The sequence below is a fragment of the Sphingomonas spermidinifaciens genome, from assembly GCF_002351485.1.
GTDB lineage: Bacteria > Pseudomonadota > Alphaproteobacteria > Sphingomonadales > Sphingomonadaceae > Sphingomonas > Sphingomonas spermidinifaciens.
The window spans coordinates 393,752-617,219 of record NZ_NWMW01000001.1 but is presented as its reverse complement, the minus strand read 5'-3'; the positions used below and the strand labels follow the sequence as shown (position 1 = coordinate 617,219).

General features: G+C 67.9%; 218 protein-coding genes, 4 tRNA genes and 1 riboswitch (1 of these 223 only partly in view). Of the genes, 128 read left to right on the top strand and 94 right to left on the bottom strand.

The features are described 5' to 3' along the window. The 8 genes in view from dpdE to dpdD are tightly spaced (at most 5 nt apart) and all read left to right on the top strand, a layout consistent with a single transcriptional unit that may run on beyond the window. Window positions 1-2,134, top strand: the 3' portion of a protein-coding gene (dpdE, locus tag COC42_RS18055) for a protein DpdE (RefSeq protein ID WP_096341772.1). The gene continues 1,112 nt to the left of window position 1, outside the view; only the last 2,134 of its 3,246 coding nucleotides appear in the window; its start codon lies beyond the left edge, outside the window; its stop codon occupies window positions 2,132-2,134. 5 nt (window positions 2,135-2,139) lie between these two features. Further along, the gene (gene dpdF / locus COC42_RS02965; protein ID WP_176484543.1) at window positions 2,140-4,719 is read left to right on the top strand and encodes a protein DpdF; all 2,580 of its coding nucleotides are present in this window, start codon (window positions 2,140-2,142) and stop codon (window positions 4,717-4,719) included. Continuing rightward, entirely contained in the window at window positions 4,716-5,618 is a 903-nt protein-coding gene (dpdG, locus tag COC42_RS02960) for a protein DpdG (RefSeq protein ID WP_096341770.1), read from the top strand. Before dpdF ends, dpdG begins: the two co-directional genes overlap by 4 nt. Beyond that, entirely contained in the window at window positions 5,618-8,734 is a 3,117-nt protein-coding gene (gene dpdH / locus COC42_RS02955; RefSeq protein ID WP_096341769.1) for a protein DpdH, read from the top strand. The genes dpdG and dpdH overlap by 1 nt, the downstream gene beginning before the upstream one ends. Next, complete coding sequence (locus COC42_RS02950) at window positions 8,731-9,465, top strand: hypothetical protein (RefSeq protein ID WP_096341768.1); 735 nt, start codon at window positions 8,731-8,733, stop codon at window positions 9,463-9,465. Before dpdH ends, COC42_RS02950 begins: the two co-directional genes overlap by 4 nt. Next, the gene (gene dpdJ, locus COC42_RS02945; RefSeq protein ID WP_176484542.1) at window positions 9,452-14,005 is read left to right on the top strand and encodes a protein DpdJ; all 4,554 of its coding nucleotides are present in this window, start codon (window positions 9,452-9,454) and stop codon (window positions 14,003-14,005) included. The genes COC42_RS02950 and dpdJ overlap by 14 nt, the downstream gene beginning before the upstream one ends. Continuing rightward, a complete protein-coding gene (gene dpdK, locus COC42_RS02940; protein ID WP_096341766.1) occupies window positions 14,002-14,541 on the top strand; it encodes a phospholipase D-like domain-containing protein DpdK in 540 nt (179 codons plus the stop codon). Before dpdJ ends, dpdK begins: the two co-directional genes overlap by 4 nt. Further along, complete coding sequence (gene dpdD / locus COC42_RS02935) at window positions 14,538-16,811, top strand: protein DpdD (RefSeq protein ID WP_096341765.1); 2,274 nt, start codon at window positions 14,538-14,540, stop codon at window positions 16,809-16,811. The genes dpdK and dpdD overlap by 4 nt, the downstream gene beginning before the upstream one ends. A 140-nt stretch (window positions 16,812-16,951) precedes the next feature. Here dpdD and COC42_RS02930 read toward each other — a convergent pair whose 3' ends face one another. After that, a complete protein-coding gene (locus COC42_RS02930; protein WP_096341764.1) occupies window positions 16,952-17,278 on the bottom strand; it encodes a helix-turn-helix domain-containing protein in 327 nt (108 codons plus the stop codon). Beyond that, window positions 17,253-17,642, bottom strand: a complete 390-nt coding sequence (locus COC42_RS02925) for a type II toxin-antitoxin system RelE/ParE family toxin (protein WP_096341763.1) — start codon at window positions 17,640-17,642, stop codon at window positions 17,253-17,255. The genes COC42_RS02930 and COC42_RS02925 overlap by 26 nt, the downstream gene beginning before the upstream one ends. A gap of 247 nt (window positions 17,643-17,889) precedes the next feature. Between COC42_RS02925 and COC42_RS02920 the strand changes: the two genes are divergently transcribed. Further along, window positions 17,890-18,087: a hypothetical protein gene (locus COC42_RS02920; protein ID WP_096341762.1), complete on the top strand. Its 198-nt coding sequence runs from the start codon at window positions 17,890-17,892 to the stop codon at window positions 18,085-18,087. A gap of 5 nt (window positions 18,088-18,092) precedes the next feature. On the opposite strand, the gene rlxS is transcribed toward COC42_RS02920, so the two are convergent. Next, entirely contained in the window at window positions 18,093-20,066 is a 1,974-nt protein-coding gene (rlxS, locus tag COC42_RS02915) for a relaxase/mobilization nuclease RlxS (protein WP_096341761.1), read from the bottom strand. Window positions 20,067-20,410: 344 nt separating this feature from the next. Next, window positions 20,411-20,770, bottom strand: coding sequence for a hypothetical protein (locus COC42_RS02910; RefSeq protein WP_096341760.1), 360 nt, complete (start codon window positions 20,768-20,770; stop codon window positions 20,411-20,413). Between the two features lie 358 nt (window positions 20,771-21,128). Between COC42_RS02910 and COC42_RS02905 the strand changes: the two genes are divergently transcribed. After that, window positions 21,129-21,443: a hypothetical protein gene (locus tag COC42_RS02905; RefSeq protein ID WP_342747279.1), complete on the top strand. Its 315-nt coding sequence runs from the start codon at window positions 21,129-21,131 to the stop codon at window positions 21,441-21,443. Window positions 21,444-21,456: 13 nt separating this feature from the next. Here the strand turns inward: COC42_RS02905 and COC42_RS02900 are convergent, their stop codons facing one another. The 4 genes from COC42_RS02900 to COC42_RS02885 all read right to left on the bottom strand — a co-directional run bounded on the left by COC42_RS02900 (window position 21,457) and on the right by COC42_RS02885 (window position 23,437). Next, entirely contained in the window at window positions 21,457-22,140 is a 684-nt protein-coding gene (locus COC42_RS02900) for a lytic transglycosylase domain-containing protein (RefSeq protein ID WP_096341759.1), read from the bottom strand. Then, window positions 22,137-22,730: a S26 family signal peptidase gene (locus COC42_RS02895; RefSeq protein ID WP_096341758.1), complete on the bottom strand. Its 594-nt coding sequence runs from the start codon at window positions 22,728-22,730 to the stop codon at window positions 22,137-22,139. Before COC42_RS02895 ends, COC42_RS02900 begins: the two co-directional genes overlap by 4 nt. Beyond that, entirely contained in the window at window positions 22,723-23,049 is a 327-nt protein-coding gene (locus tag COC42_RS02890) for a helix-turn-helix transcriptional regulator (protein WP_342747278.1), read from the bottom strand. Before COC42_RS02890 ends, COC42_RS02895 begins: the two co-directional genes overlap by 8 nt. A gap of 67 nt (window positions 23,050-23,116) precedes the next feature. Then, window positions 23,117-23,437 carry a DUF736 domain-containing protein gene (locus tag COC42_RS02885; RefSeq protein WP_096341756.1) on the bottom strand — a complete coding sequence of 107 codons (321 nt, stop codon included), beginning with the start codon at window positions 23,435-23,437 and terminating at the stop codon, window positions 23,117-23,119. A gap of 462 nt (window positions 23,438-23,899) precedes the next feature. Here COC42_RS02885 and COC42_RS02880 point away from each other — a divergent pair, with 462 nt between their 5' ends. Both COC42_RS02880 and COC42_RS02875 read left to right on the top strand, forming a co-directional pair. Then, window positions 23,900-24,280, top strand: coding sequence for a thermonuclease family protein (locus tag COC42_RS02880; protein WP_096343055.1), 381 nt, complete (start codon window positions 23,900-23,902; stop codon window positions 24,278-24,280). Between the two features lie 21 nt (window positions 24,281-24,301). Beyond that, window positions 24,302-25,654 (top strand): AlbA family DNA-binding domain-containing protein, encoded by a 1,353-nt coding sequence (locus COC42_RS02875; RefSeq protein WP_096341755.1) that lies wholly within the window; start codon window positions 24,302-24,304, stop codon window positions 25,652-25,654. Between the two features lie 105 nt (window positions 25,655-25,759). Here COC42_RS02875 and COC42_RS02870 read toward each other — a convergent pair whose 3' ends face one another. The 3 genes from COC42_RS02870 to COC42_RS02860 form a co-directional block, all read right to left on the bottom strand. Beyond that, entirely contained in the window at window positions 25,760-27,613 is a 1,854-nt protein-coding gene (locus COC42_RS02870; protein ID WP_096343054.1) for a ParB/RepB/Spo0J family partition protein, read from the bottom strand. Window positions 27,614-27,699: 86 nt separating this feature from the next. Beyond that, complete coding sequence (locus tag COC42_RS02865; protein ID WP_096341754.1) at window positions 27,700-28,134, bottom strand: DUF2958 domain-containing protein; 435 nt, start codon at window positions 28,132-28,134, stop codon at window positions 27,700-27,702. Then, window positions 28,131-29,123: an ArdC family protein gene (locus COC42_RS02860; RefSeq protein ID WP_096341753.1), complete on the bottom strand. Its 993-nt coding sequence runs from the start codon at window positions 29,121-29,123 to the stop codon at window positions 28,131-28,133. Before COC42_RS02860 ends, COC42_RS02865 begins: the two co-directional genes overlap by 4 nt. Before the next feature lie 611 nt (window positions 29,124-29,734). Between COC42_RS02860 and COC42_RS02855 the strand changes: the two genes are divergently transcribed. The 3 genes from COC42_RS02855 to COC42_RS02845 are packed head-to-tail and all read left to right on the top strand — an operon-like array spanning window position 29,735 to window position 33,332. Further along, a complete protein-coding gene (locus tag COC42_RS02855) occupies window positions 29,735-30,895 on the top strand; it encodes an ABC-three component system protein (RefSeq protein ID WP_096341752.1) in 1,161 nt (386 codons plus the stop codon). Then, the gene (locus tag COC42_RS02850; protein WP_096341751.1) at window positions 30,892-31,398 is read left to right on the top strand and encodes a three component ABC system middle component; all 507 of its coding nucleotides are present in this window, start codon (window positions 30,892-30,894) and stop codon (window positions 31,396-31,398) included. Before COC42_RS02855 ends, COC42_RS02850 begins: the two co-directional genes overlap by 4 nt. Before the next feature lie 2 nt (window positions 31,399-31,400). After that, window positions 31,401-33,332 (top strand): DUF3732 domain-containing protein, encoded by a 1,932-nt coding sequence (locus COC42_RS02845; protein ID WP_096341750.1) that lies wholly within the window; start codon window positions 31,401-31,403, stop codon window positions 33,330-33,332. A 76-nt stretch (window positions 33,333-33,408) separates the two neighbouring features. Here COC42_RS02845 and COC42_RS18180 read toward each other — a convergent pair whose 3' ends face one another. Next, complete coding sequence (locus COC42_RS18180) at window positions 33,409-33,873, bottom strand: DNA -binding domain-containing protein (RefSeq protein WP_380911238.1); 465 nt, start codon at window positions 33,871-33,873, stop codon at window positions 33,409-33,411. A gap of 19 nt (window positions 33,874-33,892) precedes the next feature. Beyond that, window positions 33,893-34,171, bottom strand: coding sequence for a transcriptional regulator domain-containing protein (locus tag COC42_RS18175; RefSeq protein ID WP_380911236.1), 279 nt, complete (start codon window positions 34,169-34,171; stop codon window positions 33,893-33,895). A 365-nt stretch (window positions 34,172-34,536) separates the two neighbouring features. On the opposite strand from COC42_RS18175, the gene COC42_RS02835 reads away from it, so the two are divergent. The 8 genes from COC42_RS02835 to COC42_RS02805 all read left to right on the top strand — a co-directional run bounded on the left by COC42_RS02835 (window position 34,537) and on the right by COC42_RS02805 (window position 40,295). Next, window positions 34,537-35,274 carry a LuxR family transcriptional regulator gene (locus tag COC42_RS02835; RefSeq protein WP_096343053.1) on the top strand — a complete coding sequence of 246 codons (738 nt, stop codon included), beginning with the start codon at window positions 34,537-34,539 and terminating at the stop codon, window positions 35,272-35,274. 77 nt (window positions 35,275-35,351) lie between these two features. After that, window positions 35,352-35,969, top strand: coding sequence for an acyl-homoserine-lactone synthase (locus COC42_RS02830; RefSeq protein ID WP_096341748.1), 618 nt, complete (start codon window positions 35,352-35,354; stop codon window positions 35,967-35,969). A gap of 13 nt (window positions 35,970-35,982) precedes the next feature. Continuing rightward, window positions 35,983-36,852 carry a phytanoyl-CoA dioxygenase family protein gene (locus tag COC42_RS02825; RefSeq protein ID WP_096341747.1) on the top strand — a complete coding sequence of 290 codons (870 nt, stop codon included), beginning with the start codon at window positions 35,983-35,985 and terminating at the stop codon, window positions 36,850-36,852. Continuing rightward, window positions 36,849-37,469 carry a GntR family transcriptional regulator gene (locus tag COC42_RS02820; protein WP_096341746.1) on the top strand — a complete coding sequence of 207 codons (621 nt, stop codon included), beginning with the start codon at window positions 36,849-36,851 and terminating at the stop codon, window positions 37,467-37,469. Before COC42_RS02825 ends, COC42_RS02820 begins: the two co-directional genes overlap by 4 nt. Before the next feature lie 94 nt (window positions 37,470-37,563). Continuing rightward, window positions 37,564-37,683: a benenodin family lasso peptide gene (locus tag COC42_RS17350; RefSeq protein ID WP_141395767.1), complete on the top strand. Its 120-nt coding sequence runs from the start codon at window positions 37,564-37,566 to the stop codon at window positions 37,681-37,683. 70 nt (window positions 37,684-37,753) lie between these two features. Further along, a complete protein-coding gene (locus COC42_RS17575; RefSeq protein WP_176484541.1) occupies window positions 37,754-37,873 on the top strand; it encodes a benenodin family lasso peptide in 120 nt (39 codons plus the stop codon). A gap of 74 nt (window positions 37,874-37,947) precedes the next feature. After that, complete coding sequence (locus tag COC42_RS02810; RefSeq protein WP_217991251.1) at window positions 37,948-38,586, top strand: lasso peptide biosynthesis B2 protein; 639 nt, start codon at window positions 37,948-37,950, stop codon at window positions 38,584-38,586. Further along, entirely contained in the window at window positions 38,586-40,295 is a 1,710-nt protein-coding gene (locus tag COC42_RS02805) for an asparagine synthase-related protein (RefSeq protein ID WP_096341743.1), read from the top strand. Before COC42_RS02810 ends, COC42_RS02805 begins: the two co-directional genes overlap by 1 nt. Here the strand turns inward: COC42_RS02805 and COC42_RS02800 are convergent. From COC42_RS02800 to COC42_RS02785, 4 genes are all read right to left on the bottom strand, one after another. Further along, window positions 40,207-42,363 carry an Atxe2 family lasso peptide isopeptidase gene (locus COC42_RS02800; protein WP_176484539.1) on the bottom strand — a complete coding sequence of 719 codons (2,157 nt, stop codon included), beginning with the start codon at window positions 42,361-42,363 and terminating at the stop codon, window positions 40,207-40,209. The two genes, COC42_RS02805 and COC42_RS02800, sit on opposite strands and share 89 nt — an antisense overlap. Window positions 42,364-42,368: 5 nt before the next feature. Continuing rightward, entirely contained in the window at window positions 42,369-45,311 is a 2,943-nt protein-coding gene (locus tag COC42_RS02795) for a TonB-dependent receptor (protein ID WP_096341741.1), read from the bottom strand. A gap of 82 nt (window positions 45,312-45,393) precedes the next feature. Beyond that, window positions 45,394-46,362, bottom strand: coding sequence for a FecR family protein (locus tag COC42_RS02790; RefSeq protein ID WP_176484538.1), 969 nt, complete (start codon window positions 46,360-46,362; stop codon window positions 45,394-45,396). Window positions 46,363-46,376: 14 nt separating this feature from the next. Then, complete coding sequence (locus tag COC42_RS02785) at window positions 46,377-46,952, bottom strand: RNA polymerase sigma factor (RefSeq protein ID WP_096341739.1); 576 nt, start codon at window positions 46,950-46,952, stop codon at window positions 46,377-46,379. A 596-nt stretch (window positions 46,953-47,548) separates the two neighbouring features. On the opposite strand from COC42_RS02785, the gene COC42_RS02780 reads away from it, so the two are divergent. Beyond that, on the top strand, window positions 47,549-47,785 hold the full coding sequence (locus COC42_RS02780; RefSeq protein ID WP_096341738.1) for a hypothetical protein: 237 nt from the start codon (window positions 47,549-47,551) through the stop codon (window positions 47,783-47,785). A 79-nt stretch (window positions 47,786-47,864) separates the two neighbouring features. Then, entirely contained in the window at window positions 47,865-48,224 is a 360-nt protein-coding gene (locus COC42_RS02775) for a hypothetical protein (protein ID WP_096341737.1), read from the top strand. 33 nt (window positions 48,225-48,257) lie between these two features. Here the strand turns inward: COC42_RS02775 and COC42_RS02770 are convergent, their stop codons facing one another. From COC42_RS02770 to COC42_RS02755, 4 genes are all read right to left on the bottom strand, one after another. Next, the gene (locus tag COC42_RS02770) at window positions 48,258-48,911 is read right to left on the bottom strand and encodes a MarC family protein (RefSeq protein ID WP_245843777.1); all 654 of its coding nucleotides are present in this window, start codon (window positions 48,909-48,911) and stop codon (window positions 48,258-48,260) included. Window positions 48,912-48,989: 78 nt separating this feature from the next. Further along, window positions 48,990-49,400, bottom strand: coding sequence for an NADH dehydrogenase ubiquinone Fe-S protein 4 (locus COC42_RS02765; RefSeq protein WP_245843776.1), 411 nt, complete (start codon window positions 49,398-49,400; stop codon window positions 48,990-48,992). Between the two features lie 118 nt (window positions 49,401-49,518). Further along, window positions 49,519-50,040 (bottom strand): Hsp20/alpha crystallin family protein, encoded by a 522-nt coding sequence (locus tag COC42_RS02760; protein ID WP_096341734.1) that lies wholly within the window; start codon window positions 50,038-50,040, stop codon window positions 49,519-49,521. Between the two features lie 97 nt (window positions 50,041-50,137). Beyond that, entirely contained in the window at window positions 50,138-50,611 is a 474-nt protein-coding gene (locus COC42_RS02755) for an Hsp20 family protein (RefSeq protein ID WP_096343052.1), read from the bottom strand. Between the two features lie 370 nt (window positions 50,612-50,981). Between COC42_RS02755 and COC42_RS02750 the strand changes: the two genes are divergently transcribed. From COC42_RS02750 to COC42_RS17345, 4 genes are all read left to right on the top strand, one after another. Continuing rightward, window positions 50,982-51,713 (top strand): Bax inhibitor-1/YccA family protein, encoded by a 732-nt coding sequence (locus COC42_RS02750; protein ID WP_380911194.1) that lies wholly within the window; start codon window positions 50,982-50,984, stop codon window positions 51,711-51,713. A gap of 14 nt (window positions 51,714-51,727) precedes the next feature. Then, the gene (locus COC42_RS02745; RefSeq protein WP_096341733.1) at window positions 51,728-52,378 is read left to right on the top strand and encodes an HdeD family acid-resistance protein; all 651 of its coding nucleotides are present in this window, start codon (window positions 51,728-51,730) and stop codon (window positions 52,376-52,378) included. Beyond that, window positions 52,375-53,223, top strand: coding sequence for a S1C family serine protease (locus COC42_RS02740; protein ID WP_176484537.1), 849 nt, complete (start codon window positions 52,375-52,377; stop codon window positions 53,221-53,223). Before COC42_RS02745 ends, COC42_RS02740 begins: the two co-directional genes overlap by 4 nt. Window positions 53,224-53,344: 121 nt before the next feature. After that, window positions 53,345-54,493 (top strand): hypothetical protein, encoded by a 1,149-nt coding sequence (locus COC42_RS17345; protein WP_141395766.1) that lies wholly within the window; start codon window positions 53,345-53,347, stop codon window positions 54,491-54,493. Between the two features lie 9 nt (window positions 54,494-54,502). Here COC42_RS17345 and COC42_RS02725 read toward each other — a convergent pair whose 3' ends face one another. Together COC42_RS02725 and COC42_RS02720 are read right to left on the bottom strand one after the other, a co-directional pair. Beyond that, window positions 54,503-55,732: a tyrosine-type recombinase/integrase gene (locus COC42_RS02725; protein ID WP_096343049.1), complete on the bottom strand. Its 1,230-nt coding sequence runs from the start codon at window positions 55,730-55,732 to the stop codon at window positions 54,503-54,505. 166 nt (window positions 55,733-55,898) lie between these two features. Further along, window positions 55,899-55,985, bottom strand: a tRNA-Leu gene (locus COC42_RS02720). A 155-nt stretch (window positions 55,986-56,140) separates the two neighbouring features. Here COC42_RS02720 and COC42_RS02715 point away from each other — a divergent pair. The 5 genes from COC42_RS02715 (at window position 56,141) to gltB (ending at window position 64,835) form a co-directional block, all read left to right on the top strand. Next, on the top strand, window positions 56,141-57,079 hold the full coding sequence (locus COC42_RS02715) for a complex I NDUFA9 subunit family protein (protein WP_096343048.1): 939 nt from the start codon (window positions 56,141-56,143) through the stop codon (window positions 57,077-57,079). Window positions 57,080-57,116: 37 nt separating this feature from the next. Next, window positions 57,117-57,917 (top strand): undecaprenyl-diphosphate phosphatase, encoded by an 801-nt coding sequence (locus COC42_RS02710; RefSeq protein ID WP_096341730.1) that lies wholly within the window; start codon window positions 57,117-57,119, stop codon window positions 57,915-57,917. 161 nt (window positions 57,918-58,078) lie between these two features. Continuing rightward, entirely contained in the window at window positions 58,079-59,521 is a 1,443-nt protein-coding gene (locus tag COC42_RS02705) for an NAD(P)-dependent oxidoreductase (protein ID WP_096341729.1), read from the top strand. After that, on the top strand, window positions 59,518-60,264 hold the full coding sequence (locus COC42_RS02700) for a DUF2059 domain-containing protein (protein ID WP_141395765.1): 747 nt from the start codon (window positions 59,518-59,520) through the stop codon (window positions 60,262-60,264). Before COC42_RS02705 ends, COC42_RS02700 begins: the two co-directional genes overlap by 4 nt. A gap of 50 nt (window positions 60,265-60,314) precedes the next feature. After that, complete coding sequence (gltB, locus tag COC42_RS02695) at window positions 60,315-64,835, top strand: glutamate synthase large subunit (RefSeq protein WP_096341727.1); 4,521 nt, start codon at window positions 60,315-60,317, stop codon at window positions 64,833-64,835. Window positions 64,836-64,838: 3 nt separating this feature from the next. Here gltB and COC42_RS02690 read toward each other — a convergent pair whose 3' ends face one another. Further along, on the bottom strand, window positions 64,839-65,396 hold the full coding sequence (locus COC42_RS02690; protein ID WP_096341726.1) for a hypothetical protein: 558 nt from the start codon (window positions 65,394-65,396) through the stop codon (window positions 64,839-64,841). A 44-nt stretch (window positions 65,397-65,440) separates the two neighbouring features. Here COC42_RS02690 and COC42_RS02685 point away from each other — a divergent pair, with 44 nt between their 5' ends. The 6 genes from COC42_RS02685 to COC42_RS18050 all read left to right on the top strand — a co-directional run bounded on the left by COC42_RS02685 (window position 65,441) and on the right by COC42_RS18050 (window position 70,012). After that, window positions 65,441-66,115 (top strand): glutathione S-transferase family protein, encoded by a 675-nt coding sequence (locus COC42_RS02685; protein ID WP_096341725.1) that lies wholly within the window; start codon window positions 65,441-65,443, stop codon window positions 66,113-66,115. Window position 66,116: 1 nt separating this feature from the next. After that, entirely contained in the window at window positions 66,117-66,737 is a 621-nt protein-coding gene (locus tag COC42_RS02680; protein ID WP_096341724.1) for a YbhB/YbcL family Raf kinase inhibitor-like protein, read from the top strand. Between the two features lie 42 nt (window positions 66,738-66,779). Further along, entirely contained in the window at window positions 66,780-67,850 is a 1,071-nt protein-coding gene (locus tag COC42_RS02675; protein ID WP_096341723.1) for a phospholipase A, read from the top strand. A gap of 54 nt (window positions 67,851-67,904) precedes the next feature. Beyond that, the gene (locus COC42_RS02670; protein WP_096341722.1) at window positions 67,905-68,444 is read left to right on the top strand and encodes a peroxiredoxin; all 540 of its coding nucleotides are present in this window, start codon (window positions 67,905-67,907) and stop codon (window positions 68,442-68,444) included. A gap of 97 nt (window positions 68,445-68,541) precedes the next feature. Beyond that, a complete protein-coding gene (locus COC42_RS02665; RefSeq protein WP_245843775.1) occupies window positions 68,542-69,609 on the top strand; it encodes a GGDEF domain-containing protein in 1,068 nt (355 codons plus the stop codon). A 271-nt stretch (window positions 69,610-69,880) separates the two neighbouring features. Then, on the top strand, window positions 69,881-70,012 hold the full coding sequence (locus tag COC42_RS18050; protein ID WP_281253069.1) for a hypothetical protein: 132 nt from the start codon (window positions 69,881-69,883) through the stop codon (window positions 70,010-70,012). A 12-nt stretch (window positions 70,013-70,024) separates the two neighbouring features. Here COC42_RS18050 and COC42_RS02660 read toward each other — a convergent pair whose 3' ends face one another. Together COC42_RS02660 and COC42_RS02655 are read right to left on the bottom strand one after the other, a co-directional pair. Continuing rightward, a complete protein-coding gene (locus COC42_RS02660) occupies window positions 70,025-70,456 on the bottom strand; it encodes a CoA-binding protein (RefSeq protein WP_096341720.1) in 432 nt (143 codons plus the stop codon). A 4-nt stretch (window positions 70,457-70,460) separates the two neighbouring features. Next, window positions 70,461-71,405 carry an Mrp/NBP35 family ATP-binding protein gene (locus COC42_RS02655; RefSeq protein WP_096341719.1) on the bottom strand — a complete coding sequence of 315 codons (945 nt, stop codon included), beginning with the start codon at window positions 71,403-71,405 and terminating at the stop codon, window positions 70,461-70,463. Window positions 71,406-71,476: 71 nt separating this feature from the next. Here COC42_RS02655 and hflK point away from each other — a divergent pair, with 71 nt between their 5' ends. The 4 genes from hflK to COC42_RS02635 all read left to right on the top strand — a co-directional run bounded on the left by hflK (window position 71,477) and on the right by COC42_RS02635 (window position 76,871). Then, window positions 71,477-72,619 (top strand): protease modulator HflK, encoded by a 1,143-nt coding sequence (gene hflK / locus COC42_RS02650; protein ID WP_245843774.1) that lies wholly within the window; start codon window positions 71,477-71,479, stop codon window positions 72,617-72,619. Next, complete coding sequence (gene hflC / locus COC42_RS02645; RefSeq protein WP_096341718.1) at window positions 72,619-73,500, top strand: protease modulator HflC; 882 nt, start codon at window positions 72,619-72,621, stop codon at window positions 73,498-73,500. The genes hflK and hflC overlap by 1 nt, the downstream gene beginning before the upstream one ends. Window positions 73,501-73,622: 122 nt before the next feature. Next, window positions 73,623-75,146 carry a trypsin-like peptidase domain-containing protein gene (locus tag COC42_RS02640; RefSeq protein WP_096341717.1) on the top strand — a complete coding sequence of 508 codons (1,524 nt, stop codon included), beginning with the start codon at window positions 73,623-73,625 and terminating at the stop codon, window positions 75,144-75,146. Between the two features lie 63 nt (window positions 75,147-75,209). Next, window positions 75,210-76,871 carry a helicase HerA-like domain-containing protein gene (locus COC42_RS02635; protein WP_096341716.1) on the top strand — a complete coding sequence of 554 codons (1,662 nt, stop codon included), beginning with the start codon at window positions 75,210-75,212 and terminating at the stop codon, window positions 76,869-76,871. Window positions 76,872-77,110: 239 nt separating this feature from the next. Here COC42_RS02635 and COC42_RS02630 read toward each other — a convergent pair whose 3' ends face one another. The 8 genes from COC42_RS02630 to COC42_RS02595 form a co-directional block, all read right to left on the bottom strand. Beyond that, entirely contained in the window at window positions 77,111-77,653 is a 543-nt protein-coding gene (locus COC42_RS02630; RefSeq protein ID WP_096341715.1) for a hypothetical protein, read from the bottom strand. A gap of 52 nt (window positions 77,654-77,705) precedes the next feature. Next, the gene (locus COC42_RS02625; protein WP_096341714.1) at window positions 77,706-78,701 is read right to left on the bottom strand and encodes a type II secretion system F family protein; all 996 of its coding nucleotides are present in this window, start codon (window positions 78,699-78,701) and stop codon (window positions 77,706-77,708) included. Between the two features lies 1 nt (window position 78,702). After that, window positions 78,703-79,668: a type II secretion system F family protein gene (locus COC42_RS02620; RefSeq protein ID WP_096341713.1), complete on the bottom strand. Its 966-nt coding sequence runs from the start codon at window positions 79,666-79,668 to the stop codon at window positions 78,703-78,705. Window positions 79,669-79,733: 65 nt separating this feature from the next. After that, a complete protein-coding gene (locus COC42_RS02615; RefSeq protein ID WP_096341712.1) occupies window positions 79,734-81,005 on the bottom strand; it encodes a CpaE/TadZ family protein in 1,272 nt (423 codons plus the stop codon). A gap of 1 nt (window position 81,006) precedes the next feature. Next, complete coding sequence (locus COC42_RS02610; protein ID WP_245843773.1) at window positions 81,007-81,642, bottom strand: CpaD family pilus assembly protein; 636 nt, start codon at window positions 81,640-81,642, stop codon at window positions 81,007-81,009. A gap of 12 nt (window positions 81,643-81,654) precedes the next feature. Next, complete coding sequence (locus COC42_RS02605; RefSeq protein ID WP_096341710.1) at window positions 81,655-83,208, bottom strand: type II and III secretion system protein family protein; 1,554 nt, start codon at window positions 83,206-83,208, stop codon at window positions 81,655-81,657. A gap of 1 nt (window position 83,209) precedes the next feature. Continuing rightward, on the bottom strand, window positions 83,210-84,253 hold the full coding sequence (gene cpaB, locus COC42_RS02600) for a Flp pilus assembly protein CpaB (protein WP_096341709.1): 1,044 nt from the start codon (window positions 84,251-84,253) through the stop codon (window positions 83,210-83,212). A 50-nt stretch (window positions 84,254-84,303) separates the two neighbouring features. Continuing rightward, window positions 84,304-84,744 carry an A24 family peptidase gene (locus COC42_RS02595; RefSeq protein ID WP_342747277.1) on the bottom strand — a complete coding sequence of 147 codons (441 nt, stop codon included), beginning with the start codon at window positions 84,742-84,744 and terminating at the stop codon, window positions 84,304-84,306. Between the two features lie 95 nt (window positions 84,745-84,839). Here COC42_RS02595 and COC42_RS02590 point away from each other — a divergent pair, with 95 nt between their 5' ends. The 5 genes from COC42_RS02590 to COC42_RS02570 are packed head-to-tail and all read left to right on the top strand — an operon-like array spanning window position 84,840 to window position 88,752. Next, window positions 84,840-85,763 (top strand): alpha/beta fold hydrolase, encoded by a 924-nt coding sequence (locus tag COC42_RS02590; RefSeq protein ID WP_342747276.1) that lies wholly within the window; start codon window positions 84,840-84,842, stop codon window positions 85,761-85,763. Next, entirely contained in the window at window positions 85,760-86,869 is a 1,110-nt protein-coding gene (locus COC42_RS02585) for an NAD(P)/FAD-dependent oxidoreductase (protein ID WP_096341706.1), read from the top strand. Before COC42_RS02590 ends, COC42_RS02585 begins: the two co-directional genes overlap by 4 nt. A 50-nt stretch (window positions 86,870-86,919) precedes the next feature. Continuing rightward, complete coding sequence (locus COC42_RS02580; RefSeq protein WP_096343046.1) at window positions 86,920-87,096, top strand: YegP family protein; 177 nt, start codon at window positions 86,920-86,922, stop codon at window positions 87,094-87,096. 40 nt (window positions 87,097-87,136) lie between these two features. Then, window positions 87,137-87,385: a DUF6356 family protein gene (locus COC42_RS02575; protein ID WP_096341705.1), complete on the top strand. Its 249-nt coding sequence runs from the start codon at window positions 87,137-87,139 to the stop codon at window positions 87,383-87,385. Between the two features lie 14 nt (window positions 87,386-87,399). Beyond that, on the top strand, window positions 87,400-88,752 hold the full coding sequence (locus COC42_RS02570; protein ID WP_096343045.1) for an FAD/NAD(P)-binding protein: 1,353 nt from the start codon (window positions 87,400-87,402) through the stop codon (window positions 88,750-88,752). A 140-nt stretch (window positions 88,753-88,892) separates the two neighbouring features. Here COC42_RS02570 and COC42_RS02565 read toward each other — a convergent pair whose 3' ends face one another. The 5 genes from COC42_RS02565 to ispH form a co-directional block, all read right to left on the bottom strand. Then, the gene (locus COC42_RS02565; protein ID WP_096341704.1) at window positions 88,893-89,888 is read right to left on the bottom strand and encodes a phytase; all 996 of its coding nucleotides are present in this window, start codon (window positions 89,886-89,888) and stop codon (window positions 88,893-88,895) included. After that, a complete protein-coding gene (locus COC42_RS02560; RefSeq protein ID WP_096341703.1) occupies window positions 89,888-92,698 on the bottom strand; it encodes a TonB-dependent receptor in 2,811 nt (936 codons plus the stop codon). The genes COC42_RS02565 and COC42_RS02560 overlap by 1 nt, the downstream gene beginning before the upstream one ends. A gap of 109 nt (window positions 92,699-92,807) precedes the next feature. Continuing rightward, entirely contained in the window at window positions 92,808-93,254 is a 447-nt protein-coding gene (gene rnhA, locus COC42_RS02555; protein ID WP_096341702.1) for a ribonuclease HI, read from the bottom strand. After that, window positions 93,251-94,216 (bottom strand): homoserine kinase, encoded by a 966-nt coding sequence (thrB, locus tag COC42_RS02550; protein WP_096341701.1) that lies wholly within the window; start codon window positions 94,214-94,216, stop codon window positions 93,251-93,253. The genes rnhA and thrB overlap by 4 nt, the downstream gene beginning before the upstream one ends. 214 nt (window positions 94,217-94,430) lie before the next feature. Then, entirely contained in the window at window positions 94,431-95,384 is a 954-nt protein-coding gene (gene ispH, locus COC42_RS02545) for a 4-hydroxy-3-methylbut-2-enyl diphosphate reductase (protein WP_096341700.1), read from the bottom strand. Window positions 95,385-95,500: 116 nt separating this feature from the next. On the opposite strand from ispH, the gene COC42_RS02540 reads away from it, so the two are divergent. Continuing rightward, window positions 95,501-96,148, top strand: coding sequence for a hypothetical protein (locus COC42_RS02540; protein WP_096341699.1), 648 nt, complete (start codon window positions 95,501-95,503; stop codon window positions 96,146-96,148). A gap of 120 nt (window positions 96,149-96,268) precedes the next feature. Here COC42_RS02540 and COC42_RS02535 read toward each other — a convergent pair whose 3' ends face one another. From COC42_RS02535 to sdhC, 5 genes are all read right to left on the bottom strand, one after another. Next, window positions 96,269-96,871: an ATP-dependent Clp protease proteolytic subunit gene (locus COC42_RS02535; RefSeq protein ID WP_096343044.1), complete on the bottom strand. Its 603-nt coding sequence runs from the start codon at window positions 96,869-96,871 to the stop codon at window positions 96,269-96,271. 214 nt (window positions 96,872-97,085) lie between these two features. Then, entirely contained in the window at window positions 97,086-99,395 is a 2,310-nt protein-coding gene (locus COC42_RS02530) for a TonB-dependent receptor (protein ID WP_096343043.1), read from the bottom strand. A gap of 289 nt (window positions 99,396-99,684) precedes the next feature. After that, complete coding sequence (sdhA, locus tag COC42_RS02525) at window positions 99,685-101,487, bottom strand: succinate dehydrogenase flavoprotein subunit (protein WP_096341698.1); 1,803 nt, start codon at window positions 101,485-101,487, stop codon at window positions 99,685-99,687. Beyond that, window positions 101,487-101,876, bottom strand: coding sequence for a succinate dehydrogenase, hydrophobic membrane anchor protein (gene sdhD / locus COC42_RS02520; protein WP_096341697.1), 390 nt, complete (start codon window positions 101,874-101,876; stop codon window positions 101,487-101,489). The genes sdhA and sdhD overlap by 1 nt, the downstream gene beginning before the upstream one ends. A gap of 1 nt (window position 101,877) precedes the next feature. Then, window positions 101,878-102,225 carry a succinate dehydrogenase, cytochrome b556 subunit gene (sdhC, locus tag COC42_RS02515; RefSeq protein ID WP_245843772.1) on the bottom strand — a complete coding sequence of 116 codons (348 nt, stop codon included), beginning with the start codon at window positions 102,223-102,225 and terminating at the stop codon, window positions 101,878-101,880. A gap of 254 nt (window positions 102,226-102,479) precedes the next feature. Here sdhC and COC42_RS02510 point away from each other — a divergent pair, with 254 nt between their 5' ends. Beyond that, complete coding sequence (locus COC42_RS02510; RefSeq protein WP_176484536.1) at window positions 102,480-103,838, top strand: methyl-accepting chemotaxis protein; 1,359 nt, start codon at window positions 102,480-102,482, stop codon at window positions 103,836-103,838. Window positions 103,839-103,850: 12 nt separating this feature from the next. Here COC42_RS02510 and COC42_RS02505 read toward each other — a convergent pair whose 3' ends face one another. Next, window positions 103,851-104,915, bottom strand: coding sequence for a DUF3667 domain-containing protein (locus tag COC42_RS02505; protein WP_096341695.1), 1,065 nt, complete (start codon window positions 104,913-104,915; stop codon window positions 103,851-103,853). An 82-nt stretch (window positions 104,916-104,997) separates the two neighbouring features. On the opposite strand from COC42_RS02505, the gene COC42_RS02500 reads away from it, so the two are divergent. The 11 genes from COC42_RS02500 to COC42_RS02455 all read left to right on the top strand — a co-directional run bounded on the left by COC42_RS02500 (window position 104,998) and on the right by COC42_RS02455 (window position 112,187). Beyond that, window positions 104,998-106,257 (top strand): glutamate-5-semialdehyde dehydrogenase, encoded by a 1,260-nt coding sequence (locus COC42_RS02500; protein ID WP_096341694.1) that lies wholly within the window; start codon window positions 104,998-105,000, stop codon window positions 106,255-106,257. 31 nt (window positions 106,258-106,288) lie between these two features. Further along, entirely contained in the window at window positions 106,289-106,411 is a 123-nt protein-coding gene (locus COC42_RS18045) for a hypothetical protein (protein WP_281253068.1), read from the top strand. Next, window positions 106,399-106,686 carry a type II toxin-antitoxin system RelE/ParE family toxin gene (locus COC42_RS02495; RefSeq protein ID WP_096341693.1) on the top strand — a complete coding sequence of 96 codons (288 nt, stop codon included), beginning with the start codon at window positions 106,399-106,401 and terminating at the stop codon, window positions 106,684-106,686. Before COC42_RS18045 ends, COC42_RS02495 begins: the two co-directional genes overlap by 13 nt. Beyond that, window positions 106,683-107,315: a nicotinate-nucleotide adenylyltransferase gene (locus COC42_RS02490; RefSeq protein WP_096341692.1), complete on the top strand. Its 633-nt coding sequence runs from the start codon at window positions 106,683-106,685 to the stop codon at window positions 107,313-107,315. Before COC42_RS02495 ends, COC42_RS02490 begins: the two co-directional genes overlap by 4 nt. 8 nt (window positions 107,316-107,323) lie before the next feature. Beyond that, window positions 107,324-107,719 carry a ribosome silencing factor gene (rsfS, locus tag COC42_RS02485; protein ID WP_096341691.1) on the top strand — a complete coding sequence of 132 codons (396 nt, stop codon included), beginning with the start codon at window positions 107,324-107,326 and terminating at the stop codon, window positions 107,717-107,719. A 7-nt stretch (window positions 107,720-107,726) separates the two neighbouring features. Continuing rightward, window positions 107,727-108,149 carry a 23S rRNA (pseudouridine(1915)-N(3))-methyltransferase RlmH gene (locus COC42_RS02480; protein WP_096341690.1) on the top strand — a complete coding sequence of 141 codons (423 nt, stop codon included), beginning with the start codon at window positions 107,727-107,729 and terminating at the stop codon, window positions 108,147-108,149. Continuing rightward, window positions 108,146-109,291, top strand: coding sequence for a murein hydrolase activator EnvC family protein (locus COC42_RS02475; protein ID WP_245843771.1), 1,146 nt, complete (start codon window positions 108,146-108,148; stop codon window positions 109,289-109,291). Before COC42_RS02480 ends, COC42_RS02475 begins: the two co-directional genes overlap by 4 nt. Before the next feature lie 76 nt (window positions 109,292-109,367). Next, the gene (locus COC42_RS02470; protein ID WP_096341689.1) at window positions 109,368-110,711 is read left to right on the top strand and encodes a S41 family peptidase; all 1,344 of its coding nucleotides are present in this window, start codon (window positions 109,368-109,370) and stop codon (window positions 110,709-110,711) included. A gap of 4 nt (window positions 110,712-110,715) precedes the next feature. Beyond that, entirely contained in the window at window positions 110,716-111,192 is a 477-nt protein-coding gene (locus tag COC42_RS02465; protein WP_096341688.1) for a disulfide bond formation protein B, read from the top strand. After that, window positions 111,189-111,731: a demethoxyubiquinone hydroxylase family protein gene (locus tag COC42_RS02460; RefSeq protein ID WP_245843770.1), complete on the top strand. Its 543-nt coding sequence runs from the start codon at window positions 111,189-111,191 to the stop codon at window positions 111,729-111,731. Before COC42_RS02465 ends, COC42_RS02460 begins: the two co-directional genes overlap by 4 nt. Window positions 111,732-111,788: 57 nt before the next feature. Next, a complete protein-coding gene (locus COC42_RS02455) occupies window positions 111,789-112,187 on the top strand; it encodes a hypothetical protein (RefSeq protein ID WP_096341687.1) in 399 nt (132 codons plus the stop codon). A gap of 3 nt (window positions 112,188-112,190) precedes the next feature. On the opposite strand, the gene COC42_RS02450 is transcribed toward COC42_RS02455, so the two are convergent. Further along, window positions 112,191-112,487, bottom strand: a complete 297-nt coding sequence (locus tag COC42_RS02450) for a hypothetical protein (RefSeq protein ID WP_096341686.1) — start codon at window positions 112,485-112,487, stop codon at window positions 112,191-112,193. Window positions 112,488-112,602: 115 nt separating this feature from the next. On the opposite strand from COC42_RS02450, the gene COC42_RS02445 reads away from it, so the two are divergent. From COC42_RS02445 to COC42_RS02430, 4 genes are all read left to right on the top strand, one after another. Continuing rightward, on the top strand, window positions 112,603-114,045 hold the full coding sequence (locus COC42_RS02445) for a hypothetical protein (protein ID WP_141395764.1): 1,443 nt from the start codon (window positions 112,603-112,605) through the stop codon (window positions 114,043-114,045). Next, complete coding sequence (locus COC42_RS02440; protein ID WP_096341684.1) at window positions 114,023-115,270, top strand: putative DNA modification/repair radical SAM protein; 1,248 nt, start codon at window positions 114,023-114,025, stop codon at window positions 115,268-115,270. The genes COC42_RS02445 and COC42_RS02440 overlap by 23 nt, the downstream gene beginning before the upstream one ends. A gap of 73 nt (window positions 115,271-115,343) precedes the next feature. Next, complete coding sequence (locus tag COC42_RS02435) at window positions 115,344-115,820, top strand: hemerythrin domain-containing protein (RefSeq protein WP_096341683.1); 477 nt, start codon at window positions 115,344-115,346, stop codon at window positions 115,818-115,820. A 15-nt stretch (window positions 115,821-115,835) separates the two neighbouring features. Further along, window positions 115,836-117,233: a UdgX family uracil-DNA binding protein gene (locus COC42_RS02430; protein WP_096343039.1), complete on the top strand. Its 1,398-nt coding sequence runs from the start codon at window positions 115,836-115,838 to the stop codon at window positions 117,231-117,233. 37 nt (window positions 117,234-117,270) lie between these two features. Here the strand turns inward: COC42_RS02430 and speD are convergent, their stop codons facing one another. The 10 genes from speD to COC42_RS02385 all read right to left on the bottom strand — a co-directional run bounded on the left by speD (window position 117,271) and on the right by COC42_RS02385 (window position 127,020). Further along, a complete protein-coding gene (speD, locus tag COC42_RS02425; RefSeq protein ID WP_096341682.1) occupies window positions 117,271-117,639 on the bottom strand; it encodes an adenosylmethionine decarboxylase in 369 nt (122 codons plus the stop codon). Next, entirely contained in the window at window positions 117,636-119,240 is a 1,605-nt protein-coding gene (locus COC42_RS02420) for an FAD-dependent oxidoreductase (protein WP_096341681.1), read from the bottom strand. The genes speD and COC42_RS02420 overlap by 4 nt, the downstream gene beginning before the upstream one ends. Further along, complete coding sequence (locus tag COC42_RS02415; protein WP_096341680.1) at window positions 119,230-120,759, bottom strand: polyamine aminopropyltransferase; 1,530 nt, start codon at window positions 120,757-120,759, stop codon at window positions 119,230-119,232. Before COC42_RS02415 ends, COC42_RS02420 begins: the two co-directional genes overlap by 11 nt. Further along, complete coding sequence (locus COC42_RS02410) at window positions 120,752-120,964, bottom strand: DUF350 domain-containing protein (protein ID WP_096341679.1); 213 nt, start codon at window positions 120,962-120,964, stop codon at window positions 120,752-120,754. Before COC42_RS02410 ends, COC42_RS02415 begins: the two co-directional genes overlap by 8 nt. A gap of 11 nt (window positions 120,965-120,975) precedes the next feature. Continuing rightward, window positions 120,976-121,140, bottom strand: a complete 165-nt coding sequence (locus COC42_RS17570; protein ID WP_176484535.1) for a hypothetical protein — start codon at window positions 121,138-121,140, stop codon at window positions 120,976-120,978. Then, complete coding sequence (locus COC42_RS02405; protein ID WP_176484534.1) at window positions 121,140-122,483, bottom strand: DUF4178 domain-containing protein; 1,344 nt, start codon at window positions 122,481-122,483, stop codon at window positions 121,140-121,142. The genes COC42_RS17570 and COC42_RS02405 overlap by 1 nt, the downstream gene beginning before the upstream one ends. Further along, complete coding sequence (locus COC42_RS02400; RefSeq protein WP_096341677.1) at window positions 122,476-123,144, bottom strand: DUF4178 domain-containing protein; 669 nt, start codon at window positions 123,142-123,144, stop codon at window positions 122,476-122,478. Before COC42_RS02400 ends, COC42_RS02405 begins: the two co-directional genes overlap by 8 nt. A 227-nt stretch (window positions 123,145-123,371) precedes the next feature. Next, a complete protein-coding gene (locus COC42_RS02395) occupies window positions 123,372-124,373 on the bottom strand; it encodes an SPFH domain-containing protein (RefSeq protein WP_096341676.1) in 1,002 nt (333 codons plus the stop codon). A gap of 72 nt (window positions 124,374-124,445) precedes the next feature. Further along, window positions 124,446-125,906 carry an MFS transporter gene (locus COC42_RS02390; RefSeq protein ID WP_096341675.1) on the bottom strand — a complete coding sequence of 487 codons (1,461 nt, stop codon included), beginning with the start codon at window positions 125,904-125,906 and terminating at the stop codon, window positions 124,446-124,448. A gap of 67 nt (window positions 125,907-125,973) precedes the next feature. Further along, a complete protein-coding gene (locus COC42_RS02385) occupies window positions 125,974-127,020 on the bottom strand; it encodes a LacI family DNA-binding transcriptional regulator (protein ID WP_245843769.1) in 1,047 nt (348 codons plus the stop codon). A 281-nt stretch (window positions 127,021-127,301) separates the two neighbouring features. On the opposite strand from COC42_RS02385, the gene COC42_RS02380 reads away from it, so the two are divergent. The 5 genes from COC42_RS02380 (at window position 127,302) to COC42_RS02360 (ending at window position 135,298) form a co-directional block, all read left to right on the top strand. Beyond that, window positions 127,302-129,995 (top strand): TonB-dependent receptor, encoded by a 2,694-nt coding sequence (locus tag COC42_RS02380; protein ID WP_096341673.1) that lies wholly within the window; start codon window positions 127,302-127,304, stop codon window positions 129,993-129,995. A gap of 111 nt (window positions 129,996-130,106) precedes the next feature. Further along, window positions 130,107-131,930: an alpha-amylase family glycosyl hydrolase gene (locus COC42_RS02375; RefSeq protein WP_096341672.1), complete on the top strand. Its 1,824-nt coding sequence runs from the start codon at window positions 130,107-130,109 to the stop codon at window positions 131,928-131,930. A 17-nt stretch (window positions 131,931-131,947) separates the two neighbouring features. Continuing rightward, window positions 131,948-133,543: an alpha-amylase family glycosyl hydrolase gene (locus COC42_RS02370; RefSeq protein WP_096343038.1), complete on the top strand. Its 1,596-nt coding sequence runs from the start codon at window positions 131,948-131,950 to the stop codon at window positions 133,541-133,543. Then, window positions 133,540-134,460, top strand: coding sequence for an alpha/beta hydrolase (locus tag COC42_RS02365; protein WP_096341671.1), 921 nt, complete (start codon window positions 133,540-133,542; stop codon window positions 134,458-134,460). Before COC42_RS02370 ends, COC42_RS02365 begins: the two co-directional genes overlap by 4 nt. 40 nt (window positions 134,461-134,500) lie before the next feature. After that, entirely contained in the window at window positions 134,501-135,298 is a 798-nt protein-coding gene (locus COC42_RS02360) for an aldo/keto reductase (RefSeq protein WP_096341670.1), read from the top strand. A 92-nt stretch (window positions 135,299-135,390) separates the two neighbouring features. On the opposite strand, the gene COC42_RS02355 is transcribed toward COC42_RS02360, so the two are convergent. Next, window positions 135,391-136,017 (bottom strand): DNA-3-methyladenine glycosylase family protein, encoded by a 627-nt coding sequence (locus COC42_RS02355; RefSeq protein WP_096341669.1) that lies wholly within the window; start codon window positions 136,015-136,017, stop codon window positions 135,391-135,393. Between the two features lie 64 nt (window positions 136,018-136,081). Here COC42_RS02355 and COC42_RS02350 point away from each other — a divergent pair, with 64 nt between their 5' ends. Then, on the top strand, window positions 136,082-136,399 hold the full coding sequence (locus COC42_RS02350) for a 2Fe-2S iron-sulfur cluster-binding protein (RefSeq protein ID WP_096343037.1): 318 nt from the start codon (window positions 136,082-136,084) through the stop codon (window positions 136,397-136,399). A 36-nt stretch (window positions 136,400-136,435) separates the two neighbouring features. On the opposite strand, the gene COC42_RS02345 is transcribed toward COC42_RS02350, so the two are convergent. Then, entirely contained in the window at window positions 136,436-137,188 is a 753-nt protein-coding gene (locus COC42_RS02345; protein WP_096341668.1) for a TrmH family RNA methyltransferase, read from the bottom strand. A 4-nt stretch (window positions 137,189-137,192) separates the two neighbouring features. Next, on the bottom strand, window positions 137,193-138,794 hold the full coding sequence (locus tag COC42_RS02340; RefSeq protein ID WP_096343036.1) for a M20/M25/M40 family metallo-hydrolase: 1,602 nt from the start codon (window positions 138,792-138,794) through the stop codon (window positions 137,193-137,195). A gap of 126 nt (window positions 138,795-138,920) precedes the next feature. Between COC42_RS02340 and COC42_RS02335 the strand changes: the two genes are divergently transcribed. The 5 genes from COC42_RS02335 to phbB all read left to right on the top strand — a co-directional run bounded on the left by COC42_RS02335 (window position 138,921) and on the right by phbB (window position 143,629). After that, window positions 138,921-139,006 (top strand) — tRNA-Tyr (locus tag COC42_RS02335). 25 nt (window positions 139,007-139,031) lie between these two features. Continuing rightward, window positions 139,032-139,559 carry a GNAT family N-acetyltransferase gene (locus COC42_RS02330; RefSeq protein ID WP_176484533.1) on the top strand — a complete coding sequence of 176 codons (528 nt, stop codon included), beginning with the start codon at window positions 139,032-139,034 and terminating at the stop codon, window positions 139,557-139,559. A gap of 58 nt (window positions 139,560-139,617) precedes the next feature. Further along, window positions 139,618-141,837, top strand: a complete 2,220-nt coding sequence (locus COC42_RS02325) for a molybdopterin cofactor-binding domain-containing protein (RefSeq protein ID WP_096341666.1) — start codon at window positions 139,618-139,620, stop codon at window positions 141,835-141,837. After that, a complete protein-coding gene (gene hemH / locus COC42_RS02320; RefSeq protein ID WP_096341665.1) occupies window positions 141,837-142,844 on the top strand; it encodes a ferrochelatase in 1,008 nt (335 codons plus the stop codon). The genes COC42_RS02325 and hemH overlap by 1 nt, the downstream gene beginning before the upstream one ends. Window positions 142,845-142,906: 62 nt before the next feature. Continuing rightward, complete coding sequence (phbB, locus tag COC42_RS02315) at window positions 142,907-143,629, top strand: acetoacetyl-CoA reductase (protein WP_096341664.1); 723 nt, start codon at window positions 142,907-142,909, stop codon at window positions 143,627-143,629. Window positions 143,630-143,966: 337 nt separating this feature from the next. Here phbB and COC42_RS02310 read toward each other — a convergent pair whose 3' ends face one another. Further along, entirely contained in the window at window positions 143,967-144,362 is a 396-nt protein-coding gene (locus COC42_RS02310; RefSeq protein ID WP_096341663.1) for a glycine zipper 2TM domain-containing protein, read from the bottom strand. 176 nt (window positions 144,363-144,538) lie between these two features. Between COC42_RS02310 and COC42_RS02305 the strand changes: the two genes are divergently transcribed. Further along, window positions 144,539-145,510: an esterase-like activity of phytase family protein gene (locus COC42_RS02305; RefSeq protein WP_096341662.1), complete on the top strand. Its 972-nt coding sequence runs from the start codon at window positions 144,539-144,541 to the stop codon at window positions 145,508-145,510. A gap of 68 nt (window positions 145,511-145,578) precedes the next feature. On the opposite strand, the gene rpmB is transcribed toward COC42_RS02305, so the two are convergent. Further along, complete coding sequence (gene rpmB, locus COC42_RS02300; protein ID WP_096341661.1) at window positions 145,579-145,875, bottom strand: 50S ribosomal protein L28; 297 nt, start codon at window positions 145,873-145,875, stop codon at window positions 145,579-145,581. 155 nt (window positions 145,876-146,030) lie between these two features. On the opposite strand from rpmB, the gene COC42_RS02295 reads away from it, so the two are divergent. Further along, entirely contained in the window at window positions 146,031-146,243 is a 213-nt protein-coding gene (locus COC42_RS02295; protein WP_096341660.1) for a hypothetical protein, read from the top strand. Window positions 146,244-146,280: 37 nt separating this feature from the next. Beyond that, complete coding sequence (locus tag COC42_RS02290) at window positions 146,281-146,709, top strand: nucleoside deaminase (protein ID WP_096341659.1); 429 nt, start codon at window positions 146,281-146,283, stop codon at window positions 146,707-146,709. Between the two features lie 150 nt (window positions 146,710-146,859). On the opposite strand, the gene COC42_RS02285 is transcribed toward COC42_RS02290, so the two are convergent. Next, window positions 146,860-147,537 (bottom strand): YiaD family glycine zipper/OmpA-like lipoprotein, encoded by a 678-nt coding sequence (locus COC42_RS02285; RefSeq protein WP_096341658.1) that lies wholly within the window; start codon window positions 147,535-147,537, stop codon window positions 146,860-146,862. Between the two features lie 148 nt (window positions 147,538-147,685). On the opposite strand from COC42_RS02285, the gene COC42_RS02280 reads away from it, so the two are divergent. Continuing rightward, a complete protein-coding gene (locus COC42_RS02280; RefSeq protein ID WP_096341657.1) occupies window positions 147,686-148,987 on the top strand; it encodes a hemolysin family protein in 1,302 nt (433 codons plus the stop codon). After that, a complete protein-coding gene (locus COC42_RS02275; RefSeq protein ID WP_096341656.1) occupies window positions 148,984-149,568 on the top strand; it encodes a methyltransferase domain-containing protein in 585 nt (194 codons plus the stop codon). Before COC42_RS02280 ends, COC42_RS02275 begins: the two co-directional genes overlap by 4 nt. Here COC42_RS02275 and thpR read toward each other — a convergent pair. Beyond that, a complete protein-coding gene (gene thpR / locus COC42_RS02270) occupies window positions 149,550-150,086 on the bottom strand; it encodes an RNA 2',3'-cyclic phosphodiesterase (protein ID WP_096341655.1) in 537 nt (178 codons plus the stop codon). The genes COC42_RS02275 and thpR overlap by 19 nt on opposite strands. Before the next feature lie 160 nt (window positions 150,087-150,246). Between thpR and COC42_RS02265 the strand changes: the two genes are divergently transcribed. Both COC42_RS02265 and COC42_RS02260 read left to right on the top strand, forming a co-directional pair. Beyond that, the gene (locus COC42_RS02265) at window positions 150,247-150,978 is read left to right on the top strand and encodes a Bax inhibitor-1/YccA family protein (protein ID WP_096343035.1); all 732 of its coding nucleotides are present in this window, start codon (window positions 150,247-150,249) and stop codon (window positions 150,976-150,978) included. A 109-nt stretch (window positions 150,979-151,087) separates the two neighbouring features. Further along, window positions 151,088-151,330 (top strand): hypothetical protein, encoded by a 243-nt coding sequence (locus COC42_RS02260; RefSeq protein ID WP_141395763.1) that lies wholly within the window; start codon window positions 151,088-151,090, stop codon window positions 151,328-151,330. 12 nt (window positions 151,331-151,342) lie between these two features. Here COC42_RS02260 and COC42_RS02255 read toward each other — a convergent pair whose 3' ends face one another. Next, window positions 151,343-153,367, bottom strand: a complete 2,025-nt coding sequence (locus COC42_RS02255; protein ID WP_096341653.1) for a putative bifunctional diguanylate cyclase/phosphodiesterase — start codon at window positions 153,365-153,367, stop codon at window positions 151,343-151,345. A 110-nt stretch (window positions 153,368-153,477) separates the two neighbouring features. Between COC42_RS02255 and COC42_RS02250 the strand changes: the two genes are divergently transcribed. The 5 genes from COC42_RS02250 (at window position 153,478) to rplT (ending at window position 157,494) form a co-directional block, all read left to right on the top strand. After that, window positions 153,478-155,001, top strand: coding sequence for a fumarate hydratase (locus COC42_RS02250; protein WP_096341652.1), 1,524 nt, complete (start codon window positions 153,478-153,480; stop codon window positions 154,999-155,001). A 67-nt stretch (window positions 155,002-155,068) separates the two neighbouring features. Continuing rightward, window positions 155,069-155,920, top strand: coding sequence for a glucose 1-dehydrogenase (locus tag COC42_RS02245; RefSeq protein ID WP_096341651.1), 852 nt, complete (start codon window positions 155,069-155,071; stop codon window positions 155,918-155,920). Window positions 155,921-155,964: 44 nt separating this feature from the next. Continuing rightward, on the top strand, window positions 155,965-156,792 hold the full coding sequence (locus COC42_RS02240) for an inositol monophosphatase family protein (RefSeq protein WP_096343034.1): 828 nt from the start codon (window positions 155,965-155,967) through the stop codon (window positions 156,790-156,792). A gap of 118 nt (window positions 156,793-156,910) precedes the next feature. Further along, complete coding sequence (gene rpmI / locus COC42_RS02235) at window positions 156,911-157,114, top strand: 50S ribosomal protein L35 (protein WP_096343033.1); 204 nt, start codon at window positions 156,911-156,913, stop codon at window positions 157,112-157,114. Window positions 157,115-157,128: 14 nt separating this feature from the next. Beyond that, complete coding sequence (rplT, locus tag COC42_RS02230) at window positions 157,129-157,494, top strand: 50S ribosomal protein L20 (RefSeq protein WP_096341650.1); 366 nt, start codon at window positions 157,129-157,131, stop codon at window positions 157,492-157,494. A 131-nt stretch (window positions 157,495-157,625) separates the two neighbouring features. Here the strand turns inward: rplT and COC42_RS02225 are convergent, their stop codons facing one another. After that, window positions 157,626-158,048, bottom strand: a complete 423-nt coding sequence (locus tag COC42_RS02225; RefSeq protein ID WP_176484532.1) for a hypothetical protein — start codon at window positions 158,046-158,048, stop codon at window positions 157,626-157,628. 139 nt (window positions 158,049-158,187) lie between these two features. On the opposite strand from COC42_RS02225, the gene COC42_RS02220 reads away from it, so the two are divergent. Then, complete coding sequence (locus COC42_RS02220) at window positions 158,188-158,895, top strand: queuosine precursor transporter (protein ID WP_096343031.1); 708 nt, start codon at window positions 158,188-158,190, stop codon at window positions 158,893-158,895. A gap of 98 nt (window positions 158,896-158,993) precedes the next feature. Here the strand turns inward: COC42_RS02220 and purQ are convergent, their stop codons facing one another. Beyond that, the gene (gene purQ, locus COC42_RS02215; RefSeq protein ID WP_096341649.1) at window positions 158,994-159,659 is read right to left on the bottom strand and encodes a phosphoribosylformylglycinamidine synthase subunit PurQ; all 666 of its coding nucleotides are present in this window, start codon (window positions 159,657-159,659) and stop codon (window positions 158,994-158,996) included. Continuing rightward, complete coding sequence (gene purS, locus COC42_RS02210) at window positions 159,656-159,889, bottom strand: phosphoribosylformylglycinamidine synthase subunit PurS (protein WP_096341648.1); 234 nt, start codon at window positions 159,887-159,889, stop codon at window positions 159,656-159,658. Before purS ends, purQ begins: the two co-directional genes overlap by 4 nt. Before the next feature lie 158 nt (window positions 159,890-160,047). Here purS and COC42_RS02205 point away from each other — a divergent pair, with 158 nt between their 5' ends. The 4 genes from COC42_RS02205 (at window position 160,048) to COC42_RS02190 (ending at window position 162,489) form a co-directional block, all read left to right on the top strand. Continuing rightward, window positions 160,048-160,923 (top strand): dienelactone hydrolase family protein, encoded by an 876-nt coding sequence (locus tag COC42_RS02205; RefSeq protein WP_096341647.1) that lies wholly within the window; start codon window positions 160,048-160,050, stop codon window positions 160,921-160,923. A gap of 46 nt (window positions 160,924-160,969) precedes the next feature. After that, window positions 160,970-161,605 carry a glutathione S-transferase family protein gene (locus COC42_RS02200; protein WP_096341646.1) on the top strand — a complete coding sequence of 212 codons (636 nt, stop codon included), beginning with the start codon at window positions 160,970-160,972 and terminating at the stop codon, window positions 161,603-161,605. A gap of 85 nt (window positions 161,606-161,690) precedes the next feature. Further along, window positions 161,691-161,767: transfer RNA gene (locus COC42_RS02195), tRNA-Pro, on the top strand. A gap of 332 nt (window positions 161,768-162,099) precedes the next feature. Next, entirely contained in the window at window positions 162,100-162,489 is a 390-nt protein-coding gene (locus COC42_RS02190; protein WP_096341645.1) for a hypothetical protein, read from the top strand. 23 nt (window positions 162,490-162,512) lie between these two features. Here the strand turns inward: COC42_RS02190 and COC42_RS02185 are convergent, their stop codons facing one another. Next, the gene (locus COC42_RS02185; RefSeq protein ID WP_425442840.1) at window positions 162,513-163,241 is read right to left on the bottom strand and encodes a CsgG/HfaB family protein; all 729 of its coding nucleotides are present in this window, start codon (window positions 163,239-163,241) and stop codon (window positions 162,513-162,515) included. Between the two features lie 272 nt (window positions 163,242-163,513). Here COC42_RS02185 and lepA point away from each other — a divergent pair, with 272 nt between their 5' ends. Next, on the top strand, window positions 163,514-165,325 hold the full coding sequence (gene lepA, locus COC42_RS02180; protein WP_096343030.1) for a translation elongation factor 4: 1,812 nt from the start codon (window positions 163,514-163,516) through the stop codon (window positions 165,323-165,325). Between the two features lie 3 nt (window positions 165,326-165,328). On the opposite strand, the gene COC42_RS02175 is transcribed toward lepA, so the two are convergent. Continuing rightward, the gene (locus tag COC42_RS02175; protein WP_176484531.1) at window positions 165,329-165,670 is read right to left on the bottom strand and encodes an AprI/Inh family metalloprotease inhibitor; all 342 of its coding nucleotides are present in this window, start codon (window positions 165,668-165,670) and stop codon (window positions 165,329-165,331) included. Window positions 165,671-165,818: 148 nt separating this feature from the next. On the opposite strand from COC42_RS02175, the gene COC42_RS02170 reads away from it, so the two are divergent. The 3 genes from COC42_RS02170 to modA all read left to right on the top strand — a co-directional run bounded on the left by COC42_RS02170 (window position 165,819) and on the right by modA (window position 168,636). Continuing rightward, a complete protein-coding gene (locus COC42_RS02170) occupies window positions 165,819-167,411 on the top strand; it encodes a serralysin family metalloprotease (protein ID WP_217991250.1) in 1,593 nt (530 codons plus the stop codon). A gap of 101 nt (window positions 167,412-167,512) precedes the next feature. Next, on the top strand, window positions 167,513-167,863 hold the full coding sequence (locus tag COC42_RS02165) for a phasin family protein (RefSeq protein WP_096341642.1): 351 nt from the start codon (window positions 167,513-167,515) through the stop codon (window positions 167,861-167,863). A gap of 11 nt (window positions 167,864-167,874) precedes the next feature. Further along, window positions 167,875-168,636, top strand: a complete 762-nt coding sequence (gene modA, locus COC42_RS02160; protein WP_425442839.1) for a molybdate ABC transporter substrate-binding protein — start codon at window positions 167,875-167,877, stop codon at window positions 168,634-168,636. Here the strand turns inward: modA and COC42_RS02155 are convergent. From COC42_RS02155 to mdlC, 6 genes are read right to left on the bottom strand one after another with little or no spacing between them, the layout of a single operon-like run. Further along, complete coding sequence (locus COC42_RS02155; RefSeq protein WP_245843768.1) at window positions 168,633-170,102, bottom strand: hypothetical protein; 1,470 nt, start codon at window positions 170,100-170,102, stop codon at window positions 168,633-168,635. The genes modA and COC42_RS02155 overlap by 4 nt on opposite strands. A 1-nt stretch (window position 170,103) precedes the next feature. Further along, window positions 170,104-171,294: a retropepsin-like aspartic protease gene (locus COC42_RS02150; RefSeq protein ID WP_141395762.1), complete on the bottom strand. Its 1,191-nt coding sequence runs from the start codon at window positions 171,292-171,294 to the stop codon at window positions 170,104-170,106. Window positions 171,295-171,342: 48 nt separating this feature from the next. Next, window positions 171,343-172,095, bottom strand: a complete 753-nt coding sequence (locus COC42_RS02145; protein ID WP_096341639.1) for an IclR family transcriptional regulator — start codon at window positions 172,093-172,095, stop codon at window positions 171,343-171,345. Window positions 172,096-172,118: 23 nt separating this feature from the next. Beyond that, a complete protein-coding gene (locus COC42_RS02140) occupies window positions 172,119-172,523 on the bottom strand; it encodes a nuclear transport factor 2 family protein (RefSeq protein ID WP_096341638.1) in 405 nt (134 codons plus the stop codon). An 11-nt stretch (window positions 172,524-172,534) separates the two neighbouring features. Then, window positions 172,535-174,988, bottom strand: coding sequence for a TonB-dependent receptor (locus COC42_RS02135; protein ID WP_096341637.1), 2,454 nt, complete (start codon window positions 174,986-174,988; stop codon window positions 172,535-172,537). Further along, entirely contained in the window at window positions 174,985-176,631 is a 1,647-nt protein-coding gene (gene mdlC, locus COC42_RS02130) for a benzoylformate decarboxylase (RefSeq protein ID WP_096341636.1), read from the bottom strand. The genes COC42_RS02135 and mdlC overlap by 4 nt, the downstream gene beginning before the upstream one ends. 238 nt (window positions 176,632-176,869) lie before the next feature. Next, window positions 176,870-176,962: riboswitch (glycine riboswitch) on the top strand. Between the two features lie 175 nt (window positions 176,963-177,137). On the opposite strand from mdlC, the gene gcvT reads away from it, so the two are divergent. From gcvT to gcvPB, 4 genes are all read left to right on the top strand, one after another. After that, window positions 177,138-178,310, top strand: coding sequence for a glycine cleavage system aminomethyltransferase GcvT (gene gcvT, locus COC42_RS02125; protein ID WP_096341635.1), 1,173 nt, complete (start codon window positions 177,138-177,140; stop codon window positions 178,308-178,310). Continuing rightward, entirely contained in the window at window positions 178,307-178,678 is a 372-nt protein-coding gene (gene gcvH, locus COC42_RS02120) for a glycine cleavage system protein GcvH (protein WP_096341634.1), read from the top strand. Before gcvT ends, gcvH begins: the two co-directional genes overlap by 4 nt. A 118-nt stretch (window positions 178,679-178,796) precedes the next feature. Further along, window positions 178,797-180,155 carry an aminomethyl-transferring glycine dehydrogenase subunit GcvPA gene (gene gcvPA / locus COC42_RS02115; RefSeq protein ID WP_096341633.1) on the top strand — a complete coding sequence of 453 codons (1,359 nt, stop codon included), beginning with the start codon at window positions 178,797-178,799 and terminating at the stop codon, window positions 180,153-180,155. Then, window positions 180,152-181,726 carry an aminomethyl-transferring glycine dehydrogenase subunit GcvPB gene (gene gcvPB, locus COC42_RS02110; protein ID WP_096341632.1) on the top strand — a complete coding sequence of 525 codons (1,575 nt, stop codon included), beginning with the start codon at window positions 180,152-180,154 and terminating at the stop codon, window positions 181,724-181,726. Before gcvPA ends, gcvPB begins: the two co-directional genes overlap by 4 nt. Window positions 181,727-181,860: 134 nt before the next feature. Here the strand turns inward: gcvPB and wrbA are convergent, their stop codons facing one another. Together wrbA and COC42_RS02100 are read right to left on the bottom strand one after the other, a co-directional pair. Continuing rightward, a complete protein-coding gene (gene wrbA / locus COC42_RS02105) occupies window positions 181,861-182,463 on the bottom strand; it encodes an NAD(P)H:quinone oxidoreductase (protein WP_096341631.1) in 603 nt (200 codons plus the stop codon). A 104-nt stretch (window positions 182,464-182,567) separates the two neighbouring features. After that, entirely contained in the window at window positions 182,568-183,266 is a 699-nt protein-coding gene (locus COC42_RS02100) for a pirin family protein (protein WP_096341630.1), read from the bottom strand. Window positions 183,267-183,390: 124 nt separating this feature from the next. On the opposite strand from COC42_RS02100, the gene arfB reads away from it, so the two are divergent. Next, on the top strand, window positions 183,391-183,816 hold the full coding sequence (gene arfB / locus COC42_RS02095) for an alternative ribosome rescue aminoacyl-tRNA hydrolase ArfB (RefSeq protein WP_096341629.1): 426 nt from the start codon (window positions 183,391-183,393) through the stop codon (window positions 183,814-183,816). Window positions 183,817-184,094: 278 nt separating this feature from the next. On the opposite strand, the gene COC42_RS02090 is transcribed toward arfB, so the two are convergent. Then, complete coding sequence (locus tag COC42_RS02090) at window positions 184,095-184,805, bottom strand: SDR family NAD(P)-dependent oxidoreductase (protein WP_096343027.1); 711 nt, start codon at window positions 184,803-184,805, stop codon at window positions 184,095-184,097. Between the two features lie 20 nt (window positions 184,806-184,825). Further along, window positions 184,826-186,283: an amidophosphoribosyltransferase gene (purF, locus tag COC42_RS02085; protein ID WP_096341628.1), complete on the bottom strand. Its 1,458-nt coding sequence runs from the start codon at window positions 186,281-186,283 to the stop codon at window positions 184,826-184,828. A gap of 135 nt (window positions 186,284-186,418) precedes the next feature. Here purF and COC42_RS02080 point away from each other — a divergent pair, with 135 nt between their 5' ends. From COC42_RS02080 to COC42_RS02045, 8 genes are all read left to right on the top strand, one after another. Continuing rightward, complete coding sequence (locus COC42_RS02080) at window positions 186,419-186,679, top strand: DUF7218 family protein (protein WP_096343026.1); 261 nt, start codon at window positions 186,419-186,421, stop codon at window positions 186,677-186,679. A 31-nt stretch (window positions 186,680-186,710) separates the two neighbouring features. After that, window positions 186,711-187,073 carry a phosphoribosyl-AMP cyclohydrolase gene (hisI, locus tag COC42_RS02075; RefSeq protein ID WP_096341627.1) on the top strand — a complete coding sequence of 121 codons (363 nt, stop codon included), beginning with the start codon at window positions 186,711-186,713 and terminating at the stop codon, window positions 187,071-187,073. Further along, window positions 187,051-187,554, top strand: a complete 504-nt coding sequence (locus COC42_RS02070) for a hypothetical protein (RefSeq protein ID WP_096341626.1) — start codon at window positions 187,051-187,053, stop codon at window positions 187,552-187,554. Before hisI ends, COC42_RS02070 begins: the two co-directional genes overlap by 23 nt. Before the next feature lie 32 nt (window positions 187,555-187,586). After that, window positions 187,587-188,021, top strand: a complete 435-nt coding sequence (locus COC42_RS02065) for a MerR family transcriptional regulator (protein WP_096341625.1) — start codon at window positions 187,587-187,589, stop codon at window positions 188,019-188,021. Between the two features lie 10 nt (window positions 188,022-188,031). Then, on the top strand, window positions 188,032-189,834 hold the full coding sequence (locus COC42_RS02060; RefSeq protein WP_096341624.1) for an acyl-CoA dehydrogenase C-terminal domain-containing protein: 1,803 nt from the start codon (window positions 188,032-188,034) through the stop codon (window positions 189,832-189,834). 418 nt (window positions 189,835-190,252) lie between these two features. Further along, the gene (locus tag COC42_RS02055; protein ID WP_096341623.1) at window positions 190,253-191,581 is read left to right on the top strand and encodes an MFS transporter; all 1,329 of its coding nucleotides are present in this window, start codon (window positions 190,253-190,255) and stop codon (window positions 191,579-191,581) included. Beyond that, window positions 191,578-192,498 (top strand): cysteine synthase A, encoded by a 921-nt coding sequence (gene cysK, locus COC42_RS02050; protein ID WP_096341622.1) that lies wholly within the window; start codon window positions 191,578-191,580, stop codon window positions 192,496-192,498. The genes COC42_RS02055 and cysK overlap by 4 nt, the downstream gene beginning before the upstream one ends. A gap of 80 nt (window positions 192,499-192,578) precedes the next feature. Continuing rightward, a complete protein-coding gene (locus COC42_RS02045) occupies window positions 192,579-193,985 on the top strand; it encodes a cell wall hydrolase (RefSeq protein ID WP_096343025.1) in 1,407 nt (468 codons plus the stop codon). A 108-nt stretch (window positions 193,986-194,093) separates the two neighbouring features. Here the strand turns inward: COC42_RS02045 and purN are convergent, their stop codons facing one another. Next, window positions 194,094-194,666: a phosphoribosylglycinamide formyltransferase gene (gene purN, locus COC42_RS02040; protein ID WP_096341621.1), complete on the bottom strand. Its 573-nt coding sequence runs from the start codon at window positions 194,664-194,666 to the stop codon at window positions 194,094-194,096. Then, window positions 194,659-195,756 carry a phosphoribosylformylglycinamidine cyclo-ligase gene (gene purM / locus COC42_RS02035; protein ID WP_096341620.1) on the bottom strand — a complete coding sequence of 366 codons (1,098 nt, stop codon included), beginning with the start codon at window positions 195,754-195,756 and terminating at the stop codon, window positions 194,659-194,661. The genes purN and purM overlap by 8 nt, the downstream gene beginning before the upstream one ends. Before the next feature lie 211 nt (window positions 195,757-195,967). Between purM and COC42_RS02030 the strand changes: the two genes are divergently transcribed. The 7 genes from COC42_RS02030 to COC42_RS02000 all read left to right on the top strand — a co-directional run bounded on the left by COC42_RS02030 (window position 195,968) and on the right by COC42_RS02000 (window position 205,137). Continuing rightward, window positions 195,968-197,176 carry a hypothetical protein gene (locus COC42_RS02030; protein WP_096343024.1) on the top strand — a complete coding sequence of 403 codons (1,209 nt, stop codon included), beginning with the start codon at window positions 195,968-195,970 and terminating at the stop codon, window positions 197,174-197,176. After that, the gene (locus tag COC42_RS02025; protein WP_096341619.1) at window positions 197,173-197,811 is read left to right on the top strand and encodes an HdaA/DnaA family protein; all 639 of its coding nucleotides are present in this window, start codon (window positions 197,173-197,175) and stop codon (window positions 197,809-197,811) included. Before COC42_RS02030 ends, COC42_RS02025 begins: the two co-directional genes overlap by 4 nt. After that, complete coding sequence (locus COC42_RS02020; protein ID WP_096341618.1) at window positions 197,808-200,030, top strand: RNA degradosome polyphosphate kinase; 2,223 nt, start codon at window positions 197,808-197,810, stop codon at window positions 200,028-200,030. The genes COC42_RS02025 and COC42_RS02020 overlap by 4 nt, the downstream gene beginning before the upstream one ends. Beyond that, entirely contained in the window at window positions 200,027-201,529 is a 1,503-nt protein-coding gene (locus COC42_RS02015; RefSeq protein ID WP_096341617.1) for a Ppx/GppA family phosphatase, read from the top strand. The genes COC42_RS02020 and COC42_RS02015 overlap by 4 nt, the downstream gene beginning before the upstream one ends. Further along, window positions 201,529-202,536, top strand: coding sequence for an aldo/keto reductase (locus COC42_RS02010; protein WP_096341616.1), 1,008 nt, complete (start codon window positions 201,529-201,531; stop codon window positions 202,534-202,536). Before COC42_RS02015 ends, COC42_RS02010 begins: the two co-directional genes overlap by 1 nt. A gap of 97 nt (window positions 202,537-202,633) precedes the next feature. After that, entirely contained in the window at window positions 202,634-203,425 is a 792-nt protein-coding gene (locus COC42_RS02005; protein ID WP_096341615.1) for a hypothetical protein, read from the top strand. A gap of 65 nt (window positions 203,426-203,490) precedes the next feature. Beyond that, complete coding sequence (locus COC42_RS02000; RefSeq protein WP_096341614.1) at window positions 203,491-205,137, top strand: MFS transporter; 1,647 nt, start codon at window positions 203,491-203,493, stop codon at window positions 205,135-205,137. Window positions 205,138-205,179: 42 nt separating this feature from the next. On the opposite strand, the gene COC42_RS01995 is transcribed toward COC42_RS02000, so the two are convergent. The 13 genes from COC42_RS01995 to COC42_RS01935 all read right to left on the bottom strand — a co-directional run bounded on the left by COC42_RS01995 (window position 205,180) and on the right by COC42_RS01935 (window position 215,863). Continuing rightward, window positions 205,180-205,254 (bottom strand) — tRNA-Val (locus COC42_RS01995). Window positions 205,255-205,310: 56 nt separating this feature from the next. Continuing rightward, the gene (locus COC42_RS01990; RefSeq protein WP_096341613.1) at window positions 205,311-205,907 is read right to left on the bottom strand and encodes a hypothetical protein; all 597 of its coding nucleotides are present in this window, start codon (window positions 205,905-205,907) and stop codon (window positions 205,311-205,313) included. Next, a complete protein-coding gene (locus COC42_RS01985) occupies window positions 205,904-206,344 on the bottom strand; it encodes a hypothetical protein (RefSeq protein WP_096341612.1) in 441 nt (146 codons plus the stop codon). Before COC42_RS01985 ends, COC42_RS01990 begins: the two co-directional genes overlap by 4 nt. Beyond that, window positions 206,341-207,651: a FliI/YscN family ATPase gene (locus COC42_RS01980; RefSeq protein ID WP_096341611.1), complete on the bottom strand. Its 1,311-nt coding sequence runs from the start codon at window positions 207,649-207,651 to the stop codon at window positions 206,341-206,343. Before COC42_RS01980 ends, COC42_RS01985 begins: the two co-directional genes overlap by 4 nt. Beyond that, window positions 207,641-208,243, bottom strand: coding sequence for a FliH/SctL family protein (locus COC42_RS01975; protein ID WP_096341610.1), 603 nt, complete (start codon window positions 208,241-208,243; stop codon window positions 207,641-207,643). The genes COC42_RS01980 and COC42_RS01975 overlap by 11 nt, the downstream gene beginning before the upstream one ends. Beyond that, window positions 208,240-208,698: a hypothetical protein gene (locus COC42_RS01970; RefSeq protein ID WP_141395761.1), complete on the bottom strand. Its 459-nt coding sequence runs from the start codon at window positions 208,696-208,698 to the stop codon at window positions 208,240-208,242. Before COC42_RS01970 ends, COC42_RS01975 begins: the two co-directional genes overlap by 4 nt. After that, complete coding sequence (gene sctJ, locus COC42_RS01965; RefSeq protein ID WP_245843767.1) at window positions 208,695-209,438, bottom strand: type III secretion system inner membrane ring lipoprotein SctJ; 744 nt, start codon at window positions 209,436-209,438, stop codon at window positions 208,695-208,697. Before sctJ ends, COC42_RS01970 begins: the two co-directional genes overlap by 4 nt. Before the next feature lie 18 nt (window positions 209,439-209,456). Then, window positions 209,457-209,858, bottom strand: coding sequence for a hypothetical protein (locus tag COC42_RS01960; RefSeq protein ID WP_096341608.1), 402 nt, complete (start codon window positions 209,856-209,858; stop codon window positions 209,457-209,459). Window positions 209,859-209,863: 5 nt separating this feature from the next. Next, window positions 209,864-210,184 carry a hypothetical protein gene (locus tag COC42_RS01955; protein WP_245843766.1) on the bottom strand — a complete coding sequence of 107 codons (321 nt, stop codon included), beginning with the start codon at window positions 210,182-210,184 and terminating at the stop codon, window positions 209,864-209,866. Between the two features lie 21 nt (window positions 210,185-210,205). Beyond that, entirely contained in the window at window positions 210,206-211,345 is a 1,140-nt protein-coding gene (locus tag COC42_RS01950) for a hypothetical protein (RefSeq protein WP_096341607.1), read from the bottom strand. After that, on the bottom strand, window positions 211,342-213,222 hold the full coding sequence (sctC, locus tag COC42_RS01945; protein ID WP_096341606.1) for a type III secretion system outer membrane ring subunit SctC: 1,881 nt from the start codon (window positions 213,220-213,222) through the stop codon (window positions 211,342-211,344). Before sctC ends, COC42_RS01950 begins: the two co-directional genes overlap by 4 nt. After that, a complete protein-coding gene (locus COC42_RS01940) occupies window positions 213,219-215,183 on the bottom strand; it encodes a flagellar biosynthesis protein FlhA (RefSeq protein WP_245843765.1) in 1,965 nt (654 codons plus the stop codon). Before COC42_RS01940 ends, sctC begins: the two co-directional genes overlap by 4 nt. Next, window positions 215,180-215,863 carry a lytic transglycosylase domain-containing protein gene (locus COC42_RS01935; protein ID WP_096341605.1) on the bottom strand — a complete coding sequence of 228 codons (684 nt, stop codon included), beginning with the start codon at window positions 215,861-215,863 and terminating at the stop codon, window positions 215,180-215,182. The genes COC42_RS01940 and COC42_RS01935 overlap by 4 nt, the downstream gene beginning before the upstream one ends. A gap of 540 nt (window positions 215,864-216,403) precedes the next feature. On the opposite strand from COC42_RS01935, the gene COC42_RS01930 reads away from it, so the two are divergent. From COC42_RS01930 to COC42_RS18040, 10 genes are all read left to right on the top strand, one after another. Then, the gene (locus tag COC42_RS01930) at window positions 216,404-217,543 is read left to right on the top strand and encodes an EscU/YscU/HrcU family type III secretion system export apparatus switch protein (protein ID WP_096341604.1); all 1,140 of its coding nucleotides are present in this window, start codon (window positions 216,404-216,406) and stop codon (window positions 217,541-217,543) included. Continuing rightward, window positions 217,540-217,830, top strand: coding sequence for a flagellar biosynthetic protein FliO (gene fliO, locus COC42_RS01925; protein ID WP_245843764.1), 291 nt, complete (start codon window positions 217,540-217,542; stop codon window positions 217,828-217,830). The genes COC42_RS01930 and fliO overlap by 4 nt, the downstream gene beginning before the upstream one ends. After that, window positions 217,827-218,471 carry a hypothetical protein gene (locus COC42_RS01920; RefSeq protein WP_096341602.1) on the top strand — a complete coding sequence of 215 codons (645 nt, stop codon included), beginning with the start codon at window positions 217,827-217,829 and terminating at the stop codon, window positions 218,469-218,471. The genes fliO and COC42_RS01920 overlap by 4 nt, the downstream gene beginning before the upstream one ends. Further along, window positions 218,472-218,738, top strand: a complete 267-nt coding sequence (locus tag COC42_RS01915; RefSeq protein ID WP_096341601.1) for a FliM/FliN family flagellar motor C-terminal domain-containing protein — start codon at window positions 218,472-218,474, stop codon at window positions 218,736-218,738. Window positions 218,739-218,742: 4 nt separating this feature from the next. Then, entirely contained in the window at window positions 218,743-219,393 is a 651-nt protein-coding gene (sctR, locus tag COC42_RS01910; RefSeq protein WP_096341600.1) for a type III secretion system export apparatus subunit SctR, read from the top strand. Between the two features lie 147 nt (window positions 219,394-219,540). Next, window positions 219,541-219,810, top strand: coding sequence for a type III secretion system export apparatus subunit SctS (gene sctS, locus COC42_RS01905; RefSeq protein ID WP_096343020.1), 270 nt, complete (start codon window positions 219,541-219,543; stop codon window positions 219,808-219,810). Further along, window positions 219,810-220,604 (top strand): type III secretion system export apparatus subunit SctT, encoded by a 795-nt coding sequence (gene sctT, locus COC42_RS01900; protein ID WP_096341599.1) that lies wholly within the window; start codon window positions 219,810-219,812, stop codon window positions 220,602-220,604. Before sctS ends, sctT begins: the two co-directional genes overlap by 1 nt. Beyond that, window positions 220,601-220,957, top strand: a complete 357-nt coding sequence (locus COC42_RS01895) for a helix-turn-helix domain-containing protein (RefSeq protein ID WP_096341598.1) — start codon at window positions 220,601-220,603, stop codon at window positions 220,955-220,957. The genes sctT and COC42_RS01895 overlap by 4 nt, the downstream gene beginning before the upstream one ends. A gap of 117 nt (window positions 220,958-221,074) precedes the next feature. Next, window positions 221,075-221,695 carry a hypothetical protein gene (locus tag COC42_RS01890; protein WP_096341597.1) on the top strand — a complete coding sequence of 207 codons (621 nt, stop codon included), beginning with the start codon at window positions 221,075-221,077 and terminating at the stop codon, window positions 221,693-221,695. A gap of 920 nt (window positions 221,696-222,615) precedes the next feature. Beyond that, window positions 222,616-222,750, top strand: a complete 135-nt coding sequence (locus tag COC42_RS18040; protein WP_281253065.1) for a hypothetical protein — start codon at window positions 222,616-222,618, stop codon at window positions 222,748-222,750. Window positions 222,751-223,468 lie beyond the last annotated feature (718 nt).

Below are 223,468 nucleotides of genomic sequence, written 5' to 3'. Positions count from 1 at the left end.
CGACCTGCGCGGCGTCATCGACACGATGCCGGAGCCCGACGATCCTGCCCTCATCGAGGCGATCGGACGGCTTCACGCCCATTTGAGCGAAGTCTACCGGCTGCATCGCCGCATTCTGCGTCATCGACGGCGGAGTATCGGAGGGCTGACGCCCGACCGAGCCGGCGCCGAGATCGTCCGATATCGCAGCAGAGATCGTGCCGCGCTGACCGTGGCCATCGATGACTGGCGGTTCGACGAGGCCATCAAGCTCGACGCGGCAGGCTCGGAGAAACTTTGGGGCGATCGTGTGCGCGCCTTCTGGCAGGTGCTCGACCGGGCCTCGCAATATCCGAGTTCCGGCCCGGGGATGATCGGATTCCTGGCTCGCCAGGCGGCGATGATCGGCGATCCCGAACGCTTTGCGGAGATCAATCGGTGCCTGGGACGTGCCGGGCTGTTCGAAGACCGCGCGGAGGCGCTGCTCGGCGCGCTGGCGTCCCTCGTGCGCAGCCACGCACAGTGCGTGATCTTTTGCTCCGACGCCAAGACCGCGGATGCGCTCGCGAAGCGTATCCGGGATGAGTTCAGGATTACGGTCGATCGGCACGATCCACAGGACGATGCGTGGACAGCGTTCGCCGGAGCCGCCGATCACCCGGTGCTCGTCTGCGATCGCCGCGCCGAGGAAGGCCTCAACCTCCAAGGCGGGAAGAAGGTGGTCGTCCACTATGACGTGCCGCTCAATCCGAACCGGATTGAGCAGCGGCTCGGACGGGCGGACCGCTACGGATCGGGCGAGGCGGTGCGCTCGCTGGTGCTGGCCTGCGAGGACGACCCCCTGGAAATGGCCTGGGTCGGCTATCTCAATACCGCCCTCAGAGTATTCGACCGGTCGGTTGCGAGTCTTCAATATCTGATCGAGCAGACGGTGCGCGACATAGCCCGCGCGCTCTTCACCGACGGGGCCGAGGCCCTCGCCGATCTCACCGAGAGCAGCGCCGGCGAGCAGGGCCTCATCGAGCGCGAGATCAAATCGATCGACCAACAGGACGCGCTCGACGCGCTCGGCACGCCTCCGACCGACCTGGTCGATGAGCTTTCCGAACTCGATGAGGATTGGCAGTCGATCGCCAGCGATACGGCGATCTGGCTCGAGCAGACACTGCAGTTCGGCCGCGCGGACGAGGCGGGCCCGGTTGCGGCGGCGGGCATGGCGGCACCGTTCCGCTACGTCTATTCGACCTCGAACCGGCATACGCTCATTCCGTTACCTGCCTTTATGGCGCAGTGTGCGGAGGCGCTCGATCTGCGGCCCGGGCCGAGGCTCGGGCGGGCGATCCGGACCATCCCCTACACATTCCGCAGGCGCACCGCGCTCAATCGTGCGGCCCGCGTCAACGGCGTTGGTCTGCTCCGCTACGGCGACGCTTTGATCAGCGGCATGACTGCGCTCACGCAAGCCGATGATCGGGGGCGGTCTTTCGCGATGTGGCGCTTCGCGCCGGACCATGTCGGCGACCCGCTCGCAGAATTCTTCTTTCGCTTCGACTTCGTCCTGGAGGTCGATACCGCGGCGGCGGACGAGGTGCTGGCGGCCCATGAGCGCGATACGAGCGCGGCCCGGGCGGCACTCGGTCGGCGCGGCGACATGGCCCTTGCGCCCTTCTATCGCTCGATCTGGCTCGATCGCGAGCTGGCGCCGGTGAAGGATGAGGCGCTGCTCGCGCGCTTGGGTCGCCCCTATGGTGTCGAGCCGGACCGTAGCGGCGCCGTCGATCTCAATTTGAACGTCAGGCGTTGGCAGCGCCTGCTGCAAATGCAGCTGCCGGAGCTCGCCTATTGGGGAGAGCTTTGCGGAAAGGCGCGTGTGACGGCAGAGGAGGTGCTTCGTGGCGACCCCGAGCTGGTCGCGAGCCTTGGCCAGGCAGAGCAGCGCGCGGCCCGCGTCGATCAGGGGCGGCTCGGGCAATTGCGAGCCCGGGCCCGAGCCGGTGCGACCGAAGCGGAAAGCGCCGAGCTTGCATTCGAGGAGCAGCTCGCCGCCGCGGTGCGAGCCGGGATCAACGCCCCGCGTGTGCGGCTCGATACGATCGGCGCGATCTTCATATCGGCGAGCCGATCGGCGACCGACCGAATTTCGGGCGGCATCTAATGGCGGTGCATGATTTCGGCAGTCTGCAGGACATTCTGCTCGACCTCACCAAGCTTGAGGCCGAGCCGCCAGCCGCCGATGGCCTTTTCGACAGGCTGACCCAGATTCTTCTCGCGTCTCGGGCGTCGGGACGGCTGCACAGTCTACCCGACGCGATGGCGCTTTTCCGGCACGTGCTGCGCCGGCAGTCGCTGCGCGCGGGTCAGCAGGCGCAGTTGCGCGTTCCGTCTGGCGCCGGTTGGCCCAGCCGAGATGATTGGGCGGTGTTCGGCATTCGGGCGCACAGCGAAGCAAACGGACATTTCCTGGTCGAAGCGCGGCCGTGGCGCGCGGCCTGGCTCGAGGACAGCGACAATCCGGTCTTCGAGGATGTCTTCGCCGAGCGGAATGTGCGGCTCGACTGGCAGCGGCCGATCGATCCGTTTCTTGGCGAGGCGAGCGGTTTCGACACCTATGTGTCTCCAGGTCAGCGCGAAGCCGTGCGCAGCGCGTTTCTGCTGCCGCCCGGAGAGACCTTGGTGGTCGCTCTGCCGACCGGGTCGGGCAAGAGTTTCGTCGCCCAGGCTCCGGTGCTCGCGCGAGGCCTTGAAGGCGGTCTGTCGCTCTGTGTCGTGCCGACGACCGCGCTGGTGCTCGACCAGGCGCGGCAAATGAAGCAGATGCTCAAGCGCCGCTTTCCCCGCCGCGAAGTGCCCGCGCTTGCCTGGCATGCCGGTCTCGGCGCGGAGGAGCGCGCCGCGATCAAGACCGCCATCCGTGAGGGCCGCCAAGGCATTCTCTATTGTTCGCCAGAGGCGGTGACGGGCGCGCTGCTGCCCTCGCTTTACGATGCGGCGCGCGCCGGGCTGATCTCCTACCTTATCGTCGACGAAGCCCATCTGGTGAGCCAATGGGGCGATGGGTTCCGCCCCGCCTTTCAGATGCTGGCGGGCGTGCGCCGCGGATTGCTCGCGGCGTGCCCCGGCGGCCGGCGGTTCAGGACGATCCTTATGTCGGCGACCCTGACGCCCGACACGGTGGAAACGATCGACGCACTGTTCGGGCCGGCGCGCACGGTCCAGATGGTCGCCTCGGTCCATCTTCGGCCGGAACCGCAATATTGGGTGCACCGCGAAGACGATCCCGACGAGAAGGATCGGAAAGTCCTCGAACTCCTCAGCCACGCGCCGCGGCCATTCATCCTCTACGTGACCAAGCGCAGCGACGCAAAGCGATGGGTGAGATTGCTGCGCGGCAAGGGCTATGCGCGGATCGACTGCTTTCATGGCGAGACAGCCGATGCCGATCGACGTCGCATCATCGACCAATGGTCCGAAAACCGCCTCGATGGGATCGTCGCGACCTCGGCTTTCGGAGTGGGCATCGACAAGCGCGACGTTCGCACGGTCATCCATGCCGCCGTGCCCGAGACGCTCGATCGCTTCTACCAGGAAGTGGGACGCGGCGGGCGCGATGGCTGTCCGTCGACCTCGTTCCTGATCTACTCGAGCCAAGATCAGGAGACCGCGAATCAGATCGCGTCGCCGACCCTGATCAGCGACGATCTCGCGTTCGAGCGGTGGTCGACCATGTATGGTCGCAGCACGCAGCTCGACACGATCGGGCAGCTGCTCGAGGTGGATCTGGCCGTCGTGCCTCCGCGGCTGCGGCGGCAGTCTGACTACAACCAGTCCTGGAACATGCGCACGCTGATCATGATGGCGCGAGCCGGCGTGCTTGGCCTTGAATCGCAGCCTCCGGCCCGCATCGCGCAGCAAGAGGAGGAGAGCGAAGCAGCGTTCGAGCTCCGCAGCGATGAGCATTGGTCGGAATATTTCCAACGCACCGTCGTCGGCCTGGCGGAGTTGGGGCATCTCAGCCGCGAACGGTTCGTCGCGCGGATCGGTCAGGAACGGCAGCGTTCGTTCGATGCGGCGACCGAAAACCGTGAACTGCTGGACAAGCTGCTGAGCGGGTCGACCGAGGTTTCGTTGCTGCTCGACCGGCTCTATCGCAGCAACGCGCCGGGGCGCTCGGTGATCGTGTCGCGAGCGTGCGGGGGATGTCCGGTGCATCGCCGCGCGGGGACGGCTGACACCGACTATTCGGCGCCGCCCGCCTACGGGATCGAGCAGGTCGGCCGGTTCGACCTCGGCCTCTTTGCCGGCCGTTTCCCGCAGCTCGACTTGAACGAGCCGATCATCCTGGCTGTCGACGATCCGGTCGACGATGCTGCGGTCGTCGGCCTGCTGCGCGATTTCGTCGCGATGTTCGGCGTGCGCGAGATCGCGACCTCCGCGGCATTTCGCCAGCGCAATCCGGCGCTGTCGGCCTTGCACAAGCAGAGCGAGGATCATGTGCTGTTGCTGCAGACGCTCGAAGAAGAAGTGCTTCGCCCCTCGTCCTACGAGCTTCCCCGGGTGACGCTCTGGACGGACGCGACGGGTGCGACACTGCCGAAACATCTATTCATCATGAAGCGACCGCTGCATGTCATCATGGCATCGGCCTCGACGCCGGATCCATGGAACTTCGCGCGCCGCATTGCCGACACCGGTTCCAATGTGCTGGCGGTCGATCAATTCAAGCTCGGAGCGCGTCTGTGAGTATCCTCAACCAAGCCAGCGACGGGCTGTTCAACGTCCTGATCGTGCTGGTTCGCGCGCTCGTCCGCTTCGGGCCAAAGAGTCGCGAGGATCTGATCCTTGCATGTGGCGGCGCCGCCGACGCGTTCGATACCAGCCAGTTGACGAGAACGCTGAATCGCTGGACCGAACTTGGTCTGTTCGGTGAGGAAGACGGGTCCGTTATCATTGCCGAGCCGTACCGCTCTGCGCTCGGCAAGAATGCCGACGAGGCAGAAGCCCGCCTCCCGAAAGTGGCGCGGACGGTGGCGTTGCAGCCTGCAAACAACGCGCGTTTCTGGGAGAGCGAGGGCGCCAAGAGCGCGGACCTGTCGCGCGGCGTGGCCTGGATGCTCGCCCAGGACGTCTATACGCTCGATGTCAATTCAGACCGTCTGGCTGAACTGGAGGGGCGGCAGTTGGTCGATAGCGGCGCGCAGAAGATCGCCCAGAACAATACGCGCTGGAACGGCCTCAAGACCTGGATGCTGTATCTGGGGTTCGCCCGCGACGGTATGCAGTGGGTCGTCGACCCGACGCAGGCGCTGCGCGAGGCGCTCCCCGAGATATTCGGATCGAACCGGGAATTGTCCGCTCCCGCTTTCGTGGAGCGGGCGGCGGGGGTGCTGCCGGTCCTCGACGGGGGCGCCTATCGGGTCCAGGTCGAGGCCGCATTGAAGGAGAGCGCCTGGCCCCGGCTGCGTACCGGCCTCGTCTCCTCGTCGCTGTCGCGGGCGATCCAGCGCCTTGATCGTGAGGGGTTGATCACGCTTTCGAGCAGAAGCGACACCGAAGGCGTCGTGTCGCTCACCGGCAGCAATGCGCGCATCTGGCAAGACGTGTCGCATGTGGCCCTGGTGCAGACAGGAAAGGTGCGCTGATGCTCGAGAGATATTGGCCGGAGGCCGACGAGGTCAACGCGTGCATCAAGAACGAGGCCGAAACCGCGGATGTGTCGGTCCTGCTGGCGGTTCATCAGCCGGCCCCGCTCACGACGCGCAATGCCGGTACGAACATCGAGGCCCAGGCAAGCGAGCAGGAACTGCTCGATGCTTTTCTGTCCGACGACGTGCCGGGCGGATATCTGCTGTTCCCGATCACCGGCCCTTCGGGCGTCGGCAAGTCGCACATCATTCGCTGGCTCGACGCGCAGCTTCAGCGCTCGCCCAAGCGCGAGCGTCTCCACATCATCCGTATTCCCAAGAGCGCGAGCCTCCGACGCGTTGTCGAGCTCATCCTCGAACCGCTGGAAGGCGATCCGCGCTTCGAAAAGTCGCGATCGGAACTGACGCGCGCGGTCGCCGAGGTCGACAAGCGCAAGGCCGTGGTGCTGTTCCGCGCGCAGATCGAAAATGCGCTGGCGAGCCGAGCAGAGTCGCTCCTGCTGGAGGCCCGCGAACATAAGGACCGGGCAGCGGAGTTGCGACCGCTGATCGGGCATGCCCAGATGCTGCCCAAGCTGTTCGGGGACGCGGCGCTCAAGGACCATTTCGACGAGACCGTCCTCGCCCGGGTCGTAGCGCGCGCTCTGCGGGGCCGGGAGGATGGCGCGGAGGGAGACGAGACCCAATCGCAATTCTTCGCCGAGGATCTGCTTCTCCCAGACACGATCGATCTCAACGAAGCGGCGCTGCCGGTAAAGACCTACTATCAGACCCAACTCGCGGTCCAGGATGTGCGCCGCCGCCAGGCCGCGGCCGACCTGCTCAACACGATCGTGGACACCGCGATCGGCAATGTCTTCCAGCTCGAGCAGAGCACCGGTGGGATCACCTTGCAGGACATCATCCTGGGAATCCGTGAGATCCTGCTCAAGGACGATATGGACCTGGTGCTGCTCGTCGAGGATTTTGCCGCGCTGTCGGGTATTCAGGATGTGCTGCTCAAGGTCTGCGTGCAGGAAGGCACCCATGACGGCAAGAAGGTGCGCGCCACCATGCGCACGGCGCTCGCGCTCACCGATGGCTATCTCGCCTCGCGCGACACGATCCTGACGCGGGCGCAACGCGTCTGGGTGATCGGCCACCGCGAGCAGAGCGACGACGAGATCAAGGGTGCCGTGATCGAAATGGTCGGCGCCTATCTGAATGCGGCCCGCTGGGGTGAAGACGGCCTGCGCAAACGCTTCGATCGCCGCGGTGCCGACGACGGGCTCACCGGCTGGTTGCCGGCCTGGCAGGACGAAGAGCAGAGCGACGAAGAAGCCGAGGCGCTAACGGCCTTTGGCTTCTCCGCGCGCGGACATGCGCTGTTTCCGTTCAACCGTCTGGCGATCGAGCAACTCGTCCAGCGGCATCTGACAGAGGCAAACCGGCTCATCTTCAACCCGCGCCGGGTGATCAACGAGATCCTTCGCCGTCCGCTGCTCATGCGGGGCACGTTCGTCAGCGGAAATTTCCCGCCGCCTGAATTCCACGGGCTGCGCCCGAACGTGTATCTCGCGGGGCTGGTCCGGCAGGCAAGCCAGCCCGAGCCCGTCAAGCGGCGTCTGGCTTCCGCCCTGGCCGTGTGGGCCGGCAATGCGGCGGATAAGGCTGCGCTTGCCCATGTGCCGCCGGCGATCTTCTCGACCTTTTCGCTGCCGACCCCGGCCGAACTCGCCAATGTGCCGTTCGTCCCGACACCCAGTCCGCCCACCTCGCCGGCAGCGCCGGCCCTCGGAGAGACTCCGCCATCTGCGGCTCCTGCTCCTGCGTCGGCACGAGCAGAGCAGGATCCGCGTGCCGCGGACTGGTCGAAGAAGCTGGATGCTTGGGCGTCGGGCACAGAATTGGTTCAGGCTGACGCGCGCGAGCTGCGAAGCGCCTTGGCGGCGATGCTGAAGGGCGCGATCAATTGGCCGGCGCTTCGCATTCCGGATCAGGAGATCAAGGCCACCTGGCTCTCGATCGCCGGGGCGCGCAACAATCCGGTCGGCGGGCGCATCCTTGTGGTTTGCGATAGCCACGACGACGAGGACGGAACGCTGCGCGAAGGCTTTCTCGGTGCGCTGCGGTTCGGCTTCAACGGTCATCGCTGGGATTATCCTGAGGCAGATCTCGACTATGTTGCGAGCGCTGCGATCGTCGATCGTCTGGTCGCGCAGTTGGTCCCGATGCTCGTTGCGGAAGCAAATGCGCAGACAGCGGTGATCGGCCGTGCGCTGCTCAATCAATCGCGGATCGTGGGGCTGTCCCCTCCGGTGCGGCCGGCTGGCGCCGAATCGCTTCTGCGCGGGCTGTTCGCGGCGCCGCCGCAGGTTGAGACGCAAGCCTTCGAAGAAGGTTGGGATCAGCTTCGCGCCCAGGCGACAGGGTCGGTCAATGGCCGGAGCACGCGCACGATCCTGCAGGAGCTGCTGCTCGATCGCAGCGCCAGCTTCCAGGGCGCCGGGAGCAAGCCCTTCGCGGTTGACAGCCCCCGGCTGCTCGACGTGCTTGCCGGAGATCCGCCGGCGGGGCTCCCGGAAGGATTGCCGGACGAGGCGCGGACCTTCATTCCAGCCATGACCGACGCGCGCATCTGGGGAAGGCTCCAGGCGGTCATCGCCAAGCTTCGTGCCTTCCGCAGCGAGATCGCGGATTATGTCGACGAGAGCTTCGACAAGAGCGCTTTCGTTGCTGACCTGCGCGAAATCATCCCGCTGCTGCAGAAGACCAACTGCTGGCCTGCCAATGTCGCGATCAAGCTCAGCGAGTTCGAGATTCGCCTGACAGAGTTCCAGACCAGCCGCTTCGTCGAGTTGGTGGATAAGACGGCGACGATCGTCGACGAAGCGGATCGCGAGCAGATCCCCAAATTGCTCAATGCGCTTGGATCGCTCGACCTCGGATTGATCCAGCGCACCATGTCGTTTCTGACTATCGCAAACGACATCGTATCGCAGGCGGAGCCCCGCGTCACGCTGCAGGAGTCGGTTCGGGGCCAATCGGACCCCAACGCTGTTGCCGCGGAGATCACCAGCCTGCTCGAAGGCGTGAGCGGAACGCCGCACGTAGCAGCGGAGGCCGCCGTATGAGCACCTCGCTTCCTGCTCGCGCCAAGGCGCTTCGCGAACGGCTGGTTGTGCTCGACCGGCTTGGCGCGAATGTCGAGGAGACCGGGCTGCTCGAGGACCTGCGCTCGGACCTTGCGCTGCCCGCAGCCGAACTCAGCCGCGCCCTCGACCAGCGTGCGCTGCTGTTCGGTTCGGGCATCGAAACGCCCGAGCCGTCCTCCCTCGAGACGGCGCGCAAACGGGCCGCGGCGCTTCTCGGCCGCTTTACCGCTGAACGAAAGGCGGCCGCGCTCAAGAAGGGCACCGGTTGGGCCAATCTGCTCAAGGAGATCAAGGCGGCCTCCACGGATGTCTCCGCGTCCGTCGTGCGGGCCTGGAAGGGATATCGGCAAACCGTGTTCACCGGCGAAGCTCCGGCATTGGTGAAAGGCCGCATCGCCTTCACGCCGACGAACAATGCCGCGTTCAAGACCTATGAACAGCTCCACCAGGCGTTCCGAGCCGAATTCGACAAATTCCCTGCGGACCAGGCAGCGATCGAGCGTGTGAAGGCACTGGCCGCACGCCTGACCGAGACGGCGAAGGCGTTCGACTTCGACGTTCCGGCCGACGTGAAGCGCTTCCTCGAGGCCATCCAGAGCGGGGGAGCGAAGCTCGACCTGCTGACCGAAGCGGTCCGCGAATGGCTCAACGCGAATGATGCGTTCGACAACTACCGTATCGTGCCGCGGAGTGCAGATGGAAGCCGATGAAGCCCTGCTGCTCGCCGCGCTGGATAAGATCGAGCAACGTGAAGCCCGGCTCCTGACATGGGGTCTGGTCGACGGTCACGTCTCGGCGGGCGAGCTGTATGGCATAGTCGATGCACTGCTCGACGATCCGAGACTGGGCGCCGGGGTTTCGTTCGCGGACGCCGGTCAGGTCATCGCCGCGCTGATCGATCGTGCCCTGCTGTTCGACATCGGCGAGGAATCGGGCTCGCAATATCGGTCGCGGATGGCGGAAGGCGTGCGGCTCCTGTTCCGGCTGCGCCAGCTCTTTCCTCAGCATCGCGGCCCGATCGGCTGGCAGACCGCGCCAACCCTCGTCGCCGACTTCCGCTTCATCTGGCGGCGGCGCCGCTACCCGCGGCGCGAGATCGACGCCGCAACGGCGCTCGCCGGCATCGCGGCGGCGACGCCCGATCAGGCCGCACGGGCTGCCCTGTCGGCGCTCATCGACAGCTATGGGCCCCGGTTTGCGCTGGCAGGCTTTCAAGTCGCGGCAGCAGCGCGGATTTTGGGGAGCTTCGAGGGCTCGCAATCGACGGCCACACTGGTCAGCTCCGGCACCGGCAGCGGCAAGACCTTGGCCTTCTACCTGCCCGCGCTGTCGCGCGTCGCCTCGCACATCCAGCGCGATGCCGTCGACGACCGGTGGGTCAAGGTCCTCGCGCTCTACCCGCGAAACGAACTGCTGAAGGATCAGTTCGCCGAGGTCTATGGCCAGGCGCGCCGTCTCGACGCGTCGCTCGCGGCGCGCGGACGCAGGAAGATCCTGATCGGCACGTTCTTCGGTCCGACGCCCCGATCGGCCGAGAAAGCGCATGAGGCGCGCAGCGGCTGGCGGCAAACGTCTGCCGGTCTCGTCTGCGAGTATCTTCGCTGTCCGTCGCCGGACTGCGACGGCGACATGGCGTGGCGCGAGACGGACCGCCGCGCCCGGCGTGAGCGGCTCGAATGCCTCGAATGCTCCGCCGTCATCGAAAGCGACGAAATCATCCTCACCCGCGAGCGGCTTCAGACGGAGGCGCCCGACATCCTCTTCACCACCACCGAAATGCTCAACCAGCGTATGGGGGACGACCGTTTCCGGCATCTGTTCGGGATCGGCGAGCGGGCGCAGCGGCCGGTGGAGATGATGCTGCTGGACGAGGTTCACACCTATGCCGGCAGTTCGGGTGCGCAGGTCGCCTTCCTCTTGCGCCGCTGGCGGCGGCTGCTCTGGCGGCATGTCAGCTTTGTCGGTCTGTCCGCCACGCTCAAGGACGGCGCGCGCTTCTTCGCGCAGTTGACCGGCCTATACGAACAAGCGTCGGTCGAAATCGCCCCTTCCAATAGCGACATGATCGCGGAAGGCGCCGAGTACCTGCTCGCGCTGCGGGGCGACCCCGTGTCGCGCACCGCACTGCTGTCGACGACGATCCAGACGGGGATGCTCCTTTCCCGGCTTCTCGACGCGCCGGATGAACGCAAGAGCCGGGGCATCATCGGGGAACGTGTGTTCCTGTTCACCGACGACATCGATGTTACCAACCGCATGTATTTCGCCATGCTCGATGCCGAGGGCCGACGGAGCAGCGGCGTACCCGACTTGGCGAGCAAGCCGGATGGCGGCTTGGCCTCGCTGCGCCGTCCGCTGCCGGTCCAGCATCGCAAGCTGCATGGGCAGGATTGGGAGGCCGTGGTCGAGATCGGCCACAGTCTCCAACCGCAGGACCGCAAGTCGGTTGGGCGGGTGATGTCGTTGGACCCTGGGGTCGGGAATAATCTCGACATCATCGTCGCGACCGCCTCGCTCGAGGTAGGGTTCAACGATCCCCGGGTGGGTGCGGTCATCCAGCACAAGGCACCGCGCGATGTCGCGCAGTTCCTGCAGCGTAAGGGCCGCGCCGGCCGATCGCGCCGGATGCGACCATGGACGGTTGCGGTGCTGTCCGACTATGGCCGGGACCGTCTCGCCTATCAGGGCTATGACCTGCTGTTCGACCCCGAGTTGCCGGTGCGTACGCTGCCGATCGCCAATCGTTATGTGATGCGCATCCAGGCGGTCTATGCGACGCTCGACTATCTCAGCCAGATGCTGGGCTCTTCGCGCCAGGGGAGCGTGTGGCTGGACCTGTCGAGCAGTACCGACAACAATTATCAGCGGGCGCGGCAGACAGCGCTCGCCGGCCTGATCCGCCGCATCCTCACCATTCCGGCCGAACTCGACCGCTATACGTCCTATCTCGCCTTGGCGCTCAAGGTCGATGAAGGCGCGGTCACACCGTTGCTCTGGGACCACCCACGGCCGCTGATGACGCAGGTTCTGCCGACTGCGCTTCGCCGGCTCGAGAGCAACTGGCGCGCCTGGGGCCAGCCCGGCGAGGACCATCAGGTCTTCAACTCGCCTTTGCCCGAGTTCGCGCCAGCCAACCTGTTCAGCGATCTCAACCTCCCGGAGGTCGACATCGTCTTGCCGCAGCCCGGCAGCGCAACGCCCGAGCGGGTTGCCATGCCGATCGCGAAGGCGCTTCGCGAGTTCGCCCCGGGCCGGGTCTCGCGGCGATACGGCATCAGCCATGCGTTCGAGCGGCACTGGTTATGCCCGGCGCTCGACCAGAATCGCGAGCAGGCCGTGCCGCTCGAGCCGTTCGCCCGTCTTGATCCTCTCGGCGATTGGCGCATCGATGTTGCCGGTTCGGTGCGGCTGGTGCCCGTCTATCGGCCGCGGGTTCTCGAAGTTCAGCCCCCTCCGGGCACTGTCGTCGATACGTCCAACGCCCGGCTTCGCTGGCGTAGTCAGCTTGTCGCGCGCGATCAGGGCATGGCGCTCGATCCGCCGCGCGGCAGCCCCTGGACATCGCTGATCGGGGACGTGCGGTTCTACACCCACGAGGGACTGAGCCCGATCGAGGTCCGCCGGATGGCGCTTGGGAGCGACGCGGGCATTCGCTTCCGCGACGGCGGATCGCTCACCAAGGAGTTCCGCTTCGAGGTGGGGGGAGAGGCAGCCGCGCTCGGGTTCGGTCTCGCGGTCGACGCGATGTGCCTCCGTCTGCGGTTCCCCGATGCCTTGTGGTCCAACCTCGGACCGGACTCGGACCCGCGCTATCGGGCGATGCGCACCGCGCGATTCCACCATCAGGCATTGCACGGGCCCCTCGGCGAACGGGTGGACAATCCATTCGCGCGCGAGTGGCTGGCGCATTTGATGCTCGCAGCCCTCAGCAACGAAGCGATGGCGCGTGGGATCTCGTTGCGGGAAGCGGCCACACGCTTGGCGGACGGGAGCGCCGAACTCACGCTCGATCAGACGCTCAACATCCTGTTTCAGTCGGCAATCGTCGATGATGCCAATGCCCAGGGCAACCAGCAGGACAAGCTGCGTCAGGATCTGGCCGGCTTCATCGCCGACGGGCAAGTGGTGGCCAGCCTGTTTGACCTGGCTGCGATCCTATGGACGCCGATCGACGCGAGCTGGGAGCCATGGCTGCGCGAGCGATATGCTTCGACCGTCGGCGCGGCTGCGCTCAGCGCCATTACCAGCCTATGTCCGCAGATCGACGGCGACAGTCTGATCCTCGATGTGACGGCGGGCCCGCGGGAAGAGGATGACGTGCTCGCCGGCGCGCCCGATAGCGAGATCTGGATCAGCGAGATGACGCCAGGCGGCAATGGGCAGATCGAAGAGGCGCAACGTCAATATGTCGAGGACCCGCGACGGTTCTTCAGCCTGATGACGGCGGCGCTGCGCGACAATGACTTCTCTCTCAGCGATTATCAACTCGGTCGCTTCCTCGCCTCGGTCGTGGAGGGCGATACCGACGATCCATTGCCGACCGCGACGCGTGCGTTCCGGCATGCCTCGGGCGCGGAGGAAAGCCATGCGAGTTTCACCGCGTTACGTCACGCGCTCGCAGAGGAAGGTTTCGTCACCTTTCACGCGTTCATCGTTGCGCTCGCCAACCGTATCCTCCGGCCCGGATCGAGCAGCGACAGCGACGCGTTCTTCCTCGATGCGGTGCGGCTGTGGGACGCCGAGGAAGCGCGGCTCGGCATCGAACTGGATGCCCGCGTGCTCGCCTATCGCTTGGCGCGCTCCGACGATATCGATGCGGCGCTTGCCCTCGCTGGCATCGATCCGCCGACGGTCAATCCGGATCAGTGGCGATTCGGCGTGGTCTACGGACTGCTGTGGCCGCGCGGCGCGCACATTCGGCAATCGGGCCTCCGGCCCTATTCGCCATTTGCCGATCTGCCGTCGCCTGATCCGCTGCTGTTGCGGACCTATCTGGCGGAGGATGCTGCGCTGATCGATCTCGAGTCTGACGGTTGGCAGGGTCTTTGCCTCGATCGTCTGGCCGACGTCGGCGCGGCGACTTTGGTCTGCCCGATGGCGGCTTCGTCGCTTTTGGCAGACGCGCTGAGCTTCCTAGCGACCAACCCGGTGCAGTCGGCCTATCTATCGGTCTTTGCCCGCGTTCAGGCGGTGCGGCGGGTGGAGAACGCCTTCCACGTCGATCTCGATGTCGCGGAGGCGGTGCAATGAGCTTCGAGACACGACGGATCTTCAAGAGCGCGGTGACCAGCCAGAATCTCATCCGCGAGCTGCTGCAGATGATGTTCCTCGGCGAGCTCCTCGCACCGGGCGGAGAGCGCGCCTGGCTGGTCAGCCCCTGGATCAGCAACGTGGTGCTATTCGACAATCGGGCGGGCGGTTTCGGTTCGATCAACCCGGAGTGGGGTAGCCGCGAGATCAGATTGGTGGACGTTCTGACCGACGTCATGGCGCGCGGTACGGCGCTCGGCATCGCGACGAGCCTGGACGGTCACAACGATCCGCTCATCGATGCGCTCGCCACGGCGGCCGACGAGGCCGGCCTCGGCGACAAATTGTGCGTCGTCCGGCGTCAGCATCTTCACATCAAGGGCGTGTTGCTCAAGCGAGGTCTGCTCACCGGGTCGATGAACCTCACCTACAACGGCCTCGAATTGAACGACGAGATGGTGGTCTACGACACGACGCCGAAGACGCTCGCCGAAGCGCGAATCAATTTCGAATCCTATGTGGGCACGGCCGCATGATCGAGGATCTGCCCGCGCGTGAGCAAGAATGGCTGGAACGCTTCTTCGCATCTCCCAACGAGCTGAGCTGGACATCGCTCGTCGACGGATCGGCGCCTACGGAACGGGCGGATCAGGTTCGGCGGTGGCTCGCGCATCTCGGCATTGGGCGGACCAACGCGCCGCTCATTCTTCCGTTCGTGCGCGGCGGGGAAGTCACCGGGTGGTATGCCACCACGCAGGGCTCCGCCGGCGGATATGAGCTCGGGGACGAGCTCAATGCATGGCTCGGGCCGACCTGGCTGAGCCGCTTCGAGCGAGTGCCGAGCGATGCAGCCGACCCGATGGCGGCGGCGCTTCGCAGCCGCTTCGGTGGAACCGTCTATCGCTTCACAGGTCCCGATGCCGCGGCGATGCGAACGATCGCTGCGCGCTTGAACGATTTTGCCGCACTGCTCGAACGAAGGCCGCGAGTGACACGCGCGCGGATCCGCCCGGTCGGCGCGATCCGTGGCGACTTCGAACGGGCGCTGCTGGCCGGCGACGAGACGCAAGCCGAGGCAATGATCGCCGAGTTGAAGCAGACAGGACGCCTCAACGAGGAGAACCTCAAATATCTCGACGTGCGGCTGAGCGCTGGTCTTGGCCTCTGGCCGCAGATTGCGCGCGATCACTGGCTCATCAAGACACTCGCGGATCTCGCACTTCCGCCGCAGATTCTCGCGGATCTGATCGAGGCACTCTACCGCACCTATGTCGACGAGGCCGAAGCGAGTGGCGATCCGGCCGCTCTGCGCGAAGCCTTCGCGGTTCACGTCGCGACACCGTATCCCAAATTGTTTGCGTCGCGTCGGGGCATTCGTGCGCCACGCGTGGTCAAGGCGTTTGCGCTGTTCGAGCAGCTGCAACCCAGTCCCGATCCGACGATCGTCGCTTCGCTCCTCGCGCTGTTACCTGCGGGTACGGACATGGCGGTGTTCGAGTCGGTGCCTGTCGCAGAGCCCACACCCGCATCTGCCACGACGTTGGACGAAGCGGACGAAGCCTTCGACGATGGGCAGATCGATCGTGCCTTCGAATTCTACATGCGGCTGCCGCCGAGCAGGAAGGCCATCAGCAGATTGGTGTCCTGCGTGGGCACGATCGGGACCGACGAAGCTCGGGATCGTCTCCTTACGTTACTGGAAGATTCCGATCCGGCGATCCTCGATTCCCTGGCGCCCGCCGTCGCGGCGAAAATCGAGAGCCTGAAGCAGTCGCAGGCCGACGATGCCGCGCCCGGACAAGCCGAACCGACGAGCGCAGCCGCGGTAAATCCCTGGTTGCGGTGGGCGGAACAGTTGCGGGCAGGCCAAAATCTCCCCGCCGCCGAGCGCGATGCGCAATCTGCTCCGACGACTTGGGACGCGTCAGAGGTCAGAGACAGCGGCCCGCTCGCGCAGCAGTTCGCCGATATAGTCGGTGGTCTCGACGGCGAGGCCGGTTTGATCTCTCGTGCTGCCGTTCCGCAGATCTTCGCGAGCTTCTTCCCCGATGACGCGAAGGTGTCACCGGCAGCCAAGCCGATCGCATCTCTGCTGTTTCTACTGATCGCGATGGACGATGCACTGTCGCGAGCGGATCTGGACCTGCTCGCCCAATTGACGAGCTTGCAGATCGAGCAAGGGCTGTCGTCGTCGGAATATGTGTCGCTGATGGGTGACCTCGAAGATGTGCAGAAGCGCATCGGGTCCTACGCCTATCTGCCATGGAGCCTCGATGTCAGTGAGGCACTCGCGATCCTGCCGAGTCCCTCGGATCAGGCGCGCGACGCCAGGCTGAGGCTGTTTCTGCAGGTGCTCGGCCAAGCGACCACCTTTGCCCACCGGCTCGTCCCCGCCGATCTCGTGCCGATCGAAACGCTGGCGAAGGATTATGGGGTCGGGCCGGAGGCGGTCAGTGCGCTGACGCGCGAGGCACAGGGGGATGACACGACATCAGCTGTGGTGACGAGCCTCAAGGACAAGACGATCGGCATCTACACGCTGGCGGAGGCCGCCGGCAGCCGGGCGAAGGCGGCGCTGGAGGAGCTATTCCCCGGCTGCAAGGTCGTCGTGAACTCGGATCTGGTGGCAACGGCGCAGCTTACCAGCCTAGCCAAGGCCGCCGACTTGTTCGTGTTCGCGTGGAAGAGCAGCAGCCACCAAGCATTCTACTGCGTGAAGGATGCGCTGGCCGGCAGGGAGCCGATCTGGGCGCCGGGCAAGGGAACGGCCAGCATCTTGCGAGCCATCTTGGACCATCTCGGGTAATCGCCGCTGCCGCTTTGCGATGATGTCAAACGACATACACGGACGAGAGAACCGGCCACTCAAGCACGCTCAACCTTGGGAGGGGGCGCGTAGCCCACCCGCTCTGGTGGTCTCTTTGACGCGCAGTAGATCCGATCGATTTACGCGATAGCCTGCAACCCCTTGTTCTTGACCAGGTTCAGCAACTTCAACGAGGGGCCATCCGGCCGCTTCTCGCCCCGCTCCCATTTGCTGACCGCATCCTTTCGGACATTGAGGTAATGGGCGAAGACCGGCTGGGAGACATTCTCGCGCTCGCGCAGCGCACGAATCTCCTCCGGCGCGAGCGGCTCGACCGGGCTGAGAAAGAGCGCGTCGAATTCGCGCATAGTGGCCTTGTCGATCAGGCCCGCGCCATGGAGCCCCGCTGCAGTCTCATGGACCGACGCGAGAATAGAGCTCTCAGCTTTCCTGCGCTTCGTCGTCATCTTCCACCTTCACAAACTCGCCCGCGGTAATGCCCTTGTCGATATCGGCATCCGACAGGGCCAGCAGCACCTCGGCGAGCTTCCTCAACGCCTTCAGCTCCTTGGCGGTGACGTTCGCCTTCTCGTTCTTGGCAAAGCCATGGGCGAAGAAGCTGTGCCCGCCGACCTTGAACAGAATGATCGTCCGAAACCCGCCTGACTTTCCTCCACCGGCCCGGGCGACCCGCTGCTTGTAGACGTGCCCGCCGAGATCGGCATCGAATTCTCCGGCCGCCACTTCGACGGCCGCCTTCGCAAGGCTGACATCCGTGAGGCCCGCCTTGCGGGCGAAGCGCGCGAACGCCTTGGTCATCAGCACCGTCATGGGCGCGTCCGGCCGTCATTGCGATTCATAGTATAGTCCTTAGAGCTATGGTATTCAAGGGGAGCGGAAGCATTATTGGGTCATTCAGGCGCGGCGCGCGCGACGCCGTCAAGCACCGCTTCTTGCGGGTCAACCAGGGCGCGGTTCGCGCGCCTTCAAGCGCAGCCGGACTTGCCATTCGTTCTTATAATGTTCTAACTCCGGTCCGACGCCCCTTGTGGCGATTCGTTCTATCCTGGAGCTCGCTATGCAGCATGACGTCTGCCTGCGCGCCGCCGCGCGTGCGATCTACGATGCCTGTTTTCCGACGGAAGAGCTGGCGCCGGTCGGTTTCGAAGAGGCCGAGCGATACGGCACCATCCACTATCGCCGTGCGGTCGAAGCCGCACAGAACGCGCGCGAGCATCTGCTGTACGACCGCGAGGCGCAGCCGAGCCTGTTTTAGGTCGGTCACGAGATCACCGGTCCGCTCCTGCCGCGGCCGATCGTCCAGCTGACGCCGTCGCCCCGAACGCGGCCGGACACCGTCTTGCCGACATGCCGGTCGAGCACGGGACGCCAGGGCACCAGCGTGAACTCACGGCTCTTCTCGATGAGCGCGTGACGCCCGCTCAGAAGCTCGACCGGGCGGCGGTAGATACCTTCGACGCGGGCGCCTTCCGGCGTCTCGCGGAAGGGCAGCCCGAGCTCGTCGGAAAGCTGCGCCGCGACACGAAGTAACTCGCGCCGCCGCAGCGCGTCGATCAGGCCCGGCGCGAAGGCGGCACCGTTCGCCTGCTCCTCGGCAAGACCCTGCGCGATCAGCCATTGTCGGCGCTGGTGCTGCGCCTCGCGCACTGCCTGCCCGAACCCGGCTTCGCGCAGCGGCTCGGGCGAGGACGTGACGAGCTCGCGATCGAGCCACGTCGCGGCATCGGCCCCGGCCAGCCGCTCGAGCGGCTCGGCGGACAGCGTCTCGACGTGGACCGGGGCTTCCCCGGCGCGGGCCGCCTCGTAGGCGGCGGCGCGGTCAAGATGATCGGGCGCGATGGTCCAGCTGCCGTCGCTCAAACGCTCCACCGCGCCGGACCTGCGCCGCATCGCTTCGAGCCGGCGGACATGCGTCTCGGCGAACGCCTCGGTCGCGGTCGGATCATGGCGCAGATGCGCGTCGATCGTATAGCGCCCGCCATTGGCGGCGGCGACCGCGGCGATGGTCCGATCGACCTCCCGGACCGCCGGCCGCTCTGGGGCGATCCGGACGATCGCACCGGCCGGCAGCGGCGCCAGCGCCTCGCCCTTGCCGATGTCGACATAATGGGCGCGGCCGTCGGTCGCCTCGACCAGCAGGTAGTGGCGATCCTTGTGCTCGTCCGACAGGCCGCGCTCGAGGACGCGGCCGATGATCGGCCGCGCGTCTCGGGCGGCGGGCTCGAAGATCGCGAGATCGGCCGCGGCCGGCGCGATGCCGCGCGCGGTATAGGCGCGCTGCAGGGTGCGAATGATGTCGCCGCGCTCGCCCATTCGGCGCAGCGTATCCTCGATGCCCTCGGCGAGACGCCAGCGTCCCTCGGGCAGGCGTTCCGCCAGCCCCAGCCGGGCCAGCGTTCCCAGGCGGCCCACCTGCAGGCTCTGCTGGAACGGCTCGCGCGCCGATGCGGCGACGACACGGTCGGCGTCCATCGCGCCGATCAGCCGGCGGTCGATGCTGGTCAGCCGTTCCTGGTCGATCTCGGCGCGCAGCCGCGCCTCGATGTCGCGGTCGCTGCGCGGGCCAAGGTCGAGGTCGACGAGTTCGGCCGCGCGCTCGCGGATGCCGCGGGTCAGATAGTCGGGCGCGATAACGAGATCGCGGCCGCGCTCGTCCTTCCCGCGCACGATGACATGGGTGTGCGGATGGCCGGTGTTGAAGTGATCGACCGCCACCCAGTCGAGCGTCGTGCCGAGGTCCTGTTCGAGCCGCGCCATCAGCCGTCGGGCCAGGTCCTTGAGGTCGGCATATTGATCGCCGTCCTCGGGCGAGACGATGAAGCGGAACTGATGGCGGTCGTCGGCCTGTCGATCGAGCCAGTTCTTGCCGTCGACGGTGTCCGCGTCGCGACCATAGAGTTCGCCCGGCCGGCCGTCGCGGGTCACGCCGTCGCGCTGGACATAGCGCAGGTGCGCGCGGGCGCCGGCGAAGCCCTTGCCGGCGAGCTTCGCCAGCCGCGCTTTGACGATGACGCGGCGCTGGCGAAAAGCGGCGTACCGGTCGCGCCGGGCGAGCAGCCGTCCGACGCCGGCGCCGCGGCCGATCCGGGTGGCCGAATAGGAGCCGCTTCGGCCCGGGCCACCGCGCGCGAGGTTGGTCGCCGCGAGCACGCGCGAAAGATAGGTCCGGCCGCGCTTGCCGCCGCGGCTGCGAATGCGGCCGAGCCGCGGCTCGAAGTCGTCTTCTGTCGCCATGGGTCGATCCCGCTTGGCGCCCCGCGGCAATCATGCCTTGCGCGCAGCCCGGTGAAAACCGGTGCCGCTGGAACTGGCGGATTTCTGCGGTTTCCCGCGCCGACGGCACTGCCCGCCAGGCGGCAGTGCCGCTCATTCTTCCGAAAAACGATGTGCAGACAGACACTTACGGCACCAGGGGTGCCGGTGCTTTATCTTGCCTTACGCGGCTCCCCGCCTGAATCCCTTCTTCCGCCCGTTTTGGCCATCCCGACGCCCGCTGATGTCGCCCGAGCCGAGGCAAAAAGAAGCCGGGACGCGGATGCCTGTCCGGCACCCTTGTCCCGGGGTTTCGATGCAGCCGATCAATGCGTCACCGCGAAGGCTTCGCGTGCCGCCCGTTCGCTCCGGAAATGGCGCCGCCCCATCAATCCGTGCGCGTTTCCATCGCCATCGACGATGCTCACCGCGACGAACCAGCGGCCATCCAGGCGCCCCATGATCGCCACCCGATCGAGCTCGAAATCCTCCTCATCGGCGCTCTCATAGGTCCCGAGCCAGCGCTCCGACCGCCTCGCATCCCACAGGAAATCGCTTTCCTCCGCCTCGAGAAACCGCTGCGCAAGCGCCTCGCCCGCACCGTGTCCGAACTCGATCTCGAGTCCAGCCACGAGTGTTGCCAACACGCGGTCCGATGCCACGCCGATGGGTTGAAACATGGTCATGTTCGCCTCCTTCGCTTGAAGTCCTCCTCATCGAGGACAGACCTCGCGCGACGGGCGGCGGAGCGGCCGTCAGGGCCGCGGAGGCGCAGCCGGAGCGCCGCGCCAGCGGCGGCGGAGGAACCGATTTTGTTGCGCCGAGACGAACAAAAGCGCGTGCGAAGCACGCTCCAATTCGCAGCAAAATTGGAGGGGCCGCCGGCCTTGCACAGCCGCTCCGCCGTCCGTCATGCTGGGCCTTGCCGAGACGAGCCCTCCCACCTCACCGCAGTCGAGCCGCCGGTGAATGCGTGCGCCGCCGCTTCCATCCGTCCGATCTGACGGTGACTTCGCTTTTGAAATATCATGGAATTTAGGTAGAATGCAGATCGTCATCAGCCAGAGTTTCACGGTCATGAAACAGGGCAGGTCCGTCGCCATCATAGTCGTCGCGCTCGCCATCGGCTTTGCGGCTGGCTTCATGGTGCGCCCCGTCATCGGACCGGCTGCGGGGGACGTCGCGGCTCCACGCGCCACCCAATATTTCGCCGCCAATCTCGATCAGGCGCGCGAAACCGTCGCAGGTTGCCGCGAGGGCACGGTGCGCGGCGACGAATGCGCGCATGCCGAAGAGGCGATCATTGCCGCGGAAGGCCGAAGCCGCACGAAGGCATTCCTGGGAACGCGGCCGCACTGAGCCGCCCGATCGTCTATCGATCGGGCCGATCGGACGACAGCGACACGAACAGGCTGCCGGAAGCTTGGGTACCCGCGCGCGACGGCGATGGTTCCACGGGCCCGCCGCCGCTCCGAAGCGCCACGAACAAGGCCGGCGGCGGCCGCTGGGGAAGTGACGGCAGCGGCCCGGAAGGCGTGCCCGTCACTGTTCCTGTCACCATGGCGAGATAGGCGCGCGTCTCGCTCGGTAGTGGGCGGCCCGAGGCGAGATAGGCGGCATAGCGGCCGGGACCGGCATTGTAGGCGCCGAACAGGCCCGGATAGCCGAAGCGCTCGTACATGAGCCGCAGATAGAACGTGCCGGCGAGGATGTTGTCGCGCGGGTCGTGGGGGTCGGCGCCGAGTCCCAGCCGGGCGCGCAGCTCGGCCCAGGTTCCGGGCATGATCTGCATGAGTCCCATGGCGCCCGCGCGGCTGGTGATCGGGCGTCCGGCCAAGTGCGTGCGGCCGCCGCTTTCGGCGCGCATCACCCGCTCGATCCAGTCGAGCGGCACGCCGAAGCGCTGCGAGGCTTCGCGCGAATAGGGGCGCCAGCGGGCCACTGCGTCGCCCGGAATCCCGCGCTCGGCAGTGTCGTCGGCCTGCGGCGCGGCGGCCGAGGGGATGCCGAGCAGCAGGACGGCGCCTGCCCAGAGCGCTGCGGGGGGGCGGATCATGCGCCGGTCTCCGCGGTGTGCCAGGTCCAGAGTGGATGCGCTGTCCCGACCACGTCCGAGGTCCGGCTTACGCCGAAATAGCGCCCGTCGAACGAGGCCGGGCTTGCCGGATTGAGGAGGAACAGTTCGCCCGCGTGCAGCGTCCGGCATCCGTCCCAGCGCGGCAGCGGGCGACCGAGGCGATCGGCGGCGAGCCGCCGGGCGACGGGTCGGCCGTCGATCAGAAGCAACGCGCCGAACCCGCAGACGCGCATGTCCACGACCGCTGCGACATGCTTGATCGCGGGCACGTTGCGCGGGAGGTAGCGCCGCTCCGCGGCGAGCCTGCGAGCGGATTCGGGTAGCCACGCCACGACCAGTTCGCCCGGCGCCGAAGTGGCCGTCGCACCGATCCAATAGAGGCCGATCGGCGCGCTCGCGCTCGCGTTCCAGAGCAGGCGCGGCCGCGGCGGAAAGGCGATGGTGAGGCCGAGCGCGGCGACGCCGAGCGCAAGCCAGAGGCCGCGGCGGCGAAGCATCCGGCGGCGGCGCCGGTCGCGCCGCAGCGTCTCACCGAAGGCGAACAGCGGCAGGTCACGGGCATCAGCCATGGTCGCCTCCGCGCGCGTTCGCGGCCGACCAGGCCTCGATATCGTCGATATGGTAGCGCCAGGTCCGCCCGTGGCGGCGGCAGCGCGGACCTTTGCCGGCGAGCCGCATCGCCTTCAGCGTCGAACGGGCGATGCCGAGATGGAAGGCGGTCTGCTTGGCGGTGAGGAACGGGCAGGATTCGCGCGCGGCCTTGGCCCGCGCGGCGGCGTCATCGTCCATGATGTTCGGGTCCGGTGCTGGGGTCGTGCGGCCCATTGCCGCGGTGGCCCCAAGCTGGCCCAAGCGCGCCGCCGCCGGCAGGGTCGAAAATCGATGCATGCATTTTCGACCCCCCCATTTCTGGGGACTTGCGCTCCCGCGCCATGGGCACGGGAGCGCTGCCGACTCAGTCGGCCGGGTTCCAGATGATGGCGAAGGCGTCATCATCGTCCTGGCCGGCGGCGCGGCCGAGATTGGCGTAGAGCCGGCGCGGCCCGAACTCGGGGGCGGCGAGGCTCAGCGAGACATAGTCCTTGCCGGACATCTCGCCGCGCCGGACCCAGCCCGCCCCGACCTCGACGCCGCCCGCCGAAACGCGATAGTCGGGCTGCGTGTCGCTGCTCTTCGAGCGGTTGGGCAGGATCTCGATCTCGGTGCGGATCGAGAGCGTCTTGAGCTGGCCCTTGAAGCCCTCTCCGTCGCGGGTGACATGACCGATTGCGGGCATTGATCGTCTCCTTGGTTGCTCGCCCGAACCGTTTCCGGGCGATGGGCGGACCGGAGGAACGGGCCCGAGCCGGACGCGCGAACCCGCGAGGGCCGCAGCGTCAGCGGAGGACCGGAGCGCCAGCGCTTATTTGGAGCGGAGCGGCCGCGAGGAGCCGGCGAAGCCGGCGGGGAAATAAGCGTGCCGCGCGATGGTTTGGCGGGTCCGGCGCCCGTTCCAGGTCATACGCCCACGGAGCCGGAGACGGTGGCGCGGGCAGCCAGGACGATCCTGTTCGCATGGGCATTGGCATGCTCGATGAAGGGCAACGAGGTCCCGGGACGGGCGCGCCGGGGCCGCCACGAAGCGTACTTGTCCCGCCGCCCGATGGGCGATAGCGGCCCGGTCATGGATGTGGATCGGCATGCGCGCGAGCGGGCGGAAGGGAATGGCGCGGCCGGCGCGAGGCCGATCGCAGCCCCGATGATCGCGCTTTCGGCGGTGCTCCTGCTTGGCGCGGCTGCGCCTCCCCGGCAGGCGTCGGTCGCCTATGTGATCGACGGAGATACCTTCCGGCTGGCGAGCGGCGAGCGCATCCGCATCTCCGGGATCGATGCGCCCGAGACGCAGCCCGGCCAGGCGAAATGCGGGCGCGAGATCGCGGCCGGAAAGGCGGCGACGGCGACCGCGCGCGGGCTGCTGCAGGGCCGCACCGCGCGGCTCGGGCGGGTCGGGCGGAGCTACAATCGCACCGTCGCGCGCGTAACTTTGGACGGCCGCGATGTCGCCGGCGAGCTTGTCCGGCTGGGCGCGGCGCGCTGGTGGCCGCGAGGCCAGCGCAAGCCCGACTGGTGCCACGGCTAGCCAGCCGATAGAATGATTTCGATGCCGATACAGCTATCACCGGAGCGCCTCGCAGACCTTCTCATCGACCCACGGGAGAGCCTTGATCTCGAGATCAAGAACTGGCTCGACCTCAGGAACGACAACGATGCCAAGGCTATTTTCGCAAAGGCGGCGCTCGCCCTCGCGAACCACGGCGGCGGCTTCATTCTTCTCGGGCTCACGGAAACCGAGAGCGGGTGCGTCGAGGCGGAGGGGCGGCCCGCGTCGCTGGACGGCTACACGCAGGATGTGATCAACGGGATCGTCCAGAACTATTCCGACCCGGCCTTTCATTGCGCAGTCCATATCGTCGCGCGTGGGGATGACCGGCTCTTTCCGGTCGTCGTGGTGCCGGGCGATCATCGTTCGCCGGTGCGGGCGAAGCGCGCCGGTCCGCACGGGAATATCGTCCAGGACAATGCGATCTATGTCCGCAAGCCCGGCCCGCGCAGCGAGGTGCCGACGAGCGGACAGGACTGGGATGCACTGTTGGCGCGGTGTCTCGCCAACCGCCGCGACGAGATGCTCGACCAGATTCGCGACCTGATCAGCGGCGCGGTTCCGGCCGCGGCGCTACCGGCCGCGCCAGCCAAACTCGACCAATGGATCGAGCAGTGTCTCGCGCGCTGGGATGCACTGGTCGCGAATCTGCCCGCCGATGCCCCCGAGCGTTGCCCGCACGGATTCCACTATTTCGCCTATGAGTTGAGCGGTGATCTCCGCGCCATTCCACCCGGCCAGTTGCCCGCACTGCTGCAGCGTAGCGTCGCCCGTCATACCGGCTGGCCGCCTTTCTGGTTTCCGACGCGTCGCGGCATCGAGCCCTATCCGATCGACGGGGTGGTCGAATGCTGGCTCGGCGGGGACACCGAGCCGGGCACGTTCGGCCAGCGTGACGCCGCGCATTCGGACTTCTGGAGGATTTCGCCGGAAGGCTATGCGTTCCTGCTGCGCGGGTATCAGGAGGATGGATTGGAACAGCGGCCGCCCGCGACGCTGTTCGACGTCACCCTGCCGGTCTGGCGGGCGGGCGAAGTGCTGCTACACGCCGAAAAGCTCGCGGCGAACCTCATCGACGGGCCGGCGACGGTGTCGTTTGCCGTCCATTATCGCGGGCTGGCAGGCCGCTCGCTGACCAGCGTGACCGGCGACCGACTCCTGTTCGACGGACATGTCGCGCGGCAGGACGCCATTACGATGAGGACGACGGTCGAAGCGGCATCCGTTGCGCCCAACCTGCCGGAAATCATCCATCCGTTGCTGGCTCCGCTCTATGGGCTGTTCGACTTTTTCGATCTGCCGATGGTGCTGGTGAACGAGGAACTCGGCAAGATGCGCAAGGGCAACTTCTAGGAAAACACCGCGCGCCGACGCCGGGACGGCGGAGGCGCGCGGCCGGATTCCGGGGCTGTCGGCAGGGAAAAGGCGGGGCGGCGAACCGCCCCGCCCTTGCAGGGCTCAGGCCGCGAGCGGGACCGGCTCGGCCGCCTCCGACGCGGGTGCCGGATCGTGGTCCGGCCGGGCGACTGCGGCAGGCGCTGCGGGTGGCTCGGGCGGCGTGGCGGACACGCGCGCCGCCTCGGCGAGTGCATGCGCGCGCACCGTGCCGACGCCGCCGCGCGCCGTATAGGCGGCGGGCGGGAACGCCATCCACTTGGGGACCCAGCGCTCGCGCTTTTCGCGTCCGTTGGCGCCGTCGAGATGATCGGCGACGATGCGCTTGAGCGTCTTGCCCTTCTCGCGCGCATTGGCGGCGGCGACGGCTTCGCCCGCGACATCGGCGACCAGCGCGGCCAGCACCTCGCGGTCTCGGACCAGTTCGAAGAAGGCGGGATCGGCTTGCCACCAGTCAGCCATGTCGAGGTCGATATGGAGCCCGACCGCCTCGACCGCCGCGCTTCCCGCCGCGAGGCTTTCGCCCATGATCACCGCGATCACGTCCATGACCGCCGCGTCGGGCAGGTCGAGCAGCCGCCAGAACAGCGCCGCGAGCGGGTCGCCGTCCGCGCCTTCCACGCTGCCCTCGACCACGGTCGGTTCGTCGGGCGAGAAGCCGAGCAGGCCGAGCACCGCGCGGCGACGTTCGTCGAACACCGTCTCGCCCTGCGCGGTCTCGACGCTTTCACGGGTCTCGTCGTTGCGCGCCGATTGCGGCTCCGCACGCACGCTCCACAGGTGCGAGCCCGCGATGGCGTGTGCGACCATCAGCCGGAGCGCCACGCCCGGATGGGCGAGCAGCGCCGCGCGCGCGGCGGCGTGGCGATGAAGGTCGATATAGACCTGCATCGGGCCGCTGACCTCGGGCCGGGACGGCTTGGGCTGTGCCGCCGCATCGCCGTCCGAAGCCGTCGCGCGGCGGGCTTCCCTGCGCGAGAGATAGCCTTCGTGGAACACGACCTCGCCGCTGGCGCGCACGTCGATATAGACGCGCCCGCCCTTGCGCTTGGCCGCCTTCTCATATTCCCAGCTATGGAAATGCTCAGACACCGGCACGATCACCGCATCGGCCCATCCCGCGTCCAGATATTCGGCGCGGCGCGCCTCGACCGCCGCATCCTGCGCCGTCCAGAAGGCGTCCGTATCGGCGAAATAGCTGTCCTCGCCGAACAGGTCGGCGATGGTGACAAGCCCGCTCGCCGCGAGGTCGAAAAGCGCATGGCGCACGGCGATCGACTGCCCTCCGAACAGCCACGCCTTCAATTGATGGCCGGTCGGCAGATAGGCGTCTGGATCGTCGGCGAGCGCCAGCCATGCGCGCTGCTGGCTCTTGCTGGCGAGCGTCAGGTGCCGGACGGTCGTGCGGTCGATCTCCTCGCGCGCATACATCTGACGGATGCGCGGCAGGAGGTTGCCGAGCGCGAGGACGCGCTTCACCGTCAGCTCGGGAAGCCCGAAGGTCGCGGCGATGTCCTCGGGCGTGCGGCCTTCCTTCACCAGCCGGGTGAAGGTCTCCCATTGGGTGACCTCGTCGGGATCGAGCCTTGCCAGATTCTCGATCAGCGAGGCCTCGATGGCGGCGGCATCGTCGCCCGCGTCGAGGATTGCGCAGGGCACCGGCTCGGCCTGCGCCGCCTCGTCGGCGACGATCCGCGCGGCGTGGAAGCGGCGGCTTCCGGCAACGATCTCGAACGCCTCGGGCACGTGCCCCTCGGCGTCCTCGGGGCCGGGTTGCGGGCGCACGATCAGCGGCACGAGGATGCCGCGCGCGCGGACGGTGGGCAGGATGTCGGACACGTCGGGCGGGCGCTTGGCGTAGCGCATATTGGCCTTGCTGACGGCCAGCTTGTCGAGTGGGATAAAATCGAGTTTCATGGTCAGCACTCCTTGTGAGTGCCGGTCCGTCGCTCTTTGCGGGGATGGCGGACCGGCTTTGGATAAGCGGCGGAACGCGCCGCGCGTCATCCGCCTTTCCCTTGGCTGGGATCGGTCGGAATCTCGGGGACCGGCGCGGACTCGATGCGCCAGATGATGGCTTGGGCCTGGAGGATCGAACCGACGCGGCGCGCGGTGTCGGCCCAGACCGACAGGCGCACGGTCGTCGAAAAGCCGATGTCGCGCTCGATGCCGAGCCCGAAGGGCAGGCGCAGCGAGGCGATCTCGGACAGGCTGAAATAACCGAGTTCCGGGCATCCGAACCCGAGATCGGCCAAGCCGAACAGCGTGTCGTCGTCCTCGTCGAGTTCGGTCGCGAGCCATGTCGCCGCGCCCAGCGGGTTGAACAGCTTGACCACCGGAACCGGGTCGGGCTCGGGCTGGCCGCGCTGCGCGGCGGCGCGGCGGGTGATGTCGTTGGCGCGCAGCGCGAAGCGCAGGTCGGGGGTGAGGAGGATCATGCCGCCAGCCTCCCTTCCTGTGCCTCGCGGTGCCGGGTGAGCAGCCAGTCGGCCGCCTTGCTGGCTTGGCCTGCGGCGCGGAAGATCGCGCGATTGTCCTCGCGCAGCACGTCGAGCCAGCCCGCCAGATAGTCGGCGTGGCGGACGGTCGGCACGATGCCGAGGCTCGCGCACAGGAAGGCCGCGCCCATCTCGGCGACCAGTTCCTCGCGGGCATAGTCCTTGCTGCCGAATGCGCCGGTCTGGTTCCGGCCGAGCCGCGAGCGATGGCCGGTCGCATGGGTCAGCTCGTGCAGGCAGGTGCGGTAGTAATTGACCTGCTCGAAAAAGGCGGGCTGCGGCGGGACCTGCACATAGTCGGCGCCCGGCACGTAGAAGGCGCGGCTCCCGCCGATGCGGAAATCGACGCCGCTTGCCGCGATCACTTCCTCGGCGACGGGCACGATCTCGCGTTCGGGGAGCGGCACCGGCTCGGGCGCGAGGCCGGGGCGAAGCCCCTCGCACTGCGCCACGTTGAACACGGTGAAACGCTTGAGGAAGGGGATGGCCTTGGCGTCCTCGCCGCTTTCCCGCGCGCGCTCCTTCTCGGCTTCGGGGGTGAAACGGTCGGCATAGACGACGGTGGTCCCGCGCTCGCCCTTGCGGACGCTGCCGCCCGCCTCCAGCGCCTGTTTAAAGGTCAGCCAGCCTTGGCTGGGATAGCCGCGCTCGATCACCGCGCCCCACAGGATCAGCACGTTGACCCCCGAATAATGGCGGCCGGTGAGCGCGTTGCGTGGCAGGCCGGGCGCAAGGCCCGCCGCCTCGGGGCGGCCCCAAGGCTGGACCCAAGGGAAGCGCCCCGCCTCAAGCTCGGCGATGATCCGGCGGGTGACTTCATCGTAGAGGCTGGCGCGGGGTTCGGCCTGCGGATTGGTCTGCTGCTTGAGCTGCCGTTCGGTGCCGGGCTGCGGCTTGCGCCGGGCGCGACGGGTGGGGGTTGCTGGCATTGTCCTCGCCTCCTTTCCCGCCCCAAAACCGCATGGCCTCCCCGGAAAGCGGGGGTGGGCGGCGAGAGGCGACCGGCAAGGCGCGGGCCCGAGCGGCGGCGGCACCCGAAGGGCCGCAATGGCAATGAAGGAGCCGGCCGCACGGCCGGCTTGCCGCCGCCGCGTCCGCGCCTAGGAGGGAGCGCCGCCCACTCCCGCGCATCCGGGAGAGGCCACCGACAGCGCCGCCGCGCGGCAGCGCGGCGACCGCTTCAAGCGCCAGCGATCGTCACCGCCAGGCCGAGACCCGTCTTCCGGGGCTCGGCGGCGAAGGGCGCATGCCCGAGCCGTAGAGCGCGGTCGCGCGCATAGCGCGCGAGGCGCGGCTCCTCCCCGATGACCAGACTATGATCCTGTGCGTACCGCCGAGATCAACTGCAAGAGCGATCAGTTTCTTAACGTATCAGCAGCGCGGCACGGAAGAGTAAGGACAGCCGTCCGCCACGAGTTGGAGTGTTGATACTTTACAACATTTTCTAAGAGACATAGCGTCCAGCTCATTGGGCTGGGGCAACGCCCAATCACGAAACGGGGTGAGCACTATCGCTTCGAACTACAACGCAACCGGGTCAATGCTCGGGTATCTGTACCAGTGCCGTGAGGCGCTGCTACTGGCCATCCTGGAAACAAAATCCCAACCAGGCCTTTCGGTTTCGATCGAGCGTTTCGACGATGTCGCCTTCGAGCAGCACGGCACGGCGACCGAGCAGCTTCAGCTTAAGCATCATGTAAATCCTTCGAGCCTGACCGACATGAGCGTCGACCTGTGGAAGACGCTAAGGATCTGGAGCGAACAGGTCGCCGCGGATCCGCAAGCGCCGTTCGAACGGCGGTTCACCATCATCACCACCGCCCAGGCGCCAGGCGGCTCGGCCGCCGAATTGCTCAGAGCAACGCGGCCTTCCGCAGACGCAGAGAAGACCGCGCTCCGTCTTCTCAAGGCAGCCGCCGTAGCTTCAACCAATCAGGATTCCGCCGCCGGCCGCAAGGCCTTTCTTGCGTTGTCCGAGCAAGATCAGGGCAATCTGCTTTCGGCGATGCGGATCCACGATAACGCGCCCAGCATCACTAATGCGCGAAGCGAGATCGAGGAGCAGCTCTACTTCTCGGCGCCGGACGGGAAGGTCTCGGACCTAGTCGACCATCTCGAGGGATGGTGGTTCGCGCAAGTCGTCACATCGCTTGCCGAGCCGGACACGCTCGCAATATCGCTCCTTGCGTTGCGCGCAAAGATCGATGAGATCGGCCGGGCCTTTCGCAACAATGAACTATTGATCAACCCGGAAACGCTGGCGGTCTCCGCCGACGCCTTGCCCGACTCCGATGACCGAATATTCGTCCGGCAGATGCGCTGTGTCGATGTGGCGGAGGAGTCTATCGAGCTCGCGAAGCTCGACTTTTATCGGGCAACAGCGCAACGCTCGAGCTGGGCGCGGGAGAATGCACTGCTCGACGGCGAGGCGGCCCGTTACGATGCCGATCTGGTCGAGCGGTGGAAGCGGGAGCGCCTTGCCCGCGAAAGCAGCGGCGCGCCTTCGACAGAAGACGAGAAGAAACTGTTCGGTCGCGACCTGTTCCACTGGGCCAACCGCGCGCAGGCACCGTTCCGCAACCGCCATGAACAATGGCTATGCACGGGATCCTATCAGATCCTTGCCGACGGCGTGACGGTCGGTTGGCATCCCGATCACGGTACAATGTTCGGCACCCCTGCCAAGGGCGAGGCCGCATGAGCCTTCTGGTCTGGGACAAACGCCCGCGCGAAGAGGCGCATCTGTTCAACCCCGCCTTCTGCGCTACGGCGCTGCATGAGTTCGTAAAGGAGTATCAGAAGGCGAAGGGAGCGGCCGCCCCTTATGCCCTGCTGTTCTGTGTTCTTGCGATCGCGGTCCACGGCAAGACTCGGCGCGCCTTGCCGGGCTCAACGCTCACGTCGCTCTATTCGTGGCGCGAGCGCAATCCCGAGGTCCTGGTCGGCTTTGCGGAACGCGCGCGCTCGCTGCGGCCGGTCGTGCAGGAAGCGCTGCGCTTCGCGATCGATCGTAGCGCAATGGCCTTTGCCGATGATGGCGGGGTTACGCTCGGCGCCAAGCCACTGGTAGTCGCGAAGAAATTTGAGGACGCTCTCACCGAGGACGCTCGCGAGTGCATCGCGGCAGCGCGCCTGCTTGGTCGCTGGCTTGCGAAGGCCGGTACGGCATCGACGATCATGGCTGCCTGGGGGATCAAACCGTGAGCATGAGCATCGGGGCGATCGTGCTCTATTCGCATTCAGGCGAGCAGCGCGAGCTCACTTTCAAGAGCGGTTGCCTCAACGTCATCACCGGCGATTCCAAGACCGGTAAGTCAGCGATCATCGACATCATCGACTATTGCCTTGGCCGGAGCAGCTGCAACGTGGCCGAAGGCGTGATCAGGCGTAGCGTTTCATGGTTCGCGGTGCGCTTGCTGAATGGCGACGACGAGCTGTTCGTTGCCCGCAAGAATCCGGGCCCTGGCACGGATACCGGCGGCGAGATCTATGTCCGCCGCGGTACGTTCGACGCGGCGCCGGCGTTCGACGAGCTCGCGCGAAACATGGTCGAACCCGAGCTTATTTCCCTGTTGTCGCGTTTCGTCGGCATCTCGGAGAATGAAAACAGGCCGCAGAGCGGGACGCGACTGCCGTTGCAGGCAACGATCCGGCACGCCTTGTTCCTATGCTTCCAGAAGCAGGATGAAATCGATAACCGCGACCGGCTCTTCCATCGACAGGGCGACCAGTTCATCCCGCAGGCGATCAAGGATACTCTGCCCTATTTCGTGGGCGCGGTCGATGAACAGCATTTCCTGCGGCAGCACGAGCTCGATCTAGCGCGCGAAACCTTGCGCGAACTCGAGCAGCGTGCCCAGCGGCAAAATGAGGCGCGCAACGTCGACATCGCCCGCATCCGCAGGCTGGTGACGGATGGCAAGCGTGTCGGCTTGATCGTCCCTGAGTATGAGCCGGTTGAGATTGATATCGCGCTGGAAGTACTTGATCGCGCCGTGCGCACCGATCTTGCCACCACGGCGGCGTTGCCCGACTTCGGGGATTCCATTAATCGGCTGCGGGGCGAACAGGCGACGCTCAGAAGCGGTCTCGAACGGGTGAACGACGAACTTCGGGCGTCGCGGCTCATGCTGTCCGAACAAAGTGCCTATTCGCGCGAGGGCAACGAACAGCGGGCTCGCCTTAGCTCGATCGGCCTATTCAAGTTCGATGCCGACGGTCATCAATGTCCGCTGTGCGACACGGCGCTCGATGTGCCGACACCGGGCGCCGCACAAGTCGCCGATGCCCTGCGCCTGGTGAGCGATCAACTCGCAGCGGTCGAGGTCGAGCAGCCGCACCTTCAACGTCACATCGAAAGCCTGGAGCAGCGAAAGGGAAAGCTTGAGCGTGAGCTGGTCGAAGCGCAGAATTCGCTGTCACGGCTGATCGCTGATGACGCTCGGGCTAAGGCGCAGCAGGACCTGCTGGTCGACCAAGCACGTGTCATCGGACGCATCGGTGCGTTTTTGGAAGCGGTCCGCCCGAGCGAGAGCGAGCCCGATCTGAAGCCGATGATCGAAACAGCGAAGCGCAAGGTCGAGACGCTCGAGGCGGCCGTCAACGCTGACGATGTTGCCCAGCGGCTCGATACTTATCTCAACCTCATCAGCAAGCAGATGTCGGCCTTTGCCGAGTCCCTCGATCTCGAGCATAGCGGCAGCGAGCTTCGATTAGACATCAAGAAGCTGACGGTGGTCGCAGACACACTCGATGGACCGATACCGCTCAACCGGATGGGAAGTGGCGAGAACTGGGTCGGCTATCATGTGCTCACCTACCTCGCACTGCACTGGTGGTTCAGGAAGCGCAACCGGCCGGTTCCAGCGATGCTGATCTTCGATCAGCCGAGCCAGGCTCACTACCCTGCCGAACGGGATCAGGAGGGCAGTCTCGATCCGCTTGACGACAAGGACCGTCACGCAGTGCAGGCCCTGTTTGAGCTGATGCATCGCGCCTGTCAGGAAATCGATGGCCTGCAATTGATCGTGCTCGACCATGCCCATCTCGCCGATGACTGGTTTGAGGCTTCGATTGTCGAGGAATGGCGTCGCAACGGCTTCCTTGTACCGCCGGCCTGGGACACACGTGGCCGATGACGACCGACATAGTCGCTTGAATGACGCACTCTGGACCCCAAAACGCCCATCGCTCCCCAAGTAGCCAATCAACGCCTCATTCCGATTTATCCAGGCCGCTGCCGGTTTCGGTAAGCGGTTTCGGGACAGCTTCCGGGCCCCGGGTGAGAAGGTGCCGATAGCCGCCCTGGGCCATGGCCCGCGCATCGCGCACCAGGCGGCGGATGCGCGAGCGCAGCGAATCGCGGCCGTCGTTCCAGTCGAGCACGATACGGTCCTCGCCGAACAAGGCGGCGCCGATCTCGCGCTGGCTGGCGCCTGCGGCGAGCGCGTCGTGGACGCGCAGCACCGTCAGCCAGCGATCGACCCGCGGGTCACGGGGGAAGAGTGATCGCGCGAAGCGGCCGCGGCGGCAAAGCTCGAGGAAGCGCCTCAGCGGCAGGATCTTCCGTTCGGCCGAGGTGACGCCGAGCAGGCGATACTGGAGCAGTACGGCTTCCTCACGGGCGATGCTGCCTTCCTCGACATCGACGCGGATGCGGTGCCATCCGTCCGAAAGCACGGCATGCTCGCGGCCGTCGCTATCGGTCGCGAGCGCGAGCCACGGCGCGAGACGGTCGGTGCGGATGCTGTCGGGGTCCGCCGGATCGGACGGCACGGCGATGACGCGCAGCGTGCCGGGGTCGAGATCGGCATGCCAGATGATCCGGGCCTCGGGCGCTGCGCGGTCCGGATCCTCGGCGAAAGTGAAGCCCCCACTGGATCGGTTCGATCCCCGTCTGGGCGTGGCCGCGCGTTGCGTCGCTCGCCCGCGCATACCAGGCTATGTAGCCGGGATCGCGGCGCAGCCATTCCCACATGAGCCCGGCCCGATCTATGCCGCGAAGGCCAGAATAGCGCCGGCCGTCGCGCCACCATCCGGGGCCGTCGTCTTGCGTATTCCCCGTCATGCGCGTGCGGGCAACTCTGCCGTGCCGTTCCGGCGACTCGCGGGCGGCGACCGGCGACGGCGCGGGACTTGCCGCCGCCTCCGCCATTTTGCTTGTTCAAGACATCTTCTTCGTGTGAACTCTTCATGATAATGGCTTGCAACCGCAAGAGTCGCCGGAGGACGGCGTGAGGCCCCGTCTTCCGGCCCGAGTACAAGGGAAAGGGCGGTCTCGGGATATGCGGTGGCTTGAGACGCCGCCCGGGGCCGTGTTGCTGCCCGATGGGCATGCACATGATGGCGATGCAGTTCATCCGCATCGTCGAGGAAGTGAGGACCGTCGACGATCTGACCGCTGCGATGCAGGCGGTGACCGACGAGCTCGGCTTCCAATATTTCGCGCTGACCCATCATGTCGATGTGCTCGCCGCAGAGGGCACGGCGATCCGGCTCCACAATTATCCGGACCGATGGGCCGACTATTACGACCGCAACGCGCTCGGCGTATCCGATCCGGTGCACCGCGCGAGCCACGTGACGAGTGTCGGCTTCTGCTGGTCGCGCATGTCCGAGATGATTCCACTCACCGCCGATGACCGGCGCGTGCTGGCGATGGGCCGCGAAGAAGGCATCGGCGAGGGTTTCACCGTCCCGGCCCATGTCCCTGGTGAGGCGCGCGGGTCCTGTTCGTTCGCGAGCGAGGCGGGCCGGCCGATCGTCGTCGACCTGCTGCCGATGGCGCAGCTTGCCGGCGCCTTCGCGTTCGAGGGCGCGCGCCGGCTCTGGTCCGATCGCGGGCATCTCTCCAAACCGCCGCCGCCGGCGCTCACGGACCGCCAGCGCGACTGCCTCCTGTGGGCGGCGCGCGGCAAGACCGACTGGGAGATCGGCCGCATCCTGAGCGTGACCGAGGAGACGGTCGCGCGCCATATCAAGATGGCCTGCGCACGATACGGGGTAAGCAAGCGAGCATTGCTGGCGATCCGGGCGCTGTTCGACGGAACGCTCACTTTCACCGATATCTTCCGCCGCTGATATTACCCTTTCCGGGAATAGCGGGCGCCGCCGTCCGGGCAGACCCTTGGCAGACCGACAGCCAAGGGAGCCCAGACATGCTTCACGTCATGCAAACGGCCGCGCGCCCGATCCCGGACGGCGTGCTCCGCGCGATGTTCGCCGCGCGCAAATCCGTGTTCGTCGATCTGCTCAAATGGGATGTGCCGGTGATCGACGGCACCTATGAGGTCGACCAGTTCGACGACACTCACGCGACCTATCTGGTGCTCGCCGACGGCGAGGGAAGCCATCTCGCCTCGGCGCGGCTGCTGCCCACCACGCGCCCGCACATCCTCGACAGCTTCTATGGCGAGCTGTGCGAGGCGGCGCCGCCGCAGGCCCCCGACGTCTTCGAGATCACCCGCTTCTGTCTCGATCGCGGCCTTTCGGCGCGCGAGCGTCGGGCGGCGCGCGATACGCTGGTGACGGCGCTCGCCGAGCACGCGCTCGCCCATGGAATCACCGCTTATACCGCGATCGCCGAAATGCCGTGGTTCCAGCAGATTCTCGCCTTCGGCTGGCGCTGCCGGCCGCTCGGCCTGCCGCAGGTGATCGACGGCACAATGCTCGTCGCGCTCGGGATCGAGATCGACGCCGATACGCCGGCAAAGCTCGCCGCGGCCGGCATCGTGCCGTCGATCGACATCCGTGCCGCCTTGCGCGTGGCCGCCTGAAGGGAGAGGCGCGATGACCGAGACCATGATGCCCCTCCTTGAGGGCCACGCGACCGAACTCAAGGAGCGCGGCTATTGCATCGTCGGTGGCGCGCTTCCGCCCGCGACGATCGCTGCGCTGGACCAGGACCTGGCCGAGGATTTCGCGCGCACGCCGTTCTGCGAGGGCGCCTTCTACGGCACCACGACCAAGCGGTTCGGACGGCTCCTGATCCGTTCGCAGCACGCCGCCGCGTTGGTCCGGCACGCGGCAATCCTCGCCACCGTCCAGACGCTGCTCTCGCGCTGGTGCGACCGAATCCAGCTCAACGTCGCCCAGGCGATCGCCGTCCATCCCGGCGCGCCCGCGCAGATGCCGCACCGCGACCAGGATATGTGGCGGGCACCCGCCGGCGAGGCCGAGTATCTGGTCAACGTGATCTGGCCGCTGACCCGCTTCACCGCCGCCAACGGGGCGACGATGGTCTGGCCGGACAGCCACGGCGCGAACGCGCTCATCCCGGAGCCTCGGACCGCGCCGGTCGCGGCCGAGATGGCGCCCGGAGACGCTCTCCTGTTCCTCGGCTCCACCCTGCACGGCGCGGGCGCGAACCGCACGGAGGAGGTGCGTCGCGGCATCGTCGTCGGCTATTCGCTCGGCTGGCTCAAGCCCTACGAGAACCAATGGCTCGCCTATCCGCCCGAGATCGCGCGCGGCTTCCCGCCGGACCTCGCCGCGCTCGTCGGGTATCGCCAGCATCGCCCCAATCTCGGCAACTATGAAGGGCAATGCCCGTCGGTGCTGCTCGACGGGCGCGCGGACGCCCCCCTGGCCGCGATCGACGCGCTGCGGCCTGACCAGACTGCGATGGTCGATGCCTATCTTGCGAGCCAGGCGACATGAACGCGGCCGGCCCGACCGCCGAGCGCATCTATGAGGCCGTGAAGGCATACGTTCTGCGCGGTGCGTTTCGGCCGGGCGCACGGCTCGATCCGGCCGTGCTCGCCGACCGGCTCGGCAGCAGCGTGACGCCGGTACGGGCCGGCCTCAACATGCTCGTCGGCGAAGACCTGGTCGAGACCGGCACCGGCGAAGGCTTCCATATGCCGCTGATCGACGAGCCCGCACTCAAGGACCGCTATGCCTGGAATGCCGAGATACTCGGTGTGGTGCTTCGCAAGCCGGGAACGCGAGCCACGGGGATGCCGCTTGTCGGGGAGTCAGGCAACCAGGCCGTCCGCACAGCGACGCTGTTCACCGACATCGCGCGCTGGTCGCCGAACGTCGAGCATGCTCGGGCGATCGCGCGAATGAATGACCGGCTCCATGCGGCGCGCGTGGCGGAGTCCACGGTGCTGGGCGAGATCGATACGGAGCTCGACGAGATCGCAGGGGCGGCTGGGCGCCGCGACAGCGCCAGGCTCCGGCCGCTGCTGGCGCGCTACCATCGGCGTCGTATCCGGTCGGCCGCGGCCATCCTGCGCCGACTCTATCGGATGGAAGATCCTCCGGCCGAATAATCGAAGAATCAAAACCGTATTCAATTCGGATCGCCCGTGGCCCTTCCTATCCTGCGCGACGCTGCACGTCCGCAGCGAGAAGGAGAGTGGCATCATGGCCTACGAACACGATGTGATCGATCTCGGTGTCGCCAGCGAAGAGACGCTCGGCGGCGACGGCAAGCTGCCGGATCTCGTCCGCGAGATTCCGGAGACCGGTCTCTCCGACGAGTGACATGACAGGCGCCGGCGTCCGCCCGGGCGTCGGCGTCGTGCCGCGCATCCGCAGTGGAAGGAATGGCGTTATGACCTACGAAGATGACGTGATCGAACTCGGCGTGGCGAGCGAGGAGACTCTCGGTGGCGAGGGCCAGATGCCCGACTTCGTGCGGGAAATCCCGCAGACCGGCCTGTCTGACGATTGATGCGAGCGATGCCGGCGTCCGCCCGGGCGCCGGTACGTCCGGCTATGGCCACCTACTGGCGCCTCAACGCGGACGTGACCGTCGCGGTCTCTGCCGGAAGAGCGGTGTTCCTCGATATCGCGCATGACCGCTATCTCATGCTGCCGCCGCCGCTGAATGCGACCTTCATCGAATGGCTCGGCGGGCCGGCCGGACCGATGCCGGAGGCGTGCCTCAAGGCCCTCGCGGCACGGCTGGGCTTCGAGGATGAAGACCGGCGTCCGGCGCACCCGGTCTCGCTCGCCATCCCCTGCGATGTTCCTGGAACAATGCTTCCGCGCGTGCGACCCGGCCTGGGCGAGGCGCTCGGCGTCGCCGCGGCCGTCATCCGGGCCAGGCGCATGCTCCGCAAAATGCCGCTTCGCACCAATCTCGAACATCGCCGGTCGGCGCTTGAGCGTCCAGCGCGCAGGGCCGCCAATCGCCAGGCGACGGCCGTCAAAGCCGCCGTCTACCACGCCGTGCGGCATCTCGCCCCCGTGCGACGCGTCTGCCTGCTCGACTCGCTGGCGCTGGTCGACTGGCTCGGAGAGGACCTCGATGCGGTGCAACTGGTGTTCGGGGTTACGGCCTATCCGTTCGGCGCGCACTGCTGGGTCCAGACGCGACACGCGCTGCTCGGCGATCCGCCCGACACGATCGGGCGCTATGCGCCGATCCTTCATCTCGGCTGATGGGTAGCTGGTGCCTCCTCGTCGGCACAGGCGGCGATACCGACAAGGTCGAAGCGGTGGCGGTCGCCTTGACGCGCAGCGGGGCGCTCCGGCGCGAGCGCACCGGTGCCGGGCTCACGCTGCTCGCGAGCGACGCGGTGACGGTCCGCCCTCTCGGGGACGGCATCCTTCTCGGCCACCTTTTCACGCGCTCGGCCGATCCCGCGTCGGACACCGCCTCCCGGCCTCCGGACGATGACGGCACCGCGTTCGTGCGGCGCCATTGGGGCGCCTATGTCGCGGTCCGGCCGGCGGCGGATGGCATCGAGCTGCTCCGCGATCCTTCGGGCATGGCGCCCTGCTATATGGCGCGGTCCGGATCGGTCTGGTTGGTCACCGATGCGCCGCGGCTCCTGTTCGCGCACGGCTTGCTCACACCATCGATCGACTGGCGCATCGTGGCCGCTTCGCTGGTGAGCCATGACTGGCGGGGCGAGCAGACGGCGCTTGCGGGAGTCGAGGAAGTGCTGCCCGGAACGGTGGTCTCCGTCGGCCCCCGAGGCTTGGTGCGTCGTCGGGTGTGGGACGCCTGGGACTTCGCGCGGCCTGCACCCGGGCAGGACTTGTCCGCCGAGGCGCTCGCCGAGACGATCGACCGTTGCATGGCGGCCTGGGCCGGCGTCTACCGGCGGCCGCTCATTGAAATCTCGGGCGGGCTCGATTCCGCCGTCGTCGCCGCGGCCCTGGTGCGCCGCGCGGAGGCGCCGCAGCTCATCACCTTCGCCGCCGGACCGGGCGATCCGACCGAGCTCGGTTACGCGCAGGCGATCGCCGATGAGCTCGGACTTCCACTGGAGATCACCCATCCGCAAGTAGAGGACGTCGACCTCACCCGGTCGCATGCGTGCGACCTGCCGCGTCCCAATGCCCGCGCGTTCACACAGGCGGCCGATGCGCTGAGTCGCGCGCATGCCGGCGCCATCGGTGCGGACGCGTTCGCCAGCGGCGGCGGGGGCGACGATCTGTTCGGCTATCGCCAGTCGATCGCGCCGGCCATCGACAGGCTGTGGAGTGAAGGCCCCCGCTTCGCGGTGATCCGCACGCTCGATGACATCGCGCGGGTCAGCCACGCCACCTCATGGGAAGCGGTGACACGGTTCGTCCGCCGGATGGTGGCGCGCCGTCAGGTCGGGACAGATCGGAACGATATCAGGCTGCTTGCGCCGGAGGCTCGCGGATTGGCAGCCGTCCCGCACAGCGCGGAGGCGTGCGGCAACGGCTCGATGCCGGGCAAGGCCGCGCATGTGCGGGCGATCGCCACGCTCTCCAATCACCTTGAGGGTCACGGCCGGGCCTCGTTCGCGCCGGTCCTGTTCCCGCTCCTGTCGCAGCCGATCGTCGAATTCTGCCTCGCGGTGCCGAGCTGGCGCTGGTGCGAGGGCGGCGAGAACCGTGCGCTCGCGCGCCGCGCCTTCGCCGATCGCCTGCCGACATGCGTCATCGAGCGCCGCTCGAAGGGCGCCTTCGACGGCTTCTGCGCGCGCCTGTTCGATCGCAACCGCGGGCTTGTCGGCGAGTTGCTGCTCGAAGGCGGACTGGCCGGCCAGGGCATTCTCGACCGGGCTGCGGTCGAGGCCGCGATCAGGAACCCGGCACCGTCGGGCGAGCTGGTGATGCGCCTGCTGGCGCTGGTCGATGCGGAGGCGTGGCTGCGGAACTGGTCGGAGTAGCCCGCGACCGGGCTGCGAGGGCACGCCAGCGGCTATATTGCTCGCGCTTCGCCGGCGCTGGATCCTCGCGTCCGTTGAGCCAGAAGTCGAACCAGTCGATCGCCCGATCGTAGATCGCGAGGCGGTGCGCCGGGTGCCATTTCACATGATACTCGTCGGGAAAGACGTACATCTCGATCGGCGCATGACGCCGGTCGAACGTGACATAGGTTTCGAGGCCGAGGCGGAACTCGTCGTCAGGAAGCTGGAGAAGGATCGGCACGTCGATGCGATCGGCATTGGCGGCGAGCGAGTAGCGCCGCCAGAACGCCGGATCGTCGGCGCCCGGCTCGGGATAGCCCCAGGCGGTGGTGTCGTTGAGATAGCCGAGGCCGGCGGCGAAGTGCACGCTGCTCGAATCGTCACAGCAAGAGCTCATCGCCGCTGTGCGGAACCGGGTCGAATTGATGAGTGCGAACTGGACGCTGGCCGCACCGTCGCTGAGGCCCGAGATGCCGATCCGGGCGGGATCGACCACGCCCAATGCGATGCTCCGGTCGATGCCGGTCTCGATCGCCGACAGCATGCGCCGGCGCTCGGCGAAGCCGGTCATGCCGATCCGGATGAAGCTGGCGAGGTCGCGCGCGCCGGAATCGCTGGCATAGGGCCGAACGCGGTTGAAGCTCAGCACCGCGAAGCCGCGGCTGGCCAGAGCATGGATCGGATATTCGTCGCCGGTCCCGCCGCGCAGGAAGCCGCGGCTCTGGTACTGGACGATGACGAGCGGGTGCCGGTCGCCGGGGCGATGCCCGGGCGGAAGGACGAGATCGCCATAGCCGGCAACGCCTTGCGCGTCCGTCCATCGCAACCGCTGGACGTGGCCGGTGCGCAGCCGTGCGAAGGCGGGATTGGGATCGTAGATCGTGGTCGCGCGGCCGCTGTCCGGATCGACGCTGACGATCACTCGTGGGCGGGTCGGCGTTTCGCGCGCGCAGATCAGTCGCCGCGCGAGCAGCTGGCAGCCGATCAGGGCATCGGTGGTGGCGAGAAGCGGCACCGGCGCCGCCTCGCTGTCGACGCGCCAGCGATAGAGCGTGGTCGTGCCGCCGTTCTCGGGCGTGCCGCCCTGCATGAAGAGCAGCTCGCCCGGATCGCGCCACCATAGCGCCCCGACCGCGTCCGCGCAGGCTTCCATCGTGCAGGTGCGGGTCTGGCCTCCGGTCTCGACCTTAAGGCTGATAGCACCGAGGACGCGTCCTGGATCGGTCGGCGAGGTCCAGGCGCGGGCGCCGCTCTCCGATTGGGCGAAGAGCCGTGCGTTGGCGGGCCGATCGGCCAAGTCCCTGTCCGGCGCATCGGTGTCTGCGATCGTGCCGCCCGTCTCCGGGTCGACCAGCCGGTCCGTCTTCAGCAGCGGCAGCCTCGGGCGCGGCCGGTCCTTGGACAAGGTCCAGAAGCGTTCGTCATAGAGGAAGCCGCTACGCCCTTCGCGCTCGATTGCGGCGTTCGCGGTCGCCATCGGCCGGGTGGTGACGATCAGCGCCTTGCCGTCCTCGGACCAGCGGACGGCGCGCACGTCCTCGGCGTCATGCGTCACCGGTCCCGCGAAGCTTCCGTCGCTCCGCGCACGCCAAGCCTGGGTCACACCCCGGTCACGCCTGAGATAGACGAGCCAGCGACCGCCGGGCGACCATAGCGGCGTCACCGGCTGTTCGGTGCCCACCGGCAGGTCGGGAACGCCGTGGCTGTCGCCGCGCGCGAGGATGAATTCGCCGCCGACGTCGATCAGCCGCGGCGGCCTGGCGCCGTCGAGCGGCACGACGACGATCCCGATGCAATAGCGATCGGTATCGGGATCGGCCCGGCGCAGAGCGATCGCGAGCTCGGTGCCGTCGGGCGACAGGCTGAACGGCGACGGCCCCGACAGTGCGGTATCGGATCGCCCGAAATCGCGCAGTTCGACAAGATCGCGCGGGCTGACATCGCGCGCCACCGCAGGCTCCGCCGATATCAGCCACGTGCGGCAGCTCTCGGCCATGGCGGCCGATGGAACCATTAGCCATGCCGCCGCGAGGCCATAGCGCAGCACGGGTCTCACCATTTCTTGGTGACCGTGAGCGAGACGACCCGGCCGAGCGGGCTGGCGTTGTCCGGATCGAACCCGACCGAGAAGGGGCCGAGAAAATAGGCCGCCTTGGGCGGATCGCGGTCGAACAGGTTGGTGGCGCTCAGCGCGATGTTGAGATCATGGTCGGTTCCGGCTTTGCCGAAGCGATAGCCGATCTGCAGGTCGAACGTCGTCCACGAATGGACCTTCTGCGGCGTGGCGTTGGTGAGGTTGGTGTAGCCGTCGAGATAATTGCCGAACACGAAGATGCTGAGGCGGTCGTCGGACCAGCCGGCGCGGCCACGCAGGCGCAGGTCGACCGGGTTGCCGAGCCGGTCCACGACATCGGTCGAAGGCGCGGTGGCGGTGAGCGCCTGGTCGATATGGAAGATGTAGGCACCCGTCAGGCCGACATCGGCCTTCCCGCCGAGGAGGTCGAAACCGTAGCCCAGATCGAGATCCAGCCCGCTTTGCTTCACGGTCGAGAGATTCTGCAGCCGGGCGTCGATCAGCAGCGAAATCTGGCTGGGCGTCAGGTTGAAGGGGTTCTGGAAGACCGGAGAGGCGAAGTAGCCCTGGATCGTCGCGAGCGAGGGATTGGCATCGATGATGCCGGCATAGGTCGCGCGGTTGACCAGGAAGTTGAGCAGGTTCGCCGCCGGCGAGGCGATGCGGTCGCGATAGTGGATGTTGTAGTAGGTCAGGCTGAGCTGGAGGTTGGGGATCGACGGCGGCCGCACGTCCGCGCCGACGGTCCAGCTCGTTGCCCGCTCGGGACGCAGGTCGGGATCGTTGCCGCGCAGCACCAGCACGTTGGTCTGGCCGGTCGGAGAAGCCGGATCGGGCAAGGTATAGGCGAAGAAAAGCGAATTGGCCGGGTCCTGCCGCAGGTTGTTGAAGTTGGGCGCACGGAACGACTTGCCCCAAGTGCCGCGCACGGTCAGGCCCGAAAAGGGCTCCCATGCGATACCGAATTTCGGGTTGGTGGTGGACCCGAAGTCGCTATAGCGCTCGGCCCGCACCGCCGCCGAGAGATCGAGCCGCCGAAAGCCCGGCAGCGTGAAATCCTCGCCAAACACCGGTACGTGCACTTCGCCGTAGAGCGCGCGGACCCGGCGCGGCCCGGGCAAGGCGATCGGCGCGAGCGTCACGGGCGTCAGCGTGCTGACGTCGCTGATCGTCGTGCTATCGTTGTATCGTTCCTCGCGATATTCCCCGCCGACCGCCAGCCGGATGTCTCCGCCCGGAAGCGTGGCGAGCGGCCCATCCGCCCGCAGCGCCGCCGACCACACCGTGCCGCTGTTGCCCGAGCGGGTGGAACCGCGGACCTTGGCGATCGTCGCGGGATTGGTGGAGGGGCCGTCGCCGAACAGGTTGTAGGCCGTCGCAGGATCGGTGTCGGCCAGTGCGGCATTGAGCCGGGCGGTGTTCACCCGGTTGGAGATTGTGGTGCGCTCGGTCTGACGCCCCCAAGTGCCGTGCAGGTCGATGTTCCAGCGGCCGAGGTCGGCATCGAGTCCGAGGCTGCCGCCATAGGCTTCGACCCGGCCGCTGGTCGTCTCCGGACCGAGATCGCGCACGAAGCTGTACTGGACACGCACCGGCTGTCGGGTATCGATGGGGTCGACATAGAAGGGATTGGTCACCGGCACGGTGCGGGCGGCATTGCTGATCGGCCGCTCGCGCTGGGTGAAGCTGCGCGACGAATAGAGCCCGCGGGCATAGAGCCGGACGTTCGGCGCGAGCTTCTGGGTGGCGGCGGCGAAGACCGAGTGCCGACGCTGGTCCGGGAGCAGGTCGGCATCGGTCCAGTCGTTGCCGAGGTTGAACGTGCCCGCCACCAGATCGCCCGGCTTCAGACTGCGACCATCCTGTCCGCGCGGGATCGCGAAGGTACGGCCGTTCGCGGCGATGATGGTTCCTGGGTTCGCGTAGCGGGTGCGATTGTCGGTGCCGCCATAGTTTCGCAGATCGTCGGTGGCATAGGCCCGGTCCGCCGCAGCCAAGCGCGTCCGATGGTAATATTCGTAGGCGATCATCGCCTGCCCGCCCGACCAGCGGGTGCCGAGGAGCTGGCTCGCGACGATGTCTTGGGAATCGCCGTCGGCGGTGCCGATCCGGAACTTGGTTTCGGCCCCGGTGAAGTTGAGCCGCGGGATGATGTTGACGACGCCTGCAACCGCGTCCGATCCGTAGATGGCGGAAGCCCCATCGGCGACGATCTCGATCCGTTCGATCGCGGACGCCGGAATCATAGAGACATCGCTGAACACGCCGGAGAAGCCGCCGAGCGGCGGCCGATCGCCGTTCAGCAGGACCAGCGTCGATCCGGTGCCGAGCCCGCGCAGGTTGATGCTCGAACCGGCCGCGGTGTTGAACCCTGAGTCCGAATTGAACGACCCGGCGCCGTTGCCCTCGTTGGGAGAACCCCCGAAATTCTGCGGGATGGTCTGGGCGATGTCCTGCGTCGTGGCATAGCCGCTGCGCTCAATCGCCTGCCGATCGACGACAGTCACGGTCGAGCCCACCGGGCCGGACCCGCGGATGCGGGTTCCGGTGACGACGATCTCGCCCGAGGGTGCCCCTTGATCCCCTGGATCGCTGTCGCTGGACCGGACGCGCTCGATCAGCAGTCCGTCGCCTACCCGGCGTGCGGTCAGCCCCGAACCTGCGAGCAGCGCTTCGACGACTTCGCCGAGCGTATAGTCTCCTTGGATTGCCGGTGCCGTCCTGCCCCGAAGCAGTTCCGCGGGAGCGGCGATATTGCGCCCCGACCGCATCGAAACTTCGCGGAGCGACCGGGCAAGCGGTTGGGCGGGTAAATCGTAGCTCTGCCGTTGCTCCTGGGCGGCGGCTGCGGGAGTCAGGGGCGCGGACAGGCCCGCGACCGAAATGGACAAAGCAAGCGCGACCTTCGGAACAATCGACATTCGTGTCTTCCCCCTTTTGCGCACGCCTGCGTGGCGTTGCTTGGGGGACTTCGACGCGACTGCGCCCCGCTACCCTGGGAAATTATTTGTCCGGCTCGAGAACCAGGTTGTCGGCTTCGTCGCGCTCGACGCTCAAATGGAACATCGACCCGATCATTTCGGCGAGCTGTGCCGGTTCCCTGGCCTTGAAGGTGCCGGTGAAGCGACGCTCACCGCTCGCAGGATCACGAAGCACAATCTGGGTCCGGCTGTACCGGTTCGCCGAGGCCACCACATCCGCGAGCGGCGCGTCATCGAAGGACAGCATGCCCGAGGGCCAGCGCGTTTCTGGGACCTTGATCGCGATCGGCGCGGCGGTGGCCCGACCTCCGCTGAGAGCGAGCTGCTGGCCCGGTCTCAGCATTGTCGACGTCGCCGGCATACCGGCGGCGGCGGTCCGGCGAACCTCGACCGAGCCCTGCAGCAACACCACCAGGGTCTTCGATTGCCGCAGGTCGACGTCGAACACGGTTCCGTGCGCCACCACTTCGCCCGATCCGGCGACCACCACGAAAGGCCGCCGCGTATCATGCGCGACTTCGAAACGCGCACGGCCCCGTTCGAGCTGAAGGCGGCGCTGTTCTCCATCGAAGCGCACCTGCACCACACTGTTCGTATCGAGCGTGACGCGCGAACCGTCCTCGAGGGTGAAGGTGCGGATCTCGCCGACCCTGCTCGCCAGCATGGTTTGGGATGCCACGTTGTGCCGACCGGTGCCGGTGAGAACGAGGCCACCGGCAACGAACAGTAGCAATACCGCGGCCACAGCGGCGGCGGCCTTCCACCATGACGGGCCGGCGGCGAGTCGCGGCTGCCGTGCGAAGGGCGTTCGCGATACGAGCGCGGTGTCGTCCCAGCTGTCGAGCAACGCGTCATAGGTATCGGCGTGCTGCGGATCGGCGGCGTACCAGGTCTCGAAGTCCGCGATGTCCCGGTCGGATGGCCCCGCTCGCAGGCGGGCGAGCCAGGCAATCGCCTGCTCACGCGCCGCCTCAGGCGCACCGGGGTCCATCCTTCGCTGCTCCATCAGCGCCTCAGGACTCGATCGAGATGATCAATTGCCTTCGTCATGTGCCACTCGACGCCTTTTACGCTCAAGCCGGATCGCTCCGCGATCTGCTTGTAGCTCAATCCGTCGAGGCGGTGGGCGAGGAATATCTCGCGGGTCTTCGGCTTCAGGCGCATCAACGCGGTCTGTAGCCGATTGAGCTTGTCCCGCGCTTCGAGGGCCGCGACCAGATCGGGGCCGGCCAGGGGAACGTCGTCCGCCGCGACATGGCTTGCGAGCGATCGCTGCACAGCAGACTTGGCGCGGTCGCGCAGCAGGTTCGTGGCGATCTGGTTGAGATAGGCCTCGGGGCATTCGATGGTCTGCTCGCGGCAGGCATCGGAGTTCGCGAAACGGACGAAACTCTCGTGCACGAGGTCGCCGGCATCCTGCCGGTCGGCACGACGGGAGAAATAGCGCAGCAGCCGCGGTCCATGGACACGATAGAGATCGTCCAAAGCCAGAGAGGCGCGGACGACGCGGTCCTCCGGCGGCAGCGGATCATCCTCGCACAGTCGGGGAACGGTGGCGGGCTTGAGGAAGCTGCCGATCATCCGCGCCGCCGTTCCTGGCCGAACGTGACCGCTTCCTTGCAAACCTGCTCGCTAGTGCTGAACCTGTCGACCATGCCCGTCTGACCCACAACCGTGAGCGCTCGGGGCGAAAGCCGGGTGTTGAGAACATGCTTGAGACATGCGCCGGCGCCTTTAGCCGCAAGCGGCCTGGACATGCGCGTCGGCCACCCGGCCGAACGGGTTGCGGGTCTCTACTCTCAAGCGAGGTTCTCACGCCTCGGCGCCACCCTCGTGGCGCACGATCAGATTAATATTCTGAAGACGATACGCAAGCCGTTCGCGCACCGTTAGGAATTCAGAACCGGATACCGGCGGCTAACCGCCGAATGCAAAAGCGTGGACGTGACGGTCTTGGGGGTTTGGAGACAACAGGCTGCATGCCAAGGGCGCGAGATTATCCCGAGCGTGGAACGAAAATTCGGCACAGGACACGAATGAGTGCGAAATCTGCCTCTTGCCGCGGGGCTGGGGTCCGGCCCCCGTCTTGACGCGCCTCCCCGTCGCACCAAAATTCTGACAAGCGGCACCCTGTCCGCAAACGAGAAAGGAGCGACGATAGAGAAAGGAGCCAGGATATGTCGCAACCGTTTTCCCGTTTTCTCCACCCCTTCGATGTTGCGCGTCATCCCAGTCTGGAGCCGGAGGTGAAACGCGCCATTCTCGCATCCTGGGCATCCGACCGGTCGGCGGTGAGAGATCAGCCCGGCTTGCGGAAACCGCCCGGCGCAAAACGCGCCGTTTCGATTGATGAGATTCTCACGGCGATGCATGAACTGGACAAGGGCCCAGATCCGATGCGGCAACTGCAATGACCCTGCGAGGCCTTATCGCTCAGCTGGAGGGCTACGGCCCGACGGAGGCGCGCGCGGTCGACGGCATCGCACCACTGCCGTGAAACGCAGCCTGGCGCAGCGCTGGCGGTCGCGCGGCGGGCGGAGAATCCGCATTGTGCTCGCCTTCGATGACATCATGGAGTTCGCCCTGGCGCTGCTTTCGCTCTCGCCTGCAGAACTTGCGGATCTGGGCTGGACGTTCACCGATCGGAAGCGGCTGCTCGGCTATTTCCTCGAATGCGGGAAGAAGGCGCAGGGAATTGCGCCCGAAAAGGTGGGAGAGACGCCGATCGAACTCAGTCTGCCCCAACGCGATGTCGCGCGATTGCGCCGTTTCGCCCGCCGCGAGCTTCCCAGGACGGCGCCCAATGCGCGCGTCATCACGAGGGTGCTGAATGCGCTGGATCAGCAGCACTAGTCGCCGGGCGTCCGCGAGCCGCGCGCAGGTCGATCAACGCGCGAGAAATGGCGCGGCCGCGAGGCCGTCGAATATGAACTGGATGGCCAGGCCGGCGAGCAGCACACCGGAAATGCGGCCCACCACGTCGGCGCCGGTGCTGCCGAGCAGTCGAACGAGGCGGTCGGCCGCGAGCATCGCCAGCCAGGTCAGCAGCGCACAAACGACGATCATGCCCAGCACGCCGCCGGCTTCGACCAGGCTTTGCGCGCGGCCCATGACGAGCACCGCTGCCGACAGGCTGCCGGGACCGGCGATCAAGGGAAATGCCAAGGGGAACACTGCGATATCGCCGGGCTGTTCGGCCTCGCGGCGCTCACCCTCGCTGATCGACGACAGCCCCGGACTCGAGAAGGTGAGCGTCAGGGCCTGAAGGAACAGAAGCGCGCCGCCCGCTACGCGGAACGCGGGCAACGAGATGTGCAGCAGCGAGAGGACGATGCCGCCGGCAAGCGCGAACAGCAGCAGGACCGAGACGGCTATCAGGACCGAGCGCGCGGCAAGGCTGATCCGATCGCTGCGGTGAATGCCGGAGGTGAGACCCGCGAAAACCACGGCCGTCTCAATGGGGCCGATCGTCACGAGCAGGGTAATGAAGCTGGAGAGCATGCCAGATGGCGCGTGCATGACCACGTCCCATTGCCGCATAGAAGAGCATCGTGGCGGGAGCGGCATTCACGCCGCTCCCGACGATCGTCCTTCCAAGTCGATGTGTCGGTTCGAAATTTATCCTGCCGAAGCCACTGCCGGTTGCTGCATGGCGTGATCGAGCTGCGGAGCCATAACGATCGGATATTGGCTGCAGCATCGCGCATGCGGACCCGTGGGCCAGCAGCACAGTCGCGGCGGCGCTTCGCCGGTCAAACAAGGCTGCGCCGGCCTGCGCAAAGCCGGCGAGCCTCGCAGCTCGAACGGCACGCCTTCGCGCCGGCAATAGCGCTCGGCCGCTTCACGGTCGGGAAAGCGAAGCTCGATCTGTGCGAGCGGATCGCCACCGCCGGTCCATCCGGTCAGCGGATCGACGCGCGGACGCCAGCGTTCTGCGAATCGCAGCCGCCAGGCACCCGCACCCGCCCGACCCGCCTGATTGACCGCCACCGGCACGGACTCGATGATCGCCACGGCATCGGGCGGCAACGCGCTCGCATGGCTCGGACCCGCCCGGCGATTGTCATTGGCGGCGAGCGCCCTGGCCTCGCGCCGAGTCCCAACCGGTTGGAGGCTCGGCCCGGGACCGAGGTCCCGGGCCTGCCCGTCATGCCGCCTTGCCATTGACCGGGATGCGGCGAATATTTTCGTTCGCCGCCTCCGTTTTCGGCAGGGTGACAGTCAGTACGCCGTTCTTGAAGCTGGCGTCCGCCTTGTCGCGATCGACGCCCTTCGGCAGGCCGATGCGCCGCTCGAAGCGTCCATAGCTGCGCTCGGTATAGCCGCGATCCTTGTCCTCGACCTCGGACTTCTTCTCGCCGCGCAGCGTCAGCACGCCTTCCTCGACGGTGATCTCGACATCCTTCTCATCGAGGCCGGGAAGTTCGGCTGTGACCCGGATTTCCTTGTCGGTCTCGGCGAGCTCCAGGTTCGGCCAGGAAAGCCCGCGGTCGAAGCCGCCGAGCGACGGCACGCCGAAGCCGCGGAAGACATCGTCGAACAGACGGTTCACCTCGCGGTGAAGCGAGAGCAGCGGATGGGTGTTGTCGTCGCGGTCGCGCTCGGCGCTGACCGGAACGGGGAGCCGGTTTTCCTGCCGGCTCCAGGGAATGAGATTACGAAAAGCCATGACAATCTCCTTTCTCTCTGAAGAAGGGCAGAACCTGCCCGGCGCCGCTAGCGGGGGGGTCTTGGGAGCGGCGCCGGCAGGCCGGTGCGGCGCAGGATCAAGCAGCCTCGCTGATCTTGTCCTTCGCCGCGCCGATCCGATTCTGGGCGGTCGCACCGCCACCGATTTCGATCCGGCGCGGCTTCATCGCCTCGGGCACCACGCGCTTGAGCGCGATGCTGAGCAGGCCGTTCTCGAAGCTGGCGTCGCCCGCTTCGATGAAGTCGGCGAGCTGGAAGCGCCGCTCGAACGCGCGCGCGGCGATGCCGCGATGCAGATATTCGCCCTTGCCGTCGTCCTCGGCGCGCTTGCCGGTGACGGTGAGCTGGTTCTGCTGCGCCACCACCTCGATATCCTCGGGGCGGAAGCCGGCGACCGCGAGCGTGATGCGGTAGCTGTCCTCGCCGTCCTTGAGGATGTCGAAGGGCGGATAGCCGTCGTCCTCGCGCGCGCCTGCCTCAAGCAGGTTGAAGAGGCGGTCGAAGCCGACCGTGGAGCGCCTGTAGGGCGCGAAGTCGAAGTTGGTTCTCATCGCCAAATCCTCCATTTGAGCAATTTGGGCATGAGACGCGCCGGAGAGAGCCGACGCTCTCAGTGTCCAACCGGACCCGGTTCCCAGCGTCCGGCGACAAAGAGCTAATAAGCCGAAAACCGGTTTCAAGAGAAAAATCACGTTGCCGGCTCGCCGACCGATCCACCTTTCGAAAACCAAATGCTCTTCGAAAGCCCCCTTGAAATCGCCATGACGAAAACAAGATTAGGCCTGCGGACCGGGCCCCTCTGACGGCGGCTGTTCCAGCCTCCGTGATGTCGGACCGCATCGAGCGCGCTCGGTGCAGGATCGCAGGCTTCACGCCGAAGCCCCCGAGTGCCTCATCGACTTGGAAACAATGGAGTGAGGCATGAACAGACCATTTGATCCCGTTACTTATCCGCCGCCTTCGTCTGCGCGCGCGGCAAGCGCCACTGTGTACGACGAGGGCCTGCGCCGGCACATGCTCGGCGTCTATCGCAACATGGCGCTGGGCCTCGGCATCACGGCGCTCGCCGCGCTGCTGATCGCGAGCACGCCCGCGCTCTATCAGCCGATCTTCGGCACGCCGCTCAAATGGGTGGCGATCTTCGCGCCGCTGGCTTTCGTGCTGTTCTTCTCGTTCCGGGTCGAGCGGATGACGATCGGACAGGCCCGGACGGCCTTCTACGCCTTCGCGGCGGTGATGGGCGTGTCGATGGCGAGCATCTTCCTCGTCTTCACCGGCACCAGCATCGCACTGGCCTTTGCGAGCGCGGGGGCGATCTTCGCAGCCATGAGCCTGTGGGGCTACACGACCCATGTCGACCTGTCGCGCTGGTCGACCTTCCTGATGGTCGGCCTCATCGGCGTCGTCATCGCCAGCCTCGTCAACCTGGTCGTCGGGTCCTCGACGCTCCAGCTCGTCTTCTCGATCGCCGGCGTGCTGGTGTTCACCGGCCTCACCGCCTGGGACACCCAGCGGCTGAAGAGCGAGTACCTGGCCTATGCGGGCAGTGAACGCGCCGACAAGCTGGCGGTGATGGGCGCGCTGTCGCTCTACCTCAACCTCATCAACCTGTTCCAGCTGCTGCTGGGCCTGTTCGGGCAGCGCGAAGAGTAACGGAGAGCCGCGGCATGTCGACAATCGCGCACAATGCTACCCATGCCGGTGCGGGCGGCGAAGCCCGCGCCGGCGCTTCGCTGCTCAGCCGCAACTGGGGATGGTTCGTCGTCCGCGGCTTCCTCGCGCTTCTCCTGGGCGCGGTGGCCGTCCTGTTTCCGGTGAGCGCGCTGTTTGCCTTCACCATGGTGTTCGCCGCCTATGCCGGCGCCGACGGCCTGTTTTCCACGATCGCCGGCGTGAGGGGCGCAACGCGCAACGAGGAGCGCTGGTGGGCGCTCGTCCTGCGCGGCATCGTCGGCCTCGCGGTTGCGGTGCTGTTCGTGCTGATGCCCTTTGCTGCGACGGTCAGCTATGCCTTGGTGACGCTTGGCATTCTGAGCGCGTGGGCCATTCTGGCCGGCGTGCTGGAGATCGCCGCAGCGGTCCGCCTGCGCAAGCAGATCGAAGGCGAGTGGCTGCTCGGCCTGTCGGGTGCGCTCTCCATCGTATTGGGGTTGGCGGTGCCGGTGGCGCTCGCGGTCACACCCTTTGCCACGATCCTGTCGGTCGCCTGGGTAATCGCCAGCTATGCGATCATCGCCGGCGTCGTGCTGATCGGCCTGGGCCTGCGGTTGCGCCGCCAGGAGGAGAAGAAGCCGGAGGAAGGAGCCCACACCCTGTGAGCCCGCGCGCACCGGGTTTGCGCCTGCCGCGCAGCTGGCTGGCCTTGCTGGTCGCGACCGGGCTGGCCTCCGGTCTGGCGGGCGGGGCCGCGGTAGCCTGGCTCGAGGCCGGGCCCGAAACGGCCACGGTGGCGGGCAGTGCACCCGCCCCGACCGATGCGGTTCCGCTCAACCGACTGACGGTCGCTCCGCTCGTTGCGCGGGTCGCGCCCGCCGTGGTCAACGTGGCGGTATTGCAGGCCTCGCCCTATGCGCAGAACCCCCTCCTGCGCGATCCCTACTATCGCTTCTTCCTCGGTGTGCCCGATGAGGCTCTGGCGCCGCGGATATCGGCGGGCTCTGGGTTCGTGGTCGATGCGGCACGCGGACTGGTGGTCACGAACCACCATGTCGTCGAGAACGCCCGCGCCATAGCCGTCGGCCTGGGTGATCGTCAGGTCGAAGCCGAGTTCCTCGGCAGCGATCCCGCCACCGATATCGCCGTGCTGCGCATTCCTGCACGCGGCCTGAAGCAGATTCCGCTCGGCGATTCCGACCGGACGCGGGTCGGGGACTATGTTGTCGCCATCGGCAATCCGTTCGAGGTGGGCCAGACCGTCACGGCCGGCATCGTCAGCGCCTTGCGCGCGCCGTCTGAAGGCGGTCCGCGCTACGTTCAGACCGACGCGCCGATCAACCCGGGTAATTCCGGCGGCCCTCTCATCAACATGCGCGGTGAGGCGATCGGCGTGAACAGCGCGATCATTGCTCCCGGCGGCGGCAACGTCGGTATCGGTTTGGCGGTGCCGTCGCGGGTGACGCGCCAGGTGGTCGAGCGCATTTCGCATGTCACATTGGATCGGTAGACCGCAGGTCCCCGGCCGAACGTTGCGCATTTCCGATCCACGGCTCTCCTACTTTTCGCCAGGGTCTCTCGTTCCTCGGTCGTCAACTACGTCGTAGCCCCAAGACATCGGTGCGATTCTATTGCCGCAGGTTTCCCTCACACGCGCCGAACTCTATGAACTCGTATGGGCTGCGCCGCTCAAAAGGGTCGCCGCGCAATTCGGCATTGCGGGCGCGCGCCTCGCCCAGATCTGCGATGCGCATCATGTTCCGCGCCCGGATCAGGGCCATTGGACCCGATTGGAACTCGGCAAAGCCGTGCGGGTGCATCCGCTCCTGGCCCCGCCGGCGGGGGTGTCTGAAACGGTTTCCATTCCTTCAAAGCCACCAACCGCCAGTAAAAAGGAAATCGCGCCACCAAGAGCAGCGGCGGTTGCGCCGAAGCTGCAGGTCGCCGAGCGGCTTGTTCGTCCACACCCGCTGGTCGCCGAATGGATTGCCACTCGCGAACAGCAGGTCCGCAAGAAGGACAAGGTTTACGACACCCGTCTGAAGCGTCTTGTCATGCCGATGCCGCTGACCCCGGCCGACCGCAGGCGGCTCCGTCTTGCCGACGCGATCTTCAAGGCGGTCGAGAAGCAGGGCGTGCAGGTCAAAAAGGGCGATCGCCGCGAATTGCTGATGGTGCGCGCCGGCGAGCAACTTACGTTTCAGCTGCGATATCGGCTCAAGCGTGGACAGCGCCAGCCTACGGCGGACGAACTGCGCTGGCGCGTAGCGGACGCGCAGTGGGTTTATGAACTCTACGAAACCGACGCGCTGGTCTTCGAGATCAAGACCTGGCTTCCGCGGGGAACGCGCTCTGAATGGGAAGATTCAAAGCGCGCAACCCTCGAACAGCAGCTCGACGATATCGTCGCCGGGATCATGGTGGCATTCCCGGCGCTGGAGCAGCTTCGCAGGGAAAGGGAGGAAGAACGCCGCCGGAGCGAGATCGCTGCCCGCGAACGGCGCGAGCGCGAGAATGCCCAAAGGCTCGACGCCGCACGTTTCCGGCGCCTGCTCGAACTGGCTTCCGCCTGGCGCGAGGCCGAGCTCGCCCGGGCGTTCCTCGCGGCCTTGCGGGAGTGGGTGCCGCCCGGTTCGCCACCGGTCGCCGGCATCGAAACCACAGACTGGCTCGCCTGGGCGGAGCGGAAGGTCGACGAACATGACCGGCTCGGCAGCGATCCCGGCTCGATCCTGGAATCGATCGCCGAGGTGACCTTGTGGACCTACCCCGGAGAGTGAAGGGTCGAGCTAGGTGCGCCGCGCGCCGAAGTTCGGCTTCAGGACCTTTGCGCCGTCCCGGAGATGGTCGAGGTGATCGGACCAGTGCTGCATCATCCGCACCCGCTCATCCCAATATTCGCCGCGGGTATAGGCCCGGCGCACGCCGTTGTTTTCCATGTGCGCGAGCTGGCGTTCGATCGCGTCCGGGTTGAACAGGCCCGCTTCGTTCAGGAGTGTCGCCGCCATTGCGCGGAAGCCATGCGCGGTCATCTCGTCGTGCTTGAAGCCGAGCACGCGAAGCGCCGCATTCACCGTGTTCTCCGACATCGGACGGCGCGGCGAGCGGAAGGACGGGAAGCAGTAGCGCCAGGTGCCGGTAAGTTCGTACAGTTCCTCGAACAGACCGATGACCTGGGTCGAGAGCGGAACGCGGTGCGGCCGGCGCATCTTCATCTTTTCCGCCGGGATCGCCCAGACCGCGCGCTCGAAGTCGAACTCGCTCCATTCGGCCTGCCGCAGTTCCCCGGGCCTGACGAACAGATGGGCGGAGAGCCTGAGCGCATAGAGCGTGATCGCGTGGCCGCTGTAGCCTTCGATCGCCCGCATCAGCTCGCCCGCGCCCTTCTCCGTGGTGATCGCGGCGAGGTGCTTCACCTTGGGAACGGTAAGCGCGCCGCGAAGGTCGCGCGCCGGGTCGTGCTCGGCCCGCGTCGTGGCAATCGCGTAGCGGAAGATCCGGCTCAGCACGCTGCGCATCCGGCGCGCGCTTTCGTAGCGGCCGGTGGCCTCGATCGAACGGAGCACGGCGAGCACTTCCTGTGCGGTGATCTTCGCGATCGGGCGGTTGCCGAGCTTGGGGTAGGCCTTGGCAAGTAGCCAGCGGACCTTGCTCAGCGTGACCTCCGCCATCCCCTCGCGTTCGTTCTTGGCGATCCATTCCTCGGCGACCAGCTTAAAGCTGTTCTCCTCGGACAGCTTCTCCCGTGCCGCGGCGAGCTTGGCTTCATGCGACGGGTCGCGGCCGGCGGCGATCATCCGCCGCGCGTCGTCGCGCTGCCCGCGCGCATCGACGAGGCTGACCTCCGGCCATGCGCCGAAGGAAAGCGTCCGCTGCTTGTCGAGATGGCGATAATTGAGTCGCCACAGCTTGCGGCCGTTAGCCTTGACGAGAAGGTAGAGGCCTTCGCCGTCGGACAGCTTGTAGTCGCGCTCCCTCGGTTTGGCGTTGGCGACGGTCGTGGCGAAAAGCTTTCCCATGATGGTATCGTCCCTGTCCATCAGGGGCCACCGATACCATCAAGAATACCAACTTTGTTCCCGATTGGTGCCGGAACAGCCCGGATTTGACCGGACGGTCATAGCACAAAAAACGGCGGAAATCTGCCGTTTTTTTGCCGTTCTCGGATGTCCTCGGAAGAACAAATGGTGCCCAGAAGAGGACTCGAACCTCCACGCCCTTGCGAGCGCCAGCACCTGAAGCTGGTGCGTCTACCAATTCCGCCATCTGGGCACGGGGTAGGCCGGCGCCTCTAGGGGAGGGGGTGCGGGGTTGTCAACGCACTTTGGCGGTAAAAAATGCGGAGCCTTGCTCGCGGCTTGCCGTTTGGGTTGGGACGCGGCATTGCGGGGCGCAATCGACGGGTGCGAAAGGCAGTTTTGACGACCATGCGGGACAAGCTCATCACCCTTTTCGGCGGCGGCGGCTTCGTCGGGCGCTATGTTGCGCAGGAACTGATGGCGACGGGCGCGCGCGTTCGGATCGCTCAGCGCGACCCGCGGCGGGCCTTTTTCCTGAAGCCCTTGGGCGGCCTCGGCCAGGTGCAGTTCGTCGGTGCCGACGTGACACGGCCAGACACGATCGCACGAGCCGTCGACGGCGCCGATGCGGTAGTGAACCTCGTCGGCACCTTCACCGACTATCAGCGCATCCAGGTCGACGGTGCGCGGCTGGTGGCCGAGGCGACCGCCGCTGCGGGGGCAGGGGCGCTCGTCCATGTCTCGGCCATCGGTGCCGATCCGGCGAGCGCGTCGCGCTACGGCCGCAGCAAGGCCGAGGGCGAGGCGGCGGTGAAGGCCGCGTTCCCGACCGCGACGATCCTGCGCCCCTCGGTCGTGTTCGGGCGCGAAGACCAGTTCGTCAATCGTTTCGCCGCGCTGATCGCGGGGCCGCTGCCCGTCATCCCGGTGCTCAAGCCCGGGGCGAAGTTCCAGCCCGTTCACGTCGTAGACGTCGCCCGTGCCGCGGCGGCGTCAATCGCCGACACCAAGGCGCACGGCGGCCATACCTACGAGCTTGGCGGACCGGAGGTCTTGTCGATGCTCGACCTGCATCGCTGGATCGCCGACGCGACTGGCCGACGGAAGACCTTCGCGCCGCTGCCCGACGTTGCCGGCGCGGCGCTGGCGAGCCTGGGCAGGCTGCCCGGCGCGCCGATCACGCGCGACCAGTGGCTGATGCTTCAGCGCGACAATGTTGTGGCCGACGGGGCAGCGGGGTTCTCTTCGTTCGGCATCGCGCCGACGCCGCTGGGCGCGGTCGCGCCGGGGTGGCTGGTGCTCTATCGCCGACAGGGGCGTTTCGGACAGACCGGCCACCCGGCCTGAACCTTTATATCTGTTTCAAGCGCCGGCGGGGGATTGCATGGGCGAGTTACTGACGGTTCTCCTGCTGGGCGCGATCGAGGGGCTGACCGAGTTCCTGCCGGTGTCGTCGACCGGCCATCTGATCCTGGCGGGCGAGCTGCTGGGCTTCAACGATGCGAGTTCGGTCGCGTTCAAGATCGCGATCCAGCTCGGTGCGATTTTGGCGGTGCTGGTCGTCTATTGGCGGCGCTTCTGGAACGTCGGCACGGGGATGTTGGCGGGGCGCGCCGATGCGTGGCGGTTCGTACGCAACATTCTGGTCGGCTTCGCGCCGGCGCTGGTGATCGGCGTCGTCGCTTACGACGTGGTGCGCGCGGCGATGCAGACGCCGGTGATCGTCGCGGTCGCGTTGATCGTCGGCGGCGTCGCGATCCTCGCGATCGAGCGGATGGTGAAGCGCGTGCGCGTCGCCAGTGTCGAGGCAATGCCGCTCGGCACCGCGGGCGCGATCGGCGTCGTCCAGTGCATGGCGATGGTGCCGGGCGTCAGCCGGTCGGGCGCGACGATCATGGGCGCGCTCTTGATGGGTGTCGAACGCAAGACTGCGGCCGAGTTCAGCTTCTTTCTCGCGGTGCCAACCATGGTCGCGGCGACGACCTACGCCTTGTGGAAGGACCGCGCGCTGCTGAGCTTCGACGACCTGCACGCGATCGCCATCGGCTTCGGCGCGGCGTTCGTCGTGGCGCTGCTGGTGGTCAAGGCATTCGTTGCGCTGGTTTCACGCTACGGGTTTGCGCCGTTCGCCTGGTATCGGATCGTCGTGGGAAGCGCCGCGCTGATCTGGTTGCTCGCGCGCTGATACCGGATCGGACCTATTGGATTTGCTGTGAACGCTTAGGAGATCAAGCCTTCAGCAGATTACAAGTAAGTGGGTCTGTATTGCTTACCTAATTACGGTTTTGTGCGTGACAGCGTGACCGATTGAAATTATACGCGCCTCCGGATCGAGAGGGACGCGAGATGACTGCCACGCTCAAATTTGTCGAAACCGCGCAGGATTATCCATCTAAGCGCGCCGCCGACGAGCGTAATCGCGACTTTCGCGAGATCGCCGACCGCTTCGCGCCGCCAAAGGCGGGGGAGCAGGCGGGTCGCTGTTCACAGTGCGGGGTGCCCTATTGCTCGGTGCACTGCCCGCTTCACAACCACATTCCGGACTGGCTGCGCCTGACCGCCGAGGGACGGCTGCGCGAGGCGTATGAGCTGTCCAACGCCACCTCGACCATGCCCGAGATCTGCGGGCGCATCTGTCCGCAGGATCGGCTGTGCGAGGGCAATTGTGTGATCGAGTTCTCCGGCCACGGATCGGTCACGATCGGCTCGGTCGAGAAGTACATCACCGACACCGCGTGGGAAGAGGGCTGGGTCGAGCCGCTGGTGCCGGGCCGCGCCCGCGGCCAGTCGGTGGGCGTGATCGGTGCAGGACCTGCGGGGCTGACGACCGCCGAATATCTGCGCGTCGCCGGATACGAGGTCCACGTCTATGACCGGCATGATCGCGCCGGCGGGTTGCTGACCTACGGTATCCCCGGCTTCAAGCTCGAGAAGCATGTCGTCACCCGCCGCGTCGATCGGCTGAAGGCGGGCGGTATCGTCTTTCATGAGGGGTTTGAGGTCGGCCGCGATGCGACCCTGGACGAGCTGCGGTCGCGGCACGACGCGATCCTCATCGCGACGGGCGTCTACAAGCCGCGCGCGATCAAGGCACCGGGCGTGGGGGCGGGCGGGGTGGTCGATGCGCTCGACTATCTCATCACCTCGAACCGCAAGAGCTTCGGCGATCCGGTGGCGGCGTGGGACGACGGCAGCCTGAATGCCGAGGGCAAGGACGTGGTCGTGATCGGCGGCGGCGACACCGCGATGGACTGCGTGCGGACTGCGGTGCGCCAAGGGGCGAAGTCGGTGAAGTGCCTCTATCGCCGCGACCGGGCCAACATGCCCGGCAGCCAGCGCGAGGTGGCCAATGCCGAGGAGGAGGGCGTCGAGTTCGTCTGGCTTGCCGCGCCAGAAGCGTTCGATGCCGCGGCCGAGGGCCATGTCGAGGGCGTGCGCGTGACGAAGATGCGCCTCGGCGCCCCTGACGCCAGCGGCCGCCGCGCGCCCGAACCCGATCCGGGCAGCGAGGAGACGCTGAAGGCCGACCTCGTCATCAAGGCGCTGGGTTTCGATCCCGAGGACCTGCCGACGATGTTCGGGGCGCCCGAACTCGGCGTCAATCGCTGGGGGACGCTGCGGGTCGACAACAAGTCGATGATGACCAGCCTCGACGGTGTATTCGCGGCCGGAGACATCGTGCGGGGCGCGTCGCTGGTGGTGTGGGCGATCCGCGACGGCCGCGACGTCAGCGACCGGATGCACGCCTGGCTGCGGGCGAAGGCGAAGGCGGCGAAGGTGGCGGCATGATCGCGCTGGCATTGCTTCTCGCGCTCGGGGCACCGCAGCAGGTGCCAGCCGGCCGGGTGCTGCCAGCAGCCGTCGAGCCGGATCGGACCGCTGCTGCGTTGGAACTGGTTCGCCTGATCTATTCGGAGCGGCTGATGCGTCTGCAGGCAGAGATCATGCTGAACGGCGTGCTGCCGAGTGCGCTCGCCGCCGATCCCGAAGTACGTGCGCTCGAAGCGAAGTATCCCGGTTTCACGGAGCGGATGATCGGAATCGGCCGGGCGGAAATGCTCCCGACGGTAGTCGCGCGGCTGCCCGATCTTCATGCGCGACTCTCGCCGATCTATGCGCGCAGTTACAGCGTCGCCGAGTTGGAACGGATCGCCGCTTTTTATCGCAGCGAGGCTGGCCAGCGGATGCTCGAGGCCGGGACACAGAATGCCGATTTGGGCGAGTTTGCGCGCGAGGCCATGTCGACGGGCGGTGCGGCCCAACTTTCTGACTCGCAGATTTCGGCGATCCGCGAAGCCGCACTTGACCGTACGCTCGCCGGGATGCCCGAAGCCGATCTCGACGCTTTTGTTGCGATGACACAATCCGTTGGGGCCGAACGCTTTGATCGGGTCGCAGCCGAAGCATCGGCGGTGCAAAACTTCTGGTCGCGAGAACCCAACCCGGCGCTCGATGCCATAATCCAGACCCGCGCCGCCGAACTCGTTGCTGAGTACGAGGCTCGCGAGCGGGGAAAACCTGCGGTTCCATGACCGTCCGCACATGCCCGAACCTCCCGACCGTATTTCAGGGGCTACCTGCCATGACTTTCGAAACCGAACGCCTCCGCCTCGCCGCGCACGGCATGTACCGCCCCGAGTTCGAGGGAGATGCCTGCGGCGTCGGCCTCGTCGCTGCGACCGACGGCAAGCCGTCGCGCCGGGTCGTGCAGTCGGCGATCGACGCGCTGCGCGCCGTCTGGCACCGCGGCGCGGTCGATGCCGATGGCAAGACCGGCGACGGCGCGGGCATCCATGTCGACCTGCCGCACCGCTTCTTCGACGACGCCGTCGTCGCGAGCGGACATCGGGTGCTCCCGAACCGGCTTGCCGTCGGCATGGTGTTCCTGCCGCGCACCGACCTTGGCGCGCAGGAGACGTGCCGCACGATCGTCGAGGCGGCGATCATCGAGGCCGGCTACACCATCTATGGCTGGCGGCAGGTGCCCGTCGATGTGTCGGTGATCGGGCAGAAGGCGCAGGCGACCCGGCCCGAGATCGAGCAGATTATGATCGCCGGGCCGCTGCCGGCGGAGCAGGACGAGAGCGAGTTCGAAAAGAACCTCTACCTCGTCCGCCGCCGGATCGAGAAGGCGATCATCGCCGCGCAGATCACCGGTTTTTACATCTGCTCGCTGTCCTGCCGATCGATCATCTACAAGGGCCTGTTCCTGGCGGAGAGCCTCAGCGAATTCTATCCGGACCTTGAGGACGAGCGGTTCGAAAGCCGCGTCGCGATCTTTCATCAGCGTTATTCGACCAACACCTTTCCGCAATGGTGGCTGGCGCAGCCGTTCCGGTGCCTGGCGCACAATGGCGAGATCAACACGATCCGCGGCAACAAGAACTGGATGCTGAGCCACGAGATCAAGATGGCCTCGATCGCGTTCGGCGAGCATTCGGAGGACATCAAGCCTGTCATTCCTGCGGGCGCCAGCGACACCGCCGCGCTCGACGCGACGTTCGAGGCGATTTGCCGCTCGGGCCGCGACGCGCCCACCGCCAAGCTGATGCTGGTGCCCGAGGCGTGGCAGGGCCGCGCCGACATGCCGCCAGCGCATGTGGCGATGTACACCTATCTCGCGAGCGTGATGGAGCCGTGGGACGGCCCCGCCGCGCTCGCGATGACCGACGGTCGCTGGGCGGTCGCGGGGCTTGACCGCAATGCGCTGCGTCCGCTGCGCTACACGCGCACCGCCGACGGCCTGCTGATCGTGGGCTCCGAGACGGGCATGGTTGTCGTGCCCGAGACGAGCGTGGTCGAGAAGGGCCGGCTGGGGCCGGGCGAGATGATCGCCGTCGACCTCGCCGAAGGACGGCTGTTCCACGACCGCGAGATCAAGGATCGGATCGCGGGTGAGCACGACTATGCCGCGATGATCGCCGGCTATCTGTCGGTCGCTGACCTGCCGCAGGTCGAGGAGGAAGCCGTCCGCTTCGATCGTGCCGAGCTGGCGCGCCGACAGGTAGCGGCAGGGCAGACGCTTGAGGACATGGAGCTGATCCTTGCGCCGATGGTCGAGACATCGAAGGAGGCGGTCGGCTCGATGGGCGACGACACGCCGCTTGCCGTCATCAGCGACAAGCCGCGCCTCATCAGCCAGTTCTTCCGCCAGAATTTCAGCCAGGTGACGAACCCGCCGATCGACCCGCTGCGCGAACGGCATGTGATGAGCCTGAAGACGCGCTTCGGGAACCTCGCCAACATTCTTGATGTCGAGGCGGCTAAGGGCCGGGTCTTGATACTCGAATCGCCGGTGCTCGTCGGCAGCGAATGGGCGCGCCTCAAGGCCTATTTCGGTGGCCAGTCGGCGGAGATCGACACGACGTTCGAGGCGGGTAGCGGTCCCGAGGGTCTGCGCGCTGCGATCGCGCAGCTTCGCCAACAGGCCGAGCAGGCGGTGCGCGAGGGGCGGACCGAACTGTTCCTGACCGACGAGCGGATCGACGAGGATCGCGTCGCGATTCCCGGCGTGCTCGCCGCCGCCGCCGTCCACACGCACCTCGTCCGCCGGGGGCTGCGCTCCTACGCAAGCGTCAACGTGCGGACGGCCGAATGCCTCGACACGCATTACTTCGCGGTGCTGATCGGCGTCGGCGCGACGACGGTGAATGCCTATCTGGCGGAAGCGGCGATCGCCGACCGGCACGCGCGCGGGTTGTTCGGCGATCTTACCCTCGCTGACTGCCTCAAGCGCTACCGCAAGGCGATCGACGAGGGGCTCTTGAAGATCATGTCGAAGATGGGGATCGCGGTGATCTCCAGCTATCGCGGCGGCTATAATTTCGAGGCGGTGGGATTGAGCCGCGCGCTGGTGGCCGACCTGTTCCCCGGCATGCCCGCCAAGATCTCGGGCGAGGGCTATGCCTCGCTCTACGTCAATGCCAGCGACCGGCATGCGGCGGCGTTCGATGCCGCGATCGTCAATCTGCCGATCGGCGGCTTCTATCGCCAGCGACATTCGGGCGAGGTCCACGCCTATTCGGCGCAGCTGATGCACCTGCTGCAAAGCTCGGTGTCGACCGACAGCTATTCGACCTACTTGCAATTCTCGCGCGGGGTGCGCGACCTGCCGCCCGTCTATCTGCGCGACCTGCTCGAGTTCAATTTCCCGCGCGAGGGGGTGAACATCGATCAGGTCGAGGCGATCACCGAGATTCGCAAGCGCTTCGTCACCCCCGGCATGTCGCTCGGCGCACTCAGCCCCGAGGCGCACGAGACGCTGGCGATCGCGATGAACCGCATCGGCGCCAAAGCGGTGTCGGGCGAGGGCGGCGAGGACAAGGTCCGCTACCAGCCCTATGACAATGGCGACAACGCCAACTCGGTCATCAAGCAGGTAGCGTCTGGCCGGTTCGGCGTGACGGCGGAATATCTCAACGCCTGTGACGAGATCGAGATCAAGGTGGCGCAGGGGGCCAAGCCCGGCGAGGGCGGCCAGCTGCCCGGCTTCAAGGTGACCGAGTTCATCGCGCGGCTGCGTCATTCGACGCCGGGTGTCACGCTCATCAGCCCGCCGCCGCACCACGACATCTATTCGATCGAGGATCTGGCGCAGCTCATCTACGACTTGAAGCAGATCAACCCGCGCGCCCGCGTCTGCGTCAAGCTGGTCAGTTCGGCGGGCATCGGCACCGTCGCGGCGGGCGTGGCGAAGGCGCATGCCGACGTCATCCTCGTCTCCGGCCATGTCGGCGGCACGGGCGCCAGCCCGCAGACGTCGATCAAGTATGCCGGCACGCCGTGGGAAATGGGGCTGAGCGAGGTCAACCAGACGCTGACGCTCAACGGCCTGCGCGGGCGGGTGAAGCTGCGCACCGATGGCGGGCTCAAGACCGGACGCGACATCGTCATCGCCGCGATCCTGGGCGCCGAGGAGTTCGGCATCGGCACACTGAGCCTCGTCGCAATGGGCTGCATCATGGTGCGCCAGTGCCATTCGAACACCTGCCCGGTGGGTGTCTGCACGCAGGACGAGAAGCTGCGCGCCAAGTTCGTCGGCACGCCCGAGAAGGTCATCAACCTCATGACCTTCATCGCCGAGGAAGTGCGCGAGATCCTCGCGCGGCTCGGCGTCCGGAGCCTTGACGAGGTGATCGGCCGCACCGAGTTGCTGCGTCAGGTCAGTCGCGGCGCCGAGCATCTCGACGACCTCGACCTCAACCCCATTCTCGCCAAGGTCGATGCGACCGATGCCGAGCGGCGGTTCAGCCTGTCGACCTTCCGCAACGAGGTGCCCGACAGCCTCGACGCGCAGATGATCAAGGATGCCGCGCCCGTTTTCGCGCGCGGCGAGAAGATGCAGCTCACCTACTCGGTTCGCAACACCCACCGCGCGGTCGGCACGCGGCTTTCGAGCGAGCTGACACGGCGGTTCGGCATGTCGAAGCTGGCCGACGATCACGTCCATGTCCGCCTGCGCGGAAGCGCGGGCCAGTCGCTCGGCGCGTTCCTGTGCAAGGGCGTGACGCTGGAGGTGTTCGGCGACGCCAACGACTATGTCGGCAAGGGGCTGTCGGGCGGGCGCATCGTCGTGCGACCGATGGTCTCCTCGCCGCTTGCCAGTCAGGAGAACACGATCCTCGGAAATACCGTCCTCTACGGCGCGACCTCGGGCGAACTCTTCGCCGCGGGCCAGGCGGGCGAGCGCTTCGCCGTGCGCAACTCGGGCGCGAAGGTGGTGGTCGAGGGCTGCGGCGCCAATGGCTGCGAGTATATGACCGGCGGCATCGCCGTGGTGCTGGGCGAGGTCGGTACCAATTTCGGCGCGGGCATGACCGGTGGCATGGCGTTCGTCTACGATCCCGACGGCAAGTTCCCCGAACGTGCCAATGGCGAGAGCCTGATCTGGCAGCGCCTCGCCTCCGCGCACTGGGAAGGGGTGCTCAAGGGTCTGGTCGAGCGTCATGCCGAGGTTACCGACAGCAAATGGTCGACCGGCCTGCTCGAGGATTGGGACCGGACGCGCGGCGCCTTCTGGCAGGTCGTCCCGCGCGAGATGCTCGAGCGGCTCGAAGTGCCGATCGATGACCGGACGGCACCGGAGGTGGTCGCGGCGGAGTAGCGGTCAGGCGGTGCGCGCGGCCCTGCGCCGGCGCACCGCCAGCCATCCGGCCAGGCCGAACAGCGACAGCGCCGGCCAGCCCCCATCGGTGACGAAAAGATACGCCGCGCCGATCCCGGCACAACCAATCAGCGCCGCGAACCGCCAGCTGACGGTGACCGGGCGCGGTTGCCAGAAGATACCGATCGCCATCGCCGCAAACGCGTTGACCGTCAGCCACAGATACGATGCGTCGCGCCCGATCGATCCGGCCAACGGCAGTTTGACCATGGCGTAGCCGCGCATCGCGTTGGGAAAGCAGTCGGCCGCCAGATGGACGCCGAGGCCGATCGCGAGGCCGGGGGCAATCGCCCTCCCGCCGCGCCGTGCCGCCAGCAGAAGGACCGGGAGCACGCTGTGCGTCAGCGCGCTCCGATGGGCGAGCATCATCGTGAAATCGAGGTCGGGCAGGGTGGTGCCTGCCACGCATGCCAGCATCGTCGCCGCCGCCCATGCCCAGTCGTCGCGAGGTCGCCAGCGCGAGACGAGCCACGCGCCCGACAACCAGATGATGCTTTCCACGCTCGCCTCTTCCCCTTGGATGGCGGCCCCGATAACAGACGGGCATGTGGCTTCTCTACCAGTTCCCGCTCTGTCCCTTTTCGCGCAAGGTCCGGCTGCTGCTGGCCGAGAAGGGAGTGGGATACGAGCCGGTGCGGGAGTCGCCCTGGCTGCGGCGCGACGAGTTCATCGACATGAATCCAGCCGGCGAGACGCCGGTGATGGTCCATGCCGAGCGGCCGGGGCGGCCAATGATCGATTCGATGGCGATCTGCGAATATTTCGAGGAGACCGTCGACAAGGCGGCGATGATCAACGGGACCGCCGCCGACCGGGCGGAGATCCGACGGCTGGTGACGTGGTTCGACGTCCATTTCTATCGCGACATCACGCGCCCCCTGCTGACCGAGCGGATGGAAAAGCGCCTGGTGCTGCGGACGGCCCCGGATGCGGGCCGGTTGCGCGAGGCGATGAAGGCGGCGGTCGCGCATCTCGATTATGTCGATTACCTGCTCGACCATCGTCAGTGGTTGGCGGGATCGACGATCAGCCTTGCCGACCTGGCCGCCGCGGCGCAGATTTCGGTCGCCGATTATCTCGGCGGCATCGACTGGAAGAGCCATGAGCAGACCAAGCGCTGGTATCTGGGCATGAAGAGCCGCCCGTCGTTCCGGCCGCTGCTTGCCGAGCGGATGGAGGTGATTGCCCCGCACGCCGACTATGAGAAGCTGGATCACTGACATGCTCGAGCACGTTCCCGGCTGGCTGGGCAAGGCGCTGAAAGGCCTGCGCGCGGGCGAGGAGAAGCTGGCGATCGTGCAGCCGGGGCTCGGCAGCTTCGTGTCGCTCAACCTTGCCAGCCCGGCCTTTGCCAACGGTGCTCGGCTGCCTGAACGGTTCACCGCCGACGGCGAGGGGGTGTCGCCGCCCTTGTTCTGGACGGGGGTTCCCGTCGAGGCGGTCCGCATGGCGCTGCTGGTCGAGGATGCCGACGCGCCGACCCCGTCGCCGCTGGTCCACGCCGTCGTCTGGGATCTGCCCGCCGGCGACGGCGAATTGAAGGAAGGCGCGATCGTTGCGGACGGCGCGGGCGGAGAGGGCGGCGATGTCGGTCGCAACAGCTATCTGGCGGAAGGCTGGCTGCCCCCCGATCCGCCGACCGGCCATGGCGTTCACCATTATGCCTTTCAGCTGTTCGCGCTTGGCGAGGGGCCGGACCTGAAGCGCAACCCCAGCCGCTCGGCGATGCTGAAGGCGATGAGCGGCCGGGTGCTCGCGGCGGGCGTGCTGACCGGCACCTATTCCCGCGGCGAGGAGAAGCCCGTGGGACCCGCCGCCGCCGCTGTCCCCGCGGGCGGCTGACTGCCGCCGAACCGTCACATGCGCGTGCAAGGCAAAGCTGCTATGCGACCGATCCTGATCCTGCCCACCCTTTTCGCGGCAGTGCCCGCCGCCGCGCAGATCGCGCCGGTGCCGCAACAGCCTGCCTCCGCCCAGGCGGCCGAGGCGGGGGTGACGGTGTTCTTTCCCAACGAAAGCGCCGCGCCCGTCGACCCGCGCGCGCCGGACACGATCGAGGTGACGGCGGCCGACGGTTCGCGTCTGACCCTTGTGCGTGACGGTCCAGCGCTGCTGCCGGTGCCGGCGGGCGGGTTCGGGCGGGCCCGCTATCGTCCCGCACCGGTCGCCGCTGCCGAGGCGGCCGTGCCGATGCCCGCGACCCCGGCTACCGAGGCGGCCGAGGCGATCGCCGCCTCTCGCGAGCAGGAGGTGCTGGGGTCGGCAGGCACGGCATCGTCCATCGCCTCGCGCTTTACGCCCTATCGCCCGACCTATGGCGCGTTCGGACTCGATGATGCGGGTGCGAAGCTCCAGTTCAGCTTCGCCTTCCAGCCGTTCGAAACCAACGGCGCGCTCAACGGGCTGCGTTTTGCGTATACGCAGACGATGTTCTGGCGCATCGACCTGCCGTCCGGCCCATTCGTGTCGACCAACTACAATCCCGAAGTCTTCTACGAAGTCCCGCTGACGCAGGATGCGGTCGCGGCGGTAGGCTATTCGCACGAATCGAACGGTCGGGGCGCCGCCGGGTCGATCGACGTCAACCGCATCTATGCGCGCCTGACCCGCCGCTTCGATCTCGGCGACCGCTGGTATGCGGAGGTGAGCCCGCAACTCTGGTTCTTTGTCGGCAACCAGGGCGTGGCGGGCGATATCGAGCGGTATCTCGGTTATGGCCAGGTGGGCGCCGCGATCGGGCGAACCGACGGTCTCAAGCTCCAGTTGGTCGCGCGCGGCAATCCGGGGACGGGGCGCGGGGCGGGCGAGCTGTTCGCCTCCTACCCGCTCGCCCGGCTCGGATGGGGGCTTGGCATCCATGCCTTTGGCCAGGGCTTTACCGGCTATGGCGAGGCGCTGGACGACTATGACCGCCGCGACACGCACGTCCGGTTCGGAATCGCCCTTAGCCGGTAATCGACAGCGCGCGCGGGGCGGCGTAGCAAGGGGCAAGCCAGGGAGAGATCGACCATGCGTATCGTCCGCACCGCCGCCGTCATCGCCGCCGCCAGTTTGGCGCTGCCCGCCGCCGCCGCGCTCGCGCCCGGGGTCAAGGCGCCCGACTTCACGACACAGGGTGCGCTCGCCGGCAAGGTGTTTCGCGTGAACCTGGCCCAGCAGCTCAGGAAGGGGCCGGTCGTCCTCTATTTCTTCCCTGCCGCCTTCACTTCGGGTTGCAATGCCGAGGCCAAGGCTTTTGCCGAGGCGGTGCCGCAGTTCCGCGCGGCGGGCGCGCAGGTGATTGGCATGTCGGCCGACGCGGTGCCGCAGCTCCAGAAATTCTCGACAGAGCATTGCGCGGGCAAGTTTCCGGTCGCCAGCGCAAGCCCGGCGTTGCTCCGACAGTATGACGTGCTGCTCGACCGGCCGGGCATGACCCGGCCGATGAGCGACCGGACCAGCTATGTCATCGCGCGCGACGGCAGGGTCGCGTTCGTCCACAGCGACATGAGCCCCGTCGATCACGTCCGTCAAACTCTGGCCGCCGTGAAGGGGCTGAAGGCGCGCTAAATCACCCGTTTCTGCGCCTTTGCTGACCAGTTGTTAGGCATTCGAGATTAAGACACGCAGCTTGTCGAGCCGGGGGGGCCGGATCGTCGGGGGGGCCATGCGAAGGAAGATGCCGCCGCTCGAGCATTTGCCCGATGCCGTTGGCGGCATCGCCACCCGCGCGCTCTACAAGCGGATCGGCGACTTCCTCTTTGCGCAGGCGATGGCGCCGACGCCCGCCAATTATGCGCTCGCCTATGCGGTGCTGACCGATCCGGCCGGCGACCTCGCCAAGTCGATCGCGGCGCGCACCGATGGCGGCGTTCGCCTGAGCCAGCGCGATCTCGACGAACTGGGGCTGCGCGCGGAACGCGCGGCGGCGGCCGGCCAAGATGCCGAGCCGGACAAGGTCGAACTGCTCGCCGCGCGGGCGCAGAGCCAGATGGACGGCTTTACCGATGTCGTGGTGCGAATGCACAGCCATACCCGCGATTTTGGCCGCGAACTGATCGCGAGCGCCGATGCGATCGAGCGCAGCCGCGTCGAGCAGGGATCGTCGCGGCTGTTCGTCGACGATGTCGCTCGCATCACCAGCGCGATGATCGGCCGCGTGCGCGAGGCCGAGCACCAGCTTGAAGATGCGCGACACGAGGCCGAGGAACTGCGCCAGGCGCTGGAGGAAGCGCGCGGCGATGCGCTCAGCGATCCGCTGACCGGGCTGCCCAACCGGCGTGCCTTCGAACAGGCGTTCGCCGAGCGGTTGGCGGCGGGCCGAAACCCGTGCGTCGCGGTCTGCGACGTTGACCATTTCAAGGCGGTCAACGACCGGTTCGGCCATGCGGTCGGCGATCGCGTGCTCCGCGCCGTCGCCGCCACGCTCGCCGACGCCTGTCCCGATCATCTCGTCGCGCGCCATGGTGGGGAGGAGTTCGCGGTGCTGTTCGATGGCGACCTGGCACAGGCGATCGCGGCGATCGACGTTGCCCGCGCTACCATGGCGCGCCGGCGTCTGCGCGTGCGCGAGAGTGACGAGCTGATCGGTACCGTCACCTTCTCGACCGGGATCAGCGCGTCCAACCATGCCGAGCGGTTGGAGCAAGTGTTCGAGCGTGCCGATGCGCTGCTCTACGCCGCTAAGGCCGCGGGGCGCGATCGCATCTTCTCGGATGCGGAGACCGCCATCTGATTGGCGGATTTCACCAATAGGGTTGGTTGAAAATACGAACTTCGTCGTTTCGTGATCAGAAAACGCCGGTTTCCCCTGCGTTTTCGAAACTGGCACAGCCCCTGCAAACACCTTGGCATCGGCCGCCGGATGGTCCGCCAGGCCGAAATCGGGGAGTTCAAACCATGTCGCTTCGCCTTTCCACGCTCCAGAACTCGGCCGTCTCGCTGGTCGGCGCGCTGTTCTTCACCGCGGTGCTCGTGGCCGCCTCGTCGCCCGCCGTGCCCTTCGCATGATCGCGCGCGGCCGCACCGGTAAAGCGCCGGGTGCGATGATCGAAAGTGTCAGGATCGGCGCCTTGTCCTTCTTCGCGACGGCGGCGCTGATCCTCTTCCTCGGCGCCGGGAACAGCCTGATCGGCTGACCCGGCGTCCGCTTATCCGCTGATCGGCGCGATGTTCAGCCGCCGCAACTCGATCGCGGGACAGCTGTCCATTACGACCTTGAGGCCCGCCGCCTCGGCTCGCGCCGCTGCCGCCTCGTTGACGACGCCAAGCTGCATCCACACCGCCTTTGCACCGACCGCGATCGCCTGATCGACGACCTCGCCCGCAGCGTCGGATCGGCGGAAGATGTCGACGATGTCGATCGGGTCACCGAGCTGCTCCAGCTCGCGGAACACGAACTCACCATGCAGATGTTCACCCGTGATCGCGGGATTGACCGGGATCACGCGATAGCCGTGCTGCTGTAGCGTCGCCATCACGCCGTAGCTCGGCCGGTCGGGCCGGTCGCTCGCCCCCACCAGCGCGATCGTGCGTGCGCCCTCTAGAAGCGCGCGGATATCGTCGTCGGCGGTCAGCGGCATGGCCCTATCCCTGGTGGTCGATCCAGTCGGCCACGCGGGCCGCGATCCCTTCGAACGCCGTGCGCTCGGCCACGTTCCCCGCGTCCGAAGCCTCGCGGATCGCCATGGCGAGCGGCACGCGACCGAGAAAGGGGATGCCCATCGCTGCCGCCGCCGCCTCCGCGCCGCCTGAGCCGAAAGGGTCGGATACCTCGCCGCAATGCGGGCAGGCATAGCCCGCCATGTTTTCGACCAGGCCGATCACCGGCACGCCCGTCTGCCGGAACAGGTCGATCGCTCGCCGCGCGTCGATCAGCGCCAGATCCTGCGGGGTCGAGACAATGACGACGCCCGCGGGCTTGTGCTTCTGGATCATCGTCAGCTGAACGTCGCCGGTGCCGGGCGGCATGTCGACGACGATCGTACCGGTTCCGCTCCAGTCGCCGTCGATCAGCTGCGTGAGCGCATTGGTTGCCATCGGCCCGCGCCAGGCCAGCGCCTTGTCCGGCCCGACCAGCTGCCCGACCGACAGCAGCGGCACGCCGGCGGCGGTGGGAACGGGCACCAGCTTGTTGTCGCGCGCCTCGGGCTTCACGCCCTCGACCCCCAGCAGGCGCGGCTGCGAGGGGCCGTAGATGTCGGCATCGACCATGCCCACGCTGCGCCCGGCCGCGGCCAGCGCGGCGGCGAGATTGGTCGAGACGGTGGACTTGCCGACGCCGCCCTTGCCGCTGGCGACCGCGATGAGGCGGCGGGCGGTGCGCTGGCTGGTTTGCGCGACGCGCACTCCGGCAATGCCCGGCACGGTGCGCGCCGTAGCCTCGACCTCCGCCGCCAGCGCCTCGCGCGCACGCTCGGACAAACCGCTCACGTCGAGGATGATGCTGGCGCGCTCACCCTCGACCCGCACGGTGGCGCGGCCGGCAGCAAGGGGGGCGAGCAGGGCGTCGAGCTGTTGCCTAGGGTCCATGCGCGTCCATCTAGGGGATACGCCCTTTCGCGCCACTGTTAATCGCCGCGCGGCCCCCTATAAAGACCCACATGACAGGATGGATGGGCTGGATGGCGCGCGGTCGCGTGCTTCGCAACGACAACCCCAAGGGGCCGTGGGGCGGCAGTGGCGGCGGTTCCGGCAATGGTGGCGGCGATGGCGGCCCGCGCAACCCATGGGCCTTCCCGCCGGAGGGCCGCCGGCCCAAACCCAACGCGACCTCGCTCGACGAATTCCTGAAGCGCGCACGCGGAGGCGGCGGGGGCGGCGGCTTTCCCGGCGGTGGTAATTTCCAGATTCCCGGCGGCCAGAATATCTGGTTCGCGGCGATAGGCCTGCTGGTCCTCGTCTGGGTCGCCTTTACCTCGGTCCATTCGATCGCCCCGCAGGAAAAGGGCGTGGTCTCGCTGTTTGGTCGCTATTCGACGACGCTCAACCCCGGTATCCAGTTCACGCTGCCTGCGCCGGTCGCGTCAGTGCAGAAGGTCGATGTCCAGGAAAATCGCGTCGAGGACTTCCCCCAGGCCGCGACCGAAAACCTGATGCTGACCGAGGATCAGAACATCATCGATCTTGCCTATTCGGTGCGCTGGAACATCCAGAACGCCGAGGATTACGCCTTTCAGCTCGCCAATCCGCGCGACACCGTGCGCGCGGTCGCCGAAAGTTCGATGCGCGCGGCAGTCGCCAGCGCGACGCTGAACGAGGCGATCGGCGCCGGCCGCACCAATATCGAGGCCGACGTGCAGCAGCGGATGCAGGCGATCCTCGACGAGTATAATTCTGGCGTCCGCGTGCTCGGCGTCGCGATCAAACAGGCGGTCGCGCCTCAGGCTGTAGACGAGGACTTTAAGGCGGTGAGCGCCGCGCAGCAGCAGGCACAGGCAAACATCAACCAGGCACGCGCCTATGCCCAGCAGATCGTCGCGCGGGCGCAGGGCGAGGCGGCGTCGTTCGACAAGATCTATGAGCAGTACCGCCAGGCGCCCGAAGTGACCCGCCGCCGCCTCTATTATGAGACGATGGAGGCGGTGCTCGCCAAGTCGAACAAGACGGTGGTCGAGGCGCCGGGGGTGACCCCCTATCTGCCGCTGCCCGAGGCGTCGGGCCGTCGCCGCGAGCCGACGCCGCCCGCCGCGCAGGAGCCGGCACAGCCCCAGACACCGCCCGCCGCGCCGCAGGGAGGCAATTGATGAACGCCCGCCTGTTCCGAAACCCGATGGCGATCGGCATCCTCCTGCTCGCGCTGGTCGTGCTGCTCGCCAACACCTTTGCGATCGTGCCCGAGACCAAGCAGGCGGTCATTCTGCGCTTCCAGAAGCCGATCTCACTCATCAACCAGTATCAGCCGCGCGAGCAGTTCGGGCGGACGGGGGCGGGCATCATCGCCAAGATCCCGTTCTTCGACCGCATGGTCTGGATCGACAAGCGCGTGCTCGACATCGAGCTCGACAACCAGCCGGTGCTTTCGACCGACCAGCTGCGGCTGGAGGTCGATGCCTTTGCCCGTTTCCGCGTCGTGAACCCGCTTCAGGCGGTGATCTCGACGGGCTCGACCGCGAACACCGAGCAGCGCGTAGCCGACCAGCTTCGGCCGCTGCTGTCCTCGGCCCTGCGGAACGAACTCGGCAAGCGGCCCTTCTCGACGCTGCTCAGCCCCGAGCGGGCGCAGGTGATGGACAATATCCAGATCGCCCTTGATCGCGTCGCACGCCAGTACGGCGCCGAGATCGTCGATGTGCGCATCCGCAAGGCCGACCTGCCGACCGGCACGCCGCTCGAATCGGCGCTACGCCGAATGGCGACGGCCCGGCGTCAGGAGGCGCTGACGATCGAGGCGCAGGGGCTGCGCGAGGCGCAGATCGTCCGCGCGAATGCCGATGCCGAGGCCGCGCGCGTCTATGCCGCCAGCTTCGGCAAGGATGCCGAGTTCTACGACTTCTATCGCGCGATGCAGTCCTATCGCTATAGCTTTGGCGCCGATGGCGATGGTGAGCGCGGCGGCACGTCGATCATCCTGTCGCCACAAAACGATTACCTCCGCGCCTTCACGCGCGGCGGCCGCGGAAACTAAGGGCGGAACCAAAGAGGGATCGGACGAGTCGGGCAATCTGACCGTCCGTTCACATTCAAACGCAGTTCAGCATCGGTTTGCGAAAACAATTGTAAACCACAGTCTGGAAGGAACCTGATTTCGTGCGTTACGCCTACGCGATCACCAGTGCGCTCCTCCTCGGCGGCGCCGCCGCCACTCTCGCCGTCCAGCCCTCGATCACCTCGGCGCAGACCGCCCAGAACGAGCCGGGTGCGATCAATTCCGCCGCGCCGCGTGCCGGGGCGCCGATGAGCTTTGCCGACATGGTGGCCAAGCTCCAGCCCGCGGTCGTCAACATCTCGACGACGCAGCGTGTGACGGTGCCGTCAAATCCGTTCGCGGGCACGCCATTCGAGCAGTTCTTCGGCCAGCAGGGCGGTGGCCGTCCGCGTACGCAGGAAGGCCAATCGCTCGGCTCGGGCTTCCTCATTTCGGCCGACGGCTATGTCGTCACCAACAACCACGTCATCTCGGCCGGTTCGCCCAATGCCACGGTCGAATCGGTGAAGGTGACGCTTGCCGACCGGCGCGAGTTCACCGCCAAGGTGGTGGGCCGCGATCCGACCTCGGACCTCGCGGTCCTCAAGATCGAGGGTACGACGTTCCCGTTCGTGCGCTTCGGCAATTCGGGCGCGGCGCGCGTCGGCGACTGGGTGGTCGCGATCGGCAACCCCTTCGGTCTGGGCGGATCGGTGACGGCGGGCATCATCTCGTCAGTCAACCGCGTGACCGGCGGTGGGCCGTTCGACCGTTTCATTCAGACCGATGCCTCGATCAATCGCGGCAATTCGGGCGGGCCGCTGTTCGACATGCAGGGCAATGTCATCGGCATCAACTCGCAGATCCTAAGCCCCACCGGCGGCAATGTCGGCATCGGCTTCGCCATCCCCGCGGAGCAGGCGCGGCCGATCGTCGATACGCTGATGAAGGGCCGCGCACCGCAGCGCGGCTATCTGGGTGTTGGCATCCAGCCAATCGACGATGATCTCGCCGCCGGACTCGGCATCGAGCGCAATCGCGGTGAACTGATCGCGCGGGTCGAGCCGGGCCAGGCCGCCGAGCGCGCCGGAATCCGTGAGGGCGACGTGATCGTCCGCGTCAATAACCGCGACGTCAATCCGGAGAACTCGCTGAGCTATCTCGTCGCCAATTCGGCGCCGGGCACGCGCATTCCGATCGAGTTGATCCGCGACGGCCGCCGCGTAAATGTCACCGCCACGGTCGGTACGCGGCCGAGCGACGAGGAACTGGCCGGCTTTCAGATGGATGACCAGAACCAGGCGCCGGGTGACAATCCGGGGCCCGCAGTGCCTTCGGGCGCGGCGACGCTGGGGCTCACGGTGCAGCCGCTGACGCCGCAGATTGCCCGTTCGATCGGCGTCGAGGTGACGACCCGCGGTCTCGTCATCGCGGCCGTCGACCCGTCGAGCGATGCCGCGACCAAGGGCCTTCAGCGCGGCGACGTCATCACCTCGGTCGGCGGTCAGCCGGTGCTGACCGCGGCCGATTTCCAGCGTCAGGTCGCCGCCGCCCGGGCGGCGCGCCGACCGTCGGTGGTGATTCAGATGCAGCGGCGCGGTGTCGCCCGCTACCTCGCGCTGTCGCTGGCTGCGACGCCCAACTGATCGGCTGCTGACGAACCCGCCGTTTCCGCCTATTCCTGCCGTATATCAGCAGGAGTGGCGGGAATGGCGGATGTCGGTGGGTCGATCTTCATCGGGGCGGGGGCGGGCGGTGTCGATCCCCAGGCGCTCGTCCTCAAGCGCGCCAACCGCCATGGCCTGATCGCCGGTGCGACCGGCACCGGGAAGACCGTGACGCTTCAGGGGCTGGTCGAGGGCTTTTCCGACGCGGGCGTCCCCGTCTTCGTCGCCGATGTGAAGGGCGACCTGTCCGGCCTCGCCATGGCCGGCTCGCCGCAGGCCAAGACGCATGCCATCTTCGCGGAACGCGCGGCCGAAATCGGCGACAGCGGCTGGTCCTACCGCGAATGCCCTGTCCAGTTCTGGGATCTGTTCGGGGAACAGGGCCACCCGATCCGAACCACCGTCAGCGAGATGGGGCCGTTGCTGCTCGCGCGGCTGATGGGCCTGAACGACACGCAAGAGGGCGTGCTTTCGATCGCCTTCCACCTCGCCGACGAGGAGGGGTTGCTGCTCCTCGACCTCGACGACCTGCAGGCGATGCTCGCCGAATGCGCCAGCCGCGCGGACGAGATTTCGACCACCTACGGCAATGTCAGCAAGGCGAGCGTCGGCGCGATCCAGCGCCAGCTCCTCCAGCTGCGGGGGCAGGGGGGCGAGCATTTCTTCGGCGAGCCGGCGCTCGACATCGGCGACTTCATGCAGCTTGACGAGAGCGGTCGCGGCATCGTCAACATTCTCGCCGCCGACAAGCTGATGGCGAGCCCGCGGCTATACGCCAGCTTCCTCCTGTGGCTGCTGTCCGAGCTGTTCGAGACGCTGCCCGAGGTCGGCGATCCCGACAAACCCAGGCTCGTCTTCGTCTTTGACGAGGCGCATCTCCTGTTCGACGACGCACCGCCGGCGCTGCTCGAGAAGGTGGAGCAGGTGGTGCGGCTGATCCGGTCGAAGGGCGTCGGCGTCTATTTCGTCACGCAGAACCCGATCGACATTCCCGAGAGCGTGGCCGGGCAGCTCGGCAACCGCGTTCAGCATGCGCTGCGCGCGTTTACCCCGCGCGACGAGAAGGCCGTTCGATCGGCGGCGGAGACGTTTCGCGCGAACCCGACCGTCGACGTGGCGACGGTCATCACCGAGCTCAAGGTGGGCGAGGCGCTGGTCTCGCTGCTCCAGCCCGACGGCGCGCCGTCGCCGGTGTCGCGCACGCTGATCAAGCCGCCGCGCAGCCGGGTGGGGCCGGTGACGCCGGTCGAGCGCGGGGTGCTTACGCAAACCGACGGCGTGGGAGACAAGTACGACACACGCATCGACCGCGAGTCCGCCGAAGAATTGCTTGCGGCGAAAGCGGGCGAAGCGGCAGCGGCGGCGCAGCAGGCCCAGGCGGTCGCCGAGGACGCGAAGGCGAAGGCGGCCGAGGCCAAGGAGGCTGCGCGCCTTGCCAAGGAGAACGAACGCGCCCGCATCGCCGCGCAGCGCGATGCCGACCGCGCCGCGCGCGAGACGGAAAGGGCCCGCCGAACCGCCGAGCGCAAGGCGGCGAACTCGCCCTGGAACAAGGCGGTGACATCGGCCACGCGGTCGGCCTCGTCGGCCGTCGGCCGGACCGTAGCGAACGAAGTCACCAAGGCGGTGTTCGGCTCGAGCCGCGGCGGCGGGATCGGCGCGAAGATCCTGCGCGGGGTGTTGGGGGGCTTGTTCCGGGGGTAAGGTGCGAGGAAGCGGTGCAACTCCGGCGTGACGCAGTTGGCACCCATACCGTCCCGACAGAGTGTTTCACCCCCGGAGTTGATCCGGGGTCGCGCCTCTTCATTCTCTGAGCCAGGCTCGTGACGTCGTTGCCGCAGCGAAGCCCGAGCCCGCGCGTAGCTCATGCCGCACCCCGTAACAGGGGAATCCCAGCTTTCGCTGGCGACGAATGCGTCTCGCCGAGTGCGATGAACGGGCGCTTACGCCCAGCGACGGGCGTGCTCCTCGTCATGGCCCTCACGAAGCAGCGCGGCCTGTTCGCGCCATTGCTGCTGCGCGATGCGGCCGCGGCCGAAGCCTAGCCGGTCCTCGAGCGCCGCTTCGTCGGCGGGCGTCAGTGCCTCGATGGCTGCATAGGTCTTGATGCCCTCGGCCCGGAGCGCCTGTTCGGTCGGCTCGTCGATGCCGTGGATGCGCGACAGATTGTCGCGGCCCCAGCCAAAGAACCCGCCGCCGCGCGACGTCGAACTGCCCGCTGCCGTCGCGGTCGCAGCCGTGCCCACCGCCGTTGCCGCTGTGCCGCTAGCGCGATGTCGCAGGGCCTCATCGCGTTCGCGCTCCAGCTCGCGGATGCGCGCATCGCGCGTTGCTAGGCCTTCGCGGCTTGCCTTGAACTCGGCTTCCTGTGTGCGATAGCGCTCCTTCCACTTCCGACCGCCGGGATGACTGGCGAGGCCGAACAGCCAGCCGGCAACCAGGCAGAGCGCGAGCACGGCGAACTGGGTAGGGGTGGAAAACAGCATCGCATCGCCTCCTGTTACGGAGGCTGAACGGCGCGCCCGGCAGGCCGTTCCCTTATCCCGCCAGCAGTGCGTCGTTGATGTCGCAGGCCGCAGGGCCAAGGATGACGACGAACAGCGTCGGCAGGATGAACAGGATCAGCGGCACCGTCATGATCGCGGGCAGGCGCGCGGCCTTTTCCTCGGCGCGCATCATCCGCTCGTTGCGGAACTCGGCCGACAGGACGCGGAGGGCGGAGGCGAGGGGCGTGCCGTATTTCTCGGTCTGGATCATCGTCGTGACGACGCCCTTCACCGCCTCCAGATCGACGCGGGTCGCGAGGTTCTCGAACGCCTGGCGACGGTCGGTGAGGAAGCCGAGCTCGATCGCGGTCAGCGAGAACTCCTCGCCGAGCTCTGGATAGGCGCGGCCGAGCTCGCGTGCGACGCGGTGGAAGGCGGCGTCAACGGTCAAGCCCGCCTCGGCGCAGATGACGAGCAGATCGAGCGCGTCGGGCAGGCCCTTGCGGATCGCGTCCGACCGCTTCTTGATCTTGTTCTGCAGATAGAGGTCGGGCGCCTTGTACGCGCCGATGAACGTCATCGCGACAAGACCATAGGCCTTGAGCGGCGACCAGTCGGCAAAGCCGTCGGTGCCATAGACCCAGTAGAGCATCGGCCCGCCGAGCACGATCGGCATCACCAGCCGGCCGAAGATCACCGCGACCGCCCAATCCTTCGACCGGATGCCGGCCTGAAGGAGCTTGCGCTGCGCGACCTTGAGCTGTTCGTCCTGAAGCACCTTCAGCGACGACAGGAAGTCGCGCATTCTGTCGGCGGCGTCGTTCTTTTGGACGAGCTTGGCGCGCCGCTTGCTGGTCGAGGCGGTGATGCCCGCCTTCAGCTGCTCGCGGCGGTCGTTGAGCGCCTTGACGCGCTTCGCCATGGGATCGCGGATGCTGACCGCGGCATAGATCGCCATGATCGTCGCCAGCGCCGCGACCGCGGACAGAAGAGTGGCGACGAGATAGATGTCGAAGCCGAGCAGGGTAGGGCCGGGTGCGGTAGGCATGTCAGATCTCGAAATCCACCATCTTCGCCATGATGAAGGCGCCCATCCCCATCCACACGAGCCCACCAAGGCCCGCGACGATCAGCCGTTCGTCGATGAAGAAGCGCTGCATGTAATTGCCGTTGATCATCCAGATAAGGCCGAAGACGATGAATGGCAGCGAGCCGACGATATAGGCGGACGCCTTTGATTCCGACGACATCGCCTTGATCTTGAGCTTCATCTGGCCGCGCTTGCGCAACACGTCGGCAAGGTTGGCGAGCGTTTCGGCAAGGTTGCCGCCCGTCTCGCGCTGGATCGCGATGGTGATGACGAAGAACTGAAACTCGGGCGTACCCAAACGCTCCGCCGTCTCCTGAAGCGCGGCATCAAGCGTGCGGCCGATCTTCATCTTGTCGGAAACCGCGCGGAATTCCTCGCCGACGGGGCCGGGCACTTCCTGGCCGACGACGCCTATCGTCTCGGTGATGGGCAGCCCCGACCGCAGGCCGCGGACGAGCAGTTCGATCGCGTCCGGGAACTTCGCCGTGAACTTGGCGATGCGGCGCTTGATCGTCTTGCTGACGACAAAATGCGGTACGAACGCGCCGACGAACGCACCGAAGCAAAGCGCGAGCAGAAAGGGAAAGCCGCGGAGCCAGGCGGCCAGCGTCACCACCGCGAACAGCCCTGCGCTGGCGGTGCCATATTGGCTCACCGTCCAGGTCTTGCCCGTCATCGCCAGCCGCTTGGCGAGCTGCGCCGGGTTGGGCAGGAAGCGCATGAACGCTTCGTCCAGCCGCGTCGCCTTCGCGGTCGAGATCCGGCGCATCTGCGCCTCCATCACCCCGTTGAGGCCGGTGTGACGCTCGCGCACCGCCGCGAGGCGGCGGCTGCTCGCCTTGGCGGCCGAGGGGCCGGCGAAGGCGAGCGTGGCCATGCCGAGCATGAGCGTCGCGCCGATCGTCAACATCAGGACCGGCATCATTTCGGCGCCGATGGTCGCCTCCCATCCGTCTGGCGGCGCCCCGCGTGAGCGGGGCGGCGCGGGGTTTACTTCTTCGCCTTGATCGGCAGCTTTGCAGTCAGCTTGGACATGAGCGATCCGCCCGCGGCCTTGGCCTTGACGGGCGTATCGTCGGCAGCCGCGTCGCCGATCGCGAGCAGTGCGCGCGACAGCTCGCCGATCGGCGCGACGGTCTTCGAGCCCTTGCCCGCCTCGGCCATCGGCTTGCCGAGCTTGGCCGCCTGCGCACAAAGCTTCTGGTCGTAGCCGATGACGTAATCGACTTTGCGCTCGATCGAACTTTCAAAGTCCTTGCGCGTGATCTCGAGGACCGCGGCCGGCGGCACGCGGTTGGCGGCGAGAATCACCTGCACGTGCGGTGCGTTCGACTTGAACCACGAGAGCAGCCGGATCGCGTCGCGCGCAGCGGCGAGCGTCAGTTCGGTCACGATCACCGCTGCCTGGATTTCGGCCAGTAGATGCGGGAACTGGACCAGCATCGCGCGCGGCAGATCGACGACGGTGCACTCGAACGCCGAGCGCAGCTCCTCCTGCAACTGGTAGAAGGCGGCGCCGTCGGTCATCACCGGCGAATGGATCGGTGCCTCGGCTGACAGGACGGCCAGCTTTTCCGACGCGCGGACCATCGCGCGCTCGATGAAGAGCCCGTCGATGCGGCTGGGATTCTCGATGGCGTCGGTCAGCCCGCGGCCGGGCTCGAGGTCGAGCGCCAGCGCACCGGTGCCGAAATGGACATCGAGGTCGAGCAGCGCGGTCGTGCGCCCACCCTTGTCGCTCATCAGCCAGGCGAGCGAGGTCGCCAGCGTCGAGGCGCCGACGCCGCCGCGCGTGCCGATCACCGCAACGCCGCAATGTGCGCGCTCGACGCTCGCTTCGACCGCCTTTGGCGCGTTAATGTGCGCATGCGCCTGCGCGAACGTCTCGCGAAGGGCGTCGGGATTGAGCGGCTTCAGCAGATAGTCGTGGATGCCGCTGGCAACGAGGTCGCGATAAAGTCGCACGTCGTTCACCTGCCCGCAGGCGATGACGACGGTGCCCGGCTCACAGACCTCGGCCAATGCGTTGATGTCGTTGAGCGGATCGCCGCTTTCGGACAGATCGACGAACAGGATCACCGGGCTGGCCGATACCGACAGTGTCTGGACGGCGTTGCGCAGGCCGCCCTTGTTGACCTTTTCGGCGGCCCAGCCCTGCTCGCTGGCGACCTGCCGCATCGTCTCGGCCGAATTCTCATCGCAGACGAAGGCGACGAAGGGATCGCGCGTGCCCGCGCGGGCGGGATTCCAGGGCGCGTTCATGTTACTGGGCTCCCGAATTGCTGGTGCGCGTGGCCTGCAGCGCCTGGCCGACTGCGGTCGGGCTCTTGCGAAGCGCATCGATCGGCTTTGACGCGGTCATCGGATCGGTCACGCCGTCGGTCGAACGGCCGCGAACGAGATCCTCGGGCTGGGCGATCATCGCGGCCAGGTTGCGGTTGATCCCGCAGCCGAAGTCCGAACTGGTGTGGGCGCCGAAGTTGGGCTGGTAGGTGCGGCTTTGGTCTGGGCAGCCGGGTACCGCTGCGCTCATGCGCGATACCACCACCCGAACGATTCCCGGCTCGACGGCGCCGGGCGTCACCGGCGCACTGTCGCCCAGGAGCAGGCCATAGCGGCCTGCGACCGCGGCGATGTCGCCGCGCGTCGCGGTATCGCCGTTGCCGCCGTCATCGACGGTCAGCCGGTCGCCGTAGCGGGTGCCCAGCGCCGCCAGCCAGCCGGCAAGCCGCTGCTGTTCGCCGGTTGCAAGTCCGCCCGGTCCGGCGCTCAGGTCGAGCGTGTAGTCGGCGCGACTGACCACGGGCTGGTGGACCGAATTGACGCTGCGGTTCTGCGTCCCGCCGCACCCGGCGAGAAAAGTTGCGGAAAGGACGAGGGCGGCGGTCGAAAGGCGCATGTCACGCATCCTTTAATTGCTGCTGAAGCCGGGGGCGGCTGCGCCCTTGTCCGACTTTTCGCGCCTGACGGGGGCCGGCGCCGGGGCGACCGGGGCAGGCGTCGCCAGGCCGAGCGTCGGGGGCGATGCCGGTGGGACGGCCATGCCCGGCTTGGGACGATCGCGGTGGCTTGACAGGCTTTCCAGCTGGCCGAGCAGGATGCGTTCGACGTCGGTCGGGGTCTTGTAGCCGTCGGTCGGCAACGCGATCTGGTTCGCGTCGACCGGCTTGACCAGATAGGGCGTGACGACGATCACCAGCTCGGTTTCCTGGCGGCGAAAGCCGTTGGAGCGGAACAGCGTGCCGAGCACGGGCAGGTCGCCGAGCCCGGGGGTCTTCTCGATCTGGTTGTCGTGATTGTTCTGAAGCAACCCAGCGATCATGAAGCTTTGGCCCGAGCCGAGCTCGACCGTCGTTTCCGCGCGCCGCGTGGTAAGCGCCGGGATCTGGATGCCCTGGAACACCACCGCGCCGGCGGCCGAGAGCTGCGACACTTCGGGACGGACGCGCAGCGAGATGCGGCCGTCGGCGAGCACGGTCGGCGTGTAGGCAAGGCTGACGCCATATTGCTTGAACTGGACGCTGACCGCGCCGAGCCCCTGGCTGATCGGGATCGGGATCTCGCCGCCGGCCAGGAAATTGGCGGTCTCGCCCGACAGTGCGGTCAGGTTCGGGTTGGCGAGCGTCGTCACCTGGCCGATCGTTTCGCCCAGATCGAGCGAGGCGAGCAGGTCGAGGCCGAGGAAGCGACCGGCGGCGCCCACCAGCGAGCTCGAGTCCTGCTGGGCGGGGAAACCGAAGAGCGTGTCGCCCGGCCGCGCGCCGTTTGAATCGACCGGTGCGCCCGGTACGCCGGGAACGCCCTCGACCGTCGTGATCGTGCCCTGGCGTCCGCGCGACAGGCCGAACAGGAACGACCCGTTGTCGCGCGTGGTCAGGTTCGTGCCAATGTTTTTCAGGAAGCTGCGGCTGACCTCGGCGATCTTGACCTGCAGGTTGACCTGAAGCGGCGTCGCCGTGCGCAGGCGCGAGACGACGTTCGTCTCCTTGCCGACGAACGCCTGGACGAGGCGCTCGGCCTCGGCGGCGTCGGCGGGCTGCGCGACGGTGCCGGTCAGCAGGACGACGCCGTTCATCGTCGTCGTCCGGATCGTCGCCTCGGGCATCGCCAAGCCCAGCATCTGGTCGAGCGAATTGTAGTTGTCGCCGACGCGCAGCTGCGTGGAGTAGACCACCTTGCCCGACTTCGACACGGCATAGACGGTGGTTTCACCCCGCTTCTTGCCGAAGACCCAGAACTGGCCGGGGCTGCGCACCTGGACGTCGGCGATGCCGCCATCGGCCACGAACACATCGGTGATCGGCGTCGCGACCGTGACCATCCGGCCCAGGCCCGTGTTCAGTTGCATCGTCTCGCGAGGCTCGTTGATGCTCTGCGCGGTGGCCGGTGCGGCGATCGCGATCGCAAACGGAGCCGCCGCCGCGAGCGCCAGCGCAATGCGCCGGCTGTTCGGCAACGTCGCCATGTCAGTTCTTCCCCCCGATTTCGACTTCCGTCACGTTGGTGCCCCGCGCGACGCGGACCACCGGGCCCTTCGGCTTCGGCGCCGTGGCGCCCGGATAATTGCCCCCCGGGGCGCTCGCGAGCTGCGGGCCGGCGATCGTCGCCCCGCCTGCGCTGCGGCCGGGCACGGTGGCGCGCTGGAAGCGCGACACGTCGGCGCCGGTCGAATAGCTGCTCTTGCCCTCGATCGGGCGCGCCGCCACTCGCGCGAGCATCGCCTTTTCCGCATTGGGATCGTTGCCGTCGGGCACGCTTACCTCGCCCGAGGCGATCGCTTCCTCAAGGTCGGCGGCGTTGTCGGCGATCGAGCGCAGCGACAGCGACAGCGACCCGACCTGCTGCGCGACCGAGATCTTTTCGGCGATGCGCGGGGTCACTTCGAGCGTGACGGTTGCATAGGGCGTGACGACGGTGTTGCCCTTGTCGTCGGTCTGCTTGTCGGCGCGCTGGTCGGTCGCGAGCACGCGCAGGTTGCGCAGCACCGTTTCCGAGGCCTTCAGCGGCGGGCCGTCGCCGCCGCCCGACACCGACTGGGTGAGGATGAGATCGACGCGGTCGCCCGGGAAGACGAAGCCCGCGACCGCCGACTGGGCGTTGACCGGCACCGTCACGGCGCGCATGCCCGCGCCGAGCGCAGCGGCGAGGAAGCCGCGGTCCCCCGGCTTGACGAGGTTGCCCTGCGTCACCGGTTGGCCGGCGGGCACGGCGAAGCGCACGACCGTCCCCATCACCGCCTTGGGATCGAACTTGTCGCCCTCGACGAAATAGGCGTTCTCGATCAGCTCTTCGGGCCAGGGCTGGAACTTCACCATGTCGGGGCTGATGATCGTGCCGACGGGCAGTGCCTTCGTCGCGACCATGACCTTGGGACCGGTCTGCACCGGGGGTGCGGGCTGGGCCGTGGCGACGGGCGCCGACTGGCCGACGAACAGGCTACGCGCCATGACCGCGGTGATCGCCGCGACGATGAGCGCTCCCACCAGCAGAATGATCTTCCGTGCATCCATGACGCGATTGGCCTTTCCGATTCGGGCCCGGTTTCCTGGAAGCTAACCAGTCACCGAAAATGGTTAAGGAGTGGTTCGTGAAAGGTGAGAAGCGCCGCACAGGCAATCGCCACCCCATAAGGAACTTGCGGCACCGCCGGATCGCGGCGCCATTTACGCTCGATCAACATCAGCGCCGCAATGACGCCGCCGATCAGCGACATGAGGACGAGCATCGAGATCATCGGCAGCAGCGGCACCCACAGGGCAAGCGCGCCGATCAACTTGACGTCGCCGCCGCCGATCTGGCCGAGTGCCCACAAGCCGGTGAACAGCGCGAAGATCGCGAGCGCGATGCCGATCTGAACGGCCATGTTGGGCCACACCGGCATCCCCGTTGCCCACCACCATATGGGCGCGAGCAGGGCGATGGCCGCGTTCTTCCAGTGAGCGATCTCGCGCCGGCGCACGTCCTCGATGCCTGCCGACACGAGCAGACACAAAAGCGCCACCGGCAAAAACCATGCGAATCCCGCCCCCATGGCAACGGGCCTAGACGACATGGCTTGCCAAAACGTAACCATCGCGCATGGCAGGGAACTTGAGCTTGCGCCGCGCTTATCCCGCGGACGCCGTGATCGCCGAGTGGCGGGCGCCCGACGGTTGGGCGCACCGGACGTTCGACTGGCCTGCCGCGGGTGGCGCGCGCGGGTCGATCCTGTTCCAGGCCGGACGCGGCGACGTGTTCGAGAAGTATCTGGAGGCGTTTCACCACTGGCATGATCGCGGCTGGCACGTATCGAGCTTCGACTGGCGCGGGCAGGGCGGGTCGGGCCGCTGCGGCCCGCATGCCCATTGCGGTCATGTCGAGCGCTTTGGACTGTTCCACGGCGACCTCCGCGCCTTCTGGACCGGTTGGAGCGCGCGGGTGCCGGCGCCGCATGTGCTGATCGGCCATTCGATGGGTGGATTCCTGGCCCTGAAAGGTCTTGTCGAGGAAGCGGTCGATCCGGCCGCCGCGGTGCTTGTGGCGCCTATGCTGGGCTTCAAGGGGGCGATCCCGCCCCGGCTGGCCGAGCGGCTGGCGCGGCTGATGCGCGGGCTGGGCGATCCGGCGCGGCCGGCGTGGAAGGGGAACGAGCGGCCGGCGGCGACCGAGACGCGCGAGAGCCTGCTCACCCACGATCCCGATCGCTACGCCGATGAGATCTGGTGGCAACAGGCCGATCCAAGGCTGCTGACCGGCCCGCCCAGCTGGGCGTGGGTCGCCGATGCCTTTGCGGAGACGCGGATGCTGCGCGAAGATGCACGGCTGGCGCGCCTAAACGTGCCGGTGCTGGGGCTGGTCGCCGAGGCCGACGGGCTGGTCGATCCAAAAGCGGCCAAGGCGATGCTCGCACGTGTTCCGACGGCTCGGACGGTTGCCTTCGGGCGAGAGGCGGCGCACGAGCTTTTGCGCGAAGCCGATCCGGTGCGTGACCGCGCGTTGGTGGCGATCGACGACTTCCTTGAAGAAAAGGCGCCTGCTTGAACCAGAGCTTCGACATTGCCGTGGTTGGCGGCGGCATCGCCGGCGCCAGCCTTGCGGCCGAAGTGGCGGCCCATGCCCGCGTGCTGCTGCTCGAGGCCGAGGATCAGCCCGGCTATCATTCGACCGGGCGCTCGGCTGCCTTCTGGTCGGAGACCTATGGCGGCCCGGGCGTCCAGCCACTGACCACCGCGTCCGGTCCGATCCTGACCGACCCGCCCGAGGAACTTGGAGGCGAAAGCTTCCTCAAGCCGCGCGGCGAGCTGTTCATCGGGCGCGAGGGTGACACCGCCGCACTCGATGCGTTCATCGCCGAGTTCGCCGATACGGGCGTCGCGCTGGAGCGGGTCGATCCCCACATGATGCTGCCGGGGCTGCGGCCCGACTGGGTGCAGGCGGTCTATGAGCCGACGTGCATGGATATCGACGTGGGGCGGCTGCACGGCGCCTATCTGGGGCTCGCGCGGCGGCGCGGGGTGACCATCGTCACCGGCGCGGGGCTGGAAGAGGCGCGGCGTGAGGGCGGCGGCTGGACGCTGAGGACGCGGGCCGGCGACTTCGCCGCGGGCATACTGGTCGATGCGGGCGGGGCCTGGGCGGATGCGGTCGCGGCGGCGGCGGGGGTGCCGCCGATCGGCATCGCGCCGCTCCGCCGGACGATGGTCCAGCTGCGCACCGATCCGCCGATGGCGTCGGACCTGCCGCTGGTCCGTGACGGCGCCGACCTGTTCTATTTCAAGCCCGAGGCGGGCGGCCGCGTGTGGTTGTCGCCGCATGACGAGGTGCCCGACGAACCCCGCGATGTCGCGCCCGAGGAACTGGACGTCGCGATCGCCATCGACCGGTTCGAGGGCGCGGTCGACTGGCGGGTCGAGGCGGTCGAGCGGCGCTGGGCGGGGCTCAGGAGCTTCGCGCCCGACCGCCTGCCCGTCTATGGCTTCGATCCCGCGGGCGATGGGTTCTTCTGGTTCGCCGGGCAGGGCGGCTTCGGCATCCAGACCGCGCCCGCCGCCGCCGCGCTGGCCGCGTCGTTGTTGACCGGCGCGGCATGGCCCGACTGGCTGCGGGGGGTCGATCTGGCACGCTACGCCCCCGACCGCTTTCGCTGATCGCCAACCTGCGTTAGTTTCACGGTGCTGACGTTCCTTGGAGAGGCATGATGGCGCACAAGTTCGTGATCGAGAAGAACAAGGCCGGCGAATATGTCGCCAAGTTCAAGCACAACAGCGAGACGATCTTCTGGACCGAAGGCTATTCGTCAAAGGCGAGCGCGCGTAACGCCATCGCCTCGATCCTCAAGAACGGCCCCGACGCCGCCGTCGAGGAACCCGAGTGACAGGTGGCGGTCGATCACGCGCCCGGCTAGGGTCGAGGCCATGATCGACCGCCTGTTCCTTCGCCATCCCACCTCGGTGGGCGAGAGCTATTTCGAGCATCTGGGCGTCGCCTTTCGCTTCGGCGGGCGGCTGCTCGTCGCCGGCGGGGCGGCGATCGTCCATGGCCTCGTCCCCGCGCTCTGCGAACGTACCGCGAGCCGGGCGGTCAAGACGCTCCATGCCGAACTCGCCGCGCGTCAGCCCGCGCCGGCGCGCGAGACCGCCTGGCTGCCCGAATACGAGATCTGACCGCTCCCATGTCGATGCGGGAGCATGTGCTCGTCGTCGGCGGCGGCTTTTCGGGGACGCTGCTTGGCATCAACCTGTTGCGGCACGACGGACCGCGGGTGACGCTGGTCGAGCGGCGGCCGAACCAGGTCGCCCGGGGTGTTGCCTATTCGGCGGCGGACGACAGCCACCTCTTGAACGTGCGTGCCGCCAACATGAGCGCACTTCCCGACGATCCCGACCATTTCGTCCAATGGCTGGAGCGCGAGGGCGAGGGTGGGCCGCGAAGCTTCGTGCGTCGGACGAACTATGGCCGCTATCTGAGCGCGCTCCTCGACGCCGCGCGGGCGAGGGCAGGCGATCGGCTGGTGGTCGAGACGGGCGACGTTTCGGCGGTCGAGGCCAATGGCGATGTGCGGGCGGTGATCGACGGCGCCGAGCGGACGTTCGATCGCGCAGTGCTGGCGGTCGGCAACCTGCCGCCGCACGCGCCGCCGGGGATCGACGCCGACGTACTGCCGCGCGGCCTTTATTGCGACGATCCCTGGGCGGCGGACATCGCCGACGGGCTGTCGGGTGAGGACGAGGTGCTGCTGCTCGGCACGGGCCTCACTGCGATCGACGCGGCGCTGCTGCTCGACCGGCGGGGCTTCGAGGGGCGGATCGTCGCCATGTCGCGGCGCGGCCTCGTCCCCCGCGCGCATGTCGAGGGGCAGGCCAAGGCACCGCCCGCCGAAGAGAAGCCCGCGCGCACGCTGCCCGCGCTGGTCGAAGCGGTGCGCGAACAGGCCGCGGCGGCAGGCGACTGGCGCGCCGCAGTCGACGCGCTGCGGCCGGTGACGCAGTTGATGTGGGCGGGGGCGGATCTGACCACGCGCCAGCGCTTCCTGCGGCATCTCCGCCCGTTCTGGGATGTCCATCGCCATCGACTCGCGCCGCAGGTCGCGGCGCGGATCGAGGCGATGGTGGCTGAGGGGCGGCTGGCGTTTCAGGCAGGCAAGCTCGCCGCGATTCGGCCGGAGGGAGTGAGCGCGACTGTCGACTGGCGGCCGCGCGGCGCAGATGCCACGAGCAGTGCGCGGTTTCGCCGGATCGTCAACTGTACCGGGCCTCAGGGCGACCTGAAGCGCGCCGCCGACCCGTTGCTGCGCCAGCTGATGGCGGCAGGCGCGATCCGGCCCGATGCGGCCCGGCTGGGGATCGACGTCGCGGCCGACACGCGGGTGATCGGCGCGGACGGGCGGGCGGCGGAGCGCCTTTATGCGATCGGCCCGATGACGCGCGGCGCATGGTGGGAAGTGGTCGCGGTGCCCGATATCCGGGTACAGGCGTGGAACCTCGCGCGCACGCTCGCCAACGCGCATTGGGTGGGCGGCGAGGGGCTGTAGGCGCCTGTCACTGGATCGGACGGGTTATGCCCCTCTCTGGAAGGAAGGGTTGGGGAGCGGCTGGTGACGAGCGTTACGCCGCCTCGCGGGCCGACCCACCCCCGGCCCCTCCCTTTCAGGGAGGGGAGAACGGTCGGACCCTACAACCCGAGCGCCGCCTTCACATCGTCCCACGCCAGCAGCTTGAAGTTCTGCGCCGCGGGCGCATTGTCGCCGTCCTGCACCACCATCAGTCCGCCGGGGAAGGCGGGGCCGACATTGCCGAGCGTCACCTCGATCCCGTCGGTCTCGCTCGTCGCGCCATAGCGCCCGGCGACGACGCGGAAGCGGCCCGCGGGGGAAAGGTCGGGCAGACGGAATAGCTGGTACGCATTGTCCCCCTGGCTCGAGGCGACGAGCCAGCCGCCATCGGCACCGTTGGCCGCGATCGCCAGCCCTTCCACATCGGCGACGAGGGTTCGGCCATCGACCTTCGCGACCGGCACGGGCGTCGTGTTGCCGCCCGGCCGCGCGTCGAAGCGCCAGATGCCGACATCTTCCTCGGCCACGAACAGCGTCGCGGTGCGATCATCGACGACGCAGCCCTCCGACTGGGTGGCGAGCTTCATCGTGCGGACGACGGCGCCATCGGCAGGATCGATCTGCCGGATCGTGCCGTCCTTGAGAACGACGAAGGCGTAAAGCTTCGCCTCGACGATGCCGAGGCAGAGGCCATAGGCCTCGCCCGCGCCGGCGGCCCGCGTCCCCGCGGGCATCAGCTTGCCCGTCGCGCCATCGAGCGTGAACAGCGCGAGCTTCGCATTGGCCATGTCGGTGCGATCGGACGCGGCGACGACGATCCGCCCGCCATGTTCACGCAGATCGACATTGTTGACGCGACCTGCCTGCACGAAGTCGCGCCGCCGGCCGTCAAGGCCATAGACCCACAGCCCCGACTTCTTGTCGGTCGCGATGATCAGGCTCGCCTCTGGGTTCGCGGCATTGCGCCAGATCGCGGGGTCGTCGGCAGCGTCGGCCGCGGCAGTGCCGACAGGCTCGGTTTCGCCGCGTGCCGTGACATTCTCTGCAAGCGTCGTCGGCGCGGGAGGGAGAGTCGCGCAGCCGGCGAGCACCATGGCGGGGAGGAGCGCCCGCATCAGAAGTTCACCCGCGCGCCGAACTTCAGCGTGTACGAATATTCCTCGTACTGGAGAAGGCGGCGCGACACGGGGCCGTTCTGGTACGCAACGTACTTGGCGTTGTTGATGTTCACCCATTCGCCGAAGAGCTGGACGTTCTTGGTCAAGCGGAAGCGTGCGCTGGCGTCGAGCTGGAAATGCTCTCTGACATAGCGGTCCTCCTCGGCGACGGCATTCACCTCGTCGAGATACTTGTCGCGGTAAGTGCCGGCGAGGCGGATACTGACCGGGCCCTTCTCGTACCCCAGCACGCCGTTGACGGTGTGGCGCGAGGCGGCTGGCAGGGGAATGTCGCGCAGGCCGCCGGTATCGCCGTCGAACGTCTGACCGTCGGCATCCGTGAAGGTATAGTTGACGCTCGCCAGCAGGCCGCTCAGCGCGCCGGGCAGCATCGTGAAGCTCTGCGAATAGCCAAGCTCGACGCCCCTGATCTTGGCCGAGCCGCTGTTGAGCGGGATGTCAGCCTCGGTAAAGCCGATGCCACGATAGACGCCATTGTACGGCGCATCCCCGTCCTCGAAGGTGACGGTGACGATGTAATCCTCGATATCCTTGTAGAAGAAGCCTGCCGACAACACGCTCGACTTGGCGAAATACCATTCGGCGCCGGCATCGAAGTTCCACGCGCGATAGGGCTTCAGGTCGGGATTGCCGAATGCACCCTCCAGATCGTCGCCGTCGCGCTCGATCGCGAAGCGCGGGGCAAGCTGGCCGATGCCGGGGCGCACCAGGCTCCTGAACACGCCTGCGCGTAGGATCAGGTCCTCGCCCACTTCGTAGCGGGCGACCGCGCTCGGCAGCCAGTCGGTATAGCTTCGGCGGATGACGTTGGGCGTCGCGGTGACGGTCTCCTCGTCGCCGTCGAGGGTGACGGTACTGCCCGCGATGATGTTCTCGGTCGCCTCCATGCGCAGGCCGCCGATCAGTCGAAGCGGCCCAGCCTGCAGCCGGCCGAGGACATAAGCCGAGTAGATGTCTTCATCGACGCGGTAATCCTCGGCCAGGCTCGCGAAATCACTGTCGAGGACGGCACGCTCGAAGCCCGCGGCATTGCGCTCAAGGAAGCCGCGCTCGCCGCGCTTGGCCGGCAGGGGACCGAGATCGGCGAGGCGATAGGTCTGGGTGCCGAGCACGTCGGCGAGGATGAAGTCGCCGTCATAGCCGTCGAACGTGTCGACGTTGAGGTCGTAGGCCTTGTTGCGCCAGCGGCCCTTGACCCCCGCCTGCACCTCGAAGCTGCCGCCGTCGAAGGCGAAGCTGCGGGCGAGGTCGAGCCGCGCGGTCCATTCGCGGTCGGTGGAGTCGCTCAGCGTCGTGCGCTCGAACTGGTCGAATGCATATCCGCCGGCGTCGCCGAACGCGCCGGCATCGGCGCCTCCGACGGTGAAACGCGGCAGGAGATAGTTCGAATAGTCGAAGGCGACGGTCACGTCTTCGTCGTCCTCGAAGCCGCGGGCGAACTCGATCGGGTCGATCGAGCCCTCCTCGAGCTCCTGCGCGCGGCTGAACGCCGCCGCATATTGGACCCGCCACGGCCCCGTCACGGTCTCGCCGCCGAGCGTGTAGGACTGAATCGTCTGGACCTCGAACCGGTCCTTGAGGTCGCGGATCACCGCGATCTCTCCGTCGGCGCTGTCGAAGGTCGCGCCGCTCGCGGTCGAGGCGGAGGGATCCTCGTCGAACTCGAAGATCAGGCGGCGGCGATCCTCCTGGTCGGAGAAGCGGTTGTAGACGCCGCGCGCATAGAGCGTCGTCGTCGGGCTGGGCTTGAAGTCGAACGACAGCGAGCCGCCGGTGCGCAGGCGCCGCACGTCATAGTCGCGATATTCGACGGCGTCCGCAAAGCCGTTGCCCGCATCGTCGGTGCCCCAGCCGTCCATCTCGATATTGTCGGTCTCGAACTTGCGGAGGTAATAGCTCGCGCCGCCCGAGATGCCGAAATTGTCGGTGACGCGGGTCGAGAAGTTGACGCTGCCCTTGGGCGTCACCTGACCCACATAGTCGTTGTACGAGCCCTCGAGCGAGCCGGCGAGCAGCGGCTTCACCCGGTCGAAGGCGCTGGTCGTCTTGATCTCGACCGAGGCGCCGATCGTGTCGGCGTCCATGTCGGGGGTGAGCGACTTCTTGACCTCGATCGATTCGACCAGCTCGCTCGCGACTACGTCGAGCGCGACGCTGCGCGTGTCTGCCTCGGGTGCGGGAACGCGGACGCCGTTGAGGCTGGCGGCGTTGAGGCTGGGGTCGAGCCCGCGGACCGCGACGAAGCGGCCCTCGCCCTGGTCGTTGAGCACGTTGACGCCGACCGCGCGGCGCACCGATTCGGCGACGTTCTGGTCAGGAAACTGGCCGATCGAATCGCGGGTCAGCACGCTTTCGACGCCGTCGGCGGCGCGCTGACGGCTAAGCGCGCTGGCCAGGTTGGCGCGCTGTCCGGTAACGAGGATGTCGCCTAGCTGGCCGACCGCGACCTCAAGCGCGAGGTCGCCGGTCGCATCGACGCTGATCGGCCGCTCGACCGGATCGATGCCGGCATAGGTGACGCGCAGCGTATAGCTGCCCGCGGGGACGTCGGCGAAGCGGAAGCGGCCGTCGCGATCGACCTCGACCTTGCGGCCGAGTTCGACGATCTCGACCTCGGCGCCCTCGAGCGTGCGGGTTTCCGACGAATCGGTGACGCGACCGGTCACCTGGCCCGCCAGCGCGGGCAAGGGCAGCGCGAGGACCGCGGCGCCCAGCAACAGGCGCACGCGCGAGCGTGTCGAGATCATGGTTTCCCCCAAGGAAAGATCGACCCGTATCGGATCGCTTCAGGGGCCTTGCCGCGCGTCGATGGCGTTGCCGTTTCGGGACGGCGGCGTCGCGGTTGCGGTTACAAGTCTATTTGATGACCGCGCGCGCGGCGTCGCTCGCCAGCTTGTCGGCGCGTTCGTTGTCGGGGTGGCCGGCATGGCCCTTCACCCATTTCCATTCGACGCGGTGGCGCGCGGCCGCCTCGATCAGTGCCTGCCACAGTTCGGCATTCTTGACGGGTTTCTTGTCGGCGGTCTTCCAGCCGTTCTTTCGCCAGCCATGGATCCACTTGGTCAGGCCGTCCATGACATAACGGCTGTCGGTCGACAGCGTGACGCGGCAAGGCTTCTTGAGCGCGTTGAGCGCCTCGATCGCCGCCATCAGCTCCATGCGGTTGTTGGTGGTCAGCGGCTCGCCCCCCGACATCTCCTTCTCGCGCGTGCCATGGCGGATGAGCGCCCCCCAGCCACCGGGACCGGGATTGCCCTTGCACGCGCCGTCGGTCGCGATCTCGACATGCGGGAGTTCGGTCATGAAAGGCTGCCGAGCCGCGCGGCGAGCGCGGGCTTGTAGACGCCAAGGCGCCGCCAGAAGGCGAGCGGGTCCTTGCGCGTCACCAGCGCGTCGGCGGGGGTGTTGAGCCAGTCCCACGCGCGCGACAAGGTGAATCGGATGCACGCGCCGGCGGCGAGGTCCCCGAACGCCGCCTGCTCCTCGTCGGAGAGGGGATAGTGCCGGGAATAGCCGGCGATCAGCGCATCGCCGACGCTCGCGTCATGATCGCGGCCTGTCGCGTCGAAGCTCCACGCGGCGTGCATGACGGCGAGATCGTAGAGGCGAAGGTCGGTGCAGGCGAAATAGAAGTCGATCAGCCCCGTCACCCGATCGCCGAGCATCAGCACATTGTCAGGGAACAGGTCGGCATGGATGGCGCAGGCGTCGAGCTGTGCCGGCCAGGTCGCCATCAGCTCGCCGAGGGCGATGGAAATGTCGGCGTGCAGCCCCGGCGCGATCCGGTCGAGGCTGTCGCCGCAACGGTCGAGCAACGGCCGCCAGGTGGCGATGCCCATCGAGTTTTCACGCGAGCCCCCGAAGTCGGCGACCGCGCGGTGCATGGCGCCCATCGCGTCGCCCGCGGCCAGCGCCTGTGCGGGAGTGGGGTGCGACAGCGACACGCCGGGCAGGAAACGGATCAGGCAGGCGGGGCGTCCGGCCAGCTCGTGGATCGCCCGACCCTCCCGGTCCTTGATCGCGGGCGGGACGGGCAGGCCCTTTGCGGCGAGATGGTCGAGGAGCGACAGGAAATAGGGCAGGTCGCCCGCCGAGACGCGCTTTTCGTAGAGCGTCAGGATGAAACGGTCCTGCGTCGTCTCAACCAGATAGTTGGAGTTCTCCACCCCTTCGGCAATGCCCTTGGCCGACACGAGATCGCCGACGTCGAAGCGGGTGAGGAAGTCGGCGAGTAGCTCGGCGGAGACTTGGGTGTAGACGGCCATGGCGATCCGGGGTGGGGGTGAGGGGCAGATGATGCGAAATCTAACCCGCTTGTCCCGAGTAGCGACTGAGTAGCCGGCGTCAGCCGGGTGCGTATCGAGGGACCTGAGAGCTGCCCAACGTACCTCGATACGAGCCTTCGATACGCTCCTTCCGGAGCTACTCAGTCTCTACCCGGCGCAAACGGAGTAGGACCGGTTTGACGGGCAGGTCGGGTCACGCCGCCTCCAGCCCGCGCGGCAGCTTGAAGGCGATCGTCTCGCGGGTCGTCTCGACCTCGCGCTCGATGACGTCGTAGCGCTCGGCGATGCGGGCGACGACCTCGCGCACCAAAACTTCGGGCGCGGAGGCGCCGGCGGTGATGCCGAGCGCGCCGATGCCCTCAAGCCAAGCGAAATCGAGGTCGCCAGCGCGCTGGATGAGCCGTGCGCGGGTCCCCTCGCGCTCGGCCACCTCGACCAGGCGCAGCGAGTTGGACGAATTGGGCGCGCCGATCACCAGCATCAGGTCGACGCCGCTGGCGATCGCCTTGACCGCGGTCTGACGATTGGTGGTCGCGTAGCAGATGTCGTCGGCGTGCGGCGCGACGATCATCGGGAAGCGTTCGCGCAGCGCCGCAAGCACCGCCGCAGTATCCTCGACCGACAGCGTGGTCTGGGTGAGGAAGGCGAGATTGTCGGGATCGGGCACGACCAGCGTGGCGACCTGATCGGCGGTTTCGACCAGCGTCATGTTGCCTTCGGGCACCTGGCCGAAGGTGCCGATCACCTCGGGGTGCCCGGCATGGCCGATAAAGATGATGTGGCGGCCCGCGGCGACCAGCCGCTCGGCCTGGCGATGCACCTTGGAGACGAGCGGGCAGGTGGCGTCGAGATAGGAGAGGCCGCGCTCGGCTGCCTTGGCCGGGACCGCCTTGGGCACGCCGTGCGCCGAGAACACGACGGGCACGTCATCGGGCACCTCGTCCAGCTCGTCAACGAAGATCGCGCCCTGCGCCTTCAGCATATCGACGACATATTTGTTATGGACGATCTCGTGACGGACATAGACGGGCGCGCCATAACGCTCGATCGCAAGCTCAACGATGCGGATCGCGCGATCGACCCCCGCGCAAAAGCCGCGCGGGGCGGCGATGAGGAGTTCGAGCGTCGGCTTCTGGCGGTCGGTCATGCGCCAAGGCTCTACGCGATTGCTTGCTTGTCCGAAAGGCGGTTCCTATGGCATCCCCCCTCCGACGGGCCGGATCGCGGCCCGTTCGCGTAAGTAGATGGGAAGGGTACGCCCGAATGAAGATCGTCCGGCTTGCCGCACCGCTCGCCGTCGCCGCCGTCCTGGCCGGCTGCTCGCGCGACGGCGAGATCAGCGTCGAGGGGGGTGTCGGCATCCAGGCGACGCGCACCGCCTGTCCGATCGTCGGCGTGCCCGCGAATACCGGCGACATCACGCTGTTCGACCCGCCCGCCAGCCGCGACGCCGCCGCGATCGATGTCGTCGCCAACATCACCAATGTCCGCTCGCAATGCAGTGAAACCGGCGACGACGTCATCACGACGGTGACCTTCGACGTGCTCGCCCGGCGCAGCCGCGCCGATGCGGCGCGCACCGTCACGCTCCCTTATTTCATCGCGATCGTGCGTGGTGGCACCAACGTCACCGCCAAGCGCGTGGCCGACGTGACGATCAGCTTTCCCGCGGGCCAGCCGCGCGGCCAAGCACAGGCGACGGCGACCAGTGTCATCTCGCGCGCCGCCGCGACGCTGCCGCAGGAAGTGCGCGACCAGCTGACCAAGCGCCGCAGGGCGGGGCAGGAGGATGCCGCCATCGATCCGCTGACCGCCCCGGGCGTCCGCGCCGCGGTTGCCCGCGCGACGTTCGAGGCGCTGGTGGGCTTTCAGCTGACCGACGAGCAGTTGCGGTACAACGCCACGCGGTAAGTGTCGTCATCCCAGCGAAAGCCGGGGTCAGGGGCTAGGGAGCTGCGCGATCGGATCGCGGCCCCCAGCGTTCGCTGGGGCGGCCGACTCGTGATCGGGTAATGTAGCGAAGGGCGTTTTTCACACCACGTCGAGGACGAGGCCCTTTTCCTTCGCTTCCTCCGCCTCGATGTACCAGTTCTCCGGCGCGCGGCGGACGAGTTCGTCGAACTCGACCCGGCTGCCTTCGACGATCTTGCGAAATCCCTCTTCCTCGATACGGATCGAATGCTCGATCTCGTGCAGCGTGGCCTTGAGCACCGCGACGCAGGTCTTGAGCGGGCCGCTGACCTCGACCGTCTTGTTCATGATCCGTTCGTGCAGCATCAATCGGGTGCCGCGCGTCAGGAAGCGCTTGTCGACGGGGAAGGCCGACATGAAGGTCGCACCCGCCGAATAGACCGCGACCTTGCCGAGAAACAGGATTTCCCGCCCCTCCGCCTCCCGCAGCAGGCGAACCTCGTCGCCCATCAGCCGTGCCACTTCGGGATCGCCGCCCAGCGTCGAAATGGCGACGACGATCGCACCCTCGCGCGGGGCATTCGCCAGCTGGTCGCCGAAGCTGGCGTACATCGCATGATCGACGGGGCCCGCAAGCTTGATGTGCGGGTTGGCGAGCAGCGGGTAGCGGTTGATCGCGCCGGGTTCGCTTTCAAGGGGAGGGGCGGCGGGCTGATCGGACATGGGCAGGGGCCTTTGCTGGATGTCGGCGGACGCTCTGAACGGGCTTCGGCTGCGGGCACCCGGCTGACGCCGGATGGGCCGGAACAGCGCGCCCAATACGATGGCGGCGCCTGCAGCCCCGAGAGCCGCGAACGCCGCATACGCCAGCGCATCACCGATCCCCGCATCCACGACAGGCGCAATGCGGGGAGGGTGAGCTTGGTTCCGTCAGGCCTTAGAAGCGCCCGGCAAGCGAGACGCCGATGACGCGCGGTTCGTTGACGACCGCGGCCATGAAGTTCTCGATTACGCCCTTCAGGTTCTTCTCGTTGGTGATGTTGCGCGCGAACACCGAAAATTCGAACGCATCACCGGGCAGCGCATAGCCGATCCGCGCGCCGCCCTCGAAATTACCGTTCGAGGTGAATTCGTCGGACTTGTAGAGCACGAAGCTCGTATAGCCCTGCACGTTCCAGTCGGTCGACACGAAGAAGCGGTCGCCGCCCGCCAGCGGCACGTCGTAGCGCGCAGCGAGATTGAGGTTCCAGCGCGGCGCATTGGGCAGCGGATTGCCATCGATCTGCGCGAATACCGCCGGGCCGAACGCGGTGGCGACGGTGATCGTCGGATCGCCGACATTGCAGACGACGCGCCCGTTGAGCGCGCAGACCTGCGCAAAGACGCGGTCGTCCTGGATCTCGCTGTGCAGCGCGCTGAAGCCGGCGGTCAGCGACAGGTTTCGCACCGGCCGGGCGTCGACTTCGACCTCGACGCCGTACACCTTGGCCTTGTCGGCATTGAACAGGACGCCGTTCCCGTCCGAATCATTGCCGTTCAGCTGGATGTCGCTGACCGTGTAGTAGAAGCCGGTGGCGTTGAGCCGCAGGCGGTTGTCGAACAGGCTCGACTTCGCGCCCGCCTCCCACGACAGGATCGTCTCCGAGTCCGCGGTGGTGAAGTCCGAGTTGAACACTGCCGAGCGCCCCTGGATCGTCGGGCCGCGGAAGCCGCGCGCGACGCGGGCGTAGAGGCTCACCTGATCGTCGATGCGGTAGAGCGCCGACACGTCCCAGCTCGGCTCGGTCGCGTCGAGCTCGACATCGGTGCGGCCGCGATAAGTGACGACGCCGGCGGCGGTGTCGGCGGTCTTGAGCAGGCGCGTGCGCTTCCGGTCCTCGGTGATGCGGCCGCCCGCGGTGATCGTCAGCGCGTCGGTGACGTCGAAGCTCGCCTGGCCGAACGCCGCCCAGCTGGTGTTGACGTTGCGGAGCCGCACCCAGTTGTTGGGATTGCGCGCTGCCGTCGTCAGGAAGAAGGCGCGCTGGTAGAAGTCGGTGGTGTCGCGGCTGTCGAAATAGAGGCCGCCGACCTGCCATTTGAAACGGCCCTGATTGTCCGCCAGGCGCACTTCCTGCGTCCACTGGTCAAGGTCGCGCAGATTGCCCTGGCTCTGGCCGAAACCATTGGCGACCCCGCCCACCGGAAAGTCGGCCGCCGCTCCGCCATCAGTGTCGCCGCGGCTGTAACCCGAGGCGCTCTCATACGCGGTGATCGAGGTGAGCGTCAGGCCGCCGACGTCGAAACTGGCGTTGAGCGAGCCGCCATAGGTTTCGTAGGCCTGCGGGTTGTTCATCGCTTCGTCGTAGCGAACCTGATCGCGAACCACGCCCGAGACGTCGTTCGAGCCGCGGGTCAGCGCCGCGCGGCGGAACAGCGTCGAGGTGCCGACATAGTCGCGATAATGGCCGGACAGCAGCAGCCGAACCGCCTCGCTCGGGGTGCCAAGCAGCTGAACGCGCAGGTTGCGGTCGTCGAAGCCGCCCATCGCCTGTTCGAGCGGACGCGGCGTGCCGTCGGCGCTCGGCCCAGTATAGCTGTTGTCGACCCAGTCCTCGCGGTGCTGCACGAGTGCCGAGAAGCGCGCCGACAGCTTGTCGCCCGCGATCGGCCCGCCGATGCCGACATCGGCGTTCACCGTGCCGTACTCGCCCACCGACACCTGGCCTCGCCCCGAAAAGACGTTCGAGGGCTTGATCGTGTCGAACTTGATGATGCCGGCCGTCGTGTTGCGGCCGAACAGCGACCCCTGCGGGCCGCGCAGCACCTCGACCTGCGCGACGTCGAATACGGGGTTCGACTTGAGCACGACATGCTCAAGCACCACTTCGTCCTGGACGATCGAGACGGGCTGCGACGCGCCGAGGTAGAAGTCGATGTTGCCGAGGCCGCGAATGTAGAAGCGCGGGAAGATGCGGCCCGTCGTCGTTTCGGCATAGAGGCCGGGGACGCGGCCCGACAGCGCGAGGATGTCCTCACCCGCCTGCTGGAACTCGCGCAGCTGGGCGCCCGCGACGACGCCAACCGAGATCGGCACGTCGCGCAGGTTCGCCTCGCGCCGCTCGGCGGTGACGGTGATTTCCTGAAGCGCCGAGTCGTCGACCTCCGCAGCGGGCGAGGCGGGCGTCGTGTCCTGTGCATGCGCAGCGGCAGCGGTGGTCAGCGCGAACAGCGCACAAGCGGAACCGAGCGCCAGACGGCGCGTCATCGAATGCTTCACGAAATTGCCCCTTTTGGTGGACGGCGGTCCTCTCCATCCGCCGCATGCGGGGTCGTGCGCATGTCCTCCGCGCCTCGATCCCCCGCGCGCGCATGGGCGCGATTTGGGTCAGGATCGTGACAGCGGCCAATTCCGGCGGAGGCGGCGATCCAGTTGCGAGCTTTGTCGCGCTGAAGCGCAGCGGCCGACCAAGGCCACTGCTCAATAGGACCCCGGCCGCCGCCGGGGTCCGAGCTCAAATCAAGTCAACCGGACTGCTCGCGAGCGCCGATGTCGATCAGTACACCCGCTTCTTCGGCTTGATATACTCGACCTCGTCGGTGAGCGTGTAGTCGTGCACCGGGCGGTAATCGAGCTTGCAAGCGCCGCCCTTGCCGCCCCAGCCGTCGAAAGTCGCGATGGTGTGCTTCATCCAGTTCGCATCGTCGCGCTCGGGAAAGTCCTCGTGCATGTGCGCGCCGCGACTTTCCTTGCGGTTCTCGGCCGAGCGGATGGTGACGACCGCCTGGCCGATCAGGTTGTCGAGTTCGAGCGTCTCGACAAGGTCGGTGTTCCAGATCAGCGAGCGATCGGTGACGCCGATGTCGTTCATGCCCTGATAGATTGCGTCCATCTTCTCGACGCCCTCGGCCAGCAGCGCCGAGTCGCGGAACACGGCGGCGTTGCGCTGCATCGTCTTCTGCATTTCGGCGCGGATCTGTGCGGTCGGCGTGCCGCCCTTGGCATGGCGGAAATGGTCGAGGCGGCTGAGCGCCATCTCCTCCGACCCCTTGGGCAGCGCATCGTGCGCGGCGTTGGGCTTGAGCAGTTCCTTCAGGCGCAGGCCCGTCGCGCGGCCGAATACGACCAGGTCGATCAGGCTGTTCGAGCCGAGGCGGTTGGCGCCGTGAACCGACACGCACGCCGCCTCGCCAACGGCGAACAGGCCGGGGACGACTGCATCGGGATTGCCGTCCTTCAGATGGACGACCTCGCCATGATAGTTGGTCGGAATGCCGCCCATATTATAGTGGACCGTCGGGACCACGGGCAAAGGCTTGCGCGTGAGATCGACGCCGGCGAAGATCTTGCCCGTCTCGGTGATGCCGGGCAGGCGCTCGGCCAGCACCTTGGGATCGATATGGTCGAGGTGAAGGAAGATATGATCCTTCTCCTTGCCGACGCCGCGACCCTCGCGGATTTCCATCGCCATCGAGCGCGAAACGACATCGCGGCTGGCGAGGTCCTTGGCCGAGGGGGCGTAGCGCTCCATGAAGCGCTCGCCCTCGGCGTTGGTGAGGTAGCCGCCCTCGCCGCGCGCACCCTCGGTGATGAGGACGCCGGCGCCGTAGATGCCGGTCGGATGGAACTGCACGAACTCCATGTCCTGGAGCGGCAGGCCCGCGCGCAGCACCATGCCGTTGCCGTCGCCGGTGCAGCTATGGGCCGAGGTCGCCGACTGATAGACGCGGCCGCCGCCGCCGGTCGCCAGCACCACAGCGTGGCTGCGGAAGCGGTGGATCGAGCCGTCCTCCATGCAGAGCGCAATGACGCCGCGGCAGGCGCCATTCTCCATGATGAGGTCGAGCGCGAAATATTCGATGAAGAAGTCGGCGTCGTACTTCAGGCTCTGCTGATAGAGCGCGTGAAGCATCGCATGGCCGGTGCGGTCCGCGGCGGCGCAGGTGCGCTGGACCGGCGGGCCTTCGCCCATATTCTGCATGTGGCCGCCGAACGGCCGCTGATAGATGGTGCCGTCGTCGTTGCGGCTGAACGGCACGCCCGCATGCTCGAGTTCATAGACCGCGGCCGGCGCCTCGCGAACCATGTATTCGATCGCGTCCTGGTCGCCGAGCCAGTCGGAGCCCTTGACGGTGTCGTACATGTGCCACGACCAGTGATCGGGCGAATTGTTGCCGAGGCTGGCGGCGATGCCGCCCTGCGCCGCGACGGTGTGGCTGCGCGTCGGGAACACCTTGGTGATGCAGGCGGTCTTGAGGCCCGCCTCCGCCGCGCCCATGGTCGCGCGAAGGCCCGAGCCACCCGCGCCGACGACGATGGCGTCATAGCTGTGGTCGATGATCTTGTAAGCGTCGCTCATCAGGAAACCGCTCCCGCCGTAAAGGCGAGCTTGAGGATCGAGAAAATCGCCGTGGCCCCGGCCGCGACGACGAAAAGGTTGAGGAGGACGAGCAGCACGACGCGCGATTCGGCGTGGCTGTAATCCTCGATCACCACCTGAAGACCCAGGCGGAAGTGCATGAACACGCTGATGATCAGCAGCGCCATCGGTACCGCCGCCCAGGGTGATGACAGCCACGACTGGATCGTCGCGTAGTCATAGCCGGGCAGCATCGCGATCGAGGCGATGAACCACAGCATGAGGAGGAGGTTGCTGCCCGCGGTCAGGCGGTGCGTCCACCAGTGATGCGCGCCTTCCTTGGCCGCGCCGAGGCCGCGGACGCGGCCGATGCTGGTTCCCGTGCCCATCTTACTTCCCCGCGACCAGATAGAGCCAGAAAGCGGCGGTCGCGACGACCGAAAAGGCGAAGGTCGCCTGCGCGCCAAGCTTGTTACGCTTCAGTTCGTAGCCCGCACCGGTGTCGAGCACGAGGTGGCGGATGCCCGAGGCCATGTGCTGAAAGAAGCTGAGCGTCAGGCCGATGCCGAGCACATAGCCGACGATGTTGAGGCCGCCGTCCTCCGTCGTGAAAAGACCCGCGAACGCCGCATAGGCCTCTTCACCCGCCGCCGCGCTGGCGAGCCAGGCGACCAGCAGCAGCGCGCCCACCGTCGCCATGCCGGTGCCGGTCACGCGATGCGCAATCGAGACCGCCATGTGCGGCCCCCATTTCCAGATCGACAAATGCGGGGAAAGCGGCCGATTGACAGATTTGGATGCCACGAGGTCAGTTCCTTTCGCAGGCGCTAATGGCCCCCGTTCTTCGCAGATGCAAGATCGGCCCTTGGTCCGTGACCCGATCCGCTCCGTGACTAACCGGCTCTTAACGGATCGCGGTCTAGACCGGGGCACAGGTGCGGGCGAGGGGGTCCGTCGCCGACGTTTTTTGGTACAAAGGGCCGCACGACGCCATGCATGACAAGGATTTGCCCGAGCCGGGATCGATCGCGCGCCAGGTCGAGCTGGGCGCGCGCCTGCGCGTGTTCGACTTCGATGGCGGGATGATCGACGGCGCGCGGCGCGTCTGGGCCTTGATCGAGGGCGATATCCGCCAGGTGGCTGAGGCCTATTGGCGGCACTGGATGCGCTGCTTCTCGGACACGCGCACCTGGGCGCCTTATGAAACCGAGAAGATGATCGACGTCGGCGTGACGTTTTTGCGCAACCGCTTCCTCGACACTGCCGGCCATGCCTGGGTCGAATCGATCGAGCGATCGGTTGCCGCCGCCTATGCCGCCGACGTGCCGCCGATGGCGCTATTGTCGATGATCAACGCCAGCGATCGGGCGGCGCTCGATCTGCTGCTCCAGCGCGTGCCACAGGGCGACCCCGATCTGGCGATGCTGATCGACACGCTGATGCGGCTGTCGGCGCTGGAAACCGACATCACCGTTGCGATCTATGCCGACCATGTCGCCTATGGCACCGATCGCCAGCGCGAGAAGCTGGCGGGCGAGTTCCGCGACAAGATCGTCTCGAGCGTCGAGCGGGCGAGCCATGAGGGCTCGGCGCTGCGCGGACAGGCACAGGCCGCCTCCGGATCGGCGCGCGGCATGCTGGGCAAAGCGAGCGAGGTTGCCGCCGCCGCCGAGCAGTCGGCGGTCGCGATGCGTGAGGCGGCCCAGACCGCCGCGGGCCTTATCCGCGCGATCGAGGATGCCCGTGCCGAGGTCGAGGCCGCGGCCGAGATCGCCACGCGCGCCAGCGCGCAGGCAGGGGCTGCGGTCGAAACTTCGGGCACGCTGTCGGACCATGCCAAGTCGATCGAATCGATCCTGGGCCTGATCCGCGAGATTGCGGGCCAGACCAACCTGCTCGCGCTAAACGCGACGATCGAGGCGGCACGGGCGGGCGATGCCGGCCGCGGCTTCGCCGTCGTCGCGCAGGAGGTGAAGAGCCTCGCCAACCAGACCGCGCGCGCGACCGACGACATCGCCGCCAAAATCGCCGCGATCCAGGCGACGACGCGGCTGACCGTCGATACGTCCGCGTCGATCCGCGCGACGGTGGACGAAGTGCAGGACTCGGCGATCCGAATCCGCCGCGCGATGGAGGCGCAGGCGCAGACGGTGACGGCCATCACCGCGGCGGTCGACGAGACCGCGCTCGCCGCCGATTCCATGTCGAACACCATCGCCGCCATCCGCGAGGATACCGAAGCGGTGGCGAGCGGCATCGACGCGGTGGGGCAGGGCGTCGTCGCGTTCGAGGTCGACCTCGACACGCTCAAGACCAGCGCCACCGACTTCGTCCAGCGGGTGGCGGCGTAACCGACGCGCCGCTCAGCCGATAAGGCCGAGCCCCAGCACCAGCACGAGGAACAGTGTCGCGATCACCTGCACGAAGACCAGCAACACCAGTGTGCGTGCGAGCGCCGAGGCGCGGCCGAGGCGATAGGCGCCGCGAAGCTGGCGATAGATGTGGAAGGGCGGGATCAGCGTCGCGGCGAGGAACAGGCCGCCGGACCAGACGCCGAACGCGCCGAGGATTGTCAGCACGATGAACAAGAGCGACATGAACGCCAGCGAATAGGTGACGAATACCGCGTGATCATAGGCGTGAAACTGGCGCTTCCAGGCGAACAGCAGCCAAACGAACGGCACCGACAGCGGGATCAGCAGCCACGAGAACTTGTAGCTGTTCGCCTGTAGCTTGTAGAGGGCGAGGCCAGGATTCTTGGTCGCCTTCTCGATCCCGTAGTCGAGACGCTTCCAGCCGGTCTTGAAGTTCGCGGTGTATTCGTCCTGGGCCTTGAACACCGGCTGCGCCTCGACCACCACCTTCAGTTCGCGGTCGATCTCGGCCAGCCGCTCGCGTGCGCGCGCTTTTCGCGCGTCGGTCGATTGGGGGTCGTTCAGCCGCTTCAGCTGCACCTCGCGCGTCGAGACGAGCTCCTTCTTGGCTTCCTCAAGGCCCGAGGCGACCTTGCCCGTGGCGTTCCCCACATCGGCGGGCGGCGCGATGCCGAGGATCGACAGCACGGCGAACAGCGTGAAGACCGAAAAGAGGAACATCGCCATCGGCGACACGAACTTGGCGCGCTCGCCTTCGATATAGCGGCGGGTGAGCTCGCCGGGACGGCGGATCAGCATCGGCAGCGTCGCCCACATCCGCCCCTCGAAATGGAGGACGCCGTGCAGCAGGTCGTGCCAGATCGCGCCGATCGAGCGATGGAGGTGCGCCGCCTGGCCGCAGGCATAGCAATATTCGCCGATCAGCGTCGTGCCGCAATTGAGGCAGGCGCCGTGACCGGCCGCTCCCGCATGCGCGTGTCCGTGACGATCGACCGCCTGCGCCATCAGCGCACCGGTGGCCAGATCGCCGAGCCCCTCGATTTCCCCCGCCATGCCCGCTGATCTATCGCGAAGCTTTCGTCGATGCGAGCGCAACTTCGTTGCAGTGCGGCGAGGCTTGCGCGAAAGGCAAGGCATGACCGACCGCGACTGGCAGCAATGGATGATCGCCGCGGGCACGCGCGCCCGAGCCGCCGCACGAATCCTCGCGCGCACGCCGGCTGAGGCGAGGCGCGCCGGGCTGCGCGCGGCGGCGGCGGCGATCCGTGATCGGGCGGACGCGATCCTCGCGGCGAATGCGGCCGATATCGCGCGGGCCGAAGCGGCGGGGCTGTCGGGGGCGATGCTCGACCGGCTGCGACTAGATCCCGCCCGGCTGGAAGGCGTGGCCGCGGGGGTCGAGGCGGTCGCCGGCCTCGACGATCCGGTGGGATCGGTGATCGATCGGCGCGAGCGGCCCAACGGCCTCGACCTGACGCGGGTTCGGGTGCCGGTGGGAGTGCTCGGCATCATCTTCGAAAGCCGGCCCAATGTGACCGCCGATGCCGGCGCGCTGGCGGTGATGTCGGGCAACGCCGCCATCCTGCGCGGCGGGTCGGAGGCGGTGGAGACCAACCGCGCGCTGTACGCCGCGCTGGTCGCGGGGCTCGTCGACGCGGGGCTGCCGGCCGACGCCGTCCAGCTGGTCGAGACGACCGATCGCGCGGCGGTGGGCGCGATGCTGGCGGCAGCGGGGTTGATCGACCTCATCATCCCGCGTGGCGGCAAGAGCCTGGTCGCGCGCGTGCAGGCAGAGGCGCGGGTGCCTGTCCTCGCGCATCTCGACGGGCTCAACCACACCTATCTCCACGCCGCCGCCGACCCGGCCAAGGCCGAGGCGCTGGCGATCAACGCCAAGCTTCGCCGCACCGGTGTCTGCGGCGCGACCGAGACGCTGCTGATCGACCGGGCGTTTCCGGAGCCCGGCCGGGTCCTCGCGGCCCTCGTCGATGCGGGCTGCGAGATCCGCGGCGATGCCGAGGTACAGGCGCTCGATCCCCGGGTCGTCGCGGTCGAGGACGCGGACTGGGACACCGAGTATCTCGATGCGGTGCTGAGTGTCGGCTTCGTCGACGGCCTCGACCAAGCGATCGCACATGTCGAGCGTCACGGCTCGCACCACACCGACGCGATCGTGACCGAAGACACCGCCGCCGCCGAGCGTTTCCTTGCCGAGGTCGATTCGGCGATCGTCATGTGGAACGCCTCGACCCAGTTCGCCGATGGCGGCGAGTTCGGGCTGGGGGCGGAGATCGGCATCGCCACGGGTCGGCTTCACGCGCGGGGGCCGGTCGCGCTGGAGGGTCTGACGACCTACAAATGGCAGGTCCGGGGCACCGGCCAGACCCGGCCTTGAAGGGGGACGGGCAGGGGCGTAGCCTGGCGGCATGAACGAGCCAGCGAAAATCCGCATCGGCGCTGCTGATCGGGGCGACGTGGTGCCTCATGAAATCGTCATGACCGAACTCGACGCGACGATCGCCAAGCATCAGGCTCGATGCGGCGGATAGTCCGGGCTGCGCCGGCTATTCAGGACCTGCGACGGATCGAGAAGTGGCTCGGCGAAAAGCGCTCTGCTGAGGTTGCCGCGCGGACGCTGACACGGATCGGGCAACGAGCCGATCAACCCGAAACATTCGCGGCGCTGGGTCGCCGCGAGCGCGGCGATGTCCGGACGCTGGTGGTCTATGACAGGCCCTATCCGATACTCGACCGCATCGACTCGGCCGTCGTGGATGTTCTTCGCCCACGCCACGCGCGCGAGGACTGGCGGGCGCAGCCATGACCGCGCGGCGGATCGGGCTGATGGGCGGGTCGTTCAATCCGGCGCATGGCGGGCACCGCTTTATTGCGCTGCAGGCGATCCGCGCGCTCGACCTCGACGAGATCTGGTGGCTCGTCTCGCCGGGCAATCCGCTCAAGGAAGCGGCGGGGGACATGGCGCCCTATGCGGCGCGGGTCGCCTCGGCGCGGGCGATGGCGCGGCATGCGCCGATCCGCGTCTCGACGATCGAGGCGCGGCTGGGCACGCGATATACCGTCGATCTGCTCGAACGACTGCCGCTCCTTTATCCGAAGAAGCGGTTCGTGTGGATCATGGGGTCGGACAATCTTGCCGGATTTCACAAGTGGCAGCGCTGGCGCGACATCGCGCGTGCGCTGCCGATTGCGGTAATCGCGCGTCCGGGCTATGACGGAGATGCCCTCGCAAGTCCCGCGATGGGCTGGCTGCGGCGCGCCGTGCGGCCCGCAGGCCAGGCAAGACGATGGGACGAGTGGAGATTGCCCGGCCTCGTGCTGTTGCGCTTCCGCCCCGACCGACGTTCGGCGACCGGCATCCGTGCCGCCGATCCTGCCTGGCACCGCCGTTATCTGGACGATCGGCGTTCCTCCACCCCTTCCGCACGCGCCTAGGAGCAGCATTGGCCCAGACCCGTCCCGTTTCGTCCACGCCCGACGCCGACCCGGCCGGGGCGCTGCACGCCCTCGTCCTCGCCTCGCTGGACGACGATCAGGCGCTTGAGACGGTTTCGATCCCGCTGACCGGCAAGTCGAGCATCGCAGATTACATGGTGATCTCGTCGGGCCGCTCGACGCGCCAGGTCGCGTCGATGGCGCAGAAGCTGGCCGAGCGGATCAAGCGCGAGCGCGGCATCTCGGCCCGGGTCGAGGGGCTGACCAATGCCGACTGGGTGCTGATCGACGCCGGCGACGTGATCGTCCACCTGTTCCGGCCCGAGGTGCGCAGCTTCTATAATCTCGAGCGGATGTGGGCGTTCGGCGACGCGCCGCCAGTGCCGCCCGCGCCCGCCGCCTGACCCCCGCTTGCTGCTCCACATCGTCGCGCGCGGGCGGATCGGCCGGGGGCCGGAGGCCGAGCTGGTCGATCGATATCTGAAGCGGGTCGGCTGGCCGGTGCGCGTAACCGAGCTGCCCGATACCGGCGGCAAGCTGCCCCCGGTCGAGCCCGGCACCCGACTGATCCTGCTCGACGAGAAAGGGGAGCAGCCCGGCAGCATGGCCTTTGCCGAGAAGCTTGGCCGCTGGCGCGACGATGGGGTGCGCGAGGCGCGGTTCATGCTGGGTGCCGCCGACGGCTTCGGCGAGGCGGAGCGGGCGCGCGCCGACTGGCTGATCGCGTTCGGGCGGATGACCTGGCCGCACCTGATGGCGCGGGCGATGCTCGCCGAGCAATTGTGGCGCGCGACGAGCATCCTTGCCGGCCACCCCTATCATCGCGAGGGATGAGGCAGGCGCTCGCCCTGATCGCGCTGCCCGCGCTGCTGATGCCCGTGGCGACGGGCGCGCAGCAGGCGGGCGTCGATCAGCGTGAGCAACTGGTCCGCGCCAACCGCGCCTCACGGGCCGCACAGGCGCGGGCCGAGGCGCTCGAGAAACAGGCCGACGCCGCGAAGAATGCCGCCGAGCAGGCGCGTCGCGAACAGGCGGCGGTCGCCGCCCGCGCCGAAGCGGCCGAGGCCGATATCGCCGCGGCGCGCGCGCGGATCGCGCTGGTCGATCGCGCGCTGGCCGATCAGCGCCGCCGGCTGGATGCACAGCGCGCGCCGACGATGCGGCTGGTCGCGGCGCTCCAGTCGCTCGCCCGCCGACCCGCGTCGCTTGCGCTGCTCCAGCCCGGTTCTACGCGCGACGCGGTGCATGTCCGTGCCCTGCTCGCCGGCATCGTGCCGGTCGTGCGCGCGCGGAGTGCTGCAGTGCAGGGCGAGATCGAGCGCACTCGGCGCCTGCGCCGCGGCGCCGAACTCGCCGCCGCCAGCCTGCGCGATGGGCGTGCGCGGCTGGAAGCTGAACGACAGAAGCTGCTCGAGCTGGAGAGCGCCAGCCGCCTCCGCTCGCGTCAGCTTGCGCGCGGCGCGCTCACCGAATCGGATCGGGCGATCGCGCTGGGCGAAGAGGCGCGCGATATCGTCGATCAGATCGCCGTCGCCGACGCGGCCAAGACGACGCGCGCGCGCCTGCTGGAACTCGGCGAGCCGCTGCCGCGCCCCGATGCGGCGGCGGAGAAGTTCGAGGCACCGCCCCCCTATCGCCTGCCGGTGCGCGGCCGGATCGTTACCGGCCTCGGTGAAATCAGCGAGAGCGGCGTCCGCTCGCGCGGACTGACGATCGAGGTGGCGGCCGGGACGCCGGTGGTGGCGCCTGCGCCCGGCCGGGTGATGTTCGCGCGCCGCTTCGGCGGCTATGGCACTGTCGTCATCCTCGATCACGGCGAGGGATGGACGACGTTGCTCTCCGGCCTCGACGGCGCGCAGGTCTCGCCAGGCGGTGCGGTCGGAGCAGGGATGCCGCTGGGGCGAGCGGGACCGCGCGTGACCGTCGAATTGCGCCGTCGCGGCCAGCCCTTCGACCTTGTCGCGCTGCTCCGATAAACTTGGGTCTGTGGCTTTAATGGCACGCAACTTGCCGCTATCTTCGGTCGCAGCGTTTGAAAAGGAATTGCGTTCGATGCCCCGTCCGATGCTTCAGGCCCTCGCCGCGACCGCCGCCATCGCGATGGTGCCGCTCGCGACGGGTGCGATGGCCCAGGTCGATACCAACAGCTATCGCGAACTCGACCTGTTCATGGACGTCTACAACCGGGTGAAGGGCGAATATGTCGACAAGGTCGACGACAAGACGCTGGTGAAGGGCGCCATTCAGGGCATGCTCGCCGCACTCGATCCTCACAGCGCCTATGTCGATGCGCTCGATTTCGAGAATATGCGCATCCAGACCGAGGGCAATTACGGCGGCCTCGGCCTGACCGTCACGCAGGAGGACGGCGCGGTCAAGGTGATCGCCCCCACTGAGGATTCGCCCGCGTTCCGCGCCGGTATCAAGGCAGGCGACTACATCACCCACATCGGCGGCAAGCTGATCTTCGGCGAGGCTTTGGACGAAGCGATCGAGGGGATGCGGGGGCAGCCGGGGACCAAGGTCACGCTGACGATCGTGCGCCCCGGCCGCGACAAGCCGCTCGAACTCACCATGGCGCGCGAGATCATCGTGCAGAAGCCGGTGAAGTGGGAGGTCAAGAACGGCGTCGGCATCATCAATATCAACACCTTCTCGGCCTCGACCGGCGCCGACACGCGTGCGGCGATCACCGCGATCGACAAGTCGCTGGGGCGCAAGCCGACGGGCTATATCGTCGATCTGCGCTCGAATGGCGGCGGCTTGCTGACGCAGGCGATCGAGGTGTCCGACGTCTTCCTCGAACGCGGCGAAATCGTGTCGCAGCGCGGGCGCGAGAAGGCCGATATCGAGCGTTACTATGCGCGCGCCGGCGATCTGGCGGGCGGCCTGCCGATCATCGTGCTGGTCGATGCGGGCACCGCCTCGGCCAGCGAGATCGTCGCCGGCGCGCTGCAGGACCATCACCGCGCGATCGTCATGGGCGAGCGGACCTTCGGCAAGGGATCGGTGCAGACGCTGCTCCAGCTCGGGCCGGCGAACGCGCTCAGGCTGACGACGGCGCGTTACTTCACCCCCTCGGGCCGGTCGGTGCAGGAGGGCGGGATCGAGCCCGACCTCGCCGTGCCGCAGCTGTCCGACGAGGATTACAAGACGCGCCCCGTCTTCCGCGAGGCCGACCTGCGCCGCCACCTGATCAACGAGGCGAAGGTCGACAACAAGGTGCTGGAGGAGGACGCGAAGACCGATCCGCGCTTCGCCGCCACCGCCGAGCAGCTGAAGAAGCAGGGGGTCGAGGACTTCCAGCTCGATTATGCGGTAAAAACGATCGCCCGGCTCGGCGCGCCCGCGCAGATGGCGGCGGCGGCGCCGGCAAAGGTCGCGGCGAAGCGCTGAGCCGATGCCGCAATCGCTGACGCTCGCGCGCTTGCTGGCGCTCGTCCTGCCGCTCGCGTTGCTGGCGGGGGCATGGGCATCGCAGCTGTTCGGCGGGCTCTATCCATGCGAGATGTGCCACTGGCAGCGCTGGCCGCATTATGCCGCGCTCGCCCCGGCGCTGCTCGCCTTCGCCCTGCCGGGCAGGGCGGCGAAGCGCGCGATGGTGACGCTCGCGGCGCTGCTGATCGCCGTCAGCGGGGCGATTGGCGTGTTTCACGCGGGGGTCGAATATCACTGGTGGCAGGGGATCACCGCCTGCACCGCGCCCGCGCCGCGCGGCGGCGACCTCCTCGCCGACATCCTGTCGCGCCCGATGATCCGCTGCGACGTGGCGCAATGGACCTTGGGCGGGGTTTCGCTGGCGGGATTCAACGCCATCTTTTCGCTGACGGGCGCGACAGCGATCCTCGTGCTCGCATGGAAGAGGCATAGGGCATGACCGAGACAAGCTGGCGGCCGGGCGACAGGCGCGAGAAGATCCGCTCGATGATCCGCGTCGATCAGGCGGGCGAATACGGCGCAACGCGAATATACGCCGGGCAACTCGCGATCCTGGGCGATCACGGCCCGCACGCCGCCGAAATCGCCGGCATGGCGCAGCAGGAAGCGCGGCACCGCGAGTATTTCGACCGGCTCATCGCCGAGCGTGGCGTGCGGCCGACGCTGCTCCAGCCCTTCTGGAACGTCGCGGGTTTTGCGCTGGGAGCTGTCACCGCCACGATCGGGCCGGAGGCGGCGATGGCTTGCACGGCGGCCGTCGAGACCGAGATCGACAAGCATTACGAGGACCAGCTCGCGGAGTTGGGCGACGACGATCCCGAGCTTGCCGAGCACATCCGGCAATTCCAGGCCGAGGAGCTGGAGCACAAGGAAGCCGCACTCGCCGCTGGAGCCGAGCAGGCGCCTGCCTATCCGCTGATGAGCGCGGTGATCCGCGCAGGCTGCCGTGCGGCCATCGCGATTTCCAAACGTATCTGATAGCCTGCAAAGGCACCGTTCGCAGCGCCGGGCGTTTTGCCGGCAGGAGATAGTCTCATGACGTTCAAGTCGATCGCTCTTGCCGCTGCCGCCACGATCGGCGTCGCGGCGTTGTCCGCGCCCGCCGCCGCGCAGGTGCAGAACGGCGTCCTTTACATCTACGGCAACGACAAGTGCCCGACCAACGCCGATGGCGAGGAAATCGTCGTCTGCGTCCGCAAGAGCGAGGCCGAGCGCTTTCGCATCCCGCAGGAGCTACGCGAGCTCGAGATCACGCCGCAGAACGAAGCGTGGGCGGCGCGCGCCGAAGGCACGCTCAATGCCGGCCAGTCGGGGATCGGCAGTTGCTCGGCGGTCGGCATCGGCGGCGCGACGGGTTGCTACGGCCAGGCAGCCGACCGCAACCGCGCCGAGCGCCGCGCGCGTCGCGACGCGCAGAATGTGCTGGACGACTGATCCTTAACGCGAGAGGCGGCGGCGGTTCGCCGCCACCTTGCGCCGATAATGGCGGACGGTGTTCTGACCTGCGGCGAGCGGCGTCGTTCCCATGCCGCCGGTCAGGTAGCGCATCTGAAGCTCGGTGATCGCGGCGATCTTCTCGCTAACCATCCGTACCGCTTCCTTGTCCGATCCCGGCGCTTGCCAGGCGAAGCCGCTGAGCCGCGTCGCGATGACGAACGACGCCTCCACGCCCAATAGCCACGTCTGATAGCCGAGCATCGCCCAGTCGGCATAATGGGGAGTGCGCGTCGACATGATGGTGCTCCCGCGCCGGCCCGAAGCTGTCCGGCCGCGATGCCTATATCAGGTCGTGTTGCATCGCACCAACGGCCGGTTGCCGGTCGCCGTGCTTTTCCGCTAGCCGGTGCGCATGGCACGTCCGTCCGCCTTGCTGTTCGCGCTCGTATGGCTCTCGGCGGCTTGGTTCGGGTCTTGGTGCTGGAACCCCAACAATGCCGTGCGTCTGTTCGCGGCGATCTCGATCGTCGAGCGGCACGACGCGGCGATCAATCGTTTCGAGCATCTGACGATCGACAAGGCACGGTTCGGCCCCAACTTCTATCTCGACAAGCCGCCGGGCATGACGCTGATGGCGCTGCCTTTCGTCATGTTGGCCGACGCGGCGACGGGCGACCGCGCCGACGACAAGGTGCTGGCGGCCGAGGATGCGAGCTTCGACCGCTACATGAAGCTGCGCCTGTGGCTGGCCGCGGCGGCGATCAATGCGACGCTGCTGGCGCTCGCGGCGGTAGCGGTGATGGACATTGGCCGCCGCGTGACCGGGTCGGTCGCGGCGGGGGTGTTCGGCGCGCTCGCGTTCGCGATGGGCACCCCGCTCTGGGGCTGGGCAACCACCTTGTTCGGGCATTGCGCGGTCGCGTCGTTGCTTGTGATCGCAATCCGCCTCATCCTGAAGGGAACGAGCGACGATCGCGGCCGCGGCGATGCGCCGCTCGCCGGGCTCGCCCTCGGCTGGGCGCTGGTGATCGAGCACAGCGCGTTGATCTTCGCGCTGCCGGTCGGTGCTTTCGCGCTGTGGCGAATGCGTGGACTGGCGCGCGCCGAAGCGTCAAGTGTAGCGATCGCCGTCGTTGCGGGCGCTGCAGCGATGGTGCCGCTCCTCGCCTACAACCTCTTTGCGTTCGGGACGCCGTTCCGGCTCGGCTACCAGGGCGTGGTCGGCTGGGAGGGGATGGACCAGGGGCTGTTTGGCCTCACCTATCCGCACCTTGCGGTGTTGGGCGAAGTGTTGTGGGGAACGCGTCGCGGGATCGTCTGGGTCGCGCCGGTGCTGGTCGCCGCGTTGCCGGGGTTTCGGTTCCTGTGGCGAAGTGAATGGCGCGATCTGGCGGTGCTGGCGCTCGTGGGTGCGGTCGTCGCGTTCCTCTACAATGCCTCCTATGTCTATTGGGACGGGGGTAACTCGACCGGCCCGCGCCATGCGATGCCAGCGGTCGCGTTCCTGTCGCTCGCGCTGCCGAGTGTCTGGGCGGGGGGAGGGTGCTGGGTGCGAGCGGGTCTCGCCGCGCTGCTGACGGGCAGCATTGCCATCAATCTGACGATCGCCGCGGCCGAGATCACTGCCCCGTGGAGCGCCGACAATGCGCTGATCGACGGCGTGTGGGCCGACCGGTTCGGGCCGGGATATCTGCGGACCATCCCCAATGAGTTTTTCGGCTTCACGCCATGGCAGGGGCTCGGTCTCTGGGCGGTGCTTGCCGCGATCACTTTCGCGCTGCTGCTTTCTTCGATCACTCGACAGCCGCATGCCGCGAACATATATCGAACGGATGGCGCAGCTCGACGTTCGTGAGAAACTCGGCATCCTGGCGGACGCGGCAAAGTACGACGCCTCCTGCGCATCGTCGGGCACGACCAAGCGCAACTCGGCCGGCGGCAAGGGGATCGGTTCGACCGAGGGGATGGGAATCTGCCATGCCTATGCGCCCGACGGCCGATGCATCAGCCTTCTGAAAATTCTGCTGACCAACAGCTGCATCTTCGATTGTCATTACTGCATCAACCGCAAGTCCTCGAACGTCCGCCGCGCGCGATTTACGGCGCAGGAGGTCGTCGCGCTGACGATGAGCTTCTACAAGCGCAACTATATCGAGGGATTGTTCCTGTCTTCGGGCATCATTCGTTCGCCCGATTACACGATGGAGCAGATCGTCGAGGTGGCGCGATCGCTGCGTGAGGATCACCAGTTCCGCGGCTACATTCACCTCAAGACGATCCCTGACGCCGATCTCGAGCTGGTTCGGCTCGCGGGGCTGCACGCCGATCGCGTGTCGATCAATGTCGAACTGCCGACGGTGCCGGGCCTCACCCGGCTGGCCCCCGAGAAATCGGCGACGCGGATCGAGGGGGCGATGCGCGACATGAAGACCGCGATCGTCGACACCGCCGATGCGCGCAAGCGCTATCGCTCTGCCCCGCGCTTCGCCCCTGCCGGTCAGTCGACACAGATGATCGTGGGGGCCGACGCCGCCACCGACCGTGACATCGTGACCAAGGCGGCAACGCTCTACCACCGGTTCAGCCTGCGCCGCGTCTACTATTCCGCATTCAGCCCGATTCCCGAGGCGAGCGCGGTGCTGCCGCTCCAACGCCCGCCCTTGATGCGCGAGCATCGGCTCTATCAGTCCGACTGGCTGATGCGCTTCTACGACTATGCGCCGGGCGAGGTCGCCGCGGCGGCCGATCCTGCGACGGGCATGATGCCGCTCGATATCGACCCCAAACTTGCCTGGGCGCTCAAGTTTCGCGAGCGTTTCCCCGTCGACGTCAACCGCGCGCCGCGCGAGGACCTGCTGCGGGTGCCCGGTCTTGGCGTGAAGGCAGTCAATTCGATCCTCAAGGCCCGGAAGTGGCGACGGCTTGCGCTTGATGACGTGGGCCGGCTGACGGTCTCGGTCGCCAAGGTGCGGCCGTTCATCGTCGCAGAGGGCTGGCGGCCGGTGATGCTGACTGACCGGGCCGACCTGAAACCGCTCGTCGCGCCGAAGCGTGAGCAGCTCGAACTCTTTGCGGCATGATAGCGGTTCGCAGGTGAAACGCCCACGCGGCTGGCGGGTTGGACCTGGCGAACTCCCGCTCAAGGAATTGCCCATGGCCGATGCCAAGATCTTCGCCGACCTGAAGAAGGATCACGACCTCCACCGCCAGCTCCTGAAGCAGATCGACGCCGCCGATGAGGGCAAGCGCGCCGACCTGTTCGAGCAGTTCCGCGTCGAAGTTACGGCGCATGCCGCGGCAGAGGAGGAGTCGCTGTACGCGACGATGCTCGCCAAGCCCGACCTGCGCGACGAGGCGCGCCATTCGGTGTCTGAGCACAAGGAGATCGACGACTTCTTCGAGGAGATGGTCGAGCTCGACCCCGCGTCGGACGAGTGGAAGGAAAAGTTCGACGCGATGCGCCATCGCTACGAGCATCACATCGACGAGGAAGAGGAAGAGATGTTCCCCGAGGCGGCCGAGGACCTTGACGATGCCGAGGTCACTCGGCTGGCGAAGGTGTTCGAGGCGCGCAAGCCGAGGGAGCTCGAAATGGCCGAGGCGAACGAGCCCGGCGACGATCGCGAGTAAACCGGCCGCATGGGCATTCGCGTCGCGCGTCTCGACGCCCCCGACGATTTCGAGGGGTGGCGAGATGCCGCGCGGATGCTCGCAACCGAGCGGGTGCCGCCCGATCGCGTGATCTGGCAGGTGGCGGGACATGCGGCCGACCTGTTCGCGGAGGCGCCGCCCTCGATCGACCCGCCGCCGCCCGCGCCGCCACCGGCATTCCGTGTGCCCAAGGCATTCGTCGATCTGGCTCGCGACGTCGTGCTGCACAGCGATCCCGAGCGGTTCGCGCGCCTTTACGCGATGCTCGTCCGGCTGATCGAGCAGCCCCGGCTGATCGACGATCGCGCCGACCCGGCACGCCGCCGCCTCGACGAGATGGCCAAGGCGGTGCGGCGCGACATCCACAAGATGCGGGCATTCCTCCGTTTCCGCGAAGTCGCTGATGACGGGGAAGAGCGGTTCGTGGCGTGGTTCGAGCCCGAGCATCATATCGTCCGCGCCAATGCCGCCTTCTTCGTCAACCGGTTCAACACGATGCGCTGGTCGATCCTGTCGCCCGAGGTGTCGCTGCACTGGGATACCGAAACGCTGCGCGAGGGGCCGGGGGCGGTGAAGGCCGATGCGCCCGACGGCGATCCGATCGAGGCGGTGTGGAAGACTTACTACGCGTCGATCTTCAACCCCGCGCGGCTGAAGGTCGGGGCGATGCTGCGCGAGATGCCGCGCAAATACTGGAAGAACATGCCCGAGACGGCGCTGGTCGGCGAACTGGTCGCGGGCGCGCGGGCGCGGGAGACGGCGATGATCGAGACGGCACGCGCGGCCACGCCCGGCGGCAATGTCGAGGGCGCGTGGAAGGCGCTGCGCGAGGAGGCGATGGGCTGCACCCGCTGCCCCCTCTACAAGCCGGCCACGCAGACGGTGTTCGGCGAGGGGCCGCTCGATGCGCGCCTGATGTTCGTCGGCGAGCAGCCGGGCGATCAGGAGGATCTGTCGGGCCGGCCCTTTGTGGGTCCGGCGGGACAGGTGTTCGACCGGGCAATGGGCGAGGCGGGGATCGACCGCACGGCCGTCTATGTCACCAATGCCGTCAAGCATTTCAAGTTCGAGCCGCGCGGCAAGCGCCGCATCCACGCCAAGCCCGATGCGGGCGAGATCGATGCCTGTCGCTGGTGGATAGAGCAGGAGCGGATGCTGCTGACGCCCAAGCTGACGGTGGCGCTGGGCGCCACGGCGGCGCGGTCGTTGACGGGAAGAACGGTGACGATCTCGCGCGAGCGCGGGCGGCCGATCGCGCTGGCGGATGGCGGCGAGGGGTGGATCACGGTGCACCCGAGCTTTCTGCTGCGTCTGCCGGACAAGGCGGCGGCGGAGGCCGAATTTGCGCGGTTCGTCGAGGATTTGCGGAACGCGGCGGCGTACATCGGCTGACCGCGCCCTGGGCTTTTGCCGGGGTACGTGAGGGCGGTCAGGCGGGCATCACCCCGAACCCGCGCGCGATCCGCCGCTCGTGCTGTACCCGCGCTCCCAGGACCTCGACCAGCGCCGCCAGCGCCGCATCGGGATCGCACCTTCGGCCGCAGACGAAGATATCGACTGCCGCATAGCCATGCTCGGGCCAAGAATGGATCGAGATGTGCGACTCGGCGAGCAGCGCGACGCCGGTGATCCCCTGTCCCGGCCCGAAGGCGTGGAGGCGCAGCTCGATGAGGGTCGCTCGCGCGACCGCTGCCGCCTCGCGCAGCGCCCGCTCCACCAGCGCGGGGTCGTCGAGGCCCGACCCGCCGACCAGATCAGCGATCAGGTGAACGCCGTCATAGGGGGGCGGGGGCGTCATATCAGGCTCGCGTGTGCGTGGCCGAGCGTCGTCATCGCTGCCTCTGCCGCCTGCACCCCGTGGAAATGCGCTTCCTCGAACAGCGACAGGCCGGACAGGTCGCTGTGGGCGAGGAACAGCGGCAGCTCGGTCCGGTGGCGCGGGGCGGCGCCCCAGACATAGCCCGGCGTCGGCCGAATCATCGCATGGCCCCAACGCCACAGCGCGATCTCGCCGATCTCGAGCTCGGGATGCATGGCGAGCAGGTCGTCGCGGACGATCCGCTTCCACTCGTCGGCGGGGCGTTCGAGCATCAGCCGGCGGGCGCTCGCCGGGGCCATGTCCGAAAGCGGCAGGTACCAGCTCAGCACCGTCGCCCCGGCCGACGCCGCGACATCCTGATGCGTGGCGACGACATAGCCGAGCGACTCGCTGGTCGAGGACACATTGTCCCAGGCGAGCGGCACGCCGGCCCCGCGCGGTGGTTGTGCAACGGTGACGTTTGCGACGATCCAGGGGGCGTAGGTGCAGGCCGTCGCATCGACCTCTGGCACCAAGCGCGCGGTCACGAACAGCGGCATGGCGAGGATCGCCCCCCGGGCGTGCGTGCGCACGCTCTCGCCCCGAGCCACGTCGAAGCTGTCGATCGCGACGCCTTCGCCGGTGCGGGTGACGGCGTGGACGATGCGGCCTGCGCGGATGCGATTCCCGAGGCGACTCGCCATCAGCCCGGCGAGGTGCCCGTTCCCGCCGGGCCAGGTGAGTACGTTGTCCGCGACGTGGGGTGCGGCGAAGCCGCGCCGCCCCGCCCAGTAATGCATACCGGCCCAGGCGGACACATGCTCGGGCTCAGTCCCGTAATCGTCGCGCATCGCGTAGCGGACATGCGCGCGCAGTACCGGCGAGGTGAGGTCGCGCGCGTCGAGCCATGCGGCGAAGCTCTGGCGATCGAGCGCGCGCCACGCCGGGTCGGCGGAGCTGTAGGCGGTCGGCGTCGCAAATGCCGGCTTGCCGTCGTTGCCAATCGCCGCGGTGGCGCGCGTCATTTCCGCATCGAACGCGGCAAGGTCGGCTCTGTCCTTTACGGTCAGCCCGGTGCGTGGAACCAGTCCCTCCTGCCACTTACCGCGCCACAGCAGCCGTTCCTGGAGATCGGCGCACAGCTGCATCGGGTCGTAGACAGGCAGGCCGTCCGCCGTGCCCGTAATGATCCCCATCCGCTCGAGCATGTGGCGCAGCGCCGCCGCCTCGCGATTGGGGATGGGCAGGTAATGCGCGCCGAGCGGATAGGCGCTGACGGCATTGCGCCCGCTGCGCGCATTGCCGCCCGCCTCATCCTCGAGTTCGAGGAGCGCGAAGTCGTCATATCCCGCCTCGGCCAGCGCCCAGCCGGCGGACAGCCCGGCAATGCCGCCACCGGCGATGACGAGGCCGACATGCTCCTCGCGCGAGGGGGCGGGGAACTTGCCCTGCCGCAGCCGGTGTCCCCGCGACAGGTCTGCCCCGGAGAGCGGCCCCGGCGGCAGCGGCGGCTCACGAAACGCAAGCGCTGCGCCGCCGCCCGCCAGCGCCGCCGCGCCCGTGCCCAGGCCGAGTAGGGCGCCGCGCCGGTCAGCTTTCATACCGGCTCCACGCGGCGTCGAACACACGCACCAGCGCCTGGTTGTCGAGCCGGTTCACCTCGACCGGGCGACGCGCCATGTCGGGGGGGAAGGCGAACATCTGTGGCTCGCTGGCCGCGGTGACGAAGCGGCCTGGCGTCAGCCGCGCGCGCACCGGGATCGGCCGCAACCCGGCGAGGGTGAAGCCCCATTCGCCGAAGCTCGGCACATAGGCGTGATAGCCCCTAGTCGCGAACCCCACCGCCTCCAGCGTCGTCGCGATCGTCCAATATGCATCGGGCGCGACCAAGGGCGAGGTCGACTGCACCACCATCATGCCATCCGGCGCGAGCAGGCGGCGGACCTGCGCGTAGAAGCTGTCGGTATAGAGCTTGCCCACCGAGTAATCGACCGGATCGGGGAAATCGACGATGATTGCATCATACCGCCCCTTCGCCTCGCGCGCCCATCGGAAGGCGTCGGCGTTGATGACGGTCATGCGCAGGTCGGACAGCGAGCCGCGATTGAGCGCGGCGAGCGCGGGGGTGTCGCGGAAGAGCGCCGTCATCTCCGGATCGAGATCGACGAGCGTCACGCGCCGGACGGCGGGATCGCGGAACACCTCGCGCGCGGCCAACCCGTCGCCGCCACCGAGGATCAGCACGCTGGCCGGGTTTGCGACGCGGCCGAGCACGGGCTTCACCAGCGCCTCGTGATAACGATATTCGTCGCGCGCGGAGAATTGCAGATTGCCGTTGAGATAGAGTCGGAGATCGTCGTCCTTTCGGGTGAGGACGAGGCGCTGGAAGCGGCTGGAGCGCGCATAGACGACGGGCTCGCCATAGCTCGCCTGCTCGCCCCAGCGCTGGAGCCGGTCGGAGGCGGCGAAGCCGGCGGCGAGGAGCGCGAGGATGACCACCGCTGCCGCGACCTCGCCGCGCATCCGCCGGCCGCGCGGCAAGGCCAGGAGCAGCGCGAGGGCGACGCCGGCATTGGCGATCCCGAACGCGAAGCCCGTGCGGATCATGCCGAGCTGCGGCATCAGCACGAGCGGGAAGAGCAGCGACGCGGCGAGTGCGCCGACATAGTCGAAGGTGAGGACGCTCGACACCGTTTCGCGGAAGTCGAAGTCCTTGAGGATGCGGATGAGAAGGGGGATTTCGAGCCCGACGAGGAAGCCGATCGCGAGGACGATGCCGTAGAGTGCGACGCGGAAATGCTCGATCAGGGGAAAGAGCATGAAGAGGAGCGCCGCCGAGCAGCCGCCGATCACCGCGATCAGCAGTTCGGTGCGCACGAACAGACGAAGCTCGCCGCGCTTCACATAGCGCGAGCACCACGACCCGATGCCCATCGCGAACAGATAGGCGCCGATGACGGTCGAGAACTGCGTGACGCTGTCGCCCAGCAGATAGCTAGCGATCGTCGAAGCGAGGAGTTCGTAGACCAGCCCGCACGTCGCGACGACGAAGGCCGAGACGAGGAGCGCCCCCGCCGGTGCCGTCACCTTGCCGCGCGATTGCGGGTCGGCATCAGCCATGAATGGCCGCGGCGACGATGATCGCAAGCCCCAGCGCCATGGCGCCGGCGACGATCGCCACGCCGATGTTCCGCTGGTCGTGAATCTCGGCCCAGAGCTTCCCGGGCGTCAACTTGTCCAGAATGAAGAAGCCGACGAGGAATACGAAGATGCCGACGCCGGCATAGAGCAAGGTGTTGAGGAAGGTTGCGAGCGAGGTGACCATCCGAAATCCCCTTATTTGTGATTGGGTCCGCCGACAAAGATGACGCCGCCGCCGCCCGTACCACGCGGACCGGCGCGCCCATCGGCGAAGGGCGACCAGGCATAGTTGCTGGCGACCATGAACAGCCCGACGATACCAAGGCACCAGAGGCCGTAGAGAAAGATCGGCGTGCGCATTAGTCGTCATCCCCCTGCGCTGCGAAATCGCTTTCGGCTCTCCGTGCGCTCTCGAAATGGGCGTGAATGAGCAGGCCGATGCCGAGCGGGATCAGCAGGAGCACGAGCATCAGGAAGAACACGCCGCCTCCCGCGCCGCCGCGGCTGACCACGCGCAGGTCGATCTGCGGCGCAAAGGCACCGCTGCGGCGCCAGTCGGGCGCGGGCTCGTTGGCATTCAGGTCCCAGAAGTTCGAAGGCGGGCGCGATGGATCGATCCAGTTGTTGCCCTTGTAGTCGACGACAAGGTCGTAAGTGCCGGCTGGAAGCGTCGCGAAGTCGGCCGTGGCACTTCGATCGCCCTCGGTCCAGTCGCCGTCCGAATCGCGGCCCGAATATCGCTCGGCCGCTTTCGACGCGGTGAAGCTCGCCTGGTTTTTGCGATCTACCAAGGTGTAGCCGAGGTCGACCCAGCCGTTCGACAGCGCCGGCACGTCGGCGACGACGCGGACGCGTTGCCAGGGCCGAGTGAGCTCTATCGGGCCGACTATCGCCTGCTGGTCGCGTCCGTCTGAGGCGATGGTGACCGAACCCTGCCACAACGTTCGACCGCCGCCCATGACGACCGCGCCGAGGATCAGCGCCGCCACTGCGAGCAGCGCGATGACGATGCCCGCCTTCACGAAGGGCAGCGCAGGCGAGGGCTGGTGCGGAAGCGGCGGCCAGGCTTTGGTGTGCGCGGGCACGCCGAACGCCCCGGCAACAGCCGGCGTCGAGAGGTAGCGCGAGCGCGACCAGCTCACCTCGTGATCGTCAGCCTCGCGCGACAGCATCGCGCCGGGGCGCACCCAATCGTCGGTGCGTACGCTGTCGCCGCGCTTTACCCGCCAGTAGAACTCGCCGACCACGTCCGTGACGCGCGCAGTGCCGTCGGCGAAGAAGGGCGTATAGCGCTCGCCATCGACCTTGAGCCCGCCCCAGGCGCCCTCCGGCGTCCGGGTCAGCTGCTCGCCAAGGCTCCAGCCGCCGCGCTGCTCGATCAGCCAGCGATAGCCGTGATAGGGGTTGAACAGGAGAAATTCCTGCCACGCATAACCGCTATCGTCGCGCGCCATCCAGCCGACGACTTCCCACTCGGTGCCGTCGAGCGTCCCTCGCGTGCCGAGCGGGATGGCGAGCCGTGTCGCGCGCTCGTTGTAGCGCGTGACCAGCTGCACCTCGGGCTGGCTCACGTCGAGGATGCTGGCGCAATACTCGCACGCGACCGTGACCGAGTAGCCGGCGGCGCGCAGCGTGACGGTGCCGCCGCAATTGGGGCAGGACACCGCCTTCGCTGCGGGTTGGGGAGCGGCGGCTTCAGCCATAGCGAGGCATCTGCCACCCCTCGATCGCGCGCAGGCCGGTCGGCGCAAGCTCCGCGAGCTTGACGTAGCGGCCGTCATAGAACCACGCCTCGTCCCCCTCGCGCTGGAGGCTGGCGGCGCGGCCCGAGGCGGCCTTGAGATCGACCGAGTAGATGCGCCAGTCGGGCAGCGCGGTGAAGGGGAGCTCGCCCTCGGCGGCGATGCAGGCGACTTCACGCGCGTCGGCGATCGTCAGTTCCTCACCGTCCAGCTCGACCTTGCGGCCGGGAATGGCGGGGCTACCGCGTGCGATCCGGTCAAGCTCGGCGGAGCCCGCATCGGCGAGCGGGCGCTCGAAGGTCATCATGAAGTCGCCCATCGCCTCGCCCAGCCAGCCATGCACGCCGCCCTCGAACAGGCACAGCCACTCGTTCCACGACCCGTCGTCCCACGACCAGCGCACGCGGCCGATCACCTCGAAAGCGCGGCGATCGAAGCGCCCCCGAGTGCCGAGCTGGATCGGCGACACGTCGAAGGGGAGCGCAGCCTCTATTCCAACGATGCCGACGCCCCCGTCGCTGCGGACGAGCATCGAGCGGCAATGGCCGCACACGCGGTTGGGCAGCGCCGGCGAGCGGAAGGTGACGGGCGCGCCGCAATTGGGGCAGGGGAGGGTCAGCATCGGATCAGATCACCCAAAGCATTCGTGCGCAGCACCGCCACATTCCACCCCGTTCGTAGTGAGTAGCGGCCGAGTAGCCGGCGCAGCCGGCGTATCGAGGTCTCGTATCGAAGTACCGCCTCGCGCCCCGCCAATGTCCCTTGGTCCGACACCTCGATGCGCTGCTGCGCAGCTACTCGGCACCCACTCTGGGCAAACGGGGAGGCCGGGCAGCGATCGCAGCCGCCTTACCGGATCCGTCCCAGCAGCTCGGCCTTCTTCGTGTCGAAGTCGGCCTGCGTGATCGCGCCGATCGTCAGCAGCTTGTGCAGCTTTTCGATCTGGCCATAGGGATCGTCGCCGGCCCCCGCGACCACGCCCGCGCCGCTCGCCTGGCCGCCACCAAGGCCCGCGGCCATCGCCTGGCCCAGCGCCATGCCGGCCCCCGCGCCGACGCCGAGCCCCGCGACGCCGCCGTCCGCGCCGGCGGCCTTCTCGATCGCGTCGGCGCTCTGGAACTTCACGAAGCGGTCGAGGTCGCCGACGACACGCATCGACGATGCCTTGTCGAGATATTTCTGCACCTCGTCGGGCAGCGACAGGCTCTCGACGAAGAAGGTCTGGCAGCTGAGGCCCCACTGGGTGAAGGCGGGTTGCACCATCTCGCGCAGCCGCTCCGACATCGCGGCCTGATCGGCGGCCATGTCGACGAAGCCGAACTCGCTGCGGCCGAGCGAGGTCGCGAGCTGCGTCGCGATCGCCGAGCGGAGCTGCGTCTCGACATCGCCGACGCGAACATGGTCCAGCGTGCCCATCAGCTTCGCCTGGAACACCGGCGGCTGTTCGATGCGAAAGCTGTAGCCGCCAAACGCGCGGATGCGCAGCGGCCCGAACTCCTTGTCGCGCACCGTGACGGGCTGCGACGTGCCCCATTTCAGGCCCGCCTGTTCCTTCTGCGTGAAGAACAGGACGTCGGCCTTGAACGGCGACTGGAAGCCCTTGTCCCAGTTCTGGAGCGCGGTGAGGAGCGGCAGGTTCGAGGTGTTGAGCGTGTGCTGCCCAGGCCCGAACGCGTCGGCCATCTGGCCTTCATTATAGAAGAATGCGACCTGCCCCTCGCGCACGGTCAACGCGGCGCCGTTCTGGATCTCGCGATCCTGCATCGGATAGCGGATGGCGAGGTCGCCGGGTTCCTCGACCCAGTCGATGACGTCGACGAACTGCTTCTTCAGGAAATCGAGAATGCCCATGAGGTCCCTCCGGTTATGCCATGAGTGTAATGGGGAACCATGACACTTGGAAGCGAAACCGGCGGGGACGGCTCAGGCTTCTTTCACCCGCAGCATCGCGGCGGCGGCAAGGACCATGACGCCCGCGCCGATCGCCATCGTCCACACGGGCTGGCCCGGGAAGAAGGCGTTGATGACCGCGCCCATCACCGTCGCCACGATCAGCTGCGGCACGACGATGAAGATGTTGAACAATCCCATATAGATGCCGTACTTCCTGGGATCGAGGCTGCCTGCCAGGATCGCATATGGCATCGTCAGGATCGACGCCCAGGCGATGCCGATGAACACCATCGCCAGCAGCAACAGGTGGGCGTCCCGCGTGACCAGGATCGTCGCGAACCCCGCCGCGCCGCAGAGCAGGCCGAACACGTGCGTCCTTACCTTGCCGATGCGTCCTGCGAGCCAGGGGAGCAGGAACGCGCCGATCGCGGCGACCCCGTTATAGCTCGCGAACAGCACGCCCACCCAGTCGGCGCCCTCGTTGTACGCAGCGCTTGTCGGGTCGGTCGATCCGAACACCATCTGTGTCACGACGGGCGTGGTGTAGATCCAGAGAATGAACAGCGCCGACCAGGCGAAGAACTGGACGAGCGCGAGGCGGCGCATCGTCGGCGGCATCTGCGCGAGGTCGGAGTTGATGAGGACGAGCGCGTTGCGGCCGCCGCCCGCCGCCATCGACCGCGCCGCCACGCGCGCGAGGCCGAAGGCGATCAGCGCGCCGCCGAGCACATAGACAGCCTTGTCGAGCCCGAGCGCATAGACCGCCGCCGTGAGCGCGACGCCCGCGACCGCCCAGAGCGGGCCGTTAGCAGGGGCGACGATCCGCCCCTCATGCTCGGGCGAGGCGGGGCCGGCGAACGCCTCCAGCTGCTCGGGCGGATATTCGCGGGTGGTGACGACGGTCCAGAGCACCGCGATCAGGATCGCCGCCGCGCCGCTATAGAAGGCATAGCGGACCGAGGGCGGGATGACGCCCTCGGGCGCGGTATTGGCGACGCCCGCCATGTTGAGAAGCTCGGGCGCGAGCGAACCCACGACTGCACCCGCGCCGATAAAGGCGGTCTGAAAGGCATAGCCCGCGGTCTGCTGGTCCCGGCCGAGCATGTCGCCGACGAACGCGCGGAACGGCTCCATTGAGATGTTGAGTGAGGCGTCGAGCAGCCAAAGCATGATTGCCGCGGTCAGCAGCGCGCCGGCATGCGGCATCCCGAACAGTGCCAGCGCCGCGAGCACAGCGCCGCCGAGAAAGAACGGCCGGCGGCGGCCGAAGCGGCTCCAGGTCCGGTCGGAATAGTGGCCGATGATCGGCTGGACGAGCAGGCCCGTCACCGGCCCCGCGATCCACAGGAAGGCGAGCTGGTCGATCTCGCCGCCTAGCGACTGGAAGATGCGGCTGACATTGGCGTTCTGCAGCGCGAACGCGATCTGGATCCCGAAAAAGCCGAACGAGATGTTCCAGAGACCCGCCATGCTCTGGCGCGGCTTGTTCATGCATCCTCCCTGTGGACGTTGAGCGCCCTTGCGCTTCGACCCTTAGGAAGCGAGGGGGCGGGGCGCCTCACGTATTCGTATGCGCGCCGCAACTGCCCCGCACGATCAGGCGCACGGGGAGGGGGCCGGCGGGCGGCTCGCGGCCAGTGATCCGGTCGAGTAGGGTGGCGACCAGCGCCTCGCCCGCGGCCTTCGCATCCTGCTGGACCGTGGTGAGCGGGGGCGAGGCCTGCTGCGCCGCCGGAATGTCGTCGAAGCCCACGACCGACACCGCACGCGGCACGTCATAGCCGCGCCGCTCCAGCGCCTGCATCGCGCCGATCGCGATGAGGTCGCTGGCGGCGACGACGCCGTCGAACGCGACGCCGCGCTCGAACAACTCGCCCACCGCGTCGGCGCCCGCCTGTTCCAGCGTGATCGCATCGACCTGTAGCGCGGGATCGGGCTGAACCCCCGCGGCGGCAAGCGCGTCGCGGTAGCCGAGATAGCGGTCGCGGAACTCCGGATAATGGTCGTCGCCCGCGCCCAGAAAGGCGATGCGGCGGCGGCCATGGCCGATCAGATGCTCGGTCGCGATCCGCCCGCCGGCGCGATTGTCGCAGCCGATCGTCGCGCCGCCGTCGCCGGGCTCGGGCGAGCCCCAGCGGACATAATGGGTGCCCTGCGCCTGCAGCTGCTCGAGTCGCGGGCGATATGCCTCATAGTCGCCATAGCCGAGCAGGATGATGCCGTCGGCCTTCCGGCTGTCCTCATAGGCCTTGTGCCAGTCGCCGGAGAGCTGCTGGAACGAGATGAGCAGGTCGTAGCCGGCATTCGCAGTGTGCCGGGTGATCCAGCCGAGCATCGACAGGAAGAAGGGGTTGATGAGGCTGGCATCGGCCGTCGGGTCCTCGAAAAAGAGGAGCGCGAGCGTGTGCGACTGCTGGCTGCGCAGCGACGAGGCATTCTTGTCGACCGCATAGCCGAGCTCGCGGGCAATCGCCTCGATCCGCGCGCGTGTCTCCGCGCTGACCGAGGTCGAGCCGCGCAGCGCCCGGCTGACGGTGGGCTGCGACACGCCTGCGCGATAGGCGATGTCGAAGGATGTAGGGCGCTGCGACGCCGGGCGGCTCACGATTGGCTTCCTCGTCCCCTGATGGCGGGTCTGCGCTCGCCCGTAGGCCCTGAAACTAGAGCAAGCGGCACGGGCGGTAAAGCGTCGCCCATCGGCGGGTTGTGGCCGCCGGGCAACAAGCGCGACATTGCCGCATCGCATGACATACGTATGCCTTCTGTTCGCCCGGCCCCCGTCGGCGATAATGACCGCAACGTGAGGGGTAGGGCCGCGTCGTTGCCATACCCGATTTTCGGAACCGAGCCCGCGGCCACAAGCGGGCGTGCGACAGGGGGAGAGACATGACCAAGGCAATTTCGTTCCGGGCCGCGCTGCTGGGCGCCACCGGCCTGACCCTGGCGGCCGTTGCCGCCCCCGCCGCGGCGCAGGACGCCGGCGACACCACCAACCCGCAAGCGCAGGAAGAAGCGCCCACCGACGACATCGTCGTCACCGGCTTTCGCGCCAGCCTGGAGAGCGCGGTCAACGCGAAGAAGTCGCGCGATCAGGTGGTCGAATCGGTCTCCGCCGAGGATATCGCCCGCCTGCCTGACGCCTCGATCGCAGAATCGATCGCGCGCCTGCCGGGCCTGACCTCGCAGCGTATCTCCGGCCGTTCCTCGGGCGTTTCGATCCGCGGCTTCGCCCCCGACTTCTCGACCACGCTGCTCAACGGTCGCGAGCAGACCTCGACCGGCGACAATCGCGCGGTCGAGTACGACCAGTATCCGTCCGAAGTCATCAACCAAGTGCTGGTCTACAAGACCGCGCAGGCGACGCTGATCGGGCAGGGCCTGTCAGGTACCGTCGACCTGAAGACCATCCGTCCGCTCGAGTACGGCAAGCGGACGATCGCGGTCGGCGGCCGCGGCGTCTACACCGATCTTGGCAAGCTCAATGCCGGGTCGAAGGAATATGGCTACCGGGTGTTCGGCACCTATGTCGACCAGTTCGCGAACGACACGATCGGCATCGCGCTGTCGGCCAACTATCTCGATGAACCGTACCAGATTCAGGAATTTAACGCCTGGGGCTATGCCGGCGCGGCGCCGTTCGATCCCAATGCGGGCGTCATCGGCGGATCGAAGTCCTACGTCACCTCGACCAACCTCAAGCGCCTCGGCCTTCAGGGGACGGTTCAGTACAAGCCGGCGCCCAATTACACGATCACCCTCGACGGCTTCTATTCGGACTTCGACGATCCGCAGATCAAGCGCGGCATCGAGCTGCCGCTCGCCTTCGGCAACGCGACGCTGACCCAGGCGAACATCGATAACGGCTTTGTCACCTCCGGCCAGTTCACCGGTGTCGAGGGCGTGATCCGCAACGACAGCTTCAGTCGCAAGGCCAAGCTCTACTCGTTCGGCATGAACCAGCGCTACGAAGGCGATGACGGCTGGAACGCGATGCTGGACATCAGCTATTCGCGCACCGACCGCAGCGAGACGATTATCGAAAGCTATGCCGGCACCGGCTATGGCCAGAATGTCGGCGCGCGCGATACGCTCGGCTTCACCAGCGGCACGACGGGCACCGTCTTCTCCCCGACCCTCAACTATTCGGACCCCAGCCTCATCCTGCTCACCGATCCGCAGGGCTGGGGCGGCGCGAACATCCAGGCGGGTTATTTCAACGACCGCATCGTCAAGGACGAGATCCAGCAGTATCGCGGCGAAGTCGAAAAGGAGATGGACGGCTTCCTCCGCTCGATCCAGTTCGGCCTCAACTATACCCGCCGCGAAAAGTCGCTGACCCCGGACGAGGCGCTGCTCCAGCTGTCGGGTGGCCTTCGCGAGCGCGCCATTCCGCAGGAATATCTGCTGGGATCGACCAACCTGTCCTATCTCGGCCTCGGCCCGATGGTGAGCTATGATCCGGCCGAGCTGCTGGCGGGCGGCGTCTACACGTTGTCGCCCAACACCAGCCTCGACGTGCCGGCCAAGGCGTTCCGCGTGAACGAGGACGTGATGAGCGCCTATCTCCAGGCGAACATCGACCATGAGATCGGCGCCTCGGTCCTGACCGGCAATATCGGCGTCCAGTTCGTCTCGACGGTGCAGAAGTCGTCGGGCCTCGTCGCCGCGGGCGGCGTGCTCCAGCCGACGCAGGCGGGCGACGATTATATCGACGTGCTGCCGGTGCTGAACCTGTCGCTGCGCCTGCCGAGCGATTTCGTGATCCGCGTCGGTGCCGCGCGCCAGATGCAGCGCGCGCGCATGGACGATATGCGGGTGGCGATCGGCTATGGCTACAACACCGCGCTCAACCTCTACACCGGCAGCGGCGGCAACCCGTATCTGCGCCCGATCCGCTCGAACTCGTTCGACCTGACGCTGGAGAAGTATTTCGGCACCAAGGGCTACATCGCGCTCCAGGGGTTCTACAAGGATCTCAAGAGCTTCGTGTACAATCTCGAGGTGCCGTTCGATTATACGACCTATCCCAAACCGGCGGGGCTGCGGCCGCCGACCGATGTCGGCCTGCTGACGCAGCCGATCAACGGCGCGGGCGGCAACATCTACGGCGCCGAACTCGCGGCGACGCTGCCGCTCGGCGAACTGGTGGGTGCGCTCGACGGGTTCGGCGTGACCGGCGGTGTCAGCTATACCGAGACCGGGATTTCGCCGACGCCGGGCGCGCCGGCCGAGGATATCCCCGGCTATTCGAAGTGGGTCGCCAACGGCACTGCTTATTTTGAGAAGTGGGGCTTCAACCTGCGCGGCTCGGTCCGTTATCGTTCGAGCTTCATCGGTGAGCTGTCGGGCTTCGGCGGCAACCGCGTCCGGCGCCGCGCGCTCGACGAGACGATCATCGACGGGCAGATCGGCTACGACTTCCAGTCGGGCTCGGCGCTCGAGGGCGTGTCGATCTTCGTGCAGGGCCAGAACCTGACCGACGAGCCGTTCGTGACCGTCGATCCGCGCGATAGCCGCGCGATCATCGACTATCAGAGCTTCGGTCGCCGCTTCCTGGCGGGTGCGACGCTGCGTTTCTGAGTTTAAAGGGGGCGCGTGGACCTGTGCCGGCAACGACTGGCGCAGGTCCCCCGCTCGCTTTCAGCCGATGAATGGCAACCCCGGCAATCCGGAACGTCTTGAGGTGCCCCAATGAAGCGTCTGATCGCCGCGCTTGCCCTGGCGTCTGCCGCCGTGCCTACCCATGCCCAGCAGGCGCAGTTGCCGCTGCGCGAGCGGCTGCCGTCGGAGGAGGTCATCTATTTCGTCCTGCCTGACCGCTTCGAAAATGGCGATGCGGGCAACGACCGCGGCGGCATCTCCGGCGACCGCCTGCGCCACGGGTTCGATCCGGCGAGCAAGGCCTTTTTCCAGGGCGGCGATCTCAAGGGCCTGCTGAAGCGGCTCGATTACGTTCAGGCGCTCGGCGCGACGGCGATCTGGCTGACGCCGGTGTTCAAGAACAAGCCGGTGCAGGGCGGGCCGGGACAGGAATCGTCGGGCTATCACGGCTATTGGGTGACCGACTTCACGACGGTCGATCCGCACCTGGGCACCGATGCCGATTTCAAGGCGCTGGTCGACGCGGCGCATGCCCGTGGGCTGAAGGTGTACATGGACATCATCGCCAACCACACCGCCGATGTCCTCTACTTCGCCGAATGCGAGGGGAAGGCCGAGTGCCCGTATCGGTCGCGCGCCGATTATCCCTATTCACGCAAGGGCGGGCCTCGCGGCAAGGCGATCAATGCCGGCTTTGCGGGCGATCAGACGATGACGGCGGACAATTTCGCCAAGCTGACCGATCCGAACTTCGCCTATACGGTGAAGGTGAAGCCGGGTGAGCGCTCCATCAAGGTTCCCGCCTGGCTCAACGATCCGATCTACTACCATAATCGCGGCAACTCGACGTTCTCGAACGAGAGCTCGACGATGGGCGATTTCGTCGGCCTCGACGACCTGATGACCGAAAATCCGCGCGTAGTGGCGGGGATGATCGAGGTGTTCGGCGGCTGGATCGACCGGTTCGGCATCGACGGCTATCGCATCGACACCGCGCGCCACGTGAACCCCGAATTCTGGGCGGGGTTCGTGCCGGCGATGCAGGCGCGCGCCAAGGCGAAGGGCATTCCCAACTTTCACATCTTCGGCGAGGCTGCGTGGTCGGAGCTCGAGATCGGGCTGCTCCAGCGGCACACCGTCGTCGACAAGCTGCCCGCGGTGCTCGACTTTGCCTTTGCGACCGCGGTGCAGCAGGTGGTGGCAGAGGGTAAGCCGACCGCCGCGCTCGCCAAGCTGTTTATGGGCGACGCCATGTACGCGGGCGGCGAGGCGACGGCGCTGCAGCTGCCGACCTTTATCGGCAATCATGACCAGGGCCGCTTCGGCATGTTCGTGATGAAGGCGAACCCCCAAGCTTCCGATGGCGAGCTGTTGGCGCGCACCAAGCTGGGGCACGAGATGCTGCTGACGCTGCGCGGCGTGCCGACCATCTATTATGGCGACGAACAGGGGTTTACCGGCAAGGGCAACGACCAGGCGGCGCGCCAGTCGATGTTCGCGAGCCAGACGCCCGATTATCTGAGCGACAAGCTGATCGGCACCACCTCGACCCATGCCGAGGCGCATTTCGGCACCGACCATCCGCTGTTTCGCACGATCGCGACGCTGGCGAAGCTGCGCCGCGCCACGCCCGCGCTGTCGCACGGGCGTCAGGTGACGCGCGCCTTTCTCGACGACAAGCCCGGTCTGTTCGCGGTCAGCCGCTTCGATCCGAGCAGTGATGCCGAGGTTCTGGTCGCCTTCAACAGCTCGGCCGAGCCGATCATCGCCAATGTCGAGGTCGAGACGCGCTCGGCCCGCTTCCGCCCGCTTTATGGCAAGGGCTGTCCTGCCGCAGCCACCGCGCCCGGCAGTGTCCGGGTGACGATCGCGCCCTTCTCGACGCTCGTCTGCGCGGCAGAGGCGGCGCGGTGAGCAGCGCGCCGCTGCCCATGCCCGCGACCGAAGCGGCGCCCTGGTGGAAGGGTGCGGTGATCTATCAGATCTATCCGCGCAGCTTCGCCGATGCGAACGGCGACGGGGTTGGCGACCTGCCCGGCATCACCCAGCGGCTGGGGCATGTCGCGGATCTGGGCGTCGATGCGATCTGGATCTCGCCCTTCTTCACCTCGCCGATGCGCGACTTTGGATACGACATCGCCGATTTCTGCGGCGTCGATGCGGTGTTCGGGACGATCGAGGATTTCGACGCGCTGGTCGCGCGCGCGCACGAGCTTGGCCTCAAGGTCATGATCGACCAGGTCTATTCGCACTCTTCGGACCAGCATCCGTGGTTCGCTGAGAGCCGGTCGAGTCGCGACAACCCCCGCGCCGATTGGTATGTCTGGGCCGATCCCAAGCCCGACGGCTCGCCGCCGTCGAACTGGCAGTCGGTGTTCGGCGGCCCGGCATGGCAATGGGATGCGCGGCGCGGGCAATATTACCTCCACAATTTCCTCGTCGAGCAGCCCGACCTCAACCTTCACAATCCGGCGGTGCAGGATGCGATCCTGGGCGTCGCGCGCTTCTGGCTCGAGCGCGGCGTCGACGGGTTCCGGCTCGATGCGCTCAACTTCGCGATGCACGACCCGCTGCTGCGCGACAATCCGCCGCTGCCGCCCTCCAACCGCCCGCGGTCGCGTCCCTTCGACTTTCAGGACAAGATCCACAACCAGAGCCATCCCGACATCCCCCGCTTCATCGAGCGGTTGGCGGCGGAGATGCGGTCGCACGGCGCGATCTTCTCGATGGCGGAGGTCGGCGGCGATCACTGGGCGCGTGAGATGGCGCTCTACACCGCGGGCGAGCAGCGGCTCGACAGCGCATATGGCTTCAATTTCCTCTATGCCGAGCGGCTGACTCCCGGCCTCGTCGTCGATGCGCTGTCGGTCTGGCCCGACCGGGCCGACGCCGGCTGGCCGAGTTGGGCCTTCGAGAATCACGATGCCCCGCGCGCGATCTCGCGCTGGACGACACCCGAACATGCCGACGCCTTTGCGCGGATGAAGATGCTGCTGCTGCTGTCGCTGCGCGGCAACGCCATCCTTTATCAGGGGGAGGAACTGGGGCTGACGCAGGTCGACATTCCGTTCGACCGGCTCGTGGATCCGGAGGCCATCGCCAACTGGCCGATGACGCTGTCGCGTGACGGGGTGCGCACGCCGATGCCCTGGGCGGCGGGGGTGCCCGACCGCGCCTTTGGCTCGGCCGAGCCCTGGTTGCCGCACGGCCCGGATCACGAGGCGCTGGCCGTGGACGTGCAGACGAACGATCCGCGCTCGCTGCTTCACTGGACCCGCCGCCTGATCGCGCTGCGACATGAGGAGCCGAGCCTCGCACGCGGCACGATCGAGGTCCGAGTGGCCGAGGGCGACCTGCTGGTATTCGAGCGGCGGGCCGCCGGCGCCCCACCGGTGCTCTGCGCCTTCAACTTCGGCACCGCGCCGGTCGCCGCGATGCTGCCGCCGCACCGCATCCTCGCCTCGACCGGCGAGATCGAGGGCGACCGGCTGGGCGCGCACGCGGCGCTGGTGGCGCGGCTGGCATGACGACCCGGCGCGGGGCGCTGGGCCTGATCGCGGGCGCGGCGCTGATCGGCTGTGCCGAGCCGTCCAGCGCGGTGACGTCTGACGAAATGACGCTCGAGGCAGCGGGCATCGGTCCGATGCGGGTAAGTGTCTCGACGCCGCCCGGCTATCGCTTGGGCGCCGCGCGGCACCCGGTGCTCTACATGCACGACGGGCAGAACCTGTTCGATCCGGCGGTCAGCGGCTATGGCAAGGTCTGGCATGTCGATCGTGCGGTCGAGCGACTGGAGCTCGGCGACCGCGCGCCGATCGTCGTCGGGATCTGGAACCCGGGCGCGGCGCGCTTTCGCACCTATGTGCCCCAGCCGATCGTCGATCGCCTGCCCGCCGCGGTGACGGCGGGGCTGGCAGAGCGGATCGGCGGGCCGGTGCAGTCGGCCGCCTATCTCGATTTCCTCGCCGGGCCGCTCAAGACCGCGATCGACCGCCGCTATCGCACGCGCACCGGGCGCTCCGACACCTTCGTCATGGGGTCGAGCATGGGCGGGCTCATCTCGCTCCATGCGCTGGTGCGGCACCCGCAGGTGTTCGGCGCGGCCGGCTGTCTGTCGAGCCACTGGCCGCTGTTCATTCCCGAGGGAGAGGGCGAGGCGCCCTTTCGCGCCGAGGTGACGCGCGCCTGGACAGGCTGGCTGGGCGAGGCGCTGGGGTCGCCCGCCGGCCGCCGCATCTGGTTCGATCACGGGACGGCGACGCTCGACCGGCTTTATGCTCCTTATCAGGCGGCGGTCGATCGGGCGTTGCCGCCGCTCGGCTGGCGGGCAGGGCGCGACTTCACGACGCGCGTCTATCCCGGCGCGCCGCATGAAGAGAATGCCTGGGCCGCGCGGCTGACCGATCCGCTGGCGTGGCTCTACCGGCAACCAAGCCGCGGCTGACGCATTGGGGCGGGGACTTCCCGAACCACAGGACCACCCCATGCTCGACCTCAACGACGGCAACCGTATCCCCGCGCTCGGCTTCGGCACCTGGCAGATTCCCGACGCGCAGGCGGGGCTGATCGTCCGCAAGGCCGCCGACATCGGCTACAAGTTGATCGACACCGCCGCCATCTATCAGAACGAGCGCGGCGTGGGCGAGGGGCTGGCGAGCGTCGAGGACGTGTTTCTCACCACCAAGCTCTGGAACGATCGGCACGAGGATGCGGAGGCGGCGCTCGACGAGAGCCTGGCGCTGCTCGGGCGCGAGTCGGTCGACCTTTATCTGATCCATTGGCCGGTCGCGGGCAGCGAGGCGTATCTGACCGCGTGGGAGACGCTGATCCGCCTGCGCGAGGCGGGCAGGACGCGCTCGATCGGCGTGTCGAACTTCCTGCCCGAGCAGATCGAGCGATTGGTCTCGGCAACGGGGGTGACGCCGGTGCTCAACCAGATCGAACTGCATCCCCGCTTCCAGCAGGCCGAAGCGCGGGCCTTCCACGCCGAGCACGGGATCGTCACGCAGAGCTGGAGCCCGCTTGGCAAGGGCGGGCTGATCTCGGATCCGACGATCTTGGGCATCGCCGAAAAGCACGGTGCGACAGGCGCGCAGGTCATCCTCGCCTGGCACCTCGCGCTCGGCCTGTCGGTGATCCCGAAGGCGTCGGACGAAGCGCATGCGCGCGACAATTTCGGCGCCGCGGGCGTGACGCTGGATGACGAGGACATGGCGGCGATCGCGGGGCTCGACGATCCTGACGGACGGACGGGGCCAGATCCGCGATCGTTTGGCAACTGACAGAGCACCCTTGCGGAAGCGGGAGCCCAAAGTCGCTTAGGTCAACGCATTTCGACCCCAGACCTCCCGCTTTCGCGGGAGCACATGGGCACTCAGATCACGCCCATGTCGCTGCGATAGTGATGCCAGGTGAAGATCGCCGCCGCGCCGCGATGCGGTCGCCAGTCTTCCGCAATCTCGCGCGTCAGCGCCTCGCTCGGCCGCTCGGGCAGGCCCATGATCCGCCCGACCTCGATCTGGACGGCCAGGTCGCCTGCGGGCCAGATGTCGGGCCGCCCCTCGGCGAAGAGCAGGTAGATTTCCGCCGACCAGCGGCCGATGCCCTTGACCTTGACGAGCTCGGCGATCGCGGTTTCGTCATCGGCGGGCAGGTGGGAGAGGTCGAGCTCGCCGCTCTCGACCAGTCCGGCGAGGCTGCGGGCATAGCCGATCTTCTGGCGCGACAGGCCTGCGCCGCGCAGCGTCTCGTCACTTGCGGCGATCCACGCGGCGGTGTCGGTCGCGTCGCCGCCCAACGCAGCCTCCAGCCGCTGCCACACCGCGTCCGCCGCCTTGTAGCTGACCTGTTGACCAACGATGGTGCGCAGCAGGGTGGCCACCCCGCGATCGCGGATGCGCGGTTCGGGATAGCCGACCCGGGCCACCGCTGCGGCGATTGCTGGCTCACGCGCCGCCAGCGCATCCAGCGCCTCGCGAAGCTGGTCGGCGCTCAAACCCATGCCTTTGGTCCCTTGAAACTCGCCCGCTCACACGGCAAGTCGCGCCGGTCCGCAGGAGAAGATGATGCCGCAGCTTACCGTCGTGACCCGCCAGGGTGAAGAGCGTACCGTCGAGGGCGAGGTCGGCCTGTCGGTGATGGAAGTCATCCGCGACAACGGTTTCGACGAACTCTTGGCGCTGTGTGGCGGCTGCTGTTCGTGCGCGACGTGCCACGTTCATGTCGATCCCGCCTTTGCCGACAAGCTGCCCGCGATGAGCGAGGACGAGGACGATCTGCTCGACAGCAGCGCGACCCGCGACGCGACCTCGCGCCTTTCGTGCCAGATCCAGTTCACCAGCGCGCTCAACGGGCTGAAGGTGCGGATCGCCGAGGAGGACTGAGGTCAGCGCCGCTTGCGATGCGGGCGGCGCATCGCCTTAGCCCTTTGCCGACGCGACCGCGTAGAGCGCGATCGCCGCGGCGTTCGAGACGTTGAGGCTCTCCACGCGCGGGCTGATCGGCAGCTTGGCGAGGATGTCGCAATGCGCCTCGGTATTCTGGCGCATTCCCTCGCCCTCGGCGCCGAGCACCAGCGCGGTCTTGGGCGCGCCGGTGAGCGCGTCGGCGAGCAGGGTGTCGGTGTGGCCGGTCAGGCCCACGCGCCAGAACCCCGCCTCCGCGATCTCGTCGAGCGCGCGGGCGAGGTTGACGACGCGCACCCATGGCACGACCTCGAGCGCGCCCGAAGCCGCCTTGGCGAGCGCACCGCTCTCGGGCGGCGCATGCCGGTCCTGCGTGACGATCGCCAGGGCGTCAAAGGCGGCGGCCGAGCGCAGCACCGCGCCGACATTGTGCGGGTCGGTCACCTGGTCGAGGATCACCAGCGGTCGCCGGTCGCCGGCCCCGCGCTCCAGCACCTCGCCCAGCCATAGGTCGTCGAGCGGATCGACCTCGATCACGAGTCCCTGGTGCGGGGCGTCGCCGGGCACCAGTCGCCCCAGATCGGCGACGTCGGCATAGGTGATCGGGAGGACCGGTGGCAGGTCGAGCGCGCCGATCGCCTCGCGCGTGCCCCAAAGCTTGCGCACCTGCCGGTCCGGGTTCGCGAGCGCGGCGAGCACTGCATGCCGCCCCCAGAAACGGGGGCGGTTGCCGGTCGATTGAGAGGGGCGGTGTCCGCGTCGGGCCATGATCTTACTCGGCGTTGGGGTCGGGCGTCTGGAACGGGTCAGTCGGGAGCGGCTGGCGCGGGATCGGATTGCGCGGCAGCGGCGCGTCGGCATTCGCCGCCTTGATGAGCATCCAGGCAAGCACCATCGCGCCCTGGCGCATGTCGGCGGGCTTCAGATGGTCGAAGGTGTCGGCGTTCGAATGGTGCGTGACGCTCGAATAATCGAGTGGGTCCTGGATGAACTGGAAGGCGGGCAGGCCGACCGCGGCCATGAATTGATGATCGGTCCCGCCGGTGCGGCCGAACACCACGCTCCCCGCGCCCATCGGCGCGAAGGGGGAGAGCCATTCGCGCAGGATCGGCACCGCCGCCGAATTGTTCTCGGCATAGATGCCGCGCAGCTTGCCCGAGCCGTTGTCGATGTTGAAATAGGCGGCAAGATCGCGATAGCCGGGCAGCGGCGTCACCGGGTAGCGCCACGTCTGGCCGTAATAATTCTGCTCGCTGTTCTGCGGGGCCGCGGGGGCGGGGCGGCGCGCCAGATATTTCTCGATGTACGAGATGCTGCCGTAGAGCGACTGTTCCTCGCCGTTCCACAGTGCGAAGCGGATCGTGCGCTTCGGCCGGATGCCGCTCGCGCGGATGATGCGTGCCGCTTCCATCACCATCGCCGAGCCCGCGGCGTTGTCGGTCGCGCCGTCGCCCGCGACCCAGCTGTCGAAATGCGCGCCGGCCATGACATAGCTGCCCGTCCGGTCGGTGCCGGGAATGTCGGCGAGGATGTTGTACGCCTGAGGGTTGCTGTCGTCGAACTTCACGTCGCTGACGACCTCGAGCGTCGGCGCCTGACCCATCGCGGCGAGGCGGGCGAGGCGGCGATAATCCTCGTTCGCGATCTCGATCCCCGGCGTCTGCGCACCGGTGCGGTGCTGATAGCCCTCGCCGTGGAGCAGCTTGTTGTCGCGATAGCTCTTGCGCACCAGCCCGACCGCGCCCTCGGCCTTGAGGAAGGCGTCGAGATCCTCCTCGAACGTCGATGCTGCCAGCGTGCGCTCGTTGCGCGCCGGGTCCCAGGTGGGTTCGCGATAGGTGTCGAGCTTGGCGATGTCCTCGCCGCTCAGCCGCTTGAACGCCGGTTCGGTCCCTTCCTTGGGCGCGCCGGGTGGCGAGACGAGGACGAACTTGCCGGCAAGCTTGCCGCGCCACGCGGCGAAATGTTCCTTCTTTTCCATCGGTGCGACGATGATCGGCGCGGTCGCGTTGACCGGCGGGGTCCAGGCGATCGGGATCGCGGTCAGCTGGACGGGCCGCGGCGTCACCATCCGCACGCTCGACCGTTCGATCGACCAGCCGCGGCCGAAATCGAACCCGTCCTTGCGCACGTTTGAGAGGCCTATGCGCTGGAACTCCGCGACCGCCCAGTCCTCCGCCCGGCGCATTGCCGGCGAGTTGGTGAGGCGGGGGCCGAGCACGTCGGTCATCTGCTGCGCCAGCACCATCACCTGGCTGCGGTTGGTCCCCTCGTCGACGATGCGCGCAAACTCGGGCGCGGGGGGCGGCGTATCCTGCGCCGCGAGCGGGGCGGAGGCGAGGGCGGTCGCGGCGAGCAGATGAATGAGGCGCATGCATTTCCCCCGAACGTCGGTCTGGTTTCGCGCGTTGCTATTGCGGCGCGAGCGATCGTGCAACGGCGTTGACAAGCCGAAGCTGCCGGGGCTAGGGGGCGCCCTCGCTTTACGAAGCGGCCCCTTGGAAGGGTGGCCGAGTGGTTAAAGGCAGCAGACTGTAAATCTGCCCACGCAAGTGTACGCTGGTTCGAATCCAGCCCCTTCCACCATCTGCCGGCGGCACCGGACATGGGCATGAGAACCGACCGTTTCCGCACCGCCGTCGCTGCCGACATTCCCGCGCTCCATGCCCTCATCGAAAGCGCCTATCGCGGCGACAGCGCGCGTGGCGGCTGGACGCACGAGGCCGATCTGCTCGGCGGGCAGCGCACCGACGCGGCGGCGCTGGCGGAGATGATCGCCGACCCCGCCCAGCGTGTCCTGATCGCCGGCGACGATGCGCCGACGGGCTGCGTCGCGATCACCGCCAAGCCGCCCGCCACCGCCTATCTCGGCATGTTGACCGTCCGGCCCGATCTTCAGGGCGGCGGGCTCGGTCGCGCGCTGATCGCTGCGGCAGAGGACGCGGCGCGGGCGATCTTTGCGGCCGAAGTCATGGAAATGACCGTCATCCGCCAGCGGCCCGAACTGATCGCCTGGTACGAGCGGCGGGGCTATGGGCAGACGGGCGAGCGGCGCCCCTTCCCTCACGGCGACGAGCGCTTCGGCGTCCCGGTGGACCCGGACCTCGAGTTCGTGGTGCTCGAAAAGCCGCTTCGGTAACGCTGCTGGCGCGGGACCGCGCAACCCGATAGAGCGGCGCGATGGCGGGGGCTTCGACATGAGCGGCGTGACGCGGCGGCTGCTGCTGGTAGGCGGCGGCGCCGGGCTCGGCCTGATCGTCGCCTGGGGCCTGTGGCCGCGCCAGTTCCCCACGCCCGCACCAGTGCGCGACGACGAGCACGGCTTCGGCGCGTGGATCCGCATCGCTGAAGATGGTCGCCTGACCGTCGCGATCCCCGTCGCCGAGCATGGGCAGGGCGTGTTCACCGTGCTGGCGCAGGTCGTCGCCGACGAGCTCGGTGCCGATTGGCGGACGGTCGGCGTGGAGCCGGCGGCGATCGGTGTCGCCAGCGCCAATCCGCTTGCCGCGACCGAACTGTTCGGCGGTATCGATGCGCGCGTGCCCGTCATCCCCGCGGTAAGGGCGGCACGCGGCGCGCGACTGATGCTGACCGGCGGGGCGACGTCGCTGCGCCAGTTCGAGCTGCCGCTGCGCGAGGCGGCGGCGGCGGCGCGGACAATGCTGGTCGAGACGGCGGTGGCGCGCTGGGGCGTCAGTACAGCGAGATGCGCCACGCGCGACGGTTTTGTCGTCGAGGGTACACGGCAACTGCGCTTCGGCGAGCTGGCAGCCGACGCGGCGGCGCGCACGCCGCCCAAGCGCCCGGTGCTGCGCAGCGACGAGGATAATCGCCTGTCGGGCACCAGTGTCACCCGCCTCGATACGCCGGCGAAGCTCGACGGCAGTGCCAATTTCGCGGGCGATGTGCGGCTGCCCGGCATGCTCTATGCGGCGATTCGGCAGGGGCCGCTCGGCGACACGCGCCTGATCGCAGCCGACCGCGCCGCCGCCGATGCTGTGCCCGGCGCGGTGAAGGTGGTGACGACCGAGCGCTGGATCGCCGTGCTGGCCACCGACAGCTTCGCCGCGCGCCGCGCGCTCGACGCGGCGCGGCCGCGATTTGAGACGCGCGATCCGGTGAGCGACGAAAGCCTTGCCGCTGCGCTTGATGCGGCGCTGATGGCCCCCGGGGCGCGGGTGGCGGCGGTCGGCGACCTTGACGCCGCGCTGTCGGGCCGTCGGCTGTTCCGCGCACATTATGCGGCGGCGCCGGGCGTTCATGCGTCGCTCGAGCTGCCTGCCGCTACGGCGCAGTTCGAGGACGGGCGGCTGCGCCTGTGGATCGGCACGCTCGCGCCGGCCGCAGTACGGGCGGCGGCGGCGCGGGTGCTGGGAATCGGCGAGGACGCGGTGAGTGTCATCCCGATGCAGCTTGGTGGTTCGTTCGGAGCAGGGCTGGATACGCTCGTTGCCGAGCAGGCGGCGTGGCTCGCCAAACAGGCGGGGCGTCCGGTGCAGCTGAGCTGGAGCCGGGGCGAGGATATCATTCGCGACCGTTTCCGCGCCCCGGCCAGGGCGGCGATGACCGCGCGGATGGAGCGCGACGGGCGGGTGACGGCGTGGCACGCGAAGGTCGCCGCGCCCGCAACAGGCCGCGAGCTTGCCACGCGGCTGATGGCGGGGGATGGCGTCGCCGACCTGTCGCTTGCGCTGCCCGCGCGCGGTGGGGACGCAGCGGCAGTGGGGGGCGCCGAGCCACCTTACGGCATCGCCAATTGGGCGGTTGATCATCACGTCGCCGCGATCGGTACGCCGACCGGCCATCTCCATGGCGGTGCCCACGGCTACACCGCCTTCTTTGCCGAGAGTTTCATCGACGAACTCGCGCGGCGTGCCGAGTTCGACGCCAGCTATTTCCGCATCCGCATGCTGGGGCAGCAGCCGCGGCTCGCCAACTGCCTCAACACCGTCGCGTCGATCGGCGGCTGGCAGGGCGGCATCGCGGGTAGCGGGCAAGGGATCGCCGCGCACGCCTTTCGCGGATCTTACATCGCCGTGCTGGCCGAGGCGGGCATCGAGGGCGGGCGCGTGCGCTGCTCGCGCCTGGTCGCCGCGGTCGATTGCGGGCGCATCGTCCACCCCGATATCGTGCTCCAGCGGCTGGAGGGCGGGCTCGTCTTCGGGCTCGCACAGGCCCTAGGGTGTGCGACGCGGTACAAGGCAGGGGTTGCGGCCGCGCGGACGCTTGCCGATCTGCGGTTGCCGATGATCGACGACCTGCCCGATATCACCGTGGAGCTGATCCGCAGCGAGGCCGAGCCCGGCGGCGTGTCCGACCTGTCCGTGCCGCCCGTCGCGCCCGCCATCGCCAACGCAGTCGCGGCGGCGTCGGGGCTGCGCCTGCGCCGCCTTCCCCTCGATCCGGCGAACCCCTGATGCAGCTTCCCCCCGACCATCCGCCGATCGTCCCGCGCAAGGTGGGCGTGCTGCTCGTAAACCTCGGCACGCCCGACGGCTCGGACGTGCCCTCGGTCCGCCGCTATCTGGCCGAGTTCCTGTCCGACCGGCGCGTGGTGGAGATCCCGCCGCTCGTCTGGCAGCCGATCCTACGGGGGCTGGTGCTGACCACCCGGCCCAAGAAGTCGGCGCATGCCTATCAGCAGGTGTGGACGAAGGACGGCTCGCCGCTGGCCGCGATCACGCGCGAGCAGACCGCAACGCTTCAGGGCGCGTTCGGGCCAGGCGTGATGGTCGACTATGCGATGCGGTACGGCCGCCCGGCGATCGCCGACCGGCTCCAGGCGCTGAAGGACGAGGGGTGCGAGCGTATCCTGATCGCGCCGCTCTATCCGCAATATTGCGCGGCGACGACAGCGACGGCCAATGACAAGGCGTTCGCGCATCTGGCGACCATGCGCTGGCAACCGGCGGTGCGGACGCTTCCGCCCTATCATGACGACCCGCACTATATCGCCGCATTGAAGGAAAGCATCGAGGCGGGGATCGCCGCGCTCGAGTTCGAGCCCGAGATACTGGTCGCGAGCTTTCACGGCATGCCGCAGCGGACGCTGATGCTGGGCGACCCCTATCACTGCCAGTGCCAGAAGACCGCGCGCCTCTTGGGCGAAGCGATGGGGCGCGAGTTGATCGTCACCTTCCAGTCGCGCTTCGGGCCGGCCAAATGGCTGGGACCGGCGACCGATGAGGTGTTGATGGATTTGGCGCAGAAGGGAACGCGGCGTCTGGCGATCTTCGCGCCCGGCTTCTCGGCTGACTGCCTTGAGACGCTGGAGGAGCTGGCGATCCGCGGGCGCGAGGAATTCACCGGAGCGGGCGGCACGCATTTCGCCTATCTCCCGTGCCTTAACGCCTCGGCTCCCGGCATGCGAATGTTGCGCGGCATCATCGCGCGCGAGCTTGCCGGGTGGATCGACCAAGGCTAGGCCTGCCTGCAATTCCGTAGCGGCCGATGGTCGGTCGGACGGAAACGACAGGAGAGAGAGCCATGGCACGCGTCGCGATCGTCACCGGGGGTACGCGCGGGATCGGCGAGGCGATCAGCCTTGCGCTCAAGGACGCGGGCATCACCGTCGCCGCCAACTATGCCGGCAATGACGAGCGCGCCAAGGCGTTCACCGATCGCACCGGCATCGCGGCGTACAAGTGGGACGTCGCCGACTATGACGCCTGCCAGGCGGGCGTGGCGAAGGTGGCGGCAGATCTCGGCCCGGTCGACATCGTCGTCAACAACGCCGGCATCACCCGCGACGGCACGCTGCTCAAGATGACCTACCAGATGTGGAAGGAGGTCATGGACACGAATCTGGGCGGCTGTTTCAACATGGCCAAGGCGACATTCCCGGGCATGCGCGAACGGAAATGGGGCCGGATCGTCAATATCGGCTCGATCAACGGGCAAGCCGGCCAGTATGGCCAGGTCAACTATGCCGCGGCGAAGTCGGGCATCCACGGCTTTACCAAGGCGCTGGCGCAGGAGGGCGCGCGCTTCGGCGTGACCGTCAACGCGATCGCGCCGGGCTATATCGACACCGACATGGTGGCGGCGGTCCCCGCCGACGTGCTCGAGAAGATCGTAGCGAAGGTGCCGGTCGGTCGCCTCGGCCAGGCGCACGAGATCGCGCGCGGCGTGGCGTTCCTGTGCGCCGAGGATGCTGGGTTCGTGACCGGATCGACGCTGAGCATCAACGGCGGGCAGCATATGTACTGATGGGCGAAGGCGCGGGTGATGCCCGCGCCGACCGGCCGCCGAAGGCAGGTCTGTTCGCCCGGTACGGTCGGCGGGGCCAAAGCCCCGACCGACGGCGGCGGCTTCGCCGTCGCCGGTGCCTAACACTCTCATTCGTGCTGAGCATGTCGAAGCACCCGCCCTTCTTCTCCAAGCGCGAAAAGAAAGGACAGCGGTTAGACAAGCTCAGCGTAAACGGGTGGAGGGGTGAGTTCTCCCCAGACAGCAGAAGGCCGGCTCCCGAAGGAACCGGCCTCCCTCCCTCGATACGCTACGCGAGGGACTCTCTCAGCTACGCTACTGGAGAGAGCGTAGAAGGTTAGCGGCAGTAGCCGGGGCGGTCCGACCGGTCGATCGCGCGGCCGGCAAGGGCGCCGACGCCGCCGCCAAGGATCGTGCCGAGCGTCCGGTCGCCGCGGCCGGCGATCTGGTTGCCGAGCAGGCCACCCGCGATCGCGCCGACGATCGTGCCGCCGTCACCGTCGTTGCAGCGCTGACGAGCGCGGTTGCGATAGTAGCGCCGATCGTTGCCGTAGTAGCGGCGGTCGCCCCAACCGCGGCGGTCGTCCCAGCCGCGACGGTCGCGCCAGCGCTGGCCGGCATAACCGTAATCCTGGCCATAATAGCCCTGGGCCGCAGCAGGAGCAGTCGGCACGACAAGCGCCGTCGTCCCCATCGTCAGCGCGGCAGCGGCAAGGGTGAGCTGCTTGAACATGAACTTTCTCCTCGTACCCTGTTCGATCCGAACCGGCGGCGGGCGACTCGTTTCCCACCGTCGTTGATCCTCTTATGGGTGATTCGCATTGAGCCGACGCTGAATGCGGCTGTTAGGCAATGTTCAGCTAATCGCGCGGTTGAGCCGGGCCGCCGCGGCCTCTACGGCCGCGGAACATGCGTATCTCGCTTTCGGTACTCCTCTGCCTGATCTTCGTTCAGGATTACTCGGGCGAGCCGCGCGTTCCGTTGCCGCTTGGCAATTCGGTGCGGGCAGTGCCTGTGCACCCGTGGCCGGACGATCCCGCGCGGCGGCAGGTCGGCGCGCTTACCTTCCTTGACGGAATCGAGCTGCGCGAGCGCGGTCGGGCGATCGGCGGCTATTCGGCGTTGTCGGTCAGGGCGCCGCGCATCACCCTGCTCAGCGACAGGGGTACCGTGCTCGCGTTCGACTGGACCGGTGGTGCCCGAATCGCGCGGGTACGTTATTCGGCGTTGGGTGAGGGACCGGGCCGCGGCTGGTCGAAGCTCGATCGTGACAGCGAGTCGCTGACACGCGACCCGGTGACGGGGGCGAGCTGGGTCGGGTTCGAGCGCGTGAACGAGATCTGGCGCTACTCGCCGGACCTGTCCCGCGCGACCGGGCATGTGCGCCCCCCGGCGATGTCGGGCTGGGAGGAGAATGGCGGGCCGGAAACGCTCGTCAGGTTGGCCGATGGACGTTTCCTGACGATTGCCGAAACCCGCGCGAATGCGAAGCGCGGGCAGCGGTTCGTCCTGATCTTCTCGGGTGATCCCGTTGCGCCCGGCACGCGCACCTTCGGCTTCACCTATCGCCCGCCTTCAGGCACCCAGCCCGTCGACGCGGCCGAACTGCCCGACGGGCGGATCGTCGTCCTCAATCGCGGCGTGGGGTTGCCGCACGGCTTCTACACGGTCGTCACGATGATCCCGCGCGGTGCGATCCGCCCCGGTGCCGATATCAAGGGCCGCGAGATCGCGCGCCTGGCGGCGCCGGCGATCCACGACAATTTCGAAGGTGTGGCCGCGACGCAGGAGGCCGGGCGCACGATCCTGTGGCTGATCAGCGACGACAATCAGTTCTTCGTTCAGCGCACGCTGCTGCTCAAGTTCAGGCTCGACGGCTGAACGCCGCACATGCGAAAGGGCGCCGGTCCATCAGGACGGCGCCCTTGCATTCCTAACCGCGCAACGGATCAGGCGGCGGCGTTGCCCGCCAGCTTCTTGGCGACTTCGCGCTTCAGGCGACGCGCGCGCAGCGAAAGGTCGGTGTCGCTGGTCTTGACCAGCCAGTTGTCGAGGCCGCCGACATGCTCGACCGAACGCAGGCCGTGCGTCGAAACGCGCAGGCGCACGCCCTTGTCGAGCGCTTCGGAGATCAGCGTGACGTTCTGCAGGTTGGGCAGGAAGGTCCGCTTGGTCTTGTTGTTGGCGTGCGACACGTTGTGCCCCACCTGCCGGCCCTTGCCGGTCAGCTCGCAAATGCGCGACATGATGATCTATCCCGAGTTTCACCTGATCCGGGTCAACCCCGGAAAGGCCGCGCCACTAGCCGTTCGGGCCGCCCGCGTCAACCAGTCGCGCAACCGCGCGCGTCGCGCGGCGTTGTTGCGGCGACGTATCATTTTGCAGATAGGATGTCCCGGCCATGCGCACCCTTCTCGTCCTCGTCGGGCTCGTCGCCCTCGTCCTCGTCGTGTTGATGTCGCTGGGCATGGTCAGCATCGACCAGACGCGTCCGGCGGTCGTGCAGGCGCCCGAGTTCAAGGCCGATGTCGGCAAGGTCGAGCTTGGCACCACCAACAGGACGGTGGAGGTGCCGACGCTGCAAGTCGAAAAGGCCGATGGCGCCAAGCAGTAATCCGGGGTTCGAGCCCGCCTTTCGCCTGCCGCAGCCGATGCGCGCCGCCCTTGATGCGGCGGCGGCGGCGGGGCGAGCGGGCGAGGTGCCGGTGGGCGCGGTGGTGACACGGGGCGACGCGATGGTCGCGGTCGGCGCCAATGCGCCGCGCGCCCTTTCCGACCCTACCGCGCATGCCGAGATCGTCGCGATCCGCGCGGCGGCGGCGGCGCTGGGCCGAGACCGGCTCGAGGACTGCGATCTGTGGGTCACGCTTGAGCCCTGCGCGATGTGCGCTGGCGCGATCGCCCATGCGCGCATCCGGCGTCTCTATTACGGGGCGGAGGACGAGAAGGGCGGGGCGGTGGCGCACGGCCCGCGCTTCTTCACCCAGCCGACCTGCCATCACCGGCCGGAGGTCTATGCCGGCATCGGCGAGGGCGAGGCGGCGGCGCTGCTCAGGGGGTTCTTCGCCGCGCGGCGCTGAGGTGGGTCATTGTAGGAACCAAGCGGGCCCCGGATCCTGAATGCCCACAGCGTCGGACTTGAACCCCGTGTCCCGCTTCTTCTCCTCCTTCCAATCGCAGAAGAAGAAGCGGGATGCAGGACCAGGTCCGGCATGAGGGCAGGGGACGTACTATCCCACGTCGTTCTCGGTGACGGGCACCAGCTTGATCTCGACCCGGCGGTTCTCGGCACGGCCCTCTTCGGTCTCGTTCGAGGCGACCGGCTCGGTCTCGCCGAAGCCGCGGGTTGCGAGGCGAGCGGACTGGACGCCGCGGCTCGACAGGTAATCGGCAACGGCGGCGGCGCGGCGTTCCGACAGCGACTGGTTGTACGTCTCCGACCCGACCGAGTCGGTATGGCCGTAGACGTCGACATAGGTCTGCTCGTAGCGGCGCAGCGTGTCGGCGACCTGATCGAGCGTCGAGCGGAATTCGGGCCGCACTGCGCTGCTGTCGAAGCCGAAGGTGATGCCCGAGGGCATGTCGAGCACCAGCTCGTCCCCGCGTCGCACGACCTCGACTCCGGTGCCGGCGGTCCGCTCGCGCAACTCGCGCTCTTGCCGGTCCATGTACGCGCCGATGCCGGCGCCCGCGAGCGCGCCGATGCCGGCGCCGACGATCTTCTCGGTCCGGTCGCGACGACCGCCGACGATGTCTCCGAGCAGATAGCCGCCGAACGCGCCCCCGAGGCCGCCGATCGCCGCCTTCGAGATGCGGCGCTCGCCGGTCTCGGGATCGGTGACGCAGGCGCTCGTGACGCCGAGGGAAGCGATGACGGCGACGATGCCGATCCGCTGGCGAAGGTGCATGGAAGGTTCCTCCTGTTCTGGTTCGATGGCGGCGGCAACCGCCGCGCGGGCGACTTGTTCCGGCTTCGCACTGAACCGACGGTGAAGCCCGGAAACACTTTGACAGTTGTAAGCCCCTCGCGAACGGCTATTGGCAGCGGGAGCCCTGATGGACCCGCTTCCGCCCTTCCCCTGGATCGATGTCGTCATCATCGTGGTGCTGTTCGCTCTGAACGGCGTCTTTGCGATGAGCGAACTTGCGCTGGTCTCCTCGCGCCGCGCGCGGCTGGAGGCGATGGCAAAGGGACGAAGCCGCGGCGCGTCGGCGGCGCTGGCGCTGTCGGAGGATCCGGGCAAGTTCCTGTCGACCGTCCAGATCGGCATCACCCTGATCGGCATCCTGACCGGCGCCTATTCGGGCGCCAGCCTTGGCGCGCCCACCGGTGCGCGGCTCGCGCTGATCGGCGTGCCCGCCGACATTGCCGACACGGCGGGCTTCGCACTGGTGATCGTCATCACCACCTTCCTCTCGCTCATTATCGGCGAACTGGTGCCCAAGCAGTTCGCGCTCCGCTCGCCTGAGGTGATCTCGGCGTGGATCGCGATCCCGATGCGACTGCTCGCAACCGTCTGTGCGCCGTTCGTGTGGCTGCTCGATTCGACGACGGGGCTCGTTTTCAAGCTGCTCGGCCTCAGCCGGGAGGCCGAGAACCGCGTGACGGCGGAAGAGCTCCACCTGATTGCGACAGAGGCGGCGAAATCGGGCGTGATCGAAGAGCATGAGCGCTCGATCATCTCGGGCGTCGTGCGGCTGGCCGACCGCCCGGTGCGCGAAATCATGACCCCGCGAACCGAGGTCGACTGGCTCGACCTGTCGCTGCCCGAGGCCGCGGTACGCGAGACGCTGCTCCACACCGCGCATACCCGGCTGCCCGTTGCGGAGGGCTCGATCGACACGGTGCTGGGCGTCGTCCAGGCGCGCGACGTGGTGGCGGCGCTGATCGCCGGTCAAGCGATCGACCTGCGCGCGCTCGCCAAGCAGGCGCCGGTGCTGCCCGACCAGGTCGATGCCATGGATGCCCTCGCGCTGCTGCGCGGAGCCGAGGTGCCGATGGGCTTTGTCCATGACGAATATGGTCATTTCGAGGGGATCGTGACCCCCGCCAACCTGCTCGCCGCTATCGCCGGGGACGCACGCGGGCGCGACGACGCGGCGGACGACCGGGTAGTGACGCGCGAGGACGGCTCGCTGCTCGTCTCGGGACAGATGCCCGCCGATGCGCTCGCCGAATGGATCGGCATCGAGTTGCCCGAGGATCGCGACTACGCGACCGTCGCGGGCCTTGCCCTCGCCGTGCTCAAGCACCTGCCGACCGAGGGCGAGAGCTTCATCGAGCAGGGCTGGCGCTTCGAGATCGTCGATATGGACGGACGCAAGATCGACAAGCTGCTGGTGGGCAAGCAGCCATGAAGGCGCGGGCGAGTGCGCTGCTGCTCGCCGCGTTTGCCGCCGGCTGCGCGACGCCGATCCCGCCGCTGCCGCCGGGTGCCGATCCCGGTGCCCGCCCGGCGCGCGAACCCGATATCTACTACGAACCGAGCCCGCCTGAGGTTGTCGAGGCGATGCTGAAGTTGGCGGGCGTCGGGCCGGGCGATACCGTCGTCGATCTCGGCTCGGGCGACGGCCGCATCCCGATTGCGGCAGCGACGGTGTTCGGGGCGAGGGGGCGGGGGATCGAGCTCGACCCGCGCCTGGTCGCGGTGGCGCGCGCCAACGCCGCGCGGGCGGGCGTTGCTGACCGGGTCTCGTTCGAGGAAGGCGACATCTTCAAGGCCGACCTGTCGGGCGCCACGGTGGTGACCTTGTTCCTGCAGCCGGGGATCAATCGGCGGTTGAGCCCCAAGCTGCGTGCCGAGCTGCCACCCGGGGCGCGCATCGTCAGCCATTATCACGACGGGCTGCGCGGTTGGGCACCCGCGGGGCGGAGCCGGTCGAGAGGACGCCCGCTCTATCTCTGGATCGTGCCGCCGCGTCAGCCCGCCAGCCGATAGCGCTCGACCGCATCATAGCTCGCGCCGCCCTGACCCAGGTGGCTTTCGAACAGCATGAAATGACCGATCGCGAAGGGCGCGCTCGACAAGCCGGCATGGTCGGCGAGCCAGCGGTCGGGCGCGCCAGCGCCGCCGCCCATCCGCGCCAGCGTGACATGGGGCAGATAGGCGCGCCCCTCCGCGCCGAAGCCGGCGCGCACCAGCGCCTGATCGATCTTGCGGTGGAGCGCGGCGATCGCATCGTGCGGGCGAACGCCAGCCCAAAGCGCGTTGGTCCGGCCGCGCTTGTCGAATAGGCCGACGCCCTCGATCCGAAGATCGAGCGGTGCGGCGCGGACGCTCGCCAGCGCGAGGGCGGCATCGTCGGCTGCACGGCTATCGACCTCGCCGATGAAGCGGAGGGTGATGTGGAGCTGCTCGTCCGACTGCCAGCGCGCGCCGGGCACACCGCCCATCGCCTCGATCAGGGACGCGCGAATGGGCGCAGGCGGGCGAAGGCCGACGAACAGGCGGTGCATGGGCGCACGATGCCGCGTCGAAGCGGCACCGCGCAACCTTTCGTCAATCACTGTAACGAAACATGTCTGCGTTCCGGCTCGGCACCGGTTTTGCTTGAAAGCAAGGGGGCGCCCTACGATATTCGCGGTATCCGGCATGAGCCGGGCAAAGGAGTTCAAGATGGCAAACTGGTCGGATCCCCGGACCGCTTCGTCCGCTCCCTACGCCACGCGCGCAGGCACGCGCGACGCGGCGTATGATGCGGGGCTGCGGTCCTACATGCTTTCGGTTTATAATTACATGGCGTCGGGCGTGCTGCTGACGGGCATCGTTGCCCTGCTGTTCGCCTCGTCGGGCATGGCGCAGGCGGTCCTCGGTACGCCGCTTCGCTGGGTCATCGCTTTGGCGCCGCTCGGTTTCGTGATGGTGATGAGCTTCGGCATGAACCGGCTGTCGACCGGCGCGCTCCAGGCGCTGTTCTGGGCGTTCGCGACGGTGATGGGCCTGTCGATGTCGTCGATCTTCTTCGTCTACACCGGCGCGTCGATCGCGATCACCTTCTTCGCGACGACGGTCGCTTTCCTGTCGCTCAGCCTCTACGGCTATACGACGAAGCGCAATCTTTCGGGCCTCGGCACTTTCCTCATTATGGGGCTGGTTGGCCTGATCGTCGCGTCGCTGGCGAACCTGTGGTTCCAGTCGCCGGTGATGAGCCTGGTCATCAGCGCGATCGGCGTTCTGCTGTTCGCGGGTCTCACCGCTTATGACACGCAGCGCATCAAGAGCATGTATGACTGGGTCGCCGGCACGGACATGATGGGCAAGGTTGTCATCATGGGCGCGCTGTCGCTCTATCTCGACTTCGTCAACATGTTCCAGTTCCTGCTTTCGTTCATGGGCAGCCGCGAATAATCGCTGGAAACTGATGCAGGTAAGGGGCTCGGCGGGAAACCGCCGGGCCCCTTTCTGTTTGTGGAACAGCGGTCGCGCCGCGCTCGTTCACGGTATGAAGGAGAGCGACATGGCACACCCCCACAACGGCATGAGCGAAGAGGCGATCGACAGCCTGGCGGTCGCACCGCCCGATCCGGCGGGAGACGGCGACACCCCCGCAAGCGGCAGCAGCGGCGATGCCGAGCAGGACGCCGTCGATATCGGATCGGAGGATTCGATGGATGCCTCCGACCCGCCCTCGACCTCGGCACCCGGCTCTAACCGCGATGCCGAACAGGCCGGCGAGACGTCGCGCCAGCAGGACGCCTGACGCGCGCGCCGGTTAGCCCGCGCGGCGCGCGCGGGCGGCCGGCGCTTGCAGGCGTTCGATCTGGAAGGGCTCGTCGAAGCGAAGCCCCGCCTGCTCGCCCTGCGCCCAGCGAAGCTCGGCGGTCATCAGGGTCCCCTCTATCAATTCGATCGCCACGGCCGAGCCGACCATGCTGGCGGGGAACTCGATCCCGTCGATCATCGCCCCCCATGAAGACACGTTTCGGATGCGCACCTCGCCCGTCTGGCCGCCAACGACGAGCCGTGCCCAGCGGAGCGTGCGAACGCGCGGCGCGCGGCTGACGCGCACGCCGGTCGCCGCCGCCTTACCCTCGGCCGCCAATGCCGCGGCCTGATCGGCTAGCATCGGCCGGCCATAGACGAAGCCCTGGATATGGCTGCACCCCAGACCCGCGATCAGCGCGATCTCGTCCTGGATCTCGACCCCCTCGGCAGTCGTTTCCATCCCCAGGGTGGTCGCGAGCGTGACGATCGCCTGGATGATGGCGGCGTTGCGGTTGCCCGTGACGGCGGCGCCGCGCACGAAGCTCTGGTCGATCTTGATCTTGTCGAACGGCGCCTTTCGCAGATAGCCGAGCGACGAGTAGCCGGTGCCGAAATCGTCGAGCGCCAGGCGCACGCCCAGCCGCTTCAGCGACGCGAACATCGCGTCGGACGACGCGCTTTCGTTGAGGAACACGCCTTCGGTGATCTCAAGCTCGAGCCGCTGCGGTGCCAGCCCGCTGTTGGCGAGCGCCGAGGCGACGATCGTCGGCAACTGCGCATTGGCGAACTGGATCGGGCTGACGTTGACGGCGACGCGGACCTCGCCTGGCCATTTCGCAGCCTCGGCAGCGGCGGTACGGAGCACCCATTCGCCGATCGGTTCGATGAGGCCGCTCTCCTCGGCGATCGGGATGAACTCGCCCGGCGACACGGGACCACGCAGCGGGTGGTCCCACCGCACCAGCGCCTCGAACCCTACGACGCTGGCATCGCGCGTCGCGACCACGGGCTGGTAGACGACGTGGAACTCGCCGCGCGCGAGCGCGCCGCGCAGATCGTCCTCCAGCGCCTTGCGGTGCCGCGCGCCCTCCAGCATGTCTTCGTGATAGAAGCGGTGCGTCCCGCGCCCGTCGGCCTTGGCGGCATAGAGCGCGAGGTCGGCGCTGCGGATCAGCGTCTCCGAATCATTGCCGTTCTCGGGCGCGACCGCGATGCCGATCGAGCAGCCGATGGTGATGTTCGAGCCCGCAAGATAATAGGGCTGCGACAGCGTGGTGATGATCGTGCGCGACAGTTCGGACAGCGCCTCGTGTCCCGGCGCCTCCGGCAGGATGATCTGGAACTCGTCGCCCCCCAGCCGCCCGACCAGCCCGTGATCGGCGGTGCAGCGCTGGAGCCGCTGCGCTACCTGCTTGAGCAGCGCGTCGCCGACCTGATGGCCGAGCGTGTCGTTGACCGCCTTGAACCGGTCGAGGTCGAGAAGGAGCAAAGCGACGTTCCGCCAGCCGCGACGCGAATTGATGAGCGTCTGGTCCAGCGACAGTCGCATCCGCTGCCGGTTCGCAAGGCCCGTTAGCCCGTCGAACAGCGCAAGCCGCGTGATCTCGGCCTCGGCGCGCCGCTTCTCGGTCAGGTCGCTGCCGGTGCCGGTAAAGCCCTGGAACTGGCCGAACTCGTCGAAGCGCGGGCGGCCCGAAACCGTCCAGTGCCGAGTCGCCTCACCCGAGCCGGTTTCAAGCGAATAGTCGGAAAAGGACGTGCGCGAGGAAAAGTGGAAGGCGAGCGTGCGCTCGGTATCGCCAGCGTCGCCCGACAGGCGGAACAGGTCGGTGAAGGTGCCGCCGGGTTCGCCGCCGCCGAGCAGCCGCGCAACCTTGTCCGACAGATAGCAGAGCTGGCCGGTGCGATCGGTTTCCCAGAACCAGCCGGCGCTGTGCTCCTCGGCCTCGCGGATCAGGCGCAGCGCGATCGAGCCGCTCGCGCTAGGGGCGGGCGGTGTTGTGACCTCTCCGGCGCGCAGGCGCTCGCGCATCTTGCCGAACGTACCGATAAGCTCAAATCTCCCGGACACTTGGCGGCTATGCGGTATGGAGCCTTTCGGAATCGTTGCCGTCAGGGCGGCTGCGCGGCATAGGGCGCGCCATGACCGTCACGATCCGCACCGCAGACCTGATCGACAGCGTCGCCGACGCGCTTCAGTTCATCAGCTACTTCCATCCGATGGATTACATCCGCGCGCTGGGCGAGGCCTATGCCGCCGAGCAGGGCCCGGCGGCGAAGGACGCGATCGCGCAGATCCTGACCAACAGCCGCATGTGTGCCGAGGGGCGCCGGCCGATCTGTCAGGACACCGGCATCGTCAACGTGTTCGTCGAATGGGGCATGGACTGCGTGCTCGACGACACCTCGCGGTCGCTTCAGGAAGTGGTGGATGAGGGGGTGCGCCGCGCCTATCTGCACCCGGAGAACAAGCTGCGTGCCTCGGTCCTCGCCGACCCGGCGTTCACGCGGCGCAACACCAAGGACAACACGCCCTCGGTCCTGCACGTGACGATGGTGCCCGGCTCGACCGTCTCGATCGACGTCGCAGCGAAGGGCGGCGGCAGCGAGAACAAGTCGAAGTTCAAGATGATGAACCCGTCGGACTCGATCGTCGACTGGGTGGTCGAGATGCTGCCGCAGATGGGCGCCGGCTGGTGCCCGCCGGGCATGCTGGGCATCGGCATCGGCGGGACGGCCGAGCATTGCATGCTCCTCGCCAAGCAGGCGCTGATGGAGCCGATCGACATGGCGCAGCTGAAGCAGCGCGGTCCGTCGAACGATATAGATGCGCTGCGGATCGAGATCTTCGACCGGGTCAACGCGCTCGGCATCGGTGCGCAGGGGCTTGGGGGACTGTCGACGATCCTCGACGTAAAGATCATGGACGCGCCCTGTCATGCGGCGGGCAAGCCCGTCGCGATGATTCCCAATTGCGCGGCGACGCGCCACGCGCATTTCACGCTCGACGGGTCGGGGCCCGCCTATCTGGAGGCGCCCGATCTCGACGCCTGGCCCAAGGTGGACTGGAAACCCGATGCGGCGGCGATCCGTGTCGACCTCGACACGCTGACCCCGGCCGATGTGCAGGGCTGGAAGCAGGGCGACCGACTGCTCCTCAATGGCAAGATGCTGACCGGGCGCGACGCCGCGCACAAGCGCATCAAGGACATGCTCGATGCCGGCCAGCCGCTGCCCGTCGAGTTCAAGGGCCGCGTCATCTACTATGTCGGCCCCGTCGATCCGGTGGGCGAGGAGGTGGTCGGCCCTGCCGGTCCCACGACCGCGACGCGCATGGACAAGTTCACGCGCATGATGCTCGACCAGGGGCTGCTGGCGATGGTCGGCAAGGCCGAGCGCGGTCCCGCGGCGACCGATGCCATTCGCGAGGCGAAGTCGGCCTATCTGATGGCCGTGGGCGGCGCTGCCTATCTGGTCGCACGCGCGATCAAGGGTTCGAAGGTCGTGGGGTTCGAGGACCTGGGCATGGAGGCGATCTACGAGTTCGAGGTGAAGGACTTCCCCGTCACGGTCGCCGTCGATGCCGAAGGTAACAACGTCCATCAGCTGGCTCCGCTCGTCTGGCGCGAGAAGATCGCGAAGGAACGGCTGCTCGAAGGCGCATAAGCGCGGGAACGACCCCGTCCGTCATCGGTTCATCGCCGCAACCCCCTGAAAATCAAGGAGTGCGGCGATGAGCGACGTGATCGAGCGGATTCACGAGGACGGCCTGCCCGGCAGCGAGGCGGAGCTCGAGCCCAAGCCCGAGTGGCAGCCGCGCTATCCGGGCTCGGGCCGGCTCGAGGGCAAGGTGGCGATCGTCACCGGCGCCGATAGCGGCATCGGCCGCGCGGTTGCGGCGCTCTATGCGCGCGAGGGGGCGGACGTCGCCATCCTCTATCTCGACGAGCATGAGGATGCCGAGAAGACCGCCGAGATCGTGCGCGGCGAGGGGCGTCGCGCGCTGACGATCGCGGGCGATGTCGGCGACAAGGCGTGGTGCGCCGAGGCAGTCGAGAAGGTGGTCGGCGAGTTCGGCCGGCTCGACATCCTCGTCAACAATGCCGGCGAGCAGCATCCCGATCCCGACATCACCAACATCACCGAGGAACAACTTCGCCGGACCTTCCAGACCAACATCTTCGGCATGTTCTTCATGGTTCAGGCGGCGATGCCGCACCTCAAATCGGGCGCTGCGATCGTCAATTGCACGTCGGTGACGATGTACCAGGGCGAGAAGGAACTGCTGGACTATAGCTCGACCAAGGGCGCGATCACCGCGTTCACGCGCAGCCTGTCGGAGAACCTGATCGGCAAGGGTATCCGGGTAAACGCCGTCGCGCCGGGGCCGATCTGGACCCCGCTCAACCCCTCGGGCGGCGCGACCGAGGAAAAGCTCGAGACCTTCGGCGAAGGGACGCCGATCGGGCGGCCGGGCCAGCCGAACGAAGTGGCGCCGTCGTTCCTGTTCCTCGCCTGCGAGGATTCGAGCTACATGTCGGGCCAGGTGCTCCACCCGAACGGCGGCACGATCGTGAATGGCTGACGCTTTGGGCTGACGGGCGCGGCCCAAGCCGCTAGGGCAGGGTGATGCCCGTCAGCCAAGCCGATATCGATCTCGCCTACCGCCTCGCCGATGTGGCGGGGCACGTCATTCGCCCTTATTTCCGCGGCGCCTTCGGGCTCGAGACCAAGGGCGACCAGTCGCCGGTCACGCTCGCCGACAAGGAGGCGGAGGCGGCGATGCGGCGGTTGCTCGATGCCGAGCGATCGGGCGACGGTATCGTCGGCGAGGAATTTGGCGAGAAGCCGGGCGTCACCGGTCGCCAATGGGTGCTCGATCCGATCGACGGGACGCGGAGTTTCACGGTCGGGCGGGCGATCTTCGGCACGCTGATCGCGCTGATCGAGGATGGCTGGCCAGTGCTCGGCATCATCGACCAGCCGGTGCAGCGCGAGCGGTGGGTCGGCATCGCCGGGCGCGACACGCTGTTCAACGGCGCGCCGACCCGCACGCGCCTGTGCCCCGCGATCGAGGGAGCGATCGTCGCGACGACCAGCCCGCATCTGTTCGCCGATGGCGACGTGCCGCACTTCATGTCGCTCGTCCGCGCGGTGTCGAAGGGGGCGCCACGGCAGGGGCCGGTCTATGGCGGCGACTGCTACAACTATGGCCTGCTGGCGAGCGGGCACCTCGACATCGTCGCCGAATCGGGGCTCAAGCTTTACGACTTCGCGGCGCTGGTGCCGGTGGTCGAGGGGGCGGGCGGGCGCATGTGCGACTGGAACGGCGACCCGCTGACCGCCGCCAGCGAGGGGCATGTCCTCGCGATCGGCGACCCGGCGCGCACCGACGAGGTGCTGGAGGCGCTGCGCGGGGTGGACGGGCACGATCACGACCACGATCACGACCATTGATCTTGCCAAATGGCGGCGCGCACGCTAACCGCCGCCGCTTCCACGATCGGATAGACGAACGGCCTGGCCAGTGTGGGCTGCCATGGCGGTTCCGGATCGTCGCGATAAGGAGACGAAAATGCCCAAGATGAAGACCAAGAGCGGTGTGAAGAAGCGCTTCAAGTTCACCGCGACGGGCAAGGTGAAGCACGGCGTCGCCGGCAAGCGCCACCGCCTGATCAGCCACAATTCGAAGTATATCCGCCAGAACCGCGGCACCAGCGTGCTGTCGGATGCGGATGCCGGTCACGTGCGCCTCTGGGCGCCGTACGGCCTGAAGTAAGAAAGGGCTGAGACATGGCACGAGTGAAGCGCGGCACGACGACCAAGGCCAAGCACAAGCGGATTCTGGATCAGGCGAAGGGCTATTACGGCCGTCGCAAGAACACGATCCGCATCGCCCGCCAGGCGGTCGAAAAGGCCGGCCAGTACGCCTATCGCGACCGTAAGGTGAAGAAGCGGACCTTCCGCGGCCTGTGGATCCAGCGTATCAACGCCGGCGTCCGCGCCGAGGGTCTGACCTATTCGCAGTTCATGCATGGGCTGAAGCTGGCGGGCATCGAACTCGACCGGAAGGTCCTGGCCGACATCGCAATGCACGAGGGCGACGCCTTCCGCGCGATCGTCGCGCAGGCGAAGCAGGCGCTGCCGCAGGCGGCGTGACTTGGAGGTCCGCGCAGGCGGGCATCCAGGTCAAATCAGCGTTGCGTTTGCGACGCTAGGCTCCCGCCCTCGCGGGAGCACGATCTAGAGAGGGGCGCCGATCTTTCGATCGGCGCCCTTTTTGGTGTCGCTCAGCGGCACTCGACGTTGTTGCGGTCGATCGCCTCGCCCGCCGCCGCGCCCGCCGCGCCGCCCAGCAATGCGCCCAGCAGGCCCGAGCCGCCGGGGCGCAGAGCCGTGCCGAGCACGCCGCCCGCGAGGCCGCCGACGATCAGGCCTGTCGTCCCGTCCGAGCGGCGGCAATAGTAACGCCCGTCCTGCCCGGCATAGACGCGGTCGTTGCGCGACAGGCGGCGGGGGCGATAGCGCGGATCGTCGCGATAATAGCGGTCGGCATAATAGCCGCCATAGGACGGGTCCGGCCGATTCCAGTCATAGGCCGAATAGCCGCCGCCCGCGTAACGCGGACCACCGAGGCCGTAGTCCGAACAGCCCGCCGACAGGGCTACGCCGCCCAGCGCCGCGCTCGCCAGCGCCAGTTTGATCGCACGCATCGCCATCTCCTTTTTTCCCCCGCGGAAACGAAATGCAGCAGGCGAGCCTTTTGTTGCGTACCCGACATTTTGCCCGGAGGGTGCGCATCGTCTTTCGGGCGGTTGATGACGCCGCGGTCGCATGCGACAAGCCGCGGCGATGACCGCCGCCACCGATGCCGCGCAGCTGCGCGACCGCCCGTTCCGCTATTTCGACTTCGTGATGGCGGCATTCGTCGTCGTCCTCGTCCTGTCGAACGTCATCGGCGCGGCGAAACTGTCGTCGGTGGGCGGGTTCGTGTTCGGGGCGGGGATCCTGTTCTTCCCGGTCAGCTACGTCATCGGCGACGTGCTGACGGAGGTCTATGGCTACGCGCGCGCGCGGCGCTGCATCTGGGCGGGGTTCGGTGCGCTCGTCTTCCTTGCGCTGATGAGCTGGGTGGTGGTCAGCCTGCCGCCCGCGCCGGGCTGGGAAGGGCAGACGGCCTATGAGAGCGTATTCGGGCAGGTCTGGCGGATCGTCATCGCCTCGATCACTGCCTTCTGGGCGGGCGAGTTCGTCAACAGCTTCGTCCTCGCGCGGATGAAGCTGCTGACCGAGGGGCGCGCGCTCTGGAGCCGGACGATCGGCTCGACCGTGGTGGGACAGGCGGTGGACAGCCTGATCTTCTACCCGGTCGCGTTCCTCGGCGTGTGGACGACCGACCAGGTGCTGACGGTGATGGTCACCAACTGGGCGATGAAGGTGGCGTGGGAGGTGTTGCTCACCCCGTTCACCTATTGGGTAGTCGGCGGCCTGAAGCGCGCCGAAGGGGTGGACGTGTTCGACCGGGGGACGAACTTCACGCCGTTCCGGACGCAGGTTTAACCACTCAAGTCATCCCACATGAGATCCGGGATCCAGCTTCTTCTCGGCGATCGTCGAGGAGACAGCGGAACCCTGGATCAAGTCCGGCGTGACGATCGTCAGGCGACCGCCTTCACCAGTCCCTCGAACAGCCGCCGCCCGTCGGCGCCGCCATGCGCATCCTCGATCCTGCGCTCGGGGTGCGGCATCATGCCCAGCACGTTGCCGCGGTCGTTGAGCAGCCCAGCAATCCCGCGCGCCGAGCCGTTGACGTCCTCGGCATAGCGGAAGGCGACGCGGCCCTCGCCCTCGAGCCGGTCGAGCGTCGCCTCGTCGGCGAAATAGTTGCCGTCATGGTGTGCGACGGGGATGCGGATGGTTTCGCCCGCGTCATAGCCGCTGGTGAAGATCGACTGGCTGCTGACCACGGTCAGATCGACGTCGCGACAGACGAAATCGAGCCGCTTGTTGCGCATCAGCGCGCCGGGCAGCAGGCCGATCTCGGTCAGGATCTGAAAGCCGTTGCAGATGCCGATCACCGGCACGCCGCGTTCGGCCGCCGCGACCACGCTCTTCACCACCGCCGACCGCGCCGCGATCGCGCCGCAGCGAAGGTAATCGCCATAGGAAAAGCCGCCCGGCAGCGCGATCAGGTCGGTGCCCGCGGGCAGTTCGCTCTCGCCATGCCAGACCATTGCCGGGGCGGTGCCGGTCACAGCCTCGATTGCCACGGCGACGTCGCGGTCGCAGTTCGATCCGGGGAAGACGATGACCGCCGACTTCATGCGACGTGCTCGATCCGGTAGTTTTCGATGACGGTGTTGGCGAGCAGCTTCTCGCACATCTCGCCGATCGCCGCATCGCTCGTGCCCTCGGCCACGTCGAGCTCGAAGATCTTGCCCGCGCGCACGTCGGCGACGCCGTCGAAGCCCAGAGAACCCAGCGCGTGCTGGATCGCCTTGCCCTGCGGATCGAGGACGCCGGGCTTGAGGGTCACGACAACGCGGAGTTTCATGGGACGGCCTGTTCGCTAGGGGGCGGGATCGCCGCCGCTATGGCGCGAGCAGGCCGTCGCCGCAACCCGCGCGTTCGTTCGCGCCGGCGGTTCCGCGGACCCGGAGGGCGCGCTAGGCTGCCGGTCAGACGATGCGACTCGCCGGGAGAGATGCTGCCATGACCGATCTGCGCCGCCACGCCATCGATCTCTACGACGCCTTCACCCACGAGCATCGCGACCGCCGCCGGCTGCTGACCGAAATGACCGCGCTGGCGGGCAGCGTCGCCGCGGCGGAGGCGCTGATCGCCGCGGTGGCCGCGTCGCCGGCGGCGGCGCAGCAGGTCGATCCGGGCGACAAGCGGCTGAGGACGACGCGTGCCCCGGTGCCGACCGGGGTCGGCGAGCCGCTCAACGCTTATTTCGCGACGCCTGCATCGGCCGCTGGCGGGCGCGGTGTCGTGATGGTCATTCACGAAAATCGCGGCCTCAACGCGCATATCGAGGATGTGGCGCGCCGTGTCGCGCTTGCAGGCTACATCGCCGTCGCGCCCGATTTCCTGTCGCCCGTGGGCGGGACGCCCGCCGATGCCGACCAGGCACGCGAACTGATCGGCAAGCTCGACCTTGCACAGACTGTCGCGGCCGCCGCCGGCGCGGTGAAATCTCTCGGCATCCGCGACCGCAAGCCGATGAAGGTGGGGGTCGTCGGCTTCTGCTGGGGTGGGGCGATGGTGAACCGTGTCGCGGTGGCGGCGGGGCAGGGGCTCGACGCGGCGGTCAGCTATTACGGCCCCGCGCCCGATCCGTCCGAGGCGGCCAAGGTCGGCGCGTCGATCATCCTCCAGCTCGCCGGCAACGACGCGCGTGTCAATTCGACCGCCAAGCCCTGGGGCGCGGCACTGAAGGCGGCGGGCAAGGACGTCGCCGTATACGAATATCCGGGCGTCGAGCACGCCTTCAACAACGATACCTCGGCCGAGCGGTACAATGCTGCCGCGGCCAAGCTCGCCTGGGATCGTACGCTGGCGCTGTTCGATCGCAAGCTGCGTTGACCAAACTCCGCGTTCGTGTTTTGTTCGCACACGAAGGAGAGGGACGATGGCCGACGAACTGACGCTCTATACCAACCCTATGTCGCGCGGGCAGATCGCCCGCTGGATGGTCCACGAGACGGGCCTGCCGCACGGCGTCGTGGTGCTCGACTATGGCACGACGATGAAGGCGCCCGACTATCTGGCGATCAACCCGATGGGGAAGGTGCCGGCGATCGTCCACAACGGACAGGTTGTGACCGAGTGCGCAGCGATCTGCGCCTATTTGGCGGACGCGGTGCCGGAGCGTGAGCTGGCGCCGCCGCCCGCCGATCGCGGGGACTATTATCGCTGGCTGCTGTTCGCGGCGGGGCCGCTCGAGCAGGCGGTCATCACCCGCGCGCTGGGAATGGAGGTGCCCGAGGACAAGGAGGCGATGGCGGGCTTCGGCAGCTATGACCGTGCGGTGGCGGCGCTCGAAAGCTGGCTGAAGGATCATGACTATGTCGCGGCGGGGCGCTTCACCGCCGCCGACGTCTATGTCGGGGCGCAGGTGATCTGGGGGACGCAGTTCGGGACATTGCCCAAGCTGCCAGCGTTCGAGGGCTATGCCGCCCGGCTGCTCGAGCGCGAGGCCTATCGCAGCGCCAAGGCGATCGACGATGCGCTGATTGCCGAAATGCGCGCCGCGGCGCCCGCGTAGAAAGTCGCGCGAGGCCGCTTGCGTCGGCGGGCGAGGCTGCTATACGGCCCGCCTCGCCAGCGGGGTTCGCCCCGTCGGCGCCGGTCGGGGAATAGCTCAGCCTGGTAGAGCACTGTCTTCGGGAGGCAGGGGCCGGAGGTTCGAATCCTCTTTCCCCGACCAATTTCTTTCCCGCTTTTCGCGAGTCCGCGTGTCATCGCGGCGTCCTTTTGGCCGCGTTTCATGTCTGGGCGTGTTGCGCGGGTCACCGCCCGGCCGGTAACGGAAAGCCGCCCTACTGCGACATCAACGCGCAGGTCGCCCCGACAAACACCTCCGATGGTATTGCCGCGCAGCCGGGAAGCCAGGGCCAGCCAAGGCGGCGCAGGGCCTGACCCTGTAGTCTGGCATTTGCAGGAGCAAACGACCAGCAGTCGCGTCCCCCCTAACCTCACTTGACTCCAAGGTCTACATATGTGGCTTTAGCGCCATCTTAACGGGATAAGGAGGTCAGGATGGCTCGATGGCGCGCTGCGGGTCTGGTCCTCCTCGTCGCCGCGCTGCTTGCGGGCGGATATCGGCTCTTCATCCACGACCCCTATGTGCCGGCGGGCGAGGCGGGCGTGTACCGCAACATGTGCTGCGGCACGGTCGAGCTGTCGGGCGGCGACATGCTGCTCAACGGGCAAAAGGCAGTCCGCTATGTCGTGAGCCGTGACGCGGCAGGCCCCTATGTCCTGCCCCGCGTCTATGTCGGTGCCTTCCCCTATCGACGCTTTGAGATCGACGGCTCGGCGCGTGCAGTGAAGCTCCGCCTCGACCGGCTGCCGTCGCCGACGCGGATCACCCTCTATAAGGGGGAGGCCGCCTATGACTTCAGGCGACAGCCGCCCGTCGCCCGGTGACGATCCGGGCGACGGGGCGCGGCTCACTGCGCGATGGGCGCCGCGGCGGCCGCATCGGTGGGCAGGCCGCCCATCTCGTCCACCAGCTTGGTATAGGCGTCGAGATAGGCAAGGACGATGACCTGCCCGATCTCGGTATTGGCATAGCCGCCGCCGCCCACGCCGGCGAAAGCGCCGAAGAAGCCGCCGCCGCCGCCACCAAAGCCGATATCGGTCTTGCGGGCATAGCCCTCGGTCAACGCCTCTTCCTCGGTCGTGCGGGCATTGACGACCGACAGCGTGACGCTCGCCTCGCGCTTCTTCATGTTGATGCCGCCGACGATCCCGCCTGCGAAGCCGCCGATCAGGCCGCCCAGCGCCCCGCCGATGCCGCTGCCCCCCGAATTGCGGTTGGCCTGAACGATGTTCGGCTCGAGGAAATAGTCAGCCGTGCGCACCTGGCCGCGGCCGAGATTCGAGCCCGCCTGCAGCTCGCCCTGCTCGGCGAGCGCGCGCTCCATCGCGCGGCTCTGCATCGATCGGCCGCGATTGACCATCGTGAAGCAGCCCGACTGCTGGACGAACACCTTGAGGATCGCCTCCGGGCTGCCAAGGTTGAGCTCGCGCCACCACTGGTTCTCGGGCTCGACGATGGCGATGGTGCCGAGCTTCTTCTGACAGCGCGGAATATCGCGCTGGGCGCGCTCCTGATCGCGCCGCCCCGAACTGGCGCCGCGCGTGGTTCCGTCCCGATTGGTGCGGCCCGACGACATCGAAGTCTGCGCCGACAGCGGCGCCGGCACGGCAAGATGGCTGGCGACCAGCGCGCCGGCGACGGCGGCGGAAATGAGACGATGCATTGCGAATGGCTCCCCCGGACTGGCATGATGCCGGCGGCTTGCTCGCCCCGGCCGCGGACGCAACGCTGACGCGCGCGGACGATCACCCCCCCGGCCGCGCGGGAAGCGTCCATAACATCGCCATGGCCCCGGCGGAAAGGGCACTTTGGCAACCGCCGCTTTCGATGCTATCGGCCGCGCCGACCATGAGCACGCCCCAGTCCAAGATCCGCAATTTCTCGATCATCGCCCATATCGACCATGGCAAGTCGACGCTGGCCGACCGCCTGATCCAGCGTACCGGCGGCCTCGCTGACCGCGAGATGTCCGAGCAGGTGCTCGACAACATGGACATCGAGAAGGAACGCGGCATCACCATCAAGGCGCAGACCGTGCGCCTCGACTGGAAGGCGCCGGACGGCGAGGATTACGTCCTCAACCTGATGGACACGCCGGGCCATGTCGACTTCGCCTATGAGGTGAGCCGCAGCCTTGCCGCGTGCGAGGGCGCGCTGCTCGTCGTCGATGCGGCGCAGGGGGTGGAGGCGCAAACGCTCGCCAACGTCTATCAGTCGATCGAGCACGACCATGAGATCGTGCCCGTCATTAACAAGATCGACCTGCCCTCGGCCGAGCCCGAGAAGGTGCGGCACGAGATCGAGGAGATCATCGGCCTCGACGCCTCGAACGCGGTGCTGGCGAGCGCCAAGGCGGGGATCGGCATCGAGGATATCCTGAACGCCGTCTGCGAGCGCATTCCGCCGCCCAAGGGCGACGCCAACGCGCCATTGAAGGCTATGCTCGTCGACAGCTGGTACGACCCGTATCTGGGCGTCGTCATTCTCGTCCGCGTGATGGACGGGACGCTGAAGAAGGGCCAGCAGGTCAAGTTCATGCAGTCGGGGACGACGCACCTCGTCGACCGCGTCGGCTGTTTCCGGCCCAAGATCGAGCAACTGGCGGACCTTGGGCCCGGCGAGATCGGATTCATCACCGCGCAGATCAAGGAAGTGGCGCAGGCGCGCGTCGGCGACACGCTGACCGACGCGAAGAAGCCGGCGGCCGAGCCGCTGCCGGGATTCAAGGAGGTGCAGCCGGTCGTGTTCTGCGGCCTGTTCCCGACCGACGCCAACGACTTCGAGAAGCTGCGCGAATCGATCAGCAAGCTGCGCCTGAACGATGCGAGCTTCAGCTTCGAGATGGAGACCTCCGCGGCGCTCGGCTTCGGTTTCCGCTGCGGGTTTCTCGGCCTCCTGCACCTCGAGATCATTCAGGAACGGCTGAGCCGCGAATATGACCTCGACCTCATCACCACCGCCCCGTCGGTGGTCTATCAGATCGAGCTGACGCATGGCGGCGGGCACCTCGAGCTCCACAACCCGGCCGACATGCCCGATCCCAACCGGATCGAGACCATCGCGGAGCCGTGGATCGAGGCAACGATCTATGTCCCCGACGAATATCTCGGCCCGATCCTGAAGCTGTGCCAGGACCGCCGCGGCATTCAGAAGGACCTGACCTATGTCGGTGGCCGCGCGCAGGTGAAGTACGAGCTGCCGCTCAACGAAGTGGTGTTCGACTTTTACGACCGGCTGAAGTCGATCAGCCGCGGCTATGCCAGTTTCGACTATGAGCAGGTCGGCTATCGCGAGGGCGACCTCGTCAAGATGAGCATCCTCGTCAACAACGAGCCCGTCGATGCCCTGTCGATGATCGTCCACCGCTCGACCGCCGAGAGCCGCGGGCGCGGCATGTGCGAGCGGCTGAAGGACCTGATCCCGCGTCACCTGTTCAAGATCCCGATCCAGGCGGCGATCGGCGGCAAGGTCGTGGCGCGCGAGACGATCGCGGCGCTGCGCAAGGATGTGACCGCCAAATGCTATGGCGGCGACATCAGCCGCAAGCGCAAGCTCCTCGACAAGCAGAAGGAAGGCAAGAAGCGGATGCGCGAGTACGGCTCGGTCAGCATCCCGCAGGAGGCCTTTATCGCCGCGCTGCGAATGGGCGACGACAGTTGAGCGTCAGTCGGCGGCGCGGCTGAGCGTCGCCTGCCCGCCGGGCGTCGCGGCGATGGCGGTGCCGTCGCCCTGATCGGCAAAGGACAGCAGCGTCCGACGATCCGCGGCGGCGATCTCGATCCCGTCGGGCGCGGGCCGCCAGCCGGCGACCGGCGCGCCGGCAAGCGCGGCGAGGCAACCCGATTCGTCGGCAAGGAGATGCGCGTTCGCGCTTTCCAGCCGCGCGGCGAGCAACTCGATTCTGCAATCTTTTCCGGCGGTAACGGTAACGGTCCAGCGGCCGGTCAGCGAGGCGGCCTCGGCCATGCGCAGGCTGGCGCGGGTATCGGGCGATTGGGCGTTCACGGGCGCTCCTTGCGATGAAACGAGGGCGGCGAGTATTGTCGCGTTAACGAATTGGGCGAAACTTTTCGAACGGCGGCGGGGCATGCCCTCGCCGTGGCGGGATCGGTCAGCGATGGGGCGGCCGGTCGGGTGAAGGGGAGTTTCGTACATGAAGCCGTTGTCGCATCTTCAGTTTGCGGAGGATCTGGGCACCGACCAGTCCTACCTCCTGAATGCCTTCTCGACGACCCTGGCGGCGATGCCCGCGGGTCATTCCGACGCGCTTGCCGCACAGGGCGGCTGCGGGTGTGGCTGCGACGGGTTCGTCGAGCCGAGCCGGCCGGGGCGCGGCGGTGGCGGCGATGGCGGATCGCTGGCGGCGCTCAACCTCGACGATCGCGGCGGGTCGGGCAGCAACGGCAAGCAGAGCTTCACCATCGACGAGGCGGCGGCGCAGATCGGTCGCGCCAACACGACGTGGAACGGGTCGGGCACCGGCGCGCTGGGGGACCCAGCGACGATCACCTTTGCCTTTCGCGCGAGCGCGCCGGCATCGATGCCCAACGGGACCGCGGGCTTCTCGGTCTTCAACGCGACGCAGATCAACCAGACGTTGCTATCGCTGCAAAGCTGGTCCGACGTCGCCAACCTGACCTTCCAGCGCGTCGGCAGCGGGACGAGCGGGTCGGGCGCGTACAGCAACAACGCGCAGATGCTGTTCGGCAATTATTCGTCGGGCGCCTCGGGCGCGGCGGCGTTCGCCTATTATCCGGGCAACGGGGTGGGCGGCGACAGCTGGTACAACAGCTCGCTGAGCTACAATCGCGCGCCCGCCAACCTCAACTACGGGCGGCAGGTGCTGACGCACGAGATCGGCCACGCTCTCGGCCTCGGCCATCCGGGCGATTACAATGCCGGCAACGGATCGCCCACCTATGCGAACAGCGCGCTCTATTACGAGGATACGCGTCAGTATTCGCTGATGAGCTACTGGTCGGAAAGCAACACCGGTGGCAACAATGGCGGCTATTATGCCGCCGCGCCGCTGCTCGACGACATTGCTGCGATCCAGCGGCTTTATGGCGCCAATCTCGCCACGCGAACGGGTGACACGGTCTATGGCTTTTCGTCGAACACCGGCCGCGACTTCTATTCGGCGACATCGTCGTCGAGCCCGGTGATCTTCGCTGTCTGGGATGCGGGCGGCAACGACACGCTCAACTTCTCGGGCTATAGCCAGGCGCAGCGCATCGACCTCAACGACGGCAACTTCTCGAACGTCGGCGGGCTGACCGGGAATGTCGCGATCGCCCGCGGCGTGACGATCGAGAATGCCAGTGGCGGGTCGGGCGCCGATATCATCATCGGCAACGACGTGGTCAATGTGATCCGCGGCAATGGCGGCAACGACGTGATCGACGGCAATGGCGGCGCCGACCAGCTCTATGGCGGGGCAGGGGCGGACCGCTTCGTCTACGACCAGCTGTCGGATTCGCTGGTGAGCGCGGCGGACCAGATCCTCGACTTCACGCGGGGCAGCGACCGGATCGATCTGTCGGCAATCGACGCGCGCACGGCGGTGTCGGGCGACCAGGCGTTCAGCGTGGTCGGCGCCTTCACCGGCGCCGGCGGCGAGGCGCGGCTCGCCTACAATGCGACAACGGGGTTCACGACGCTGACCCTCGACGTCAACGGCGACCGGGTGGCCGATTTCTCGCTGCAGGTGAACGGCCAGCTGACGCAGTCCGACGTCATCCTCTGACTCATGGGGCCGGGCGGGCGAATCAGGCTCGTCCGGCACCAAGGCTTGTGGAACAAGCCTCCCGTTCGGGCGTCGAGCCGACAGCAACGGGAGCGACGATCATGGCGAAGAACCCCAATGAAGCGATCGATCAGGCGAGCAGCGCGGCGCAGGCCGGCGCCAGCCAATTCGAGGCCGCTGGCGAGCGGATGAAGGCAGCCGGCGAGACGATGGCGGACGCCGGATCGCAGCTCGGCCTCAAGATGCTCGATCAGGCGGAGACGAACACGCGCGAGGCGTTCCAGGCGATGCGCGCCGCGGCACAGGCGAACGACCTGAGCGACGTGATGCGCATCCAGTCGGATTATCTGCGCGAACAGGGTAGCCGGTCGGTCGCGCAGGTGCGCGAAATCGGCGAACTGATTGCCGAGTTTGGCCGCAACGCGATGGGCCAGATGACAGGTCGCCGTTGAGCCGAGATCGACTGCCGGCTCGTCGCCTGATTCTGGCTGCCCTCGCGCTTGCGCTGGGGGCAACCCCTGCCTTTGCGCAGCGCGGCCCGCTGGTATTGGCGGCAGCGAGCATGCAGGATGCGCTCGACGCGGCGGCGGATCGTTATGCCGGGCCGGGGCGGCCCCGCCCGATCCTGTCCTATGCCGCCTCCTCGGCCCTGGCGCGGCAGATCGCGGCGGGCGCACCCGCGGACCTGTTCGTGTCGGCCGACGAACCCTGGATGGGCGATATCGAGCGGCGCGGCCTGATCGTGCCGCGCACGCGCGCAAACCTGGCTGGCAACCGGCTGGTGCTGGTGGCGCCGGTTACGAGCCGGGCGCGGGTCGTGATCCGACCGGGGCTCGACCTGGGTCGCACACTCGGCAAGGGGCGGCTTGCGATGGCCGATCCCGATGCGGTGCCTGCCGGCCGCTATGGCAAGGCGGCCCTCGAGCGGTTGGGCGCTTGGCGCGGCGTCGCCGGGAGAGTGGCGCGCGCCGAGAATGTCCGCGCCGCGCTGGCGCTGGTCGAGCGCGGCGCGGCGGCGCTTGGCATCGTCTACGCCACCGATGCGCGGGCTGCGCGCGGCGTGCGTGTGGTCGGGGTGTTCCCGGCCGCGAGCCATCCGCCGATCCGCTACCCGATCGCCCGGCTTGCCCGATCGCGCGACCCGGGCGGCGAGGCCTTTCGCCGCTTCCTGCTGAGCCGGCGAGGACAGGCGATCTTCAAACGCTATGGTTTCACGGCGCCCTAGCGGCGAAAGCTCAGATCGTTTCGAAGGTAGAGGACGGTCCGCCAGCCGTTCCGCGGCGTCGTCCAGACGCGGCGATAATCCCGCCGCATCGCCGCCTTGACCGCAGCAAGGCTCGCCGGGTTCCAGATCGTCAGCGTGCGCGTCGAGCTGACGATAACCGGCGGCCGCACAGCGAGGATGCGGCGCACCTCGGCCGCCTCATCGATGCCCGTCGCGCCCTGCTCGGTCGAATAGGCGAGGAGGTTGGGAAAGGCGTAGGCGGTTGGCAGGCAGCTGCCTGACAGGTGATAGGTGATGGTGTCGCCGATGAACACATAAGGGCATTCGCCGCGTGCGTTGAGCCGGACGAGCCGCGCCGTCTCACGCGCGCCGGGGCCGTCGTCGGGCACGAAGGCGCGCTCGGCGAGGAACAGCAGCAGGCCAAGCCCCAGCGCGCCCACTGCCGCACGCGGACGCCGACCGAAGGTGGTCGCCGAAAGGAGCGCCAGCGGTGCGACCAGCGGCAGCGCATAATGATCGAAGAAGGTGCCGATCGCCGCGAAGCCGAACAGAGCCGCGATCAGCCAGGCATAAGCGAGGCCGAGCGGCGCGGGCGTTGGCCGCCGCCGCAGCCGCCAGCCGAGCAGCGTGCAGGCGATCAGCGGCGACAGCTGCGCGGCGATTCCCAGCAGGCGCATCGCCAGTTCGTCCGGCGGATAGGGGGGACGAAGGAAGATCGAACTGAAATTGGCGAACCAGAACGCCTTGGCCGCGGCCGGGCCCATCGCCGCATAGGCGCCACAGGCGATCGCGGTCGGCGTGAGCCCCGCCAGCGCCCACGCGACGGCGGCGGCCGTCGTTCCGCGCCAGCCCGCACCCGCGCGTCGCAGCCACCACAGGTGCGCGAGGCCGATGAACGCCCCCTCAACCGCGGCGGTGTACTTGAGCTGGATCGCGATCCCTGCAAGCAGGCAGGCGATCAGGCCGGAGCGCAGGATCGCCTCACGATCGTTCCTTGCGGCACGGGCGGGCAGGGCAAGGGTCCACAACACGCCGAGTGCGATGAGAAGGTTGTAGAAGACCGGCGCCTGCCCGCCGCGCCCTCCCAGCATCGGCAGCCACAGAAGATAGGCGAGCGCAGCGAGCAGCGCGCCGTTTTCGCGCGCGCCGATCCTGAGCGCCGCGACGCGCACAACCGCTGCGGTGGCGATCGCGGCGGCGGTGGCCATCAGCTGATAGGCCAGGATGCCGTCGCCCGGGAATGCCGCCGCCATCGCATAGATGAGGAAGAGGCCGACGGGCTTACGGTCCCAGATGTCGACGAACGGCACCGCACCGTCCCACATCCGCCGGCCGACGAGGAGGTAGAATTGCTCGTCGATATGGATGACCGGATTGCCGAAATCCCAGGCGCGCAGCGCCAGCGCCGCCAGCGTGAGCGCGATCAGCGGAGCCGCGGCTCGCGTCCAGGTCGGCAGGGCGGTCACGTCAGTAGAAGCGCTTGAGCGTCAGCCGCCGCTCGGTCCCGTCGCACATGCCGAAGACGATGGTGCGGCCGGGCGTCCCCGCCGACCAGCTCGTATCGACACTGCCGCCAGAGGGAGGCGGGACGGGCGCGCCGTTGACGGTGCAGATTTGCTCGCGCGGCTTCCATCCCGCGGCGGCGGCGGGGCTGCCACGCATGACGTGGAGGACGCTAAGCCGGCCGCTGTCATAGCCGACCAGCAGGCCGCTGGTGGAGCGTAGCGGCGCCTCCTTCGCCGCCGCGGTCGGCGACAGGATCATGTGACCGGCCTTGGCGTCCATCAGCACCCGATAGCGCTGGAACAGGCCATTGCCGAGGCGTCCGATCGTGCCTGTCTGATCCGAGAAACCGCCGGCCGGCTCGATGCGCGTCTCGATCGCCACGGGGGCGAGCGTGCCGAAGCGTACCGCGGGCAGCACCGCCATATCGGTCTCGATCGCACCGCCCAGGCCGAAGGCGACGGCGCTGGTGATCGCCCGCGGCCGGGCGCGCAGCCCCGTCCAGCCGGCGCGCGACAGCGTTAGTGACGCGCCGTCGCCGGTATCGACGATGATCGGCCGCACCTGCCGCCCGCCGATCGTCGCGGCGGTCGCAAAGACCCCGGTGCGGGGCAGGCGCGTCAGCGGTGCCCGCGGGCCGTCATAGGGCAGCCGGCCGCTTGGCAGCAGGCGAAAGCGGCGCGCGGCATAGTCGATGTCGAGCGCGCAGCAGGCGAGCAGGTCGCTACCGATCAAGAGATCGACGGGTTCGGTCCCGCCGGTTGCGACCGCTGACAGATCGACCACCGCCAGCCGCGCCCGCGCCTGTGTCAGGCCGCCCAGCGTCAGCCGCTCGACCTGCGTCCAGCCGAGCGCCACCGCGCCGCCGATCGCATCTGCACGCTCGCCGCGGGTCGGCTCCAGTCGTAGCCCTGCCCGGCCTGCAAAGGCGCGCGAGGCCACGCTTGTGCTGACGCCGGTGTCGAGGATCGCGCTGGCGCGGGTACCGCCCACGTCCATCGCAAAGCGGATCTGATTGCCGGGGGTGAAGTCGAAGGAAACCCAGCGCGTCTCAGCGTCTCGAGCGAGCAGCGGTTCGACTGCCTTGCGCGGCGTGCCCGTCGACGCGGGTGCGGACAGTGTGGCGAGCGCCAAAAGGGGGAGGTTCCAACGCACGGCCGCACGCCTAGCGCGCTTCGTCGCAGCATCCTAGCAGATTGGCGATCAACTCGCCGCGATCAGATCGGTGATGCGCTGGAGCAACGCTGCCGCCTTCGCCTCGCTTGCCTCGTCGTAGCGAACGATGGGAATGGCGAAGCTGAAAGCGCCTATCGGCTCGTCATCGACCATCGCCAGCCGGGCGACGCCGTGGATGCCGGGCGTATGCTCCTCGCGCGTGTGCGCAAAGCCGGTCTGGCGGATCGCGAAGATCTCGGCCCGCAGCCCTGCCTCCGAACAGATGGTGGTGGGCGTGAACCGCACCCGCTCGGTTTCGGCGAAATAGCGTTCGAGCTCGTCCTCCGGCAGGGCGGAGAGCAGCGCCTTGCCCGCGGCGAAGCCGTGGAGCGGCACGCGGCGGCCGGTCTGCACGGCATAGCGGAGCGCATGGTCGCTGGTCTCGGTAACCACCGCCTCGCACTCCCATTCGCGGCGGACGAAGAAGGAGGCCGTCTCGTTGAGCTGGACGCGCAGCGCACGCACCAGCGGTGCGGCGCGCTCGGCCAGCGAAAAGCCCGGCGCTCGCGCATGCAGTCGCTCCAGCCGCGGCCCCGCCAAATAACGCCGCCCCTCGCGCACCAGATAGCCGCGTTCGACCAGCGTGGTGAGCAGGTAGGACAGGCTTGAGACCGGGATCAGCAGCGCACCGGCGATCTCCTGCGCCACCAGCGGGCGACCGTGCGCGACGACGTATTCGAGGATGTCGAGCGTGCGCATCGCCGATTTGACGGTCGCGATGGGGGGCGGCGAATCGGCCATGATCGCGGGCTATAGCGCGCCGATCACGAGGGCGCGAAGGTGAGCGAACCGCGCCGCTCAGCGAAGCGCCATCCCTCGCCCGTGCGGACGAAGCGGTCGTCGAAATTGCCGACGAGCGGCGGGCCGAAGGCGGTGAAGAGCAGCATGACGCTCGCCCCCGATGCGTGGTCGGCGTCCTCGACGTCGATGACGATGTTCGAGCAGATATGGCGGGTGACGCGCGGCGGCCGCCCCTCGAACGACGCCAGGACTGCCGCGCGCCCCTCGATCGGGACATCGGGCGCGGTCGGGCGCGTCATGACGCCATCCTCGGCATAGAGCGCCGCCACCTCGGCCCAGCGCCCTTCGTCATTGAGCGTGGCATAGAGGCTGACCAGCCGCGTGCAGTCCCATTCGATGCTGCGGCGTTCCTCTTCGGTCAGCTCCATGCCGTTCTCCTTCAGAAGTTGTAGCCGATCGCGATGCCATAGGTGCGCGGCGGCAGCCAGGTGACGCCGATCAGTCGTCCCGTGGCCAGCGCGAAGGTAGAGGAGGGGCGGAAAGTATCGAAGGCGTTCTTGACGAACAGATCGACCTTCAGCTTGCCCTCCATCGTCAGATAGCTGAGCCAGCCATCGACCATCGTGTAGCTGCGCGAGCTCTCGATCTCGCGCTCGAACTCGGTGAAATAGATGCGGCTCTTGTAGGACACGTCGGCCATCGCGGTGAGCTTGCCGTTCAGATACTGCTCGCCGCCCGGCACGTCCCACTCGCCGTGCACGTTCCACGCCCATTCGGGGGTGTTGCGCGTGCGGTTGTCGGCCAGCTGGATGTTGCCGCTCCCCGGCGCGCCAAACGCGGTCGGATCGGGATTGGTGACGGGGTTGTAGGCGGGCGCGCCCGGTGTCGCCACGTTCGCCGGGTTGAGCGGGTCGAGCGTCACGTAATCCTCGAACGTCGCGTCGGTATAGGACACCGCGCCCGAGAAGCGCAGGTTGGGGGCGGGACGAATAAAGGCCTCCGCCTCGATACCCTTCGCTTCGGTGCTCGCGGCATTTTCGAAGATCGTAGTGTAACCTGTCGGACCGCCCGCGATCGTCTTGTTGAGCTGAAGTCCGTCGAGGGTGTAGGTGTAGGCCGCGAGGTTGAAGGTATAGCCCGGCGCGAGCGTCGCCTTCACGCCCGCTTCGTGATTCTGGATCGTCTCAGGATCGACGATCGTGCGGCTGCCCGAGGCGTTTTCACCCGAGCCAGCCTTAAAGCCCTCCGAATAGGTGTAATAAAGGAGCAGGTCGGGATTGACCTTCCATTCCAGGCCGACCTCAGGCGTGAAGTCGCGGAAGGTGCGCTGACGGCGCGTCTGGTCGGCAGTGAAGCGCAGGACCGGGCCAAGGCCGTTGCGTGTGATGACGATCGAGGGGTTTTCCGACGACGCCGTCTCGGCGCTGTATCGACCGCCGAGCTTGAGCGAGAGGCCGTCGAGCCCGCCGCCGAACAGGTTGCCGAGGGCGATGTTGGCCTGGCCGAAGACGGCGAACGCGCGAGTGCCGAGGTTCGACCTGGTGCAGACGCGCTTGGGCGCGATGAGGTTGCCGTTGGCGAGGGTGCCGGGGCCGTAGCCGCACAAGCCGAACGCCTCGTCGAGGCTGATGCCCGCGGCCTGAAGCACGGCGATGTTGCTCAGCTGGCCGTTGCGCGGCGCAAGCCCGACATTGTCGATCGGCCGCTGCCGCTCGTGAAAGTAGAAGGCGCCGAGCACGAGGCTGCCGAGATCGCCGGTGTAGTTGAGTTGCAGCTCGTTGCTGAACTGGCGCGAATCGATCCGGCGCTCCTGATTGGTCGTCGCCTGACCATTGGTGGCGAGGCTGTTGATCACCGCCGACAGGTCGAGGTCCTGGAACAGCGAGCTCCTGAACTGGCGGTAGTTCGTGATGTTGGTGATGCCGATCTCTTCGCTCAGGTCCCAGCGAAAGGTGCCGGTCACTGCCCAGGTTTCGGTGTCGGTGCCCACCTGGCTCTCGGTCGCGAGATCGCGCGGGCGCACCGCATAGCCGCCGACGCCGAGCGGAGCGAGGCGCGCCACGCCGGGGAAGGAGGCGCGCAGATAGTGGATCGCGCCCGAGGAGTCGTCCTGACGGAAATACTCGCCCGACAGGAGGAAGCTGGCCCGGCTGCCGAGGTCGAGGTCGAATTGCGCGCGGGCCATCCGCCGCTTGAGGTCGTCGACGTCGCGGCCCGTTACCGGATTCTCGCCGAAGCCGTCTCGATTCTCGGTGCGGACGGCGACGCGGGCGCGCAGCCAGTCGGTGATCGGCCCGCTGATCGCCGTCTCGGCGAAGATCTGGTTGTAGTTGCCGTAGGTGAGCCGCGCATAACCCTCGAACGTCGCGGTCGGCTTGGCAGTGATGAGGTTGACCGAGCCACCAACGGCGTTGCGGCCATAAAGTGTGCCCTGCGGCCCGCGCAGCACCTCGACCCGCTCGAGGTCGAAAAGCGAGGTGAGCTGCGCCTCGGCGCGGGCGATATAGACGCCGTCGACATGCAGCGCGACGCCGGTGGAGCTCCCGGTCGTCGAGGTATTGGCGCCGACACCGCGGATGAAGATCTTTGCCTGGTTGAAATCGCTCCCGAAATTGACCGACGGGACGATCGTCTGAAGGTCCTGGAGGTTCGCGACCTGGCTGGTGGCGAGGCGGTCGGCGCCGATCGCGGTGACCGCGGCGCTGACGTCCTGCAGGCTCTGTTCGCGCTTCTGCGCGGTGACGATGATGTCGGCGGGATCGTCCTGCGCGGCGGGATCGGCGACGGGCGTCTGCTGTGCCGGGTTGGCGGCGGCGTCGCCGGTGGGCGAGGTCTGAGCATAGGCGCTGGTCGAGGCGAGCAGCGCGGCGACAGCGGCGGTCAGGGTCTTCATAGGCTCCTCTCCGTGATTGCGCGCCGCTCTTCGACGGCGTCGTTCGGGTTGCTGACGATGACTTCGAGCAGGCGCGGCCCGCGGGCGGCGAACAGCGCCGCGATTGCCGCATCGAGCGCGGCCGGGTCGGCGACGCGGGTGGCGGAGACGCCCTGTCCCGTGGCCAAGGCGACGAAGTCGATGGCGGGCAGCTTCGAGCCGACGACCTCGATCCCGAACAGCGCGCCGAACTGGTCGAGCGCGGCGTAGGCGCCGTTGTTGACGATGACGAAGGCGATATCGGCGCCCGACTGCGCCGCTGACCAGAGCCCCTGGATCGCGTACATCGCCGATCCGTCGCCGAGCAGGCAGAGCACCGGCACCTCCGGCCGCGCGAGTGCCACGCCGATCGCTGCGGGCAGGCCGTGGCCGAGCCCGCCGCTGGCGCAGGTATGGAACTCGTCTCCGGCGCGAATGGGGAAATGGTCGTGGAGCGGCCCGCGCGTGCTCGGCGCTTCCTCGACGACGGTCAGGCGATCGGGGCGGAGCGCCGCGAGCCGCGCCATCAGGAGCGCGTCGGTCAGCCGGTCGGCGGCGGGCGGTTCACGTCGCGGCGGCGGCGTCGCGCTCGGAGGGCGCGCGGTCAGCTGCTCGGCGAGGGCGGGGAGGGCGAGCGCCAGGTCGCCGACGATGCCCAGCCCCTCGGGCAGGCGCGCGGCCTGCGCCGGGTCGGAGCCCATCTGGATCAGCACACTGTCCGGCGGCACGAACGGCCCATGGCCTTCGACATGCTGGGTGAAAGCGGGAGCGCCGAGGACCAGCACCGCGTCATGTCCGTCGAGCGCCGCGACGATCGCCTCGCGAGAGGCGGGCAGGAAGCCGCGGAAGCGCGCATGGTCCTCGGGAAACGGGTTCCGCGCTGCCATCGGCGCGATCCAGACGCCCGCGTCGATCCGCGCGGCGAGGTCGAGCAGCGCCGCCCGCGCGCCGTCATGCGCCACGCCGGCGCCGGCGATGATGGCGATTCGGGTCGCGCGGCCCAGCATTGCCGCCGCCTCGGCGATCGCGGCCGGATCGGGGGCGACGCGGTGGCTCGACCTCGCGATGGCGATCGGCGCGCAGGGTCGTTCCCAGTCGTCGATGGGGATCGAAACGAAGGCGGGGCCGCGCGGCGCCTGCATCGCCACGTTCCACGCGCGCAGGATCGCGGCGGGCACATCCTCGGCGCGCGCGGGCTCGCATGCCCATTTGACGAAGGGTCGCGGCAGCTCGGTCGCGCGCTCGGCATAGAGAAAGGGCTCGTGCGGCAGGATCGATCGCGCCTGCTGCCCTGCCGTCACGACCAGCGGCGTCTGGTTGCGATAGGCGGTGAACAGGTTGCCCATCGCATGGCCGAGCCCCGCCGAGCTGTGCAGGTTGACCAGCGCCGCCCGACCGCTCGCCTGCGCATAGCCGTCGGCCATCCCCAGCACGATGCTTTCCTGAAGGCCGAGTTCGTAGCTGAACCCGGCGGGCAGGTCGCGGAACATCGGCAGCTCGGTCGAGCCGGGATTGCCGAAGATGCGCGTCATGCCGAGCTCGACCAGCAGCGCCATGACGGCATCGCGGACCGTCGGCCCCCCGCCACGCGCGAGCGCCGCGACGCGGAGCCCCGCGGCGGTCATTGGCCGACGAATCGCGATTGTCGCGCCCCGTTCATCCTGCTCCCCGGCTTCCTGTATGTGAAAAATTCGCCGTTCTGAATTGAAGCATGCTTGAGCGTCGATGCAAAAACAAGCGGCGACTTGGCCGCTGTCGCCTAAAGTCCGTAGGCATCGCAGAATTGTCGCGGCTGGCGGCCGGGCGCGATTGACAGTCTTGCTGCACCGCGACAGGTCTGTGGCGTCGCAGCCGGGCAACCGGCGGATACGCGCGGGAGAGTGCGGGCCGCAAGGGTCGCCACCGAAGGAGCAACCGCCCCGGAATCTCTCAGGTGCCAAGGACCGCGCGGGTCAGGCGACGCTCTGGAAAGCGGCAACGGGCCATCCGCCCCGCGCCCACCGAAGGGGTAACCCGGGTATGCCCCGGGGAAAGCTCTCAGGTTCCCGTGACAGAGGGGGCGATGCGATGATGGGCCCGGGCGGCCGGTCATGCGCGTCGCGACGACCCCTTGTGATCCGTGGAGCCGAGCTTGACCGACGATACCCTTTTCGAAGACGAGCTTGCCGAGCCTGAGATCCTGACGCTTCCGCTCGACGGCTGGCACCGGTCGCAGGGCGCCCGGATGGTCGAGTTCGCCGGCTATCACATGCCGATCCAGTATGAAGGCATCATGGCCGAGCACCTGTGGGTGCGCGATGCCGCGGGGCTGTTCGACGTCAGCCACATGGGCCAGCTGCGCATCGCCGGGCCGGATGTGGTCGAGGCGCTGGAGGCATTGCTGCCAGCCGATGTCGCGGGGCTGGGCGAGGGGCGGCAGCGCTACTCGCTGCTGCTCGCTGACGATGGCGGCATCCTCGACGACCTGATGCTCGCGCGGCTGCCCGCCGGCGATCCGCTGGGGGAGGGTGAGGGCGCGTTCTACATGGTCGTGAACGGCGCGACCAAGTGGGACGATCTCGCCCACCTTCGCGAGCGGCTGGACGACGCGATCACGCTCAACCTGCTCGACGAGCGCGCGCTGCTGGCGCTGCAGGGGCCGAAGGCGGTCGAGGCGCTCGACCGGCTGGTGCCGGGCGTCGCGGCACTCGGCTTCATGCAGGCGGGGGCATTCGATTGGAACGGCGCGGCGCTGTGGGTCAGCCGCTCGGGCTATACCGGCGAGGACGGGTTCGAGATTTCGGTGCCCGAGGAGGCGGTCGAGGCACTGGCCGACGCGCTGGTCGCCCAGCCCGAAGTCAAGCCCATCGGCCTCGGCGCGCGCGATTCGCTGCGGCTCGAGGCGGGGTTGCCGCTCTACGGCCATGACCTGACACCCGAGACGACCCCGGTCGAGGCCGATCTCGGCTTCGCGCTGTCGAAACGGCGGCGCGAGGAGGGTGGTTTTCCCGGCGCCGAGCGCGTGCTTGCCGAACATGCCGGCGGCAGCGCGATGAAGCGCGTCGGCCTGACCGTCGAGGGACGCCAGCCGGTGCGCGAGGGCGCGCTCGTCGTCGATGCCGAGGGTGCGCCGATCGGCCGCGTCACGTCGGGCGGGTTTGCGCCCAGTGTCGGCCAGCCCATCGCCATGGCCTTCGTCCCGGCCGCGCTCGCCGCGCCGGGCACCGCCATCCAGCTTCTCCAGCGGGGCAAGCCGCACGCCGCCACCGTCGTGCCGATGCCCTTCGTCCCCCACCGCTATGTCCGCAAGGGAGCGCCCAAGTGACCCGTTACTTCACCGACGAACATGAATGGATCGAGGTCGAGGGCGACACCGCCACGGTCGGCATCACCGACTATGCGCAGGGCCAGCTCGGCGACATCGTCTTCGTCGAAGTGCCCGAGGAAGGGTGCGAGGTGTCGAAGGGCGGCGAGGCCGCAGTGGTCGAAAGCGTCAAGGCGGCAAGCGATGTCTATGCGCCGGTGAGCGGCACCGTGACCGAGGGGAATGCGGCGCTGACCGACGACCCGTCGCTGGTCAACAGCGATCCCGAAGGGTCGGGCTGGTTCTTCAAGCTGACGCTCGCCGACACCAGCGAGCTCGACGGACTGATGGACGAGGCCGCCTACAAGGACTTCGTCGCGAAGCTCTAACAACAAAGCCCTTCCCGTCAGGGGAGGGGTCGGGGTGGGGTAGGTGCCGCGGGCGCTGGTCTCGGTGAGGCATCCCCACCCCCTGTCCCTCCCGACAAGGGGAGGGGGAAGGAAGAAAATGCGCTACTTGCCCCTGACGGATACCGACCGTACGGAAATGCTTCGCGTCATCGGCGCGCCGTCGATCGATGCGCTGTTCGCCGACGTGCCCGAAGAGGCGCGGCTGACCGGTCCGATCCACGGCCTGCCGAACCACGCGAGCGAGCTCGCGGTCGAGCGCCACATGTCGGCGCTGGCCCGACAGAACCTCGTCGCGGGCGAGGTGCCCTTCTTTCTCGGCTGCGGCGCGTATCGGCATCATGTGCCAGCGAGCGTCGACCACCTGATCCAGCGCGGCGAGTTCCTGACGGCCTACACGCCCTATCAGCCCGAGATCGCGCAGGGCACGCTCCAGATGCTGTTCGAGTTCCAGACGCAGGTCGCGCGGCTGCTCGGCACTGACGTTGCGAATGCGTCGATGTACGACGGCTCGACTGCCTGCTGGGAAGCCATCGTGATGGCGCGGCGGGTGACGCGGAGGGCGAAGGCGGTCCTGTCGGGCGGGCTCCACCCGCACTACGTTTCGGTCGCGACGACGATGGCGAAGTTCACCGGTGATGATGTGCACGCGTCGCTGCCCGAGCTGGCGGCCGAGGGCGATATCGAGACGCTGATCGCCGCGATCGACGACGATACCTCGTGCGTGGTCGTTCAGTATCCCGATATTCTCGGCCGCATTGCCGACCTGTCGGAGCTGGCCGCCGCGTGCCAGGCGAAGAAGGCTCTGCTGATCGCCGTCGTCACCGAGCCGGTCGCACTCGGCGCGATCCGCTCGCCCGGCGAGATGGGCGCGGACATCGTGGTCGGAGAGGGGCAGTCGATCGGCGTCGGCCTTCAGTTCGGCGGGCCCTATGTCGGCCTGTTCGGCTGCAAGGAGAAATACGTCCGTCAGATGCCGGGCCGCCTGTGCGGCGAGACCGTCGATGCCGAGGGCAAGCGCGGCTTCGTCCTGACGCTCTCGACCCGCGAGCAGCATATCCGGCGCGAGAAGGCGACGTCGAACATCTGCACCAATTCGGGCCTGTGCGCGCTTGCCTTCTCGATCCACATGACGCTGCTGGGTGAGAAGGGGCTGCGTGGGCTGGCCGAGGCGAACCACCTCGCCGCCAGCGCCGCCGCCGACCGGCTGGCGCAGGTGCCGGGCGTCGAGCTGGTCACGCCGACCTTCTTCAACGAGTTTACGCTGAAGCTGTCGAGGGAAGCGCGGCCGATCGTCCGCGAGCTTGCCGATCGGCGTATCCTTGCGGGCGTGTCGCTCGGCCGGCTCTATCCGGGCATCCAGGCGCTGGAGAAGGGGCTGGTCGTCGCCGTAACCGAAACCGCGACCGCCGAGGATGTCGAAACGCTCGCCACCGCGCTTGAGGAGGTGCTGGCATGAACGCGATCAATCAGAGCGGGTGGAAGCCCGAGATGAACGCCGTCGAGGGCGCCGCCCCCGCGACCCGAACCGGCAACCGCGCGCTGATGCTCGAGGAAGCGCTGATCTTCGAGATCGGCACGACCGAGACGACCGGCGTCGACCTGCCCGAGACGCCGAAGGGCGCGAGCCGGCTGGGTGCGCTCGCGCGGTCGAAGCCGATCGGCCTGCCCGGCCTGTCGGAGCCCGAGACGGTGCGCCACTATACGCGCCTCAGCCGCCAGAATTATGCCATCGACCTGGGGCTCTTCCCGCTCGGCTCGTGCACGATGAAGCACAACCCGCGCCTCAACGAGCGGATGGCCCGGCTGCCCGGATTTGCCGACATCCATCCGCTCCAGCCCGTGGATACCGTGCAGGGTGCGCTCGGCGTCATTAACGAGCTCGCCTTCTGGCTGATCGACCTGACCGGCATGTACGGCGTCGCGATGAGCCCCAAGGCGGGCGCACATGGCGAGCTGTGCGGCATCCTCTGCATCAAGGCGGCGCTGGAGGCTCGGGGCGAAGGGCACCGCAAGGTCATTCTCGTCCCCGAAAGCGCGCACGGCACCAACCCGGCGACCGCTGCATTCGCAGGCTTCACCGTCGAGAACATCCCCGCGACCGATGAGGGCCGCGTTGATACCGAGGCGCTGAAGAGCCGGCTCGGCCCCGACGTCGCAGGCGTCATGATCACCAACCCCAATACCTGCGGGCTGTTCGAGCGCGATCTGAAAATCATCTCGGATGCCGTTCATGCGGCGGGCGGTTACGTCTATTGCGATGGCGCCAACTTCAACGCGATCGTCGGGCGAGTGCGACCGGGCGACCTTGGCGTCGATGCGATGCACATCAACCTGCACAAGACCTTCTCCACCCCGCATGGCGGCGGCGGGCCGGGGTCGGGGCCGGTGGTGCTGTCGGAGGCGCTGGCGCCGTTCGGGCCGCTGCCCTTCACCGCGCGCCACGCCGACGGGCACATCCAACTCGTCGAGGAAGAGACGGTGGGTGAGGATCATCCGCACAGCTTCGGGCGGATGACCGCGTTCCACGGCCAGATGGGCATGTTCACGCGTGCGCTGACCTATATCCTCAGCCACGGGGCCGATGGGCTGGCGCAGGTCGCGGGCGATGCGGTGCTCAACGCCAATTATGTGCTTCGCCGGCTGGAGGGCGTGCTCGACGCGCCGTTCGCGAAGTCGGGACCGTGCATGCACGAGGCGCTGTTCAGCGACGAGGGCTTCCCCGCGGGCTTTTCGACGCTCGACGTCGCCAAGGGGCTGATCGACGAGGGCTTCCACCCGATGACGGTCTATTTCCCGCTGGTCGTCCACGGCGCGATGCTTGTCGAGCCGACCGAAACCGAGTCAAAGGCAGCGCTCGACCAGTTCGTCGATGCGCTGGCGAGCGTCGCCGACCGGGCAAAGGCGGGCGACGCCAGCCTCAAGGCCGCGCCGCACTACGCCCCGCGCCGGCGCCTCGACGAGACGCAGGCGGCGAGGAAGCCGGTGCTGGTGTGGAAGGAAGCGCCACTTCCTGAAGCGGCGGAGTGATGTAGAAACACGCGTACCCCGACGCAGGCCGGGGTACGCGCTCAAAGATCGTCATCCCAGCGAAGGCTGGGATGACGGGCGGCTTGGATGGACCAGCATCCGGCCCCCCGCGCCGGCGGGGGCCCGGCCAAAGCTTAGCCGAACAGCTTTGCCGCGGTCTCCGCCACGCGCTTGCCCTGATAGCGGGCACCGCCCAGCTCGACTTCGGTGGGCTGACGGCTGCCGTCACCATTGGCAATCGTCGAGGCGCCATAGGGGGTGCCGCCGTTGACCGCATCGTTCGACATCTGCGCCTGATAGCCATAGTCGAGGCCGACCACCGTCATGCCGAAATGCAGCAGGTTGGTGATGATCGAGAAGAGCGTCGTCTCCTGCCCGCCATGCTGGGTCGCCGTCGAGGTAAAGGCCGCACCGACCTTGCCGTTGAGCGCGCCGCGGAACCACAGGCCGCCTGCCTGGTCGAGAAAGCTCGCCATCTGGCTCGACATGCGGCCGAAGCGGGTCGGGCTGCCGACGACAATGGCGTCATAGTCGGCGAGCTTCTCGACGCTGTCGATCACGGGGTGGGTGTGGTCGGACTTGAAGCCCGCCGCCGCGGCGACCTCGGCCGGTGCGGTCTCGGGCACGCGCAGCACGTCGACCTCCGCACCGGCCGCGCGGGCACCCTCGGCCACGGCGTCAGCCAGCTGCGACATGTGGCCATAGGACGAGTAATAGAGAACCAGAACCTTCGCCATCTCACGTGTCTCCATCTGAAAAGGGGTGGGAGGAAGGCGGGGTGTAGGGGAGATGCCTTCCTCCCGGGGCGCCCGCCGGGAGGGACGGGGCGGGCACCGAACGCTTACTCGCTGTCGACGAGGACCAGTTCGGCCTCTTCGATCGCGCGGATCGTGTAGGTCTTGCCGCCGGTCAGCGCCGCGCCATCGCGCGCGTCGAACCGCTCGCCGTCGATCTCGATCGCGCCGGTGGCGGGGACGAGATAGGCGTGACGACCATCGCCGACGCTGTGCTCGACGCTCTCGCCGGCCTGCAGCGTCGCGCCCATCACCCGAGCATCGGCGCGGATGGGAAGTGCGTCGGCATCCTCCGCGAACCCGCTCGCCAGCGTGACGAACTTGCCCGAGCGCTCACCCTTCGGGAACGGCTTGGCCCCCCAGCTCGGAGCGCCCCCCAGCCGCTTGGGCTCGATCCAGATCTGGAACAATGTCGTCGTCTCGGGCTCGAGATTATATTCGGCATGGCGCACGCCGGTGCCCGCCGACATCACCTGGACGTCGCCCGCCTCGGTACGGCCCTGGTTGCCCATCGAGTCCTGGTGGGTGATCGCACCCTTCCGCACATAGGTGATGATCTCCATGTCGCGGTGAGGATGCGGGGGGAAGCCGCTGTTGGCCGCGATCTCGTCATCATTCCAGACGCGGATCGCACCCCAGCCCATGCGGGCGGGATCGTAATAGTTGGCGAACGAGAAATGATGCCGCGCGTTAAGCCAGCCATGATCGGCGTGGCCGAGCGAAGAGAAGGGGCGTTTGTCGATCATCGGTCGATCTCCTTGGTTGGACGGGAGATAGGCGATGCGGTTCGCGACGAAAATGGAAACGAGGGAAACGGATCGTTTCGCCGATAGCGCGTGATCCGCGCTCGGTGCTCTGTCAGGAAGGCTCATGGCCCGCATCGTCATCACCCGCGCCATCGCGATCGATAGCGACGAGATCGACGAACGCTTCACGCGCGCGGGCGGTCCTGGCGGCCAGCACGTCAACACGACGGATAGCGCGGTTCAGCTTCGCTTCGACGTGGCTGCCAGCCCCAACCTGCCCGATCGGGTGAAGGCACGGCTGGCGGCGCTGGCGGGCCATCGCATGACGCAGGAGGGCGTGCTGATCCTGCGCGCCGAAGCTGCCCGATCGCAGGAACTGAACCGGCGCGAGGCGCGCGAGCGGCTGATCGCGCTGATCCGCGAGGCCACGATCGTCCCCAAGGCGCGACGCGCGACCAAACCGACGCGCGCGTCGCAAGTGCGCCGGGTGGATGCCAAGGCAAGGCGCGGGGCGATCAAGAGCGGGCGGGGGCGGGTCAAGCCCGACTGACGCAATCAACAATTGCAGAAACTGCAATCGTGATGGTTTTGTTCGCACTTGCAACATTTCCCGCTGCAACGCAAAAAGACCCTGCCTTTCAGGCATCCTCTCCTAAAACTTTTCAGGCCGGTCCCGCTGGGGCTGGCCTTTCTTTTTGCCGGTGGCCGGCTTGCGCTAAAAGGGTGGTGCCCCGGAGGAAGCTGATCCAGGCGCCAAGCAGCGTATTGCTTGCAACCCTCGACCCCTGCGTCTGCGGAGGTAGGTTGCGATATGGGAGAGCGGGTGTGCTAACCGACGCGTTCGGTGTGCAGCGCCTCGAACCCCTCGATCGACAGCGCCAGGATGCGCTCTGCCACCACCTCGGGCGCCTTGACGCTGGCGGGATCCTCGCCCGGATAGGCGCGGGCGCGCATCTTCGTCCGGGTGGCGCCGGGGTCGAGGATCGCGGTGCGCACCTTGGTGATGTTCTTCATCTCCTCGCCATAAGCGGCGAGCAGCGTCTCGAACGCGGCCTTGGATGCACCATACGCCCCCCAATAGGCGCGGGGCGTGCGACCGACGCTGGACGTCACCCCGATCACCCGCGCGCCCTCGCTGCGGCGGAGGAGCGGGTCGAACGAGGCGATCAACGCCGCCTGCGCGCTGACGTTGAGCGTCAGCACCTTGGCGAGTTCCTTCATGTCGATCGCCGGCACCGCGGCGAGGCTGCCGAGCATCGCTGCGTTGAGGACGAGGATGTCGAGCGCCTGCCACCGCTCCGACACCGCGGTCGCAAGCTTGGCGACCCCATCGGTCTCGGTCAGGTCGAGCGGGGCGATCGTCGCCGAGCCGCCGGCTTCATAGATCGCGTCCTCGACTTCCTCGAGCCCGCCCGCGGTGCGCGCGGTGAGCACGACATGCGCGCCCGCCCGGCCAAGCGCGACGGCGGTCGCCGCGCCGATCCCCCGCGACGCGCCGGTGACGAGCGCAAGCTTTCCGGCAAGCGGGCGGTCGGTCATCGTCATTCCTTCCTGATGGCTCAGCCGACGCGCTCTTCGAGCATCGAGAACTGCTCGACCTGGCCGAGTTCGTCCTGGTCGGTCAGCGTCGTCGGATAATCGCCCGTGAAGCAGGCGTCGCAATGGCTCGGCCTGATGTCGGCGCGCTTGGCCTCGCCCAGCGCCTTGTAGAGACCGTCGATCGACACGAACGCCAGGCTGTCGGCATGGATGAAGTCGGTCATGCCGCCCACGTCCATCTTCGCGGCGAGCAGCTTGGCCCGCTCGGGCGTGTCGACGCCGTAGAAGCAGCTATGCCGCGTCGGCGGGCTGGCGATGCGCATATGGATCTCGGCCGCACCTGCCTCGCGCATCATCTGCACGATCTTGAGGCTGGTGGTGCCGCGGACGATCGAATCGTCGATCAGGATCACGCGTTTGCCCTGGATGAGCGCGCGATTGGCATTGTGCTTGAGCTTGACGCCGAGGTGCCGAACCTTGTCGCCCGGCTGGATGAAGGTGCGCCCGACATAGTGCGAGCGGATGATGCCGAGCTCGAACGGAATGCCCGACTGCTGGGCATAGCCGATCGCGGCGGGCACGCCCGAATCGGGGACGGGGATGACGAGATCGGCCTCGACCGGCGCCTCGATCGCCAGCTGCGCGCCGATATTCTTGCGCACCGAATAGATCGACTGGTCGTCGACGATCGAATCGGGGCGGCTGAAATAGACATGCTCGAAGATGCACGGGCGCGGCGCCACCGGCTTGAACGGCCGGATCGAGCGGACCTTGCCGTCCTGAACGATCACCAGTTCGCCCGGATCGACCGCCCGCTCGAACTCCGCGCCCACCACGTCGAGCGCCACTGTTTCCGACGCGAAGATGATCGTCTCGCCCAGCCGGCCCATCACCAGCGGGCGGATGCCGAGCGGGTCGCGGCAGGCGATCATCCCCTCGGGCGTCATGCAGATGAGGGAGTAGGCACCCTCGACCCGCTTCAGCGCGTCGATGAACTTGTCGAGAAGCGACCGGTAGCTCGACGTCGCGACGAGGTGGATGATGACCTCGGTGTCGCTGGTCGACTGGAAGATCGAGCCCGAGCGGACGAGATCGCGCTTCAGGCGCAGCGCATTGGAGATGTTGCCGTTGTGCGCGACCGCGAAGCCGCCGCTGGCGAGGTCGGCATAGAGCGGCTGCACGTTGCGCAGCGCCGTTTCGCCCGTCGTCGAATAGCGGACATGGCCCGCCGCGACGTTGCCGGGCAGCGCGCGGATGATCTCGTCACGATCGAAATTGCCCGCGACATGGCCCATCGCCCGATGGGTGTGGAACTGCACCCCGTCGAAGGTGGAGATGCCGGCGGCTTCCTGCCCCCGATGCTGGAGCGCGTGAAGGCCGAGCGCGACGAGCGCGGCAGCGCCCTCTGCGCCCGAGACGCCGAAGATGCCGCACTCCTCGCGCAGATGATCGTCGTCGAACGGATGGGTGGTCAGCATGCGCCCGGAGCTTTCCCTTGGGGGAGTCGTTGGCGGCCATATAGGCGTGCGGTTCGGCTTTGTCGCCCCATTGTCACAATGGTTACGGGGAGCCGCTCTCGAAACCCAGCGTTTCTGACCCGAAGGAGAATGGCGATGGCGGCGAAAGCAGCGACGGACCACGGCAATTCGGTCAAGGACGACAAGCTCTACGAGGATCTGCGCCGACAGGGTGCCTCGAAAGAGAAGGCGGCGCGCATCGCCAACGCGAAGGCCGCGGGCACGCTGAAGCACAAATCGACCGAGCTCGACGATCGCAGCAAGGCCGAGCTTTATGCCGAGGCGAAGAAGATCGGCATCGAGGGGCGGTCGACGATGAGCAAGGCCGAACTGGTGAAGGCGATCCGAAGCCATTGAGGGCGGGGCGGGGGACCGCTATCGACCTCGGATGCCCGACCCGCGCGAAACCGGCCTGACCCTCGATCCCAAGTACGATGCCGCCGGCCTCGTTACCGCCGTCGCCACCGACGCCGCGACCGGCGAGGTGCTGATGCTCGCGCATATGAATGAGGAGGCGCTGGCGGCGACGCTGGCGACGCGCGAGGCGACCTTCTGGTCGCGCAGCCGGGGCAGGCTCTGGAAGAAGGGCGAGACCTCGGGGCATGTGCTGCACGTTCGCGATATCCGCATCGATTGCGATCAGGACGCGGTCTGGCTGCTCTGCGAGCGCGCCGGCCCCGCGTGCCATACCGGCCGCCGGAGCTGCTTCTATCGCCGCGTGACCGAGCATGGCCTCGAAGCGCTGGATTAGCCTCATCGCCGCGCTGGCGCTGGCCGGGTGCGGCGATCGGGCGCCTAAGGCCGCGAGCAACGCCGTGTCGCTCGAGGCGGCGGCGCGGTCACGCGGGCTGGTCGTCGATCCTGCCGACGCGCCGCTCACCGGCCTTTATGCGCGCGACAGCGACCGGCTGTGCCTCGTCGAACAGGGCGGGGCGGCGCGGATCGGGGTCGTCAGCGACTATGGCGAGGGCCTCGCCTGCGCCGCAACGGGCGTCGCTCGACGGAGCGGCGACTCGCTGTCGATCGAACTGGGCGCGACGGGCGATTGCACCTTCACCGCGCAGTTCGATGGCGAGCGGATCGTTTTTCCAGCGCGGCTGTCCGATGGGTGCAGGCGGTTCTGCGGTCCGCGCGCCTCGCTGTCCGCCTTCTCAGTCGAGCGCCTGTCGGCGAGCGCGTCGGAGGCGTCGGCGCTGCGCGACCCACAAGGACGGCTGCTCTGCCCCAGTTGACGTTTACGTAAAGGGCATATATCTCGGGTGCCATGCTCAGCACCGCCGCCACGCACGAGGCGCTTGCGCCGATCGAGCCGCGTCACGATCGCGACGCCTTCAGTATCTCTGACCTGTGCGCCGAGTTCGCCGTGACGCCCCGGGCGCTGCGCTTCTACGAGGACGAGGGGCTGATCGCGCCCGAGCGCCGCGGCCTCCAGCGCATCTATTCGCACCGCGACCGCGCGCGGCTCGCCTGGATCCTGCGCGGCAAGCGGGTGGGGTTCAGCCTGTCCGACATCCGCGAGATGATCGACCTCTACGACATCGGCGATGGTCGCCGCGTCCAGCGACAGGTGACGATCGAGAAGTGCCGTGCGCGCATCGACCTGCTCGAGGCACAGAAGCGCGACATCGATGCCGCCATCGCCGAACTCAACGAATTCCTCGCCGTCGTCGAAGCGGCGAGCGACAACAAGCACGCCTGAGAGGAAGCCCATGCCCCAGTACACGCCCCCGGTTCGCGACACCCGCTTCGTGCTCGACCATGTCGTCGGGCTCGACCGCCACGCCAACCTGCCCGGTTTCGCCAATGCGACCCCCGACATGGTCGATGCGGTGCTGGAGGAGGGCGGACGTTTCGTCGCCGAGGTGCTGTTCCCGCTCAACCATTCGGGCGATCAGGAGGGCTGCACCCGCCATCCCGATGGCAGCGTGACGACGCCCAAGGGTTTCAAGGAAGCCTATGACCAGCTGCGCGAGGCGGGCTGGATGACGCTCGGCGCGCCGGAGGAATTCGGCGGGCAGGGGATGCCGCACACCGTCTCGACCGCGTTCGAGGAATATATGATCTCCGCCAACATGGCGTTCGCCATGTATCCGGGCCTGACGCATGGCGCGATCGCCGCCCTCTTGGCCAAGGGGTCGGACGAGCAGAAGGCGCTCTATGTCCCGCGCATGGTGTCGGGCGAGTGGGGCGGTACGATGAACCTCACCGAGCCGCATTGCGGCACCGACCTCGGCCTCATCAAGACCAAGGCCGAGCCGCAGGCGGACGGCAGCTACGCGATTACGGGGACGAAGATCTTCATCTCCTCGGGCGAGCATGACCTCACCTCGAACATCATCCATCTCGTCCTCGCCAAGACGCCGGGCGCGCCCGACAGCGTCAAGGGGATCAGCCTGTTCGTGGTGCCGAAGTTCATGGTGAACGAGGATGGATCGCTCGGCGAGCGCAACACGCTGTCGTGCGGTTCGATCGAGCACAAGATGGGCATTCACGGCAACTCGACCTGCGTCATGAACTATGACGGTGCGAAGGGCTGGATGGTCGGCGAGGAAAACAAGGGCCTCGCCGCCATGTTCATCATGATGAACGCGGCGCGGCTGGGCGTCGGCCTTCAGGGACTGGGCGTCGCCGAGGTCGCGTACCAGAATGCGGTGCAGTACGCCCATGACCGGCGTCAGGGCCGCGCGCTGACCGGCCCGAAGGAGCCGGACGAGAAGGCCGACACGCTGTTCGTTCACCCCGATGTGCGCCGGATGCTGATGGAGGCCAAGGCGCTGACCGAGGGGCTGCGCGCGCTGTGCCTGTGGGGCGCGCTCCAAGTCGACCTTTCGCACAAGGCGCCCGACGATGCCGAGCGCCAGCTGGCAGACGACCTGATCGGCCTGCTCACCCCGGTCATCAAGGGATACGGCACCGACAAGGGCTATGAGATCGCGACCAGTGCGCAGCAGGTCTATGGCGGCCACGGCTACATCGCCGAATGGGGCATGGAGCAATATGTCCGCGATGCCCGCATTGCTCAGATCTATGAGGGTACCAATGGCGTGCAGGCGATGGACCTGGTCGGCCGCAAGCTCGCCCAGAATGGCGGGCGTGCGGTGCAGGCCTTCTTCAAGCTGGTCGGCGACGAGATCACCGCCGCCAAGCAGGACGAGGGTTCGGCCGACTTCGCCGCCCGGCTGGAGCGCGCGCTGAACGAGCTTCAGGCGGCGACGATGTGGTTCCTCCAGAACGGCATGAAGAATCCCGAGCATGTCGGCGCGGGCGCGCACAGCTACATGCACCTGATGGGCATCGTCGCGACGGGCCTGATGTGGCTGCGCATGGCGCGCGCCGCCGCCAAGCTGATCGCGGCGGGCGAGGGGGATGCGAAGTTCCTCAATGCCAAGCTGGTGACGGCGCGCTTCTATGCCGAGCGCATCCTCCCCGACGCCGGCGCTCTTCGGCGCAAGATCGAGGGCGGGGCGGAGAGCATCATGGCGCTCGAGCCCGAGTTGTTCATGGCGGCTTGACCGCGACGGCGGTCCCGCTCCTTCCTGGCTGTTGAAGCAGGAAGAAGTGGGACCCAGGCTCTAGGCCGAGGTAAAGGTGGCGTTCCGGGGCAGGAGGTGCTCGCCTCGACGCGAGCCCATCTCCTGTTGCGAGCCCTTATGAGGTTCAATGCTGAGCCGAGCACGCGCGTCATCCTGGATTCGATCCGATGCCAACTCGGCCCGCGCCCGCGGCGTTGCGCGCCTGGCCTAGAGCGGGTGGGCGACCGGATCGCGATCAGCTGGGAACGCGCTGCGCCCTGTCGTCTTCTGGAGAAGGGCGGGCGGTAGCTCCCTTCCCTGACAGGCCAAGCTGCACCGCCGCCCGATAGCCCCGCTCGCGGCGGCAAAAGCCAATCCCTTGTTGCAGACTCGGGCTTTAGGTTCCAACTGACGGGGCATGTCGGCACCGCATCCCTTCACCATTTCCAGCTTCCGCGCCTACTGGATCGCGCGCCTCGCCTCGACGCTGGGGCAGATGGCGATGGTCATCGTCATCGGCTGGCAGGTCTACGACATCGCCCGCGAGACGATGGGGATCCAGGCCGCCGCGTTTCAACTCGGCCTGATCGGCGTGGCGCAGTTCGTGCCGCTCCTGTTCCTCAGCCTCCTCACCGGCTGGGCCGCCGACCGGATCGACCGGCGCTTCATCGCCCGCGCCTCGGTCGCGCTCGAGGCCGGGTGCGCAGGGGCGCTCGCCTTCCTCACCTATACCGACGCGATTACGCTGCCCGCGTTGTTCGCCGTCGCCGCCCTGCTCGGCGTCGCACGTGCCTTTGCCAGCCCGGCGCTTCAGGCGCTCGCGCCGAACCTCGTCCCCGCCGCCTCGCTGCCGACCGCGATCGCGCTGTCGTCGCTCGCATGGCAGTCGGGGTCGATCGTCGGCCCGGCGATGGGCGGCTATCTCTACGCCTGGGCCGACTGGGGCGCCTATACGGCCTCGGCGGGGCTGTTCGCCCTCGCCCTTCTGTGCTTGCTCTTCATCCAGCCGATTCCCCGCTCAAAGATCACCGGCGCGGCGAACCCCTGGGCGCAGATGGTCGACGGCCTTCATTATGTCCGCCGCAACCGGCTGGTGCTCGGCGCGATCAGCCTCGATCTGTTCGCGGTGTTGCTGGGCGGTGCGACGGCGATGCTGCCCATCTATGCGCGTGACATCCTGATGGTCGGGGCAGAGGGTCTCGGCCACCTGCGTGCCGCGCCCGCTGTCGGTGCTGTCGCGGTCGGCATCTGGTTTGCCTGGCGACCGCTCAAGACCGATGTAGGGGGCAAGATGCTGCTTGCGGTCATCGGCTTCGGCGCGGCGACGGTGGTGTTCGGCCTCGCCGCGCCGGTGCTGGTGCCGATCCTCGGCCCCTCGGCCGTCGGCAGCGACTTCGCACCCGCCGTCGCGCTGTCGCTCCTCGCCCTTGTCGTCGTCGGCGCGACCGACATGGTGTCGGTGTATGTCCGCCAGTCGCTGATCCAGCTCTACACGCCCGACGAGATGCGCGGCCGCGTCGGCGCGGTCTCGACGCTGTTCGTCTCGGGCTCGAACGAGCTGGGCGAGGCGCGTTCTGGCTTCCTCGCGGCTGCGCTGGGCCCGGTACTGGCGGTGGCGGGCGGCGGCGCGCTCGCCATTCTCGTCACGATCTTCTGGGACAAGCTCTTTCCCGAACTTCGCGCCGCGCGCAGTTTTGATCCCCCCAAGACACTCGAATACCCCCCGCTCGAGGAGAAGATGGCATGAAGGCAGCAACGATCCTGGCGACCATCGGCAACACCCCGCATGTTCGCATCCAGCGCCTGTTCGGCACCGCCGAGGTCTGGATCAAGTCCGAGCGGTCGAATCCCGGCGGCTCGATCAAGGACCGCATCGCGCTGGCGATGATCGAGGCGGCCGAGCGCGACGGCAAGCTCCAGCCCGGCGGGACGATCGTCGAGCCGACCAGCGGCAACACCGGCGTCGGCCTGGCGATGGTCGCTGCGGTTAAGGGCTACAAGCTGATCCTCGTCATGCCCGAGAGCATGTCGATCGAGCGCCGCCGCCTGATGCTGGCTTACGGCGCGGCGTTCGACCTCACCCCGCGCGAGAAGGGCATGAAGGGCGCGATCGAACGCGCGCTCGAGATCGTCGGAGCGACGCCCGGCGCGTGGATGCCGCAACAGTTCGAGAATCCGGCGAACGTCGATGTCCATGTCCGCACGACGGCGCAGGAAATCCTCAATGATTTCCGCGACGATCCGATCGACGTCATCGTCACCGGCGTCGGCACCGGCGGTCACATCACCGGCGTCGCCGAGGAATTGAAGAAGGCCTGGCCCGCCCTCAAGGTCTATGCCGTCGAGCCCGAGCTGTCGCCCGTCATCTCGGGCGGTCAGCCCGGCCCGCACCCGATCCAGGGCATCGGCGCGGGCTTCGTTCCCGCCAATCTCCACACCCAGGCGATCGACGGCGTGATCCAGGTCTCGGCCGACACCGCCAAGGACTATGCCCGCCGCTCGGCGCGCGAGGAGGGGCTGCTCGTCGGCATTTCCTCGGGCGCGACGCTGGCGGCGATCGCGAAGAAGCTCCCCGAATTGCCCGAGGGCACGCGGGTGCTCGGCTTCAACTACGACACCGGCGAGCGCTATCTGTCGGTGCCCGATTTCCTGCCCGAGCAGTAAGCCCGGTTTTTGCCACGCCCTGCGAAATGAGCTAACGCCCCGCCGCCTCCCGCGCGCGGGGCGTCTTGCCGATGCATCAGATGAGCCCGCCCCGAACGCCGCTTGGCCGGCGCCTGCTGCCCGAGGGATCGGTCCCGCGGCCCCTGCTGGCTGTCCTGACGATCGTGGCGCTGCTGGCGATCCTGATGCCACTGGTCATCGTGGCCAATGCCCCGCGGATCGTGCCCATCGAGCGCAAGGTCGCCCGCGCCCGCCCACCGCAGCGCGTGATCCCGCCCGCCGAACTGCCGCCGGTCGAACCCGCGGAATTTGTCGCCGTGTCGCGCGAAGACGCCGTGGCCTACAACGCCTCGATTCCCTTCTCGACCGCGCCGCTGCTCTCTGCCCGGCCTTTCCGGATCATTGGCGACGAGGCGAGCATCGCGCGCGCCACCGACTGCCTGACCGCCGGCGTCCTCTATGAAGCGGGCGACGATACCGTTGGACAGCGCGCGGTGGCGCAGGTCATCCTCAATCGCGTCCGCCATCCCGCCTTTCCTAAGACCATCTGCGGCGTTGTTTTTCAGGGGGCGGAGCGGCGCACCGGCTGCCAGTTCACCTTCACCTGCGATGGCGCGCTCGCCCGCCGCTATTCGGAGGCCGCCTGGGCACGCGCGCACGATGTTGCCGCGGCGGCGCTGCGGGGAAAAGTCGAAAAGGCGGTGGGCACGGCCACGCACTATCACACCAATTGGGTCGTCCCCTATTGGTCGTCGAGCCTCGACAAGATCAGCGAGGTCCATACCCATCTCTTCTTCCGCTGGACGGGCTGGTGGGGCACGCCGCCGGCATTCAACGGCCGCTACGTCGCCGCCGAGCCGCTGATCGCGAAGATGAAGGGCATCGCGCCATCGCACGGCGCGGCCGAGGACGTGCCGATCGTCGCCGGGGAGGTCGCGATCGACCTCCCGATCCTCGCGCCCGAGGCGATGCCGAAGCCGCTGGCGGGCGACCCGAACAGCTTTCTGGTGACGCTCGACCGTCGATTGCCGCCCGGCGAATATGCCGCCTATGCCGGGCTCGTCTGTGCCGACCGACCGTATTGCAAGTTCCTCGCCTGGACCGATCGCGCCGACACGCCCGCGGCGCTACCCGGCGACCCGCGCCAGATGGAGCGGATGGCGTTCAGCTACCTGCGCGATCGCGCGCGGGGGTTCGACAAGGCGCTCTGGGCCTGCGACCGCTTCCCGCGGCCCGAGCCCGGCCAGTGCATGAAGGTGCAGGTGTTCATGCCGAGCCCCGCACGGGCCGACAGCCCCCGGCTGGAGGCGCTGCCCGGATCGGGGCTGCGCGCGGCGCTTGGGGCCGGCGAAGCGAAGGAGAACGCCCCCACCGAGCTGACGGGTGTTCGGCGGCGGACGGGCACGCTCGCGCCAACGGTGCCAGCGCCGGCCGCTCCGCCGCCCGTCAGGCGGACGATGGGACCCGAGTTGCCGAAGCCGCAATAGGGGGCGTCACTCGACGGACGCCACCGCTCCGCCGCCGGCCCGAGAGGGAGAAGCGGGATGCGAATCGGGCATGGTCACATCGTTCCCCAAACCCACGCCGGGTCAACGCTATGTCGAAAGGAAGCGGTCGAGCGCTGCCGGGTAGAGCCGATGCTCCGCAGCCAGCACTCGCGCGGCCAGCGTGTCGGGCGTATCGCCGGGCTCGACCGGCACTTCGGCCTGCGCGATGACGGGGCCGTCGTCGAGCGCTTCGGTGACCAGATGCACGGACGCACCCGCCACCGTGTCACCCGCTGCGATTGCGCGCGCGTGGGTATCGAGGCCCTTGTACTTGGGCAGAAGAGAGGGGTGGATGTTGAGGATGCGGCCCGCCCAGCGCGCGACGAACTCGGGCGAGAGCAGTCGCATGTATCCGGCGAGCGCGATGACCTCGACCCCTGCGCCGGTGAGCGCCGCGTCGATCTCGGCCTCATATTCGGGCTTGGGCCGACCCTTGGGCGAGGCGGCGAAAGTGGCGATGCCCTGTCCGGCGGCCCAGGCGAGGCCGGGCGCCTCCGGCTTGTCGCTGGCGACGAGCACGACCTCGTAGCGGGCATCGGCGGCGCGGCTGGCGGCGACGAGCGCCTGCATGTTCGAGCCGCGGCCCGACAGCAGGATGCCGACGCGCGCGCGGTCAGCCATGGTTGTGCGTCGCTTCCCAGTCGCTGCGCGCCGACCAGGTGCCGGCGCTCCCGGCCACGGTGCAGCCGCGCGGCCCTGCCTCGATCGCGCCGATGCGATGGACGGTCTCACCCGCGGCGGCCAGTTCGTTGTCGATGGCCTCGGCCTGATCGGCGGCGACGATCGCAACCATGCCGATGCCGCAATTGAAGGTTCTCGCCATCTCCTCGGGCTCGATCGCGCCCTGTGCCTGGAGGAAGGCCATGAGGCGCGGCTGGTCCCATGCGTCGGCGTCGATGCGGGCGTGCGTGCCTTCCGGCAATACACGCGGGATGTTCTCAAGAAGGCCGCCGCCGGTGATGTGCGCGAGGCCCTTGATCCGGCGGGCACGGAGCAGGGGCAGCAGGCTCGCGACATAGATCCGGGTCGGTGCCATCAGCGCGTCGATCAGGATCACCTCCTGGTCGAACAGCGCGGGGCGGTCGAGCTTCCAGCCCTTGTCCGCGGCGAGGCGGCGGACGAGCGAGTAGCCATTGGAATGAACGCCCGTCGAGGCGAGGCCGAGCACCACGTCGCCCGGCGCGATCGCGCGGCCCGTGAGCAGCGCGTCGCGCTCGACCGCGCCGACGCAGAAACCGGCGAGGTCATAATCGCCATCGGCGTACATTCCCGGCATCTCGGCCGTCTCGCCGCCGATCAGCGCGCAGCTCGCCTGGCGGCACCCCTCGGCGATGCCGGCGATCACGCGCGTCGCGACGGCGTTGTCGAGCTTTCCGCTGGCATAGTAATCGAGGAAGAATAGCGGCTCCGCGCCTTGGACGATCAGGTCGTTGGCGCACATCGCGACCAGGTCGATGCCGACGCCGTCATGCGCGTCATGCTCGATCGCGAGCTTCAATTTGGTGCCGACACCGTCGTTCGCGGCCACGAGCAGCGGGTCGGTGAAGCCCGCGGCCTTGAGGTCGAAGATGCCGCCGAAGCCGCCGAGATCGGCATCGGCGCCCGGCCGCCGTGTTGCGCGCGCCAGCGGCCCGATCGCGCGCACAAGCGCATTGCCGGCGTCGATCGACACGCCCGCCTGGGCGTATGTATAGGGCTTGGGGTCGGTCATCCCGCGCCGATAGGACGGGGGCGGGGGCGAGGCAATGGGCGAGCGCTTGCCCGATCGTCAGCGCGTACCTGACTCGAGATCCCGCTTCGTCCGTTCCGCCCTATGCGCCTCTTGGGGCGAAAGAAGAGCGGAGCCCGGATCGCGGCCGGGGTGACGGCGAGGCGCCGCAATTCCCTTGGATTTCACCGCGGGCTTCGCCAAAAGGGCGGCGATGCGGGGCCGTGCTGCCAGATTTACGATGTTCGCCGCCAGCGCCGCCATGGTGCTGGGCGTCGCCTCGAGCCAGGCGCAGGACGGCTCGGGCAGTTTCGAGGTGTCGGGCGTCACCGTCGACGTGACCGCCAAGAGCGCCGAGGCGGCGCGCACCGGCGGCTGGCGGCTCGCCCAGCGCAAGGGCTGGTCGATGCTGTCGCAGCGGCTGACGGGCAAGGCCGGCGGGCTGCCCGATGGGACGCTCGACGGCCTCGTCACGGGGATCGTCGTCGAGAACGAACAGATCGGCCCCAACCGCTACATCGCCCGGCTGGGCGTGCTCTTCAATCGCGCGCGCGCGGCGGAAATCCTGGGCGTCAGCGGGTTTATGACGCGATCGCCGCCGATGCTGCTCGTGCCGATGATCCGCTCTGGCGGGACCGAGGCGGTGTTCGAGCGTGAGACGCCATGGCGCGCCGCCTGGGGCCGGTTCCGCACCGGCAACACCGCGATCGACTATATCCGGCCGGCGGGGAACGGGACCGACGCGCTCCTGATGAACGCGGGGCTGACCGGGCGGCCGGGACGCGGCTGGTGGCGCAACGTGCTCGACCAGTACGGCGCCAACGACGTGCTGATCCCGCAGGTAACGCTGTATCGCCAGTGGCCGGGTGGCCCCGTGATCGGCGTTTTCCGCGCCGGATACGGCCCCGACAACCGCGAGGCCGGCAGCTTCAGCCTGCGCGTGGCGAATGGGGACGGACTGCCCGCGCTGCTCGACACCGGCGTCCAGCGGCTCGACGCGCTTTATCAGGCGGCGCTGCGCGGCGGGCTGCTGCGGCCCGACCCGCTGCTCGAGTTCGTGCCGCCCACCGACCAGCCGGTCGCCGAAGAAGTGCTGCCGGGCGACATCCCGCTGATCGAGGAGGGGCCTGCCGCCACGCTCCCAAGCGAACCGCTGTCGACCGTGACGCTCCAGTTCGACACGCCGGGCGTCGGCGCGGTGAGCGCGGCCGAGGCGTCGGTGCGCGGCATTCCCGGCGTACAGAGCGCCGCGACGAGCAGCCTGGCACTGGGCGGCGTGTCGCTGATGCGGGTCGAGTTCGCGGGCGACCCGGCGGTGCTCGCGGTGGCGCTCGGCCAGCGCGGCTGGACCGTCGAGGGGAGCGGCGCGACGCTGCGCATCCGGCGGTCCGCGCCCGCGGCTGAGGCACCGCCGCCCGAATGAGCCAGCTGCGTCTGCCGCTCCAACGCCCGGAGGGAGCGCGCAAGGACGAGTTCATCGTCGGCGACGCCAACATGGCCGCCGTCCATCATCTCGAACATTGGGGCACCTGGCCGGTAATGGCGGCGTTGCTGGTCGGGCCGCGCAAGTCGGGGCGTAGCCTGCTCGCGCGGCTGTTTACGCGCCGGGCGGGCGGCCGGCTGATCGACGATGCCGAGCGTGCGGGCGAGACCGACATTTTTCATGTCTGGAACCTCGCTCAGGCCGATCGCAAGCCGCTGCTGATCGTCGCCGACCATGCACCGCCCCAGTGGAGCGTACGGCTGCCCGACCTGCGCTCGCGCCTCGCCGCGACGCCGGTGCTCCGGATCGAGGAGCCCGATGACGTGCTGTTCGCCGCGCTGCTGCGCGACCAGTTCGAGCGGCGCGAGCTTTATGCGGGCGAGGAGTTGGTCGCCTGGCTGATGAAGCGGGTGGAGCGCAGCTACCTGTCGCTCGTCCGCATCGTCGATGCGCTCGACGATGCCGCGAACGAGGCGGACAAGCGGCGGATTTCGATCCCGCTTGCCCGTCCGGCCTTGTCAGCACGGGGGCTGCTGGTCCAAGGGGGCGGCGAACTTCGGCACGAGGAAGCATGACCCGTCCCGTTCGCCCCAATTTCGACGCCTCGCCCGATCAGGCGCCGGCACCCGACGTTCCGACCGGCCGCTATTTCAATCGCGAACTGAGCTGGCTGGCGTTCAACAAGCGGGTGATGGAGGAGGCGTGCAATCCCGCGCATCCGCTGCTGGAGCGCGTCCGCTTCCTGTCGATCTCGGGCTCGAATTTCGACGAGTTCTTCATGGTGCGCGTCGCGGGGCTGAAGGGGCAGCAGGTGCAGGAGGTCGACTCGCGATCGATCGACGGCCTCAATCCCAACCAGCAGCTCGCCGCGATCGTGGCGGAGGCCGGCCGCCTCGCCGACGAGCAGCAGGCGATCTGGCGCGACCTTGCGGGACAGATGGCCGAGACGGGTATCCGAGTGCTGGGCGAGGACGCGATCGAGGGCGAGGCCGACGAGTGGCTCGACCGCCATTTCCGCGAGCAGATCTTCCCGATCCTGACGCCGCAGGCGCTCGACCCCGCGCATCCGTTCCCGTTCATCCCCAACAAGGGGTCGAGCGTGATCTTCGACCTCGTCCGCAAGTCCGATGGACAGGCGATCCGTGAACTGGTTCTCCTGCCGCCGACGCTGCCGCGGTTCGTGCGCGTGCCGGGGGACGCCGCCTGCTACGTGCCGATCGAGGCGATGCTCAAGCGCTTCGCGCCGCAGCTTTTCCCCGGCTACGAGATCAAGGGATCGGCGGGATTTCGCGTTCTGCGCGACAGCGACATCGAGCTGGAGGAGGAAGCCGAGGACCTCGTCCTCTACTTCCGCACCGCGATAAAGCGCCGCCGCCGCGGCCGGGTCATCCGCCTCGAGATGGAGACGGCGATCACCGCTGAGCTCGAAGCGGTGCTGATCGACGAGCTCGAGGGGAGCGAGGCGCTGCTGACCGAGAAGGTCAGCTTCCTCGGCATCGCCGACCTTGCGTCGTTGGTTGACGAGGATCGACCCGACCTCAAGTTCCCGCCCTTCTCACCCCGCTTTCCCGAGCGCATCCGCGAATATGGCGGCGACTGCTTCGCGGCGATCCGGGCGAAGGACATCGTCGTCCACCACCCATATGAGACGTTCGACGTGGTGCTTGCCTTCCTCAAGCAGGCGGCGGCCGACCCCGATGTGGTCGCGATCAAGCAGACGCTCTACCGCGCGGGCAAGCAATCGGCGGTCATCAGCGCGCTGATCGCCGCGGCGGAGGCGGGGAAGTCGGTGACCGCGGTCGTCGAGCTGAAGGCGCGCTTCGACGAGGAGCAGAATCTTCTCTGGGCCAACGCGCTCGAACGCGCGGGCGTTCAGGTCGTCTATGGCTTCATCGACTGGAAGACGCACGCCAAGGTGTCGATGGTCGTCCGGCGCGAGGGCGGCGAGTTCAGGAGCTACGTCCATTTCGGCACGGGCAATTATCACCCGATCACCGCGCGCATCTATACCGACCTCAGCTTCTTCACCGCCGACCCGGCGCTGGGGCGCGACGCGGCGCAGCTGTTCAACTACATCACCGGCTATGTCGAGCCGCAGGGCCTCGAACAGCTGCGCATGAGCCCGCGCGACCTGCGCGCCAGCCTGATCGCCCTCATCGACCGCGAGATCGGCTTCGCGCGCGCGGGCAAGCCCGCCAGCCTCTGGGCCAAGATGAACTCGCTGGTCGATCCCGCGATCATCGAGAAGCTCTATGAGGCGAGCGGCGCAGGGGTCGAGATCGACCTCGTCATCCGCGGCATCTGCTGCCTGCGCCCCGGCGTGCCGGGCATGTCCGACCATATCCGGGTCAAGTCGATCGTCGGCCGATTCCTGGAGCACAGCCGCATCTGGGCGTTCGGGAACGGCAAGCCGCTGCCCAACGACGATGCGCGCGTCTATATCTCCTCGGCCGACTGGATGCCACGCAACTTCGACCGGCGGGTCGAGTTCATGCTGCCGATCACCAACCCGACGGTCCATGACCAGATCCTCGACCAGGTGATGACCGCCAACCTGCTCGACACCGAGCAGAGCTGGGAATTGCAGCCCGACGGTACGTATGAGCGGGACGAGCCGGGCGCCAAGCCCTTCAACCTCCACCGTTATTTCATGACCAATCCGTCGCTGTCGGGCCGCGGCGCGGCGCTGGCCAGCCGAGGGGCGGTCCCCAAGCTCAAGCTGCGGCGGAACGCGCCGATCGGGCCCGCGGCGTTGCCGCCCCCGCCACCTGCCCAGGACCTCGATCCGGCGTGAGCCTTTTCTTCCGCAAGCCTTCGGGCGAGGCGCGTGCGCGCACGGCGATCATCGACATTGGTTCGAACTCGATTCGCCTCGTGGTCTATGAAGGACCCGCGCGGCTGCCGGCGACCCTGTTCAACGAGAAGGTGATGGCCGGCCTTGGCCGCGGGCTGGCCGAGACCGGGGCGATCAGTACCGAGGGGATGGCGACCGCCCGCGCCGCGCTGGCCCGCTTCGCGATGCTGGCGCGCGCGATGGAGGTCGACGAGCTGCGCACCGTCGCCACCGCGGCGGTCCGCGATGCCTCAAACGGTGCCGACCTGCTGGCGATCGCGAGCGAGCTCGGCCTGTCGGTCGAGCTGCTGCCGGGCGAGGCCGAGGCGACGGCGTCTGGGCACGGCGTGCTGTCGGCGATCCCCGATGCCGACGGCATCGTCGGCGATCTGGGCGGCGGCAGCCTTGAACTCGTGCGCGTCTCGAATGGCGCGGTGGGGGAGCGCGTGTCGTTCCCGCTTGGCGTGCTGCGCATCGCGGCGATCCGCGCGCGCGGCAAGGGCACGCTCGACCGCCATGTCGCCCGCGCGCTGCGCGAGGCCAACTGGCTGGGGCGCGGGCAGGGGCTTCCGCTCTACCTTGTCGGTGGATCATGGCGTGCGCTCGCGCGGCTCGACATGCACCAGACCGCCTATCCGCTGCCCGTCATCCACGGCTATCGCCTGGACGCCGCGACCATCGAGCGGCTGATCCGCCAGATCGGCGGCCTGCCCAAGGCGAAGCTGCGAAACATCCCCAACCTGTCGGGCGGGCGCATCGCGACGCTCGACGACGCGGCGCGGCTGCTGACGGTGCTGATGCGGCATCTGGGCAGCGAGATGGCGATCGCCTCGGCCTTCGGCCTGCGCGAGGGGTTGCTGCACGAGCGCCTAGATCCGGCGACGCGCGCGCTCGACCCGCTGATCGTGGCGGCGCGCGAGGAAGGGCGGCGGCTGGGGCGGTTCCCCGAGCATGGCGACCTGCTCGACGCCTGGATCGCGCCGCTGTTCGGGCATGAGGATGCGGCGCTTGCGCGGCTGCGCCACGCCGCCTGTCTGCTCGCCGACGTTGCCTGGCTCGCCAATCCAGAGTTCCGTGCCGAACGCGGGCTGGAGGTCGCGCTTCACGGCAACTGGGTCGCGATCGAGGCGGAGGGGCGTGCGCTGCTTGCGCAGGCGCTGTTCACCTGTTTTGGCGGCGGCACTGAATCGCCTGATCCGCTCGCGCGCCTCGCCGCGCCAGATCGGCTAGAATGCGCCGCGCGCTGGGGACTTGCGATGCGGCTGGGCCAGCGGCTGTCGGGCGGCGTCGCCGGGCCGCTCAAGCGCACGGCGCTCGCCCGCACCGGCGACCGGCTGACGCTCCGCACCGAGCCGGCGCAGGCCGCACTCTATGGCGAGGCGGTCGAGCGGCGGCACAAGGCGCTGGCTGGCGCGCTCGGGCTGACGCCCGCCCATGTGCCCGATTTCGAGAGAGTGTGATGACGCTTCCCACCCGCCGCATCGGTCCGTTCGAGGTATCGGCGATCGGCCTCGGCTGCATGAACCTGAGCCACGCTTACGGCGAGAAGCCCGCGCCCGCCGATGCGGAGGCGCTGCTAAACCGCGCGCTCGACCTGGGCGTGACGCTGCTCGATACCGCGGCGCTCTATGGTTTCGGCGAGAACGAGCGGCTGGTCGGCCGCGCGGTGGGGCATCGCCGCGGCGAATACACGCTGGCGAGCAAGTGCGTGCTCGACGTGATCGACGGCAAGCGTGGCCTCGACGGGTCGCCTGCGGCGATCGCGCGCACGCTCGACGCGGCGCTCCAGCGGCTGGGGACCGATCACATCGACCTCTATTATCTCCACCGCCTCGACAAGAATGTGCCGATCGAGGAGTCGGTCGGCGCGCTGGTCCGTGCGCATGAGGCGGGGAAGATTGGCGCGATCGGTCTGTCCGAAATGAGCGCGGCGACGATCCGCCGCGCCGACGCCGTCCATCCGGTCGCGGCGGTCCAGACCGAATATTCGCCGGTGGTGCGCAATGCCGAGATCGCCGTCCTCGACACCTGCCGCGAGCTCGGCATCGGCTTCGTCGCCTTTTCACCCGTTGCGCGCGGATTGCTCGCGGGCGGGATCGCGGGTGACGATTATGTCGAGGGCGATATCCGCCGGGCGATGCCGCGTTTCACCGGGGAGGCGCTGGCGCACAATCTGCGCGCGGTCGCGGCCTATGATACGCTGGCGGTCGAGATCGGCTGTACGTCCGCGCAGCTGTCGCTCGCCTGGGTGCTGTCGCGCGCCGAGCACATCGTGCCGATCCCCGGCACCCGCTCGGTCGCGCATCTCGAAGAGAATGTCGGCGCGCTCGGCGTGACGATCACGCCCGAGATCGCCGCGCGCATCGACGCGGTCTTCGCGCCCGGCGCGATCCGGGGGCCGCGCTATGCCGCGGCGATGCAGGCGCAGATCGACACCGAAACCTTTCCTGACGAAGAACTCGCCTGACCGCCTCGCTTTGGTCGCAAAGCCGGGGTAGCGGCGCGGCATCGGTTGAAGGTTGATCGCCCGCTTGCCCCTGTCGCTTGCCCCCATCCTTCACCGAATGCCCGAGCGTTTACGCGGCGAACGCGCGCGCCGGATCGCCGGCGTGGTGCTGGCGCTGCTCGTCGAGCTGCTGCTCGTGCTGATCCTGCTGACGCTCAAGCCTGATCTGGTCGGGCGTGAGGACGCGAAATCGACGCCGGTCTTCACGATGGAAGCCGCCGACGAAGCCTCGCCCGAGCCCGCCGCCGAGGCGCAGCCGGAAACCGAGACCCCGCCGGCGGAGGCCGAGACGCCGCCCGCCGAGACGCCGCCGACTACCGAGCCGCGCCTGGCGCCGCCCGTGCCGACGCCGCCCAGCGACGCGCCGCCCGCGCCGTCGCCGCCGCCCTATATCCTCCTGCCGCGCGAAACGCTGGCGCAGGCCGACATACGCCGGCCGAGCGCGCCGGCCGCTGCCCCCGCCGCGCCCGCACGACGCCCTACCTATGGCCCGGTCGATCGTGGCCCGCCCGGCCCACCCGACAGCGAGGTGGTCGGCCGCGCGCCCAATGGCGAGCCGCTCTACGCCGCCGCCTGGTACCGCGAGCCCTATGACGACGAGCTGCGCGGCTATCTGTCGACCGCAAGCGGGCCGGGCTACGGCCTGATCGCGTGCCGGACCGCGCCCAACTGGCGGGTAGAGGATTGCGTGTCGCTGGGCGAATCGCCCGAGGGATCGAACATCGCGCGCTCGGTCCTCGCCGCCGCCTGGCAGTTCAAGGTCCGCCCGCCACGTGTCGGCGGCGAATACCGCGTCGGCGAGTGGGTGCGCATACGTATCGACTATGGCGTCGAGCGACGTCGCCGCTGAACGCCATTGGCAAGCCGCCGCGAACATGGCTTGTTAGCGGTAAAGCAAAAGGCGGGGAGGTTTGCGTGGCAGGATTGACGGGCGCAGTGCCCGATACGGGTCGGGTGGGCCAGAACGAGAAGCTGGTGATCGCCGCCTCGTCGCTCGGCACGGTGTTCGAGTGGTATGATTTCTACCTCTACGGCCTGCTCGCCGCGCATATCTCGGCGCAGTTCTTCTCGGGCGTCAACGAAACGACGGGGTTCATCCTCGCGCTCGCCGCCTTCGCCGCGGGGTTCGCGGTGCGGCCGTTCGGCGCGCTGGTGTTCGGGCGGATCGGAGATCTGGTCGGGCGCAAGAACACCTTCCTCGTCACCATGGGGCTGATGGGCCTGTCGACCTTCGCGGTCGGCCTGCTTCCTTCCTACGCCGCGATCGGGATCGCCGCGCCGTTCATCCTCGTCACGCTGCGGCTCTTGCAGGGCCTTGCGCTGGGCGGCGAATATGGCGGCGCGGCCACCTATGTCGCCGAGCATGCGCCCGAGGGGAAGCGCGGGCTCTATACCAGCTGGATCCAGACGACGGCCACGCTGGGCCTGTTCGCGGCGCTGCTGGTCGTGATCGGCCTGCGCACCGCGATCGGCGAGGAAAGCTTCGCCGCCTGGGGCTGGCGGGTGCCGTTCCTCGTCTCGATCGTGCTCCTGGGCGTGTCGATCTGGATCCGGCTGCAACTCGCCGAAAGCCCGGTCTTCCAGAAGATGAAGGAAGAGGGGACGACGTCGAAGGCACCGATCAAGGAGGCATTCGGCGAGTGGCGCAACCTGCGCTGGGTGCTGATCGCGCTGTTCGGCGCCGGGGCGGGGCAGGCGGTGGTCTGGTACACCGGGCAATTCTATGCGCTCTTCTACCTCGAGAAGGTGCTGAAGGTCGACGGCGCGACCGCCAACATCCTGATCGCGGTCGCGCTGGCAATCGGCACCCCGTTCTTCGTCTTCTTCGGCTGGCTCTCGGACCGGATCGGACGCAAGCCGATCATCCTCGCCGGCTGTGCGCTGGCGGTGGTCAGCTATTTCCCCTTGTTTCACGCGCTGACCCGCGCCGCCAATCCGGCGCTGGCGGCGGCGTCGGCCAGCGCGCCGATCGTGGTCACGACCGATCCTGCGACCTGCTCGCTCCAGTTCGATCCGGTGGGGCGCAACAAGTTCGACACGACGAGCTGCGACCTGGCCAAGGCGTACCTGGCCAAGGCAGGTCTGCCCTATGCCACGCAAGCCACAACCGGGCGGGCGAGCGTGGTCGCGGTCGGCGACGTCCGATTCGAGGTGCCCGATCCTGCCGCGGTCCCCAACGATCCCGCGCGCTGGACGGCGCTGGGCGATGCGATCGCGGCGGCGGGTTATCCGGCCAAGGCCGATCCGGTGCGCATCGACCGGGTACAGGTGGTGGCGATCCTGTTCGCGCTCGTCCTGCTCGTGACGATGGTGTACGGCCCGATCGCGGCGCTGTTGGTCGAGCTGTTCCCCAGCCGCATCCGCTACACGTCGATGTCGCTGCCCTATCACATCGCCAATGGCTGGTTCGGCGGGTTCCTGCCGACGACGGCGTTCGCGATCGTCGCGGCGACGGGCAACATCTATGACGGGCTGTGGTATCCGGTGATCGTCGCGGGCGCGACGGTAGTCATCGGGCTCACCTTCCTGCCCGAAACCTTTCGCCGGCGCATCGAGGATTGAATCAAAAACCCCGGCAAGCCGCTGGGCTGCCGGGGTTTTCGATGGTGGGCGTGGCAAGGATTGAACTTGCGACCCCTGCGATGTCAACACAGTGCTCTACCACTGAGCTACACGCCCGCCGGGAGTGGCGCTGTTAGCGGCGGCGATGGGGCCGCGCAAGCGCAAAAAGCGGGTCAGCCGGCGAAATCGATGCGGTCGATCCGGTGGCCGCGCGCCTCAAGCCGGGCGCGCAACTCGGCGCGCTGCGCCTCGGCATCGCTATCGCTGTTGGTCGAGACGTCGAGCGACAGGCCGCCCGCATTGTCGCGCGCGACGACGGCATGGCTGGCAAGCCAGCGCGTGTCGGACATCGACAGCTGGAACTCGCCGCCGAGCGGCTGCGTCGGCAGGTCGAGGCGCTGCGCGAACTCGGCATGCGTCGTGGGGAGCGCCGCTGCCTGGGGCAGCGCGGACGGTGCTGCATCGGCAGGTAGCTGTGCAGGCGCGGGAGCAGGGCGGAGGCCGTCGAGCATCGCCAGCGCCTCCTCGCGCGTGCCACGGTCGCGGCGACCCTGGTCCTGGGTAAGGTCGAAGCCCTGGTACGGCGCGTGACCGAGCTGGGCGAGATCGGGGGCGGGCTGCTCGCCGTGGAGTTGCTTCCCCTCCTGTCTGGGCTCGCGGCGCGACAGCGCGTCCTCAAAACGGGCGCGCTGCTCAGGCTCGGGCGCGGGGTCGCCGCGGCGGGGCGGGGGGGCGGTGTGGACGGGGCGGTCGTTGGCGACGGGGCTCATCGGCGGGCTCCTGCGCGAAGAATGGGTTCGTCAGCGATGCGGTTCTCGGCCGCGCGCCGGCTGTCGCGGTGCGCCTCTTCGACGAGGCCGCGCATCGCGTCGCGCCGCGCCTCGGCCCGCATCCAGTCGCGGCGCGCTTGCACGCTGGCGGTTTCAGCCGCCTCGAGCGACTGGCGAGCGGCTTCGAGTGCACGCTCGGCCTCGGCGACGCCCTGTTCGCAGCGCTGGAGGTAGAGCGCGACACACTCGTCGGCGGGATGCAGCAGCCGGCGGGCGGCGGCAGCGTGACGGGCCATCGCCGCGGTCTCGAGCAGCAGCTCGACGGTCGAAAGCTCGGCGGCGGCGGCATCGACCGCCGCGGCTGCCTCCCGTGCGGCGCGCGCGGCACGCTCCACTTCGCGATCACGCAGGCCAGCCAATTGAGCGAGCGTCGTCATCCAAAGCTCCTGAGCAGCGCCTGCGTCGTCGCAACTGCCACCGGCTGATCGTGCGGCTGTCGGAGGAAGGCGTCGATCGCCTCGCGCGCGGCGATCGCGCGGTCGGCGGCGGCGTCCTGGCCGGGCTTGTAGTCGCCGACCTGCAGCAGGATCTCGATCTCGGCGAGCTTGGCGAGATGCGCACGAAGCGCCGTCGCCGAGCTTTGCTGCGCAGCATCGGCAAGCTGCGGCATCAAACGCGACAGGCTGCCGAGCACGTCGATCGCCGGATAGTGGCCGCACGCGCCGAGCTTGCGCGACAGGTGGATATGGCCGTCGAGCAGCGAGCGGACCTCCTCGCCAACGGGATCGTCGACCTCGTCCTCGAGCAGCACAGTGTAGAGTGCGGTGATCGCCCCGCGGTCGTCGGCGCCGGCCCGCTCGAACAGCCGCGGCAGCTCGGCGAAGACCGAAGGCGGGAAGCCGCGGCGGACCGGCGGCTCGCCGCTCGCCAGTCCGATCTCGCGCAGCGCGCGGGCGAAGCGCGTCACCGAGTCCATGAGGAGGAGGACGTGGCGCCCCTCGGCGCGCAGCCCCTCGGCAACCGCGGTCGCGGCATGGGCGGCGCGCGCGCGTTCGAGTGCGGGGCGATCGGACGTTGCGACGACGACGACCGAGCGCGACAGGCCCTCGGCACCCAGATTGTCCTCGACGAACTCACGCACTTCGCGCCCGCGCTCGCCGATCAGCGCGATGACGACGGCGTCGGCACGCGTCTGACGGGCAAGGGTGGCGAGCAGGGTGGACTTGCCGCCGCCCGCCGCCGCGAACACGCCCATGCGCTGGCCGCGGCCGAGCGGCATGAGGCCGTCGATCGCGCGGACTCCCGTCTCGACCGCGGTGTCGATCCGCGCGCGCGACATGGGGTTGGGGCTCTCGCCATAAAGCGGGCGAAAGCCGTCGCCCTCTATGGCAGGTCCGCCGTCGAGCGGACGCAGGCGCGCATCGACCACGCGGCCGAGCAGCGCCGGGCCAACGGGCACGCGATCCTCGCCAACGCGGACGACGACTTCGGTCTCGCTCGACAGCCCGCGCAAGTCGCCCAGCGGCGACAGCAGCACCTCGCCGTCGGCGAGGCCCACAACCTCGGCCGACAGCACTTCGGCCCCGTCGCGGTCGAGCAACGCACAGGTCTGTCCGATCCGCGCCGACAGGCCGGCAACGCGGATCGAGGTACCGATCGCGCCGCGCACCCGCCCGCGCTGCTCGAAGGCGGGCGCCTCGCCCAACGTGCGGACGAGGTCCTGGACGCGCGCCTCAAGGCTCATCGCTGACGCTCCAGCGTTCGGCGACGCCCGCGATCTGGCGATCGAGATCGGCGATGATGCGGCTGTCGGGGCCGGTCACGCGGCACTCACGCTCGCCGAGCGTCGGGTCGGCGCGCACCGTCACCTCGGCCCCCGGATCGAGGCGGCCAAGCCCCGCCTCGACCTCCGCGGCGATGGCGGGTGCGACTTCGATCGCGACGGGTCCTTGCGGCACGACCGCCCGCGCGGCGCGGAGGGCCACGCCCTGCATCACCGCCGCATCGCCCAACTCGCCCGCGATCTGGCGGAGCGCGGTGAGGGCGAGGGCGGCGACCTCGGTCTCCTGCCGGGCGCGATCCTCGCTCGCCTGGGCGGCCACGGCGGCGATCGCGTCGGCAAAGGCAGCGCGGCCGGCGGCATAGCCCTCGTCATGGCCGCGGCGGCGCGCCTCATCCTCGGCAGCGGCGCGGGCGGTGTCGGCGGCGGCAGCCTCGGCGCGCAGTCGCCCGATCAGGGCGAGCGCGTCGGTCAGGTGCGCACGCTCGCCCGCCTTGACGATCGGGCGATCGGTGGCGAGCAGCGAGCCCTCGCTCCGATGGAGGATGAAGCTCATGCGGCGATCTCCTCGGCGGCAGCGACATGGTGTGCCGCGTCCGGCCGGTCGCTCGCGTGACCGAGCCGCGTGGCAAGCGCAGCGGGCAGCGCGGCTTCGGCAATGCGCCGACCCGCTTCCCCGAGCGTCGTCGTGGGTGGGAGTGCCGCGTCGCCACCGGGCGGCAGGTCGAGCACCGCTTCCAGCCGATCCTCGCCCACCGCGGCGGCAAGGCCGCGCAGCGTCGCGCCGTCGATCACGTCGGGCAGGGCGTCGCGCGCGGCAATAAGCGCGGTCAGGCGCCACACGCGCTCGCGCTGGTCGGGCGGCAGCGCGGGCCAGCGCGGCCATGTCATCAGATCGGCGAGCGAGCCGGCCCGCGCCCCGCGGTCGAGCAGCCGCGCGGATCGCGTCACGGGCACACCCGCGGCTCGCGCGGTCGCAAGCGCCTCGTACAGGCGTGCGCGTCCGCTCAACTCTTGGGCTCCACCGTCGCGGGCAGGTTGGCGGGCCGCCGACGCCGGCGCAGCAGGATCACGACGGGCCAGGCGAGCACGCCCAGCACGAGCAGGATGCGCATTAGCGGCGTGTCGAACTGCGCCACCGACAGGTCGCGCTGCACGGGCGCGGCCTGGCTGGGGAACATGACGACCGACACCTTTTCGTACTGCAGCCCCTCGACCGAGTTGGTGACGAGGCTCTTGATCGCACCGGTCTGGCTGCGGAGTTCGAAGCCGGGCTGGTATTTGACGAACACCGCGGCGGACGATGGCTTGGTCTTGTCCGACAGCGGGTCGACCTCCGGAATGGCGAGGTGAACGCGCGCCTCGACCACACCGTCGATCGCGCTGACGGTGCGGCTGAGTTCCTGGCTGAGGCCGTAGATCAGCCGCGCCCGCTCCTCGACGGGCGAGGAGACGAAGCCCTTCTTGGCGAAGACGTCGCCCAGCGATTGGAACTCGTCACGGGGCAGGCCCTGCGCCTTCAGCACCTCGACCGCACGCGCGAACTGGTCGGGGCTGACCGCCACCGACCACTCGCCCTCGCCGGAGCTTTGCTTGCTGGCGTTGATGTTGGCGCCGCGCAGCGCCGCGATCATCTCGTTCGCCTGAGGTTCCTTGAGCTTGCCGTACACTTCCTGCTCGCCGCAGCCCGACAGGGTCGCGGCGGCGAGGAGCAGGCCGATCGGCATCAACGAGCGCTTGAGGGCGCGCATAGGTCTCTCCCGTCCGCCTCAGCTCTGCTGGCGGAACAGCTGCTGGACACCGTCCGAGCTGCGGTTGGCGATGTTCGAGGTCAGCTGGCAGTGGAACATGAACTCCTGACAGCGCATCGTGAGGTTCACGATCTCGCCCGGCGTCAGCTCCCCGCCCGAGGTTTCGGCGGTGCGGGCATAGTCGGAGACCGACTTGGCCTCTGTATTCACCTTGTCGAGGGTGCCGAGCAGGTCCTTGACCGCAGGCGGCACATCGCTCGCGCCGCCGACGCGCTGCGCCTGCTGCGCCGCCATGGCGTTCTCGAACTGTGCGGTCGCTTCCGGCCCCACCTGCTGCGGCATGGCCGGGGCGATGTCGAACGACTTCGCCCCCACCATCTCCGGCGATGCCGCCTGTGCGGCGATAGCTTCGATCGACATCGCGTTCAGCTCTTGCGCGCCATCGTCTCGAGCGCCTTGGAGACGCTGTCGAGCGAGGTGTGCGAGCTGTTCGACAGGAAGCTCATCTTCATCGATTCGGCGGTCAGCTGGGTGATGGCCGAGGGAGTGTCGCCGCCGTCATTGGCCATCAGGTCGCTGCGCTGCTCGATCGCCGACGCCTGACGGTCGAGCGCGTTGCCCCAGGCGGCGGCGAACGCCTCGAACCAGTTGCCGGGCGTGTTCTTCTGCGTGCGCTGGCTGGTCAGCGGGCTCGCCGCCAGCGTCGACAGGTCGGTGTTGACGGGGATGTTGTTGATCTGGGTCACATGCACTCTCCTTCGGGGGGGTCAGAGACGAAGCTCCTCGACGCGGCCGTCCTTCTCGAAGCGGACGACGCCGGCCTCGACCGCGATCAGGCGGTGGCCGGTCGGCAGCACTGCGCCGGGGAACCAGCGGGAGCCGTCGGCGGTGGCGATGTGCGGCGGGTCCTCGACCACGGTAGCGAGGCCGGTGCCGCTGGAGGCGAACAGCGTCTGAAGCGGATTGCCGCCGCGGCTATCGTCCACGCGAAAGCTGACGCGGCGCAGGCCGGGCAGGTCGCGCGAGAGGAGCGCACGAAGCTGATCCTGGCGGTCGGCGGGCAGATATGGCGCCTCGACCGCGATTCCGCCGAGCCCCGCGGGCACCGCGCGGGCGTCGAGGCCCTGGGCGGCCAGGATATCGGTCGCGGCATTGGCGAGCGCCTGCGCCGAGCTGACATCGACCATGACCGGGCCATAAGCGCGTTGCGCGATCTCGCGCACACGGGCGATATCGCCCTCGCTCTCGACCGCGCCGGCGACGACCAGGCCGCCGCTCGGATTGCGCGTCACCTCGAGCGCTCGATAGCCGGCGTCGCGATAGGCACTTTCGAGCGCAGCGGGGCCGCCGAACTGCTCCTCGATGAAGGCACCCGTGGGACCCGCCGCTGCACCGACGAGCATGATCGCCGCGCTGGCGATCGCAACGTGCAGCACGCTCACCCGCTCCGCCACGGTCGACAGCGCGCTGCGGCCCGCCGCCTCTGCCCGGTCGAGCAAAGTCGGCGCGGCGAGCGGCACGACCGGCGCGGCGATCGGGCCGGTCGCCACCTCCGCCGCGTCGCTCCAGCGCGGGGAGGTGCGTTCGCCATGCGCGATCAGATGCTCGCCCAGGCGGAAGGGAAGATAGGGCGGCAGCCGCGCTTCCTCGCCCGCCGCCAGCGTACGGCCGAGCAGCTCTACCTGGCCCGACAGGACGCGAAGGTCGGCGGCGGCCTCGCCCAGTGTCAACTCGACCGCGCACCCCTGACACCCCGCGCCGCGCAGTACGACGTCGTTGGCTAGCCCGTGGCCGATGCAGATGCGCCGGTCGCGGGCGAGGGGGTATTCCTTGCCCGACAGGCGGCCGCCGACGATGCGGAGCACCGCGGCAAGGTCGGTGGCGGGGGTGGCGCGATGCTGGGTCATGGCGTGCCCTTCTTGTCCTTGAGCACCGGCGGGGTCAGCGGATTGCCGGTGGGAAGCCGCGCGGTCACTTCGCCTGCCCCGGCTGCCGGAAGGGCGGCGACCGCGCCGCCCTGTTGAAGCTGGTCGAGGCGGATGATGCGCGGGGTGATGAGGAACAGCCGCTCGGTCTGCTGCCGATTGCGGTTGCGCGTCTTGAACAGCTCGCCCAGCACCGGAATGTCGCCGAGCAGCGGGATCTTCGACTCGGCGTCGAACTGCGCGTTGACGGTCAGGCCGCCAAGCAGCAGCCCTTCGCCCTCGTTGATCATCGCCTGCGTGTTGACGCTCGCCCGCTCGACGACGGGGATGTCGTCGACTTCCTGGTTCAGGAGCGTGCCGTCCTCGACCCCCACGACCATACGGATCCGCGGCTGGCCATTGTCGATCAGGACGTGCGGGTTGACGCGCAGCACGGTGCCGGCGGTAACATTGAACAGATCGACCTGCCGGTCGCCGGCGATGCGGACGTAGAAGGTGCGCGTGCGGTCGAACACCGCCTCGATATTCGACAGGGTGACGATCTGCGGACGCGAGACGATCTTGGCCGCGCCGCGCCGCTCGAGCGCGGAAATGCGGCCGATGAACTCGCGGTTGGCGCCGATCACGCCCGACAGCGACAGCCCTTCGTTGGGCGCGCCGAAACGGCTGGTGTCGGTATTGGGGTTGCCCGAGCGACGCAGGATGTCGCCGCCGAACAGCGCATTGAACCCTTGGCTGCGGATCCGCCAGTCGATGCCGAGGTCGCGCAGCTTTTCGATATTGAGATCGATGATCGTCGCTTCGAGCTCCACGATCTGCGGCGCGATGTCGAGCGCGCGGACGAGGCCCTCATAGGCGGGCATGTTCTCGGGCCGGTCGCGGACGATGACGGCGTTGAGCGAAGGGTCGATGGCGATGCGCGGACCGCCCTGCGGGCTCGGCTCGCGCGCCGAAACCACGGGGACCGGGGCGCTGGGCGGCAGGCCCAGATATTCGTCGTCGTAGGGGGTGAGCTGCGGCGTCTGGTTGGCATCGGGGGCGATGCTGTTGAGGCCGCGGCCGCCCAGCCGCTGCGCGCTCTGGCGCAGCGTCCGCCCGCCGTAGCTGGCGCTGATGCTCCCCGCGACCGCTGATCCGTCGCCCATGATCCGGCTCAACGACGTGCCGACGCCCGGCACCGTCAGTTCGCGCCCGCCCGCCACCAGCTTGGTGTCGTCGGCACGCACATAGCGCAGATAGAAGACGCGCAGTTCGTAGGGCTCGATATAGCTCGGTCCCGGCGCGGCGGCGGGAGCGATCTGTGCGGTGTTCGGCCCGATGCCGCCCATGCCGGGCAGCGAGCGGCTGGGTGCGGCGGCGGCGAGCTGCTGCACCTGATCGAGGAATCGCGGCACACCGGTCGCGAGGATCGTCGCCTCGCCGGTCGGACGCACGCGGTTGGTCGAATCGGCAAGGCCCGCGTCAGCGACGCCCGCCGCCAGTTCGGGCGCGCGGCCGGCGGGGACGGAGACGGTGCGGCTCTCGACCTGATCGGCCGAATAGACCGTCACCACCGACCCGTCATAATAGGCAACGAGGTTGAAGGCACGCGACACCTGGTTCCAGACCTGTGCCGGCGCGCCCGAGAAGCGGCCGTTGATCTTGCCCGTGACGCGCGCATCGACATTGACGGTGAGGCCCGCGGCCGAGAAGAACTCGCGCACGAACGCGCCCACATCCTGATTACGCGGGGTGAGCGTCACCGGCCGCGTGCGAAAGGGCGGATCGGCGGCGACGCCCGGCTGCGGCGCCACCACCATCAGTGCGGCGATGACGGCAGTGGCGGTGCCGCTCAGCGTGAAAGTCCGTGCAAGGCTCACTCAGTCGCTCCCATATCGTTGTTTTCCAGGGCGGCAGGGGTCCGGTCGAGCTGGCCCACCACGTCGAGCGGGATCGAGGGCGACAGCTCGTTGAAGGCAAGGATCGGCACCTCGAACAGGTCAGGACCGACCAGGCGGCGCAGCGGCCGGCGCAGTTCGAATGCGGTCAGCACCGCGCGGGCGCCGGTCGTGGCGACCTGCTCGCGCAGCATCGCGATCATCTGTCGGGCGTGCTCTGGCTCCATGGCGAGGCGCGCAACGCCATCGACGGTGCGGATATTGTCGCGCAGGAAGCGCTCCAGCGCCGCGCCGACGACGAGCACGCGGAAGCGCCCGTCGACGACATGCGGCAGCGAGAGGTAGCGCTTGAGCGAGTTGCGCGTGAGGTCCGCGATGGGGATTGCTGCCCGTTCCGACTGGCCCGCCTCGGCAATCGCCTCGAGCACGTCGCGCATGTTGCGAAGCGGCACTTCCTCTTCGGCGAGGAGGCGCAGCACCTCGGCGATCTTGGCGGCGGGCACCGCGCGGACCACCTCCTTGACGACGTCGGGATAATCGGCGCCGACGCGGTTGAGCAAAGCCGTCGTCTCCTGAAGGCCGAGGAAGCGGCCAATCTCGCGCCGGAGCATCGCCTCGAGCGCGGGCGCGACCTGGGTCAGGTCCTCGCCCTCGATCGCGCCGCTGGCGACGGGGGCGTCGTGGACATAGGCGGCCCACTTGCCCGGCTCGCCCGCGGGCAGCGCCCTGGGCTCGATCGCGGCGGCGGGGAGGGGCAGGCCGGTGCGCGCCTGCACCCGTTCGAGCATCGCGGCGATGCCCTCCGCCAGCGCCGCGACGCGCGCGGCGTCGAGGCCGGGGGCCGCCACCTCGATGAGGAGCGGGCGGACCTGGGGCGGGGCGGGGGCGCGAACCTCGACCTCGGTCGGCATCGCCGCCGGGCGATTGTCGACGCGCGCCCATTTGGCGTCGATCCACTTGCGCGTCGTCGGATGCTGCATCGCCCCGCCGCCGAGTAATGCGGTCGCGAGGCCGAAAAAGACGAGCGTCGGAAAGCCGGGGATCAGCCCCATCAGCACGCAGACGCCGCCGGCGATGAACAGCACCCGCGGCTTGCCGCCGATCTGCGCGGCGATCGCGGGTCCTAGGTCGCGCTCGGCATCCTCATCGGTCGTGCGGGTGACGAGCAGGCCCGCGGCCATCGCACTGAACAGGGCGGGCAGCTGCGCGACGAGGCCGTCGCCGATCGTCAGGATCGAATAGGTCTCGATCGCGTCGCTCATCGCCATGCCCCGGGAGAACATGCCGACCGCCAGCCCGCCGATCAGGTTGACGAGCACGATGACGATCGAGGCGATCGCATCACCCTTCACGAACTTCATCGCGCCGTCGAGGCTGCCGTGCAGCTTCGATTCGTTCTCCAGCGTGCGGCGGCGCGCGCGCGCCTCGTCCTTGGTGATGAGGCCCGAGCGCAGGTCGCTGTCGATCGACAGCTGCTTGCCGGGCATCGCATCGAGGCTGAAGCGCGCCGCGACCTCGGCCACGCGCTCGGCACCCTTCGAGATGACGATGAACTGGACGATCGTGATGATGAGGAAGACGACGAGCCCGACGACCAGCTCGCCGCCCGCGACCATCTCGCCGAACTGCTGGACGATGTGGCCGGCATGCGCCTCGGTCAAAATCATGCGCGTCGCCGCGATCGATAGCGACAGGCGGAACAGCGTGCTGAGGAGCAGCACCGTCGGAAAGGTCGAGAAGTCGAGCGGCTTGTGGATGTAGAGTGCGCTGAGCAGGAGCAGCACGCCGATCGTGATGTTCGCCGCAATCAGGATGTCGAGGACCAGCGCCGGTAGCGGCAGGATGAGCAGCGCGACAATCGCCACCACGCCCGCGACGAGCATGACGTCGGCGGCGCGCAGGCCCCCGCGCGGCAGGCGGGCGAGGAGCGCGGCGGCACTCACCGGGTCAGCCCCGCGCGGCGATACCCCTCGTACCGGGCCATGACCTTCCGGACATAGCTCTGCGTTTCGGCATAAGGGGGCACGCGGTTGCCGTATCGCGCGACCGCGCCCTCGCCGGCATTATAGGCACCGAGGATCAGGTCGAAGTTGCGGCCGTAGCGCTTCTGCAATCGCTTGAGGTGCCGCGCGCCCGCGTCGACGTTGACGGCGGGATCGAACAGCGCGACCGGCTCGACACCCAGGCCGCGACCCGTCGCCGGCATGATCTGCATGAGGCCGCGTGCGCCGACATAGCTGACCGCGCGCGGATTGCCCGCCGACTCGGTCGCGATGATCGCGTGGAGGAACAGCGGATCGACCTTGTACGCCGCCGCCGTGCGGAAGATGTGCGCGTCATAACGGCTGACGGGCACGCGGCTGCCGCTGCGGGTCGAGATGCTGACCAGCTGGCGGGCACGCTTTTCACGGGCGCGCTTCTTGGCCGGGCTTTCGTCCTCGTCCTCGACGCCGATGATCCGCGCGACGCTCGGGTCGGCGGGCAGCGCGGCGGGCGGCGCGTGAACGAGGCGATCGCCGCAGTTGCTGAGCGCCGCATAACGTTCGCCGGCCCGCGGATTCGCGACGCGCACCTGTCCGTCGAGCGGACAGTCACCGAAGTAACGCGCCGCATCGATTTTCATCTTCTGCGCAGTTTTGTCTGCCTGCTGCGCCGATGCGCCCGGAGTTGTCAAGAATACCGACAGTATAAGCGCGACAGTCGCGGATTTGTAACTGTAAGTCTTCACGGGCTCGCCCCTCCAACGGAGATGATGTTTCCATCATGCTCCAGGTTCGATCCGTGCAGCGGGGTCACGCCGAAGTACGCCGGGCAACCCGTCCCCGAGCGGCCGACTAGCGACCTTATGTTGCCCAAATGTTGCGGTTTTCGACGAGATCAAAGCATGGAGCGTTGATCCGACGGGAAAAATCGGACGAACCGACGCAACCGATCGAGAGCAGCGATCAGCGCTTTTCCGTTGCGTAAACGTAACATCTTGTCGATCACTCTACTGATCGTGTCTGACCCTAAAGAGCTTGACCGCCGCAATTCGGCCACGTCTTTTAAAGGGCATTACTTGTTCGTGCAGTGAAGTCCCCGCTTCCACTCGCCCCTGTTGGGCGGCCCGACCAACCCGCACCCGGCGCTAAATGGAGCGCGCGGGGTGCGTTTGGAGTAGCGGATGGCGGACAAGAACCAGGGCGGCGACAAGACCGAGAAACCAACCGCCAAGCGCCTGCGCGACGCCCGGCTGAAGGGCGACATCGCCAAATCGAAGGATCTGTCGGCGGCGATTGCAATGATCGCCTGGGGCGTGCTGTTCATGGTCGGTGCCGGCCTGGTCGCCGCGCGGATCGCCGATTTCACCGAACTCAGCATCGCCCATGCGACAGGCGATTCGTTCAGGGCGACGCTGCAGGGTATCGGCACCAGCGCCTTCGTGCTGGTGCTGGTCGTCGCGGGCATCGTCCTGATCCCGGCCGCACTCGCGGGCGTGGCTGGCGAGTTCCTTCAGACCGGCGCACTGGTCACCACCGAGAAGCTGAAGCCGCAGCTGTCGAAGCTTGACCCTGTTGAGGGCCTGAAGCGGATGTTCAGCCCAGACAATCTGTTCGAGCTCTTCAAGACCGTCATCAAGGCGGCGCTGGTGATCGCGATCACCGCGGGCGTGCTCTACGCCTCGATCGACAAGTTCGCGGCGCTGATGCACGCGGCGGGCTGGGGACTCGACAGCCGCGCAGGGCCACGCCTCGCGGCCGCGGTGCTCGACCTCATTCAGTCGCTGACGCTGCAACTCGTCGGCTGGACGGTGGCGGTGTTCCTCGTCGTCGCGGCGGCCGACCGCGCCTGGGTCCAGCACCGCTACGTCAAGAAGCTGATGATGAGCCGGCGCGACATCCGCCAGGAGCACAAGGACAATGAGGGCGACCCGATGCTCAAGCAGCAGCGGCGCCAGATGCACGAGGAGTGGGCCAATCAGAACGCCGTCGCCGCGGCGGGCACCGCCAATGTCCTGCTCACCAACCCGACGCACCTGGCGGTCGCGCTCGATTACGACCCTGCCGACTGCCCGGTGCCGGTGATCGCGGCGAAGGGCGAGGGGCCGCTCGCCGCCGCGATGCGTGCCGAGGCGGAGGCGAACGGCGTGCCGATCGTCCGCAACGTGCCGCTCGCCCGCACCGTCTTCGCCACATCGGGCGTGGGCGACGTCATTCCGGAGGACCAGTTCGACGTGATTGCCGAAATCATCCTGTGGGCTCGGCGCGCCCGCGCCGACGAGACCCCGCGCCTGCGCGAGGACGGCCATGGGGAATGGGCGTGAGCGTCTGGACCGTCCTGTCGAGCCTGCTCGCCGTCGTCATCGCGCTGGCGGTGGTGCTGGGGCTGGCTTTCGTCCTGCTCAAGGGTCTGCGCCGGTGGCAGGACCGGTTCCAGACGGCCGAGAGCGAAGGCGAGCGACCCATCCGCTTCCTGCGCGCCATGCCGCTGGGGCAGAGCGAGCGCGTCGTCCTGATCGAGGCGCGCGGCGAGGTGATGCTGGTCGGCGTCACCGCGGGCGGCATCAGCCTGCTCAAAAGCTGGCCCGCCGGCGAGGAGCCGCTGACGTGAATGCGGTTCTGACGCTGCCCGCGATGGATCCCGACGAGGCCGAGCGTCGTCGGGTCGCCGTTGCGGCGCTGACCGGCGTGAAGGTGGACGGGCTGGTACTCGGTGCCCGGATCGAGGGAATGCCCGATTTGCGCGGCGGCTGGCTGCGCTTCGCCAATGGCGCGGGGCTGGCGATCGACCGGCTGGAGGGCGCGCCGCTGCGGTTCGACGCCGATGATGCCGTCGGTGCGGCCGCGTTGATCGAACGCGCCGAGTCCCTGATCGCTGCGGTCGAGGCGGCGCTGGGCGTATCGTTGGAACCCGAGGATCTGAGCGCCGAACCGCCCGCGGGGCTGATCGTCACGATCGAGCATGGCGCGGCGTCGCGGCTGCGGCTGGCGCTGCCCGTCGCACTCCCGCTGCTGCCCGCACGCGCCGATTTTGCGCCCGAACTGGTCGGCGCCCTGACGCTACCCGCGACCCTCTCGATCGAGGGGCCGCGGATCGCGCCGCACGACGCCGCGGGACTGGGGCAGGGCGACCTGCTGCTCATCGGTGGCGACACGCTGCCCGCGCGCCTGAATGTTGCGGGCCGTTCGATTGCGGGCCGGTTCGACCCCGCGGCCCGCCAGTTTCACATCCTCTCCATCGGAGCATCCTGAATGCAGGACCTGACCGAACGACCTGCCGCCGATGCGGTGGCGACGCCATCCCCCGACGCCCGCTTCGCCGTGCCGGTGATGATCGAGATCGACGCGGGCGCCCTGACGCTCGGCGACATTCAGGGCCTGCGGGAGGGGAGCGTCGTGCCTGTCGATGCCGACGAGGGGGGCGGTATCGCCGTGCGCTTGCTCGCCAGCGGACGGCCCTTCGCGCGCGGCACGCTCGTGTCGGTCGGCGACGCCTACGGCGTGCTGATCGGGGAGTAGGCGCATGGACCTTTCCGCCTTCACGCCGGGCACGGCGCTCGTCACCGTCGTCCTTATCGCGCTCGCGCCCTTTTTCGCGGTGATGGTGACGAGTTTCACCAAGATCGTCGTGGTGCTCAGCCTCGTCCGCAACGCCCTCGGACTTCAGCAGGTGCCGCCCAACCTCGTCCTCAACGGGCTGGCGCTGATCCTGTCGCTCTACGTCATGTACCCGACGATCCAGCAGATGCAGGCGGCGGCCGGGCCGAACCCGACCGGCCAGCAGACCGCACAGATCTTCGACACCGCCGACCGCGCCAAGGAGCCGCTGCGCGCGTTCCTCATCGAGCATAGCGATCCCGGCGAGCGCGACTTCTTCGTCCGCACCCAGGCGCGAGTCGCCGCCAAGACCAATACGCTGGCGGCGGCGCCGACCGACTTCATCGTCGTCATCCCGGCCTTTGTCGTGAAGGAACTGACGACGGCGTTCCAGATCGGCTTCCTGCTGTTTCTGCCGTTCCTGGTCATCGACCTGGTCATCTCGAACATCCTGCTGGCGCTCGGCATGATGATGCTGTCGCCGGTGACGATCTCGCTGCCGTTCAAGCTCCTCTTGTTCGTGCTGGTCGATGGGTGGGTAAAGATCAGTCACAATCTGGTGCTGAGTTATGTGTGAGGCGCTTCCAATCCGGTCGCCCCGAGCCAAGTCGAGGGGGCCGGCTGAGCGTAGTCGAGGCATGCAACAGCACTGGCCTCGGCTTCGCTCGGCGATGTGCCTCGACTTCGCCCGATACGAACGGATGGGATGGAGGGAGCGGGCGGCATGACCGATTCGATCCTATCGGTCACGACGCAGGCGCTGTGGCTGGTCCTGCTCCTGTCCGCCCCGCCGATCGTCGCGGCGTCGGCCGTCGGCCTGCTCGTCGCGATCGTGCAGGCCGCGACGCAGCTGCAGGAACAGACGCTGCAATACACGCTCAAGTTCTTCGCGGTGGTGGCGACGCTGTTCGTCACCGCCGGGCTGCTGGCGGGCAGCCTGTTCACCTTCAGCGACCAGATCTTCTCGGGCTTTGCGGGGATGGTGCGCGGCTGATGGGGGGCGGGATTGCGTCGCAGCCCTGGGGCGCGCAGTTGCTGCTCGTCGCACTCGCCTCGGCGCGGTTCGGCTTCGCCTTCGTATTGGTGCCCGTGTTCGCGCGCGACGTCATTCCGCCGACGGTGCGCAACGCGATCATCCTGACGCTGGGCGGCGTCGCCTTCGTCATGCAGCCCTCGGTCGATCCCAGTGGCATGGGCGCGCTCCAATGGGCGCGGATGCTGCTCAAGGAAGCTGCCGCCGGGCTCGTGATCGGCTTCTTCTTCGGGACGTTGCTCTGGGCGATCGAGGCGGCGGGGGAGATCATCGATGCGAAGGTCGGCGCGACGATCGGCCAGGTGCTCGAACCGATGGGCGGCAACATGACCTCATTGAACGGCGCGCTGCTGGGGCGGCTGGCCAACGTGATCTTCTGCGCCAGCGGCGGCCTCTTGCTGCTCGTCGGGACGGTCATCGAAAGCTATGCGATCTGGCCGATCGCCGCCGACTGGCCGAGCCTCGACATGGGGTCGCTCCGTGTCTTCGAGAACGAGTTCGGGCGGCTGATGATGCTCGCTTTCCTGATCTCCGCGCCCGTCCTCATGGTCCTCTACGTCATCGATGCAGGGCTCGGGCTGCTCAACCGCTTCGCGCAGCAACTCAACGTCTTCTCGCTGTCGCTGTCGCTCAAGGCTTGGGCGGCGACGCTGCTGCTCGTCACGCTGATCCCCGCGATCGCCCAGGCGGTCGTCAACGACCTCGCCGAGCGCGGCGGCGTTGTGAAGGCGGTGATCGGGGCGCTGGCACGATGAGCGACGACGCCTTCGACCCCGCCGAGGAAGTCCGCCTGCGCGAGCTGATGCGCCTGCTGCGCAAGGCCGACGCGGTTGCGGCGACCGAGGAGGAACTGGTCGGCGAGTTCCGGATTCCCAAGAGCCGCATCCCGGCGCGCCACCTGGAGGCGATCCAGACGCTGACCCGGACCGAGGCGGCGGTGCTGCGCTTCCTCGGCTGGGGCCGCGCCAACGCCGATATCGCGACGCTCCTCGTCATCAGCGAGAATACGGTGCGCGTCCACCTCAACAACATGTGCCGCAAGCTCGAGCTCGACGGCGTGCGCGAGCTCATCGCGCTCGCGGGCGTGCTGTTTCACCCGCTCAGCTAAGCGATTCGATTAGGCCGCTAGTCGGATCGGTGAGTGTGGCGGCGGGGGGAATGGGGGAGAAGGATGGCGACGGCGGTGGGGAGCATCGCCGGGAAAGATCACTCAAGGAGACAGACGATGTTCGGTATCGGCGGTTTCAACCCGGTTTCGCTTCTCGCCACCGCGGCGCTCGGCCCGGCGGGCGGGATCGTCGCGCAGCTGGCGACGCAGATTATCTCGCAGATGGGCCAGCAGATCATCCAGTCGATGGGCAACCAGCTTGGCCTGCCGCAGTCGACGATCGACATGGCGCAAGGTGCATTCGCTGGTGCGAACGGCGACTTCGCGGGGCAGTTTCGGAACGCTGATGAGGCGCTGCAAGCCTTTGGTGCCGAGTATGGCGCAAGCCCGGCGGAGATCGGCAATGCGCAGCGTGTTTCCAACGACTTCATCCGCGATATCGTCGATCAGATGAGCCAGAGTGAGGACTTCAAGGAAGCGAAGGCCAATCCGAAGGGTAAGGCTGGCGTGCCTGGAGCCCCCGGCTGGTTGATGGCGATGGCAACCGTGCTCGGTGAGAAGCTGGACGAGCTTGCGGCGGACATGGAGCAGCGCGCGGCTACCATCAGCGAAAAGGATCCGAGCTCTTCGGCCGAGTTCGGCGTCGTTTCTCAGCAGTTCAGCATGCTCATGAATGCGACTAACAACGCGATCAAGACGATCGGCGAGGCTCTCGCGGGTATGGCGCGCAAGCAGTAACTCGCTTCGTCCCATAACTGCCACGCACTAGGGGCTGACCCATTAAAGGTCAGCCCCATTTGATGCTAGGACGATGATCGGATGTTTCGGAGTTGCGACATGAAGTATCCTATGGCTCTATTTGCGATCGCATTGGCCTGTCCGGCTGCAGCACAAGACATATCGCCCGTCATCGATACAAGCGCTTGGGCGCGCGATCGCGCGATCAGTGACTCGGCTCGTCTTCATGCCGAACGGGCGCGCGGAACGTCGGTTCGACGTACAGGGAAAGCTCGCAATGCCTCGCAAGCGGCAGCCTGTTCACAGCGAGCGCGATTTCGTGCCCAGCAAGGTGCGTCGCATCCGTCGGTCGTCAAGTTGGAACGATTGTGCAGGAACGCCGGGTACTGATGCCTCCGACATTCTCTCAAATTTGGAAATGTCTATGACGGTTCCCCTAACTGGCGAGGTTGCCGCCGCACGGTGGTTTCTACCGCTGCGAACACCTGGCGATCAGGCGACAGAGGATCGCGTGGAGTGTGGCGTCATCGAAGCTTCGCTTAGTATGGCGGCCGCGCCGATCCAGACGCAGCGTTTTTCGCCGCTTAGCCTGAGCGAGCCAGCCGACCTCGCTGACGACATCTTCCGACAGGCTGGTCCGGACCTTCAATTCGGCGACGCTGAAGGGCGAGCCGCAGTGGGCGCGGCAGTCGCAAAGCCCTGATCTGAATGCCGGGGCGACGCTCCGATCTCACAACCCCCTGATGGCGTGAGGCGTGCGGGCGGAGTCCAACTCGGCACGACACAAGTGACAGCGACGAGGTCCGGTCGGCCCGCTCGGGCGGCAAGGCGCCGGGCTGGCTGATGGCGATGGCGATGGCGAAGGCGCTGGGCGATCAGCTCAACGAGCTGGGCGACGAGATGACCACCGGGCCAAGGCGATGACCAAGGACGATCCCAAGGCATCGGCCGAGTTCAGCGTCGTGTCGCAGCAGTTATCGATGCTGATGAACGCGACCAGCAACGCGATCAAGACGGTCGGCGAAGCGATGTCGAACACCGCTCGTAAGCAGTAATGCCCGCTTTGTCGTAATGCGGTTTCGAAGGAGGAGCAGCCTTGATGCGCTGTTCTCCCAGTGACTTTCGCAGGAGGTGTTGATGCGTAGCCCGATTAGACATACGGCGGTACCGCTCGGACTTGCGACGCTATGCTTCCCGACGAGCGGTGCCATGGCACAGATCGATCCTGTCGCTGTCGGCCAAGCGGGGGTGCACAGCGCAACGATGCGCAATCACGCTGACCGAATTGCCCGCGGCGGCGGCAGCCGGCGCGTCGACAACGCGGCTCGCGCGCGTTCGACCTGTGCGCAACGCGCCTCGATCCGAGCGCGTTTTGGGGCAAGCGACCCCCGGGTGCAGCAGCTCTACGGCCTGTGCAATCGCCTCGGCTATTGACGGGATAATGCGCGATGCTCGACACCTATCGGCCGGCCACAATGCTTGGTCACTGATCGGATCCCGTTCGTGCCAACCCCGCTCAACAAGGACGACGGTGCGCGCACGGCGCAAATCGCGGCCGAGGCGGCGACGAAACTGTCAACGCCGCCCCTGCAAACCCCCGCGGCCCGGCCATGCCGAAGTCGACGACCTGCCTCGTCAGTCGCCGATCGCAAGCGACGAACATGACGGCCGCGCCATGGTCGCCGCGGCACCGGTCGCGGTCGGTTGAGGATCTCGGCGCGACCTTGATGACTGGTGCTTCCCGGGCGGAGTGATCCGGCATCATCGTATCCG

What these genes read in the sequence shown, in the direction of transcription:
- dpdH (WP_096341769.1), top strand. Translation starts at nt 5,618, where the DNA reads ATGCTCGAGAGATATTGGCCGGAGGCCGACGAGGTCAACGCGTGCATC.
- COC42_RS02950 (WP_096341768.1), top strand. Translation starts at nt 8,731, where the DNA reads ATGAGCACCTCGCTTCCTGCTCGCGCCAAGGCGCTTCGCGAACGGCTG.
- dpdJ (WP_176484542.1), top strand. Translation starts at nt 9,452, where the DNA reads ATGGAAGCCGATGAAGCCCTGCTGCTCGCCGCGCTGGATAAGATCGAG.
- dpdK (WP_096341766.1), top strand. Translation starts at nt 14,002, where the DNA reads ATGAGCTTCGAGACACGACGGATCTTCAAGAGCGCGGTGACCAGCCAG.
- dpdD (WP_096341765.1), top strand. Translation starts at nt 14,538, where the DNA reads ATGATCGAGGATCTGCCCGCGCGTGAGCAAGAATGGCTGGAACGCTTC.
- COC42_RS02930 (WP_096341764.1), bottom strand. Translation starts at nt 17,278, where the DNA reads ATGACGACGAAGCGCAGGAAAGCTGAGAGCTCTATTCTCGCGTCGGTC.
- COC42_RS02925 (WP_096341763.1), bottom strand. Translation starts at nt 17,642, where the DNA reads ATGACGGTGCTGATGACCAAGGCGTTCGCGCGCTTCGCCCGCAAGGCG.
- COC42_RS02920 (WP_096341762.1), top strand. Translation starts at nt 17,890, where the DNA reads ATGCAGCATGACGTCTGCCTGCGCGCCGCCGCGCGTGCGATCTACGAT.
- rlxS (WP_096341761.1), bottom strand. Translation starts at nt 20,066, where the DNA reads ATGGCGACAGAAGACGACTTCGAGCCGCGGCTCGGCCGCATTCGCAGC.
- COC42_RS02910 (WP_096341760.1), bottom strand. Translation starts at nt 20,770, where the DNA reads ATGACCATGTTTCAACCCATCGGCGTGGCATCGGACCGCGTGTTGGCA.
- COC42_RS02905 (WP_342747279.1), top strand. Translation starts at nt 21,129, where the DNA reads ATGCAGATCGTCATCAGCCAGAGTTTCACGGTCATGAAACAGGGCAGG.
- COC42_RS02900 (WP_096341759.1), bottom strand. Translation starts at nt 22,140, where the DNA reads ATGATCCGCCCCCCCGCAGCGCTCTGGGCAGGCGCCGTCCTGCTGCTC.
- COC42_RS02895 (WP_096341758.1), bottom strand. Translation starts at nt 22,730, where the DNA reads ATGGCTGATGCCCGTGACCTGCCGCTGTTCGCCTTCGGTGAGACGCTG.
- COC42_RS02890 (WP_342747278.1), bottom strand. Translation starts at nt 23,049, where the DNA reads ATGCATCGATTTTCGACCCTGCCGGCGGCGGCGCGCTTGGGCCAGCTT.
- COC42_RS02885 (WP_096341756.1), bottom strand. Translation starts at nt 23,437, where the DNA reads ATGCCCGCAATCGGTCATGTCACCCGCGACGGAGAGGGCTTCAAGGGC.
- COC42_RS02880 (WP_096343055.1), top strand. Translation starts at nt 23,900, where the DNA reads ATGATCGCGCTTTCGGCGGTGCTCCTGCTTGGCGCGGCTGCGCCTCCC.
- COC42_RS02875 (WP_096341755.1), top strand. Translation starts at nt 24,302, where the DNA reads ATGCCGATACAGCTATCACCGGAGCGCCTCGCAGACCTTCTCATCGAC.
- COC42_RS02870 (WP_096343054.1), bottom strand. Translation starts at nt 27,613, where the DNA reads ATGAAACTCGATTTTATCCCACTCGACAAGCTGGCCGTCAGCAAGGCC.
- COC42_RS02865 (WP_096341754.1), bottom strand. Translation starts at nt 28,134, where the DNA reads ATGATCCTCCTCACCCCCGACCTGCGCTTCGCGCTGCGCGCCAACGAC.
- COC42_RS02860 (WP_096341753.1), bottom strand. Translation starts at nt 29,123, where the DNA reads ATGCCAGCAACCCCCACCCGTCGCGCCCGGCGCAAGCCGCAGCCCGGC.
- COC42_RS02855 (WP_096341752.1), top strand. Translation starts at nt 29,735, where the DNA reads ATGCTCGGGTATCTGTACCAGTGCCGTGAGGCGCTGCTACTGGCCATC.
- COC42_RS02850 (WP_096341751.1), top strand. Translation starts at nt 30,892, where the DNA reads ATGAGCCTTCTGGTCTGGGACAAACGCCCGCGCGAAGAGGCGCATCTG.
- COC42_RS02845 (WP_096341750.1), top strand. Translation starts at nt 31,401, where the DNA reads ATGAGCATCGGGGCGATCGTGCTCTATTCGCATTCAGGCGAGCAGCGC.
- COC42_RS18175 (WP_380911236.1), bottom strand. Translation starts at nt 34,171, where the DNA reads ATGTGGGAATGGCTGCGCCGCGATCCCGGCTACATAGCCTGGTATGCG.
- COC42_RS02835 (WP_096343053.1), top strand. Translation starts at nt 34,537, where the DNA reads ATGGCGATGCAGTTCATCCGCATCGTCGAGGAAGTGAGGACCGTCGAC.
- COC42_RS02830 (WP_096341748.1), top strand. Translation starts at nt 35,352, where the DNA reads ATGCTTCACGTCATGCAAACGGCCGCGCGCCCGATCCCGGACGGCGTG.
- COC42_RS02825 (WP_096341747.1), top strand. Translation starts at nt 35,983, where the DNA reads ATGACCGAGACCATGATGCCCCTCCTTGAGGGCCACGCGACCGAACTC.
- COC42_RS02820 (WP_096341746.1), top strand. Translation starts at nt 36,849, where the DNA reads ATGAACGCGGCCGGCCCGACCGCCGAGCGCATCTATGAGGCCGTGAAG.
- COC42_RS17350 (WP_141395767.1), top strand. Translation starts at nt 37,564, where the DNA reads ATGGCCTACGAACACGATGTGATCGATCTCGGTGTCGCCAGCGAAGAG.
- COC42_RS17575 (WP_176484541.1), top strand. Translation starts at nt 37,754, where the DNA reads ATGACCTACGAAGATGACGTGATCGAACTCGGCGTGGCGAGCGAGGAG.
- COC42_RS02805 (WP_096341743.1), top strand. Translation starts at nt 38,586, where the DNA reads ATGGGTAGCTGGTGCCTCCTCGTCGGCACAGGCGGCGATACCGACAAG.
- COC42_RS02795 (WP_096341741.1), bottom strand. Translation starts at nt 45,311, where the DNA reads ATGTCGATTGTTCCGAAGGTCGCGCTTGCTTTGTCCATTTCGGTCGCG.
- COC42_RS02790 (WP_176484538.1), bottom strand. Translation starts at nt 46,362, where the DNA reads ATGGACCCCGGTGCGCCTGAGGCGGCGCGTGAGCAGGCGATTGCCTGG.
- COC42_RS02785 (WP_096341739.1), bottom strand. Translation starts at nt 46,952, where the DNA reads ATGATCGGCAGCTTCCTCAAGCCCGCCACCGTTCCCCGACTGTGCGAG.
- COC42_RS02780 (WP_096341738.1), top strand. Translation starts at nt 47,549, where the DNA reads ATGTCGCAACCGTTTTCCCGTTTTCTCCACCCCTTCGATGTTGCGCGT.
- COC42_RS02770 (WP_245843777.1), bottom strand. Translation starts at nt 48,911, where the DNA reads ATGCGGCAATGGGACGTGGTCATGCACGCGCCATCTGGCATGCTCTCC.
- COC42_RS02760 (WP_096341734.1), bottom strand. Translation starts at nt 50,040, where the DNA reads ATGGCTTTTCGTAATCTCATTCCCTGGAGCCGGCAGGAAAACCGGCTC.
- COC42_RS02755 (WP_096343052.1), bottom strand. Translation starts at nt 50,611, where the DNA reads ATGAGAACCAACTTCGACTTCGCGCCCTACAGGCGCTCCACGGTCGGC.
- COC42_RS02750 (WP_380911194.1), top strand. Translation starts at nt 50,982, where the DNA reads ATGAACAGACCATTTGATCCCGTTACTTATCCGCCGCCTTCGTCTGCG.
- COC42_RS02745 (WP_096341733.1), top strand. Translation starts at nt 51,728, where the DNA reads ATGTCGACAATCGCGCACAATGCTACCCATGCCGGTGCGGGCGGCGAA.
- COC42_RS02725 (WP_096343049.1), bottom strand. Translation starts at nt 55,732, where the DNA reads ATGGGAAAGCTTTTCGCCACGACCGTCGCCAACGCCAAACCGAGGGAG.
- COC42_RS02715 (WP_096343048.1), top strand. Translation starts at nt 56,141, where the DNA reads ATGCGGGACAAGCTCATCACCCTTTTCGGCGGCGGCGGCTTCGTCGGG.
- COC42_RS02710 (WP_096341730.1), top strand. Translation starts at nt 57,117, where the DNA reads ATGGGCGAGTTACTGACGGTTCTCCTGCTGGGCGCGATCGAGGGGCTG.
- COC42_RS02705 (WP_096341729.1), top strand. Translation starts at nt 58,079, where the DNA reads ATGACTGCCACGCTCAAATTTGTCGAAACCGCGCAGGATTATCCATCT.
- COC42_RS02700 (WP_141395765.1), top strand. Translation starts at nt 59,518, where the DNA reads ATGATCGCGCTGGCATTGCTTCTCGCGCTCGGGGCACCGCAGCAGGTG.
- gltB (WP_096341727.1), top strand. Translation starts at nt 60,315, where the DNA reads ATGACTTTCGAAACCGAACGCCTCCGCCTCGCCGCGCACGGCATGTAC.
- COC42_RS02685 (WP_096341725.1), top strand. Translation starts at nt 65,441, where the DNA reads ATGTGGCTTCTCTACCAGTTCCCGCTCTGTCCCTTTTCGCGCAAGGTC.
- COC42_RS02680 (WP_096341724.1), top strand. Translation starts at nt 66,117, where the DNA reads ATGCTCGAGCACGTTCCCGGCTGGCTGGGCAAGGCGCTGAAAGGCCTG.
- COC42_RS02675 (WP_096341723.1), top strand. Translation starts at nt 66,780, where the DNA reads ATGCGACCGATCCTGATCCTGCCCACCCTTTTCGCGGCAGTGCCCGCC.
- COC42_RS02670 (WP_096341722.1), top strand. Translation starts at nt 67,905, where the DNA reads ATGCGTATCGTCCGCACCGCCGCCGTCATCGCCGCCGCCAGTTTGGCG.
- COC42_RS02665 (WP_245843775.1), top strand. Translation starts at nt 68,542, where the DNA reads ATGCGAAGGAAGATGCCGCCGCTCGAGCATTTGCCCGATGCCGTTGGC.
- COC42_RS18050 (WP_281253069.1), top strand. Translation starts at nt 69,881, where the DNA reads ATGATCGCGCGCGGCCGCACCGGTAAAGCGCCGGGTGCGATGATCGAA.
- COC42_RS02660 (WP_096341720.1), bottom strand. Translation starts at nt 70,456, where the DNA reads ATGCCGCTGACCGCCGACGACGATATCCGCGCGCTTCTAGAGGGCGCA.
- COC42_RS02655 (WP_096341719.1), bottom strand. Translation starts at nt 71,405, where the DNA reads ATGGACCCTAGGCAACAGCTCGACGCCCTGCTCGCCCCCCTTGCTGCC.
- hflK (WP_245843774.1), top strand. Translation starts at nt 71,477, where the DNA reads ATGACAGGATGGATGGGCTGGATGGCGCGCGGTCGCGTGCTTCGCAAC.
- hflC (WP_096341718.1), top strand. Translation starts at nt 72,619, where the DNA reads ATGAACGCCCGCCTGTTCCGAAACCCGATGGCGATCGGCATCCTCCTG.
- COC42_RS02635 (WP_096341716.1), top strand. Translation starts at nt 75,210, where the DNA reads ATGGCGGATGTCGGTGGGTCGATCTTCATCGGGGCGGGGGCGGGCGGT.
- COC42_RS02630 (WP_096341715.1), bottom strand. Translation starts at nt 77,653, where the DNA reads ATGCTGTTTTCCACCCCTACCCAGTTCGCCGTGCTCGCGCTCTGCCTG.
- COC42_RS02625 (WP_096341714.1), bottom strand. Translation starts at nt 78,701, where the DNA reads ATGCCTACCGCACCCGGCCCTACCCTGCTCGGCTTCGACATCTATCTC.
- COC42_RS02620 (WP_096341713.1), bottom strand. Translation starts at nt 79,668, where the DNA reads ATGATGCCGGTCCTGATGTTGACGATCGGCGCGACGCTCATGCTCGGC.
- COC42_RS02615 (WP_096341712.1), bottom strand. Translation starts at nt 81,005, where the DNA reads ATGAACGCGCCCTGGAATCCCGCCCGCGCGGGCACGCGCGATCCCTTC.
- COC42_RS02610 (WP_245843773.1), bottom strand. Translation starts at nt 81,642, where the DNA reads ATGCGCCTTTCGACCGCCGCCCTCGTCCTTTCCGCAACTTTTCTCGCC.
- COC42_RS02605 (WP_096341710.1), bottom strand. Translation starts at nt 83,208, where the DNA reads ATGGCGACGTTGCCGAACAGCCGGCGCATTGCGCTGGCGCTCGCGGCG.
- cpaB (WP_096341709.1), bottom strand. Translation starts at nt 84,253, where the DNA reads ATGGATGCACGGAAGATCATTCTGCTGGTGGGAGCGCTCATCGTCGCG.
- COC42_RS02580 (WP_096343046.1), top strand. Translation starts at nt 86,920, where the DNA reads ATGGCGCACAAGTTCGTGATCGAGAAGAACAAGGCCGGCGAATATGTC.
- COC42_RS02575 (WP_096341705.1), top strand. Translation starts at nt 87,137, where the DNA reads ATGATCGACCGCCTGTTCCTTCGCCATCCCACCTCGGTGGGCGAGAGC.
- COC42_RS02570 (WP_096343045.1), top strand. Translation starts at nt 87,400, where the DNA reads ATGCGGGAGCATGTGCTCGTCGTCGGCGGCGGCTTTTCGGGGACGCTG.
- COC42_RS02565 (WP_096341704.1), bottom strand. Translation starts at nt 89,888, where the DNA reads ATGCGGGCGCTCCTCCCCGCCATGGTGCTCGCCGGCTGCGCGACTCTC.
- COC42_RS02560 (WP_096341703.1), bottom strand. Translation starts at nt 92,698, where the DNA reads ATGATCTCGACACGCTCGCGCGTGCGCCTGTTGCTGGGCGCCGCGGTC.
- rnhA (WP_096341702.1), bottom strand. Translation starts at nt 93,254, where the DNA reads ATGACCGAACTCCCGCATGTCGAGATCGCGACCGACGGCGCGTGCAAG.
- thrB (WP_096341701.1), bottom strand. Translation starts at nt 94,216, where the DNA reads ATGGCCGTCTACACCCAAGTCTCCGCCGAGCTACTCGCCGACTTCCTC.
- ispH (WP_096341700.1), bottom strand. Translation starts at nt 95,384, where the DNA reads ATGACCGACCGCCAGAAGCCGACGCTCGAACTCCTCATCGCCGCCCCG.
- COC42_RS02540 (WP_096341699.1), top strand. Translation starts at nt 95,501, where the DNA reads ATGAAGATCGTCCGGCTTGCCGCACCGCTCGCCGTCGCCGCCGTCCTG.
- COC42_RS02535 (WP_096343044.1), bottom strand. Translation starts at nt 96,871, where the DNA reads ATGTCCGATCAGCCCGCCGCCCCTCCCCTTGAAAGCGAACCCGGCGCG.
- COC42_RS02530 (WP_096343043.1), bottom strand. Translation starts at nt 99,395, where the DNA reads ATGACGCGCCGTCTGGCGCTCGGTTCCGCTTGTGCGCTGTTCGCGCTG.
- sdhA (WP_096341698.1), bottom strand. Translation starts at nt 101,487, where the DNA reads ATGAGCGACGCTTACAAGATCATCGACCACAGCTATGACGCCATCGTC.
- sdhD (WP_096341697.1), bottom strand. Translation starts at nt 101,876, where the DNA reads ATGGGCACGGGAACCAGCATCGGCCGCGTCCGCGGCCTCGGCGCGGCC.
- sdhC (WP_245843772.1), bottom strand. Translation starts at nt 102,225, where the DNA reads ATGGCGGTCTCGATTGCGCATCGCGTGACCGGCACCGGCATGGCGACG.
- COC42_RS02510 (WP_176484536.1), top strand. Translation starts at nt 102,480, where the DNA reads ATGCATGACAAGGATTTGCCCGAGCCGGGATCGATCGCGCGCCAGGTC.
- COC42_RS02505 (WP_096341695.1), bottom strand. Translation starts at nt 104,915, where the DNA reads ATGGCGGGGGAAATCGAGGGGCTCGGCGATCTGGCCACCGGTGCGCTG.
- COC42_RS02500 (WP_096341694.1), top strand. Translation starts at nt 104,998, where the DNA reads ATGACCGACCGCGACTGGCAGCAATGGATGATCGCCGCGGGCACGCGC.
- COC42_RS18045 (WP_281253068.1), top strand. Translation starts at nt 106,289, where the DNA reads ATGAACGAGCCAGCGAAAATCCGCATCGGCGCTGCTGATCGGGGCGAC.
- COC42_RS02495 (WP_096341693.1), top strand. Translation starts at nt 106,399, where the DNA reads ATGCGGCGGATAGTCCGGGCTGCGCCGGCTATTCAGGACCTGCGACGG.
- COC42_RS02490 (WP_096341692.1), top strand. Translation starts at nt 106,683, where the DNA reads ATGACCGCGCGGCGGATCGGGCTGATGGGCGGGTCGTTCAATCCGGCG.
- COC42_RS02475 (WP_245843771.1), top strand. Translation starts at nt 108,146, where the DNA reads ATGAGGCAGGCGCTCGCCCTGATCGCGCTGCCCGCGCTGCTGATGCCC.
- COC42_RS02470 (WP_096341689.1), top strand. Translation starts at nt 109,368, where the DNA reads ATGCCCCGTCCGATGCTTCAGGCCCTCGCCGCGACCGCCGCCATCGCG.
- COC42_RS02465 (WP_096341688.1), top strand. Translation starts at nt 110,716, where the DNA reads ATGCCGCAATCGCTGACGCTCGCGCGCTTGCTGGCGCTCGTCCTGCCG.
- COC42_RS02460 (WP_245843770.1), top strand. Translation starts at nt 111,189, where the DNA reads ATGACCGAGACAAGCTGGCGGCCGGGCGACAGGCGCGAGAAGATCCGC.
- COC42_RS02455 (WP_096341687.1), top strand. Translation starts at nt 111,789, where the DNA reads ATGACGTTCAAGTCGATCGCTCTTGCCGCTGCCGCCACGATCGGCGTC.
- COC42_RS02450 (WP_096341686.1), bottom strand. Translation starts at nt 112,487, where the DNA reads ATGTCGACGCGCACTCCCCATTATGCCGACTGGGCGATGCTCGGCTAT.
- COC42_RS02445 (WP_141395764.1), top strand. Translation starts at nt 112,603, where the DNA reads ATGGCACGTCCGTCCGCCTTGCTGTTCGCGCTCGTATGGCTCTCGGCG.
- COC42_RS02440 (WP_096341684.1), top strand. Translation starts at nt 114,023, where the DNA reads ATGGCGCAGCTCGACGTTCGTGAGAAACTCGGCATCCTGGCGGACGCG.
- COC42_RS02435 (WP_096341683.1), top strand. Translation starts at nt 115,344, where the DNA reads ATGGCCGATGCCAAGATCTTCGCCGACCTGAAGAAGGATCACGACCTC.
- speD (WP_096341682.1), bottom strand. Translation starts at nt 117,639, where the DNA reads ATGACGCCCCCGCCCCCCTATGACGGCGTTCACCTGATCGCTGATCTG.
- COC42_RS02420 (WP_096341681.1), bottom strand. Translation starts at nt 119,240, where the DNA reads ATGAAAGCTGACCGGCGCGGCGCCCTACTCGGCCTGGGCACGGGCGCG.
- COC42_RS02415 (WP_096341680.1), bottom strand. Translation starts at nt 120,759, where the DNA reads ATGGCTGATGCCGACCCGCAATCGCGCGGCAAGGTGACGGCACCGGCG.
- COC42_RS02410 (WP_096341679.1), bottom strand. Translation starts at nt 120,964, where the DNA reads ATGGTCACCTCGCTCGCAACCTTCCTCAACACCTTGCTCTATGCCGGC.
- COC42_RS17570 (WP_176484535.1), bottom strand. Translation starts at nt 121,140, where the DNA reads ATGCGCACGCCGATCTTTCTCTACGGCCTCTGGTGCCTTGGTATCGTC.
- COC42_RS02405 (WP_176484534.1), bottom strand. Translation starts at nt 122,483, where the DNA reads ATGGCTGAAGCCGCCGCTCCCCAACCCGCAGCGAAGGCGGTGTCCTGC.
- COC42_RS02400 (WP_096341677.1), bottom strand. Translation starts at nt 123,144, where the DNA reads ATGCTGACCCTCCCCTGCCCCAATTGCGGCGCGCCCGTCACCTTCCGC.
- COC42_RS02395 (WP_096341676.1), bottom strand. Translation starts at nt 124,373, where the DNA reads ATGGGCATTCTCGATTTCCTGAAGAAGCAGTTCGTCGACGTCATCGAC.
- COC42_RS02390 (WP_096341675.1), bottom strand. Translation starts at nt 125,906, where the DNA reads ATGAACAAGCCGCGCCAGAGCATGGCGGGTCTCTGGAACATCTCGTTC.
- COC42_RS02380 (WP_096341673.1), top strand. Translation starts at nt 127,302, where the DNA reads ATGACCAAGGCAATTTCGTTCCGGGCCGCGCTGCTGGGCGCCACCGGC.
- COC42_RS02375 (WP_096341672.1), top strand. Translation starts at nt 130,107, where the DNA reads ATGAAGCGTCTGATCGCCGCGCTTGCCCTGGCGTCTGCCGCCGTGCCT.
- COC42_RS02370 (WP_096343038.1), top strand. Translation starts at nt 131,948, where the DNA reads ATGCCCGCGACCGAAGCGGCGCCCTGGTGGAAGGGTGCGGTGATCTAT.
- COC42_RS02365 (WP_096341671.1), top strand. Translation starts at nt 133,540, where the DNA reads ATGACGACCCGGCGCGGGGCGCTGGGCCTGATCGCGGGCGCGGCGCTG.
- COC42_RS02360 (WP_096341670.1), top strand. Translation starts at nt 134,501, where the DNA reads ATGCTCGACCTCAACGACGGCAACCGTATCCCCGCGCTCGGCTTCGGC.
- COC42_RS02355 (WP_096341669.1), bottom strand. Translation starts at nt 136,017, where the DNA reads ATGGGTTTGAGCGCCGACCAGCTTCGCGAGGCGCTGGATGCGCTGGCG.
- COC42_RS02350 (WP_096343037.1), top strand. Translation starts at nt 136,082, where the DNA reads ATGCCGCAGCTTACCGTCGTGACCCGCCAGGGTGAAGAGCGTACCGTC.
- COC42_RS02345 (WP_096341668.1), bottom strand. Translation starts at nt 137,188, where the DNA reads ATGGCCCGACGCGGACACCGCCCCTCTCAATCGACCGGCAACCGCCCC.
- COC42_RS02340 (WP_096343036.1), bottom strand. Translation starts at nt 138,794, where the DNA reads ATGCGCCTCATTCATCTGCTCGCCGCGACCGCCCTCGCCTCCGCCCCG.
- COC42_RS02330 (WP_176484533.1), top strand. Translation starts at nt 139,032, where the DNA reads ATGAGAACCGACCGTTTCCGCACCGCCGTCGCTGCCGACATTCCCGCG.
- COC42_RS02325 (WP_096341666.1), top strand. Translation starts at nt 139,618, where the DNA reads ATGAGCGGCGTGACGCGGCGGCTGCTGCTGGTAGGCGGCGGCGCCGGG.
- hemH (WP_096341665.1), top strand. Translation starts at nt 141,837, where the DNA reads ATGCAGCTTCCCCCCGACCATCCGCCGATCGTCCCGCGCAAGGTGGGC.
- phbB (WP_096341664.1), top strand. Translation starts at nt 142,907, where the DNA reads ATGGCACGCGTCGCGATCGTCACCGGGGGTACGCGCGGGATCGGCGAG.
- COC42_RS02310 (WP_096341663.1), bottom strand. Translation starts at nt 144,362, where the DNA reads ATGTTCAAGCAGCTCACCCTTGCCGCTGCCGCGCTGACGATGGGGACG.
- COC42_RS02305 (WP_096341662.1), top strand. Translation starts at nt 144,539, where the DNA reads ATGCGTATCTCGCTTTCGGTACTCCTCTGCCTGATCTTCGTTCAGGAT.
- rpmB (WP_096341661.1), bottom strand. Translation starts at nt 145,875, where the DNA reads ATGTCGCGCATTTGCGAGCTGACCGGCAAGGGCCGGCAGGTGGGGCAC.
- COC42_RS02295 (WP_096341660.1), top strand. Translation starts at nt 146,031, where the DNA reads ATGCGCACCCTTCTCGTCCTCGTCGGGCTCGTCGCCCTCGTCCTCGTC.
- COC42_RS02290 (WP_096341659.1), top strand. Translation starts at nt 146,281, where the DNA reads ATGCGCGCCGCCCTTGATGCGGCGGCGGCGGCGGGGCGAGCGGGCGAG.
- COC42_RS02285 (WP_096341658.1), bottom strand. Translation starts at nt 147,537, where the DNA reads ATGCACCTTCGCCAGCGGATCGGCATCGTCGCCGTCATCGCTTCCCTC.
- COC42_RS02280 (WP_096341657.1), top strand. Translation starts at nt 147,686, where the DNA reads ATGGACCCGCTTCCGCCCTTCCCCTGGATCGATGTCGTCATCATCGTG.
- COC42_RS02275 (WP_096341656.1), top strand. Translation starts at nt 148,984, where the DNA reads ATGAAGGCGCGGGCGAGTGCGCTGCTGCTCGCCGCGTTTGCCGCCGGC.
- thpR (WP_096341655.1), bottom strand. Translation starts at nt 150,086, where the DNA reads ATGCACCGCCTGTTCGTCGGCCTTCGCCCGCCTGCGCCCATTCGCGCG.
- COC42_RS02265 (WP_096343035.1), top strand. Translation starts at nt 150,247, where the DNA reads ATGGCAAACTGGTCGGATCCCCGGACCGCTTCGTCCGCTCCCTACGCC.
- COC42_RS02260 (WP_141395763.1), top strand. Translation starts at nt 151,088, where the DNA reads ATGGCACACCCCCACAACGGCATGAGCGAAGAGGCGATCGACAGCCTG.
- COC42_RS02255 (WP_096341653.1), bottom strand. Translation starts at nt 153,367, where the DNA reads ATGCGCGAGCGCCTGCGCGCCGGAGAGGTCACAACACCGCCCGCCCCT.
- COC42_RS02250 (WP_096341652.1), top strand. Translation starts at nt 153,478, where the DNA reads ATGACCGTCACGATCCGCACCGCAGACCTGATCGACAGCGTCGCCGAC.
- COC42_RS02245 (WP_096341651.1), top strand. Translation starts at nt 155,069, where the DNA reads ATGAGCGACGTGATCGAGCGGATTCACGAGGACGGCCTGCCCGGCAGC.
- COC42_RS02240 (WP_096343034.1), top strand. Translation starts at nt 155,965, where the DNA reads ATGCCCGTCAGCCAAGCCGATATCGATCTCGCCTACCGCCTCGCCGAT.
- rpmI (WP_096343033.1), top strand. Translation starts at nt 156,911, where the DNA reads ATGCCCAAGATGAAGACCAAGAGCGGTGTGAAGAAGCGCTTCAAGTTC.
- rplT (WP_096341650.1), top strand. Translation starts at nt 157,129, where the DNA reads ATGGCACGAGTGAAGCGCGGCACGACGACCAAGGCCAAGCACAAGCGG.
- COC42_RS02225 (WP_176484532.1), bottom strand. Translation starts at nt 158,048, where the DNA reads ATGCGTGCGATCAAACTGGCGCTGGCGAGCGCGGCGCTGGGCGGCGTA.
- COC42_RS02220 (WP_096343031.1), top strand. Translation starts at nt 158,188, where the DNA reads ATGACCGCCGCCACCGATGCCGCGCAGCTGCGCGACCGCCCGTTCCGC.
- purQ (WP_096341649.1), bottom strand. Translation starts at nt 159,659, where the DNA reads ATGAAGTCGGCGGTCATCGTCTTCCCCGGATCGAACTGCGACCGCGAC.
- purS (WP_096341648.1), bottom strand. Translation starts at nt 159,889, where the DNA reads ATGAAACTCCGCGTTGTCGTGACCCTCAAGCCCGGCGTCCTCGATCCG.
- COC42_RS02205 (WP_096341647.1), top strand. Translation starts at nt 160,048, where the DNA reads ATGACCGATCTGCGCCGCCACGCCATCGATCTCTACGACGCCTTCACC.
- COC42_RS02200 (WP_096341646.1), top strand. Translation starts at nt 160,970, where the DNA reads ATGGCCGACGAACTGACGCTCTATACCAACCCTATGTCGCGCGGGCAG.
- COC42_RS02190 (WP_096341645.1), top strand. Translation starts at nt 162,100, where the DNA reads ATGGCTCGATGGCGCGCTGCGGGTCTGGTCCTCCTCGTCGCCGCGCTG.
- COC42_RS02185 (WP_425442840.1), bottom strand. Translation starts at nt 163,241, where the DNA reads ATGTCGTCGGGCCGCACCAATCGGGACGGAACCACGCGCGGCGCCAGT.
- lepA (WP_096343030.1), top strand. Translation starts at nt 163,514, where the DNA reads ATGAGCACGCCCCAGTCCAAGATCCGCAATTTCTCGATCATCGCCCAT.
- COC42_RS02170 (WP_217991250.1), top strand. Translation starts at nt 165,819, where the DNA reads ATGAAGCCGTTGTCGCATCTTCAGTTTGCGGAGGATCTGGGCACCGAC.
- COC42_RS02165 (WP_096341642.1), top strand. Translation starts at nt 167,513, where the DNA reads ATGGCGAAGAACCCCAATGAAGCGATCGATCAGGCGAGCAGCGCGGCG.
- COC42_RS02145 (WP_096341639.1), bottom strand. Translation starts at nt 172,095, where the DNA reads ATGGCCGATTCGCCGCCCCCCATCGCGACCGTCAAATCGGCGATGCGC.
- COC42_RS02140 (WP_096341638.1), bottom strand. Translation starts at nt 172,523, where the DNA reads ATGGAGCTGACCGAAGAGGAACGCCGCAGCATCGAATGGGACTGCACG.
- COC42_RS02135 (WP_096341637.1), bottom strand. Translation starts at nt 174,988, where the DNA reads ATGAAGACCCTGACCGCCGCTGTCGCCGCGCTGCTCGCCTCGACCAGC.
- mdlC (WP_096341636.1), bottom strand. Translation starts at nt 176,631, where the DNA reads ATGACCGCCGCGGGGCTCCGCGTCGCGGCGCTCGCGCGTGGCGGGGGG.
- gcvPA (WP_096341633.1), top strand. Translation starts at nt 178,797, where the DNA reads ATGCGCTACTTGCCCCTGACGGATACCGACCGTACGGAAATGCTTCGC.
- gcvPB (WP_096341632.1), top strand. Translation starts at nt 180,152, where the DNA reads ATGAACGCGATCAATCAGAGCGGGTGGAAGCCCGAGATGAACGCCGTC.
- wrbA (WP_096341631.1), bottom strand. Translation starts at nt 182,463, where the DNA reads ATGGCGAAGGTTCTGGTTCTCTATTACTCGTCCTATGGCCACATGTCG.
- COC42_RS02100 (WP_096341630.1), bottom strand. Translation starts at nt 183,266, where the DNA reads ATGATCGACAAACGCCCCTTCTCTTCGCTCGGCCACGCCGATCATGGC.
- arfB (WP_096341629.1), top strand. Translation starts at nt 183,391, where the DNA reads ATGGCCCGCATCGTCATCACCCGCGCCATCGCGATCGATAGCGACGAG.
- COC42_RS02090 (WP_096343027.1), bottom strand. Translation starts at nt 184,805, where the DNA reads ATGACCGACCGCCCGCTTGCCGGAAAGCTTGCGCTCGTCACCGGCGCG.
- purF (WP_096341628.1), bottom strand. Translation starts at nt 186,283, where the DNA reads ATGCTGACCACCCATCCGTTCGACGACGATCATCTGCGCGAGGAGTGC.
- COC42_RS02080 (WP_096343026.1), top strand. Translation starts at nt 186,419, where the DNA reads ATGGCGGCGAAAGCAGCGACGGACCACGGCAATTCGGTCAAGGACGAC.
- hisI (WP_096341627.1), top strand. Translation starts at nt 186,711, where the DNA reads ATGCCCGACCCGCGCGAAACCGGCCTGACCCTCGATCCCAAGTACGAT.
- COC42_RS02070 (WP_096341626.1), top strand. Translation starts at nt 187,051, where the DNA reads ATGGCCTCGAAGCGCTGGATTAGCCTCATCGCCGCGCTGGCGCTGGCC.
- COC42_RS02065 (WP_096341625.1), top strand. Translation starts at nt 187,587, where the DNA reads ATGCTCAGCACCGCCGCCACGCACGAGGCGCTTGCGCCGATCGAGCCG.
- COC42_RS02060 (WP_096341624.1), top strand. Translation starts at nt 188,032, where the DNA reads ATGCCCCAGTACACGCCCCCGGTTCGCGACACCCGCTTCGTGCTCGAC.
- COC42_RS02055 (WP_096341623.1), top strand. Translation starts at nt 190,253, where the DNA reads ATGTCGGCACCGCATCCCTTCACCATTTCCAGCTTCCGCGCCTACTGG.
- cysK (WP_096341622.1), top strand. Translation starts at nt 191,578, where the DNA reads ATGAAGGCAGCAACGATCCTGGCGACCATCGGCAACACCCCGCATGTT.
- COC42_RS02045 (WP_096343025.1), top strand. Translation starts at nt 192,579, where the DNA reads ATGAGCCCGCCCCGAACGCCGCTTGGCCGGCGCCTGCTGCCCGAGGGA.
- purN (WP_096341621.1), bottom strand. Translation starts at nt 194,666, where the DNA reads ATGGCTGACCGCGCGCGCGTCGGCATCCTGCTGTCGGGCCGCGGCTCG.
- purM (WP_096341620.1), bottom strand. Translation starts at nt 195,756, where the DNA reads ATGACCGACCCCAAGCCCTATACATACGCCCAGGCGGGCGTGTCGATC.
- COC42_RS02030 (WP_096343024.1), top strand. Translation starts at nt 195,968, where the DNA reads ATGCGGGGCCGTGCTGCCAGATTTACGATGTTCGCCGCCAGCGCCGCC.
- COC42_RS02025 (WP_096341619.1), top strand. Translation starts at nt 197,173, where the DNA reads ATGAGCCAGCTGCGTCTGCCGCTCCAACGCCCGGAGGGAGCGCGCAAG.
- COC42_RS02020 (WP_096341618.1), top strand. Translation starts at nt 197,808, where the DNA reads ATGACCCGTCCCGTTCGCCCCAATTTCGACGCCTCGCCCGATCAGGCG.
- COC42_RS02010 (WP_096341616.1), top strand. Translation starts at nt 201,529, where the DNA reads ATGACGCTTCCCACCCGCCGCATCGGTCCGTTCGAGGTATCGGCGATC.
- COC42_RS02005 (WP_096341615.1), top strand. Translation starts at nt 202,634, where the DNA reads ATGCCCGAGCGTTTACGCGGCGAACGCGCGCGCCGGATCGCCGGCGTG.
- COC42_RS01990 (WP_096341613.1), bottom strand. Translation starts at nt 205,907, where the DNA reads ATGAGCCCCGTCGCCAACGACCGCCCCGTCCACACCGCCCCCCCGCCC.
- COC42_RS01985 (WP_096341612.1), bottom strand. Translation starts at nt 206,344, where the DNA reads ATGACGACGCTCGCTCAATTGGCTGGCCTGCGTGATCGCGAAGTGGAG.
- COC42_RS01980 (WP_096341611.1), bottom strand. Translation starts at nt 207,651, where the DNA reads ATGAGCCTTGAGGCGCGCGTCCAGGACCTCGTCCGCACGTTGGGCGAG.
- COC42_RS01975 (WP_096341610.1), bottom strand. Translation starts at nt 208,243, where the DNA reads ATGAGCTTCATCCTCCATCGGAGCGAGGGCTCGCTGCTCGCCACCGAT.
- sctJ (WP_245843767.1), bottom strand. Translation starts at nt 209,438, where the DNA reads ATGCGCGCCCTCAAGCGCTCGTTGATGCCGATCGGCCTGCTCCTCGCC.
- COC42_RS01960 (WP_096341608.1), bottom strand. Translation starts at nt 209,858, where the DNA reads ATGTCGATCGAAGCTATCGCCGCACAGGCGGCATCGCCGGAGATGGTG.
- COC42_RS01950 (WP_096341607.1), bottom strand. Translation starts at nt 211,345, where the DNA reads ATGACCCAGCATCGCGCCACCCCCGCCACCGACCTTGCCGCGGTGCTC.
- COC42_RS01935 (WP_096341605.1), bottom strand. Translation starts at nt 215,863, where the DNA reads ATGAAAATCGATGCGGCGCGTTACTTCGGTGACTGTCCGCTCGACGGA.
- COC42_RS01930 (WP_096341604.1), top strand. Translation starts at nt 216,404, where the DNA reads ATGGCGGACAAGAACCAGGGCGGCGACAAGACCGAGAAACCAACCGCC.
- COC42_RS01915 (WP_096341601.1), top strand. Translation starts at nt 218,472, where the DNA reads ATGCAGGACCTGACCGAACGACCTGCCGCCGATGCGGTGGCGACGCCA.
- sctR (WP_096341600.1), top strand. Translation starts at nt 218,743, where the DNA reads ATGGACCTTTCCGCCTTCACGCCGGGCACGGCGCTCGTCACCGTCGTC.
- sctS (WP_096343020.1), top strand. Translation starts at nt 219,541, where the DNA reads ATGACCGATTCGATCCTATCGGTCACGACGCAGGCGCTGTGGCTGGTC.
- sctT (WP_096341599.1), top strand. Translation starts at nt 219,810, where the DNA reads ATGGGGGGCGGGATTGCGTCGCAGCCCTGGGGCGCGCAGTTGCTGCTC.
- COC42_RS01895 (WP_096341598.1), top strand. Translation starts at nt 220,601, where the DNA reads ATGAGCGACGACGCCTTCGACCCCGCCGAGGAAGTCCGCCTGCGCGAG.
- COC42_RS01890 (WP_096341597.1), top strand. Translation starts at nt 221,075, where the DNA reads ATGTTCGGTATCGGCGGTTTCAACCCGGTTTCGCTTCTCGCCACCGCG.
- COC42_RS18040 (WP_281253065.1), top strand. Translation starts at nt 222,616, where the DNA reads ATGACCAAGGACGATCCCAAGGCATCGGCCGAGTTCAGCGTCGTGTCG.